We start from the raw sequence: 230686 nt of genomic DNA, 5'->3' as shown, positions 1-230686 counted from the left end.
CCTATTCATAAAAAGAAGTATTATGCTCATTTGGGTATATTATTTCAAGAGACGGACACACAATTATTTAATGCGACAGTTTATGACGAATTGGCATTTGGCCCTAGACAGCTCCAACTATCCGAGCATGAAACAGCAAAAAGAATTAATGATTGTTTGAATTTATTAAAAATTACCCATTTAAGCAATCAAGTACCTTATCAATTATCGGGAGGAGAAAAGAAAAAAGTGGCTTTTGCTAGTCTGTTAGTAATGAATCCAGACGTGTATTTATTAGATGAGCCGTTTGCTGGGTTGACAAAAGAATCGGAAAAATTATTTAAAAAAATAATAAAAAATCTGCATCAACTTGGTAAAACAATTATCCTTTCCACCCATGACTATTTGAGTATTTGCGAGGAAGCTGATTCCATTTTATTGTTTGATTCGGCTGTGACAAGGTACTCAAAGGAAGAGATAGAAGCCAATGCTAACTTGTTACAACATTTAAAACGGTATTAAGTGTACAAATATTGACAATAATTGATACTATGAATCGTGATTTTTTCTAATGTGGAGATGTCTATAATTAATTATGTAAAAGAAAATCAATAGGAGATGGTTTAAATGTCTGTCATGAAAACGAAAGAACAAAATTTAGTTCGCGAATTACAAAAAATGGATAAGTTGGCTGTTGCATATTCAGGTGGAATTGATAGCTCTTACTTGCTAAAAAAAGCTTTGGACACTTTAGGTGCTGAAAATGTACTTGCGGTTGTTGTAAATTCAGAATTATTTTCTGATGATGAGTTTGATAAAGCGGTCGATTTAGCTAATGGGTTGGGAGCAAATGTGTTAGGCCTTGAAATGAGCGAATTAGCGGATGATAGAATTGTTGCAAATAACCCTAATAGCTGGTTCTACAGTAAAAAATTATTATATAAAACTATTCGTTCGGCTATTCAGAAAGAGGGATTTGATGTTCTGGCCGATGGGATGATTATGGATGATAATACTGACTTTCGTCCTGGATTAAGAGCAAGAGATCAAGAAGGGGTCATCAGTCCGTTACAACAAGCTAAATTATATAAAATTGAAATACGTCAACTTGCTAAAGACGCAGGTATTTCCAATTGGAGTAAAGTTGCCTCATGTAGCATTGCTTCAAGAATTCCTTATGGCATTAAGTTAACACGCTCAGCTATTGATCAAGTATTTGCTAGTGAAAAATATTTACGGGAAATAGGTTTTCCAATTGTCCGTGTCAGAGCACATCATGATTTAGCACGGATTGAAATTCCAGAAGACAAACTTTCTCTGTTATTAGAAAACAGAGAAAAAATTGCAGATTATCTTAAAAAACAAGGATTTAATTATGTAACTTTTGACTTAGAAGGATTTAAATCTGGCCGAATGAATGATATCCTCACAGAAACTGAAAAAAAAGTTTTTTGTGAATGTTAGACAGATAAGTTTATAAAATTGAGTCGGTGTAACGGAGTCAGGACAGGGGTATTCCGTTATAAAAACCAAGTTTTCTGCTCGATTAGATCGGTTGTTTTCATTGATTACTCTGCCAGTAGATTATCAACTTTTAAGCCTAGGAAAAATTCCCTTTGGATTTTTCCTAGGCTTTTTGTCTATTTAATCATTTGATATTTGCTAAAAAGAAATTAGCTGTAGAATTTTTTAAGATTACCAGTGATTGTTCAATTTGAGGAAAATAAATGGATTGTTTGGACTGGTTGATTAGTCGATTATTTTGGGGATTCGTGAGTGAAAGTATTTGCTGTGAATAGTTAAGTAACTCAGTGTTTAGTGTGTCCGGCTTAACTGGTGCTAATTTTTTTAAGTAGTGTTGTGTTTTCATAAGTTCTAAAAGAAGCTCTTCCATAGCAGTTTGCATTTCCAACAGTTGATCATTTAGTTGTTTTTGTTGCATTAAGCTTTCAGCAGAGGCATCGTTACTATAAATAGGAGATTCAAGAACAATTTCTTGAATAGAATAGTTTACTCTACGTTGTACCCGATAAGCTAGTACCCAAGCATCACTAGGCAACGTGGTCTCTTCATTGATTAACGCTAGCAAAATAGAGCTGATCGTTTTTGACCAACTATTGATATTTTTACGTAATACTTGACTATGCCATGTTGGGAAAATAAAAAACATAACAAAAGCAATAAGCGCACCAATAATTACATCAAAAACTCTTGTATAGCCTGCAGAACTACCACCTAATGTGAAAGTTAACCAAGTGGTCACACTTAGCATTAGAAATGCTTGACTTAATTTACGGACGGTTTCATACAATATAACTAGCAAACAAGACAATAACATTGGCCATAAAGGATTTAGGTTTGTTAAGTTAGCAATTAATTGAGACAAAAAGATGCCTAAACAACCACCTAAAATAGAACCAATAGTTCTTGAAGTGATTTTGCCGAGTGTACCATGATAACCTGGCATAACCATCAAACAACCAGAAATAACTACCCAGAATTCGTGATTAGCTAAAGGCAAAGGGTACATGTAATTAAGTATAAGCGAACAAAAATGACACACTAAACCTGTTAAAGCTAAACGAATTGCGAATCTAGCAGAGCTGCCTTTGTAAGAATGAAGGATCTCTTTGGCTTCTGCAAGTCCTTCTTTTGTGGGTAAGAAAGATTTAAATGAGATTTTTTTAAAGGATTGTTCGTTTTGTATCAAAAGGATTGCTGATTTTATTTCGGTGTTTGCTAAAGCAAATTCTTGAAGAGGCAGGGTTAATTGTTCTCCTTTTAAAAAGAGTAGAATTGCTTTTAAAGCAGGAAGATTTTCAGCTGCATTGGTTGAATCTAACGAGCCTGCAATTGCATCTGCTTGTGAAACCAAGGGATAAATCCATGGTGTTTTTTGATGATTGACCCATGGCATCGTTTCAACAGATTCGCGTACTTTTATTCTGAAATGGACATAGCGTGCGGGTTTTCCTTGTGCTAATAAATATAATTGTTCATATAAATCGGCTACTAATTTTCGTGCTTCATTATTTTGCGGCTTAGAATAAAGACAATAGATTAAACAAAGGATGGACATACCTAAAATTATTGCACCCAGACCTTCAAAAGATTGACCAATAGACAAATTGCCTTTTAATTGCGCACCAGCTAGTAAAGAAATGGTTCCAAAGAGACATCGAATATACAGACCAATACTAAAGTTTCTCACAATCCCTGAAAAATACAAACCAAGGACGAATAATAAAATAATGAATATACTTGACGACTGTAAAAGTATCCCCAGACTGGCACCAATAAAAATCATTAAAATACCATTTATAGCACTTCTTTGTGGAGAGCCATGTCGTGGTAAGACACAAATTACAGTGCCCAAAAAGCTACCAACATTTACTAAAACAAAAGCGAAAGGAAAGACTATTGTTAGAACAGCACCAACAGCATTTGCAATAATGATACTAAGAACAAGGGCAAACCAGTTCTGTCTTGTATCAAAAGTTAGTATAGGGCGACTATACGCCCAAGACGATTCTAAGAAGACCTCAAAAAATTTTTTGATAGATAATTTCACAAAACATTCCTTCTTTAAAAATTTATTAAAAGCTAAAAAATTATTCCTCTGCTAGTATACACCTCTAATTTTTTTTTTCAAATTTGCTCTTTTTAAGAAAACTCACAATTATAAGCCAACATTAAGTTTAGCCATATATTTTTGTTGAATAAATTCTGTAAGCTCATGCCAACTTTCTTCATTTTCAATGGAATCTAAGTAGAAAATATCTTGATTAGAAGTAGCTTTTTCGAAGGAATCTGTGATGATGATATCCGCATTTGTGAAGTCTTCGGTAATAGAGATTGCGTTTGTATTATATAAGGAGGATAACCGTGTTTTAATAAAATAATTTGCATAAAAATCTTTGATAATTTGTAAATAGATTCTCACTTGTACTTTTTTTTCGGACACAGACAATGTGTAAAGCAGTTGACTGAGTAACTCTAAATGCGTTTCTTGGTGAACTAATTTTTCCACCGTTCCTTTTATTCGATTAAAGTATGCCACATCTGACGGAGTACAAATTTCTGGCTGCGGTAAATAAAGTGTTAAAAAAGTATAATAATTGCCCTCCGTTAAAAAGTACCAAGCATTAAAAATAGAAAGATAGTAAACGTATTGATAATCATGCTGATTTGTCAGTAAGTAGGCTACTTGCTTAAATAATTTTTTTGATAAGACACAATAAGGATGGTTAGATTCTATAAATAATTTTTCTATTTGTTTCGTTTGCTTTTCCGAAAAGATATAAGGGATAAAAATGCGAGATAAAAAATTAAAGTATAAAATTTCAGTTTTTCTTGTTTCGCATTGAATGTCAGCGAAGCAGTGTTCAAGAAAAAATAAAGTCACATGACTGTATTGATTGATCAGAATAAAAAAAGAATGCAGGTTTTTAGAGTGCGGCATCTTTAAGAAGTTTTGTGCACTTGTTCTAGTTTTAAATATCGCATATAAAATATAAAACGCTCTTTTCTTCATTCGGACATTTTTATAGGATCGTTCAAGAAGTTCATCAGGTAGACTTTTTTTTATTTCTTCAAGACTTATTTTAGAAAAAGGCCAAGCCAATTCTTGAAAGGAATCTTGTAGGAAAATGAAAGAAAACACTCGAATCGATAATTCATTGCCAGTTAATTGATAAATACCCTTAATACTAACGATTACTATATCAAAAATTTTAAAAAAGTTATTCAGTTGTTTCGTGATTTTTACCAGATAATGTTCAGAAATATATAAAACTTTAATTAATTCGTTTTTATCAATGGAAGAATGTGTGACTAATTGTACGCAATAATTAAATTGTACATTGTTTTTTAAAAGATTGAGTTTTAACGTGTAGGCGTATTCGACCGCGCTTTTTCGGTACGCTGGATTTACACAAACAATGCCATTATTGTTAGAGACAATAAAATGTTGGATTTGATAAGTATCCTCGAATTCTTGATTTATTTTTATCAGATTTTCCTTGACCGTTCTTTTTGAAATTTTTAAATTGGAAGAAATTTCATTTAACGACGTATGAGCTCGCTTGACTATATAAAATAAAATTTCTAGCTCATTCGTTAGGTAGGATGGAAACATGTTATGGACCTCCAAAAGTAAAATTTAGGTTCATTGTAGTCTACTTTCTTTAAATTTTTGTATTGATATGTTAACACAAGCGCAATAAGAAGCGGCCATCACAATTAATGTACAGCCTTATACATTAATTGTGTGTAGCAAAGCAATTTCAATGTTGATAAGCTAGCAGTAGTTAGAATAATTATTATTTAGTTTCTAATTCCAAAAAAGGTCAAGGTGAGTAAGCAATGAAAAAAATCAACAAACAATTAAAAATTAAAATGCCAACCTACAAAAGAAAAAAAAGCATTGCTTATTTCTTTTACTCTTGTCTACTATTGATAACGATTTCTTGTTTTTTGAGCTTGCACTTTCAAGAATGCGAGGCAGCTTCGCTCTATCAAGCGGGAGGGATAGCCATTGATTTGAGAACTGATTTACCTTATGGAATGGAGATAAGCCATGACGGAGGTGGTGGTCCAGATGGATCATTTGGAGGGAAATTACACGTAAAATTATATGGAACAGTGGACACTTCTCAAACAGAAGCATTGAAGTTTCTTTCTTTTGGTACTGTTGGAATGCAATATGGACTGATGTTTCATTTGCCAGAAAATATAAGTGCAGATAATTTTAAAGCGGCTTATGACAAGGCTTATGCGGATAATCCAGAAAATTTTTATTCAATTAGTGGAGAAAAAAACACACAGATACCAATTGTTAACACAAAAGGAATGCGGACGTTTAACGGTTCTTCAGAAGATGGTTCACCAGGATGGGGTGATCCTGATCAAGATTATAGCGGAATTGATACTGAGCATCAGGTGATGTTTTGTGAACGTGGGGACACTATTAATTTTTCTTTTACTAAACTTTATGAAATTTGGAAAAATGAACCTGACAAATCGGCCATAAAATTTGAACTTCATTTTGATTTAGATGTAGCTACTTTAATGAAGGATGGCGATTCAAAGGATTATTCCCTCAATAAAAATTTAACGAAACATCGCTTACCAGTATCAAATGTTTTGTCGGATGGCACTGAAAGTGATCAATTTTCGTTGTCGGCAGATTTTTTTGGTCGAACTTACGAATCAGATACAACGAATACGGTTAATCATAATTGGATATTGCTTAGTCCGGATATGTGGTTACGTGCGACAAGTTTAGCGGCAGCAGCAAATCATGATCCAAATAATTTGAATCATCAAATTATCACTGGAATCACCGGAAAAGTGGCTACTTGGTCTTCTTATATCTCGCCATGGGACAGCGGCGATAAAGACAACCCATTATCCAATTACAATACCCAAGATGCCTCTAAATATCCTGAAATACCTGAAAGCAAAACGATGTTACCAGGGGATTTTTTATCACCAAAGTTTACGATGAACCAAAGACAAGACAATCCGCTTAATTGGACAGATGGGTATGTTGCTCAACGGTTTGCGCGCGTAGTTAATTTTCATACTCACACAGTTGATCCTAAGGCCAATGTGAATGTCACTTCACAACAACAAAACGGGTTAACAACTTATTTGTTTAGTGGCAAAGATGGTTGTGGGCTGCCGTTAGTCAACCCGCCAGGAACGGATTCTTCAGAGCTCACAGATAAAACATATATGCGCGTCACAACAGATCCATACCAAGTGCCAAGTTTAGAAAAGGCAGCTTTTGTTAAAGGTCAAACAACATTTCACCCGCAACAAAAGATACCAGTAGAACTAACCGTTAAGGCTCCAACAACTAGAAAAGTTCAGATTGAAGAAAAAATTTCAGGTGCTGCTCAAACTGATTTTCATAAAATTGGGGAGCAGGATTTAAAAAATTTACCAGTCACAGATGATTGCGTTAGTTTTAACTGTTTAGCAGATGCTTTACCAACTTCAGGAGATTACACATTAACATTTAAAATTCTTGATGTTGATAATACATCTAAAAGCTACTCAAATGAGAAAAGTTTAGCTGTGCACATTGATCAAGCGCAAATTAAAGTTAAATCTCAAGATACGGTTTATCAATATACTCAATGGCAACCAGAAAGTGAAGTGACTAGCCTACAAACACCAGACGGTAAAAAAGGTGATTTTCGAGACGTAAGTGTCACCATATATAAAATGGACGGAGAGCAAAAGGTTCCAGTAGATACGGTGGATACAAAAGTGGTTGGTAAATATGAAATTGATTATAACTACCTAGGATTAGAGGCGCAGACTACGCTAGAAGTCATTCCCTCTTCAGCTCATATTGGTGCACATAACGGCAGCTTTTCTGTGGGAACGCCCTTCGATCCAAAGCGTCTTTTTGATAGTGCAACAGATAATGATGGGCAGTCTATTCCTTATAACAAGATAACGATTCGCTATACGCCTGATCAGGTAAACGATGAAGTAGCGGGCGTCTATAGAATTACTTATGATATCTCTAAAATAGTAGGTTTTAGTAAAAGTATTACCGTTGATTGGACCTACTATTACTCTAATCGTCTAGACTTTTATCACTTATCTGAACAACTAATGCCTTTTGAGAACGTAAAATTTAATGGCCAAGATCAAACACAGACATTAAAAAGTTGTGAGATGAACATTGAAGATACGGGGGACCCTAATCGGACAACTGGCTGGCAGCTTGAAGTAGCCTATAATTTAAATGATCAGAAAACACAAGCGTGGAAAGACGCAGGGCTTGATCTCACGCTAAATCCAAAGTCAGTCGATTATGTAACAACTGAGCAAAATATCATGGTTAACGATGAGCAACAATTAGTAGTTGGCGTAAGTAACCAATCTATCAAAAATAAAAAAGTTTTGACGAAATTACAATTATTGCCCACATTAACTATTTCAAAAGTCACACCTGCTGATAAATATGAAGCTCAGTTAATTTGGAACTTAGAAGCAACACCGTAAGGGAAGAGGGAATAGCTGTGAAATGGTTTATCTATGATTTATTGTTTGTTGCCTTTATTCTCGGTTTGCCAATTCAAGCACAAGCTGAAGACAAGACAACTGACGCACAAGCTGACACAAAAGTCATGGTAATAGTGAAAGAGAGTGAGGATATTGTTCCGCATCCCAATGAGCTTATACCGCAGACTAACGATATGCCAACTTCACGAGGACAACCTAATTTTTTACCAAAAACAAACGAGATTACGTCTCAAGAGACGCTTTTAGGAATCGTGGTACTCGGAAGTACATTAATCGTTGGACTTTATAAAGAAAAGAGGAAAAATAATGAATAAAAAAATAATTGGTTTAACTGTCACTTTAGGAACGGGGATTTTTTTAATTGGACAACAAACTGTGAATGCAGCTGATAATGCCACTACTACAGCGAATGTGTCGGTTTTGGGTGGCGGATTAACCATTACACCATTAGCACAAATTAACTTTGGGACGGTGACAAAAGACGGCCAAGATCATACGCAACCAGATCAAAGCAAGTCGCAACTTATCATTAATGATAATCGTGGGACAACGAATACAGGTTGGTATCTGACAGCGAATTTAGAAGATAAAGGAAAAGGTGTCACTGGATTAGACGGAATGACACTTCATTTAGACACTAAAAAACCTGACGGATCTTCTGAAAAAGGTACCTTTACGGGCGTTGATTTAACCACAGATGCTTCAACCATTATTTCGCTAGATAAAAGTGATATCCGTTTATCAGACACTGTCACGACAGCCGATTTAAATGCAACGTTAAATATACCTAAAAGTATTGCTGCAAATACCTACTCTGGGACCATCGTCTGGAATGCCATCGATGGAGCACCCGCCTAAGAATTTAACATAAAACGATGTAAGAAAACGAGGCAGATAAATTGAAAAGAATTTTAAAGATACTTTTTATATTGACTATTCTCTGTTCAGGTGGAGCGATGCGTGCCTGGGCAGAGCCGTCTAATACCAATAGTTCAGCAACAATTGACAATGCGAATGCGTATACAGTCACACCCGTTTTCGGAGCAACTCAAAATAACAAAACCAGTAATTTTTTTGATATGACATTAACTCCGAAACAAAAAGATACATTCAAATTAACGATAACCAATACTAAGCCGAACCCTCAAAAATTTAAAGTTCAGGTAAATACAGCAACAACAAATAGTAATGGGATAGTTGACTATACAAAAAGTAGCTTTGAAAAAGATCCATCGATGAGTTTGGTACTTAGTGATTTGATTAGTCCCAATAGGAAGGACATTAGTGTTCCTGGTAAACAATCACAAACGATTGATTTTCAAATAACGATGCCAGAAAAGTTATTTTCAGGAATTTTATTAGGTGGAGTGACGATTCGACCTGTAGAGATAGCTGGGGACCAAAGCAAGGGTGGGATTCAAAATGTTTATATGCATACGATTGCTATTCGGGTGAATGAAACAGCAGAGACCATACCTGCAAAATTGGAAAGTGGTTCTGTTAAAATTGGGCAAATTAACCGCCACAATACTGTTTCGATGGAAATTAAAAATCCACAGCGGAAGTTATTGTCAAAAGTCGAAGGAGATTTTTTTGTTAAAGAAAAAGGAACAAACAAAACGATCATTCACGAAAAGAAAAATAATCTTAGTTTTGCACCAAACACAAGGTTTGATCTGCCTATTTTACTGAAAGATTCGTTTAAACCTGGAGACTATACCTATACCATTAAGTTGAAAAACCATGAGGGGAGCTGGACGTTCTCAAAAGATTTCACGATAAACAAGAAGCAAGCTGATCAGTATAATAAGCGTTCTGTTGATCATAAAGCCAAAAACCTTCACTGGCTTAAGTACCTCATGGCCTTTTTAATTCTAGTTATTTTAGGTACCGTCTGCTATATCTTGGGAAAAAAGAAGGGAAAAATGAGGTTGTAAAACCTGCCTTTAAAATAGTTGAAAATTATGCAGAAAAAATCATGCTAGTATGAATTATCTATGACATAAGAGAAGAATGGCTGTCTAACAAGGATAAACTGTCAAATTAGCGTTAATTTACGCAAGTCATTGGTGTTCCTTATTTTGGAAAGTAGTATTATACTATTATTGTTCAATGATTCACAATAGAAACAAGGGGGAAAGAACCATGTATAAAGCAATTGTCGCAGCAAAAGGAAAAACAACAAAAATTGTTGAAAAAGAATCGCGTCCATTGAAAGATAATGAAGCGCGGTTGAAAATGGAAGTCTGTGGTGTCTGTCATACGGATTTACACGTTAAGAATGCAGATTTTGGCGATGTTAGCGGTTGTACCTTAGGACATGAAGGAATTGGGATTGTGACGGAGGTTGGAAAAGACGTTACTAGTTTAAAAATTGGTGATCGTGCATCTGTTGCATGGTTTTATGAAGGCTGCGGGCATTGCGAATATTGTACTTCTGGTCGAGAAACGCTTTGTCGTTCAGTAAAAAATGCTGGATATACAGTTGATGGTGCCATGGCCGAAGAATGCATCGTCACAGACGGTTATGCGGTGAAAGTACCAGAAAATTTAGCATCAGAGCCAGCTTCCTCTATTACTTGTGCAGGGGTAACAACCTACAAAGCGATAAAAGAATCTGGGATTCGTCCAGGTCAATGGCTAATGATTTCAGGATTAGGTGGGCTAGGTAATCTAGCTTTACAATATGCCAAGCATGTCTTTAATGCAAAAGTAGTAGCTGTTGATGTGAATGATGATCAGTTAGCTTTTGCGAAAGAAATGGGTGCTGATCTTTTAATTAATCCAGTTAAAGATTCTGATTTTGCTGCACAACTTCAAAAAGAAATTGGCGGTGTCCATGCAGCAGTAGTCACTGCGGTAGCTAAATCAGCATTTAATGGCGCAGTCGATGCAGTCCGTGCGGGAGGAACGGTTGTCGCCGTTGGATTGCCTGTTGAGACAATGGATTTATCTATTCCACGTCTTGTTCTTGATGGCATTCACGTAGTCGGATCGTTAGTTGGAACCCGTCAAGATTTAAGAGAAGCTTTCCAATTCGGTGCAGAAGGAAAAGTTGTTCCTGTTTGTCAAACACGCCAACCAGAAGAAATTAATGCTATTTTTGAAGAAATGGAACAAGGAAAAATTCGCGGGCGAATGGTCATTGATTTTCGCAGTTAATTTAGTTTTTTAGTGATTCGTTGATTTAATCTGAAAACCATGAAAGGATGGATGGAATGTTCGCGAATCTTACTCTCCGTGAGAGACGACTGCTTAAGCAAGCACAAGTGGGAGCCACAATTAGCTTTATTCTTTTGTTTGTACCAATTCTGACAATCAGTCTTTTGCATACTAGTGACTTATTAGCAAAATGGCTAGGTATAGTTGGGGTAATTATGGTTTTACCATTGTTGTATTTTGCGTGGCAGATTTTAAAGATAGCCTATAAAGATCAAAAAGATAATCCAACGCCTCCTTTGTGGGTTCCGAAAGTTTATGGGATTGGGCTTTCGATCAATCCCTATCACCGGTTTGGAAAGTTAATTTTTATATTGCTAGCGGTACTGATAGTTGGCATCATCATTAGTTTGCTTTTCACACCAGCAAGTCAAATCAATCACTAAAAACAATTATTAAACACCCTCTTGCTGAGCAGGAGGGTGTTGATTATTTTTAAATAGACTAAAGTTGAGCAACAGGTATTAGATTTTTGAAAAAGTCTTTCTTTTTCTGATGTAGATATTTTCGCAATAAAATCATCATTATAAGTGAATTAACAGGTTTATCAAGGGTTAATACTCGTTAATGGTGGCTGCTATAATTAACCGTTGACAAACACAAAAAAACCATCATACGATAATTATGTTATTAAAAAAGTGAAAAATTGGTAGTCAATAAATGAAAGTGCATTCATCAGGAAATTGTGATTCTGTACTAAAATTTTTATATAAGATGAAAATAGATTGTTTTCATTTAATATTTTATTGAAAGGATGTGTTTAGGAAGGGTTTACTGAAACTGACTTGCTTACAGTCTCAGTAAACTAAGAAAATCGTTATGACTTTTCATCTGGATAAAACTTTGTTGGGTTTTGGATTTTGTGAGTAATTGTGTCGGAACTATTCTATGGGGAGCAATTTTAAGGAGGAAAAAATGAACAAAGAGTATCAGGGTAAAAAAATTTACGGTAAAAAGCACTGGTTGACATTTTTATTAGTGAGTTCGTCTGTATTGGCGTTCCATTCGTTTGTTACGATGGATTCTCAAGTGGTTGATGCGCAAGAGCAAACAGCAAAAGAAGACGTAGCTGATTCAGCAACGTCAGTCGGAGCAATTGTGTCGATTGAAAAAGCGGAGAAAAACTTTGTCATTACGTATGCTTCTGGAAAAAAAGCACAAATTAGTATTTTAAACGACCATCTTTTTCGCTATCATCTAGATCCAACTGGTAAATTTGAAGAATATCCAACGCCAAATGATCCAAAGCATGTTGCGAAAATTACGGCTAAAACAATGGCCGACTATGGTACACAAGCCTTTGAGCAAACGAACGTCACAGATTCAGGAAACCAATTTATTCTAGAAAATAATGGTTTAAAAATTATGTTCGAAAAAGAAAGCGCTTTAATGAAAGTTCTAGACAAGAAAAAGGATCAAGTCATTTTAGAAGAAACCGCTCCGCTATCCTTTAAAAATGATAAAGCTACACAAACGTTAAAACAAAGTAGTCAAGAAAATTATTTTGGCGGAGGAACTCAAAATGGTCGATTTACGCACAAAGGAACAGCTATCCAGATTGTCAATACGAACAATTGGGTAGATGGCGGAGTAGCATCGCCTAACCCATTTTATTGGTCAACTGCAGGGTATGGCGTTGTTCGAAATACATGGAAACCTGGCAACTATGATTTTGGAAGTCATGATCCACAGACAACCACAACAACGCACGAAGGAACAGATTTTGATGCCTTTTATTTCTTTAATGATTCCTCAGCAGGTATTTTAAAAGATTACTATGAATTAACCGGGAAACCAGCTTTGATGCCAGAATACGGGTTCTATGAAGCGCATTTAAACGCGTATAATCGGGACTATTGGGTGAAAGTAGCAGAAGGAACCGCGGGAGCAGTTAAGTTTGAAGATGGTAATTTTTACAAAGAATACCAACCAGGCGATCTAGGAAACTTAAATGGCACGCTAGAATCTTTAAATGGAGAAAAAGAGAATTATCAATTTTCTGCACGCGCAGTTATTGATCGATATAAGAAAAACGATATGCCGTTAGGGTGGTTCTTGCCAAATGACGGCTACGGTGCTGGCTATGGCCAAACAGATTCATTGGACGGCGATGTACAAAACTTAAAAGAATTTACAGAGTATGCTCAAGCCAATGGTGTTGAAGTGGGGCTGTGGACTCAATCTAATCTCCATCCAGCGGATCCTAAAAATCCTAAAAAAGGAGAACGGGATATTGCGAAAGAAGTTAGTGTCGCTGGTGTTAAAGCTCTCAAAACTGACGTGGCGTGGGTCGGGTATGGGTATTCCTTTGGCTTAAATGGTGTAGAAGATGCCGCGAATGTTTTTGTAAAAGAAACAGACGGCGCAGTTCGTCCGATGATTGTTTCATTAGATGGTTGGGCCGGAACCCAACGGCACGCTGGTATTTGGACAGGCGATCAAACGGGTGGTCAATGGGAATATATTCGCTTCCATATCCCAACATATATCGGGACTTCGTTGTCTGGCCAACCAAATGTCGGTTCAGATATGGATGGAATTTTTGGTGGAAAAAATAAAGAGGTCAACATACGTGATTTCCAATGGAAAACTTTTACACCAGTGCAGCTAAATATGGACGGCTGGGGCTCCAATCCAAAAACGCCATTTGCTTTTGATCAAGAAGCCACAGATTTGAACCGAGCGTATCTAAAATTAAAATCAATGATGATGCCTTATAACTACAGTATTGCCAAGGAATCAGTTGATGGACTACCAATGGTACGGGCCATGGCTTTAGAATTTCCTAATGAAGGAACAGCATATACAAAAGATTCTCAATACCAATATATGTGGGGACCCAATTTACTCGTTGCCCCAATTTATAATGGCAATCAAGATGAGGCAGGAAATTCAATCCGTGATGGAATCTACTTACCAGATGAAAAACAAGTCTGGGTTGACTTATTTACAGGCGAAAAATATCAAGGTGGCCGTGTCTTAAATGGAGTAAAAACACCGCTGTGGAAGGTGCCCGTTTTCGTCAAAGATGGCAGTATTATCCCAATGACGAATCCAAACAACAATCCAAAGGAAATCCAACGAGATCAACGATCTTTCTTGATTTATCCAAATGGCACCACTTCTTTTAATATGTATGAAGATGACGGAATTTCAACTAGTTATGAAGCTGGGCAATCAGCTACGACTAAAATAAATAGTCAAGGCCCTAAATCAAACGAAAAAGGGGATCTGACCGTTACTATCGAACCGACAAAAGGAAGTTATAGTGGCTTTGTTGATGAACGAAGCACCACGCTTGATTTGCTAGCTTCAGAAGCGCCCGAAAGCGTAACAGCAATGGTGGGGGGAACAGAAGTAACCTTGAAACAAGCAGCTAATAAAGAAGAATTTTTAGCTGGTACAAATCTATATTATTTTGATAAAGAATTCCAAGTGAATCAGTATCTTTCTGAAGCTTCAGGAGAAAAACTGAACCAATCAGCGTTATCAGTAAAACTAGCGAAACAATCTGTGACCGCCAAAGATGTTCAAATAACTGTCAAAGGTTTCATTAATAAAGGAACGGTTGACGGAGGAAATACAACGGTCGATGACCAGTTAACTATTCCGGCAAATGTCGCAATCAATGAAGAAAAAACAACGCCATCTTCTTTGACTCTTCAATGGGATCAAGTAACTGAGGCAACAAGCTATGAAGTAGAGCGTGACGGAACTGTTTTCGGAAATATTCAAACGAATACAGCAACATTTGATGGATTTTCCTTCCTAAGTGAACATACTTTTCGAGTTCGAGCTGTTGGAAAAAATGGGGTTTCTGAATGGAGTGAACCAATTAAAGGGAAAACACAAGATGATCCCTATAAAGAAACAATTAATCAAGTCAAAGCAACAAGTAATTTACCAGAACAACCAGGCGCAGAATTGAAGAAATTAACAGATAAAGATTTGAGTACAGGTTGGCATACGAACTGGTCAACCGGCATCGCTAATCCAAGTGATGGAAATTTCTTGACTTTAAAATTTGATCTTGGTGCGGAGTATCAAATGGATAAAATTGAATACTTGCCAAGAGACAATGCCGGCAACGGAAATATTTTGCAACTCCAGTATCGGACGTCGAAAGATGGAGCTAATTGGACAGAGTTTTCAGAACCTATTAACTGGAAGCAAGATGCTTTGACAAAAACCATTGAAACGAAAGACCAAGCGTATCGTTTTGTTGAAATGAAGGTATTAAAATCGGTGGGTAATTTTGGCTCTGGTCGTGAGATGCTCTTTTACAAACAACCAGGAACAGAAGGAATCTTACATGGAGACATTACTAACGATGGAACGATTGATGAAAATGATGCAATGAGTTATCGAAACTATACAGGCTTAGAATCGGTGGACAGTGACTTTAATGGCTATGTTGAAAAAGGTGATTTAAATAAAAATGGGGTAATTGATGCTTATGATATCAGTTATGTTTTACGACAATTAGATGGTGGGATTGAGATACCTGATGTCGAAGAAATTGCGGGCGGTTTATCCCTTGCTGTGGTTAATGAAAATGGCAAGGATACCTATCTTCCTGGCGATACATTAACCTTTACACTTAAAGGTCAAGACTTAAAAAACATTAATGCGTTAAGCACAAAAATGTCCTTTGATTCTAGCAAATTTGAACTTGTCGGTCAGCCTGCAACCACGAATAATACAAAACAAATGGAAAATTATTCTAAATATCGGAAACATTCAAATGATGTGGAGAATCTGTATTTAGTTCTTAGTAATCAAGGAAATAAACAATTGTTAAATGGTTCAATGGACTTAGTTACCTTTAAAGTTAAAGTAAAAGAAACAACTCGCGTAAAACGTACGACAACTGTTGAGCAGCCATTACAATTTGATATGAGTCAAGGCTTATTAGTAGGCCAAGGATTCCAACAAGCCACACTTTCAGATTTTTCTGTAACGGTGAAGCCAACAGAGCTAGTAGATAAAGAGTTATTACAAGCGCAAATTACGCTAAATCAAGCACGTGTCGAAAAAGAATATACGCCTGAAACTTGGGCAATCTTTAAACCAATCTTAGATGAGGCAGTAGCTGTTCTAGCCAATGAACAAGCCACACAGACAGAAGTTTCTGCTGCTGTGGAAAACCTAGAAAAGGCTGCAAGTCAGTTGGAAAAAATGCCTGATGTAGCGAATAAAGCTGATTTAGAAAAAGCAATTCAAGAGGGGCTAGCGAAGAAACCAAGTGATGGGCAAGAATTCACCGAAGAAACTAAAAAAGTTCTCGAAGAGTCATTAGCAGCAGCTCAAAAAGTATTTGCTCAAGAAAAAGTTACCCAAGAAGAAATAGACCAAGCGACTAAAACATTGCGTGAAGCAATTGCACAATTAAAAGAACAACCCGTCGCCGTTGATAAGGAAATTTTAAAAGAGCAAATCGCTCAAGCCCGAGGAAGAAAGCCGGAAAAAGGATACCAATTTACAAAAGAAACAGAAAAACAATTGCAAGAAGCAATTCAAGCGGCTGAAGCAATCGTAGCGAAAGAAACGGCGACAAAAGAAGAAGTCTCAGAGGCTCTAAACGCATTGGAAACTGCAATGGCTCAATTAAAAGAAGTACCCCTTGTAAATAAAGACCAATTACAAGAAGTAGTCAAACGAGCGCAGCAAGTCACTCCAAGTGAAGGGCACCAATTTACTGCCTCCTCGTTACAAGAGTTACAAAAAGCGCTTTTAGCAGCTAAAAACACATTGAAAAACCCAGCAGCTAATCAAAAAATGATTGATGAAGCGGTTGCTGAATTAACTAGTGCCATCGATGGGTTACAAGAAGAAGCGTTAGTTACAGATAAAAAAGCCTTAGAGGCAATGATAGCCAAAGCAAAAGCAATCAAACCATCTGCTGGAAAAGAATTTACCAGCGAGTCTAAAGCGCGCTTAACTGAAGCAATTGACCAAGCGGAAGGGATTTTAGCTGATAAAAATGCTCGGCAAGAACAAATTGATACTGCTGAAAAAAATGTAAAAACTGCTTTGGATAGTTTAGAGGAACAAGTCCTTCAAACGGATAAAACAAAGTTGAAAGAACTGCTTCAAAAAGCAGAAACCTTGAAACCTAAAGCAGGAAAACAATTTACAAAAGCATCGCAAGAAGCTTTAGCTGAAGCAATTAAACAAGCAAAAGCACTTGTTGAGGACCCAAATGCGACGCAAGAAGCTGTGGACAAATGTTTAAGTATTTTAGCACAAGCCATTGAAGCAATGGCAGAAGAGCCAATCAGTAGCAACTCTACAGGCAACAATGGAAATCATGGCACGGTTAGCGGGACTGGTGGTGTAACCAGCCCAGGAAAGGGCACAGCAGCAGGTGGAACGACAACGAAAACCACCACTTCTGGTACTTTGCCAAAAGCAAATGAAGTTGTTTCGCCAATCTGGTCAATCAGTGGTTTTCTATTGATAGTAAGTATTGGTTTAGGAAAATTATTCTTCAAAAATAAAAAAGACCAAAATTAGCGTATCATTAACTTACAAGGCGCATTTGTACAAAAACAGTGTGCAAATGCGCAAGTAAGTAATAGGAGAGGATTTTTACGAATGAAAAGAAAGAAAATCAAGAATCAACTACTTGTTTTAACAAGTATTCTCGTTCTTCTGAGTTTGGAAGTCGCTCCAGTTGTTACGTTGGCTGCAGAATTACCAAGTAGCTCGCTACAAACAGCTCTGTCCTCGGAAACGACAATTACTTCGGAAGAAAAAGTAACCGAAACAACTGTTGCTACATCGACAACGTCCACTAGTAGTTCGTCATCTGAATCAAGTAGTTTTACCGATACGACTACCGAATCAACGAGTCATTCAACGACAGAAACGACAACCACAAATACCAGTTCTGAAACAAAAAAAGAACCTACAGAGCCAACGGTATCATCAGAAATCACGCAACCTGTTGAACAATCGCAACCACCACAAGTTCCTGTGACCAAGCAAGAACCCGAAGAACCTATTCAAGTTCCTGAAGCCAACAATAACTTTGTTGAAGAAAATCAGGCTGTATCGTTAAATCCGTCCCTCAAAGTAGATGAAATCGCTTCTTCAAATTTAAAAGGCTACGAACTTCCACTGTTGTCGTCTTTTGACGAACAGAAACGGGCAGTTGTGGTGGCTGAAGCATTAAGACACATTGGGAAAACAAAAAAAGAATTTAATTTGACGGAGCAAGCATTGACCAGTAGTTTCCTTGCCCAAAAAATTTACCAACAATTATTTAAAATAGACATTGGCAGTACGCCGCAAGAACAAATGACATTTGGTAAAGTTCGTTCTATAGAGGAGGCAGAACCTGGTGATCTGATTTTTTGGCAAACAGCTGAAGGAAAAACGCTTCAAAATGGTGTTTATCTTGGCCAAGGAAAATATTTAATTGCCGCAACGGAAGCGGATTCTAAGGAGGAACCAGAAGTAATCGCTCAGTTAGAGAATATCTATACTGCCAAACAACAACCAGACTCAAAAGAGGAAATACGTTTGGTAGTGACTAATCCTTTTAAGGAGTTCACATTAACGGAGTATGGCAAAGAAGTTTTAGCAACATATGGTGCGTCATTTGAAATGCAGAAGTCAGAACAAACCACAGCGTTTATTAAAAAAATTGGTGAGACAGCCAGAGAACTTGGCGAAAAATACGATGTTTTTGCATCAGTGATGATAGCTCAGGCTATTTTAGAAAGTGGCTCTGGCGAAAGTCAACTAGCCAAAGAACCTTATTATAATCTCTTTGGCGTGAAAGGTTCGTTCCAAGGAAATAGTGTTAGCTTTTCAACAAAAGAGGCTGATCAGAGGGGCCAACTTTATACAATTTCCGCTGGGTTTCGCGATTACGGTGGCTATAATGACTCATTGCAAGATTATGTTCAATTACTCCGACAAGGGATTGACGGAAATCAAGATTTTTATAAACCAGCGTGGCGTTCGGAAGCCAAAAACTACCTTCAAGCAACGCGTTTTTTAACAGGTAAATATGCAACAGACAAGCAATACGATAATAAATTAAATTCGTTAATTGCGGTTTATAACTTAACGCAATTTGATTTACCAAAAACAGTGGACGGTTTGATTATCCAATCTAAAAATAAGCTGTCGGAAGCGGAACAGCAACAAATGCATTTTCCAGTCTATGATGGGATCAATTATAATCGAAGTGGTAGCTATCCCGTGGGCCAGTGTACGTGGTATGTCTATAATCGTTTCAAACAGTTAGGCACTTCTGTGGATGAATTTATGGGAAATGGCAGTGACTGGGGAAGAAAAGGACGTGCATTAGGCTATCAAGTTAGTTCATTGCCTAAAGCTGGTCGTGCGATTAGTTTCCAACCAGGAGTTGCTGGCGCAGATAATCAATATGGACATGTTGCTTTTGTTGAAGCGGTCACTTCTGATGGAATCATTATTTCTGAAAGCAATGTCATCAATGATCAAACGATTTCGTATCGTGTCTTACCTAATGCAATTGCTTATAGTAGTGGCGTGACCTACATTGGCGCTTAATCGACTCATTCAACAGGAAGAAGTGTGGATGTTTAAGTAAAAAATTAGCACAATGATCCATGTGTGAACTAACAAATTAAAATAACCAGAATCGACCAATGAATTGATTTTGTCATGTATAAAATGACAAGAACAGTTTGGTGGTTGATTCTTTGTTTTTCATCAACGAAGTGACAATAGTCCTCATGATTCGTTAGAAAAAGATGAATAGTCCAAAGTACTCTTTCTTGATACTTTGTTATTTTATGTTTTTGTTTGCAGGAAACTACTGAAATCGCTATACTAAATTTATGTGAATATACTAACAGACAATCAATTTTTTATCTCTTTTATTGGTGTATAAATTGATTGAACATTATAATCATTTGTCTTTTGTTGTGTAATTTTATATCTTCTTGAGAAAGGGATGAGTGAACAAATGGCTATTTATATATTAGAAGACCAAATTATTCAAGCAAAAGCGTTAGAAGCATTGTTAACAAATATCCTACATTCAAGAAATATTTATAATGAAACAATCCATTTATTTTCACGTTCAGATGAATTATTACAAGTGGCACACCAGGACGCCCAACTAAATATCTTTTTCCTAGATATTCAAATGAACAATCATATCCAGGCAGGATTTGAGGTTGCTAAAGAAATCAGAAAAACAGACAGTGAAAGTCTGATTGTATTTATTTCTACTCACACAGAATTAGTTTTAACTTCCTACAAATATATGGTTTCAGCTCTTCAATTTATTCAAAAGAACGTGGATTTTCTAGATTTCCAAAAAGAGGTCGAAACATGTGTCGATGCATATATTCAACAAAAAGAAAATATAAAGACAAAAAGTGAATATATTATCATTAACTTAAAAGCGTCTTCTATAAAAATGGATATTAATGATATTTATTTCTTTCAAACGGAATACGATCATCGTGTATCAATGGTTGGTAAAAATTTTAAAAGAGAATTTTATGGAACGTTATCAAAAATTGAACAACTGCATCCAGATTTGATTAGAGTCCATCAATCAATCATCATCAATAAAAAATATGCGTCAAAATTAAATTATAAAACGCATCTTTTAACTATGAGAGACGGAACGGAAGTACCAGTCTCAAGAAGATATTATACTCAGGTCAAGGCACTATTTCTTACTTAGGGAGGGATAATGACTAATTAAGGAATTATCTATCTATTAGTCGCTATATTCGTTATAATTTAGTGCAATACTTGAAGAGGAGGGCGATATGCTAATCGATTGGATTCTAAAAAATATTATGGATATGGATCAGGAAGATCAATCAGGAAAAACACAATGGACAAAGTATTATCTAACCGTTTATTTTTCTGGCTTATTTAATTTTCTGATGATTCTGATTTTATCAGTTTTATTTGGGACGTTAAGCGAAACCTTTATTGTATACGTCGTACTGATTTTTTTACGGCCTGTCGCAGGTGGCTGGCATGCAAAAACTAAATGGCTCTGTCGTCTAGAAAATATTGTTATCTATGTCGCCATACCATTTGTATTGAAAAATTCTTCTGTGAGCTTACCGTTTATTTATAAAATTCTATTGATTTGCCTCTTAGTCGTATTATTTTATTGGTATGCGCCACAAGGAACAGCAATTGAACCTGTTCAGCCATCTGATTTAAACGTGCTCAAAAAGCAAAGTCTTATAAGGGTGTGTTTACTTATTTTATGTAGTCTGTTTGTCAAAGAAAAGATTGCTTCAGTAATACTCTACGGTCTCGTCATCCAAGGTCTGATGATACTCCCTGTAACAAAAAATTTAATTGAAGGAAGTGTTTTTATGAAATTTGGTAAAAAAATAATTAAAAATGTTATTGAAAAAAGAGTTGCAAAAGTCAGTGATGGTGTGGGAACTAAGCCTAGATTAAATCAAAATTCGCCCAATATATTTGGACAATGGATGGGACAAACTGAAAAACCTAAAAAGAATATTGAAAAATGATTTTGTCGTTATTAGCTACTAACGTTTTGCTTGTATCTAGCTTTATCGTTTTTGTCTTTTTACGAGTAACATTGATTAAGATTGAATGTAAAATACCGTTACTTTCATTGCTTATTGTCATTAATCTTTGTTCGTTTGCGGCATTAATGTTGGGCTACTCTTGGTTGATTTATGCGCTGACAGTCGTTGTTTTTACAGGATTTTTACTCATTCACAAAAAGAGGTTCTCAATTTTCAAAGCGATATTTTTATCCGTTTTTACATTGCTTATGGTTTCGTTTATCAATTACACGGAGCAAACGATTTTAAGTGTTTTTTTTCAACAGATTTATCAAAATAAATTATTATGGATTGCCTCAAATGTTCTTCTGTTGCTTATAAATATCTGGATTGTTTTAAAAATTCCCAATAGTGTTTTTTTAAGGTTAAATCGTGTGTTAGAAAATAGCCGAATTTTTTTTGGTTGTTTACTTTTATTGTTGATTCTGTTGTTACTTTTTGTGTTTTTGATTTCGCCAGAGATTTCACCTGACTTTATGCGAGGATTTGTCACGGTAAATAGTTCTAAATTGGAGTTATTAATAAGTGTAGGTTTATTTTTAATTCTGATTGGCTTAGTCATTGAAGCTTATTTGGAAGAACAACGTATCAACACTCAATTATTGAATAATTTAACGATTTATACTGAAAAAATAGAATCCATTAACGAAGAGCTAGCGATGTTTCGTCATGACTATAAAAATTTATTGTATAGTTTACAAATTGCTATTTCATACGAAGATATTCTGGAAATCAAAAGAATTTATGAAGAAACGATTGCACCAACCAAAAAAATTATTGATAATGAAGAATTTGAACTTATGAAGTTAAATCGTTTGAAAAATATGGAACTTAAGGCACTCATAAGTATGAAAATTAATACCGCAAAGCAAGCAAAACTAAAAGTGATTGTTGATGTGCCAGAAGTATTTATTCTTGATACATCAATCGACTTAGTGGTTGTGATTCGTTTGTTGGCTATTCTATTAGATAACGCGATTGAAAACAGTGCAAAATCAGAATTGAAAATGTTCGCTATCTCAATTTTCAATAAAAATGAAACACAAGAGTTTGTGATAACAAATAGTGTCCAAGCCGAATTTGATTTTAGGGTTATGAAGAAAACCAAATTTAGTTCTAAAAGTAACCCAGAAGAACACGGTTGGGGATTGTTATATGTAAAAGAAATTGTTGATTTTTCAGATCAATTTGATTTGCAAACGTCCTTCAATGAAGGATCGGTTACTCAACATTTAATTATTGAAAAAAATCATAATAGTAAAAAAGTTGTTAACGAATGAATTTGTTAACAACTTTTTTACTATGGTATTGAGATATGAGGGGCAATACAGGGAAAAATGTCGGCTAATTAAGGAATTTAGATAGTGCCGGTTAGGTAGTTATCTATAATGAAAATAGCAACAAATATTTACGCAGGGAAAGGGGCGGTCGTTTAACGGGAAAGATTAGGGAAGATAAAGCAATACTTTTGTTGGGAAAAGAAATAAAAGGAAACTGGGGAAGGAGTTAATCGTTTGATGAAGGGAAATAAAATTTTATACATTTTAGGTACAGGCATCTTTGTTGGAAGTTCATGTCTATTTTCTTCACTTTTTGTAGTAGCAGAAGAACAAGTTTATTCAGAAAGTGAAGTTTCAACAGTTTTATCGAAGTTGGAAAAGGAGGCAATTTCTGAGGCAGCTGCTGAACAATATACGGTTGTAGATCGAAAAGAAGATGCGTGGGGGATGAAGCATCTTAAGTTAGAAAAGCAAACGGAAGGCGTTACTGTTGATTCAGATAATGTGATTATTCATTTAGATAAAAATGGTGCAGTAACAAGTGTTACAGGAAATCCAGTTGATCAAGTAGTGAAAATTCAATCGGTTGATGCAATCGGTGAAGAAGGAGTTAAAAAAATTATTGCTTCTGATAATCCGGAAACTAAAGATCTTGTCTTTTTAGCTATTGACAAACGTGTAAATAATGAAGGGCAATTATTTTATAAAGTCAGAGTAACTTCTTCACCAACTGGTGACCCCGTATCCTTGGTTTATAAAGTGAATGCTACAGATGGAACAATTATGGAAAAACAAGATTTAACGGAACATGTCGGTAGTGAAGTAACGTTAAAAAACTCTTTTCAAGTAACGTTTAATGTACCAGTTGAAAAAAGTAATACGGGAATTGCTTTACACGGAACGGATAACACAGGGGTTTACCATGCAGTAGTTGATGGCAAAAATAATTATTCTATTATTCAAGCACCATCACTAGCGACATTAAATCAGAATGCTGTTGACGCCTATACGCATGGAAAATTTGTGAAAACATATTATGAAGATCATTTCCAACGACACAGTATTGATGATCGAGGGATGCCCATCTTGTCAGTTGTTGATGAACAACATCCAGATGCTTATGACAATGCTTTTTGGGATGGAAAAGCAATGCGTTATGGTGAAACAAGTACACCAACAGGAAAAACGTATGCTTCCTCTTTAGATGTAGTTGGTCATGAAATGACACATGGTGTAACGGAACATACTGCCGGTTTAGAATATTTAGGACAATCAGGTGCGTTGAATGAATCTTATTCTGATTTGATGGGTTATATTATTTCGGGTGCATCTAATCCAGAAATTGGTGCGGATACTCAGAGTGTTGACCGAAAAACAGGTATTCGAAATTTACAAACGCCAAGTAAACACGGACAACCAGAAACCATGGCTCAATACGACGATCGAGCACGGTATAAAGGAACGCCTTATTATGATCAAGGCGGTGTTCATTATAATAGTGGAATTATTAATCGGATTGGTTACACCATTATCCAGAATTTAGGCATTGAAAAAGCACAGACTATTTTCTACAGCTCGTTAGTAAATTACTTAACACCTAAAGCACAATTCAGTGATGCTCGTGATGCGATGCTTGCTGCTGCAAAAGTTCAATATGGCGATGAAGCAGCTTCAGTGGTGTCAGCAGCCTTTAACTCTGCTGGAATCGGAGCTAAAGAAGACATTCAGGTAAACCAACCAAGTGAATCTGTTCTGGTCAATGAATGAAAAAAATTCCACAATTAAATAAAAATGGAAAAGGAGTGGCATAATCTTATGAAAAAGTTCTCCATACGAAAAATTAGTGCTGTTTTTTTGTTTCTGATTTTAGTAACTTTGATAGCCGGTTTTAGCCTCTCTGCAAATGCAGAAGAGTATATCGTTCCTGCCGAAAGTCATTCACGACAAAAAAGATCGTTACTGGACCCTGAGGACAGAAGACAAGAAGTGGCAGATACAACCGAAGCGCCTTTTGCGTCAATCGGAAGAATCATTTCCCCTGCCAGTAAACCAGGCTATATTTCTTTAGGAACAGGCTTTGTTGTTGGAACTAATACAATTGTCACCAATAATCATGTGGCTGAAAGTTTTAAGAATGCCAAAGTATTAAATCCGAATGCCAAAGATGATGCTTGGTTTTATCCAGGTCGAGATGGCAGTGCGACACCATTTGGCAAATTCAAAGTGATTGATGTAGCTTTTTCCCCGAATGCGGATATTGCGGTCGTGACTGTCGGCAAACAAAACGATCGTCCAGATGCCCCAGAGTTGGGAGAAATTTTAACGCCATTTGTTTTGAAAAAGTTTGAATCTTCAGATACCCATGTCACAATATCAGGCTATCCAGGTGAGAAAAACCACACACAATGGTCTCATGAAAATGATTTGTTTACATCTAACTTTACAGACTTAGAAAATCCATTACTATTTTATGATATCGATACAACAGGTGGTCAATCTGGTTCACCAATCTATAATGCTCAGTTTGAAGTAGTTGGTGTTCATTCCAATGGTGGCATTAAGCAAACAGGAAATCATGGTCAAAGACTAAATGAAGTGAATTATAACTTTATTGTTAATCGAGTGAATGAAGAAGAAAATAAACGTTTATCCGCTGTGCCAGCAGCGTAAAGAACCATAAAAATACTCGGAATTTCCAGAATCACGGGAAATCTCGAGTATTTTTGTTTTTTAAGATAGTGTAAGTTACGATAAAAGTACCTTGTAATTATCGGTTAAAAGCATATAATAGTGCTGAAAAGAAGGCAAATAATCCGATTAAGTTAGTATTTCTAAACCATCATAACTCGTAATTATTTCATGCTTTTGAGATAAAGCCGCCATCTCCGCATAAGACAAGCCGCCATTGTGAGAAAAATGGTTGGCAACGTAAATCGTTTTATCTGTGACGAGTTTTCTTTCTTTTAATTCTGCAATTAATTTTAAATTTTCTTCCCAATTCATATGACTATTGCCAGTTTCGTTTGTTTGACTAGTACAATCTAAAGAAACAATACTAAGAAGTAAGTGGCTCTTTTCAAGATATTCAAACATGTCTGACGTAAAGTAACCTGTATCATGGGTGGATAAAAAAGCATCTTTACCATCGTCAATAACGAAAATAAAACAATCTTCACTGAAATTTCCATGTTGTGCAGGAAGGGGATAAATCGTATAGTTCGCAATAGTAAAACACTTGTAGGGCTGAATAACCTGATAATGTAATCGGGTATCGTCTTGACGACCTTCTAAATCAAAGGCGCGCTGATAAAACGTCTTAACTGCTTCATTTCCATAAACAGTTAAACGATTGGGAATATCTAATGCATAACCAGACATTCGATAAGCCAAATCCTCGCCGTAAAAATGATCGGAATGCCAATGAGAGATTAGTAAAGAGTCAAAGTCTGCAAAACACAAGTCGTACTGCAACAGGTGTAAATAAGAATCCCCTGGAAAATCAATCAGCAGGACATCATCAATAATTAATTGAGTTTGTGTACGAATTTCTCGTCCTTTTTTCTCTCGAGCGTACTTACATAATTTACAATTACAAAAAATTCCTGGAATCCGTTCTGCTGCACCCGTACCTAAATAGTTGATTTTCATTGGGAGTACCTAACCTTTCTTTGACATTCTTCATACTTAGTAGATAACGCTGAACCTTAAAGTAAATGGGCATGGAAACTGAAACATTTGTTGTGTCCATCTTACCTTTTTTAGAAAAGAATTGAAATGGAATTTCTTAAGTAAATTTGCGTAAAATAGAAAAAGCAAGACGCCTTTTTTAATAAGCTGAATTTGTTGCGAATGTTCATGCTATTTCCGAGAAAAAGTTTTACCAAAGGCACTTTCATATCCATCTGCTATTAGTTATAGAAAAATAACAAGATGGACATAGCTTATTAGAGCAAAAATAACTACGCTATTGATAAAGAGTGAGGCGTGTTTTGAACAGGTTGCGTGGGCAAATGAATTTGAATAAAAGGGATGACAAAAGATGACTATTGAAAAATTAGAATATTTTTATACCATTGCAAAATATAATAGTATTTCCAAAGCAGCCTCTGAACTCCATGTTAGTAAATCAACCTTAAGTGCGTCATTAAAAGATTTGGAAAGTGAATTGGGCCATTTACTTTTTGACCGTAACGGGAATTCTTTGACGTTAAATTCCTATGGTGATAAAATCGTCCAATCTGTATATATCATTTTAAACGAGGCCAAGAAAATGAAACTTAATTTGCATGAAATGATTGAGAATCCAGTGATGCGTTTAGGTTTTGGAAATACGTCCTTGATGTATAAAGTGACAGAAAATGAGGATCAACTGAATCGTTTTTGGGAATGTTACCATGGTTCATCGTTTGAGTTATTGAATAAATTGGAGAATCATGAGTTGGATTTTGTGATTACTTCTGCAGATGTGAATAGTCCAGTTTTAAAGAAAGAACAATTAATTGAACTAAAAATGTATCTTTGTGTTTCAAGAGAAATTAAACAAGAAATTGAGGAAGAAGGCTTCAGCTGTTTGACCAACTATCCATTTCTATTTTTGCCGCATCACTTAGATCATTTAGAAGCTACCAAGAGTGTGCTAGAAATGTTGCAATTAACAAGTCCGCTTGTTTGTTGCTACGATACGTTGATGCTTACTCGTCTCATTGAAAAAAGTAAAGGAGTTTATGCGGTAATCTCTCTTCGGAAAGAACAACTGCAGGAAATTGATTCTAAACTCTTCTTTTTACCGATTGAACGAAAACAAAAATTTTATTTATACCGAAATGTTTCCAGTTCGGTTTTTGTCCAACCTGGTCAAATCAAGGCAACTTTACAAAAGTTGCTAGAGACTTAGCCATTAAAATTACTTTGGAATAGTTACCAAAAATAGCTTTATTCGCTTAGATTTACTTCTGCTGCGGATAAGGCTATTTTTGTTGTTCATTGTTTATAAGAGATGCTCAATTATGGGGCTGTTCGATATTTCTGAACAGAATGTTCAATTATTTAATAACTTAAGAATCGATAAATCGTATCTATTACGGTTCAATTTAAAGGGGTTCTGGTGTATAGTTTGGCTATCTAAAGATTTACTTTTTTAAATATAAAATAACTAAATGGCAAGGAATATAAAGAACTGTTGATACGTGAGTACTTGCGATAACTGTGTCGTTAGAAGTTTAAGTGTCATTGTTGCTTTTCCTGTTTTATGTAGTTGCTAGAAAGGACTGTTTTTATGATCGATAGAAAAAAAGTTATTTTGTATACTTGTTGCATGAGTTTGTTTGTAGTGACCATGGATGTTACGGTTGTCAATGTGGCGTTACCATCCATTCAAAGTGATTTTCACACGAATCTGTCTACATTACAGTGGGTAACAGATGGGTACACTTTAATGGTAGCATCCTTATTATTGTTATCTGGGTCTACAGCAGACCGAATTGGCCGTAAACGAGTTCTTCAATTGGGCTTAGCCTGTTTTGGTTTAGCGTCTTTCCTATGTGGGATTTCGCAAACCCCAGGGCAATTGATTGCGTTTCGCATGTTGCAAGGGATTGGTGGTTCTATGTTAAATCCGGTAGCAATGTCTATTATTACACAGGTATTTACCGAAAAGTTAGAACGTGCGAAAGCAATTGGCTTGTGGGGCTCTGTTACAGGGATTTCCTTAGGCATGGGCCCGATTATTGGCGGACTAATTGTTTCTTATTTTAGCTGGCGGTATGTCTTTTTTGTAAATGTACCGATCATTGCAGCGGCAATCATCCTTACACAAAAATTTGTACCTGAGTCAAAAGTAGAGAAGACGGCGAAAAATGATTTTGTTGGTCAAGCATTGATGATTCTTTTTCTATTTAGTTCTATCTATTCCATTATCGGACTACCTAGAAAAGGGCTTTTCGCGCCAGATATTTTAAGTACTGGGATAATCGGCTGTTTAGCCATTGTCATTTTCTTTATTTATGAATATAACATTGACAATCCGTTAATCAACCCGCGTTTCTTTTTATCTATTCCATTTACATCGGCTTCTTTTTTAGCTATTTTTGGCTTTATCATATATAACGGCTATTTATTTTTAAACACGCTATATTTGCAAGAAATGAGAGGCTTCAGCCCGTTGGAAGCTGGCTTATCAACCATTCCTTTGGCTTTTGTTAGTTTTCTTGTTGCACCGAGAGCCGGCGAAATGGTAGGGAGAATAGGAACGAAACGTCCTATTATGCTTTGTGGTATTTCAATGTTGGCTGTTAGCTTTTTACAATTATTTGTAACTAAAACAACGCCTATGATTATTTTATTTATTATTTATATCTTTTTAGGCATTGGGTTTGGGATGTTAAATTCACCGATTACCATTACAGCGATTGAAGGAATGCCACTTTCTCAGTCAGGAACGGCAGCAGCCATTGCGGTGACATGTAAGCAAATTGGCAATTCTTTAGGGGTTGCGCTACCAAGTCTTTTAATTACAAAGCCTATTACTAGTTCGCTTACTCGAACACCTTTTACAAACGTATGGCTTTTATTTGGATGTTGCGCCATTGCGATTATCTTTTTAAGTTATTTATCCAATTCTCCGCTAGCGAAAAAGTCATTGCGCAGAGTTAGGTTTTATTTTTAACAAATCAAGATTTTTTTGAAGGGAAAGGAAGACAAACTTAGATGAAAAAAATAAATAACCGAGTAGGACTCTTTTTATTTTTTGTTTTACTCTTTTGGGCAAAAACGATTCTGGCGTATTACCTAGATTTCTCATTGGGCGTTAAGGGCAGTCTCCAGCGAGAAATTTTATGGTTCAATCCAGTTGCTACTACGCTGTTACTATTTGGCTTTAGTTTGTATTTTAAAAAGCATAAAACATTTATGCTTAGCTTAACTCTTTTAAATGTTTTAAATACATTAATTTTATATTTGAATATTATTTTTTATCGTGAATTCACTGACTTTATTACCATCCAATCTATTTTTGGCTTTTCAAAAGTTTCAGAAGGGATTTCTGGTGATTTACTTGCCTTAATGAGGGTCCACGATGTCTTTTATTGGCTAGATACTTTAGTGCTGCTCGTTTTGGTATTTTACTCTTTTAAACAGCGACGGAATCATCAAGTCTTTATGACTAAACCTATCAACAGAAGATTGGCGATCTCAATTAGTTGTTTAAGTGTCTTGCTCTTTTCGGTTAACTTATTTTTAAGCGAAACCGATCGTCCTCAATTGCTTCAAAGAATTTTTGATCGTAATTATATTGTAAAATATCTTGGCTTGGATGCATTCACAGCCATCGATGGTGTCAAAACAGCCATGTCAAATGAGGTAAGAGCAGAAGCTAGTTCAAACGAATTACCTGAAATCATGAAATTTACCAAGCAAAACAATTTACCGCTTAATCCGCAGTATGCCGGTATTGCCAAAGGAAAAAATGTATTTGTGATTCATTTAGAAAGTTTTCAACAATTTTTGATTAATATGAAAGTCCAAGGCCAAGAGGTTACACCGTTTTTAAATCAGCTCTATCAAAACAAAGCGACAATCAGTTTTGATAATTTCTTTCATGAAGTAGGGCAAGGAAAAACGAGTGATGCGGAGAACATGTTAGAAACAGGAACATTCGGGCTCCCGCAAGGATCTCTTTTTACACAATTAGGATCAGACAATACTTTCGAAGCAGCTCCCGCTGTTTTAGGACAAAAAGGCTATACAACCGCTGTTTTCCATGGAAATGTGGGGAGTTTTTGGAATCGGGACCATGTGTATAAAAACTTAGGATATCAATACTTTTTTGATCGGTCATATTTTTCAAAAGATGACAAAATGCTAGGTTACGGTATTTTAGATAAACAATTGTTGCGTGAATCAGCTAGTGAGCTTGAGCATTTACAGCAGCCATTCTATGCGAAGTTTTTAACTGTGACCAATCATACCCCTTATTATACGGATGACCAAAACTTCCCGTTTCCTAAATTGAACACAGGCAATTCGATTGTGGATGATTATGTTCGAACAGCGCACTATTTGGATCAATCGCTAGAACAATTTTTCCATTACTTGCAAACAACAAGTTTATACAATCATTCTATTTTTGTTATTTATGGTGACCACTTCGGTATTTCAGATGCAAACAACAAGGACTTATGTAAAGCCTTCAACCGCGATCCAAAAACGTGGACAAACTATGACAATGCGCAATTGCAAAGAGTACCTTTGATGTTTTACATGCCAGGCTATACGCAAGGGAAAATCATGCACGAATATGGTGGGGAAATTGACGTTTTACCGACACTGTACCATCTTTTAGGTGTCGATGATAAAAATTATATCCATTTTGGCACGGACCTTTTATCTCCTCAATATAAACAAGTGGTTCCTTTTAGAAATGGCGATTTTGTAACGCCTCAATTTTCTTATCTAGGTGGGGAAATCTACAATAATCAAGGAAAAAAATTAGACCAAGTTCCAGCAGATTTAAAAGCAGAAGTCACGAAAGATAACGATTGGGTGAAAAAATCGTTAAGTTTATCTGACAAATTAAATCAGGAAAACCTTTTACGTTTTTATAAACCACAAGGATTCCAAGAAGTGCAACCAAAGGACTACAACTATGATGTGGCTTTTGAAAAAAACAAAGTCTTAGAAGTAGAAAAACAAAAAAATGCACAGTCAACCAGCTTGTTTAGTCAAAATGGCAATCAAACGACAGTCCAAAATTATCCGACTACGCCATAGATCATTTAAGAAGGATAACTTTTGGAAGGGAAAGAGAATCATATATGAAGTGAAAGAGGTCAGAACAGAGCCGTTTATTTTCGAAGCAATTGGTTCTGTTCCCGCCGTTTATCCGGTTTTGAGCCTGGAACAAAAATCCAAAGTGATTTTTGTCCCAGGCTTTTTCGCTCTTTTATTGAGTAAGAAGTCAGTTTAGAATTTATATTAAGTTTCGCTGTACATTTTAAAATTATCATCAACAGAAAATACAACAGGCGAATTTTTAGATAAAAAAATTAGTAAAACAAGTATTAAATAAATAGTATTTTTGAGGATAAAGTAAGAGAAATGTTGTTTTTTTAATAGTTGTTAACGGAAAACAAAATTATTTTATAGCCATAAAATATATTTTTATTATAATTGTATTATAAAATAATGAGCATATGATTTGCAGATAAGTTTTTCAGGGCCTATTCTGAATAGGAACTTAGCTATAAAAATAAAAGAGGAGAGTGGTTTTGATGAGAAAAAATCAGAAGATTGTGCCAATTGTGACAGCTTCAGACGAAAATTATGCTCCTTATTTGAATGTAATGATGACAACTGTTTTAGAAAATTGTCATGCGGAGAGACCTGTTCATTTTTATGTGATTGATGATGGGCTGTCGCTATCTAGCAAAAAAGCACTCCGAGAAACGGTTAGTAGTAACTCACAAAATGCAACTGTTGAATTTCTAACAGCAGACAAAGAAGTCTATCAAAATTTTTTAGTGAGTGATCATATTACAACGACCGCATACTTACGCATTTCTTTACCGTCACTTTTACAAAAATATAGCTATAAAAAGGTTCTTTATTTAGATGCAGATACGCTTGTTTTAGATGATATTGTCCAGTTGTATGATACGCCATTAGTGAACCAAACGATTGGTGCGGTTATTGATCCTGGTCAAGCATATGCCTTGAAACGTTTGGGCATCGATTCCTCCGATTATTATTTTAATTCAGGAGTTATGATTATTGATATTGACCGATGGAACGAGAAAGCAATCACGCAAAAAACAATTCAGTATCTAGAAGAAAATGGGGACCGCATAGTTTATCATGATCAAGATGCTTTAAACGCTGTTCTTTATGAAGATTGGCTAGCTCTAGAACCAAGATGGAATATGCAGACGTCTTTAGTTTTTAATCGTCATGAAGCGCCTAATGAGGCTTACCAAAAATTATATGCAGCGGGAAATCAAGAGCCAGCGATTATTCATTTTACTGGTCACGATAAACCCTGGAATACGTTAGAAAATCATCCTTATACAGCTCTTTATCTAAACAAGTTAAAGAAAGTAGGTGCAAGAAATGGAAAATAGAAAAGAATTAGCGATTGTCTCCTGTTGCAATACCAACTTTGTGCCGCATCTTGCTGCTATGTTTGTTTCAATTTTAGAAAATAGTCCTTCAGCGGCAGCTGTTCATTTTTATGTGATTGATGACAATATCAATTTTGAAAGCAAGCAACTACTGTATTTTACGATTAAACATACCCAAATCAATGCAGAGTTAACATTTTTAAAAATCAACCCCCATTTTTTCAAAAATGTTGTAACCAGTGAACGAATTCCCAAAACAGCTTACTACAGGATTGCTATTCCAGAGCTGTTTAGAGGAAGCCAGATCGAACGGCTGTTGTATATGGATTGTGACATGATTGCCTTAGATGATGTCGCAAAATTATGGACAGTTGATTTAGGTGAAAATATCATTGCCGCTGTTGAAGATGCAGGGTTCCATCAACGTTTGGAAAAAATGGCGATTCCTGCAGAATCTATGTGTTATTTTAACTCAGGCTTGTTGCTAATCGATGTTAAAAAATGGTTGAATTTAGATGTAACCACTAAAGTCTTAAGATTTATTGAAGAAAATCCAGATAAATTACGTTTCCATGATCAAGATGCATTGAATGCGGTTTTACACGACCGTTGGACCCTGTTGCATCCTAAGTGGAACGCCCAAGGCTATATTTTGTCAAAAGCGAAAAAACATCCAACTATTTATGGAGAAAAACAATATGAAGAAACGAGAAGAGCACCATCCATTATCCACTTTACTGGCCATGTCAAACCTTGGACGAAAGAATTTCAGTGGTATACCAAGCGTTATTATGATCAATATGCGAATAGGACGGTCTTTCGTTGTGTCAACACATTCAATCAATATTTATCTTATACGAAAATTAGCAGAAGGATTGAATATGCTCAATAATGAATATTGTCATGGATTTCGTAAAATCAGTTACTTGTTAGTTGTTGCCAGAACCAAACAATAGAAACGAAGAAGTCGGGATAGAACTGTTTTTCAGATTTTGAGTATGAGACAAAAATCTAAAGTGATTTTTGTCTCATACTCTTTTTAATGACTTTAGTCAGTTGAAATCTCTAAAGAGATTTCGACAAAAAAACCACGCGTACTGCGCGTGGAGCTCAGAGCTTTAGCGATAAAAACTCCTTTCGATATAATAGATAAAGGCTACCAACCGTTATCTAATCGAAAGGAGTTTTTGTATGTCGAACGACGATAAAAGTTTAGCACATACTCGTTGGAATTGTAAGTACCATCTTGTATTTACACCAAAATATAGAAGAAAAGTAATCTATGGTCAGTTAAGGCAGGATATTGGAAAAATACTGAGAAAATTGTGTGAAATGAAAGAAGTCGAAATCATTGAAGCTCATGCAATGCCTGACCATATCCATATGTTGGTAAGAATCCCGCCGAAGTTGAGTGTATCAGGATTCATGGGTTTCTTAAAAGGAAGAAGTGCAGTAATCATTCATGAACGTCATGCGAATTTAAAATATAATTATGGGAATAGATCATTTTGGTCAAAAGGCTATTATGTGAGCACTGTAGGTCTGAACCAAAAAACGATAGCTAAGTATATACGAGAACAAGAAGCAGAAGATCGAGTAAGGGATAGTATAAACAAAAGAGAGTATAGAGATCCATTTAGTAAGTAACAACTAGATAAGAATAGAATGGTAGCGGTTGGCGGTCTCTAAAAAAAGCTCCCTTAAAGGGAGCAGCAGGTAGCGAGCCCTTCTAGGGCTATTAAAAAGCCACCCGCTATGCGGGTGGATATTTACTTGTCTATTTAAAATAAAGCCAGCAACTGGTATCATATTTAAGGATGGTTTTTTATAAAAAAATGATTTCTTGAGGAAAAAAATATTACAATAAAGAAAAATAAAAAAATGTAAACGTTATCATTTCAAGGTTATAGCGGTATGAAGATATTTATTAATACTTTTTATTGACAAAATAAAAAAAACCACCGTACTATTGGTTTGTGGTTATAACCAGTTAGGGTAAAGGAGAAAGTTATGGAAAATGCCTTTAAAAACAAAGCTTTGTATCATCAACTTGTTGATTTGCTGCAGGAACGAATCGAAACATGCATGATTCCTCATGACAAGTTGCCCTCTGAACGTGAATTGACTGCACAATATGGAGTGAGTCGGACGACGGTCCGGTTAGCGCTACAAGAACTAGAAAATAGAGGTTCCATCTATCGTCGTCATGGCAAAGGAACATTTGTTTCAGATATAAAAAAAGAGGCCGCTGATTTAGCTGGCGCATATAGTTTTACAGAACAAATGAAAGGGCTGGGTCGAAAACCACATACCCGTATATTATCCTTCGAAAAATTGGAAGCGGATAAATTTATTTGTCAGCATTTGAATCTTTCGTTAGGAGAGGCAGTTTTTAAATTAAGTCGGTTGCGGATTGCTGATAACGAGCCATTAATGGTTGAAGACACATACTTGCCTGTGAAATTTTTCTTATTACTCACGGATCAATTACTACGTAGCAAACCATTATATGATCTATTTTCGGAAGATTTTAAGCAAACCGTTCGTTTAGCTGATGAAGAATTATACGCTAGCATTGCTTCAAAAGAAGATGCCAAATTATTGATGATTCCAGAAGGAGCGCCAGTCCTTCATTTAGCACGCCAGACATATAACATGAAAAATGAAATTATTGAATTTACGTTGAGTGTGGCGCGAGCAGATCAATTTCATTATCAGATACGCCATATTCGGAATAGTTAGGAGAGTTAAGTATGTTTACAGCAGAAAAAGAAGAACTAGAACAACTAGGAGCGGAAATCACGACACGTGAAATTCGTCAGCAACCTGAGCTTTGGCAAGAAACCGTGACACTTTATCATGAAAATCAAACAGCTTTGGAAAACTTTTTAAAAGAAGTCCAAGCCAAAGCGCAAGGAAAACGCACAAGAGTAATTTTTACAGGAGCAGGGACTTCGCAATATGTCGGTGATACGGTTGTACCTTATCTCCGAGCACACGGCGACACACAAGCCTTTTCATTCGAAAGTATTGGGACAACGGATATTGTGGCCAAACCAGAAGATTATCTGATTAAAGACGAACCAACATTGTTAGTTTCGTTTGCAAGAAGTGGAAATAGTCCTGAAAGTTTAGCGGCAGTTGAAGTAGCTAATCAAGTGGTTGAAACAATTCATCATTTAGCGATCACTTGTGCCGAAGAAGGACAACTGGCACAAATAAGCCAAAAAGAAGAAAACAGCTTTTTATTCTTAATGCCAACACGTTCCAATGATGGTGGTTTTGCGATGACTGGTAGCTTTTCTTGCATGACCTTGGGTACATTACTACTCTTTGATCAAACAGCCTTTGAGCAAAAACAAGATTATGTAACCGCTCTAATTAAATTAGGTGAAGAAGTGCTATCCCGTGAAGAAGAATTAAATGAAATTGTTAACCTTGATTTTGAACGAATTGTTTATGTTGGTTCTGGAAGTTTAGCTGGTTTGACAAGAGAAGCGCAATTGAAAATTTTAGAACTAACAGCCGGCAAAGTTGCCACAATTTTTGACTCTTCTATGGGCTTCCGTCATGGACCAAAATCATTTATTAATGAAAAAACAATAATGTTTGGTTTTGTTAATAATACGCCATACACAAGAGATTACGACTTGGATATCTTAGAAGAAGTTCACGGTGACGAAATTGCGGCGGGTGTTTTTGCGATTGCTCAACCTGGCAAACGTAATTTCTCAGGTTCAACTATTGAATATTCCGCAGAAACTGCTCTATTACCTGATGGCTATTTAGCATTAGCAGATATCATGGTAGCCCAAACAGTCGCACTTTTAACATCTATTAAAGTTGGAAATAAACCGGATACCCCTTCACCGACAGGTACAGTGAATCGTGTGGTTAAAGGCGTAACGATTTATGACTATAAATAATACAACATTTGGAGGAGGAACTATGCTTACGTTAACAGCTGGAAAAAAAGCGGCAATGGATCGTTTGTCAACCCAAGAAGGAATCATTAGCGCATTAGCCATTGATCAACGAGGTGCCTTGAAAAAAATGATCAAAGCGCTAGATGTAGAGCCAACTGATGCACAAATTGAAACGTTTAAAGAATTAGTCTCGAAAGAATTGACACCTTATGCGTCCGCCATTTTATTGGATCCAGAATATGGATTGCCTGCTGCAAAAGCACGCGATACCGAGGCTGGATTGTTACTCGCTTATGAAAAAACGGGCTATGATGCAACAACTCCGGGACGATTGCCTGATTTACTAGCAGATTGGTCTGTTTTACGCTTGAAAGAAGAAGGCGCAGACGCGATTAAATTTTTACTCTACTATGATGTGGATGAGGATCCAGAAATCAATCATCAAAAACATGTATTCATTGAACGCTTAGGAAGTGAATGTGCAGAAGAAGACCTACCATTTTACTTAGAATTAGTTTCTTACGATGCACAAATAGCAGATGCAACTTCTTTAGAATATGCAAAAGTTAAACCGCATAAAGTGAATGAAATGATGAAAGAATTTTCTAAACCCCAATATAAAGTAGATGTATTGAAAGTGGAAGTTCCAGTTAATATGAATTTTGTAGAAGGTTTTGCGCCGGCTGAAACAGCGTATACAAAAGAGGAAGCGGCGAATTATTTCTTAGAACAAAGTCAAGCCACTGATTTACCATTTATCTTTTTAAGTGCCGGTGTCTCAACAGAGCTATTCCAAGAAACACTACGTTTCGCTAAAGAAGCTGGTTCAACATTTAATGGTGTTTTATGTGGCCGTGCTACGTGGAAAAATGGCGTGAAACCTTTCGTTGAAGCAGGAGAAACTGCGGCTTGTGATTGGTTAAAAACAGAAGGCCGAGAAAACATTGAAAGTTTAAATGAAGTCATCGCGGCAACCGCCAGCTCTTGGCATGCGAAAGTTCAAGTAAACGAAGGGTAATTGGGAGGCATAGCTGTGATAGTAACAGTAACAATGAATCCGTCAATTGACATCTCCTACCTATTAGATCATCTAAAGCTTGATACCGTTAATCGGACCAGTCAGGTGACCAAAACCCCTGGTGGCAAAGGACTAAATGTCACTCGCGTTATTCATGATTTAGGTGGAGATGTTATAGCTACCGGCGTTCTTGGTGGTTTTCATGGGGCGTTTATTGCAAACGAGTTAAAGAAAGCAAACATCCCCCAAGCATTTACGTCAATCAAAGAAGAAACACGTGATTCGATTGCGATTTTGCACGAGGGGAATCAAACTGAAATTTTAGAAGCTGGACCGACTGTTTCCCCAGAAGAAATCAGTAACTTCCTTGAAAATTTCGATCAATTAATTAAGCAAGCAGAAATTGTCACAATTTCTGGCAGTTTAGCGAAAGGATTACCGTCAAATTTTTATCAAGAATTAGTTCAAAAAGCTCACGCACAAGAGGTTAAAGTGCTACTAGATACTTCTGGTGATAGTTTAAGGCAAGTTCTTCAAGGACCATGGAAACCGTATTTAATTAAACCTAATTTAGAGGAACTAGAAGGATTGCTAGAGCAAGATTTTTCAGAAAATCCATTAGCAGCTGTACAAACAGCTTTAACAAAACCAATGTTTGCTGGAATTGAATGGATTGTCGTATCTTTAGGAAAAGATGGTGCAATTGCCAAACATCACAATCAGTTCTATCGTGTAAAAATTCCAACGATTCAAGCTAAAAATCCTGTTGGTTCAGGAGATGCAACCATTGCTGGTCTTGCATATGGACTAGCCAAGGATGCCTCAGCTGCTGAACTGCTAAAATGGGGCATGGCGGCTGGAATGGCTAATGCCCAAGAAAGAATGACTGGGCATGTAGACGTAGAGAACGTGAAGAAACATCTTATGAACATCCAAGTAGTCGAAATTGCTAAATAAAGAGCTTTCTTTATTTAGCAATTATCCAGTAATTGAAAGCGTTTACTAGAAAGGGTGACAATGTGGACAGATTTGAAATTAAAGAGGAGTTTCTTTTAAATGGTCAACCATTTAAAATTTTATCAGGCGCCATTCATTATTTTCGTGTAGATCCCTCAGATTGGTATCATTCACTTTATAACTTGAAAGCTTTAGGCTTCAATACAGTTGAGACATATGTACCATGGAATTTACATGAACCGCAAAAAGGAACATTTCATTTTGAGGGAATATTAGATTTGGAGCGCTTTTTAAAATTAGCACAAGAACTTGGACTATATGCGATTGTGCGGCCGTCTCCTTATATTTGTGCAGAATGGGAGTTTGGCGGTTTTCCAGCCTGGCTATTAAATGAACCAGGACGGATGCGTTCGAATAATCCAACCTATCTGAAGCATGTTGCGGAATATTATGATGTTTTAATGGAAAAAATTGTTCCGCATCAACTTGCTAACGGTGGCAATATTTTAATGATTCAAATCGAAAACGAATATGGTTCATTTGGCGAAGAAAAAGCGTATTTACGGGCGATTCGCGATTTGATGATTGCACGTGGCGTGACAGCACCATTTTTTACTTCTGACGGGCCATGGCGCGCAACATTGCGGGCAGGCAGCATGATTGAAGATGATATTTTAGTAACTGGGAATTTTGGCTCAAAAGCCAAAGAAAATTTCGGTATGATGCAAGCCTTTTTTGAAGAACATGGTAAAAAATGGCCGCTAATGTGTATGGAATTTTGGGATGGCTGGTTTAATCGTTGGAAAGAGCCAATTATTAAACGAGATCCGCAAGAATTGGCTGAATCAGTTAGAGAAGCATTAGCATTAGGCAGTATCAACTTATATATGTTTCATGGCGGCACCAATTTTGGGTTTATGAATGGCTGCTCCGCACGAGGAACCATTGATTTACCACAAATCACTTCCTATGATTATGATGCGCCACTTGATGAACAAGGGAACCCAACCGAAAAGTATTTCGCGTTACAAAAAATGCTTCACGAAGAGTACCCTGCGTTACCACAAGCTGAACCATTAGTAAAAGATTCTTTTGCGCAAACAGCAATTCCTTTAACCAACAAAGTGAGTTTGTTTGCGACTTTAGAAACGATTAGTCAGCCAGTGGTCAGCGTTTATCCGCAAACCATGGAACAATTAGGACAAAATACCGGCTATCTTCTTTACCGAACAAGCATTGAAAAAGATGCTGCAGAAGAAAAGCTAAGAGTGATTGACGGTCGTGATCGTCTGCAATTATTTGTCAATCAGGTACATCAAGCAACGCAATATCAAACGGAAATTGGCGAAGATATTTACGTTACACTGCCGCAAGAGAATAATCAAATCGATGTTTTAATGGAAAATATGGGTCGTGTCAATTACGGGCATAAACTATTTGCAGATACTCAGAAAAAAGGGATTCGAACGGGTGTCATGGCAGATTTACATTTTATGACGCAATGGCAACAATATTGTTTACCTATGACAAGCTGTGAACAGGTAGACTATTCAAGAGAATGGCAGCCTGATCAACCAAGCTTTTACCAGTATCATGTGGAGTTAGCAGAAGTGAAAGATACATTTATTGATGTTTCTAAATTCGGCAAAGGAATTGTTTTTGTTAACCAAACCAATCTTGGTCGTTTCTGGAATGTTGGTCCGACGCTTTCCTTATATATTCCTAAAGGATTATTAAAAGAAGGGCAAAATGAGATCGTCATTTTTGAAACGGAAGGAACGTACCAACCAGAAATTCAGTTAGTAAAAGAACCACTATATAAAGAAATGAAAGAGGGATTACAATGAGTATTATTGGCGTAAGAATTGATGGACGTTTGATTCATGGACAAGTGGCAAATTTATGGGCGACAAAATTGAATATTTCCAGAATTATGGTCGTTGATGATGAGGTTGCAGGGAATGCCATTGAAAAAAGTGGCTTGAAATTAGCAACACCAGCTGGCGTGAAACTAAGCGTGTTACCAGTTGAAAAAGCTGCTCAAAATATTTTAGCAGGAAAATACGACTCACAACGTTTACTAATTGTGGTACGGAAACCAGATCGTTTATTAAAACTAGTAGAACTTGGGGTGCCGATTAAAGAAATCAATGTTGGGAACATGTCTCAAACAAACGAAACACGGTCGATTACTAAGTCAATCAATGTGGTCGATCAAGATATTGAGGTTTTTAAAGAGTTAAATGCTAAAGGCGTCCATCTGATTGCTCAAATGGTGCCAAGTGACAAAGCGGAAGACTTTATGAGTTTGATAACAAAATAGGAGGGAACAAAAAATGAATATCTTATGGTGGCAGATCTTATTATTAACATTATACGCAGGATACCAAATTTTAGATGAATTACAAATTTATTCTTCATTAAGTGCGCCAGTGTTTGCAGGTCTTTTTGCAGGATTAGTGATGGGGGATATTAAAGCAGGACTTATTATTGGTGGAAGTATGCAATTAACTGTATTAGGAGTTGGGACTTTCGGGGGTGCCTCCAAAATTGATGCTAACTCAGGTACGATTCTTGCCACAGCATTTTCTGTGTCTTTAGGAATGAACCCTGAACAAGCAATCGCTGCTATTGCAGTACCAGTTGCTAGTTTAATGATTCAATTAGACATTTTGGCTCGTTTTGCGAATACCTACTTTGCACATCGGATTGATAAAATGGTCGAAGATATGAACTACAAAGGAATTGAACGTAACTTCTTAATGGGTGCCTTACCTTGGTCTCTTTCTCGAATGATTCCAGTCTTCTTAGCACTTGCTTTTGGTGGTGGTTTAGTACAAAAAGTTGTATCTGTCCTAAATGGCGATTTGAAATGGTTAGGTGATGGCTTGTCTGTTGCTGGGGCGGTCTTACCAGCGGTCGGTTTTGCAATTTTACTACGTTACTTACCAGTGAAAAAACATTTCCCTTATTTAATTCTTGGTTTCACTGTAACTGCTTTACTAGGAACAATCTTTACAAACATGCAACTTTTAGGAACATCTGTTGCTAGCGTTGTGAAAGACTTCAGTGGTGTATTTAACGCACTACCAATGTTAGCAGTCGCTTTAATTGGTTTCGCTTTAGCCGCAATTAGCTACAAAAATGGTCAAATGATTCCGAGTGGGCCAGCAGCCAAAAAAGAACATGCAGCGAATGATTCAGACGAAGGAGAGATTGAAGATGACGAAATCTAATTATAAATTGACGAAAGAAGATTTTAAACAAATTAATCGCAGAAGCTTGTTTACTTTCCAATTAGGTTGGAACTACGAAAGAATGCAAGGATCAGGTTACTTGTATACGATTTTGCCACAATTGCGTAAAATTTATGGGGATGATACGCCTGAATTAAAAGAAGTGATGAAAACACACACGCAATTTTTCAATACTTCAAACTTCTTTAATACGATTATTACAGGGATCGATTTGGCCATTGAAGAAAAAGAAGGCATTGCTGGAAAACAAACAGTTTCAGGTTTGAAAACTGGTTTAATGGGACCGTTTGCAGCAATTGGGGATTCAATTTTCGCAGCTTTAATTCCAACTATTTTTGGGGCGCTAGCTGCTAACATGGCGATTAATGGTAACCCAACTGGTATCTTTATCTGGATTGTTGCTCAAATTGCCGTGATGGTCTTCCGTTGGAAACAATTGGAATTTGCATATCGCGAAGGTATTTCTTTGGTAACAACTATGCAACACCGCTTAACTGCCTTAACAGATGCTGCAACTTTACTAGGGGTCTTCATGGTTGGCGCTTTAGTGGCAACGATGGTTAATGTGAAACTATCATGGGCACCAAGTATTGGGGATGTAACACTTAACATGCAAAATAACTTGGATATGATTTTACCACGTCTACTTCCTGCAGGAATTGTCGGTGGCGTTTATTGGATGCTAGGTAAAAAGAATATGACGTCTACTAAAGCCATTTTTATCGTATTAATTGTCTGTGTCGCATTGTCTGCGTTAGGTGTTATTTCAAAATAAGTAAGACAGGAGAAAATCGATGAGTGAACATTTAGTTTTAGTAAGTCATGGCCGTTTTTGCGAGGAATTGAAAAAAAGTGCGGAGATGATTATGGGACCGCAAGAAACAATTTCCACTGTTGCTTTATTACCAGCAGAAGGTGAAGCTGACTTTTTAGAAAAATTTGAAGCGATTACGGAATCGTTAGAAGATTTTGTTGTCTTTGCTGATCTATTAGGGGGGACACCTTGTAATATTTTATCTAAAAAAATTATGCAAGGTGCTTCGTTTGACTTATATACTGGGATGAATTTACCGATGGTTATCAGCTATGTAAATGCAAGTTTATTAGCGATCGAAGGTGACTATGTTAAGGAATCAGCAGAAAGTATTGTGAAAGTCAACGAATTGCTGCTAAATGTTGCAGTAGATGATGAGGATGAATAATTCTGACTTGTTGTCGTAAGTAATCAAAGTTTTTAAGAGAATGATTTAGAGATGGACGTTCCAAAAATAAAAGAATTTATTTTTGGAACGCCCCTTTAATTGCTAATAATGAAAGCGTGTTCAAAAAATGTTAGGGGGCTGATTTATCAGATGAAACATGGAAAAATAAAACGATTTAGTACATTGACACTATTGGCAAGCGCAACGATTTTAGTACCATTAAGTACGTCTGCAGAAGAAACAACAAACAGCAGCACTGAAACAAGCTCATCAATGGTGGAACCTACCGCAACAGAAGAGAAATTGTGGCAATCTGATTTTCCAGGAGGGAAAATTGGTGAGTGGCAAGATGTGATTGGTAAAACAAATCGAGAATTAGCAGGAGAGTCATTGGCGATTTCACGAGATGCAGCAGCAGGTAATAATGCCGTATCTTTAAATTTAGATTCCCCTAAATTAGCTGATGGTGAAGTAGAAACAAAGTTTAAATACACTGCTGGAAGCGGTCGAACGGGTGTGATTATTCGTGGTAATACCAAAGATAGCTGGGTTTTTGTAGGCTACAACGCGAATGGCAAATGGTTAGTTGAAAGCCCTAATTCGTGGAATGATTCGATTTCTGGGCCAACGTTAAATGAAGATACGAATTATTTGTTGAAAGTACGTTATGTTGGTGAAAAAATTACTATCTGGCTTAACACCACGTTGATTTACGAAGGAGAACCTGTTTTGGCCAACGGAGACAAAATTCCAACAGAAGCCGGACATGTGGGTGTCCGTTTGTGGTACGACAAAAAAATTGTCAATTATGACTATTTTAAAAATGGCCCCGTAGATAGCATTCCAGAAATTGTGCCAGAAGTGACACAAATTGCGCCAGTCAAAGTTTTTACAAAAATTGGTGTCGCACCAAAATTACCGAAACAAGTAAAAGTGACCTATAATACTGGTAAAGAAGCCAATGAAGGAGTCCGTTGGGATGAAATCGATCCTGCTGCATACAAAGAACCAGGAACTTTTGAAGTCGACGGTACTTTGGAAAATACAAACATCAAAGCAAAAGCCAGCATTGTTGTTGCTAAAGACAATGAAGCTGAAAAAGGCGACAAAATCTCTTCCGCAGATTTAACAGCCGTGGTTGATCCACAATTTCCACGAATTATTCGCTACGAAGACCCTCAGAGTAATCAAGTGATTTTTAATGGCCAACACGAGAAAATTGACCAAGTAATGATTGATGGCAAAGCATATAAAGCAACTGCTGAAAAACAAAAGAGTGAAGCAAATCAAGCCGTTTATAACGTAGCTGTCCCAGAAATTGGCCTGCGTTTCACAACGACATTGACTGTTTCCGAAGGCCAAGAATTAGCTATGAAACTCTCAGATATTCGTGAAGAAGGAACCAAAATACACACAATTTCAATTCCAAATCAAGGCTTGATTTCTGTCAATAGTACAGATGAAGGGGCGACTTTTGCTGGCGTTGTGATGAATACTGGGACAAATGCAAATAACGGAAATAAAAATGGAGATACTATCCAAGATTTAACTACAACAAGCCAAGAAGAAACGAAAAAATATATGTATGGTTTCTTAAATACAGCGAATTATGCTGCAAGTTTTTGGACGAACGCCTATGGAGACGGCTCTGTCGATGGTAGTGACAACAATCGAATCCATAAACAAACAAAAGAAGCGGCGACTGGTTTTGTAACAACCTTGTCAAGTGGGGCATGGACCTATCGACCATTTGATGCACCGGAAGATTACACAACTGGAGAAACGCCAGAAGTGAAAGTTAAATTCTCAAAAGATAGCAACGACGACAATCGGGTGGATTGGCAAGATGCGGCAATTGGGTTCCGTTCAATTATGAATAACCCAATGGGTGCGGAAAAAGTCCCTGAATTAGTCAACCAACGGATTCCTTTTAACTTTGCTAGTCAGGCGACGAACCCATTCTTAGTGACGTTAGACGAATCAAAACGCATTTACAATTTAACAGATGGATTAGGACAAATGAATTTACTAAAAGGGTATCAAAATGAAGGACATGATTCTGCGCATCCAGATTACGGTGCTATTGGTCAGCGACCTGGTGGGGAACAAGCGTTGAATCAATTAATTGATGAAGGACATAAATTAAATGCCGTTTTCGGTGTGCATATTAATGACACCGAGTCTTACCCAGAAGCAAAAGGATTTAATGAGGAATTAGTTGATCCAACGAAGCGTGGCTGGGATTGGTTAGATCCGTCTTATTTTATTAAACAAAGACCCGATGCATTGAGTGGTCGTCGCTATGAGCGCTTTAAAGAATTAAAACAAAAAGCACCGAATCTAGATTATATTTATGTTGATGTTTGGGGCAACCAAGGCGAATCAGGTTGGGCAAGTCGTCAACTAAGTAAAGAAATTAATTCACTCGGTTGGTTTACAACCAATGAATTTCCGAATGCTTTAGAGTATGACTCGGTTTGGAACCATTGGTCTGCAGAAAAAGATTACGGCGGTACAACAACGAAAGGCTTTAACAGTACAATCGTTCGTTTTATTCGGAATCATCAAAAAGACACTTGGATTATTTCCGACAACCCTTTGTTAGGTGGAGCTGAATTTGAAGCCTATGAAGGTTGGGTGGGTAAAACCAATTTTAATACCTATCGCCAAAAAACTTTTGCCATTAATGTCCCAACTAAGTTCTTACAACATTACCAAATTACAAACTGGGAAACTACAACAGCAGCAGATGGTCAAATCTATGGCACAATTAAATTAGCGAACGGTGCTGAAAAAGTGAACGTTACTCAAGCAGATGCTAATTCGCCAAGAAGCATTACGTTAAATGAGACAGAAGTTCTAAAAGGTGATGCGTATCTACTGCCTTGGAATGTCAATGGTCAAGACAAACTATATCACTGGAATCCAAAAGGCGGTACCAGCACTTGGTCATTGGATAAGAAAATGCAAGGAAAAACGAATTTACATTTATATGAATTAACAGATCAAGGGCGTATTGACAAAGGCGCAATTGCCACTACAAATAACCAAGTGACCATCCAAGCCGAGGCTAATACACCGTATGTCATTGCTGAACCTGACAGTATTGAACCGATGACATTTGGAACAGGAACACCATTTAAAGATCCTGGATTTAATGAAGCCAATACCTTAAAAAATAACTGGAAAGTTTTCCGAGGTGATGGAGAGGTTAAAAAAGATGCCAACGGTGATTATGTCTTTAGTTCAGAAAAAGAAAGAACCGAAATCAAACAAGATATCAATCTTCCTAAACCAGGAAAATATAGTTTGTATCTAAACACAGAAACACATGATCGTAAAGCCACAGTAACTGTTAAAATTGGTGGTAAAAAATATACGCGGACAGTGAATAATTCGGTTGCCCAAAACTACATTCAGGCAGATATTAACCATACAAGCAGGAAAAATCCGCAGTATATGCAAAATATGCGAATTGATTTTGAAATCCCAGATAATGCCAAAAAAGGCTCGGTGACGTTAGCGGTTGATAAAGGCAATTCCGTTACAAAATTTGATGATTTACGAATTGTTGAGCGTCAAACGGATATCATGAACCCAGACAAACAAACAGTTATTAAGCAAGATTTTGAAGACACACAAGCAGTTGGATTATATCCGTTTGTTAAAGGCTCAGCTGGTGGTGTAGAAGATCCACGGATTCATTTATCAGAAAGAAATGAACCTTACACACAATATGGATGGAATGGAAATCTTGTTTCAGATGTATTAGAAGGCAACTGGTCCTTGAAAGCTCATAAACAAGGAGCAGGATTGATGCTTCAAACAATTCCGCAAAATATTAAATTTGAACCGAACAAGAAATATACGGTCCAATTTGATTATCAAACTGATGGTGAAAATGTCTTTACTGCTGGGACCATTAATGGGGAGTTGAAAAATAACAATGACTTTAAGCCAGTCGGTGAGTTGACTTCGACAGCAGCAGATGGTCAAACCAAGCATTACGAAGCAGAAATAATTGGGGATGCTTCAGGAAACACTACGTTTGGTATTTTTACAACAGGTGCCGATAAAGATTTCATTATGGATAACTTTACGGTCACAGTGGAATCGAAAAAATAAATTTAGTCTATCTAAGCAACTTGGGCTACAAGTTAAACGTACTTGTAGCCCAAGTTGCTTCTTTTATGAAAAGAAGCAAGGTCTAGTGCCTCATTTTTATACTGCAGAATAAACAGACACATTTTTTAAAGTGTCAGGCTTCTTTGTGTATTTCATCAAGAACGAATGGACAAACTTGCCTTTTGCCACAAATCGTTTACAATTACAATGATAGGCATAATTTATTTAGAGGTGAAGTGATTGAAGAAATACAATGTTGATTGGAATTACTGGGTTGTCCGCTTTTTATTTGTAATGGCGCTGATCGTTGGCTATTTATTAATCACGAATTATCAGCACTTTGTCCATAGTGTTTCGGGTTTGTTAGGCATCTTATCCCCATTCATTACTGGGTTTGTGATTGCTTATTTATTGAGTGGAAGTCAGAAAAAAATCGAGGTATTACTAGAAAGAGTACCTTTACCAGTCGTTAAAAAAGCGAAACATGGCTTGAGTGTACTCCTTTTGTACCTGATTATTTTGTTTATTTTTGTTTTGACATTAAACTATATCGTTCCGCTACTCATTAGTAATTTAGTAGATTTAGCAAACTCTTTACCCACTTTTTATGATCACATGGTTCAGTTTGTGATGAGTTTAGAAGATAAAGGGATTTTAAAAACAGCCGCGATTGAAAAATATTTAAATAGTGTCCTTAAAGATTTGTCGCCAGAACGTTTTTTAAATCAATGGACACAAGCGTTATTTTCATTAGGAACGTTGACTAAAAATGTTTCCTCATTCTTTTTAAATGCATTTTTAACGTTGATTATCTCAATTTATGCGCTGGTATTTAAGCAATCTATTTTGACATTTGTTGAAAAGGCTGCCCACAAATTGCTGTCTGAAAAAGTGTACAAGCAAACACAAACCTGGTTAAATACAACGAATAAAATTTTTTATAAATTTATCAGTTGCCAATTTCTTGATGCTTGTATAATTGGCGTTTCATCAACGATTTTGTTAAGTATTTTGAATGTGAAATTTGCTGTGACTTTGGGGATTTTATTAGGTATTTGTAATATGATTCCTTATTTTGGTTCGATTTTTGCGTCAATTGTTGCTGGTGTGATTACGCTTTTCACAGGTGGTGTTACTCAAGCTATTACGGTGTTACTAGTTTTATTAATTTTACAACAAATTGACGGCAATATTATTGGTCCTCGAATTATGGGAGATGCCCTAAATGTCAATCCGATTTTAATTATTGTTTCAATCACGATTGGGGGAGCGTACTTCGGCGTCTTAGGGATGTTTTTAGCAGTTCCTGTTGCTGCAATCATTAAAATTATTGTCTCGGAGTGGCTAAATGAATCAAAAGAAAATGATAAGATTGTAGATTCTATTGAATCCTAAAATAAAACTTTTCGTCTCGCGTTGACGAAAAGTTTTTTAGTGAGAAAGAAAGTTTCATTATTTGGAATTTTTGATATGCTATACTTGAAGTAAATAGAAAATCAAAATTGAGGTGAATAGATGCAGTTTTTAAAAAAATATGGCGGCTATTTTTTAGTTTTAGGGGTCTTACTTGATTTTTTTACACCTTATTATGTCGGATTCAAAGATCAAGGTTACAATCAATTGACAGAAGTAATTAGCTTATTAGGTGATGTGAATAGTCCAGTTAGGGAAAACTTTAATCGGTTAACTATCATTGCGGGAATGTTGATGTTAGCAAGTTTACCTAGGATATATGCTATTTTTTCCAGAAAAACGAAAAAAGGTGCTTGGTTAGTAGTGGCAATGATTGGCGCTTATGGTTTATTTGATTGTATTTTCAGTGGTCTCTTCAGCGTAAACACTTCAAGCGCTGGCACAGTTGCTGCCGCGCTTCATAACGGAGGATCAGCAGTCGGTTATACAGGCTTTTTGTTATTATCGGGCGTCTTAACCATTATCTATAGTAAAGACGGTTCGCAAAAAAATAAAAACCTTTTTGGCTTTTTGTTTATTTTATGTATGCTTGCAGCCGGCTTATATGGCTTAGCAAGGATTCCACAGTTGCAACAGGTAAAACCATTTAATTATTTAGGCTTATGGCAAAGAGTGAGTTCATTTTGTAATTATCTACCAATGCTGGCACTGTGTTTACAAACTAAAACCAATGACAAATTTGATTGAACATTTGTCATTGGTTTTTTACTAGTTAAAATTGTTTGGTAATGACTTAATTATTGGCTACGGTGACTTCACCAGTAACAGTGGCACCATCTTTTTCTAAGTCAGCAGAATCTTTGTATTCTTGTTTATCAAAAGTAATATTGCCATTAACTTTGGTACCATTTAAAGTAAAGCCATTTGCTTTCACCTCAATATCACCTTTGACAGTCCCGTGAACGATGTTGAAATTTTCAGAAGAAACGATTAGCTTAGGAACCGTGATTTCATATTCAGCAGTTACTTTTTTATTATCATCTTGAGAATAAAGCGCTAATTTACGATAGACATCGTTGGAATCTTTCCCCTTATCATGGAAAGTACCAGCAACTGTTACCTCTTTATCAAAAGTGACATTGTCAGTAGCTGCGACAATCCAATTTCCTTTATCACTTAACGCCATTTCGAGTTCTTCAGGCTTGGCACTAATTGAAGCACCAGAGACTACTTCTGTACTTGAATTAGCTGTTTCTTTGCTACTAGAACTACTATCTGTTTTTTTATCAGATGAACAAGCACTAAGCAGCACAAGAGCAGCAGTTGCCGTCAAAACAGTGGTGAGTACTTTAGACATTTTCATGAAAATCCCTCCAAAAAATTTATTTATTTCTTCCTTTATCATAACTGATTCAAAGGGAAATGAGTAATCATACACTCAAAGATTGAGAAGTTTGGTCAACGGGAAATTAGGTTTATTCTCTCAAGAATGTTCAGGAAATATTCAAAGTAATCATTTCTTTTTCAAATGTTCCTTTTCTGTAGTAAGCTAGTAATAGACAGAATTTAAGGAGGAGATTTTGATGCCTTGGAATATGAATGATTATCCTACATCAATGAAAAATTTAGCACCTTTGATTCGGAAAAAAGCGATAGATATTGGCAATGCGTTGCTTGCGGATGGCTACCCTGATGATCGTGCCATTCCAATTGCGATTAGTCAAGCGGAGAAATGGTATCAAGAGGCAAGTGCAGCAGACAAAAAGGCCTTCGAACATGAAGCAAATCCTACGAAACAAGATTCGCATAAACAGGATAAACATGCTGGAAAATTATTAACGGCGGCTGTCAACGTTAAATATAAAGACGACCAATGGTTGGTGATTTCAGACAGCGCTGAAAAAGCAAGCAATACATTTACCCACAAACAAGATGCGGTTGAACGAGCTCAAGAAATTGCTCGGAATAAACAAACAAAGCTGAAAATCTATAAGCAAGATGGGACGTTACAAGAAACCAAAGAGTATACTGAATAATTTTTCGAAACCTTGATATTCCGTTACAATTGAAGAAACGGCTATCAAGGTTTTTTTGCGAGGGAGAAATGGACAAGTAAGAAAAAATAACAAAAGTTAAGAATGAGAATAAGGCTTGCTTTTCTAGTTTTTGGTGGGTACAATTACACTAATTAAGATAAAAAATCAAAATAATTGAGGTGCTACGACAATGGAAAAAGCCAATCTTGATTGGAATAATTTAGGATTTTCTTACATTAAAACGCCCTTTCGTTATATTAGTTATTGGCGAGATGGCAAGTGGGAAGAAGGCACGCTAACAGATAACAATCAGTTAACGATTAGTGAAGGTTCGCCTGCTCTACATTATGGCCAACAATGTTTTGAAGGATTAAAAGCGTATCAATGTGCAGATGGTTCTGTCAATTTGTTTCGTCCAGATGAAAATGCCAAACGGCTACAAAAAAGTTGTGCGCGTCTACTGATGCCACAAGTACCAGTAGAAACCTTTGTTTCTGCATGTCAAGAAGTGGTGAAAGCCAACCTTGCTTATTTACCGCCATATGGAACGGGCGGTACGTTGTATCTTCGCCCTTATATGATTGGTGTCGGCGATAATATTGGTGTAGCACCTGCCAAAGAATACATTTTTTCTATTTTTTGCGTGCCAGTTGGTTCGTATTTTAAAAATGGTTTAGCACCAACCAACTTTATCGTTTCTGACTATGATCGAGCAGCGGGTCGAGGAACTGGGGCCGCTAAAGTGGGGGGCAATTATGCAGCTAGTCTTTTACCAGGTGCAGAAGCACATGAGAAAGAATTTAGTGATTGCATTTATTTAGATCCGTATACGCATACGAAAATTGAAGAAGTTGGTGCAGCTAATTTCTTTGGCATAACCAAAGATGGTACTTTTATTACGCCGAAATCAGCGTCTATTTTGCCAAGTATTACTAAATATTCATTATTGACGCTAGCAAAAGAACGTTTAGGGATGACGGCGCTTGAAGGAGACGTTTACATTGATCGATTAGCGGACTTCTCCGAAGCAGGTGCTTGTGGCACAGCGGCGATTATTTCTCCTATCGGTGGGATTCAAAATGGCACAGATTTCCATGTGTTTTATAGTGAAACGGAAGTTGGACCAGTGACTAAGCAACTATATGATGAACTGGTTGGCATACAGTTTGGTGACAAAGAAGCGCCAGAAGGCTGGATTGTAAAAGTTTAAAGAGACAAAAAAGAGAGAATTCATGCTCTCTTTTTTTGTGTAGAATATTCAGAATTTTCTATAAAAATATTGACTTTGATTCTATTTAAAGGAATAATGGAAGATACAAGATTTAAAAAAGGAGGGAAAGCTATTGCTTATTAAATCAGCAGAATCAGAAGAAATGACGATTTTTTTTGATAAAGAAAACCAACCAAATGCACAAGTTCAAATGGGCATTATTACATTACAACCTGGTGAAAAACGGCCTTTAGCTGGATATGCTCGCCATGAACAGGATGAATATTCTTATGTGATTTCTGGCGAAGCACATACGATTTTAGAAGATGGTCAAGACTTAGTTGGAAAAGCTGGACAAGCCCAATTAATTGAAGCTGGTGAGGGGCACATTAATTATAATGATGGGTTGGAGCCAGCGGTCGTTGTCTGGATGCTTGTGGAAAGGACAGAATAAAAGGGGAGCTGTCTTTCTGTAAGTAAGAGCATAAAAAAATGAAGAGTTATAGGAGAAAGAAGATGAAAAAGTATTTAAAAATCACAATGGTTTGTATTTTATTGGTAGGATTTTTAGCTGGGTGTACCAATAAAAATGAAAATAAAAAGAAACAGAAAAATACCAAAGAAGCCGTTCAACTGATGTCACCCTCGGAATTAACAACGCTCAACACCTCTGTATTATTGGATTTTCCAGATGCTATTGTCCAAACTGCAGCGTTTGAAGGGTTATATAGTTTAGATGAACAAGACCAATTGGTACCAGCCGTAGCAAAAGCATTGCCGATGATTTCAGAAGATGGAAAAACCTACACGATTTCTTTGAGAAAAGAAGCGGTTTGGAGTAACGATGATCCTGTCACAGCACATGATTTTGAATATGCTTGGAAAAAAATGATTGATCCTAAAAACGGATTTGTTTATAGCTTCCTCATCGTTGAAACAATTCAAAATGGTGCAGAAATCTCAGCGGGAAAATTAGCACCCAATGAACTTGGTGTCACAGCTGTGGATGATTATACATTAAAGGTGACGCTCAAAGAGCCAAAACCGTACTTTACGTCCTTGTTAGCTTTTCCTACATTTTTCCCGCAAAATCAAAAAGTAGTCGAACAATTTGGTGCGGACTATGGAACTGCTAGTGATAAAGTCGTCTATAATGGCCCGTTCGTGGTAAAAGATTGGCAGCAAACAAAGATGGACTGGCAACTAGCAAAAAATAATCGCTATTGGGATCGCCAGAACGTGCGCTCAGACATTATCAATTATACGGTTATCAAAGAAACATCTACTGCATTGAATCTTTTTGAAGATGGACAATTAGATGTGGCTACACTAAGTGGTGAACTGGCGCAACAGAATAAAAATAATACGTTGTATCATTCGTATCCAACAGCGACAATGAACTATTTGCGCTTAAATCAAAAACGGAAAGGGCAAGCAACGCCGCTTGCAAACGAAAACCTGCGTAAAGCATTGGCTTTAGGAATAGATAAAGAAAATCTAGTCAATAATATTATTGCAGATGGTTCTAAAGCTTTACATGGTGCGATTACGGAAGGCTTTGTGGCGAATCCCACAACGGGCCTCGATTTTCGTCAAGAAGCAGGTAATTTAATGGTTTATAACAAAGAAAAAGCGCAAAGTTATTGGAAAAAAGCACAAGCAGAATTAGGAGAAAAGGTTAACGTTGAATTGATGGTAACAGATGATGGTTCTTACAAAAAAATTGGTGAAAGTTTGCAAGGCTCGCTGCAAGAACTGTTTCCTGGTTTGACAATAGAGCTAACCGCATTGCCGACTGAAGCTGCATTGAACTTTGGGCGAGAAAGTGACTATGATTTATTCTTAATTTACTGGACACCAGACTATCAAGACCCTATTTCTACCCTGATGACTTTATACAAGGGCAATGATCGCAATTATCAGAACCCTGTCTATGACAAATTATTAGATGAAGCAGCCACAACCTATGCCTTAGAGCCAGAAAAAAGATGGGCGACACTGATTGCAGCTGAAAAAGAAGTGATTGAAACGACTGCTGGCATGATTCCACTTAGCCAAAATGAACAAACAGTCCTGCAAAATGATAAAGTCAAAGGCTTGAATTTTCATACCTTTGGCGCTCCATTAACGTTAAAAAATGTTTATAAGGAAAAATAAAAAGAGAGCCTGGGCTGAAAATCGCTTTTGATTTTCGGCCCAGGTTTAAATCCTGCTTTTTAACCCAAAATTTGTCACCATTTAGCCTTTTCGGGTTTTATCTCGAACGCTTCTGTTCTAATAGTTCAGAATCAGGTGCAGTGTGTGGCTGGGCATATTTTTTCATATATGTCGGCAAGGCTTGACTAATCTTCGTTGGTAAAACAACATAGTCGGTTTTGGCCAAATCATCACCAATGAGACTGTGTAAGTAAACGGCGCTAGCAATGGTTTCAATTGTCGGCTTAAACTGAGCTAAAAAACCAGCAATGATGCCAGCCAAGGTATCCCCAGTTCCGCCAGTAGCCATCCCAGGGTTGCCACCTTTATTTTGAAAAGGTTCTCCTGAGTGGAAAATTGTGGTGCGATGACTTTTTAAAACAATCGTACTGCCTAATTTTGCTTGTTGACGCTGGTTATTTGCCAGTGTTTGTTGCTCGATAGGTAAGTGACTCAAACGTTGCCATTCCATTTGATGAGGTGTGAAAACAACTTTTTCAGGATAGGTAAGGGAAAAATTGCCTTGGCTAAACAGGGTAATCGCTGAGCCATCGATAATTAACCATTGTTGTTTTTGATGTTGGGCGAGTACCATCTTTAATATTTGTTGTGCAGTAGCATCTAAGCCTAAACCTGGACCAATTAAAATAACCTCCGCTTGCTCTACGACGTCCGTCAGAAGGACTGTTTCTTCAAAGCCCACGACCATCGCTTCTGGGCATCTTGCATGTAAAGGCCCGTGATTTTTAACATCAGTAATCACAGTGGTGAGACCAGCGCCACTATTGATACACGCTTCGGTACTCATGATGATGGCTCCGCCGTATTGACGGTTTCCTCCGATTAATACGACACGCCCAAAATTGCTTTTATAAGAGTCGGAGGGGCGTTGAGTGATGACTTCCTCTAAAATGTCCTTGCTTAAATAGCGCATTCTATCACTCCTTTTCTTGGGATTTCTTTGTTCTCAGTATACTACAAGAGCCCCGAAAAAATCAGTTTATTTAATGTTAAAAGTTACTCTATTGAAGGCAATGAGGTGTATAATAAGGACCAGATAAATGAGTTAGGAGAGTGAAACAGATGGAAGAGAAAAAAACATTTTATATGAGTGGCTACGTAGGAATTGCGAGCTTATTAGTTATTTTAATTGCGGGAATTGGTTTATTTATTTATGGAGCGAGTCATACCAATGGAGTTCTTGTTGTTTTAGGTATTATTTTGTTAATTGGGGCTATTTTATTTTTAAGTTCCTTAACTATTGTTAGTCCCAACCAGGCGAAAGCTATTTTATTTTTTGGTCGTTACTTAGGTACGATTAAAGAAAATGGGTTGTTTATTACCATTCCATTTACGCAAAAAATGAACATTTCTTTGAAAGTACGAAATTTCAATAGTTCTCTATTAAAAGTCAATGACTCTGACGGGAATCCAATCGAAATCTCTGCGGTCATCGTTTTTCGGGTAGTCGATACAGCTAAGGCGTTATTTAATGTCGATTATTATCAAGACTTTGTGGAAATTCAAAGCGAAACGGCAATCCGGCATGTAGCAACACAATATCCTTATGACACTTTTTCAGATAATGATGTAACTCTGCGAGGAAATACCGAACAAATTTCCGAGGAGTTAACCAAAGAATTGCAAGAACGCTTAGCAGTGGCTGGTGTAGAGGTTATCGAAACACGGTTGAATCATTTAGCTTATGCAACTGAAATAGCTAGCTCCATGTTGCAAAGACAGCAAGCAAAAGCAATCTTAGCGGCTCGACAAACAATTGTTGAAGGTGCGGTAAGCATGACACAAATGGCCTTAGAACAGATTGAAGAAGGGCAAGAAATTAATTTTACCGATGAACGAAAAGTACAACTTATTAATAATTTACTAGTCTCAATCATTACTGATAAGGGCACACAACCAGTTATTAATACAGGCGACGTTTCTTCTTAAAGAGGAAGCAACGCTAAAAATAGCAAAAAAGAGTCATCTTTCCGATGGCTCTTTTTTTTGATAAACACGAACATTATATAATTTTAATCTATAATATTTCGGTTTTTCTTTGACATCTCTTTTTCTCATTGTTAGAATAACAGTGAAAAAAGGCGGAAGGAGTTATTACATTCATGAAACCGTTAGTCGCTGTGATTATGGGAAGTACCTCAGACTGGGCAACGATGAAAGTTGCTTGTCTTGTGTTGGAAGAGTTGGAAATTCCTTATGAAAAACGAGTGATATCAGCACATAGGACCCCTGATTTGATGTTTCGTTTTGCAGAGGAATCACGAACAAAAGGATTGAAGGTTATTATTGCTGGCGCAGGCGGAGCGGCTCATTTACCAGGGATGGTAGCTGCAAAGACAACCTTACCTGTCATTGGTGTTCCAGTTAAAACACGAACATTAAACGGTATTGATTCACTGTTGTCTATTGTGCAGATGCCAGGGGGAGTTCCTGTAGCAACAACTGCGATTGGCTCAGCAGGTGCTACCAATGCTGGGTTATTAGCTGCAGAAATACTAAGTATTGATGATTTACAGTTAGCAGAAAGAATCCAAGCAAGACGACAATCATTGGAAAAAGCGGTTATGGAAAGTGGGGAACAACTTGAATAAACCTTTAAAAGTCGGAGCAACTATTGGCATTATAGGTGGGGGACAGTTAGGGCGAATGCTAGTCATGAGTGGTAAAAAAATGGGTTTCCAAATGATTGTGTTGGACCCAACGCTCAATAGTCCAGCTGGTCAAGTAGCTGACCGTCAAATTGTGGCAGCCTTTGATCAGATATCTGCTTTAACTGAACTAGCAGAGTTATGCGATGTGATCACCTATGAATTTGAAAATATTGAAGCGGCCTCCCTAGAAAAGGCCATTACACTAGAAAAGTTGCCACAAGGAACAGAATTGTTAAAAATTACTCAAAATCGATTGCTTGAAAAAACGTTTCTTCAATCGATTGGCTGTAAGATTGCCCCTTTTGCGGAAGTGAAAAGTCAGAAAGAGCTGCCACAAGCAACAGAAAAGATTGGTTTTCCATGTGTCTTAAAAACTATTCAAGGTGGATACGATGGAAAAGGACAGGTCGTCTTAAAATGCGAAGAGGATTTCTCCCAAGCGACTGAATTATTAGCTAACGCCACTTGTGAATTAGAAAAGTGGGTGCCTTTCACTAAAGAACTTTCAATCATCGTTGCAGGGAATAAGCATGGTTACCAAAGCTTTCCTGTATCTGAAAACATTCATCGAAAGAATATCTTGCATGAATCAATTGTGCCAGCTCGAATTTCTGAGAATGTGCAACAAAAAGCAGCGGAATTGGCGCAACACATTGCTGAGGAATTAAATTTATCTGGGGTTTTAGCTATCGAACTGTTTTTAACAGATTCAGAAGAGTTGTACGTCAATGAATTAGCGCCACGGCCTCATAACTCAGGCCATTACTCTATTGAAGCTTGCTCATTTAGTCAATTTGATGCGCATATTCGAGGAATTAGCAATTGGGGCATTGGGTTACCCCAGTTACTTCAACCAGTGGTTATGGTGAATCTCTTAGGCGAACACTTAGAAAAAAGCTACCAGTTATGCACGTCAAAACCCACTTGGCAAGTCCATTACTATGGGAAAGCCGAATCAAAAGTTGGCAGAAAAATGGGCCACGTCACCATTACAACACCTTGCTTATCAGAAACGTTAAAGGAAATTGAGACTGTTGGTATTTGGAACGTAACTTAATAAATGCTTGCTCCAAGCAAGTTTTTTATTTTTATATTCGATAAACACGAACGATTATTGTTTTTTTGTAATTAATGTAAGTTTTTGTCTGATGTGAATCAGCTGACTTAGAAAGAATAGGGTTCATGAAGCTAACGAGAAGAGGGAAAGAATGGAAAAGAAAGCACTTGTGTATACAGGAAAAGCGAAGAAGTTGTATCAAACAGAAAATGCAGCGGTTCTTTTTGTGGAATATCTTGATCAAGCAACAGCTTTAAACGGTCAAAAAAAAGACAAAGTTCTTGGGAAAGGCGCTTTAAATAATCAAATCACTAGTCTAATTTTTGAACATTTACAGCAACAGAAGATTCCCAATCATTTTATCAAAAAAGTATCTGAACACGAACAATTAATTCAGGCCGTAGAAATGATTCCTTTGGAAGTTGTCGTACGTAATTATGCGGCAGGAAGTTTTTCAAAGCGTTTAGCGATTGAAGAGGGCACTAAATTAGTGACGCCCATTATTGAATTTTATTACAAAGAAGATCGTCTGGATGATCCTTTTATTAACGAAGACCATATTCAATTTCTAAAAGTAGCCACTCCTGCTGAAATTGTGGAGATTAAAGCATTGGCTTTACAAATTAATCAGGCGCTTAGTCAACTCTTTCAACGCCTCAATATTTGTTTGATCGATTTTAAAATCGAGATTGGTCGGACGAAGGCCAATCAATTGTTACTGGCAGATGAAATTTCTCCAGACACCTGTCGTCTATGGGATTTAAACACAAACGAACATCTGGATAAAGATGTTTATCGCCGTGAATTAGGAGAAATAGTTCCTGTATATGAAGAAGTTTTACAACGTTTACTAACAGCTAATTGAGGAGGAAGCGCGTATGTATTTTGTCAAAGTCTATGTTACGTATAAAGAATCAATTTTGGATCCCCAAGGTGAAGCGGTTAAGGAAGCAGTCCATCGGCTTGGTTTTACAGAAGTAGCCGAAATCCGTGTCGGTAAGTATTTTGAAATGCACGTCCAGCAGACAGAAGCAATTGAAGAGAAAATTGAACAAATTTGTGATCAACTATTAGCCAATGTAAATATGGAATCCTATCGTTTTGAAATTTTATCTTTGGAGGAAATTTAAATGAAATTGGCAGTGATTGTTTTTCCAGGATCCAATTGTGATGCAGACTTATTGTGGGCTGTCAAAGAGGTGATGGGCGTCGATGCAGAATTTGTCCGACACGATGCCACTTCTTTAGCAAAATTTGATGGCGTATTGTTGCCTGGTGGTTTTTCTTATGGCGATTACTTACGTTGTGGTGCAATTGCTCGGTTTTCGCCAATTATCAATGAGGTGATTCGCTTTGCTACAGAAGGCAAAATGGTTTTTGGTACTTGTAATGGCTTTCAAATTTTAACAGAAATTGGCTTACTTCCTGGCACATTGCTAAGAAATGATTCGCTTCGTTTTATTTGTAAAAGTGTCCCATTGAAAGTGAATACGCACACAAAGTTTACAAGCGAGTATCCTGAAAATGTTTCGATACATTTACCAGTAGCACATGGCGAAGGGAATTACTATTGTGATGAAAAAACGTTGCAAGAGCTGAAAGAAAAGAACCAAATTGTTTTTACGTATCAAGAAAAGGTGAACGGTAGTCTTGCGAATATTGCTGGTATTTGTAATGAACAGGGCAATGTTCTAGGAATGATGCCTCATCCGGAACGAGCGATGGAAGAATTGTTAGGTTCAACAGATGGACGCAGCTTTTTTGCTTCAATCATTAAAAACTTTGGAAAGGAATTAAGCCAATGATGAATGAACCAACACCAAAAGAAATCAAGGAGACACGGTTGTATGCAGAATGGGGACTAACAGATGAAGAATATCATCAGATTGAGACCATTTTGCAAAGAGAACCTAATTATACAGAAACTGGCTTATTCTCCGTGATGTGGAGTGAACATTGCTCTTACAAAAATTCCAAGCCCGTTTTAAAAAAGTTTCCGACGGAAGGGCCACAAGTGCTTCAAGGCCCTGGTGAAGGAGCTGGGATTGTCGATATTGGTGACGGATTAGCTGTTGTTTTTAAAGCAGAGAGCCATAATCATCCTTCTGCAGTAGAACCTTACGAAGGAGCAGCTACAGGCGTTGGTGGAATTATTCGCGATATTTTCAGTATGGGGGCGCGGCCGATTGCTTTACTGGATTCGCTAAGATTTGGCGAACTGACGGATGCACGAACACGTTATTTGTTTCAAGAAGTTGTGGCGGGGATTAGCGGTTATGGAAATTGTATTGGTATTCCAACCGTTGGCGGCGAAATTGCTTTTGAGCCATGTTATCAAGGAAACCCACTTGTCAATGCTATGTGTGTGGGATTGATTCGTCATGATGAGATTCAAAAAGGCCAAGCAAAAGGCGTTGGAAATAGCATTCTTTACGTAGGTGCGAAAACAGGACGAGATGGAATTCATGGTGCGACCTTTGCTTCAGAAGAATTTAGTGAAGGTGAAGAACAGCAACGATCTGCGGTACAAGTAGGTGATCCGTTTATGGAAAAATTATTATTGGAAGCTTGTCTTGATTTAATCAAAAATCATCAAGATATTTTAATCGGCATCCAAGATATGGGGGCGGCTGGCTTGGTTTCTTCAAGTGCTGAAATGGCATCAAAAGCAGGTTCAGGCTTGATTCTAGAGCTGGATAAAGTTCCGCAGAGAGAGACGCAGATGAGCCCCTATGAAATGCTCTTGTCTGAGTCCCAAGAACGGATGTTAATCTGTGTGGAAAAAGGAGCAGAACAGCAAGTTTGTGAATTGTTTCAAACGTATGACTTAGAAGCGGTAGCGATTGGATCCGTAACAGATGATGGACAGTATCGTGTCTTTCACGGTGGCAAAATAGTCGCAGATGTACCAGTAGATGCTTTGGCAGAAGAAGCCCCTGTCTACCAGAAAGCCTATCAAGAACCAGAACGGATGCGTGCTTTTAAAAAATTAGCGCCCTTCATTCCAGAAATTACGAATAGTACGGAATTATTAAAACGCCTATTGCAACAGCCAACGATTGCATCGAAAAAATCAGTTTACGAAACCTATGATAGTCAAGTACAAACGAATACAGTGGTGCAACCAGGAAGTGATGCAGCTGTTTTAAGAGTGCGGGGCACCAATAAAGCCTTAGCGATGACAACAGATTGTAATAGCCGTTATTTGTATTTAAATCCTGAAATTGGTGGGCAAATTGCGGTTGCAGAAGCAGCCCGTAATATTGTAGCAAGTGGAGCACAACCTTTGGCTATCACTGATTGTTTGAATTATGGTTCCCCTGATAAACCAGAAAGTTTTTGGGAATTATGGACGTCGGCGGATGGAATCGCCGCAGCCTGCCGTCAGCTAGGAACACCCGTGATTTCAGGGAACGTCTCTCTTTACAATGAAACAGATGGTCAAGCCATTTACCCTACGCCGATGATTGGCATGGTGGGCGTGATTGAAGATGTTTCACAAATTACCACACAAGCGTTTAAACAAGTGGATGACTTAATTTATCTCATCGGTGAAACCCACGCAGATTTTAACGGCTCAGAAATTCAAAAAATGCAACTGGGCCGAATTGAAGGGCAATTACGCTCATTTGATTTAAAAGAGGAAAAAGCAAACCAAGAATTAGTTTTAAAAGCAATTCAAGCAGGCCTAGTTGCTAGCGCGCATGATTGCGCTGAAGGCGGCGTTGCCGTTGCTTTAGCCGAGTCGGCTTTTGCTAACGAACTGGGGTTACAGGTGACACTGCCATTAAAAAAAGAATATCTATTTGCGGAGACGCAATCCCGTTTTATTCTTTCAGTTAGTCCCCAGCATCAAGAAGCATTTGAAACACTTATCGGAAGAAAAGCTCAACATATTGGGAAAGTGACTGAAACTGGTTTGGTCATTCATGCGTTAGATGATGTGATCAATTGCTCAACAAAAGAAGCCAAAGCCTTATGGGAGGATGCGATTCCATGTCTTATGAAGCAAAAAGCTTAAATGAAGAGTGTGGTATTTTTGGTATTTGGGGTCATCCTGATGCGGCACAAGTGACCTATTTTGGCTTACACAGCTTACAGCATCGAGGCCAAGAAGGCGCGGGAATTGTGGCGAACAATTCTGGGAAATTAGATGGCCACCGTGATTTAGGTTTATTAGCAGAAGTATTCCAAAAGCAAGAACAACTGAATGCGTTAGAAGGAACGGCGACTATTGGTCATGTACGCTATGCAACCGCTGGTACGGGTAGCGTGGATAATATTCAGCCATTTTTATTTAAATTTTATGATAGTCAAATTGGGTTAGCACACAATGGCAATTTGACAAATGCCAAGCGTTTACGAAAACAACTAGAAAGAGAAGGCGCTATTTTTCATTCCAATTCAGACACTGAAATTTTAATGCACTTGATTCGAAAAAGCACTGCTGCCTCGTTTCTCGATAAACTAAAAGAGAGCTTGAATTTGGTTAAGGGGGGCTTTGCTTATCTTTTATTAACAGAAACGATGATGATTGCTGCACTCGATCCCAACGGCTTTCGCCCTCTCTCCATCGGACAAATGAACAATGGGGCGTACGTTGTGGCATCCGAAACGTGTGCATTAGAAACAGTTGGGGCTCGCTTTATTCAAGATGTGGCGCCTGGTGAAGTAGTCATCATTTCTGATGAAGGCTTGAAAATAGAGGTTTTCACTACGGAAGTCCAACCGGCGATTTGCGCAATGGAATATATTTATTTTGCACGACCAGATTCAAATATTGCTGGAGTTAATGTGCATACAGCTCGTAAAAGAATGGGGAAGAACTTGGCAATCGAAAGTCCAGTCGCAGCTGATATGGTAATTGGGGTACCAAACTCGTCATTGTCTGCAGCTAGCGGCTATGCAGAAGAAGCACAGATACCTTACGAACTAGGTTTAGTAAAAAATCAATATGTCGCTCGAACATTCATCCAGCCGACACAAGAATTAAGAGAACAAGGTGTCCGTATGAAACTATCGGCAGTTCGTGGCGTGGTCAAAGGAAAAAAAGTCATTTTAGTAGATGATTCGATTGTTCGCGGGACCACTATTCGGCGTATTATTCATTTATTAAAAGAAGCAGAAGCGCAAGAAGTTCATGTTAGAATTGCTTCACCACCATTAAAATATCCGTGTTTTTATGGCATTGATATACAGACGCGGGACGAACTAATTGCGGCAAACTATTCAATTGAAGAGATCAAAGAGCAGATTGGCGCAGATTCGCTGGCTTTTTTGAGTGAAGCAGGGCTGATTGATGGGATTCAATTAAATTATGATGCTCCTTATTCTGGGCTGTGTATGGCTTACTTTAATGGAGACTATCCAACGCCTTTGTATGATTATGAAGAACAATATCAAGCATCCTTGAAAAAAGAAACTAGGAGGAATTGACATGGAAAATGCCTATTCAAAAGCTGGCGTAAATGTTGAGGCAGGATACGAAGTAGTGGAACGAATTCAAAAGCATAGCCAAAAGACACAACGGACGGGAACGTTGGGTATGCTTGGTGGTTTTGGTGGTTGTTTTGATTTAAGTAGTTACAAGCTTAAAGAACCAGTTTTGGTATCAGGAACGGATGGCGTAGGCACAAAGTTACTCTTGGCAATTGAAGAACAGAAACACGAGACAATCGGAATTGATTGTGTAGCAATGTGTGTCAATGATGTCGTCGCACAAGGCGCCGAACCGTTATATTTTTTAGATTATTTAGCGTTAGGGACCGTTAATCCAGCTAAAGTTGAAGCAATTGTTGCGGGTGTTGCGACTGGCTGTTGTGAGGCGAATGCAGCCTTAATTGGGGGCGAAACAGCTGAAATGCCTGATATGTATGAATCAGATGCTTATGACGTGGCTGGTTTTGCCGTGGGTATTGCTGAGAAAAGTCAACTCTTGACTCCAAGTAACGTAAAAGAAGGCGATTTCTTGATTGGTCTTCCTTCAAGTGGTCTTCATTCTAATGGTTACTCTTTAGTAAGAAATGTTTTTTTTAAGAAACATTCGTTTAAAACAACGGACAAGCTTCCAGAATTGGCACCCAAAACGTTAGGGGAAGAATTATTAACACCAACAAAAATTTATGTGAAGGAATTATTGCCATTGTTAAAAGCAGGACTCGTGCATGGGGCTGCGCATATTACTGGCGGCGGGTTTTTAGAAAATCTACCAAGAATGTTTTCTTCCTCATTAGCTGCAGAGATTCAATTAAATAGTTGGCCAGTGCTACCAATTTTTAAATTGATTCAAAAATACGGTGAAATTCCACCTGAAGAAATGTATGAAATTTTCAATATGGGCTTAGGGATGATTTTAGCGGTGAGTCCAGAGCATGTTGAAAAAGTTCAGGAGCTTTTGCCAGAAGCTTTTGAAATTGGTCGTTTGGTACCTAGGAAAACGAAAGCCGTTATTTTTAAGGAAGCCTTATGAAGATAGCTGTTTTTGCATCTGGCAATGGTAGCAATTTTGAGGCGATTACTGCAGCTTTTTCCCAGAAAAAAATCGCAGGGCAGTTGAGCTTAGTCTTTTGTGACCAGCCTGAAGCCTATGTATTGACCCGTGCCCAAAAACGCAAGATTCCCGTTGTTTGCTTTTCGCCATCTGATTTTCCATCTCGTGGGCAGTATGAAGAACAAGTATTGAAACATTTAAAAGAGCATCAGATCGATTTAATCGTGTTAGCTGGTTATTTGAGAATTATCGGCAAGACTTTACTGGAGGCTTATCCAAAGAGAATCGTCAATATTCATCCTTCTCTGTTACCTAGTTTTCCAGGTCTTCACGGAATTGAAGAGGCATTTCATTATGGAGTGAAAATAACAGGAATCACTATCCATTATGTTGACTCTGGGGTTGATACAGGACCGATTATTTTCCAAACAACCACCAAGATTGATACTGAAGATACATTGGACACATTAACAGAGAAAATTCATGCTCTTGAGCACGAATGGTACCCAAAAATAATTTCAAAAATTGTAAAGGAGACAATGAAATGACCAAAAGAGCATTGATTAGCGTTTCAAACAAAACAGGAGTGACAACATTTGCAGCAGGCTTAGTTGCAAATGGCTTTGAAATTATCTCCACTGGGGGAACAAGGACTGTCTTAGAAGAAGCGGGGGTACCGACACTTGCTATTGACGACATCACTGGCTTTCCAGAAATGTTAGATGGCCGTGTCAAAACGTTACATCCGAATATCCATGGCGGACTTTTGGCAAAAAGGGGAAACCAAGCGCATCAAAAAGCACTGACTGAACAAGGCATTCACTTTATTGACCTTGTAGTAGTGAATCTTTATCCATTTAAAGAAACAATTTTAAAACCAGCAATCTCTGAAGCAGAAGCAATTGAAATGATTGATATTGGGGGTCCTAGCATGTTACGTTCAGCGGCAAAAAATTATCAAGACGTAACAGCAGTGGTTGATCCTAGTGATTATGAACAGGTATTAAGTGAAATTAGCAGCACTGGAACTAGCCAGTTAGCCACTAGAAAAAGATTAGCAGCAAAAGTCTTTCGTCATACCGCTGCTTATGACGCGCTTATCGCTGACTATTTAACGACGCAAGTGGGTGAAACTGAACCAGAGAAACAGACGCTTACTTATGAACGTAAGCAAACATTGCGTTATGGCGAAAATAGCCATCAACAAGCCACCTTTTATCAATCCGTTGTACCTGTATCATTATCCATTGCTTCCGCTCGACAACTTCATGGCAAAGAACTGTCATATAACAATATTCGAGATGCTGATGCAGCACTCCGGATTGCTAGCGAGTTTACAGAACCTACGGTCGTCGCTGTTAAACATATGAACCCATGTGGAATTGGAACAGGAAAAACGATTTTGGCAGCCTATCGTCAGGCATTTGAAGCAGATCCAGTTTCAATTTTTGGTGGCATTGTTGTTTTGAATCGTCCAGTGGACCAAGCGACAGCGGCTGAAATGCATCAAATCTTTTTAGAGATAATTATTGCGCCTAGTTTTGAGGAAGAAGCTTTGGCACTGTTATCTCAGAAAAAGAATCTTCGTTTGTTAACGTTAGATTTTCATGCTCAAGAAAAAAAAGCGGTGGAATTAGTTTCTGTTATGGGCGGGTTATTAATTCAAGAACAAGATACAGTTGTTGAAAATGACCAAGCATGGCAAGTAGTTACAGAGCGCCAACCCACACCAGCTGAAAGAGACGCATTGAACTTTGCTTGGAAAGCAGTCAAGCATGTAAAATCAAACGCTATTGTTTTAGCCAATAAAAGCCAAACGGTGGGGATTGGCGCTGGTCAAATGAATCGAATTGGTTCAGTAAAAATTGCAGTTGATCAAGCCCAAGCAGCTGGAAAATTACAAGGGGCCGTCTTAGCAAGTGATGCCTTTTTCCCTATGGCAGATAGCGTGGAATATGCTGCACAACATGGCATTCAAGCAATTATTCAGCCAGGCGGGAGCATTAAAGACCAAGCATCAATCGATCTAGCGAATCATTATGGTATTGCGATGATTTTTACTGGGACTCGTCATTTCAAACATTAATTTTTAAAGGAGAAACCGATGAATATATTAGTGATTGGGCGTGGTGGTCGTGAACATGCAATCGCCAAAAAATTACAGCAAGAAGACAAAGTCAAGACTGTTTATTGTGCACCAGGTAATCCTGGTATGAGTGGTGATAATATTCGGACTGTACCTATCGGTGAAGAGCAGCAAACGGAACTAATTCAATTTGTGAAGGATAATCAGATTGATTGGACATTCATCGGACCGGAAACGCCATTAATTGAAGGAATTGTAGATGCCTTTCAAGCAGCGGGATTACTGATTTTTGGCCCGACAAAAGCAGCTGCAATAATTGAAGGTTCAAAAAGTTTTGCGAAAGATTTTATGCAAAAATACCAGATTCCAACGGCAGAATATCGGGTCTTTCAAAGTTTGGCACCTGCCTTAGAATATATTGAACAGCAAGGCGTACCAATTGTTATTAAGGCAGATGGTTTGGCAGCTGGAAAAGGAGTAGTAGTTGCCGAAACAAAAGCAGCCGCAAAACGGGCGCTAGTTGCGATGATGGAGGATCAACAATTTGGAGTAAGCGGTCAAACGGTCGTAATCGAAGAATTTTTGCAAGGAGAAGAATTTTCCTTAATGGCCTTTGTTTCTAATGAGAAGGTATATCCGATGGTGATTGCTCAAGATCATAAGCGGATTTTCGATGGGGATGCTGGTCCGAATACAGGGGGGATGGGTGCTTACACACCAGTGCCTCAGATCCCAGAAGAAGCGGTTCAGCAAGCCATTAGCCAAGTCCTGAAACCGACTGCTAAAGGAATGGTGGCTGAAAAACGTCCGTTTCAAGGGATTTTATATGCTGGTTTAATCCAAACAGCAACTGGCCCCAAGGTTATTGAATTTAATGCTCGATTTGGGGATCCAGAAACACAAGTTGTGTTGGCACGTTTAGAGAGTCCCCTTTCAGAAATAATTTCTTCATTGCTGGCGAAAGAGCAACCAACGATTGTATGGAATGAGTTAGCGAGTGTTGGTGTTGTTGTAGCAGCAGAAGGCTATCCTAATCAATACAAGACAAATCTACCATTGCCCGAAATGTCTGGTGAAACCATCTATTATGCAGGGGTAACTCGTTCAGAACAGGCTCTGGTTTCGGCTGGCGGACGAATCTTTTTAGCAGAAGCAACTGCTTCGACTCTTGAAGAAGCCCGCAAAAAAGTTTATCAAACATTGGATAATTACTCATTTCCTGGAATGTACTATCGAAAAGATATAGGTGTGAAAGGCTTGATTTAAGGTTTTTAAAAACAGAGGCAAGGACATTTAATCGAATGTTTCCTTGTCTTTTTTTTATTGCAAATTCAGATAGGGAGGCATAAACTGAAAGTATATCTATCATTAAATAGAGGAGAAAACTAAGATAATGAGAAACAAGCAGATTGAAAAAGTTAGTCAACGGTTGTTTATTGTTACAAGTGTCTTGGCAGTCAGTTTACTGTTATTAAGTGCGGTGGTTTATCCTGATTTACCAGCTCATGTGCCCATTCATGTGAATTTTTTGGGCGAGGGTAATTCGTTTGGCCCAAGATCTAGTATATTTATGTGGCCAGCGGTCCTGTTTGGCTTGAGTATTTATCAACGAAGTTATCAATCAGTACAACCATATGGCAGATGGCTGAAGGTATTATTAATCATTGTTAATCTTGGCGCTTTGTTTAGTATTCTGCGTCTATTTATTCATTTGTTGGTTTGAAGGGGTCGAAAGGTGAGAGAATGAGAAAGTTAATTTTGGTTTTTGTGGGCTGTGCCATGGCCTTTTGTTTATGGCCTAATCAAGCGGCGGCTGTAGCTGGTGGCTATGGCGGCGGACGTGTAGAAAGTCCAAGCGGAGGTAATCCCTCGAATGGTTTTTCGCCAAGCGGTGATGGATCAAGAAGTTATGTTCATCATAACGAGACCGGGAACAGCAACACAACGCCACTGGAAGGCTTAATTTCAACAGTGTTTTTTGTTCTTTTTGGGGGCACGATGATTTGGCAAAGACGCCGTAGAAATCAACCAGTCGATGAAGGCGCTTTTCAAGAAATGTGGGCAGCATTACCTGGAACATCAAAAGAAAAAAAGGCACTCTTAAAAGAAATACAACAAACGTTTTTAGAAATACAACAAGCGTGGGATCAAGAAAACTTGTCTGTAGTCAAAGATAACTATACAGAAAAACTTTATCAAAAACATCTTGCAGTATTACAAGAAAATCAACAAGCGGGCATCAGAAATCATGTAAAAAAAGTGAAAGTAGCGCCAGCTTCGAATTATCATCATATTAGTGAAACCAGTTTTTCACTGATGCTTCATTTTTCTTGTATTGACTATGAGGAAGATACTCAAAGCGGTCGTGTTTTATCAGGATACAAGCACCAAAAACAATATTTTTCACAACTTTGGTATTTTGATTACAATCCATCTCTTGGAAAATGGCAAGCAGACTTCATTCAACCTAAAGGATAGTGCTAAAAAGCGCTTGGGGTTTAAATCCCAAGCGCTTTTTTATTCTTCGATGCGTTTTACAAGCTGTATTTTTTTATTTAATACGTAAATCAGGATACCGCCGACGGTCATTGAAAGAAGTTCACCAAGTCCAACGGTCAACCATGTGTACCAAAAAGGTAACTGATAAAAGAACGTTAAGGGTCCGGCGACAGTGAACATGGACAAAGCAAAAAGAATGGCCGTTAGCATCAGTTTAATCAATAAATTTTGCTGATTTTTTGTCGCAAAATAGGCAATCCATAAGACTGCGCACGTCCCAGCGCTACCGATGGCTATATCGATGATACCAAGAGGCGAAGCGGTGTTGGCAATCGCAACCCCTAACGTAATGGACCAGATATATCGCTTGTTAAAAACGCCTAAATAATTAAATAATTCGGCAAGACGAAGCTGTATCGGACCAAAACTAAGCGGAGCGAGAAGTACAGTGACAACGACATACAAAGCGGTAACCAGCGCCATTTTAGCCAACGCCGTAGCTGACCACGTACTGGTTTGTGGATTTGATGAATGATTCATTTAAGATTCTCCTTTATAAAACAACGACGTGTTTTAGTGATAACCATAACCAAAGGAAGGGCAGCAAAGCCAACTGAAGTGTTATGGTGTGAGTTGCCTCACTGTGTTACATGTTACTGAAGAACAGACACTCTGTAAAGTCTTTTTATTTCATGGTCCAACCACCATCAATGGTCATAACTGTGCCATGGATATAATCAGCGTCATCACTAGCTAGAAATAATGAAAGTTTTGCTACCTCTTGTGGCTGTGCCCAACGGCCCGCAGGTGTTTCACTTGCTACCCAAGTAGCCATTTCACCTTCTCCTGCAAAATCAGCTACGTTCATGGGTGTTTGGATGGCACCTGGCGCAATCGCATTTGCTCGAATGCCTAATTTGGCATAATCGTAGGAAAGTTGTTTTGTATACCCGATGATTGCGTGTTTGGAGGCAGTGTACGCTGCGCCGCCGCCCCCAGCTACTAAGCCAGCGATAGATGCCATATTAACGATTACTCCTTTTTTTTGTTGGAGGAAATAAGGTAATAGAGCATTGGTCACTAAAAAGACACTTTTTAAATTGGTTGCTAAAATTTGATCCCATAAAGCTTCCGAAGTTTCTAGAGAAGGACGATAATCATCTAAAATACCTGCCGTATTTAATAAAATATCAATTTGGCCGTTGTCTTTCACAATTTGTTTCATCGTGGCTTGCACAAATGCGGGAGAAGACACATCACCGACAAAATAAGTAAATGGCTTAGTAGAATCTGGGTTAACCAGTGCGGCTGTCTGTTTTAACCCCGTTTCGTCTAGGTCGATGCCAATAACCTCAGCACCTTGCTCAGCAAAGGCAATTGCTTGTGCTTGGCCAATCCCTGAAGCTGCACCAGTTACAAGCACCCGTTTTGTTTCAAATTCTTTTGGCATAAGAAAAACTCCTTTAAACATTTAAAAATTAAGGTCTGGAAGAACGAGCAATCGCCGTAATCTGCCAGACCTTATGTGTATAATTATGCTTCAACAATCACCCAATCTTCTGCTAAGACATCACAAGGTGTTGGTGAAAACATGCTGTAGCCTTCATCAGAAGTTTTGATTAAAAAATACGGGGTAACTTGTAAAAATTCACCTTCGGAGGTGCCAATTTCATCACGTAATTCAATAAAAAGTTCAAAACCGCTCCAGCCTTTACGTACGGCTTTTTTTCCTGCTTTAATCTGTGGCAATACTTCTTCAAATGTCATTTGATTGTGCTCCTTTTTCGTTAAATGGTAGTTCGTGATAGCTCGTTGTGCCTTTTTCAATTGTCAACTGACCGTTAAGTAGATCTGTCATTTCAGCTATAAATGTTTCTGTTGCTTGTTCATCTACTAAACAAATTAACTGAATAGACTCTGTGTAAATAGTTTCTTTAAGCGTGTAGGGACTATGTTCCAAAAAGGCTTGGGCTTTTCCTAATAAAGGATAGGCGATCGTAATCAATAGTTCTTGTTGCAATTTGCCAATGACTAAACCAATTTCATCTAAAGTGTGGGAAAGAGCATGACTATATGCTCGGATTAAACCACCAGTGCCTAATTTTATTCCGCCAAAATAACGAGTGACAACAGCCACTACGTTGATTAACTCTTTTTTCTTTAAGACTTCCAGCATTGGAACACCAGCAGTGCCACTAGGTTCGCCGTCATCGCTGCTCCGCTGAATGTCATTTTTTTCGCCGATCACAAAAGCACTACAATTATGATTGGCTTTCCAATGTTCTTTTTTTATTGCGGCGATAAAGGCTTTTGCTTCTTCTTCTGATGTTACGCGCTTTACAGAACAGATAAACCGCGATTTCTTGATTTCAATCTCGCTGAAACCATCTTGTTTGACTGTAATATAGCTTTCTAACATATGGGCATCCTTTTCTCTCGTAATAAAGTCAGTATAAAAAAGAATCAACTGAATAGCAACTTTTTCTCTCATCTTTTTTGTGAGATTTTTTGGAAAAAAACGTTATAATAAGGTATGATAGAGAAAAGGGAGGCGCTGGAAATGGTACATACACGACAGAAAAAATATGATACAATTACTCATTATTTGAAAACGAATGGCGGTTCCCAAGTTACCTTGACCTTTACCCAGTTTGATGAATTGTTATTCCCTCATTCTGGTTTACCAAAAACTGCTAAGACAGATGTCGATTGGTGGGCGAACGATTATAAGCATCCAGAAAAAGGCGCTTATGGTTGGTTGAATGCGAGTTATCAAGTAGTTCAAGTGAATTTGGAAAAAGAATATGTGGTATTTAATAAATTGCTGAAGTCAGCATGGTACGTTTAAACCAGGATTGTATCCGCTTTAAAAAACAAGAATGATTGACAAAAATTAACTTTACACTATAATATTTTTAATAGATAATGTTGAAAATTGAAAAAGGCAATGGTAAAAGGGGCTGTTAAAATGTCAAAAAAAACAATTATGTTAGTTTGCTCCGCTGGAATGAGTACTAGTTTACTTGTTACAAAAATGCAAAAAGCAGCATTTAATCAAGGCTTAGATGCCCATATATTTGCGGCTTCTGCATCGGAAGCAGAAACAAATTTAGAAAATAATCCAGTTGATGTGTTATTGTTAGGTCCACAAGTTCGTTATATGAAGAGTGATTTTGAAAAGCGTCTATCACCAAAAGGTATCCCAACAGATGTCATTAGCATGTCTGATTACGGCTTAATGAACGGCGAAAAAGTCTTGGGTTTGTTAGCACAAGCAGATAAAAAAGAGTAAAAACAAGTTGTTTTTTCGAGAATCTTCGAAAAAGCAACTTGTCTTTTTTTTCGCAAAAAAGCTAGAGAAATGCGTATTTTATAATTGAGGTGGTTAACATGGAAGACTTGCATGGACGTAAAATAATTCTTGAAGAAACAGAACGTTCAATACAGACAAAACTGGTTTATTTATCAACAATGTTAGAGCGTTCACCCCTAACAATTCAATGTCAGCGGTGCGGGGAAGTCGTATCCAAAAAAGAAAACAGACTGGCGACAAATGTATACTACTGTCATGCGTGCATTCAATTAGGCCGTGTGACTTCTTGTCAAAAATTTTGTCATTTACCAGAAAGGCCCAATAGCCCAAGAACTGTCTTTTTTGAGTGGTCTGGACAATTAACAAAGGGACAGCAAGCGATCTCGGTTGAACTTTGTGAGACAGCAAAAGCAAGAAAGAATCGCTTAGTGTGGGCAGTTACAGGTGCAGGCAAAACAGAAATGTTATTTGCTGTTTTGCACCAAACCTTACAAGAAGGGGGGCGGATTGCGCTGGCTTCGCCGCGTGTCGATGTTTGCTTAGAACTGTTTCCCAGAATCCAAGCGGTTTTTCCTCACGAAGCAATTGCTTTACTTCATGGAAACAGTCAAGAGCCGTATCGTTATACGAAACTAGTGATTTGCACCACGCATCAATTATTGAAATTCCATCAAGCATTTGATTTACTTATCGTTGATGAAGTCGACTCTTTTCCTTTTGTTAATAACGAGCATCTTTATTATGGAGTGCGTAACGCACGAAAAAAAAGAAGTAGTTTGGTGTACTTAACAGCAACCCCTACGAAAGAATTGCGGAAGCTTTTACAGCAAAAGAAGTTAGCGGCCAGTATTTTGCCAGCAAGATATCATCGTAGGCCATTACCTGTGCCACGCCGATTTTGGGTTCAGTCGTGGCAACGTCTTTCTAGCAAAAATATTAAAATCATTGCATATCATTTGAAACGTTTATTGGTGCGTAATTCAGTTTTACTATTTTGCCCAAGTATTTCATTAATTCACCAATTGCATGCATTAATATCTGAGCGATTTTCCGACAAAAAAGTTGTCGCCGTTTATGGTAGTGATGAGCTTCGTCTAGAAAAAGTTCAAGCAATGCGTCAGCAGAAAACGGATATTTTGATCACTACAACCATTTTAGAACGTGGTGTGACTTTTGATGCAGTCTCAGTTATTGTTTATGGTGCCAATCATCGAGTCTTCACTTCTTCAACACTTGTCCAAATTGCGGGTCGAGTCGATCGAAGACAAGAATTCAATTACGGCGAAGTTTTATTTTTACATGATGGGGAAACAAGAGACATGAAAGAGGCAATTCGGCAAATAAAGCAAATGAATCGCTTGGCTAGCAAACGAGGGATGTTAGATGGATTGTAAAAATTGCGCAAGCCCCATTCGTTTGGAGATAACATTAAAAATGCTCTTATGTTTTAAAAAATGGGCGAGGCCTTCACTTTGCCAGCACTGCCAAGCAAAGTTCCAGAAACTGCCAATGATAGGCACTTGTTTTGGCTGTAATCGCGTCAGCCAAGAGCGCTATTGTTTTGATTGTCAAAGGTGGCAGCTGCTTTATCCCGAGTATTCTTTTCATAATGCAGCGTTGTTTCATTATGATGAAGGAATGCAAGAGTGGATGGAACGCTATAAATTTCAAGGAGACTATCGCTTAAGAATGTGTTTTAACGAGGAAATCAACTTTTACTTTCAGCAACAATCTGCGGACTATATTATTCCGGTGCCCTTATCCGAAAAGCGAATGCAAGAACGAGGCTTCAACCAAGTAATTGGCTTACTAGAAGCGGCTGATGTTCCGTACAGCCCTTTTTTAATTAGAAAAGAGGAAAATGTTCCGCAATCTAAGAAAACTAGAAAGGAAAGGATGCAGTTGCAACAACCATTTGCCATCCAAAAAGAAAATCAAAAAAAATTAAAAAATTGTTCTATTATTTTGGTAGATGACATCTATACCACTGGACGAACTCTTTTCCACGCAGCTGCTGTTATCAATGACTGTTATCCTAAAAGTTTGAATACGTTTACTCTCGCGCGGTAAAAAGAAAAGAATTCATAAATTTGATGACTATTTTGTTGGCAAAACCCAGATTATTCGATATAATGAAATTAAGAAGAAGGGAATTAAAGAGTGGTCCTTTAATCTTTTCTTTACTGGTAGATGAAAGGGGTAATTGTTATGTTTAGATATAATGTACGTGGAGAAAATATCGAGGTAACCGAAGCGATTCGAGACTATGTTGAGAAAAAAGTCGGTAAATTAGAAAGATATTTCAGCGATTCACCTGAAGCAACGGTTCACGTGAATTTGAAAGTGTACACTGAAAAAACAGCCAAAGTCGAGGTTACTATTCCTCTTCCTTATCTAGTTTTACGAGCTGAAGAAACGTCACCTGATTTATACGCAAGTATTGATTTGGTTGTCGATAAATTAGAACGACAAATTCGTAAATTTAAAACAAAAATCAACAGAAAATCTCGTGAAACAGGACGTAACAATACAAAAGCCGCTGTCTTCTTAGTTGGTGAAGAAACAGAAGAAACACCTTCAGAATTAGACATCGTTCGTACAAAACGTCTATCATTAAAACCGATGGACAGTGAAGAAGCTGTCTTACAAATGAACATGTTAGGACACAACTTCTTTATTTTTGAAGATGCTGAAACAAATGGAACAAGCATTGTTTACCGTCGTAAAGATGGCAAATATGGCTTGATTGAAACAGACTAAAGCTTAAAATAAGAGCTGAAATGCCTTCGTGCATTTCAGCTCTTTAAACATCTTTAAAGCACGGAGTAAAGAAAAATAAAGAAATACATAAAATAACTTTAAAAGTTCCTCTTTTAAAGGAAAATGTCTGCAAAATAGAGAGAAATGGTTTTCTTTCTCGTCAAGTAATGATAAAATAAAACGGATAGATTGTGCTTCTTGTACAAAAAGGATACAAAAATAAAAAGAGGTAATTGAAAGGAACACAGATACCAATGGCAAATTTTTTGAAAAAAATGATCGAAAACGATAAAAAAGAATTAAGACGATTAGAAAAAATCGCCGATAAAATTGATGCACATGCAAGTGCAATGGAACAACTAAGCGATGAACAATTACGTGAAAAAACAGATGAATTTAAAGCCCGTTATCAAAAAGGGGAAACCTTAGACGAACTATTACCAGAAGCGTTTGCGGTTGTCCGTGAAGCTGCTAAACGTGTACTAGGTTTATTCCCATACCGTGTCCAATTAATGGGTGGGATTGTGCTTCATGACGGGAACATTCCTGAAATGAGAACAGGTGAAGGGAAAACCTTGACTGCCACAATGCCTGTATACTTGAATGCACTATCTGGCGAAGGAGTACACGTTGTTACAGTTAATGAATACTTAGCAACCCGTGACTCTAACGAAATGGGAGAATTATATAATTTCTTAGGCTTAAGCGTTGGCTTAAACATTAACTCTAAATCTTCTGATGAAAAACGTGAAGCGTATAACTGTGATATCACTTATAGTACAAATAACGAATTAGGATTTGACTATTTGCGTGATAACATGGTTGTTTATCGCAGCCAAATGGTTCAACGTCCATTAAACTATGCAATTGTCGATGAAGTGGATTCAATCTTAATTGATGAAGCAAGAACCCCATTAATTATTTCTGGACAAGCTGAAAAATCGACAGCACTCTATACGCGTGCCGATAATTTTGTCAAACGCTTAAAAGAAGACGAAGATTACAAAATTGATATTCAGTCTAAAACAATTGGTTTAACAGAAGCAGGTATTGAAAAAGCTGAACAAACTTTCGGATTGGATAACCTTTACGATATTGAAAATACAGCATTAACGCACCATTTAGATCAAGCGTTACGGGCAAACTATATCATGTTATTAGACATTGATTACGTGGTTCAAGACAATAAAGTCTTAATTGTTGACCAATTTACTGGTCGTATCATGGATGGTCGTCGTTATTCTGATGGCTTGCATCAAGCGATTGAAGCAAAAGAAGGCGTCGAAATTGAAGATGAAACAAAAACAATGGCGACGATTACGTTCCAAAACTACTTCCGGATGTACAAAAAACTAGCCGGGATGACTGGTACTGCTAAAACAGAAGAAGAAGAATTCCGTGAAATTTACAATATTCAAGTCATTCAAATTCCAACCAATCGTCCAATTATCCGTGACGATCGTCCAGATTTACTTTATCCAACCTTAGAAAGTAAATTTAATGCAGTGGTGGAAGATATTAAAGAACGTTACCACAAAGGACAACCAGTGTTGGTGGGGACTGTTGCGGTAGAAACGTCAGAATTACTTTCTGATAAATTAAACGCAGCTAAAATTCCTCATGAAGTATTAAATGCGAAAAATCACTTTAAAGAAGCCGAAATCATTATGAATGCCGGTCAAAAAGGCGCAGTTACAATTGCAACAAATATGGCTGGTCGTGGAACGGATATTAAACTTGGTTTAGGTGTACTTGAACTAGGTGGTCTAGCGGTTATCGGGACAGAACGTCATGAGTCACGTCGTATTGATAATCAGTTGCGTGGACGTGCAGGACGTCAAGGGGATCCAGGGGTTTCACAATTTTATTTATCTTTAGAAGATGACTTAATGAAACGCTTTGGTTCAGAACGAATTAAAACATTCTTAGAACGAATGAATGTGCAAGAAGAAGATGCAGTTATTCAAAGTAAAATGTTTACTCGCCAAGTAGAGTCTGCTCAAAAACGTGTGGAAGGAAATAACTATGACACACGTAAAAATGTCTTACAATACGATGACGTGATGCGCGAGCAACGTGAAGTTATTTATGCGCAACGACAAGAAGTAATTATGGAAGAAAATGACTTGTCTGATGTATTGATGGGCATGGTAAAACGGACGATTGGCCGAGTGGTGGATAGCCATACACAATTAGAAAAAGAAGAATGGAATTTAGATGGGATTGTCGATTTTGCAGCCTCAACACTTGTCCATGAAGATACGATTTCTAAAAAAGACTTAGAAAATAAATCGGCTGAAGAGATCAAAGACTATTTAGTGGCACGTGCGCAAGAAGTATTTGAAGAAAAATCTCAACAATTGAATGGTCAAGAACAATTGCTAGAATTCGAAAAAGTAGTCATCTTGCGTGTTGTCGATACTAAATGGACAGATCACATTGATGCAATGGATCAATTACGCCAATCTGTCGGCTTACGTGCGTACGGTCAAAACAACCCATTAGTAGAATATCAAACAGAAGGTTATTCTATGTATAACAATATGGTGGGTTCAATCGAATATGAAGTAACACGTTTATTCATGAAATCGGAAATTCGCCAAAATGTCCAACGTGAGCAAGTAGCTCAAGGACAAGCGGAACATCCAGAAACAGAACAAGATGCAGCTGCACAAAGCAACACAAGTGCGAAGCGTCAACCTGTGCGTGTAGATAAAAAAGTGGGCCGTAATGATTTATGCCCATGCGGAAGTGGCAAAAAATTCAAAAATTGTCATGGAAGAAACGCTTAATTAAAGAAAAAACGCAGGGTGGGGCAATTTGTCCCGCCTTTGCTCTTTTTACAATAAAGAGAAAGAAGGAATCATTTTGGAAAACCCAGAAATTCGTACATTATTAGACGAAATGACACAAAAAATTACTAGCTTCAGGAGGTCTCTTTGACTTAGACCAGTTAGAAGAAGACATTGCCGAGGCGGAAAATCGGATGGGAGAACCTGGTTTTTGGGACAACACAGAAACGGCTCAAAAGCTAATTAACGAAACCAATAGTTTGAAAGAAAAATATCAACAATTTCATCAGCTCTCTGAGGAACTTGACGAATTAACGGTGATGTTTGAATTACAACAAGAAGAATATGATGCAGAGATTCAAGAAGAATTGGAAGAAAGAATTCATCTCTTGCAAGAACGTTTAACAACGTATGAGCTATCCTTACTACTAAATGAGCCATATGATCATAATAACGCCCTAATTGAATTACACCCTGGTGCCGGTGGTACTGAATCACAAGATTGGGGAAGTATGCTTTTACGAATGTATACACGTTGGGCAGAAAGTCACGGTTTCCAAGTTGAAACGTTGGATTACCAAGCTGGAGATGAAGCAGGGATTAAAAGTGTCACCTTATTAATCAAAGGTTACAATGCTTATGGTTACCTAAAATCTGAAAAAGGTGTCCATCGTCTTGTGCGGATTTCGCCCTTTGATTCCGCTAAACGCCGTCATACTTCGTTTTGTTCAGTTGATGTAATGCCTGAATTAGACGACACAATAGAAATTGCGATCAATCCAGATGACTTAAAAATTGATACCTATCGAGCAAGTGGTGCTGGTGGTCAGCATATTAATAAAACAGAATCGGCTGTTCGAATCACACATATTCCAACAGGTACCGTTGTCGCAAGCCAAGCACAACGTTCTCAATTAAAAAACCGTGAGCAAGCAATGAGTATGTTAAAAGCCAAATTATATCAATTGGAAATGGAAAAGAAAGCCCAAGAAGCAGCAAGTTTACGTGGTGAACAAATGGAAATTGGCTGGGGCTCACAAATCCGTTCTTACGTGTTCCATCCGTATTCAATGGTCAAAGACCATCGGACAAATTACGAAACCGGCAATGTACAAGCTGTGATGGATGGAGACCTTGATGGTTTCATTGATGCCTACTTAAAACAGCGCTTAAGTTAAGCTCTTCATTAAATTGAAATAAAAATGTAACTTAATGCAAGAAGTTTGCAATATTGACATGTTATAATGAGTAGGATTGAAGAAAAAAGAGATGGAGAGAACGCCATGATTGAAATGAAAGATGTAATGAAGAAATATTCGAATGGTACAACAGCGATTCGAAATATTTCAGTAGAGATTGACCAAGGCGAGTTCGTCTATGTGGTTGGTCCCTCAGGTGCAGGGAAATCAACCTTTATTAGATTAATGTATCGTGAAGAAAAAGCAACAAAAGGTAATTTGACAGTTGCAGGTCATGATTTAATGAAAATAAAAAATAAAGAAGTTCCTTATTTACGTCGTGAAATCGGCATCGTTTTCCAAGACTATAAACTATTACCAAAGAAAACTGTGTATGAGAACGTGGCCTATGCGATGCAAGTTATCGGACGGCGTCCTCGCGAAATCAAAAAACGCGTGATGGAAGTTTTAGATTTAGTCGGTCTAAAACATAAGGTACGTGTTTTTCCAAGCGAACTTTCTGGTGGGGAACAGCAACGGGTATCCATTGCACGAGCAATCGTAAATACACCGAAAGTTTTAATTGCCGATGAACCAACTGGGAACTTAGATCCAGAGAATTCATGGGAAATCATGAAATTGTTGGACCGGATTAACGCACAAGGAACAACAGTCGTGATGGCAACGCATAATAGTACAATTGTAAATACGATTCGTCACCGTGTTATTGCCATTGAAAATGGTCGCATTATCCGTGACCAAGTGGAAGGAGAATACGGCTACGATGATTAGAACATTCTTTTCTCATTTATTTGAAAGTATCAAAAGTTTAAAACGGAACGGTTGGATGACTGTTGCCTCAGCAAGTGCGGTTACAATTACATTAGTTTTAGTTGGTATTTTTATGGGCGTTATTTTTAATGCAACGAAACTTGCTGATGATGTCGAAAAAAACGTGACAGTGTCAGTTTTTGTCGATATTGGTACAAAACAAAATGAAATGAAAACATTAGAAAAACAACTTAAAGGATTAGACAATGTTGAAGATATTTCTTATTCAAACAAAGATCAACAATTGAAAAAAATCCAAGAACAAATGGGGGATGCCTGGAATCTTTTCGAAGGCGACAGTAACCCATTATACGACGTGTATTATGTCCGTGCAAAAACACCAGAAGACACGAAAGATATTGCGAAACAAGCAGCTAAATTCCCAAGTGTTTTTAAAGCCGATTACGGTGGTGTAAACTCAGACAAAATCTTTAAAATCGCTCAAACCGTTCGAACTTGGGGCTTAGCAGCTGCTGCATTACTTTTATTCGTTGCAGTGTTCTTAATTTCCAACACCATTCGGATTACGATTTTATCTCGTCAAAAAGAAATCCAAATTATGCGTCTTGTAGGAGCGAAAAACAGTTTCATTCGTTGGCCGTTCTTCTTAGAAGGTGCTTGGATTGGGTTGATTGGCGCAATCGTGCCAGTCATCATTATGACGTTAGGCTACCATCAAGTTTATAACATGTTTAACCCGCAGTTATTGCGTTCGAATTATTCATTAATTCGTCCAGAAGATTTTATCTGGAAAGTTAATCTATTAATGATTGCAACAGGAATGATTATTGGATCACTAGGTTCAGTTATTTCAATGCGTCGTTTCTTGAAAATTTAAACGAAAAAAAACTCTCCATTTTGGAGAGCTTTTTTTCGTTTAGTTTTAAAATACTTGTTATTTAATTTAAGAGTTTTCTCAGTTGTACCAACAAATTGATAACTTATAATTTTCAAGTCCTACATATAATGGTAAAATAGAATGGATTGAAATTAATTGGAGGAATAATGAATCGATGAAAAAAAGATTGCTATTATTTATTGGTTTGGCAAGTATACTTACTTTGACAGGATGTGCAAAATGGATTGATCGTGGTGAATCCATCACAGCAGTAGGCTCATCAGCTTTACAACCATTAGTAGAGACAGCGAGTGAGGAATATCAAAGCCAAAATCCGGGAAGATTTATTAATGTCCAAGGTGGCGGAAGCGGAACAGGTCTGAGTCAAGTCCAATCTGGCGCGGTAGACATTGGTAATTCTGATTTATTTGCAGAAGAGAAAAAGGGCATCAAAGCGGAAGACTTAATTGATCATAAAGTTGCTGTTGTTGGGATTACACCAATCGTTAACAAAAATGTCGGTGTCAAAGATATCTCAATGGAAAATTTAAAGAAAATCTTTTTAGGTGAAGTAACAAACTGGAAAGAACTTGGCGGGAAAGACCAAAAAATTGTTATTTTGAACAGAGCGGCCGGTAGTGGTACGCGTGCGACTTTTGAAAAATGGGTCTTGGGAGATAAAACAGCCATTCGTGCGCAAGAACAAGATTCCAGCGGCATGGTTCGTTCCATTGTTTCTGATACACCAGGGGCGATTAGTTATACCGCATTTTCATATGTTACTGATGAAGTAGCTACGTTAAGTATTGATGGTGTTCAGCCAACAGATGAAAATGTAATGAACAATAAATGGATTATTTGGTCTTATGAACACATGTACACTCGTAAAAATCCAAGTGATTTAACCAAAGAGTTTTTAGACTTTATGTTGTCAGATGATATCCAAGAACGTGTGATTGGTCAATTAGGGTATATTCCTGTTTCGAAAATGGAAATTGAACGGGATTGGCAAGGAAATGTCATTAAATAATTCTCTTAACACAAAATTTACAAACTTAACATAAAATTTACATGTTATTAAAAACAAATTGATGTAAAAAAGGTACACTATTTTTATCTGTAAAAGTTGGATTGTTTGAGGAGGAAATATTCTTGGAAGATGTACAGAAAAAATTATTAACAAAATCGAAAAGAGCCAAGATGGAGCAACGAGGGAAATTTATTAGTTTCCTATGTATTGCCTTAATTGTAGCAGTGGTTGTTTCAATTTTCTATTTTGTTGCAAGTAAAGGACTTGCTACATTCTTTAAAGATAAGATTAATGTGTTTGATTTCTTATTTGGAACAAACTGGAACCCAAGTGATATCGGCGCAGACGGTAAACCCATGGTTGGGGCTTTACCAATGATTGCGGGTTCCTTTATTGTAACGTTTTTGTCAGCGATTGTTGCGACGCCATTTGCGATTGGAGCGGCTGTTTTTATGACAGAAATTTCACCTAAAAAAGGAGCGAAATTTTTACAACCAGTTATTGAATTACTTGTAGGGATTCCCTCTGTTGTTTATGGATTTATTGGTTTATCTGTCATTGTTCCTTTTGTCCGTTCAATCTTTGGCGGAACTGGCTTCGGTATTTTAGCTGGTACGTTTGTGCTATTTGTCATGATTTTACCAACGGTTACTACGATGACCGTAGATGCATTAAAAGCTGTGCCTCGACATTATCGTGAAGCGTCGTTGGCGCTTGGTGCTACGCGTTGGCAAACGATTTATAAAGTTGTCTTGCGGGCAGCTGTGCCTGGTATTTTAACTGCGGTGGTCTTTGGTATGGCTCGTGCGTTTGGTGAAGCCTTAGCAATCCAAATGGTAATCGGAAATGCAGCTGTGATGCCAACTAGTTTGACAACACCAGCTTCGACACTAACAAGTATTTTGACAATGGGGATTGGGAATACAATTATGGGAACAGTTGAAAACAACGTTCTTTGGTCTTTAGCCTTGATTCTATTGTTGATGTCTTTACTATTCAACATTGTTATCCGAATTATCGGTAAGAGAGGAGCCTTAAAATAATGAATGCAAAAAAAGCAGATAAAATCGCAACAGGTATCTTATATGCCGTATCTGGCGTCATTGTTTTAATTTTGGCGGCCTTACTGATTTACATTTTAGCTAGAGGAATTCCGCATATTTCGTGGGAATTTTTAACACAACCATCTAGAGCCTATCAAGTTGGTGGTGGGATTGGTATTCAGCTGTTTAACTCACTATATTTACTATTGATTACAATGATTATTAGTATTCCAATTTCATTGGGTGCTGGAATTTACTTATCGGAATATGCGAAAAAGAATTGGTTAACTGATTTAATTCGTACCTCGATTGAAATTTTGAGTTCATTGCCTTCCGTTGTTGTCGGGCTGTTCGGCTTCTTGATTTTCGTTGTACAAATCGGATATGGTTTTTCAATCTTATCAGGTGCGTTAGCATTAACATTTTTTAACTTACCATTATTGACTAGAAATGTTGAGGAATCTTTGAAAGCCATTCATTATACACAGCGTGAAGCGGGGTTAGCCTTAGGTCTTTCACGTTGGGAAACAGTTAAAAAAGTTATTTTGCCAGAAGCGTTACCAGGAATTTTGACAGGTGTTATTTTGAGTTCTGGTCGGATTTTCGGTGAAGCCGCTGCGCTAATTTATACAGCAGGACAAAGCGCACCTGCCTTAGATTTCAGTAATTGGAATCCATTGAGCGTTTCAAGTCCAATTAGCATTTTCCGTCAAGCGGAAACGTTGGCTGTGCATATTTGGAAAATTAATACCGAAGGAACGATGCCAGATGGCGCTGCGGTCTCAGCAGGTGCCTCCGCTGTGTTAATTTTAGTAGTTTTACTTTTCAATTTCGGCGCTCGTTTTATCGGCAACCGTCTTTATAAGAGAATGACATCAGCTTAATGTTAGGGGAATTAGCATGAAAGAATACAATTTAAATGATACCCATTTACTTCAACTAGATAGCCAAAAAGACCCGATTGCGTTACACACGGAAGACTTACATGTCTTTTACGGGGACAATGAAGCTATCAAAGGTGTTGATTTACAATTTGAAAAGAACAAAATAACCGCCTTAATTGGACCTTCTGGTTGCGGTAAATCCACGTATTTACGTTCGCTAAATCGTATGAACGATGGCATTGCCAATTCACGTGTTACTGGAAAAATCATGTATAAAGATGTCGATGTCAATACGAAAGAAGTTGACGTCTACGAAATGAGAAAACGCATTGGCATGGTTTTTCAGCGGCCCAATCCATTTAGTAAATCTATCTATGAAAATATCACATTCGCATTGAAACAGCATGGTGAAAAGGATAAGAAAAAATTAGATGAAATCGTTGAAACAAGTTTGAAGCAAGCCGCACTTTGGGATCAAGTGAAAGATAACTTAAACAAAAGCGCCTTAGCTCTGTCTGGTGGGCAACAACAACGTTTGTGTATCGCTCGGGCAATTGCGATGAAACCAGATATTCTGTTGTTAGATGAACCGGCAAGCGCGTTAGATCCGATTTCAACAGGAACGGTTGAAGAAACGTTAGTGAATTTAAAAGATGATTACACGATCATCATTGTGACACATAACATGCAACAAGCGGCGCGGATTAGTGACTATACAGCTTTCTTCTATATGGGTAAAGTCATTGAATACGACCATACAAGAAAAATCTTTACACGACCAAAAATTCAAGCAACGGAAGACTACGTTTCAGGACATTTTGGTTAGGAGGAGCAAGATGGGCAAAGAAATTATTTCATCAAAAGATTTACATTTATATTACGGGAAAAAAGAAGCATTGAAAGGCATTGATTTAACTTTTAATCAAGGAGAATTAACTGCCATGATTGGTCCTTCTGGTTGCGGGAAGTCAACGTATTTACGTTGCTTGAATCGTATGAATGATTTAATCCCAGACGTAACTATTACTGGAAGTGTTGTCTATAAAGGAAAAGATATTTATGGACCGAAAACAGATAACGTTGAATTACGTAAAGAAATTGGGATGGTTTTCCAACAACCTAATCCATTTCCATTTTCAGTTTATGAAAATGTGATTTATGGCTTGCGCCTAAAAGGAGTCAAAGACAAGCAAGTCTTAGATGAAGCAGTTGAAACCAGTTTGAAAGCAGCTGCCGTTTGGGAGGATGTCAAAGATAAACTTCACAAAAGTGCACTTTCACTTTCTGGTGGACAACAACAGCGGGTTTGTATCGCTCGTGTTTTAGCTGTGGAACCGGATATTATTTTATTAGATGAACCAACTAGCGCCTTGGACCCAGTTTCTAGTGGTAAAATTGAAAACATGCTGTTAACATTAAAAGAGAAATATACCATGATTATGGTGACACATAATATGTCACAAGCATCACGGATCTCTGATAAAACGGCCTTCTTTTTACAAGGTGATTTAATTGAATTTAATGACACGAAAAAAGTATTTTTAAATCCAAAAGAAAAACAAACAGAAGATTACATTTCTGGTAAATTTGGTTAAAAGGGGGAAAAAGAATGTTACGGACACAATTTGAAGAAGAACTATTGAATCTGCACAATCAATTTTATGAAATGGGTATGATGGTTAGTAGTGCCGTCCATAAATCTGTTAAGGCATATATTAATCATGATAAAAAATTGGCTCAAGAAGTGATTGATCGCGATATTGAAATTAATGATATGGAAGTCAAACTTGAGAAAAAGAGTTTTGAAATGATTGCGTTACAACAACCAGTGACAACGGACTTACGTATGATTATTACTGTTATGAAAGCTAGTTCGGATTTAGAAAGAATGGCGGACCATGCCGTTTCAATTGCTAAATCAACGATTCGCTTAAAAGGAGAAACACGTATTCCTGAAATCGAAAAAGAAATTTCAGATATGTCTGATTATGTGAAAAAAATGGTGGATAATGTTTTAATCGCCTATGTTAAAACGGATCAAAAAGATGCACGAATGATTGCACAAATGGATGATCGTACTAATGAATATTTCGATAGTATTTACAAACATGCCGTAGAAGCAATGAAAGCTAATCCAGAAACGGTCATTAGCGGAACTGATTATCTACATGTGGCACAATACTTGGAAAGAATTGGCGACTATGTCACAAATATTTGTGAGTGGATTGTTTACTTGGCAACTGGTAAAATTACCGAATTGAATAGTAATCGTGACGAACAATTTTAAGAAAAACAAATAAAAAAACTAGGAGACGGCCTTTTTTAGACCAATTCCTAGTTTTTTTAGCGTAAAATGAGCTGATTTTATAAAACTAGTCCTTACTAATGAGAAGAAATCGTTCTTAAGTCCTATGACAAATGATCAAAAACAAGGCATAATAATGCATGTAAGGAAAACACTATTGAGTGAAAAATTTGCTAAGGAGGCAATATCCATGAAAGAAAGAGAACGCGTATTAGAATTAGTGAAAAAAGGTATTCTAACGTCAGAAGAAGCGTTAATTTTATTAGAAAATATGGCAACTGAAAAAGATGAAAAACAAATCGAAAAAGCTGCTGAAAAAGTTGATACACAAAATATTGGAACAACAAATAAAGAAGATCAAGTCGCAGATTTAATGGATGCATTAGAAAAAGGCGAATCAGAAGGACCTACTGTTGATTCGTTTGAAGAAAACACACAGGACAGTGCAGAAAAAGATCGTGAAAACTTAGAAAGAATTCTTGATGAGTTAGCAACAAAAGCCAATCGTGCTTCGGCTGAATTGGACGAAGTCAACGCAGAAATTGCCGGCATCAAAGAAGAAATTAAAGAAGTCGCAGAAGAAATTGGAACATTAGATACAAAAGAAGAATTAGATGCATTAACAGAAGATGAACAAGTTCAACGAAAAGACTTGCACGTTTTACTTGCACAATTAGAAGAAAAATTAGCGACTCAAAGTACTGAAAAAACAGCACTGGAAGAAGAACTAAAAAACATTCGCAAAGAACAATGGAAAGGTCAATGGAATGATACAAAAGAAAAAGTTTCTTCTCAATTCTCTGAAGAGTGGAAAGATCAAGCCACAGATACCTTTAACCAAGTCGGCGGCAAAGTTGCCGAAGTTGGCGGCCAAGTGGGAGAATTCTTGAAAAAAACATTTAATTCTTTCAGTGACACCATGAATGATAATGTGGAATGGAAAGACATTAAAATGAAAGTTCCTGGTGTGGCAACAACTAAGTTTGAACATGAGTTTAATTATCCAAATCCACAAGCAAGTTTAATTGATGTCAAGGTAGCAAATGGTACCGTGGTTTTCAAAACTTGGGATCAAGAAGATGTGAAAGTCGAAGCAAAAATCAAATTATATGGTAAAATGGCAGGAGATTCACCAATGGAAGCTTTCTTAGAACGAAGTGACATTGATGTGGATGATGAAACGATTTCTTTCCAAGTGCCAAACAAACGGGTGAAAGCAGATTTAACGTTCTATTTACCAAAACGCACTTACGATCATGTATCTGTTAAATTATTAAACGGAAATGTCTTAGTAGAAGAGTTAACAGCGAAAGATGTTTACACAAAATCAACGAATGGGACGATTACGTTTAAAAAAATTGATGCAACTATGTTAGAAATTGAAGGCGTGAATGGTGAAATTAAAGTCCTAGAAGGAACGATTTTAGATAACATTATTGAAACAGTCAATGGTGATGTGTCTATTTCCGCGGCACCAGAAAGTCTAAGTGTTTCTCTGATTAATGGAGATATCCGCATTACAGCTAAAGAAAAAACGCTTCGCCGTGTTGAAGCAAGCTCTGCAAATGGGAATATCAAATTGGCCTTGCCAAATGACTTAGGTGTTGAAGGGCAAGTGAAAACTAATTTAGGTAGTATTAACAGCCGTTTAACAGATATTGAAGTTGTTCGTGAAAAGAAAGATCGCGGCAATCAACAATTACATTTTAGACGTGTACTGGAAGAATCAATGGCTCAAATTAATGCTTCTACAACAACGGGAAGTATTTTCCTAAAAGATACGGATAAATAATTAATAATTTTAAGCTAGATGGGCTGACGAATCAGCCTTTCTAGTGTAAAATTTAGTAGACGAGGTGAAAACATATGAAAAGAAAACTAACAAAATCTCCGAATAACGTGGTTTTAACAGGAAGCTTAGCTGGGATTGCTGATTGGCTAGGAATTGACCCAACAATTATTCGTGTCGTTTATGTCTTGCTCAGCTTTTTCTCAGCAGGATTTCCAGGCATTCTCTTATACATTGCCTTAGCAGTCTTGATCCCTTCTGGAAGAACAGGAAGCGATCGCGGCTACGGCCATCAAAATCCTTATAATAGAAATGTTCGCAATGAAAATCCTTATGCTGCCAATAAAAAGCAACGTAAAGAAGCGGAAAAAATTGATGATGACGAATGGAGTGACTTTTAATGACATATTTTCAGCGATTGGTTGTTAATACACTGACATTCATTTCTTTATCAGTTGTTTTTCCTGGCATGATTCATGTGAGAGGCATAATGCCTGCAATTATTGCCGCCTTTGTTCTCTCAATCCTAAATATGTTGGTGAAACCAGTCTTAACAATCTTGTCGCTCCCATTTACTTTATTAACGTTTGGTCTATTTAGCTTTGTCGTCAATGCAGCGATTTTACAAATGACCTCGTTTTTTGTGGGGGAAATGAACTTTGGCTTCTCAAGTTTTTGGGCAGCGGTGCTAATGGCTGTAATTATGTCAATTGTCAATACGATCGTTACGGATCACAATTTATCTAAATATGAATAAAAAAGCCTGAAGAACGTAGCATAAAATGCGTTCTTCAGGCTTTTTCGATGGTTAAATTTTCTAGGTGACATTCTGGATGGCGGCTGATATAGCCATATAAAATGTTTAAAAAATCAACTTGTTGCTTCGAGTAATGCTCAATTGTTTTCGGTGGTTTTTTGGGCATGATTTTTTTTGCTAGTTCAAGCGGTGGATATTTTTGAAACGTTTGTTTAGTAACAACACGTGTTGCTACCACCAAGCCTTGGTAAATTAAATAGTATTTGATTTTTTTCTGACAAGGTAACCACATCAGTTGCCAATCTCGTTGGTTAGCTTGACTAATTCGTTGATTTTGGTTTGCAAAGCGCGTCAGAAAGAGCCAATCTTCTTTGAGTTTTGCCGCTTTTTCGAAGGCTTGTTTTTCAGCAGCTTCTTGCATTTGTTGAGCAATTCGTTTGATTGGTTCTCGTCCTTGATTATGGAAAAAGTCGAACAATTCTTGTTGAAATAGTTCGGTCGGAATGGCACTCTCTTTTTGAAAGGTTTGATGCCAATAGTTGGTTGGGACGAGATCGTAGATACTATCCAAAATTATTTTTAAACGGTTTAATTTTCGGCGAATCGAATAAGGACCAAAACAGTTCTCTTTAGTGGGAATATTTAAGAGTTTAATCTCTAATTGCCGCTCATTAACGGCTACCGATACATAAGAATATTGTTCATAAGCATTCATTTGGCGATTGTAGCGCGGCCGATACTGTTGAATCAGTTGACATTCTAGAAGGAGCGCATCCAATTCTGTGTCAGTATGGAGAACATCGAAGTCTATAATTTGTTTGACTAAACGCATCGTCTTTCGAGAATGTTGATGACTATTAATAAAATAGCTCGACACGCGATTTTTTAATTTTTTGGCTTTACCCACATAAATAATTGTGTCGGTTGCGTCTTTCATTAAATAAACACCCGGTGTTAACGGTAATTGACGGGCTTTTTCCTTTAAATATTCTTTCATAAGTTTCCTCTTTTCTTAAAAGGATCGGCTTCAAGTATACAAAGTTTTCTGAAATAGTCAAGTGACAGAAATAGCATAGATAATTTCAAAGAAAAATAGTTTCATTTTTTTGAAATATGATAATTCTAGGAATTATCTAGTGAATAGCTAGAAACTTGTATTTTTAAATGATAAAATATAACAAGTAGCAGAAAGGACTGACATTCGATATGACAGAAGTGGTAAAGATTTATCAACTGGTAGAAAATCTTTCTTTAGAAGTAGTATACGGAGATGAAGAAAGCTTAAATAGAACAATTAAAACTGGTGAAATTTCCCGGCCAGGTTTAGAATTAACTGGGTACTTTAATTATTATTCCCATGACCGTTTACAATTATTTGGGAGCAAAGAAATTACCTTTGCAGAACGAATGATGCCTGAAGAGCGTTTATTAGTGATGCGCCGTTTATGTGCGAAAGATACTCCAGCCTTTATAGTATCCAGAGGACTAGAAATCCCCGAAGAATTAATTACAGCAGCAAAAGAAAATGGGGTTTCTGTATTACGTTCACCGATTTCAACTTCCCGTTTACTAGGGGAACTATCCAGTTATTTAGATGGCCGTTTAGCTGTTCGGACAAGTGTCCATGGGGTTTTAGTTGATGTTTATGGACTTGGTGTTTTGATTCAAGGAGATAGCGGTATTGGTAAAAGTGAAACAGCTTTAGAGCTTATTAAACGTGGACATCGGCTAATCGCAGACGATCGTGTCGATGTTTATCAGCAAGATGAATTAACCGTGGTTGGAGAGCCACCAAAAATTTTGCAGCATTTAATTGAAATTCGTGGTATTGGAATTATTGACGTCATGAACCTGTTTGGAGCTAGTGCGGTCCGTGGCTTTATGCAAGTTCAATTGGTCGTTTATTTAGAGGCGTGGGAAAAAGACAAGAAATATGATCGCCTCGGTAGTGATGATGCAATGGTTGAAATAGCTAACGTTGATGTCCCTCAGATTCGTATTCCTGTTAAGACCGGCCGAAATGTGGCCATTATTATCGAAGTGGCAGCAATGAACTTCCGCGCGAAAACAATGGGCTATGATGCAACAAAAACGTTTGAAGAGCGCTTAACCCGTTTGATTGAAGAAAATTCAGGAGAATAGAAGGAGAAGATGTGATGATGTTAGCCCAAGTAAATTCAATTGCATTTCGCCTTTTCGGTATTCCCGTCTATTGGTATGCAATTATTATTGTTTCAGGGATTGCTTTAGCTGTTTGGCTAAGTAGTCGTGAAGCCGTTCGTGTTGGTTTAAAAGAAGATGATGTCTTTGACTTTATGCTCTGGGGATTACCTGCAGCAATTGTTGGCGCGCGCTTGTATTACGTCGCTTTTCAATGGCAAGATTATGTAGACAATCCGATTGAAATTTTTTTTACTCGAAATGGTGGCTTAGCGATTTATGGTGGTCTTATTGGTGGGGGACTGGCGCTGTTTTTCTTTACGCGTCATCGTTTCATTTCTACATGGACTTTTTTAGATATTGCCGCACCAAGTGTGATTTTAGCGCAAGCAATTGGTCGCTGGGGCAATTTTATGAATCATGAAGCCTATGGGCCAGCGACCACCAGACAATTTTTAGAAAATCTCCATTTACCAACGTTTATCATTGATAACATGAATATCAACGGAACGTATCATCAACCAACATTTTTATATGAATCTGTCTGGAATGTTTTAGGCTTTATCGTTTTAGTGTTATTACGCAAAAAGCCACACTTTTTAAAAGAAGGCGAAGTCTTTTTAGGTTATATAATATGGTATTCTTTCGGCCGTTTCTTCATCGAAGGCTTACGGATGGACAGTTTGTATGCGTTTAGTAATATTCGTGTCTCACAATTGTTGTCTTTAGTGATGTTCGTGGCAGCAATTGTTATTGTGATTGTTCGTAGAAGGAATCCCAATTTGAAGTTTTACAATCGGGAGAAACAAAAGAAAAAAATAACAACTTCTTAATCCAACTTGATCGAAGAATATGGTAAACTAGAGAAGTAACGTTGTTTAGCGAAAGGAGAGTTTCACCGATGAAACAAAAAGTCGCTGTTTTAGGACCAGGTTCCTGGGGGACAGCTTTAGCTCAAGTATTAGCCGAAAATGGACACGAGGTCTGTATTTGGGGAAATAAACCAGAGCAAATCGATGAAATAAATACAAAACACACCAACAAACATTATTTACCAGAATTAATCTTACCTACTTCAATTCAGGCAACCACTGATTTAGCCACTGCTTTAGTAGATGTGGATGCGGTACTGTTTGTGGTACCAACTAAAGCCATTCGTTCAGTAGCACAAGAAGTGGCCCAACAATTAAAAACAAAACCAATTATTATTCATGCAAGTAAAGGGCTCGAACAAGGTACACATAAGCGGATTTCAGAAGTGATAGCGGAAGAGATTCCAGCAGAAAAACGGCAAGGGATTGTGGTTTTATCTGGTCCAAGCCATGCAGAAGAAGTCGCTGTTCATGACATTACAACCATTACAGCAGCAAGCGAAAATTTAGCAGACGCTGTGTATGTGCAAGAGTTGTTTATGAATGATTACTTTAGAATTTATACGAATGATGATGTGATTGGTGTAGAAACAGGGGCGGCCTTAAAAAATATTATTGCTTTGGGCGCCGGAGCGATTCATGGCTTAGGCTTTGGTGATAATGCCAAAGCGGCAATTATGACTCGTGGTTTAGCAGAAATTAGTCGTTTAGGGGTTGCGATGGGAGCAAACCCATTAACATTTATTGGTTTAAGTGGTGTTGGGGATTTAATTGTTACTTGTACAAGTGTCCATTCTCGAAATTGGCGTGCGGGTAATTTATTAGGAAAAGGTCATAAGTTAGATGAAGTCTTAGAAAACATGGGCATGATTGTGGAAGGTGTTTCAACAACTAAAGCAGCCTATGAATTGGCACAACAACTAGAAGTCGAAATGCCAATCACAGAAACAATCTACAATGTCTTGTACAATGACGAAGATGTACAACAAGCAGCAAAAGAAATCATGTTGCGCGATGGCAAAACCGAAAACGAATTTACACTTGATTTTTAGGAGGAAAAAAGATGAAAGTTAAAAAGGCAGTTATTCCAGCAGCTGGGTTAGGAACACGTTTCTTGCCGGCTACCAAAGCGATGGCAAAAGAAATGTTACCGATTGTTGATAAACCAACGATTCAATTTATTGTAGAAGAAGCACTAGCTTCAGGAATCGAAGATATTTTAATTGTGACAGGCAAAGCCAAACGTCCGATTGAAGATCATTTCGATTCAAATGTTGAACTAGAAAATAATTTAAAAGAAAAAAATAAAACCGATTTATTGAAATTAGTCGAAGAAACAACGGATGTTAATTTACATTTTATTCGTCAATCCCATCCGAAAGGCTTAGGACACGCTGTTTTACAAGCGAAAGCATTTGTTGGCAATGAACCTTTTGTCGTGATGTTAGGCGACGATTTAATGGAAGATAAAGTGCCATTAACGAAACAATTAATGGATGATTACGAACAAACACATGCTTCGACAATTGCGGTAATGAAAGTACCCCATGAAGATACTTCAAAATATGGTATTATCAACCCAGAAAAAGAAATCGAAAAAGGACTATACAATGTCGAGAATTTTGTTGAAAAACCAAAACCCGAGGAAGCACCAAGTGATTTAGCGATTATCGGCCGTTATTTATTAACCCCTGAAATTTTTGATGTACTTGAAAATCAAAAACCAGGAGCTGGTAACGAAATTCAGTTAACAGATGCGATTGACACTTTAAATAAAACACAACGCGTTTTTGCTCGTGAGTTTAAAGGAGAACGTTACGACGTTGGCGATAAATTTGGGTTTATGAAAACAAGCATTGAATATGGTTTGACTCATCCAGAAGTAAAAGATAATTTACGAGAATACATTATTAATTTAGGTGCTCAATTAGCGAAAAAAGAGCAACCAAAAGAAAAATAAATAAAAATAAGCGTAAAATTTCAATTCGTTAGAAGGAAATTTTACGCTTATTTTCTTAAAGAAAAGGGCATGAGAATTTTATAAAATAAATTGTCATTCTTAGCTTTATGAGTTGTGAAAAATATAAGTTGGTGTTATCCTAAGATTATAAATAAAATTTCAGAGGGGAGTAATGATATGTCAGGTGGGGAAATTGCTGCCTTAATTGCAGCGGTAGCATTTGTTGTTTTAGTCATCTTTTTAGTACTTGTGTTATATAAAGTTTCTCAAGTTGTTTCAAAAATTGAAGATACAATTGATGAAACAAATACAACAATCAAAGTCGTGACTAGCGATGTGAATGTATTGAGTCGCCAAGTGGAAGGCTTGCTTGTTAAAAGTAATGAACTATTGACAGATGTGAATCAAAAAGTGGCAACGATTGATCCGTTGTTTACGGCCGTTGCTGATTTAAGCGAAAGTGTCTCTGAATTGAACACCTCAAGTAAACATTTGATTACGAAGGTAGGAACCGTAGGGAAAGGCACAGCGAAAGCTGGTTTAGTGAGTAAAGTAGGCGGTTCTGCTTTTAGAGCAATGCGTTCAAAAAATAAAAAAACAAATAACTAATTGGAGGAGATTTTTATGGCTAAAAAAGGCGGATTTTTCTTAGGAGCAGTAATTGGTGGAACAGCAGCAGCCGTTGCCGCATTATTACTTGCACCAAAATCAGGTAAAGAATTACGTGATGATTTATCAAATCAAACAGATGATTTAAAAAACAAAGCGCAAGATTACACAGATTATGCTGTTCAAAAAGGAACAGAATTAACAGAAATCGCAAAACAAAAAGCCGGCGTTTTATCAGATCAAGCCTCTGATTTGGCAGGTTCTGTCAAAGAAAAAACAAAAGATTCATTGGATAAAGCACAAGGTGTTTCTGGCGACATGCTTGATAACTTTAAAAAACAAACAGGTGATTTATCTGATCAATTTAAAAAAGCAGCTGACGATGCTCAAGATCACGCAGAAGATTTAGGTGAAATTGCCGAAGATGCAGCAGAAGATATCTATATTGACGTTAAAGATTCTGCGGCAGCGGCCAAAGAAACTGTTTCTGCTGGTGTCGATGAAGCAAAAGAAACCACCAAAGATGTTCCTGGAAAAGCTGCAGAAGCAAAAGAAGATGTTAAAGATGTAGCGAAAGATGTAAAAAAAGAATTTAAAGGGTAACAAGCGTTTAGCTTATGAAAGTTAGCAACGGATCGTGTTGCTTTTGTTCAGCGGCTTACCTTAAAATTTAGAAATGAGGCCATCAGTCCGGTTGACTGATGGCCTCATTTTATTTTTATGCTATTCAATAATTTGCAATTCTTTGGTTGTCTTAGTGAATGGTTCGGAGCCTGTTTTCGTTACGTGTAAACAATCTTCAATACGAACGCCTACTTTTCCAGGAATGTAAATACCGGGCTCAATAGAGAAACACATACCTTCTTCAATGACTAAATCATTGCCATGAACCAGCGATGGGTATTCATGGACAGTGGTTCCAATGCCATGGCCTAAGCGATGGTTAAAGTATTCACCATAACCAGCTTTTGTAATTACACCTCGGGCAATATCATCTAATTCGCCTGCTGTAACACCAGGTTTCACCGCTTCAGTTGCTGCTAATTGTGCTTCTAAAACAATTCCATAAATTTCTTTTTGGAAATCAGAAGGTTCCAAGTAGCTGACTGTTCGTGTGGCATCACTACAATAGCCATTATGAACGACACCTAAATCAAATAACACTAAGTCATGGGGCTCAATTTTTGTTTCGCCAGGTACCCCGTGAGGACTAGCTCCGTTTTTTCCTGTTAAGACTAACGTATCAAAACTCATTGAGCGAATGCCTTGACGTTTTAATTGATACTCGATTTCAGCAACAATTTCTTGTTCCGCAACGCCTGCTTGAATTGCTTTGAAGCCAATCTCAAAAGCGACATCAGCCCAACTACCAGCTTCTAGTAAACGTTGAATTTCAGGTTCTGTTTTAATTAATTGAAGTTTTTCAATTAAAGGCGTAACATCATGCGAAAAATCGCTAGCTGGGAAATAGGTTTTCAATTGATCGAAACGAGCTAAAGAAAGAGCTTGTTTTTCTAAAGCAAAGCGTGGTGTGCCTTGTGTTCGTTTATTTAATAAAGCCGCAATTTTTTCCCAAGGATTTTCGCTATCTAAATAACCATAAACGGGATAAGTCCAACTACTCTTTTCGGCATCTTCGACTTCCAATGCAGGTGTAAATAAAAATGATTGGTCGTCCGCAGCGATAAACAAAGCTAACACGCGCTCATGAGGTTCGCTTTCGTAACCGGAAAAGTAAGCGATATGACCAGGATCACTAATATAAGTGAAGTCAATCTTTTCTTGGTGCATCCAATTTTTTAAATCGGTAATTTTTTCTTGATTCATAAAACATCCTTCTTTCTTTTATTCTGAAGTGAATCACAGTACTATCATAACATGAAATGACAAAAAGTTCCTTTTGAAATGGAAAGTAAATTTTCATGAAAAAACGATAAAACGGTTGCAAAAATAGAAGAATTTTGATATTCTAGGCTAGGAAAGAAATGTAAACAGTGTTTTCAGAAAATGAGAACAAATTCATATTTATAGGAGAAGAAACATGGAAAAACAAACAATTACAATTTATGATGTTGCTAGAGAGGCAAATGTATCTATGGCTACTGTTTCTCGTGTTGTCAATGGTAATCCCAATGTAAAACCAGCAACGCGTAAAAAAGTCTTAGAAGTGATTGATCGCTTAGATTACCGTCCTAACGCAGTCGCACGTGGTTTAGCAAGTAAAAAAACGACAACAGTGGGTGTCATTATTCCAGATGTTAGTAATGCATTTTTTGCTTCATTAGCACGTGGCATTGACGACGTGGCTACAATGTATAAATATAATATCATTTTAGCTAATTCAGATGGAGACGATCAAAAAGAAGTTACTGTATTAAACAATTTACTTGCCAAGCAAGTAGATGGGATTATCTTTATGGGTCATCGCATTACAGATGATATTCGTGGTGAATTTTCACGTTCAAAAACGCCTGTTGTCTTAGCAGGTTCAATTGATCCAGACGAACAAGTCGGTAGCGTTAATATTGATTACACAGAAGCAACGAAAGACGCAACAGCGACTTTAGCGAAAAATGGGAACAAAAAAATTGCTTTTGTTAGTGGTGCATTAATCGATCCAATTAATGGTCAAAACCGGATGAAAGGCTACAAAGAAGCTTTAGCGGAAAATGGCTTGTCTTATAATGAAGGCTTAGTTTTTGAATCTGAATATAAATTTAAAGCAGGTATTAATTTGGCTGAGCGTGTCCGTAACAGTGGAGCAACAGCTGCCTTTGTTACAGACGATGAGCTAGCGATTGGTTTATTAGATGGGATGCTAGATGCTGGTGTGAAAGTTCCAGAAGAATTTGAAATCATTACAAGCAATAACTCATTGCTTACAGAAGTCTCTCGTCCACGTCTATCAAGTATTACACAACCTTTATATGATATCGGTGCCGTGTCAATGCGCTTATTAACAAAACTAATGAACAAAGAAGAAATTGAAGAAAAAACAGTTGTTTTACCTTATGGAATTGATCAAAAAGGTTCAACAAAATAAATTGAATTAAACGGCTAAACTAAGAGCGTTAACTCTTAGTTTAGCCGTTTTTTGATACCTAAAAATGAGCCAGAAAAATACGTTTTCTGGCTCATTTTAGCGAGTTAATTATTATTCTTTTTATTATCGTTGTTTTTATTGTTATTGTTGTTATTATTTGTAGTGGCACGTGGAGCAAGATTTCCCCAGTAAGAAGCGTAATTGCTGTCTGTTCCACCGATCCCAAATTTATAGGTACTTTGTGGTGCACCATCTTTGGCATAGTATGAAGTCGTTGTTTTGCCAGGTGTGTTGAACTTGGCACCATTATAGGTAATTGAGCCAGGTTTTTCACCAGTAAATTCAGAAACTTTTGATTTAATGACACTTGGGTCTAATTCAAATTTTTGACCAATACCAAACAATTCTGGATTCGCATAGTACAGCGCGTTAGCTAAGTTAGCCATATAATTCCCATTATTGTCGCCGCTGGTCGTCGTCATTGGCGCTGGTAGATCATGTCCTGACCAAGAACTTAGTGTCACAGTCGGGGTAGAGACAATCAGCCATGAATCTTTATAGTCATTAGTTGTCCCAGTTTTTCCGACCCAATCAGCACTGGCTAAATGAGGATTCAAGCCAGCTAATGTTGGTTTGAATTTTGTCGTATTCGCAGAATCCACCACTGAGCGCAACAAGTCATTCATAATAGAAGCGGTCGCCGGTGAATAAACTTGCGTTCCTTCATCTTTGTGTTCGTAGACCACATGTCCGCTATTGTCTGTGATTTTTTCAATCATGTAGGCTTTTTGATATTTACCTTTGTTAGCAAGCGCTTGGAAGCCGTTTGTTTGTGTTACAACATTTGTTTCTACTGAACCCAATGGCGCAGATTCGTAAGCCCAAGCATCTGAAGCTGGATAGTTCATTTTACTTAAGTAGTGATTGTAAGAGAAATTATCATCACCCATTTTTTTCCTTAGCTCATTATTAACATGAACGACAGGGATATTGAAAGACCAATTCAAGGCATTCCGAACAGTCACGAATTGATTTAAATCCACATTTGTGGAATTAACAAATTCTGTACCATCAGCATAAGTCGTTGGGTAGTTGGCCAGACGACTTTCAGAACCAATGAGTCCTTGATCAATCGCAGGACCATAGACAGAAATTGGTTTAATCGTAGAACCAACTTGACGATCGGCATTAAAGGCATGGTTGTTTTGATTTATATCGAAGTTTCTGCCGCCGATAAAACCGAGGATACGACCAGTAGCGTTATCCATTAAAATATTGCCAGTTTCAATCATTGTATTCCCATTGACATCTGCAGTGCCATCATCAAGCAAATAACCATAATTTGCGACAGCGGTTTGCATGGTGTTATAAATGTTCTGATCAATGGTTGATTGGATTGTATAGCCTTGCGACTGGATTTCGCGACGTGCTTGTTCTTCATATTGATCTAAACCAACTTGATCTAAATCATCACGATTAACTTTAGCTTTTTTCATATCTAAATCCATGACAATCTCAACTGCTTTATCTAACACCGTGTAGTATAGATAGCCTTCTGTATTGACATTGGCCTGTTCAGTTGGTAAAAAGTCTTTTTTCAAGTCGTAAGCTTTGGCTTCTTCATATTCCTTTTGTGAAATAGCTTTTTCTCGGTACATACTGAAAAGAACAAAATCTTTTCTCTTCATTCCTAAAGACAAATCGTCTTTCAAGGCACCAGTGTTAGTATAGGGCGTGTAAACAATGGGACTTTGGGGAAGTCCTGCGATAAAGGCCGCTTGAGGAAGATTCAAGTCCTTGGCACTTTTACCAAAGAGTCCTTTGGCTGCTTCTTCCACGCCTGCAATATTTTCACCTTTGTTATTACGACCAAAAGGGGAGACATTTAGATACGTTGTCACGATTTCGTCCTTAGAAAAGTATTTTTCAATACGTAAAGCTAATAAAATTTCGTTGGCTTTCCGTTTAAAAGTCGTTTCGTCAGTTAAAATCTGTTGCTTGACCAATTGCTGAGTCAATGTTGAACCACCAGAAGAACCGCCGATACCTGTCGCATCAGAAATCAACGCTCGAACTAGCGCTTTTGGTACCACCCCATGATGTTCTTCAAAATATTCATCTTCTGTTGAAATAATGGCTTTTTTTAGCAATGGAGACATTTGATCGCCATTAATTCGTGTCCGAATTAAATCTGATTTGATGTTAGCAATCGGAGTACCATCTGCGTAAGTCATTTTTGACACTTCGGTAATATCACTGATTTCTTTTTGCAATTCTTCCTTCGTTGGGGGCTGTGTATCTTCAACTAGAAAAGCAAAATAGCCCATTCCGATACCTAAGCCAAGAGAGCCACCTAAGACAATCAGAATAACCCCAAAAACCACTAATGACTGAAAAACGCGAATAATGACATTTAAAATAAGTAAAAAGACATTGCCGCCAGAAGAGGTCGTTGGTTTTTGCTTATTGTTACTTGAATTATTTTTCAAAAGCTTCACCTCAATAAAATGATACATTCTGTGTTATTATAGCAAAAAAAAGCTTCTATGAATAGTTTCTACACCAATTGCCATTTTTTGTTGAAAAAACTTAAGAGAAAATAGGGAAATCTCATTTTTTGACTTTTCAAGTGTGACAGAATCGGTTACTATGAATAGGGGAAATTGATCTATTATTATGTTTTACTATAGGAGGAAAATCATGAATTCAGCTTTTTTTGAAGAATTAAAAGCCCGTGGGTTGGTCTACCAAGTCACAGATGAAGAAGCCTTACAAAAACAATTAAATGAAGAATCTGTTAAATTATATATCGGCTTTGATCCAACGGCAGACAGTTTACACATCGGGCATCTACTGCCAATTCTTATGTTACGTCGTTTCCAACAAAATGGCCATGTGCCCATTGCTTTAGTTGGTGGCGGAACAGGCATGATTGGTGATCCATCATTCAAAGATGCAGAACGTAGTTTAAACACACTTGATACAGTGAAAGCTTGGTCTGAAAGTATTAAGGGCCAGTTGTCACGTTTTATCGATTTTGAAGATGAAAAAAATCCAGCGATTCTAGCAAATAACTATGATTGGCTTGGAGAGCTTTCATTAATTGATTTCTTACGTGATGTTGGAAAAAACTTTACGATTAACTATATGATGAGTAAAGAAAGCGTGAAACGCCGAATCGAAACAGGAATTTCTTATACTGAATTTGCGTATCAATTATTACAAGCGTATGATTTCTTGAAATTGTACGAAACAGAAGGCTGTTTATTGCAATTAGGCGGCAGTGATCAATGGGGAAACATTACTTCAGGGATTGAATTATTACGCCGAGAACAAGAAGTTCAAGGATTCGGCTTAACCATGCCTTTAATTACAAAAGCAGATGGTACCAAATTTGGTAAAACAGAAGGAAACGCAGTTTGGCTAGATGCGGAAAAAACTTCGCCATATGAATTTTATCAATTCTGGATTAACACAGATGATCGTGATGTCGTGAAATTCTTGAAATACTTTACTTTCTTAACATTGGATGAAATTGCAACAATTGAAGAAGAATTTACAGCGAACCCAGGTCAACGTGCTGCGCAAAAAGCGTTAGCCAAAGAAGTGACTACTTTAGTCCACGGTGAAGCAGCCTATCATCAAGCGGTTAAAATTTCAGAAGCGTTGTTCAGCGGGGATATCCAAAGCTTAACAGCAGAAGAAATTAAACAAGGCTTTAAAGATGTACCAACGTATGAGGTGCAACCAGAGGATCAATTAAGTTTAGTCGACTTATTAGTTACCTCAAAAATAGAACCATCCAAACGTCAAGCCCGTGAAGATGTTCAAAATGGAGCGATTTACGTCAATGGAGAACGTAGACAAGATTTAGCAGCTGAATTGACAGAAACTGATAAAATCGAAGGACAATTTACTGTGATTCGTCGCGGTAAGAAAAAATATTTCTTGTTAAAATACTAAAACAGGGTGTAATGCTTTGTATATATGGATTTCTAAAACGTTGAATACCAATTTGAATACCATATTTAGAAATTAGCATAATTAGATAATTTCTCGATTGCATTTCTTTCGGAGGACTTGGTTACATGAGTGTAAATATCCATAGTGGTGTTTACATTGGTGTGACCAAGTCTTTTTTGAACGTCTTTAATTGTAGCCCCAGATTCAAATAATAACGAAGCGTGAGTATGACGAAATGAATGAGGCGATAAAGCAGTTTGCAAATTTGAAGATAGTAGATGATTAATGTGTTCTAAATAATGTACAGTATTATTCTTTTTATGAAACACTAGTTGTTCACTATCCTTTTTTATTCTTAAACCATATTTTAGAAGTTCTTGTTTTTGTTGTTTTTTCCAAAAGCTTAATTCAGATACTGTTGTTTGATCAAGTCCGATAGTACGTTTTGATGCTTTGGTTTTAGGTTCGGAAATAATATATTTTTTTCCAATTCTGGTTAATGTTTTATTCACAGTTAACTGTTTTTGTGAAATATTAATATCATCCCAAGTTAAAGCATACAATTCGCCTTTTCGTAAGCCAGTAAAAGCTAGTACTCGAAACATTAGGTAGTCTTGAAAAGATAACTTGCTTTTTGCTTCTTCTAAAAACTGTTTTAACTCTGTAAGTTCTAAGAATTGTTTTTTGTCAGATTCGTTTGATTGATTTTTTTTAGGCATCACGACATATTGCATTGGATTCATTTCAATAATATCTTGAGAAACAGCATAGTCTAACATCTTTTGAGTAATTGATTTAAGTAAATGGAAAGCAGAGTATTCTTTACTCCACTTGTTAACGACTTTTTGGCACATCAATTTAGTTATTTTATTTATTCTAGTATTCCCAAATTCTGGCAGTATATGAAGTCGAAACATACGCTCTGTGTGACCTGCTGTGATGGGTTTAACTGTATTTACATATTGAGCATACCAAAGCTCGTAAACGTCTTTAAATGTGCTGTAATTTTGTTTTACAAAGCCTTTTGTGTCTACTTCCAATTCTAAACGAGAAAGAGCAAGTTTTGCTTCTTTTTGAGTTTTAAAGCCACGCCTAGTTGTACGCTTAGATTTTCCCGTTAATGGATCAATGCCTAAATATGCATTGAACATATAGGCAGTTGAACCATCTTTCTTTGTATATTTTTTTATTGTAGCCATATTTATGAACTCCTTTTTTACTCAAATTCAAGTTCCGCAACACTTTCTTCGAAATAGTTTAAAACATTATGCTCATCAATAAACTCTAACCATTGTTTACGCCAATAATCTTCGAGCGGACATTTAGGTACATGAGGACTAATTTGGTTATACAAATTGCTAACAGTAGTTTCCCACATGTTGTTTACTTCATGTTCTAATTTAATTAGATTCCAGCGTTTGTCTTTTGGACGTTTTTGATTTTTTTCATTTTGATAATCAATTGCTTTTTCTAAAAAGATATTTTTTGCTCTACAATTTTCTTCTAAATATTTTTTGAATTCATCTAGGTACATAGTTTTCTTCCTTTCTCGAATGTATGTTCTTATGTTTTTTTAAAGAAAAGCCCGAAGGCTTTTCTTGTTATCCAATTTTTTTAATTAATATAAAAGCACTAGATACTAAAAGGAAAAATAATCCAACAATAGGTAAAGTATGATTGCCTTTTTCTCCAGTTTTTGGCAAAGTAGCTTTAGATGCTGAATTTGGCATTGTTTTAGCTTCTTTTTGTGACAATGTGTTTACATTAGATATTTCATTTTGAACAGGTACATTATTTGCTGTTGAATTAACGGTTACAGAATTTTCAGTGTTTTCTGTTGAAAGTGATGATGCAGGATTACCAATAGTTACTGTTGTTTGTATTGTTGTTTCGGGATTGTTTTTATCAGTAAATGAAACATTATATTGCCCTGGCAATGAACAATTAATTACTTCGATATTTTTATTAGCATTTCCTTGTGCAAGAGTTAAGCCAAGTTTTTGGGCTTGCGAAATTGTCATTAACTGAATATTATTTAAATTTGCTGTTCCAAGTAATGCATCAAGATCAGTATGATAAACTTTTGAATTTTGTTGCCCGTTTTTAGAAACATATGCATAGTTACTTGTTATAACAATATCTAAATTTGATTTATCTCCATATGTGTAACTAACTAAGCTTAATAAATCATTTTTTGTAAGTTTTACGCCATTTTCAACATTGTATTGACCGTTTTTAGCAGTCAAAAAAGGCTTTGGTACAGCGCTAGGTTTTTCTGTTGGTTCTGGAGTTGGGACAGTAGTTGGTTTTGTCGAGCTACTAGTACTTGAACTGTCAACGGAACTTGAAGATTGGGATTCAGTTGATGTTCTTGAACTATCGATAGTAGTACTATGCTCTGATTCTGCTTGAGTTGAAGAACTTGAACTAGTGTCAGTTTCAACGCTAGAGGATGTAGTGCTACTAGCTAAATCATTCGTTGTAGTAAAGGTACTATCTGTTGTAGCAATATTAGAATTTGTAGTCGAGCTGCTAGTCGTTTCCCCATATACAGTTTGCGATGAATAAATAAGTGATAAAAGAACAACAGATGATAATAAAATTTTTTTCATATAAAAATTCCTCATTTCTAAAAAATATTTATATAAAAACCACCTAGCCAAATTGGTCAGGTGGTTCTTTTTCGTTAACATAAAACCACTTTCCAAAGTTTCTGATTAGTCGTTTTTTAGTTATATTTATTTTTTCTGTTTGTCTCTTGTTTTCCATAAGATAACAGAGATGTTAGTAATCAAAACTAGTAAAACAATAAGAATATAAGGGGCTATTTTAAAAAATAGTATTAAATATTCTAAAAATTTTTCCATTACATAACCACTTTTCCAACGATTCTGAACTCATCATTTTCAGTAATGATAATATCTTTGTATTTTTTATTGAATGATTCCAGTCTAATAAGGTTATTTTCAAACCAGATTCGCTTTAAAAACGATTCACCGTTCACAATAACAACGCCGATGTTACCGCTAAAAATCTCTGACTGCCGTTTTACAAAAACGTAATCGTTATCATGGAAGATAGGTTCCATAGAATCGCCGTTAACACTTAGACAAAAATCTGCCTCATCTGGTATTTGTTCAATAGGTAACTCTATTTCTTCACAAGTTTCATCTGTTAAAAATTCGCCTGTTCCTGCAGACACAGCCCCATACCATTTTGTAGTCCCATAAATTATGTCTTCTTCTTTTCTCTTTCTAAATTGTTCTAAAGAAGTGATGGGGTTATTTTCTCGTTTAATCTCTTGTTCTTGCTCTTTCAATTGATTCTCTGCAAAATCATAAACTTTTTGTTGGCGAGATGGTGTGAGTTGATTGTAGACAGGTAAGACGTCTAAGGTATTTTTATAAATAGATTGCCCCGACAACCAAGCCATATCCACTTGAAAATAGTTTGCAAGTAAACCTACTAATTGTAGCTTGGGTGATCTTTCACCATTTTCATATCTTGATAAAGTTGTTTTAGTTGTACCTATATTTTTTGCCAATTCTTCTAAAGTTATTCCTTTTTCTATTCGTAATTCTTTAAGCCTTTCTGGAAATAACTTCTCATTCATATTTTATCACCTCCAAATTTTCTTTACAATACAAAGTATAATGCGATAAGTACAAAAAGTAAATAAAAAAGTTACCAAATGGTAAAAAAAGTGTTGACATTGGTAAAAAGTGTAGTATACTCAATTTGTAACCGAATGGTAACTCGAGGAGGTGAGATTAAATGGAAAAAGCTTTTAATCGATTAAAAGGCTTAAGAGCAGAAAGAGGTTTAACACAAGTTGATATGGCAAAATTGTTAGGTATGAACCCCGTTACTTATAGAAAAAAAGAAAATGGAGAACGTGATTTTACGTTAAAAGAAGTTGCTAAAGCGCAAGAAGTATTGGAGATTGATCCTCAGTACTATTTTTTTTATAAATTTAGTAACCAAACGGTAACAGGTCGGCCAGCATAGGAGGTAATAGAGATGATAAAAATTAATAGAAGTAATTCAAAAAGTGGAAGTAATTATGATGCTAATAGTATTGAAGAAGCTCAAAAAATCGTGAGTGAACTGATAGATAAAGATACAGTTACAATCACGATTAAACAAAAAGAGTGTGAAGAAGGAGAACCTGTGACAGCTAACGGCGATAAATTTTCTGACGTAAATAATCACTATCGCTAGAAGTAAACAGACCTTCGTAGTTCGAGGTCAATCCGCCAATAAACAGTCGGTCTTGTTTGGTGATTACCTGAAAAAACGAATCTCTGATTTGTATAATTGTTTTGTTTGACAAGATTATCCATACGTTAGGCTGTATCTGAATAAAGTCTTTTGAAACACTCTGAATAATGGATTGAAGCGAATTAGCGTTTGAAGCTCTTTCTAATTCAACAGAAACAATATATTTTTCCATATATATTTCACCTCCTTGGGCTAATTTTATCAAGAGGTGGGAATCAAAACAACCAGCATAGGAGGTGAGAAGGATGGATAAAAATCAACAAGAAGCAAAAGAAACTAGAAACATATTTGAAGGACGTAGCTTCAAATATCCACCAGTCTCAAAGGAAGAGTACATTAAAGCATATGAAGAATATGTTAAGCGATGTTCAGAAAAGCATTTAAATGTAACAACTCTTGAAGAATATACGAAAATTGCTGTTGAAACAGATGAAGAAAACCCGAAAACAATCGCAGTTATCACTGCTGATGATATTGAACCATGCGAAGGTTTTCGAGTTCGAATGACTCCTAGATACGATTAATGTTCTTTATCACGTGGAGGTATAGGATCGTTTCCAAAACTATCCTTTGATTGTATTTGTCCATTCTTTTTTTGGACAATAAATTCAGATTGCTGTTTTTTAGAAATCTTTTTACCATACTCAATTGCATCTGATTTTTTATCAAAAACTTTTGTATCTTTGGAATTTCCTTCACCATGAACAGCCCATTTACATTTCTAGGAGATACCCATTGATTTTTACCCATACAAATCACCACCTTTCGAAAATATTTTATCAAGAGGTGGATATTGAAACAACCAGCCTAGGAGGTGTGGAGTATGGAAGGGACAATACGTATGATAGATAATCAAATAATTATTGAGTCAGGAACAGGAATTTTACTTTTTGATAAACATGGCTTTAGCTATGAAGTTAAAAAGGGATAAGTTCTATTAGGAGGTATTCAGAGAATGTTAAGTAAGGAAACATACAAGTCAATTGAAAAGTTTATTCAAGAATATTTGAATTCTAGTAAAAAGAAAAGCCCTGCAATGATTTGGGCCATTGCAAAGCTAATTGAAAGTATTACGTTTTAATTTTAAATAATATTAACAAACTTAACTGTAGAGAGATTGATAATTTTACTATCAATATAATCATCTAATTTAACATGAATATAATTATTGTCATTTGGTAGTTCATCAATCAAAGTAGTTGCAGAAAAACGAAAATCTTTATCAAAAACAAAGGTAACTCTTTTTTGCTTTGATAAAGCATCCATAATAGTTTGCTTCATTACCAATAATCCTCCTTATCAGTTATTTCAGTGGACCACTCACTGATAAGGAAATTTTATCAAAAAAAATAAATAGAAATCAATCAGCGTGAGGTGAAAAAATGCAGGGAATCGACTTTCTAACAGAACAACTAGACAGCGAAATAAAAGAAGTATCTGAACAGATTATTGATTGCCAAAAATCTGCATTGGAACTTCAAGAAAAATATCAACGTCTAGTTGCAAAACGTGAATATATATTGCTGAACGAAGAAATATATGTAGCTAGTAAAAAAACTAGTTTTACCAAAAAAGAATTACAAAAGAAATTCAAGTTGGGTGATGACACGTTTAACATGATCAAAAAAATAGGTCGTTTAGAAGAAATTGACAAAAGAGGTAACGCAAAGATTTATGATTTAGAACAATTTATACAGGCAAGAGAAGAGTACAAATTGTGGAAGTCGAAAAGGTAATACCATATCAGAAAATAAAAGGACTGAGAAAAATGGACAACTTAGTAATTATGAAAAACCAATGGGAGGGAAGAAAATGAACGAAGAAAAAATGGGTATTCTAAACGAAGAAAATTACACAAGGTTAATCGTTGAAACAGAAGAAGGGGAAAAAATAGCAGAAGTCACATTGACTGATGCAACTCCTGCGGATGGTTACGTAATTAGACTAACACCTAAGTATGATTAACCCTTTGGTGGAAACGGATCGTTTCCGTAGCTGTCCCGACGTTGAATTTTTCCATCTTGTCCGCTGGGAACCGTCCACATAAACAAAAATAGTTGTAAGACAAATGAATTTTGATTTAAACGACATAGTGTAGGAGGTAATTTGAAATGAATGAAGAAGGAAAAGAAAAAATACGTGAACTAGCATTGAAAATTGTAGAGCTATTAAAAGAACATGGTAATCCTAATATGAAAATTGAAATTAGCATAGATAGAATCGAACAAACAAGTGTTGACTGGTCAGAGCCAACACCTGCATGGGACTGATTAGTATCCACGTCTGAAAGGGTACCTTTTAATATTTTGATGATAGTAGCTACCTTTTGAAGAAGACGACAATAGTCCCTCGTAAATATAATGAGGCACACCTGTATGCGTATAAACACCGTTGTGGAATTGGACCGTCAACTCTTGATTGGATGAATTATATCCAACAGCAACCATATTACTAGAAGAAACAGGAATCATTTCCACTCATATTCACCACCTTATTAGTTATTTCAGTGGACCACTCACTGATAAGAGAATTTTAGCAAAAAAAAATTATATAAATCAATAGCATAGGAGGTTAATCATGAAAGCAATCCGAGAAGCACGATTGATAGGAGCATTTTTAGTGATGATTGCACTAGGTGCGTTCTTGAAAAGTCAATTTTCAGTGGTAGTAGTGACCATATTCATTGTACCAATCTTTATACGTTGGTTTTTTGATTGGGACGAGGCCAAGTATCAATACTCTAAAAAAAGAAGAGGAATTAAATATGAATAAAAAGAAACAAATAAAAAAACTACTCACCGCATTGGCTATTGGAGTAGTCATTGGGCAGGTAGTTTTAATAAGAGTTGAATTTTATGACTAATTCAATTTAGTTTTTGCACCGCAAGCAGGGCAAGTTACAGAGCTAGAAACTCCGCTAGGGAGTTTTCTACCACAATTGAAACAAATCAAATTTTTGCGGACAGCCTTAGTAAGCTCACGTCTAATTTTAGCTTTACTAGGGACTTTAACCTTGATTTTAACACCCATAGTATCACCTACTTTCCATAAGTATTTGAATAAAGCTCAGTTGGCATTAGGTCTTTATTCTTTGTAAATATATCACAATATACTGTATTAAATGTTAAGTTGATACTACATGTTGTATTTATTGTGTTACAAATGTTGCGAAAATATGTTCGTAAAAAGGGAGATAAGATTATGTGGAAAAAAATAGAAGAAATTATGCAAGAAAAAGAGATGAGCCAATATAAATTAGCTAAAAAGATGAAGGTTCATGGTTCTGTAATTACTGAATTAAAGAAAGGAAGAATTAAAAAACCAAGTTTTGAGTTAGCTTGTAAATTGGCGGATGCATTGGGAATTAGTCTAGATGATTTGAGGGAGGATAAGAAATGACAAGAAAAGAAAAATTGCAACAAGCAAAAAGATTAGCTGATTTATGGTACAAGCAACAAAAAAGTCAACTATACATTGCGCAACAAAAAGAGCGCAGAGGGATTGCATGATGAAAAAAGCGACTATGCCGCCAAGCAATTAGTCGCATACAAAAATTACACTAGAAAAATTGTAACACAGAAAAGAGGTTTTGTGAATGAATCGTAGAGAAGCAAATGCGCTAGATCAATATTTAACAGAATCGCCTGAAACGCTTAGTGAAGAGGATGATGAAGAAATTAGAGATTGGAAAGACAATGTATTGACAATCTATGACGAAGTATTGGAAGTAACGCTTAGGGATACTATTTCAGGGAAAACAATTGAAAAGATTACGAAATCAGAAGATTACATGGAACTTATTCTTGATGAGTATGAAGATTGTATTCCCATTAAAGTTACCTTTTTTGATGCAGGAGACTATATTCGATTAAACCCTTGTCGTTGGTCAGTTTGTTATAAAGAGGAGAGAGAACATGTCAGAAGATAAAAAAACATTTGTAGAAAAACTAATTGCTGTGCAAACAGCATTAAAAGCTCCTAAAGGGCAATATAACTCGTTTGGAAAATATAAGTATCGATCAGCAGAAGATATTCTAAATGCTGTGAAGCCACTAAATGCAGAGCAAGGATTACTTTTGACACTATCAGATGAACCTTTGCTAATCGGAGATTGGCATTACATTAAGGCAACTGCGACTATAACGGATGGCATTATAAAAGAAAGCTTCACCGCATACGCTAGAGAATCACTTACCAAGAAAGGGATGGATGATAGCCAAATTACTGGAACTGCTTCTTCGTATGCACGGAAGTATGCGCTAAATGGATTATATCTAATTGATGATACAAAAGATGCGGATACAGACGAATACAAGAAACAAGAAAAAAATGTAAAGAAAATTACTAAAAAACAATTGGAACAGTTGAAAGCAAATTTCCAAAAAATAGCTGCGTTAAAAAAAGTTTCAGAAAAAAGTGTAGAAGCTCAATTTCTGACGATTATAAAATTTGATGGAAAGATAGAAGATTTAGACACAGAAATACATCATAAGCTAATGGAATTAACCAATAGAAATATTCATAAGCTAGAAAATGAACAATTTTTTAATGATGTGATGGAATGATTGGAAAAATCATAAAACATAAAGGAAATAAATTAGCTATCGAGTTCGAGGAAGAAATTAACTCAAATTTCCTCGATCTCCTAGCTAACAATGATGATAATTTGGCAAAAGTTGAACTGTTAGACAATCGGCAAATGTCTCAAAAACAGAATGCACTTTCTCATGTTTTAATAGCTGACATCGCTCGTTGGAGTTATGACGAGCCTAAATGGATAGAAGGGGTTTTAAAATATTACTACGAAGCTAAAAGCGGTGTGTATTTTGAACACAGTAAGGCTACACGACATGAAGCAACAGAATGGATTAGTTTTTTAATCGAATTTATTTTGAAAAATGATGTGCCACTAGAAAAGAGATACCAATACTTGCTAGAAAATAACAAATGGTTTTATTACTGCCTTAAATATCGTAAGTGTTGTATTTGTGGGAAACATGCCGATGTTTGTCATATCGAGGTAGTCGGTATGGGGCGAAATCGTCAAAAGATTAATCACGAAACATTTACTTTTTACGCTGGTTGTCGTCAACATCATCAAGAAGAACATCAGATAGGTACTAAGAACTTTTTAAACAAGTATCAAATTAAACCAGTAAAACTAAACGTTGAAGAACGTAAGAAGTTGAATATCGGAGGCTAACAGTTTGGTAGAGGAATTACTTGAAAAATACAGGCAATTAACATCGAGTCAAAAACTATTTTTTGAACTATTAGTATTTGTCTATATCGGTTCAAGAAATGGTAAAGGAATAGCTATTGAAGCACAAACAATAAAAAAAGTCGTTAACGGAGAAATTAGGCATAAATATGTCTATACGGTCGTTGTTGATGAGGAGGATAACTAGTGAGAGGGGATTTTCCCCTCATATCTAGGGAGGTGATGGAATGGCAAGACCTTTAAAACAAGGAATTGACTACTTTTCGCTTTCTGTAGATTTTTTAAGAGATATAAAGGTTCGTAAAATCAAACGTGCGTGTGGGCCTCACGCTGTCGAAATACTACTTTGCCTGCTGGGTAATATTTATCGGGAAACTGGTTATTACATTGGGTGGGATGAAGATACGATGTTCTTAGTTGCTGACGAAGTTGGGGCGAAAGAGGGTCTAGTTGAAGAGACAGTAAATAAGGCTATTCAAGTTGGATTTTTTAATCAAGAGAAGTTCAATAATTATAAAATTTTGACTTCTAGTGGAATACAAAAAAGATATCTCGAAGCTACTAAAAAAAGGAAAGAAGTAGTTATTTCCGACATTTACTTAGTTAATGACACCTTAAAGGAGAAAGAAACCCTAGTTAACGGTGCTAATAATACACAAAGTAAAGTAAAGGAAAGTAAAGTAAATAAAAGTAAAGTAAACAAAAAAGAAACAGACACCCGTCGGCTGTCGGCTGAAAAAGATTTTTTGGAAAATCCTCTAGGAGACCCAAAAGTTGAGGAATTGGTTCGGTATTTTTCTCAAAACATTTGCAGACCAACTCCAGTAAATCTCACTGACTTAGCATACGATTTGCATGATTTTGATGATGATTTAGCGTTGCTGAAAGAAGCAATAAAAATTTGCGCTAGAAAAAACAAACGAAGCTACAGTTACTTTGCAGGAATACTAAAGATATGGCGTGCAAATGAGATAAAAAGCTATGCTGATTTTTTGGAAAAAGAACAGCAGGCTCAAAAAAATAGCAAAGGGAAAAATGAAGGTCATTCTGATTATGACGACCTTGGATTTTAGGAGGGGCACAAATGAAATCAAGTAAGAATCCTTTTGAGGTAATGATTAAAACATTGCTATACATTGTGCCTGAAGCATGTCCGGATTGTGGTGGAGTAATGCATGCGTGGCGAGCTAAAAATAAAGACGGCACCGATCGTTGTCCTCCAGTCTGTATGTCTTGTGGTTATAAAGCACGTAAAAAAATTCAAGATTTAGATGCAGTGAAACGCTCTAGAGAGAGTTTGAAGGCGAGAGCAATTAATTATTTAACGTATAGCTCGCTTTATACAGACAAACAATTGATTCAGCGTCGTTTTAGCACATTTAAAACAGTAGATGATGAGACCAAACTTGCTTTTGAATTAGCAAAGCGTATGGCAACAGAAGTGTTATTAGAGAAACCTATTCATATGGTTTTATCAGGCAAAAGCGGTGTAGGAAAAAGCCATCTAGCTATGGCAACCGCATGGGAAGTATTGGAAAAATCAAACTACAACAAACGATGCTTATTTATTAGTTATGCAGAGCTTTTGGAACAATTGAAATTTGCGATGAATGATGAACAAGCTAGAAAAGAAATAACAGGTAGCTTGATGGCAGAAATTAAAAGTGCTGATTTTGTTGTTTTAGATGATTTAGGTGCTGAATTGGGCGTGAAGCAATTCGATGACAGAAACAAGAGTACAAATTTTAATAACGATACATTAAATCGAATCGTAGAAGCTCGACAAAATAAAGCGACTGTATTTACAACGAACTTAACAGGAAAAGAATTAAGTCAAGCATATGGAGAAAGGATTGTTTCTAGAATCATGAATCATTCAAAGGGGTTTGTATTCTCGATAAAGGCATCAAAAGATAAACGGATTGTTGGGATTTGAGGTGGAAGCGATGCGAATTATTCTACCGATTGAACCAAAGCCACAAAGTCGCCCGAGATTCGCAAGACGTGGGAATTATGTTCAAACGTACGAAGATCGAGCGATGAAAGAATACAAAAATCAAGTAAAGAATTATCTTCGAAAATCAAGAGCAAAGTTGATTGAAAAAGGGCCAATTTCCGCTCATGTGACGTTTTACATCCATCCGCCTAAATCAGCTCTAAGCAATAAACAGAAACGCTTAGAAGTGGAATTAGAGCGGAAATATTGCGACAAAAAGCCCGATTTGGACAACTATTTCAAAGCAGTGACAGATGCTGCCGAAGGTATTTTATATAAAAACGATGGTCAAATTGCTGTGATGGCTTGCCAAAAGTTGTACAGTATGCGACCACGAATAGAAATTGAAATTATGAGTTTGGAGGAACAAAAGTAGTGGGAAAAAAAGGAAAACGGATAAAAAAGCAAAATCGGAAACGAAAAAACGCTGCTATTGCAAACGGCACATACAGTAAGCGAGGTAAAAGCGATGGTATGTATAAAATGCAAGGGACAGATGATTGTCTGGGAAAAAGATAAGTTGAAACATCAAAAAGGTTTTTATTGTCCGTTATGCAACAAAAACGGGCAAAGTGTTGCGAAAAAGTTAGCTGAGATTAGGAGTGTCAATGATGGAAATAATAAAAATTAGAATTTTTGTAAATAACAGAACATTAATGATGACTACGTATTATGATACTGAAATAAACAAAAAAGGGCTTGATAAATTGATTAACTTACTTAATGATGTTGCACACAGAAATAAGCTTGTAAGAATTGGCGATGTTATTTTGAAGCCCAAAACGGTTGAAAGAATAATTGTACTTTAAATAAAAAAGAAGGGAGTGGAGGTTTGGTCGACCACAAAGAATTCTTTACTCCTTTGAAAATATGGAATTTAACAAAATATATAACGAAGATTGCTTAGAAGGGATGAAACGAATACCAGATAAGAGCATAGACATGATTTTGTGTGATTTACCGTATGGGACTACGAAAAATAAGTGGGATAGTATTATTCCGTTTGAGAAATTGTGGGAACAATATGAGCGAATCATTAAGGACAATGGCGCAATTGTCTTAACAGGATCACAACCATTTACGACAGACATAATCATGAGCAACAGAAAATTATTCAGATACGAATTAATTTGGAACAAAAAACATTCTACTAATTTTTTCTTAGCTAATAAGATGCCTTTGAAGGTGCATGAGAACATTCTTGTTTTTTACAAAAAGCTTCCAACCTACAACAAACAGATGATTCCAAGAATAAGCAAACGAATAGCAGAACATCAAGCAAACGGTTATGTTTTACCAGAATCCACTAATTCGGATAATTACGGAATTATACGAGGTGTAGTAGATTCGAGACATTACGATAAAGATTGGAAAAATCCGATTAGTATTTTAGATATTAATCAAGTGAAAAGTAATGCCCATGAGCGTACAGGACACCCTACCCAAAAACCGGTTGCATTGTTTGAATACTTAATCAAAACATACACAAATGAAAATGAAGTTGTATTAGATAACTGCATCGGTTCAGGCACTACAGCAGTTGCTGCAATTAACACTAATCGTCAGTTTATTGGTTTTGAGAAAGAAAAAGAATATTTTGACATTGCTATTGAGAGGATTAAGAAAGTGAGTGAAGAAAATGTTTCCAAAATTTAGGGCATGGGATAAGGAAAATAAAGAAATGCATGAAGTTTGTTGCATGAAGTTTTATGATTAGCTGCTGACTTGGAAGAAGAAAAAATGATGCTTGAACAAAAAGTAGCGGAGTATGAGCCTAAAATCACTTATCTTGATACAATTTTAGCTTCGAAAGATACAGTCACGACTTCTCAAATTGCAGCAGATTATGGCATGTCGGCTATTCAATTAAATAAACTGTTACACCGATTAGGTGTCCAACGAAAAGTTAGCGGACAATGGTTGCTTTACAAAAAGCATATGAATTGTGGATATACTAAATCTCATACAAGCGAAATTAAGCAATCGAATAATACAGTTAAAATAGTGATGAGTACGAAGTGGACGCAGAAAGGTAGATTGTTTATTTACAACTTGTTAAAAGATGAAGGCTATTTACCTCAAATGGACTTATGGGATAACGTTTCTTAAGTAGAGCACAAAAAAAGCCAACCGACCACTGGTTGACTAAGAAGAATATTTTACCAGAAAAGTGGTAGCTTGTGATATGTGAGGTTACTTTACCCCAAACATTGGTCACAATAAAAGTATTTTATCATAAATAGAAAAACTCAACTAGTTTTTTCTAGTCGAGTTTTCTAGATGACACCACTCAAGATGAATTGAGTTGTCCATATTATATCATGATGAAATATGAAATTTCAATAAGAGTAAATAAAAAAAGCCGGATTGCTCCGACTGTGAGTAATGTTTTCGACATAGTTATTATACCACAAAAGGAGCGATTCCACTTGATTCAATTGCTAAAAGAAGTAGATTTTCGACAAACAAAAGCGAATGCTAGAAATGTGTTGAAGAGTTTTAGACGTTTAGAGCGAATAGCTGGTCGCTCTTTGATAGATTTAAAATCACCAATTATTACAGAAATGCCTAAAAGCCAAAGTCACGGGAACAAAGCAGAAGATGCGCTAGTACAATTAGCAGATGCAGAAGCAGAAAGAGACGCAATTTTATCTGCGCTTATGGCATTGAGCCTAACTAGCAGACAAATTTTGCATTATAGTTTTTGTGTGCAGGACCATTGCTCTAATTACAAGATAGCTAGGGAAGTTGGATATTCCGAAAGAAGTATTCAACGAATGAAATCAGAAGCTTTAATTGAATTTGCCGAAGCGTATCGAAATGGAAAAATAATTGCCTATAAATAAAATTTTGGCGGTTTTTTGGCGGAAAGTTGGCGGTTTTTATCAATATTTAGATGTTATTATAGTAGTGTCGAAAGATAAGGAAACGAGGTAAGGCATGCATTACCTTTCTTAGCTCCGTTTCGTTTATCTTTGGATGCTACCTACAAAAAAATAAAGAATAAGGATGTGGAAAGTCCAGTTCTTTCTGTCTCGTTTAGTCTAGGTAGCAAAATATTGCAATAAGCTTGGCATGAGGCTTACACGTAGACGTACGCTGAAAGCACTTGTCAAGATAGCGCTATGTAAGTTGCAATGATCACTCACAAATCAGTCGTTCTCAAACTAAAAGAAATGGGGTGTAATTCCTTTCTCTTTTTTCTACAGGTTTGTGAGTGATTACTATTAAAAATTGAAAAATCAATAGATTTAAACCTAGTGAAGAGCATTTGAACAATGTGCTAGGGTAGTATGGGATAAGTCGATAACTAAAATGAATCGGGATACTGATTGATTTTAGTGGTGGATTTTACAGCAATGTAAAAAGGACTAATAGTAAAAGCTATTAATTGCAAAGTACTACGTGGAATTTGTGCAGGTGTAAGGTACGAAACTTTCGGGCGTGACAATAGACGCTCCAGTGGAGAATAATCTAAGTTAGGTGGAAGTGTGAGAAGCTTGGCAGACCTTAGAAACCTCAAACCAAGCGCTTTGCAGAGAAACTGAGAAATCAGTGTTTAACGAAAGAAGTCGGTACGAGTAGCTTAATGCAGCAATTTATTTACAGATGACAAATAATAAAAATGGGACTCTTATGTAAATGCTGAATGTTCAAGTGAAAGTTATTAGCCAGTAGAGCTAGATCATACAGAAAAAGCAAAGAGAAGCTATTGGGTAGCGCCTGATAGTTCAGCCTCTTTGGGTATGTGACTGAATAACACTGTAAACAAAGGAAGCAGGAAGAAAAGCCTAAATCTGTTGATTTTTGAGTTTTTAAATATCGCTGTGGCGGAACAGGTAGACGCTCGTACGTGAGATTAGACATTGGAACAACGTATAAGTTCGTATGTAGGGCTTTGGCCCATCGGTTAAATCTAATCATGCAAGGTGCAAATCCTTGCCAGCGATATTGGGAGGACTTGCTAACACGAGGCCAGTGTAGTAAGTATCTGACCCTATAAGCATATGCAGTCTGTTGATTTTTGAGTTTTTAATCATCGCTGTGGCGGAAGTAGAGAGACGCAAAGGTGAAGATAGAAAGCGTAAGGCGCACTATTGGGACCTTGTACAAAACTAGAGAGGGTTAGTGCATGAGTGGTGCAATCCCACTCCAGCGATATGAGAGTTTGCGGTAAGCTCGATTGCCTGTAACGAAAACCGTATAGAGATTGAGCAGTTAGCACGTGGCAATCAGCCACTATGTCATTCTAGGGCGCTGCCGAATGAACGATCTCAAAAAATGGCATAATGTAATTGATACTTTCGGTTGGCGTGTAGCTTAAAGGTAGAGCGTTGGGTGTTCTGTTCAAAATATGCAGGTTCGATTCCTGTCACGCCAATAGGTAGCTTTGCTACTTAAATAAAAGAATCGTCAATAGATGTTTCTGCTACATTCACGTGAGGCACTAGCTTGCAAGTGCCTCTTTTTTTATCTGGTAGAAGAATGAAAAATTATGTATAATAACTTTTGTAGAAAAGTGAAAAGATGGTGGCTAATCTCTTGAATAAAGGGGTGATGCCTATGGTTCATAGCTTTATCCCTAGAAGGGAGTAGGCATGTCTGTATTCGAAGCATTATCGCTAATGATTGCATTCGCAACGTTAGTTTTGCTGATTATAGACCATACGAACACAAAAAAATAACCATCTAACACTTTGACAGGTCGTAGATGGTTATCAAAACTAATTTATGACAGTCACCGTCTTTTTAACGGTTCTACATTTTGGACGTGTTAGTAGCACGTCCTTTTTCTATATACATTATACCATGAAACAAAATAAATTCAATCAGGACTACTCAATGTAAGTGAGTGGTCTTTTTTTGTACATAAAAAAGCCACTAGACTATGGGTTCTAGTGGCTAGGTAGCATTCGTGCAAAATTTGTTAGTTATGAGTGTAAACATCTACATTTATTCTAAAGGAGTTGCTACCCATAAATAGTATAACAAAAAATAATTTATTGAATCAAGTACATAAAAACAATTAGGAGAGAGAACATGAAAAACTATTGGTATGTATCGTTAACACATAGATATCCACAGCCGAACCACTCAACTGATTCAACACGTGTTGTAATGTCTGTGCAGATAAAGAAGAATGCTTCAATTGTTGAAATGACGAGAGAAGCTACACCGAAAGAGATTGATTCTTGTAAGTTAGTCTATTGTGGTTATGGTAGTTGGGGTGATAAGCATATACAAGAGAATGTAGAGAAATATATTTAATTTACAAAACAAATGTTGCAAAAAGTGAGGTGGTGTCACATGTGAAAAAATACGAATTGGCCAGAGAGGATTATGAAAAAGGCTTAAAATACAGAGAAATAGCTGAAAAGTATGGAGTGTCAATTAGTACTGTTAAATCATGGAAATCTCGTTATTGGTCGCAAGAAAAGGCTGCAACTAAGGATGCAACCATACCTAACAACAAGGGGGCGCCTGACAGAAATAAAAATGCTGTAAAACATGGTCTTTTTGCTAATTGGTTACCATCTGAAACATTAGAAATCATTAATGAGGTTGCAACCTCTGAGCCGGAAGACATTATTTGGAATAACATTATGATTCAATACACGGCTATTATCAGAGCGCAGAAAATCATGTATGTTTCTGGAACTGAAGATTTATCAAAAGAAGTTTCGAAATGGTCATCAAGTGATTCTGGTAGCTCAGAAGAATATGCTATCCAATATGCATGGGACAAACAAGCAAACTTTCTCAATGCGCAGTCAAGAGCGATGAGTACATTGTCTAATTTGATAAAGCAGTTTGTAGCTATTGCTGATGAGAAAGACGACAGACGGAAACGATTAGAGCTAATGTCAGCTCAAATCGAAAAAGCCGTTTCCGATGCTGCTATCGCTAAAAATAATGCGGATAAACTTACAGCAGGAGGTAGAGCAAATGATTTATTAAAAGCTTTATTAGATGTGAAGTCGGGAGGTAATGGCGATGGAAATAAAGTTCAGTCAGAAACAGATTGAAAATATTAACCAACCTATAAAACGTATTACCTTTGAATTAAACGAAGGCACTCCTCGTAGCGGGAAAACCACAAGTGATATATTTAAAATGGCAGACTTCTATTTACGTTCGCCTGACCAAAATCATCTTGTGACTGCTTATAATCAAGAACAAGCTTTCCGAATGTTTATGGACGGTGATGGTTTAGGCTTAATGCATATTTTTGATGGTGTTTCAGACATTCGACATGATGAACATGGGGACCATTTACTTTTATATGCTCCTAACGGAGAAAAAAAGATTTATTACAAAGGTGGAGGAAAGATAAACTCTGTGGGTGCTATTACTGGAATGTCTTTAGGTTCTGTGACATTTCTTGAGTTTAATTTATTGCATAAAGATTTTATCAATGAATGTTTTAGACGGACGTTTGCTGCAGAATGGCGTTATCATTTAGGCGAACAAAATCCACCAGCTCCTAATCATCCTAATTTAGAATTGTTAGAACGTTTTGAGAAATCAGGACGTTTTTTATTTCGGCATTGGACACCTAACGATAACCCAATCTTAAATGAGGAAAGAAAAAAACAATTATATGACGAGTTATCCAGTAGCGAATACCTATTGGAACGTGACTGGTACGGTCGTAGAGTTTTGCCACAAGGTGTTATTTATTCAATGTTCGGGAAGCACAACAAAGCAACTGAAATAAAAGGGAACATAATTGAAACGTTCTTTACTGCTGACGGTGGGCAAGCTGATGCAACTACCTGTGCATTTTGGGTTGTCACTTTCTATGATGGAAAATTTTATCTATATCGTTTAGCGAATTATTATCATAGTGGAACGGATACAGGTGTAACAAAAGCAATGTCTATTTATGCCAAGGAAATAAAAAAGTTTATTGAGTGGTGCTATACAAAATGGCGTTCTTTACCACATTGGAATTGGTTTTTTGTTGATCCAGCCTGCAAAACATTAAGAACAGAATTAGATTTGATTGGTATTGATACAGATAAAGCTGATAACAATAGTTCTGACAAAGTTTCTAGTAATGGTCTTAAAATTGAAGTGGGTATCGAACGATTGCAAAATACCATGACAAGCGGTCAATTTATTATTTTAGAAACAGGCGATAAATACGATCATTATAATTTTGAAAAAGAATTATCTATGTACGTGAGAAACGACAATGGACTGCCGATAGACAAATATAATCATGCTTTAGATGAAGCTAGGTATGGCAATAACTATTTTTACAAAAATTATATCGTTTAGAATAGAGGTGAGAAAATGTTTAATAAATTAAAAGCTTTATTCAAGATAGGAGGTGCAAAAATAGGAATGGTAGAAACGTTGGACAATATAACAGATCACCCTAAAATTGCTATGAATTCAGTTGAATTAGAGCGCATAAAAAGCAATAAACGTATTTACAAGAATATTTATAAAGATGTCCATTATATCGATAGTGATGGATATGAACAAAAACGACCATTTCATTCATTAAATGTATCTAAAGTGGTTGCCAGAAAATTATCTAAATTAGTGTTCAATGATGGTTGTAATATCAGTTTAGATGATGTAGAAGCTAACAAATTTCTCCAATCTGTGTTTGCCGAAAACAAATTTAGAAAAAATTTTGGCGAAGAGCTAGAAGCTGGATATGCAATTGGCGGGTTAGCTTTAAGACCTTATGTAGATGCCAATACAAGAAAGATAAAGATTGCTTTTTGTCGAGCAGATACTTTTTTTCCGCTTCAATCAAACACAAATGATATTTCAGAAGCTGTTATTGTCAATCTAACACAACAAGCAGAAGGACAAAAAATTATTTATTATACTTTGTTAGAGTTTCACGAATGGGAAAACGGAAAGTATGTTATCAGAAATGAGCTATATCGCTCTGAATATCAGGAACAAGTAGGCGTTAGAATTCCGTTAGACTATTTGGATAAATACAAAAATTTACAAGAAGAAGTCGTTTTGGAAGGCTTTAGCAGACCTTTATTTGTTTATATTAAATTGGCAGGAAAAAATAATATTAATTTAGATAGTCCTTTAAGTTTAGGAATTATCGATAATGCTAAACGTCAACTCAAAGATATTAATGAAAAATACGATGAATTCATGTGGGAAATTGAAGAAGCAAAACGAAGAATCTTAGCATCAGATCACTTTTTCAGAGTCAAATATGATAAGAATGGTATTCCTATTAAGCGATTTGATAGTAAAACGTCTGTTTTTCAACAACTCAAATCAGATGAACCTTTTATCGATGAGTTTGCTCCTTCTTTACGTTCGTCAGAATTTATAGAAAGTATTAATTTTATCTTGCGAATTATAGAATTACAAACAGGTTTTTCTAGTGGTACGTTTAGTTTTGATGGTCAATCTGTCAAAACAGCAACAGAGATTATTAGTGAGAACTCTGAAACATTTTCTACACGTTCAGACAATGTCCTTATCGTTGAAGAAGCGTTGAAAGAGCTGATTATCACAATTTTTGAATTGGCGACAGCTTATGATCTGATTTCCCCAGTAGAAAATTTAGGAATAAATATTGATTTTGATGATGGTATTTTTCAATCACAAGATGCAAAAGCGGACTACTATTCAAAGTTAGTGACTGCTGGTTTAACCTCAAAATTAAATGCTATCCAAAAATTGACTGGAGTTACTGAAAAAGAAGCTAGGAAAATAATCAATGAAATTAGAGCAGAAACGCTTGAAGTAGATTATCAAGAGTTTGAACAAGAGAAGATGAGTAAAGAGCTAGGAGATGAGGAATAATGATTACTCCTCATCAATTAGATTTGTGGTCTTCTAACATGGCACACCTTTATCAATCATTAGAAGGAGAATTAATACGGATTCTCATTAAGCGATTAAATAATGGGCATGACGACATATTAGAATGGCAAAGAGAAAAACTACAAGAATTACACTTGTTTAACAAGGAAACCGTCAAAGTGATTTCTCAAGTAACAGGAATTGCTGAATCTGAAATTGAACGAATGTTTGAAAATACAGGAGAAAAAATTATAAAAGATGTCGATAAAGAATTACCTTATAAATCAAAACCTTTGCCAACCAACTTGTCTAATGTTATGAAAGCTTACCATGATCAAGTGTGGTCAGATATTGATAATTATGTTAACCAAACGTTGTTATCTACGAATTTCGGTTATGGAACGGCAACAACTCAAATGTATAATGACATCATTAATAAGACAGTTGCTGCATTTAATAGTGGCTTATTTACTTTTGAAGAAGCTTTAGCAAGAACGATTCAACAATGGGCGCAAAAAGGGATTAAGTCTGCTTTTATCGATAAAGGGGGACATACATGGAGTTTAGAACGTTATATTAGAACGGTTTTAAAGTCTACCTTATCAAATACCTACGACACGTTGAGAAAAGACCGCATGAGTGAGTATGATGTTCATACAGTTGTTGTGACGAGCCACATGGGTTCAAGACAGGCGTGCTCAAAAATACAAGGAAATGTTGTTGATTTGAGAGAAATGTCTGAATTGCCTCCTAATTGCAAATATCGAAGTATTTATGATCCTTATTGGAATGCTGAATACGGTACTCCAGGCGGTCACAGAGGCGTTAATTGCCAACATTTGCATATTCCGTATATTCCTGGCGTCAACACGAACAATCAGCCTAAAATCGATACCAAAGAAAATGAAAAAGTAGCTCAATTGACAAATCGTCAACGACAATTAGAACGTCAAATTGTGAAATTCAAAAAGAATCACATGGTTTCTGATGCTTTAGGTCAAATTGAAAATGCTAAATATTGGCAACAAAAGGTAAAAGCAAACCAAGCAAGATTACGAGAATTAGTTGATTCAAATGAGTATCTTGCAAGAAATTATGCTCGTGAAAAGGTTTATACACCCATTAACACATTATTGAAGGATTTTCGTTATGATGATTTTTAAAAAGGAGAATCGGTATGAATTTTTTAGAATTAAAGCAAAAGAAAGAGCGCGGAGTAACAAATACAGAGTTCATGGATAGATCAAGGGATTTTTTTGAGAAGGCTGATAGTATTGTAGTAGTTGGTATTAATCCAGACGGAATTATTAGTACTTTCTATACGCAATCAACGTCAACTAATGCTATTGGTATGATGGAAATAGCTAAACAACAATTAATATCGGAATTAGAAGTTTAACAATCGTTAAACTTTTTATTTTGCCCTGAATACGGCGTTAAACTGTTCACTCCATCGAGGGCGTAGCCTCGTTAAACAACGAAAGGAAGATAAAAATGAAGAGAGAACAATTAAAAGAACTTGGATTGACAGATGAACAAATTAATTCAGTGATGGGGTTACATGGTCAAACGGTTACTGAATTAAACAGCAAACTTGCTACAGCAGAACAAGAGCGTGACCGATTTAAAGAGCAACTTGATTCGAATCAAACCGAATTAGACGCATTGAAAGAATCAGCTAAAGGCAATGAAGAACTAACGAAACAATTAACTGATTTACAGAATAAATTTAATGAAGCTGAAAAAGATGCGCAAGAAAAGCTTGCTGAACAACAAAAAGATTTTGCAATTAAGTTAGCTTTAAAAGAGGTTAATGCTCGTGATGAAGATATTGTATTACAGCTGTTAGACAAAGAAGCAATAAAAGTGACAGATGAAGGTTTAGAAGGATTGAAAGAACAGCTAGATGCGTTAAAAGAAAATAAAAATTTCTTGTTTCAAGAAAAGGAAAATACGCCTTCTGTTCCACGAATTTTTGTAGGCGGGAATCCATCTGCAACCGAAGAAGTTTCTGGGTCATTAGGACAACAAATGAAATCTAAAAACTTTAATTTAACTAATTTTTTAACCAAAGGAGAGAATAAATAATGACAACCGAAATTACAAAATTATTAGATGTGGTAACACCAGAAGTATTTAACACTTATATGAATAACTTTACTGAAGAAAAATCAGCGCTTATTCAATCTGGAGTAGCAGTATCAGATCCTAGCGTATCAGCTAATATTACATCAGGTGGTCTGTTGGTTAATATGCCATTCTGGAATGATTTAGACGGCGAGGACGAAACTTTAGGCGACGGAGAAAAAGCATTATCTACTGGTAAGATTACAGCAAGTGCAGATATTGCAGCAGTTATGTATCGTGGGCGTGGTTGGTCAGTTAACGAATTATCGGCTGTTATTTCAGGCGATGATCCATTAGGTGCTTTGATGAGTAAAATTGCTTCTTGGTGGATGCGTCGAGAACAAAGTGTGCTTATTTCTGTTTTAAACGGCTTATTTGCAGATGGTGGAGCATTGCATGACTCGCACCTATTATCAAAACCAACAGAAGGAATTTCAGGAGATTTAGTATTAGATGCGAAACAGTTATTAGGCGATTCAGCAGGTAGATTAAGTATGATTGTTATGCATTCAGCTGTATATACTACTTTGCAAAAACAAAACTTAATTGCTTTTATTCCAGATGCTCGTGGGGAAGTAAACATTCCTACTTATTTAGGTTATCGAGTAGTTATTGATGATAATGTTCCTTCAACAGGTTCAGGAGATTCAAAAGTCTACACTACTTACCTATTTTCAACTGGTTCTATTGGTCGCAATACGGGTAATCCAGCTAAATTAACTACTTTTGAAACTGCTCGGGTAGCAAATAAAGGAAATGATGAAGTTTACACTAGACGAGCGTTTACGATGCACCCTTATGGCGTTAAATTTACAAATACTGATAGAGAATCAGGAGAAATTACACCTACTAATAAAGATTTAGCCAAACCTAATAACTGGGAAAAAGTCTATGAAGATAAACAAATTGGAATTATTGGTATTCAACATTTGCTATCTTCTTCCCCAAAAGGGTAACCCCATCAACAGATGGGGTTACTTACTCATCGATGAAAGTTTCTGAATTAAAAAATATCCTAGAACAAAAAAATATTCCGTATAAATCCTCAGATAAAAAAGAAGATTTGATTGAATTGTTAAAAAAGGAAGGTCAAAGTAATGACTAGCTATCTAACTTTTGAAGAATTCACAGAATTAACAGGTAGGGAAGTAGTCGTTGATTTGTTCGATCGATATTACAAAAAAGCAGCTTCGGTTTTAGATAATATTACAAATAATTTTTATCAAGTGCATTCAATAGAAAATGATCCAATTGAATTTAGAGTTAAAAAATTTAAATTAGCTTTATGTGCACAAATTGTTTATTTTTATGAAGTTGGCGGAGATAGCAGTGAAAGTTTGAATAAAACTCCGCAAAGCTTTTCTGCTGGACGAACGAGTATTTCTAACAAATCTACAGAAAATGGAAAAGATAAACCGTTAGTAGCTGAAGATGTCTATATTTATCTTGAAAGCACAGGGCTTCTATATCGAGGTGTTTTATCATGTTAATGTCAAAACCACCAATTGATTTTTTAGTAGATTCTTTTATTTATCGAGAATATTTAGGAGAAGGGGATTATAATAAACCTATTTACGGAGAATATGCAATTATAGAAAATTGTCGCATTGATCGAGGAAGTCAGTACACTTTTTCTTCAAGTGGAAAACAATTACTCTATCATGCAGTGATTTTCTGTTATAAGGATTTGACAACCCCTTTGCCTGAATTTAAAGAACAATCATTAGTTATTTATGATGGCAAAGAACACGTTATCACTAAAATTGAGAAAATTTCAGAGGCTTATTCAAACACTGTTTATTCTTATGAATTAGAGGTGATTTGATGGGGGTTAAAGTTGATCTTACTGGTATTAGAGCTAAAGTAAGCCCACAAGCTATGAAGCGAGGAAGGTATGCTCTAGGTAATCAAGCAATGGCTGACATGAATCCGTATGTTCCTAGAAGTTCAGGTGGAGGCATTTTAAGAGGTAGTGCTCATTTAAATAGTGAAGCCTCAAAAATTATTTATGATACTCCTTATGCAAAAGCACAGTTTTATGGTACAAATGGAAAAGCGATATTCAAGAAGTATTCGACGCCAGGTACAGGAAAACGATGGGATTTGAAAGCCAATTCTATTCACGGTGCGGATTGGAAACGAGCTTTTTTGAGAGGAGCAGGAATTAAATAATGGATTTTCTGGATTGCTTAAATAAAAAAATAAATCAGATACCTGATTTACCGTTAAATATTCGAAAAGGTTATCTTTCGGCAGTGGAAAGCTTAGTTATTTATCCATTGCCTGGTGGTAAGGTTGAAACGGAATACTATGACGGAATCAAAGACGAACTATTAAATTATGAAATTGCCATGAAATCAAAAGACGGCAATAAAATTGAACAAACATTGTGGCTTTTGTCGGATGTTTTAGAAGATATTGAAGAATTAACTAGTCAAAATAAATCGTTTGAGTTTAATAAATTAACTATCACGAACAGACCTTACATTAGTGAAGCTGATGAGCAAGGTTGGTTCGTTTTTTTATTGGATTTTCAAGCAAAATTAACCACATTTAAGGAGGAAAAATAACATGATTAAAATGGATTTACAATATTTTGCACGTAAGAAAAATGCCTTGAGAGAACATTATATTGCTGAATATACACCAGGGGAAGAAACTGCTCCAGCTAAAGAAGCAGAAACGTGGTTACCATTAGCAAAATATATTAGCTCAATTGGTGATGATACAGATGAAGAAACAGATGACACTGGTTTTTATGACGGAGACGGTACACCAGAAACAACCGTAACTTCTGTGGCAGGTTCATATAGTGCAGAAGGTTTTTATGATCCTGAAGATAAAGCACAAGCGTTGATTGCTTCTAAAAAATACAAATTAGGAGAAAATCGCAAAATTTGGCATAAAATTGTTCAAACGAACGGTGATACAGTGATTGGTCGAGCAACAGTTACAGATATTGTGGCTGGCGCAGGAGATGCAACAGAGTATGAAGAATTTAGTTGCAAAATTACATTTGACACCTTGCCAACAGTTACCCCAAAAGGTTAGCCCCGTCAGTTGAGAAGCTTGCTTCTCAATCTGACGATGGGGCGAAAGCTACTTCAAAAAAATCTAAAAAACAAGAGGAGAAAGATTGATGGAATTTCAAATAGAAAAAAGAGGTTTTCCAATTAAAATCGGTGAATTAGAATTTTTCTTTGGAACAACAGTTGAAGAATTGACACGTTTTTTTGATGCACAGGAAGAATACGAAGCAAAAGTAAAAGAATGCGAAGAAAAACTAAAATCAATTAAAAATATTGATCAACCAACAAAAGAAGATACGTTGTTAATTGTTGAATTGTCCGAAGAACTAGCGACTGTTAAGTATGATGCCCTATTGGGAGAGGGAGCTTTCAAAGAAATTTATGAAAAATATACTGATATAGAACAATTATTAGATTTATTCGAAACTTTAGAATTTGAAGTTGCGGAAAAAATAGCTAATGAATCTGCTAAACGACAAGATGCTGTTTCTAAAAAGAAAGCTGATTTATTGAAAAAGAAAGCCTTGAAAAACAAGAAAAAGAAATAGGTGATTAGATGCGGTTAAATGATCCGTTGGTCACTACAGTTGAATTTGAAGGCAAAGAATATCCGCTTGATCTATCTTTTGATAATGTTTTAGATGTTTTTGATATATTATCGGATGAAAATTTGTTTCCAGAAGAAAAAATGAATATGAGTTTAGAACTGTTGATATGTGACTTTGAAAAAGAATTTGAAGGAACGATAGAACAACAGTTCTTACTTTTTAATTTCATTCTTAAAAAGTATATCTATCTAAATGAAGAGGTAGATAGAGCAACTGATCGTTTAGGGAATCCTTTACCAATAAAAAAAGGAAAGAAAGTTATTGATTTAACACATGATGCAAAATATATTTATGCTTCTTTTCGTCAAATAGGGATTAATTTATTTGACGAACAAGGAAAAATGTCATGGGAAGAATTTCAAGCATTATTGGAAAGTTTGCCAGATGATACTATTTTGGCAAAAATTATACAAATTCGTACTTGGGAACCTCAAAAAGGCGAATCCGCCAGAGAGAAAAGTCGAATGAAAAAGCTCCAAAAAAAATATGCATTGCCAGATGAAAAGGTAGGTGAAGAAGATGAGTGATGGAAGAGTTGAAATTGATGTAGAAGTAGATGGTAAAGGTGTAGCCTCATTAAATAATCGACTGAATCAATTGACAGATGTAGGCGGTCGTGCAGGTATTTCAATTAAGAATTTAGTTGTGTCAATGGGACTTTTGAAAGTTGCTTCGGCAGCAATTACGGCTTCTATAAATGCGATAAAAACCTCATTTTCTAGTGCAATTTCTGAAGGAGCAAAGCTTGAACAGTCCATTGGTGGTGTAAAAACATTATTTGGTGATAATGATTGGGGAATAGTTTCCAAAAATGCTGATCAAGCCTTTAAAACAGCAGGAGTTTCAGCAAATAAATATATGGAAACTGTTACCTCATTTTCAGCAAGCTTGATTAGTAGTCTTGGTGGTGACACAAAAAAAGCAGCTGATCTTGCAGATGTAGCCGTAAGAGATATGTCAGATAACGCTAATAAAATGGGTACTGATATGGAATTGATAATGCAAACTTACCAATCTTTGGCTCGTGGAAATTACGCCATGTTAGATAATCTAAAATTAGGTTATGGCGGTACGAAGTCTGAAATGGAACGTTTGATGAAAGACGCAGAAAAAATAACTGGGGAACATTATACGGTTGGTGATTTTGCAGATACGGTCAAAGCGATTCATGCAGTGCAAGATAGCTTAAAAATCACAGGAACTACAGCTGCGGAAGCAGCAACTACAATGAGCGGTTCGTTTGCTTCAATGAAAGCAGCAATGCAAAATGTTTTAGGAAAGTTGGCAATTGGCGAAGATATAAAAGATGAATTAAATGATTTAGCCACAACTACTTCAACATTTCTTTTCGGGAATTTTATTCCTATGGTAAAAAGAATTTTGCAAGGATTACCTGAATTATTTTCAACTTTTACTAAATTAGCTGTAGATCACTTAAAAAAAGGCTTGAGTGAGCTTACAGGTAAAGACTTATCGAAACCGATAGACACAGTTGTAGAAGTCGCCTCTAAAGCAATTAAAAATGTAAAAGAAGCGATACAATCAGTAATAGCGGTTTTTTCTAACGTTTCGGGAGGACCAACTGCTTGGGTTTCTACAATCAGCAAAGCTTTTATTGCTTTGAATAGTGTTATTACCGCTAGTGCAAATATTGTAAAGAAATTTATGACAGCACTAGGCGAAACAGGAGCAATCCAAAATGTAAAAAATGCAATTGAAAGTGTTAGTAATGCGTTTAAAAAAATAACAGATTCAGTCGGAGACGCCTCCATTTGGTCAACGCTAGGAACAGCGATAGGAAATGTTATAAGTGTCATTGCTCGAGGAGTTCAAGTTGTAGCGGAATTTATATCAAAATTAGATCCTAAAATTATTCAAGCATTTACAAATGTTTTAGTGGGAACAGTTGTCGGTTTTTCAGCTGTTAAAACTGGTATGAAAGGGTTAGATTTTATTCAATCATTCAATCCGTTTAATGCTTTTAGAAAAAACGTTGAAACAGGAATGACTGGAGCAGAAAAAAGCATTAGTCGTTCAAAAAGTACAATTGCACAAATTTTTAGTGGATTATCTAACATCGTAAAATCATCTGGAAATGCAATTAAAGCAAGTGCAATAGGTATTGGAACAGGAATAAAAACGGCACTTACTGGAGTAGCAACTGCTGCGAAAGGTATTGGGGCTGGTTTGGCAGCAACGTTTAAGGGTATAGGTCAAGCTATGAGATTGGCAGGACCTGCAAATATTTTAGCGCTTGGCGCTTCTGTTGGAGTAGCAGCAATTAGTATTAGTGCAGGAATAGGAATAATTATTTCCGCATTAACGTTACTAGCTACACAGGGAGAAGGCGTTGCAACAATAATCAATGCTATAGGAACAGCTTTTTCAATGGTAGCTACAACGATTATAGGAGCATTTGCACAAGCGATAGTAACAGTATCTAGTGTTCTGCCAATAATTACAAGTGCTCTTTCTGGCTTAGCACCTTTAGTGGTTGCCGTCGGAGTTGCAATTGGCGCAATGTCGCCAGCAATAGAAGCTGTAGGAACTGCTATAGGAGCAACTGCTCCAGCAATTACAGCATTAGGAACGGCACTTTCAAGCGTTATTAGTGCATTACCACCTGTAATTTCAGCGCTTGGTTCGGCAATTTCTCAAATTGTAACGGCCATTACGCCAATTATCCAAATTCTTGCTGATGCGTTTTTACGGCTTGTGCCAATTGTAAGTAATGCAATTAGTCAAATTATCCAAGCAATAACACCAATTGTCCCAGAAATTACAAAAATGGTTGAAGCAATAGCACCAATACTTGGTAAGATAGTAGAAGCTTTTCAAACTTTAATCCAAGAAATTAAACCTATTGTTGATTCTATTACTAATCTTATCAAGGAATTAGGGACGCAAATTAGTAATATATTAACTGAAGCAGGAAATGTAATTAATACTTTTGGAGATAATGTAAAAAAAGTTTTTGATGGTGCTTCAAACGTTGTAAAAAGTTTTGGAGATACTGTTAAAAATATTTTAGATGGAATAGCAGGTATTTTTGATTCTATTGGAAATGCTGCTTTAAACGCTGGAAAAGGCGTTAAACAAATGGCACAAGGGATTAAAATTCTTGTTGATTTAAAATTGGGAGATTTAGGTGCTACATTAGCAGCAACTGCAACAGGATTAGCAGCAATAACTGCTTCTGGTATTGCCACAGCTGGACCAGGCTTACAACAAGCTGGAACAGGCTTAATGATGATTGCCACAGCTGGTCAGACAGCCACTGTTGCTTTGCAAATGCTACCTAATATTTTGACCGTGTTTTCAAATAGTATTGGTAATTTACCAATTAAAATGAACGAAGTAGCCAGTAGCTTTGCTAGTTTTGCTTCACGAGCTGCTATGGGCTTAGCTGGTTTATCTGGAGCAAATATCCATATAACAACTTTCAGGGCACAATTAATGACAATTCCACCAACCTTAAATATGGCTAGTGCTAGCTTTAATTTATTTGTTTCAAGATCGATGATCATAGGAACTACATTGATGACGATTCAGACGGTGATTTCTTCATTTAATGTTAAAGTGATGACTATTTCAGCTACTTTGAATAATGTGAGCAATTCTTTTGGCTTATTAACTAAAGTTTCTGATTCTGTAAGAAACGCTCTTAGTGGTGTTTCTTCTGGATTAGCAAGAGTATCATCAAGTGCAAATGCTACAAAAAATCAAATTAGTAATATGGTAGCTGGTTCTAGTGCACAAATTAAAAGCATGGCAAGTAGTACAAAAATAGTAGTTACATCATTTAATGCAATGAGAGCTCAAATTCAAACCTCTATGTCAAGCATTGTAAATATTCTTATTACTTCTGGAAATAAGATGAAAAATCAAGGAAGAATAATCGGGCAACAAACCGCACAAAATATTGCACAAGGAATACTTAGCGCTATCCCAATGAGCTCTAGTGCTATGATTTCTTTAATGCAAGCTGTATTAACGGCTGGAACGTCTAATATAAATGGTATGAGAAATATTGGCTTGATGATTGGTTATGGTCTGGCTGAAGGAATGTATGCGTCATTAGGAGAAGTGACAAGAGCAGCAAATGCTCTTGTAGAGCAAGCTGACCGAGCTGCTAGAGCAAAAGCGGAAATTCACTCACCATCTCGTTTGTTCCGAGATAACGTAGGTCGTTATATTTCTCAAGGGATTGCTGTTGGTATTGAAAAGGATGCGAAGAATGCATACTCTGCTATGGATAAATTGATAACTGGTTTAATGCCAAATGTGACTCCAGAAGTAGCGTTAGGGACTTCAAAAATAGGGATGGCATCAGTTGGTTCTCAAATTGTTAATAATACAACGAATCAATCACAATCCTATCAACCAGTATTTCATTTTAATATCGAAAAAGCAGACCTTTCATCGGACAAATCTATTGAAGAGACATCGGAACAACTAGCAATACTTACAGAGCGACAAACAAGGGGGCGTTTGAAATAGATTTAACCAATTATCCTTACTTTCAATTTAGAGGAAGAAAATCAAATGAATTTCGAATGCGAATAAGAAATGAATTAGAATTTGTTATTCCTGAAACTGCTTTAGATTTTATAGAAGTTGACGGTCTTGATTCTGATGTCATTTATGATAAGGGAAAACGAAAAGATATTGAAAAAGTTTTCCCAGTTCGTATTTATAGAGAAAAAGATACAACCATAGCCATGCAACTTAGAAATATAGTTGCATGGCTATATTTAGATAAATCCTATTCGCCATTAATTTTTAGCGAACAAGAAGAATATTATTATCAAGCATTAGGATATAATCAAATAACTGCACGAGATGAGCATAGAGATTGGGTAGATGTTGATTTTTCTTTTAAATGTCAACCGTTTGTTTTTCGATTAGATGGAAACAATGAAAGAGATGTTTCAAATAATGGAATTATTACGAACCCAGAAGCTTTTTCAAGTTTGCCAATAATTAGTTTCAATAAAACTAGTAGCACGCAAGATAGTAATATTTATATTAATGGCCAACAATTTAGAATTGCTAAAGAGATTGGTGTAGGGAAAATTATTTTAGATTGTGAGCATGGTATTGCTTACAAGGCAAACGGGATAAATGTTACAAAATATTGTTTTTTAAACGATGATGGTTATAATCCAATCACATTACACCCAGGTCAAAATCAGATTAGTTACAGCTATATTGATAGTTTTAAAATTATACCAAATTGGAGGACATTAGCGGTATGAGTGCCATAGTTTTATATGAAAAGAAGAATAACGATTGGAATTCTTTAGGATTAGGCCCTTTAACAGAAGCGATTAATCCACTAGTAACTAGAGAAAAGAATGGTATTTATGATTTAACTTTTCAATATCCAGTAAACGGCAAGTTGTTCAATGAATTAAAAGTAGGTCGATGGGTTACAGCTAATGCTGGACCAACGCTTGTGGCTAGAAAGCAAAAATTTGAAATTGCTCAAATTACTAAACCTAAAAATGGAATAGTGACTGTTTATTGCGAACATTATCGTTATAAATTATTGCGTTCTATTTTGACAATGGGAATGAAACATGAAAATATTCCTGCGCAAACAGCTTTAAATTATTTGAAAGAAAGAATGCAACCAAAAGGAGATTTTTCTTTTTATAGTGATGTGAGTACAAAATCATCAATTGATTTTACTGATCCTTCAAAGTTTAAAAATGCACAAGAAGCTCTTGGCGGTGTTGCTGGTTCAATTTTAGATAGTTTTGGCGGAGAATATTTATTTGATAATAATCAAGTTAAATTATTAGCTGAAGCTGGCAAAAAAACAAATATTGTTATAGCTTATGGTAAAAATTTGATCGATATTACACAAGAAGAGTCTATAGAAAATACTTTTACTTCGGTTTATGGTTGGGCAAAAAAAGGTACAGGCGATGATGAGGAGATTTTAACATTGCCTGAAATTTATATTGATAGTGACTATGTAAATAACTATACAGAGCGTCGCATTCAAATGGTAGATTTTAGTGATAAAGAACCAAAAGATATTACTGCTTTAAGAAGTATGGTTAAAAGTTACATTAAATCAAATAAAGTCGGTATACCAAAAGTAAGTATTAAAGCAAGTTATGTCGATTTAGCAAGTTCGGTAATGGATACTCAATTACAAAATTTAGAAGAAATTGATTTATGTGACTGGGTAACGATTACTTTTAATCAGTTAAAAATTAATACTACTGCTCAAATTGTAAAAACCGTGTGGAACGTTTCTCTTGATCGCTATGAATCAATTGAATTAGGCGAGAGCAGAACAGATTTTGCTAAGGTGATGGAAGAATCAAAAGAAGAGATGAAACAAGTTACTAACAAAATCAATTGGCTAGAACAAGCACAACAAGAAGCTTCAGACATAATTAAAAATCCAGGAAAAGGGCATGTTGTTATTTATCCTTCTCTGGCTGATCCGCAAGAGTTTTTAATTATGGATACTACAGACATTAAAACAGCTAAAAAAGTTTGGCGTTGGAATGTGGGAGGTTTAGGTTTTAGTTCAACTGGTTACAATGGTTCATATAGTTTGGCAATGACTAATAATGGTGCAATCGTTGCAGATAGAATAACTACGGGAATACTTCGAGCAATTAATATAATTGGTGTTGCGATTACAGGCTCAACAATTGACGGTGGCGTTATTACTAGTTCAAACGGATACAATAAAATCATTTTAAAAGATGGAACAATTAGTAATTATTATAACAATGTTCTTCGCTCTCAAATTAATTCAATCGAATTTTCATTATATGATGCGAAAGGATTCGTAGTTATGAAGCTACAAGAATCAGGAGTGCTTTTGTATAAAGCAAATTCTAAAACATTATTAGGATATTTAGGAAGAGGAAGAGATGCCAAAACTAATCGGGAAGAATTAGCGATGAATGTCGATGTTGGAAATATAGGAAGTATAGCTGTACAAGAAAGTGCAGGTGGACTTTATAAGCGTAAACTTGTTGCGTCATCATCAGGAGTTCATATTAGTAAGATAATAATGGGAGGTACTTATGTAAACGGATCCGGAGAAATAGAAAATGCTTATTTAAAGAATTCTGGAGTAAATAACAAATTTACTGTTTATAACGGTGTGTCTCTTAATTTTTATTCCAATTTAAATATGAATGGTTATTCAATCTTAAATCAATCAGATATTCGTCTAAAAGAAAATATTGAAGAAACAAAAATTAATGGTATTGAAGAAACAAAAAAATTAAATTTTGTGGAATTTGATCGAAAACAAAATTATCGAACAAAAGACAAAGATAGACAACCATCATCAAAACGAGAATTAGGACTGATTGCTCAGTATTCACCTTTTTTAGCAATTGAGAATGATTTTGATAATTACCTAAGCATCGATGTTAACAAGCAAATTATGTTAAATAGCTTAACAAATAAACAATTGATAGCGTTAATTGAATCACAAGAAAAACGAATTTCTGAATTAGAAGAAAAAATGGACAAGGTGGTCAATGATGGCAAATAAAGTGTTAAATTTAGACTTTTTAAAAAATCCTATTTTACCTCCAATTATTTATGGTCGAGTAGGTGATAATGGCTTGCAAACTGTTACGGTTAACCTTACTAGAGGTGATGAAACGGTTAATTTAACAGGAGGGCTCCTTACTTTTGAAGGTGAACCAGCAGGAGGAAAAGTAAAAGTATTTGATTCAGATAATATTAGTTCGACAGCGGAAGGATTAAAAAGAGGTACATTTGATTATACGTTTCCAAGTAAAGCATTTAGTGTAGAAGGAACGTATGAGAGAGCTTATTTTTCATTTCAAAAAGGGGAAAAAAGAGATACCACTAATGGCTTTAAAATAATTGTACAAGGAACTGCGGATATTGATGCAGAAGAAGCTGAAACTATTATCACTGAATACAATCGACTAGTAGAAAAATTAAATAAAGCCTATCAAGATGCTTTAAAGAAAATAAATGTTGATTATGAAAGTGTAGTTTCAAAAATAGAAGAAATTACAACTGAAATAGCGCAAATAAAAGCGCAAATTACTGAAACAATTAATAATGCAGAAAAACGTATTGATAAAATAGTTAAGGACACGGAAAATTCTATTACTACTATTGGAAGAACTGTAACAGAGGCAATGAATCAAGCTTTGGAAGAATTACGTAACGCAGATTTTTATACACAAGCTGAATCAGATTCAAGATTTATTAATAAGACAACGTCAGAAAAAGGACTGCTTGTTTTTAAAAATACTGAAATAAAAACACAAGATTGGAATACTATTACGACATCAGGTATTTATACTGTTTATGAAGCAACTGGGGAAAATAGGCCAAATGGTTCTTCAGTTTATGGCCGATTATTTGTATATGTAGATAATGCTACTTTAACTCAACAGTATATAGCTAGTGGAAAAATGTTTTTAAGAACAAGACAAGGAAGTCCAGCAGAGTGGACAAGTTGGAAAGAAATAGCCTTGAAAGAAGAAAGATATATTTACAAAAAATCAGGACTTAACGAAGTAGAGACAGCTTATAAAACTGCTTTTGGAGAAGAAACAAATATTCTTCTTATTCGTGAAGATGATAAAGTAGATGCGTATTTACGTGTGAATGTAGTCGATGTAGCCAAACTAAAGACTGCATTAGTACCAATTTTTGTTATTCCAGAAGGATTTAAATTAGATCCATCATTAAGAAGTGATTTTTGGAATGTGGCATTGACAGTAAATCAATACACTTTTCCTCAAGGAAATTATGGAGCGTTGTATGAATATGGTTCGAAAGGTATTCGATTCGGTAGTGATAGAAAAGGAAATCACTATGTGCATGGTAGTTGGCACACTACTGATCCTCTTCCAAAAAGCGGAAGTTTAGGTACAGGCACTGTTACTACTTTTGAACAAAATAAAGAATATACAATTAATCTCTTGTGAAAGAAGGTTTACAAGTGACAAAAAAGATTGGAAAAATAAATTTTTGTACTTCTGTTGATGGAAAACATGAATTAGAAAAAAAGTATGTTTTTTATAGCTATGATAAAGGTTCAGCTGCTTTCGATTTTCGTTTAAAAAATCAAAAAAATGAAGCGTTGGATTTAACCAATGTTACGGTAAAACTTTTATTTACAGGAGTTCAAGATGGCGAAGAACGAAAATTCACTTACCTAGACAGTCAACCAATTATAGAGAATCCAGAAGAGGGAAGAATCCTTTATCCTTTACCAGATAAGCTTTTAAACTATGAAGGAGAAATCAAAGGATACTTGTATTTAGACTTTGAAGATGGTTCGCATAGCGATGAATTGTCGTTTACTTTTACTGTTGTACGTTCGAAAATTGATAGCGATATAGAAGAAATCAGCGAAGTTTACATTAAAAATTTTGAACAAGTAAAAAAAGAAGTCTTTGAATTAGCTGAAAAAGTAAAACAAGAAATTTCAACCATACGACCAGAATTAGAAGCAAGCGTTTCTCAATTAACGGAACAAATTGAAATTGTCGGAGAAAAGGTTGAGGACAATCATGTAAAAACGAATCAGTTATTACAATTAATCGCTGAAAATGAATTAATTACGATGAAAGAGTTTTTAGTTGCGTTATCACGAGGCTATTTTGAGTTTTGTAGAAAAGTGGACTATGTCGGAAAAATTAAAGGCAGTATGAAAGAAAATCCTCACTATCTGTGGCTAGAAAGTTGGTCACCTAGTCGAGGAGATGGTATGCTTTCACCGTTAAAAAGCCAACGTGAAGCATATGAATATGAAGGAGCAAAAGCGATAGGAGGAAAATCTTATGGTGCTTCAACAGGAAATGGAATGAATAATCTTACTACCTTTCAAACCATGGCTTGTAGTCAATGGGATGTGGTTGAGGATATTAAACGTTGGCTAGGAGAGGATTTCTTTTCGATATTCGGACTAGATACGCTGTCTCAACAAGCAGAATTTGTCGGGAAAGGGATAGCTTCTATCCAACCCGAATTGCTTTGTTACGGTGATCACTATGCCACAATTTCTAAAGGTGAATATGGGCCTAAAGAATACAAAATAACAGGAGCATGGTTTGATGTGGTACGTTCGGAATGGGTAGATTATTGTTCTCATGAAGAAAAGAAGTTTACTATGCTAAATCAAGAAGTTTTATTTGATGGAACAAATAAAGTAGTTGATCCAAACGGGAAAATTAATATTGGTATTTATAGTGCACCTGATAATAATTCAGGAATTCAATATGACTATTTAGCACTAAATTATACCTATCGCATTTATCTATCCGACATTCTTTATTACAAACGAGACCCTACAATTAGCCAGATGCAAACGCAAATTCAGCAGTTGTGGGATAAAGTATTTAATAATTAGGAGGAAATTTTATGAACGAAAATATGAAAGTGGTGTACAAAGTCATTGGGCAAACGTATGAAATCTGGTTAGCACCAAAAGATTCAATAACTTCACGACCTTACACAGAGGTTGTACCACCAAAAGGGCCAGACGTGATGATTGCAGGTTTTGATTGGGAAACAAACCAATGGATTTGGGTGCGTGGTGTTCCTTATGACTTATATGTACGCTCGAATCAAATTGCAGCGAATACAATGAAAGAAGTAACTAAATTAAAAGGAATAATTGAACGTATTCAAGACGTTGTCTTTCCAAAAGAAGATGTCGTAATTACAGAAGGAGGTGTGTCAAATGTATCCAACTAAAGAAGATATTCAATTTTTCTATGAAATGGGCATTTACACCAAGTCCGATATTGAGAGCTTTGTCCAACAAGGTTGTTTAACCGAAAAAGAAGCGAAAGAAATTCTCACTGAATAGAAAGCAGGTGAGAAAGTGTGAAAGGAATCGATCAGATTTTTGAAAAGCTAGTCACGATTGACGGGCTTATTTTTTTACCGTTAACGGTGATTTTAGTCGGAGTAATCCTTTTTTCAGCTTGGCGCTTAAATGGCTATTATCGAACCGAATTAAAAGAGGAGCGAGAAAGTGCTAAGCATGACCGACGAGAGTTTTTAGCTACGTTAAGTGAAATAAAAAATGAATTAATCAATACACGTTCAGATGTAAAACGGATTGATGACAAAGTAAATGAAATTGAGCGAGAAGTACGAAAATAATTTCGTGCTTCTTTTTTAGGAGGTGATCTTATGCAAAATTTTTCTACAGAAATGTTATTAGCCATGTTTGGCATATTCGTGGTAGGAAAAGTGTTTAAAGAAATCCCAAAGTTTCCTAATTGGTGTATTCCGCTAACGTTAACGTGTTTTAGCTGTTTAGTAACGCCATTATTGTTTGGAGGTTATACACCTTATAACTTCTGTATTGCGTTAGTTGCAGTAGGAATTACGGTTTACGGTGACCAATTATGGAAACAAACCATTTATGGTATCAAAAAATCAGGAGGAGAAGGAGGTCAAACAAATGGTTAAAAAAAGCGATGTCGTAAACTATGTAAATAGTTTAATCGGTAAACGAGTAGACATGGACGGCGTATATGGTTCGCAGTGCATGGACTTAACGGTTCACGTGATGAATAAATTTTTTCATTGGTGGCCAATAGGAGATGCAATTGCGTTAACGACCCAAGCGATTCCAGCTGGATTTCAACGGTTGCGAGTGTACCAAGCAACAGACATTCAAGCAGGCGATGTGATGATTTGGGGCTTAGGTGCTTATGCGCAATATGGGCACACTGCAATTGCAGTAGAAAACGGACGGCCAGATGGTACATTTGTGAGTGTAGATCAAAACTGGGTCAATGCTAGTTTGCAAGTAGGAAGTTCCGCTCAACCAGTAAAACACACAATGGACGGTGTTTGGGGCGTTATTCGACCAAATTATGAAGCCCCACAACAAGCAGTAGTTAATCAATCAACGCAAAAACCGCAAAATACAATAAAAGGGAGAGAAGCAACGATGTTTTGTTTATATCAACGACCAATTAATAGTAAAACAGGAAAATTAGAAGATAACGGTGACCACTGGGCTACCTTCTTCTGTAATGGAGTGAACTGCCGCCGATTGTATCATCCAGATGAAGCAGAAGTGATAAAAACAATATACAGAGAGAACAACGGAAAAGAAATACCGTTTTTTGGTAAAGATAAATGGCCTAAAAACGCACCATGGTACAAACGTTTAGAGACTGTTTGTCCAGTTGTAAAATAGCTTGAAAATTAGAATGAAATTATGTAAAATTTGATTAGGGTTTTAGTGGAAAGTACATCACTTCTAACAAATTTGTTTTTGAAAAGAACAGCTAGGGTAGCTGTTCTTTTCCATTATGTAAATCATTTGTTTTAATAATGATAGCTATTACATAATATATAGAATAAACATTGAATTTTAAGTACATATTCGATAAAATAATTTTAGATTTTTCATCCTAAAAATTTTGTTTCTAACAAAGTTTTATCACTCGAAAAAACTCTCACTGTATAGTCTTTCAGTGGGAGTTTTTTTGTTTAGAGTTGTTGAATTTTTTCAAAAAATAATTTAAACTAACTATGATCTCTCATGAGGTCATTTGGTTTCTCGATGCGCTTTATTCACATTTGTAATAAAGCGCATTTCTTTATTGAAAGATAAAATAAATTTATATAAAATAAGTTTGTACCTTTCAAAATAGCTTTTTTTCATAAAAAAGAGCGTTCTTTATATTCTAATCGGTGATAGAGTTGCTTCAACAGCAACTCTATTATTTTTTGCTATAAATAGCTTGAAATTTAGAAGAAATAGGTCTAAAATATAGTTACTTTTTAATAATTCATACATTGACCTTCTTTTATGAGAGTATAAGAAGGGTGCACCTATCTTTTTCCAAGTCCTAAGATAGGTGCATTTTTTGTTATTTAATTAAATTTAATATAATTTTCAATCTGCTTTTGTTGAACTATATGTTCGTATTTTGACACATTTTGTTCTGTTTTTACCTATTTTGTGTTGTTTTTTTAATTATTTGTGTGCTATGTTTTTATTGCATACAATTCAATGGGGTGTTATATTATATACGAGAGAGCTTTTTCTACAGACTCTCTTTTTATAGATTGGATCAATTTCAATCAAAGTGGGAATGGAGTGCACCACGATCCTCAGCAGGTGGGTTAACCTAGCGTTGGTCTGCATGGGACGGTATCCATGTTTTGCACTCTTTTTTGTCTAAAATTATAAGGGAATTGTATTTCATTTTATCCTCTTGCCGCTTTTCTAAAATTAGACGGCATCTTTTTACATAAAATGTTATGTTCGAAGTGAAAATATCCTATTAAAATTTTTAAATAAAAGATAATTTATGCAAACTAATAGTGAACATATTAGGAGGAGAAAATTTGAAAGTTTTTAATTTAATCTGTGTAAGAAAAACAGAATTTGAAAACGGGGAGTTGATCCTTACCAACCCACTAGGAGATGTGCAATTGCCTAGCTTATCACACAGTTTTTCTTTTGAAATTGCATTTGGTGTTGCTGAATGGGGAGATGATTCACAAAATCAGTTGAGAGTAACTATAGAAGACAGTGAAAAATGCTTGATTTTTGATTCTCACTATGTAAATGTACCTAGACCAGATCTTGAAAATTGTGGCATTCTAGGGTTGAAATTGAATGATTTTGAGTTTTCAAATTACGGAAAGCATACTGTGAAAGTCATTGAAGATGACAAGGTGTTAGCAGACACTATTTTTTTTATTAGTGAAAGGAGCAATAATGATGGAATTTAAATTTTTATCCGTTCCTAATGTTTCAACATTTGTTTTTACAGTTGCATTGTTAACGCCGTCAACATGTTCAATTGATAATGGACAAAATCTGTTATCTCAGCATGTCATTTATGATAAAGACAAAATAATTTCAAAAAATGATTATAAAGGAATTAGTTATCAAAGAAAAATTAACCTGACTAATATTTTACCTAATTCAGAAGATTTTACTGAAGAGGAAGAAAAAATATATAGTGAAGCAGCAAATGCTTATTATGGTAATAATTACAAAAATAAGAGTTTGCACGATTTATATTATGGATAAAGAACATTATTTTGATTTTTTGGAAAAAATGTTACCTTCTTTTTCTTATGGAGAACTAGATAAGAAGGTTTTGGAACAATTCAATTTTGAAGAAGATGGAAAATATGTAACTTCTGACAAAATTGAAGAATTAGCTCAGGGTGATATATTTGATAATATTCCTTTATTTGTAATAGAAGATATTGGTGAATTGCCAGGTATAAAACCAGTAAAAGCAATCTTGCTTAGTAATTCATGTGATGCTTCAAGAAGAGATTATTTAAATTTTGCTCCATTTATTCCAATTGAATTAATGGGAAAGATAAATAATGATAATGCAATACGTAAAAATAAAAAAAACTCTTTATTATATTTACCGTATGTTGATTTACACGATTATGTAGTGGATTTGAATCATATGTTTTCTATAAAAAGAGAAATTTTTGAAAAATTATATCAAGATAATAAAATTCATAAGAAGTATTCTTTAAAAAATGCAGGATACTACCTACTATTATCTAAATTGATTATTTTATATTGTCGAATGGAATCAAAAGATATAAAAAGGTTAGATTAACTGAGTGATTTTTACCTTTACTGATTTGATTGATTGGACTTTTCGGTTCAGTTATTAATTCTTTTAAATTATTTTTGTTTTTCTAGCTTTGTTGTACTGTATAAAACAAAAATACTTTTAGAATGGTAGTTAGAAAGTAACAAAAGGCTTACTTCTCGTTTGAGAGGTAAGCCTTTTTTGTTTCGTTAATTAAATTTTCTAACTGATAAGGGATATTACTACGCCCATATATTATACAGTCTTTATTCTTTCTCCAATGTTTATGTTGCAAACTTTTGTTTGTTAGCTCAGATACTTTTTGCTTTAACTGAAAATCAATAACAGTGTTTAGTTTGGAAAATTCAGCTATTTCTTCTTTAGGCTCAAAAATTTTCGCTCCACCATAAACGCTGTATTTTTCGTAAATATTTTTAACTACAGGACCATATCGCCAAACAAAAAAATTGGAATCATATTGTTTGCTTAACCACGATTCATCTATAATTTCTTGTTTTAATCCATCGATTAACGTGAAGTAAAGTACTTTTTGAAGTTGTAAATTAGTAATTCCTAATTTTGTATTTTGAGCACGAGCAATTATGTGGTTTGCTAAATCATTCATTGCCATTTTTTTATCCTCCGTTTAGCCATTTTACAAAAAAATTAGCTAATTAAATTTTTGTGGTGTATTTTTCCGCACACACATTTTCACCACAACTAGTTGCCTTTTTTGATTATACCTACCATAAACAGCAAGCTCTGAGCCATCAGGTAACATGAGTAATTTATCCGCCAATTCTTTTTTAGAAATAATGCAATTGATAGTCTCTTTTTGAGTTTGCAAAGAAAAGCGAACTAACATTTCTGGATAAGTAGTTAATACCTTAATTTTATGAATTGTTCCTACATAATTTGGTTTCATAGAAATCAACTCCTTGCTAGTAGTTAACTATATTATAGTAAGATTATTTTTATTCGTCTAGGTATGAAATTGAATACCATTTGAATACCAAAATTAGAATAAAAACCACACAAGAAAGAATAGACTTAGTTTTAAAATGCTGATAAATAAAGGTTTAGAATGGAACGGAATGCTTAAGAATAAAGAAATATATTTCTTGTTAAAATACTAAAACACTGTGAACTTCAATCTTATACGGTTTATAAATTAAAAATAATAGTTAACAGTTAATACTAGCTTAATATTTTGCTTTAGGAAGACTTGTTTACCTTAATGTAAGCAAGTCTTTTTATAAAGTTTTGCTTATAGTACTAGAATCAATAGTCACCAACATTATCTCGAACGGTTTATTATATAAAAATACCGACCAAGTTTCTCTGGTCGGTATTCTGTCTAATTTTTAAGTCTCACTACAGATAGCCAATCCTTACTTGTATAATATTACTGTATGGAAACCTTCCATAGATCCTGACAGACCTTGATTTTGTAGTGAATCAATTTTTATATCAACAATTTCATAACCATCTAACTGCATAGAAGATATTATTTCATCAATTTGCGTAGTGTATTTGTCCTCACAGCCAAAATTTTGATTAATCCATTTACTAAAACTATTTACCATAACTAGATGAGTTAAACCATCTTTAGGTTTTAAAAATTTTTTTATTTCTTTTTGATAAATAGATTCTGCAGCACTTTTTTGTCCTTTTGTAAACATTCCCACTCTATTTCACCACCTTTCCAGTAAAATTATTATTGCTAATATATTTATTGCTTCAAGCTTTTTGTAAATGTCCAAAGTGTTAATCACTAATAAAGTTAGACTATTATTCCTCTCTATGGTGATTCATTAAGGAAAAGTATTGGTTAAAGCATATAGACGTTAAAGATAGTATATCAATGTTCACAAAAGTCTACAATAAAAATTCAAATTTGTTATAGACTATATTAGAAAAGTAATGGGTGGGTATTGTTGTATCAACAATAAGGAGGACTGTAAGAAAAGTCCTTTGTCAAGATAGTATTGAAATAAAAAGCTGAAAATCAAAAGGACAAATGTTACAAAAAACTCTTTTTTACTATTGGGCATATTCAATTACAGATAACTTGTGCTATGCTAGAATAAAAAGTGCAGTCGCTATAAGGAGTAGGTTATGAAATCAATTGTCGAAAAGTTAAACTTAACGAAGTATCAGCACCCAGTTATTTTAAATAGACCACAGGCAGAGTATCTATCTGAATTTGCTTCAGCCGCGCAGCAATTACCCTCAGAACCAGTTGAGCTGATTTTTGCATTTGTGAAAACGATGGCGGAATTTCAAGAGATTGTTTCAATGGTGATTGAAGGTCAACATTTAGTAGAAAATGGGTTGTTATATGTGGCTTATCCGAAAAAAGGCAATAAAATGTATCCAACCTTTGTCCACCGAGATGAAATTTTTCCAACATTACAAGTAAACGAGACAGATGGGTATATTAAAGGCTCAACCTTAAAATTTAATCGCATGGTTAGTTTAGATGAGACTTTTACGGTTGTCGGCATGAAGAATGTTCTTAAAAAGCCAGCGAAGAATCAGACCAGTTCTGCTGTTGGGGATTATGTTCAATATTTACCAGAAATTGAAGCGTTGGTACAAACAGAACCAGCTGCTGCAGCGACATTCGCTGCATTAACGCCTGGTTATCAAAAAGAGTGGGCGCGGTATGTATTTAGTGCAAAGCGAGCGGAGACACGGAAAAAGCGGCAAACTGAAATGTTAGCCATTTTAAAAGAAGGCTATAAAACCAAAGCGCTTTATCAGCAAAGGAAGAAATAATGGCGCAGTCAATTGAAACAGTTACAGCATACATCGAAACAGTTGAACCAAAATGGCGAATTGCTTATCAGCAAGTATTAGACGTCGTTTCGCAAAATTTGCCAGCAGGATTTGAATTAACGATGCAATATGGCATGCCAACCTTTGTTGTGCCGCTTTCAGTATTTCCAGAAGGCTATCTCAACCGTGGTGATGAACCGTTACCATTTATCAGCTTAGGCGCTACTAAAAGGCAAGTAGCTTTATATCACATGGGATTAATGGGAAATGAAGCCGTCCGAAGTTGGTTTCAAGAAGCCTATCAGGAACAAGTGTCAACAAAGCTAAACATGGGGAAAAGTTGTCTTCGCTTCACTAATCCTAAGCGAATACCCTATGAACTAATTGGCGAATTAGTAACAAAAATCACGCTTGAAGAATGGCTGCAACAGTATCAACACTACCAAAAGAAAAAGAAGAATTATTAGGAGGAACCACATGTTATTAGGATCACACGTTAGTATGAGTGGCAAGAAAATGCTATTAGGCTCTGCCGAGGAAGCGGCTAGTTATGGCTCAACAACCTTTATGATTTATACAGGTGCGCCACAAAACACGCGCCGGAAACCGATTGAAGAAATGAATATTGAAGCTGGGCAAGCTTTTATGAAGGAACACAATTTAAGTAATATCGTCGTTCATGCCCCGTATATTATTAATTTAGGTAATACAATTAAAACGGAAAATTTCGGTTTTGCCGTAGACTTTTTGCGTCAAGAAATTGAGCGAGCACAAGCGTTGGGAGCAACGCAAATCACGTTACACCCAGGTGCGCATGTTGGCGCAGGTCCAGAAGCCGGCATCAAACAAATTGTTAAAGGTCTAAACGAAGTCTTGTGGAAAGAGCAAATCCCTCAAATCGCTTTAGAAACAATGGCTGGTAAAGGAACCGAAATCGGCCGTACGTTTGATGAACTAGCTGCGATTATTGACGGAGTTACGCTAAATGATAAACTTTCTGTCACTCTGGATACTTGCCACATTAATGATGCAGGGTATAATGTAAAAGATGATTTTGATGGCGTATTAGTTGAATTTGATAAAATTATCGGATTGGATCGTTTAAAAGTTATTCATGTGAATGATTCTAAAAATCCTATGGGCTCACATAAAGATCGTCATGCCAATATTGGTTTTGGCACTATTGGTTTTGAAGCTTTAAACGGTGTGGTTCACCATGAAAAATTAACTGCTTTACCAAAAATTTTAGAAACACCTTATGTCGGAGAAGACAAAAAAAATAAAAAGGCCCCTTACGGCTTTGAAATTGCGATGTTAAAAAATCAAACATTTGATCCAGAATTATTAGAAAAAATTCAAGGACAAAACTAAAGCAACAATCGCTCTTAAAGGTCCTATTGACATTTAAGAGCGTATATTTTTGACTTTTAATCACTATTTTGCAAAAAAATCAGACTTTTTTCATTATTTAAGAGAAATCCCGCAAAAAGAACTTTTCTTTTTTTGCTATTTCTAGTAAAATAATTCATTGAGAGCAAAACTATACGGAGAGGAGAGAGTTTCAATGGCAACAGGTTGGGTAGTATTAATCGCAGTAATCGCTTTATTAGTAGGCGCTGCAGGGGGCTTTTTCCTTGCACGCAAATATATGCAAGATTATTTCAAAAAAAATCCTCCCGTTAATGAGGATATGTTACGCATGATGATGGCATCAATGGGTCAAAAACCGTCAGAGAAAAAGGTTAGACAAATGATGCAACAAATGAAAAACCAAGGAAAATAGTAAAGGTTATTCAGGTAATCATGAATAAGTGTAAAAACGGGCTGATTTTCAGTCCGTTTTTTTGTTGTTTTGCGGGAGAATAGGATAATCTAGGAGGAAAAGAGCGAAACGTTTAATCAAAAACAACAATAACGAAGAAACCTTCTAGCTCGAAAGTAGTCTTCGTAGAACAACAAAGTAAAAGGAGGGACAACTGAATGTCCATATTCAAAAAATTAGGCTGGTTTTTTAAGCAAGAGAAAAAAAGTTATATTATTGGGGTTTTCTCATTAATGATGGTCGCTCTTGTTCAATTAGTCCCGCCCAAAGTTATTGGCGTCGTTGTAGATGAAATCGTTAACAAAGAAATTCGCTTAACGAAAATTATCGTGTGGGTTGCACTCTTGATTGGTGCTGGGCTTGCCCAATATCTTTTTCGCTATATTTGGCGGATGCATATTTGGGGGAGTGCGGCTCGTTTGGAAAAAGAGCTACGGACTCTATTATTTCATCATTTCACAAAAATGGATAGCATCTTTTATCAGAAATATCGGACAGGTGACTTGATGGCGCATGCAACCAATGATTTAAATGCCATCCAAAATGTGGCTGGAGCTGGGATTTTAACATTTGCTGACTCTGTGATTACGGGAGGAACAACGATTATCGCAATGGTTCTATTTGTCGATTGGCGCTTAACATTAATTGCTTTATTACCGCTGCCTTTATTAGCGGTCACCTCACGAGTTCTAGGTTCTAAGTTGCATGATGCCTTTCGAGATTCACAAGCTGCTTTTTCAGCGATTAATGATAAAACACAAGAAAGTATCACTGGAATTAAAGTCATTAAAACATTTGGGCAAGAAAAAGAAGATCTTGCTGATTTTACAGAGAAAATTGATGATGCTATCGTCAAAAATAAACGAACGAACTTTTTAGATGCACTGTTTGATCCGTTTATTACGCTGATTATTGGTGTTTCTTATGTTTTGACAATTATTATTGGTGGTCGTTTCATCATGGAAGGAACGATTAGTTTAGGTCAGTTGGTCTCTTTCATTGCCTATATTGGGATGCTAGTTTGGCCAATGTTTGCAATTGGGCGCTTATTTAATGTGTTAGAACGTGGGAATGCTAGTTACGATCGTGTGAACGAATTATTACATGAAAAAACGCATATTATCGAACGAAAAGATGCCATCAAAACAATGGCGCAAGGAACAATTTCAATGAAGATTGATTCTTTTTCTTATCCAAAAGAAGAGGCAGTGGCGTTGGAAAATATCCAATTTTCGTTGCAAGAAGGAGAAACTTTGGGGATTGTTGGTAAAACAGGCGCTGGTAAAACCACTATTTTGAAGTTGTTGATGCGTGAATATGACCAATACCAAGGAACGATTTCCTTTGGAAAACATAACATTAAAAATTACACATTAGATGCATTGATGGGTGCAATGGGGTACGTGCCACAGGACCACTTTCTCTTTTCCATGACGGTACGAGATAACATTCGTTTTGCTAAACCAGACTTGGAACAAGCAGCAGTTGAACAAGCGGCAGCATTAGCATTTATTAACCAAGAAATTAAAGCATTCCCTGAAGGCTATGACACAATGGTTGGGGAACGTGGCGTTTCGCTTTCTGGAGGACAAAAACAACGGATTTCTATTGCACGGGCCTTGATTGTTGAACCAGAATTGTTAATTTTAGACGATGCCTTATCTGCAGTCGATGCGAAGACTGAAGAGGCGATTTTATCAAATCTAAAAGAAACGCGCCAAGAAAAAACCACTATCATTACAGCGCATCGTTTAAGTAGTGTCATGCATGCCAAAGAAATCTTAGTGTTGGATGAAGGGAAAATTATTGAACGGGGGACGCATCAGGAGTTACTGGCTCAGAAGGGTTGGTATCAGCGGATGTGGGAAAAACAGCAATTAGAAGCGAAAATTGAAGGGAGTGAGAGTTAATGGAAGAAAAGTATCAATCCGAATGGTCCAGAGAATTACCGATGAAAGAACAATTAACGATTGTTCAGCGTTTGTTTTGTTTTGCCAAACCGTTTCGACGCATGTTTTACACAGCTATTCTCTTTGCATTTGGCTTATCAATTATCAATATTCTTTTGCCTAGAGTCATTCAAGTTTTTATGGATAATTATTTAACGCCTAAAACTGCTACAATGCAAGTGATTCTAACTTTTGCTGCTATTTATTTCTTTGGTGTCATTGTCAAAAGTATTGTTTGGTTTTTCCAATGGTATTTGTATTCGATGGCTTCTTTAAAAACGTATCAATATATACGAGTGAAATTATTTGAAAAATTACACACTTTAGGTATGCGTTATTTTGATCAAACACCAGCGGGTTCGACGGTGTCTCGTGTTACAAATGACACAGAAACATTGTTTGAATTCTGGTATGTATTCCTAATGGTGATTACAGGAATTTTTGCCGTAATCTCGTCATTTTTTGCAATGTTTCAACTCAGTCCAGAAATCTCATTTTATTGTCTAATTTTCTTGCCGATTTTATTAGTTGTGATTTGGTATTACCAAAAATTTAGTTCAAAATTATATCGCAGTATGCGGGAAAAATTAAGTCAATTAAACACCAAACTAAATGAATACATCTCTGGGATGCAAATCATTCAACAATTTCGCCAAGAAAAGCGTTTGGAAAAAGAATTTGAGGAAACCAATGATGATTATTTAAAAACACGAGTAGCAATGATTCGTATGAATTCGTTATTATTAAGTCCCATCATTAATTTGTTGTATACGTTGGCGATTGCATTGGCCTTAACTATGTTTGGCATCGATGCTTTACATTCTCCTGTAGAAGCGGGGATGATTTATGCTTTTGTAACGTATGTCCAAGCTTTTTTTAATCCGATGACGCAAATGATGGACTTCCTAAGTATCTTTACAGATGGGATTGTCGCAGGTAGCCGTATTTTAAAAATTATGGATACGGAAGAATTAACGCCGCAACAATCAGTAGGTGCGAGTGGGGAAATTATTCGCGGGAAAATTGAATTTCGCAATGTTACTTTTTCTTATGACGGCAAAAACGAAGTATTGAAAAATATTAGCTTTGTTGCAAATCCCGGGGAAACCGTCGCTTTAGTCGGTCATACTGGAAGTGGTAAAAGTTCAATTATTAATGTACTCATGCGTTTCTATGAATTTTATGAAGGGCAGATTTTAATTGATGATCGTGATATTCGTGATTTTCCCATGACAGAATTACGGGAAAAGATGGGCTTAGTATTACAGGACGCTTTCATGTTTTATGGAGATATTGCTGGAAATATCCGTTTACTGAATCCAAACATCACAGATGAACAAATTAAACAGGCTGCGGAATTTGTTCAGGCGGATAAATTTATCCACACGTTACCCAATACCTATCATGCGAAAGTCATTGAACGAGGAGCTAGTTATTCTAGCGGACAACGTCAATTAATTTCGTTTGCACGAACGATTGTGACTGATCCCAAAATTTTAGTTTTAGATGAAGCAACCGCTAATATTGATACAGAAACAGAAGGATTGATTCAAGAAGGATTAGCCAAAATGCGTCAAGGGAGAACGACAATTGCGATTGCGCATCGCCTTTCGACGATTCGTGACGCAAACTTGATTTTAGTTTTAGACAAAGGGCAGATTGTAGAACGAGGAACGCACGAAACGTTACTGGCAGAAGGTGGCCTTTATGCGGATATGTATCAGTTACAAAGTACGGAAGTTTAACGTAACAATAGAAAGAGTTAAATAACCTAAACAAAGGCATTTAGTGTTAGGAAATTCCTAATTCTAGGTGTCTTTGTAGCTCTTTAAATTGCAAAAAAGAATAGAAATGGTATGATATGAAGAGAGAAAAACAAACGAGGAAGTTAGGTGGAACTGTGAAGCCAGTTATAGTCAAAAATGTGCGAATAGGTGAAGGGAATCCCAAAATTGTGGTGCCCATTGTTGCTCCAACAGCCGAGGATATTTTGGCCGAAGCAACGGCGAGCCAAACACTAGATTGTGATTTGGTAGAATGGCGTTTAGACTATTATGAAAATGTCGCTGATTTTTCCGATGTATGTAATCTTTCACAACAAGTAATGGAACGGTTGGGGCAAAAACCGTTATTGTTAACTTTTCGTACACAAAAAGAAGGCGGCGAAATGGCTTTTTCTGAGGAAAATTATTTTGCTTTGTATCATGAATTAGTGAAAAAGGGTGCGTTGGATTTATTAGATATTGAATTATTTGCGAATCCGCTGGCGGCAGATACGTTAATTTACGAAGCTAAAAAGATGGGGATTAAAATTGTTCTCTGTAATCACGACTTTCAGAAAACACCGTCGCAAGAGGAGATTGTCGCGCGGTTACGCCAAATGCAAATGCGTCAGGCGGATATTTGTAAAATAGCTGTGATGCCACAAGATGCGACAGATGTACTTACGTTACTTTCAGCAACCAATGAAATGTACACTCATTATGCATCCGTCCCAATCGTTACTATGTCAATGGGACAGTTAGGGATGATTAGTCGCGTAACAGGTCAACTGTTCGGGTCGGCACTAACTTTTGGCTCAGCCCAGCAAGCGTCCGCACCGGGCCAACTATCCGTACAAGTATTAAGAAATTATTTAAAGACATTCGAACAAAACAAGTGATTCAGAAGGTGAAAAAAGTGGCAAAGAAAAAAACACAACAAAAAACGAATGCGATGCGCATGGTAGAACAACATAAAGTACCATATAAAGAATATGAATTCGCTTGGAGCGAAGATCATTTAAGTGCAGAAAGTGTCGCTGAAAGTTTAGGTATTGACAAAGGACGAATTTTTAAAACCTTGGTTACAGTAGGTAATAAAACAGGTCCAGTCGTGGCTGTCATTCCTGGTAATCAAGAATTAGATTTGAAAAAATTAGCGAAAGCTAGTGGTAACAAAAAGGTAGAAATGCTTCACTTAAAAGATTTAGAAGCAACCACAGGCTATATTCGTGGGGGCTGTTCACCAATTGGGATGAAAAAACAATTTCCCACCTATTTGGCTGAAGAAGCTCAACAATATTCTGCAATTATTGTTTCTGCAGGCAAACGTGGCATGCAAATTGAATTAGCGCCTGAAGCAATCCTTTCGCTAACCAATGGACAATTTGCGGAAATAACGACAAAAGAATAAGTGGCTATAAGAAGAAGTCGAGACAGAACCGTTTATCTGTTTTTAAACGTGGAGCAAAAATCACTAGGGATTTTTGCTCCACGTGTTTAATTATCAAATTAATAAAGGAAAAGCATTAAGTAAACAGTGCTACTTTTTATTGGGATAAAATTTTTGTAATGCTTGCCGTGCGAGCATATCGGCCGCTTTGTTTTGACTTTCAGGTAGCCATTTGATTAAGAGCAAAGGAAAATTCTTTTCTAGTTGTTGATATTCTGCTAAATAAGGCTGGTACTTTTCATTTTTAGCATAGTTTTTTTCAATTGTTTGGACAACAATTTTACTATCTGAGTGGAGAAGAACGGTTTGTTGATTGTCTTCATTGGCAATCGCTTGTTTTAAAGCTTCAATCAGCACTTTAAATTCGGCTTCGTGATTACTAACAATGCCTAGAGGCACATGCAATTGTTGCCGCGATTGGTCGGTGAGGTAAACGATACCGCCGCCAGATTCACCTGGATTGCCTTTTGTTGCAGCATCTACATAAATTCTTAACATAAAATTACTCCTAATTTCTTTTTGTTCTTAAAAAAAGTATGTTACTATTATAACATATTTAAATTTAGCGGCGTTGATCCAGAAGTAGTGAGGGCACTTTATGAAAAAACAGAAATTCTATTGGCAGCCAGAATTAGCATCAACAATTATTTACTGGTCTTGCACATTTTGTATATTATTTATTAGTTTAATTTTAGCATTGGAAAATAATGGTCCTTACTTGATTAGTAATCTGGTGATGGTTCCATTTTTTGTGTTTGCTTATCTAGGAATTGCGCGGTCTTTTAACCTGACAGAAACATCTTTAATTGTCAGAGATGTTTTATGGTTTCGCAAAAAAGCACTTCCGCTTTCTCAGATAGAAAAAGTAACCTACAATGAAAAAAGCATCGAAATTTTTTCCTCAGAATTTAAGGAAGGCTCAAAAGTCTTTTTAATGAAAAAGAAAACGATTCCGTTATTTCTTGAGGCACTTAAGATAAAAAAGCCTGAATTGAAGGTAGCAGAAGATCATTCTTTGGGCCTTCATAAAAAAGAAGAAAAAAACAAGAGTGAGTCATAAGTCGAAACGACTGGTGACCCACTCTCAAAATCTTAAAATAATCAGCTGAAACAAACGCTACGTTTACTTACTTTTTGGAGCTAAGCGCTGTTGGTTCAGCTTTTTTAGTTATCTATTTTTTTGACATGTGCTGCTTGTAGCCCACGATTGCCTTCCATTATCTCGAATTCTACAGATTGATTCTCATCAAGTGATTTGAATCCGTCACCTTCTATAGCAGTGAAGTGGACAAAAATCTCATCTTCTTCGTTGTAAACGATAAAACCATAACCTTTTCTGTTATCGAACCATTTGACAATTCCTTTTTGCATCCAATTCACGCTCCTTTTAGATTTGTAAAGACACTTTCATTATACGAGAAAAGGCTACCAAACGTCAATGGTTGGGTTGTTTAAAAAAGGTTATTCTAGCCATTCTATTCAATACAAGCTATAATTTAAAAGAAACAATGTGTCACAAAGACGATAAAGAATTGAAAAGGGGTCCGTTATGAAGACAGATATTAACATTGCACAAGCAGCAACATTAAAACCTATTCAAGAGATTGCCGAAACAATCGGTCTTTCAGAAGATTCGCTCGAACTTTATGGAAAATACAAAGCGAAAATAGATTTCCCAACGCTTCAATCCTTAGAAGCGAAGCCAGAAGGTAAATTAATCCTCGTTACATCGATTAATCCAACACCAGCAGGAGAAGGAAAATCAACCGTGACCATTGGTTTAGGAGATGCATTAAATCAAATCAATAAAAAAACAGTTATTGCCCTAAGAGAACCATCATTAGGTCCTGTGATGGGGATTAAAGGTGGCGCAACAGGTGGTGGTTACGCACAAGTATTACCAATGGAAGAAATCAATTTGCATTTTACTGGTGATATGCATGCGATTACGACAGCCAATAATGCCTTAGCTGCGTTACTAGATAATCATTTACAGCAAGGAAATGAATTAAAGATTGATTCTCGACGGGTGATTTGGAAACGGGCAGTGGATCTAAATGATCGTGCGCTCAGACAGGTCGTTGTTGGTTTAGGCGGTCCTTTCCAAGGTGTACCAAGAGAAGACGGTTTCGATATTACTGTGGCAAGCGAAATTATGGCGATTCTTTGTTTAGCGCAAAATTTAACGGACTTAAAAGAACGCTTAAGTCGGATTATTGTCGCCTATAATGACCAAAGAGAGCCGGTGACGGTTAAAGATTTAAACGTGGCAGGTGCGCTGACTTTATTATTAAAAGACGCCTTAAAACCTAATTTAGTTCAAACGATTGAAGGAACTCCAGCTTTTGTTCACGGTGGTCCTTTTGCCAATATCGCTCATGGATGTAACAGTATTTTAGCGACAAAAACAGCTTTGCATCTAGGGGATTATGTCGTAACAGAAGCAGGTTTTGGTGGCGACTTAGGTGGCGAAAAATTTTTAGATATTAAAGTACCTTCTTTAGGAAAAGCACCCGATGCCGTTGTGATTGTGGCAACGATTCGCGCGTTGAAAATGCATGGCGGTTTGGCGAAAGATCAGTTAGCAGAAGAAAATTTACCAGCGTTACAAAAAGGCTTTGCCAACTTAGAAAAACATATTCAAAACATGCAACGTTATGATGTACCAGTAGTTGTTGCAATTAATGAGTTTACACAGGATACAGAGAAGGAAATTCAACTGTTGAAAGAAGCCTGCCAAGCGTTAGGCGTGCCCGTCGAGTTAACAAGTGTTTGGGCGCAAGGTGGCGCAGGTGGCACGAATCTAGCGAAAACAGTAGTAGCAGAGATTGAAGCCAATACAAAACAGTTTCAACCTTTATATAATCCTCGCCAAACAATTGAAGAAAAAATTCAAGCCATTGTACAAACGATTTACGGCGGGGAACAGGCGATTTTTTCTCCGAAAGCACAAAAGCAAATTGCAGACTTTACAAAAAATGGTTGGGATCAATTACCAATCTGCATGGCGAAGACACAGTATTCACTTTCTGACGATCCTCAAAAATTAGGACGGCCAGAAGGATTTACGATTACGATTCGTGAGCTAGTTCCAAAAATCGGTGCAGGGTTTATCGTGGCGTTAACGGGTGACATTTTAACGATGCCTGGCTTGCCGAAAGTTCCTGCTGCGTTAAATATGGATGTGGACGAAACGGGTCAAGCGAGCGGTCTCTTTTAAAGCCGCTCTTTCCTGAGACCTATTTTTAGTATATACTTGAAAGTAGCTCAATAAAAAATAATGACGGAAATTTATTGCGTAGTTTATTATAAGGAGCAACGACTATGGGGGAACGAGCAGATACATTTTTAGCACACTTTAATCGCATTGAAAAGTGGATGAGAGAGAGACTGAATAATCCTGTCAATATGGGATTCAGTGAAATGACAAGACGTCTTTCCCGAAAAGAAAAAGGACAGATTGCTCAATTTGAAGAGGATTTGCTTCAAATGGCTCAGTTAAGAAATGCCATCGTTCATGAGCGAATTGCTGATGATTTTGTAATTGCAGAGCCAAACGAATGGGCAGTTCAACGAATTGAAACGATTGAACAAGCTTTAACAAAACCAGAAAAAGTAGTGCCTAAATTTGCGAAACGTGTTACAGCTTTTGAAATCACCACTTCTTTAGAAACGTTATTAACGATTATTGCAAAAAAACAATATTCTCAATTTCCGATTTATGAAAAAGGTGTATTTAAAGGATTAATCACGGTTCGAGGGATTGGTGTATGGTTTGCCATTGAGAGCACCAAAGGCGAAGTTCACATTGCCAACCGAACGGTGCGAGAATTGTTGGCATCAAATTATAAACGCAGCAACTATCAATTTGTTTCAATTGAAGCAACCGTTTTTGAAGTTGAACAAATGTTTCGGGAGCAGCCACGCTTAGAAGCTGTGCTTATTAGTAAAAGTGGCCATCCTAACGGTGAGTTAGTAGGCATTGTTCGACCAAGAGATTTAGCAAGTATTCATAGAGAAAAGGAATGACGCGATTGTTAGTAGTATATTTTTTAATCAGTGCCTTATTAGTAGGGCTTGACCAATGGAGCAAATATTTGACGGTCCAAAACATTTCTTTGGGTGAAACAAAAGAATTCATTCCTGGATTTTTGTCGCTGACCCATTTAAGAAATACCGGAGCTGCTTGGAGCTTATTAGAAGGAAAGATGATATTCTTTTATGTCATCACAGTAATTGTTAGTGTCGTGATTATTTATTTATTAATTAAGAATTATAAAAAAAGTATCTGGTATTCTGTAGGTTTATCTTTTGTCTTAGCAGGTGCCATTGGGAATTTTATTGATCGTGTACGGTTAGGCTACGTGGTGGACATGCTCCAAACGGATTTTATGAATTTTCCTATTTTTAATGTTGCAGATAGTACGTTAGTGGTCGGCGTTATTTGTATATTTATTTATTTGATTTTAGATGAAAAAGCAGCAAAGGAAGGCAAAAATGGAACAAATTAACGTAACGATTCAAACAGAAAAAGGCCGGATTGACAAAGTATTAAGTGAACATTTACCCAATCATTCCCGCTCGCAAATTCAACAATGGTTAAAAGAAAAACACGTAACAGTTAACGGTGAAACGGTCCGCGCAAATTACAAAGTTACAGCAGGCGATGAAATTGTTGTAACAATTCCTGAACCAGAAGTGCTAGATATGGTAGCAGAGGATATTCCTTTGACCATTGTTTATGAAGACAATGATGTGATTGTCGTCAACAAACCTCAAGGCATGGTCGTTCATCCTTCGGCAGGGCATCCCAAGGGTACATTAGTGAACGCGTTACTTCATCATGCGGATCACTTATCGGCGATTAATGATGTGGTGCGACCGGGAATTGTTCATCGAATTGATAAAGATACTTCGGGGCTATTGATGGTGGCTAAAAATGATCAAGCCCATGAATCATTAGCGAAACAGCTAAAAGAAAAAACATCGTTACGTAAATACGTTGCCTTGGTCCACGGTGTTATTCCTCACGATAAGGGAGAAATAAATGCGCCTATTGGTCGTTCCAAGGTTGACCGCAAAATGCAAGCGGTCATTGAAGGCGGTAAAGAAGCAGTCACGCATTTTACTGTTTTAGAGCGTTTTGATGCATTTACCTTAGTTGAATTACAACTAGAAACAGGCCGGACACATCAAATCCGTGTTCACATGAAATATATCGGTTATCCATTAGCTGGAGATCCATTATATGGACCGAAAAAAACATTGCCTGGCAATGGACAATTTTTACATGCGAAGTTATTAGGCTTTACACATCCTACTACAGGTGAACAATTAGTCTTTGAAGCACCTTTACCAGAAGTTTTTGAAAAAACTTTACACCAATTAAGAAATAATCATTGATTTTTTTCTGAAGAAGAGGTAAACTCTTTTTTAAGAAGAAAAATAACTAAATAACTGTAACCTTTAAGTTTAGTCCCGTGAGGCTAAGAAGGAATCATGCAAAAGAACACTAGGTGCGCTTAGTTAGTAAGTTGTGTGGGCTACATGGTACCCTTGTACCTTTTTAAACTGTAACCAACATCCTCCTATCCTCATACGGGTAGGAGGATTTTTTGTTGGAAAAAATAACAGGACAATTTCAATAAAAATCCACTTATTTTTCAGCTGCTCAATTGAAGGAAGAATCGCTGACCCCAAGACAGCGAGGACGTAGATAAAAAAGAAATGAGGAGGAAATTATTATGCCAAAGAAAGAAGTTGTTGACGCAGTCACAATGAAACGAGCGCTTACTCGAATCTCGTATGAAATTATTGAAAGAAACAAAGGAATTCAAGACATTGTTTTAGTAGGAATTAAAACGCGTGGGATATACATTGCACAACGTCTAGCCGAACGCTTAAAACAATTAGAAGATATTGACGTGCCAGTTGGTGAATTAGATATTACTTTGTATCGTGATGATGTGAAAGATATGGAGGAACCTGAATTACATTCTTCTGACGTACCAGTCTCAATTGAAGGTAAAGAAGTTATTTTAGTGGATGATGTCTTGTACACGGGCCGGACCATTCGTGCTGCGATGGATGCTGTTATGGATTTAGGTCGTCCGAGAAAAATCTCTTTAGCAGTCTTAGTAGATCGTGGGCATCGGGAACTACCGATTCGTGCCGATTATGTAGGAAAAAATATTCCAACATCAAAAACTGAGGAAATTATTGTGGAAATGGAAGAGCGTGACGGCGCAGATCGTATTATGATCAGTAAAGGAAACGAATAAAAAGGAGTGAACAACGTTGTCAGAAAAAGAATTTCGAAATGAGGATGCAGTCTTAGATATTAAAGACAGACCGCAAGCTTTTCACTGGGTTGGCCTAAGTTTACAACATTTATTTACGATGTTTGGCGCAACGGTTTTAGTACCAATCTTAGTGGGAATTGACCCAGGGATTGCGTTAGTCAGTTCAGGATTAGGAACAATGGTCTATCTGATTACTACAAAAGGAAAAATCCCCGCTTATCTTGGCAGTAGCTTTGCTTTTATTGCAGCGATGCAGATGTTAATGAAGAGTGATGGTTATCCAGCCATTGCCCAAGGTGCTATGACAACCGGCTTGGTATACCTAATCGTTTCATTAATCATTAAAAAAATTGGTTCCGACTGGTTGGATAAAATTTTACCGCCTATCGTTGTAGGACCTGTCGTGATGGTTATCGGTTTAGGCTTGGCTGCTAACGCCGCAAATAACGCAATGTATAACAACAACGTTTATGATTTTAAATATATTGCCGTAGCCTTAATTACTTTAGGCTTAACCATTTTTTACAACATGTTTTTCAAAGGCTTCTTAGGATTAATTCCAATTCTTTTGGGAATTGTTAGTGGGTATCTAGTCGCTTTAGCTTTCGGAATTATTGACTTAACCCCTATTAAAGAAGCTGCTTGGTTTGCTTTACCGAATTTTGAAGTACCTTTTGTTCAATATGAACCGAAATTGTATTTAAATGCCATTACAACAATGGCACCAATTGCTTTTGTAACAATGACAGAACATATTGGTCATTTAATGGTCTTGAATAAATTAACCAAGCGCAACTTTTTCCAAGACCCAGGCTTATCTAAAACTTTAATGGGAGATGGCTTAGCGCAAATTGTAGCAGGTTTTGTTGGTGGACCACCAGTTACAAGTTATGGTGAAAATATCGGCGTGCTGGCAATTACAAGAGTACACAGTGTCTTCGTGATTGGTGGAGCCGCGGTGTTCGCTGTAGCTTTAGGATTTGTTGGAAAATTAAGTGCCTTGATTCTAAGTATCCCAGGACCAGTTATTTCAGGAATTAGTTTCGTCTTGTTCGGTGTGATTGCCGCAAGTGGTTTGAAAATCTTAATCGATAATAAGATTAATTTTGATAAGAAAAAGAATTTATTGATTGCTTCAGTAATTTTAGTCATCGGCATTGGTGGCTTAGTCTTCAAAGTAGGAACCTTTGAATTGTCTTCAATGGCATTAGCAACCGTCTTAGGAATTGTTTTGAATTTAATTTTACCGGAAAACGCACGTAGCGAAGAACAGTAGGAGGACTGGACGAATGATTATTACATCTGAACGAATTAGTTTAAAACATCTTTTAACTGCTGAGGCTTTAACCGACCGTGAAGTCATGGGGTTAATCCGTCGCGCAGGAGAATTTAAACAGGGGGCAAAATGGCACCCAGAAGAACGTCAATATTTTGCAACAAACTTGTTTTTTGAAAATAGTACTCGAACACATAAAAGTTTTGAGGTAGCTGAGAAAAAATTAGGCTTAGAAGTGATTGAGTTTGAAGCAAGTAGAAGTTCTGTTCAAAAAGGAGAAACGTTATACGATACAGTACTAACGATGTCGGCAATTGGTGTAGATGTAGCAGTCATTCGTCATGGTAAAGAAAATTATTACGATGAATTGATTCAAAGTAAAACGATTCAATGTTCTATTATTAACGGTGGGGACGGGAGTGGACAACACCCTACACAATGTTTATTGGATCTGATGACTATTTATGAAGAATTTGGTGGATTTGAAGGCTTGAAAGTGGCGATTGTGGGAGATATTACACATTCTCGCGTTGCTAAATCAAATATGCAGTTATTAAACCGTTTAGGCGCTGAAATTTATTTTTCAGGTCCAGAAGAGTGGTACGATCATCAGTTTGATGTCTATGGACAATATGTGCCATTAGATGAAATTGTTGAAAAAGTCGATGTGATGATGTTGCTGCGCGTGCAACACGAACGTCATGATGGTAAGGAAAGTTTTTCAAAAGAAGGCTATCATTTGGAATATGGTTTAACCAACGAACGGGCAACTCGTTTACAGAAACACGCAATTATTATGCATCCAGCGCCAGTCAATCGGGATGTTGAACTGGCAGATGAATTAGTGGAAAGTCTGCAATCAAGAATCGTCGCGCAAATGAGTAACGGAGTCTTTATGCGCATGGCAATTTTAGAAGCAATTTTACATGGAAAGGCCTAGGTGGAGAAATGAAGACGTTAATTAAGAATGGAAAAATCATCAAAAAAGAGAATCAATTGATTGAGGCAGCACTTTGGCTAGAAAATGGTGTGATTCACGCAATCGGGGAATCGTTTGACGAAGCAGATTTTGAGCAAGTGTTTGATGCGAAAGGGCAACTAATCACGCCAGGCTTGTTCGATGTGCATGTTCACTTTAGAGAACCAGGCTTTACGTATAAAGAAACGATTAAAACGGGTAGTAAAGCTGCTGCTCGCGGTGGTTTTACTACGGTTTGCGCAATGCCCAATTTGAATCCAGTACCAGATACGGCTGAAAAATTAAGTGAGGTTTACGACTTAATTCAAAAAGATGCAGTCGTGAAAGTTTTACAATATGCCCCCATTACAGAAGAGCTACGGAGTGAAGTTTTAACCAATCAGAAGGCCTTAAAAGAAGCGGGCGCCTTTGCATTTACGAATGATGGTGTTGGTGTCCAAACGGCAGGAACGATGTACTTAGCCATGAAAGAAGCGGCTGCATTAGATATGGCACTTGTTGCGCACACGGAAGATGAATCTTTATTATTTGGTGGTGTGATGCATGAAGGCGAAGTTTCTAAGAAATTAGGCCTACCAGGGATTTTAAGTGCAACGGAAGCTTCACAAATTGCTCGGGATATTACTTTAGCAAAAGAAACAGGCGTTCATTATCATGTTTGTCATGTTTCAACAGAAGAAAGCGTGCGCGTTATTCGGGATGCTAAAAAAGCAGGGATTCACGTAACAGCCGAAGTTTCGCCACACCATTTAATTTTAGTCGATGAGGATATTCCTGGTGACGAAGGGTTTTGGAAAATGAACCCGCCATTACGTGGTTTAGCAGATCGACAAGCATTGATTGACGGCTTGTTAGATGGCACGATTGACTGTATTGCTACCGACCATGCGCCCCATGGTTTAGAAGAAAAACAACAATCATTTTTAAACGCACCTTTTGGCATTGTCGGTAGTGAAACGGCCTTCCAATTGATTTATACGAACTTTGTCGAAACAGGCATTTTCACATTAGAACAAGTGATTGATTGGATGGCAGTGAAACCGGCAGAAATTTTTGGATTAAACGCAGGAACACTAACAATTGGTGCACCAGCAGATATTGCAGTTTTTGACTTAGCAACAGCTGCACCAATTGATGCAGAAGCATTTGAATCAATGGCTGTCAATACACCATTTACAGGGTGGACAGTCAAAGGAAAGACACTTATGACATTTGTTGACGGAGCATTAGCTTGGTCGGAGGAGGCGCAGTAGGTTTGAAAAGGTTATTGATTTTAGAAGACGGAACAGTATTTGAAGGAAAAGCGTTTGGTGCAGAAGGCAATGTAGTAGGAGAAGTTGTTTTTACTACTGGCATGACGGGTTACCAAGAAGCAATTACTGACCAAAGTTTTAATGGACAAATGATTACTTTTACGTATCCATTAGTTGGAAATTACGGGGTCAACCGAGATGATTATGAATCCATTGCACCAACCTGTAAAGGTGTCATTGTTAAAGAGCATGCGCGGGTTGCTTCAAATTGGCGTCAACAAATGACCTTAGATGAATTTTTAAAGCGCAAAGGGATTCCGGGAATTTCAGGAATTGATACGCGTGCGCTGACTCGTAAGTTGCGATCAGCTGGAACAATGAAAGGGAGCATCATTGATGCCGTGGATGATTTGCCGCATGCGTTTGATCAATTAAAAGCGACAGTCATGCCGAAAAATCAAGTGGCACAAGTCTCCACCACTAAGCCTTATCCGAGTCCAGGTATTGGGCGTAATGTGGTCGTCGTTGATTTTGGGTTGAAACATAGTATTTTGCGAGAATTATCAAAACGGCAATGCAACTTAACCGTGTTGCCTTATAATACAACGGCCGAAGAGATTTTAGAATTAAGTCCCGATGGTGTCATGTTGACAAATGGGCCTGGAGATCCCAAAGATGTGCCTGAAGCTATTGAAATGATTCAAGCAATCCAAGGAAAAGTTCCAATTTTCGGCATCTGCTTAGGTCATCAGTTATTTTCATTAGCGAATGGTGCGGATACGTATAAGATGAAGTTTGGACATCGCGGTTTGAATCATCCTGTACGAGAAATTGCAACAGGACGCATTGATTTCACTTCACAAAACCACGGATATGCCGTAGATGAAGCAACAATTGATCCAGAAAAATTACTTGTGACCCACGTGGAAGTCAATGATGGAACGGTTGAAGGCGTGCGTCATCGAGATTATCCTGCTTTTACTGTGCAATATCACCCAGATGCGGCTCCAGGACCGCACGATGGTCTTCATTTATTTGACGAATTTATGGAATTAATGGATGCATGGAAGGAGCAAAACTAATGCCAAAACGAACGGACATCAAGAAAATCATGGTGATTGGTTCAGGACCAATCATTATTGGACAAGCAGCAGAATTTGACTATGCAGGCACACAAGCCTGTTTAGCGCTAAAAGAAGAAGGGTATGAAGTTGTCTTAGTAAACTCAAATCCAGCGACTATCATGACCGATAAGGAAATCGCGGATCATGTTTATATCGAACCGATTACTTTAGAATTTGTTTCAAGAATTTTGCGAAAAGAACGTCCTGATGCTCTTCTACCAACATTAGGTGGTCAAACTGGATTAAATATGGCGATGGAATTATCGGAATCAGGAATTTTAGATGAGCTAAATGTAGAATTGCTAGGAACAAAGCTCAGTGCGATTGACCAAGCGGAAGACCGTGATTTATTTAAACAATTGATGGAAGAATTAGAACAACCGATTCCAGAAAGTGAAATTGTCAATACGGTGGAACAAGCCGTGGCTTTTGCCAAACGAATTGGCTATCCAATTATCGTTCGTCCCGCATTTACTTTAGGTGGAACAGGCGGCGGCATGTGTGATACGGAAGAAGAACTCCGTCAGATTGCCGAAAACGGTCTGAAATTATCACCAGTTACACAATGTTTAATTGAAAAAAGTATTGCTGGTTTTAAAGAAATTGAATATGAAGTGATGCGTGATTCGGCTGATAATGCGATTGTGGTTTGTAACATGGAAAACTTTGATCCTGTCGGCATTCACACTGGGGATTCGATTGTTTTTGCTCCGAGTCAAACCTTATCAGATTATGAATACCAAATGTTGCGAGATGCGTCCTTGAAAATTATTCGTGCATTAAAAATTGAAGGTGGCTGTAATGTTCAATTAGCTTTGGATCCACATAGCTTTAATTATTATGTGATTGAAGTGAATCCTCGTGTTTCTCGTTCATCTGCACTTGCTAGCAAAGCCACAGGGTATCCCATTGCGAAGTTAGCTGCAAAAATTGCTGTTGGTTTAACATTAGATGAAATGAAAAATCCAGTTACTGGAACCACTTATGCCGAATTTGAACCCGCTTTGGACTATGTTGTTTCCAAAATTCCTCGCTGGCCTTTTGACAAATTTGAAAAAGGTGCTCGAGAACTAGGAACACAAATGAAAGCAACCGGGGGAGTCATGGCAATTGGCCGCAATATTGAAGAATCCTTATTAAAAGCAGTTCGTTCTTTAGAAATTGGTGCTTATCACAACGAGTTAGAAGAACTAAGTCATGTCAGTGATTTAGAATTAACGAAGAAAATGGTCCATGCGCAAGATGATCGATTGTTCTACTTATCAGAAGCCATTCGCAGAGGATATAGCATCGAAGAATTACAAAGTTTAACGAAAATTGATTTATTCTTCTTGGATAAACTTTTACACATTATCGAAATTGAAACGACCCTTGAAAGTCACGTGAACAACGTAGCTGTCTTGAAAGAAGCCAAACAAAATGGCTTTTCTGATCGGAAAATCGCAGCACTTTGGGGGCAAACAGAGCAAGCCATCGCTGACTTCCGCAGAGCCAATCAAATTGTGCCCGTCTATAAAATGGTGGATACGTGTGCTGCAGAGTTTGAATCACATACGCCTTATTTTTATAGCACGTATGAAGTGGAAAACGAAAGCAATGTTTCGAAAAAGCCTTCTGTACTAGTATTAGGTTCTGGTCCCATTCGCATTGGTCAAGGGGTCGAGTTTGATTATGCAACGGTTCATTCTGTCAAAGCAATCCAAGCGGCTGGTTATGAAGCAATTATTATGAATAGTAATCCTGAAACAGTTTCAACAGATTTCTCTGTTTCTGATAAATTATACTTTGAGCCATTAACTTTAGAAGACGTCATGAATGTGATTGATCTAGAAAATCCGATTGGCGTGATCGTCCAATTTGGTGGACAAACAGCGATTAATTTAGCTGAGCCGCTCACAAAACAAGGCGTTAAAATTCTTGGAACAACGATTGAAGATTTAGATCGTGCGGAAAATCGTGATTTATTTGAACAAGCTTTGCAAGAGTTAGCGATTCCTCAACCACCAGGAGATACGGCCACAAGTGCAGAAGAAGCAGTCGTGATTGCTGATCGTATCGGCTATCCCGTTTTAGTTCGTCCAAGTTATGTTTTAGGTGGTCGTGCAATGGAAATTGTCGAAAATCAAAAGGATTTGGAAGATTATATGCGACACGCAGTCAAAGCTTCTCCAGAACATCCTGTCTTGGTTGATAGCTATTTATTGGGACAGGAATGTGAAGTTGATGCCATTTGTGATGGTGAAACAGTACTAATTCCAGGGATTATGGAACATATTGAACGAGCTGGCGTGCATTCTGGCGATTCAATGGCGGTTTATCCACCGCAGTATCTTTCTCAAGAAATTCAAGCAACGATTGCCGATTATACAAAAAAACTGGCACTTGGTTTAAACTGTGTAGGTATGATGAATATTCAATTTGTTATTCATGAAAATCGTGTTTATGTGATTGAAGTGAATCCTCGTGCGAGTCGAACAGTTCCTTTCTTAAGTAAAATCACAGGGATTCCGATGGCCCAAGTTGCTACAAAAGCGATTCTTGGTGAGAAACTGACTGACCTAGGATATCAAGATGGATTATATCCTGAAAGTAAACAAGTTCATGTGAAAGCCCCTGTGTTCTCCTTTACGAAACTACAAAAAGTAGATACGTACTTAGGGCCTGAAATGAAATCAACTGGGGAAGTTATGGGTAGTGATTATTATTTAGAAAAAGCCTTGTATAAAGCCTTTGAAGCATCTGGCTTGCATTTGCCAAGTTATGGGGCTGTACTTTTCACCATTGCTGATGAAACAAAAGAAGAGGCGTTAGAAATTGCTAAGCGTTTTTCAGCAATTGGCTATAGTTTAGTCGCAACGGAAGGAACTGCTGACTTTTTAGCGAAGCATCACTTGCCTGTTAAGAAAGTGACGAAAATTTCTAATCCTGAAGGGGAAACCGTGCTGGATGTCATTCGCAACGGGAATGCACAAGTGGTAATCAATACCATGGATAAAAATCGTTCCAGTGCCAACCAAGATGGGTTTTCAATCCGTCGGGAAGCAGTCGAACATGGGATTCCATTGTTTACCTCACTTGACACAGCAAATGCGATTTTAAAAGTTTTAGAATCAAGAGCCTTTACGACAGAAGCCATTTAAGCAAAAATCTGGAACAATCGTCTGAGGAGGACTGTTCCAGATTCTTTTACGAAGAAATAGAAAATCATTTATAGGGGAATCAGAGAATAAAGGAGTGAAGGATACTGATGCAGAGAAAGCAAGAAATGATGACCATTGTAGCTCAAAAACAGTTAGCGCCACGGATTTATCAGTTAGACTTACAAGGCGAGTTAGTGAAAGAGATGACACGACCTGGACAGTTTGTGCATATCAAGGTTCCGCGTGCAGATTTACTTTTGCGGCGACCGATTAGCATCCACCAAATTGATCATTCGAATGAAACCTGTCGTTTGATTTATCGAGTCGAAGGCGCTGGAACGGAAGTGTTTGCCACCATGAAGGCTGGTGAACAATTAGATATTTTAGGTCCTTTAGGAAACGGCTTTGATATAACTACCGTAGCAGCTGGTCAAACTGCTTTTATCGTTGGCGGAGGAATCGGGATTCCCCCATTGTATGAATTATCAAAGCAACTCAATGAAAAAGGCGTGAAAGTGATTCATTTTCTTGGTTATGCATCAAAAGAGGTTGCTTATTACCAACAAGAATTTATGGCATTAGGAGAAACACATTTTGCCACAGATGACGGCTCGTTTGGCGCTCATGGCAACGTGGGCCGTTTATTGTCAGAAGCGTTAGCAAAAGGACGGATCCCTGATGCAGTGTATGCTTGTGGTGCGAATGGTATGTTAAAAGCAATTGATTCTTTATTTCCAACACATCCACACGTTTACCTTTCTTTAGAAGAACGGATGGCCTGTGGAATTGGGGCTTGCTATGCCTGCGTTTGCCATAAAAAAGGAGACACTACTGGAGCAAAAAGTGTCAAGGTCTGTGATGAAGGTCCGATTTTTAAAGCAAGTGAGGTTATCTTATGATGAAAAATCCTTTAGCTGTTTCAATTCCAGGTTTAACATTAAAAAATCCAATTATTCCCGCCAGTGGTTGCTTTGGGTTCGGGGAAGAATATGCTAACTATTATGACCTTGATCAATTAGGTTCAATTATGATTAAGGCAACAACGCCCCAAGCACGATATGGAAATCCCACGCCACGTGTAGCTGAAACACCTAGTGGTATGCTAAATGCCATTGGATTGCAGAATCCAGGTTTAGACGTGGTTATGCAAGAAAAATTACCGAAATTAGAAAAATACCCTAACTTACCGATTATCGCAAATGTTGCAGGTGCTTGCGAAGAGGACTATGTGGCTGTTTGCGCAAAAATTGGGCAAGCGCCTAATGTCAAAGCAATTGAACTGAATATTTCCTGTCCCAATGTGAAACATGGCGGCATAGCTTTTGGTACAGATCCAGAAGTTGCTTTTCAATTAACACAAGCAGTCAAAAAAGTCGCCTCTGTTCCGATTTATGTTAAACTATCACCAAACGTAACGGACATTGTGCCGATCGCCCAAGCAATTGAAGCAGGGGGCGCAGACGGTTTTTCTATGATTAATACATTGCTAGGGATGCGCATTGATTTAAAAACGAGAAAACCTATTTTAGCCAATCAAACTGGCGGACTATCTGGCCCAGCCATTAAACCTGTTGCTATTCGCTTAATCCGACAAGTCGCCAGTGTTTCTCAGTTGCCAATTATTGGAATGGGCGGTGTTCAAACAGTGGATGATGTCTTGGAAATGTTCATGGCAGGTGCTAGCGCTGTCGGTGTTGGTACGGCCAACTTTACAGATCCATATATTTGTCCGAAGTTGATTGACGGATTACCTAAGCGAATGGAAGAGTTAGGTATTGAATCGTTGGAACAATTAATTAAAGAAGTGAGAGAGGGGCAGCAAAATGCACGATAGACCAATTATTGCGTTAGATTTTCCCACGCAAAAAGAAGTGGCTGTTTTTTTAGAAAAATTTCCTAAGGAAGAAGCCTTGTTTGTTAAAGTGGGGATGGAACTTTTTTACGCAGAAGGACCAGCGATTGTTCGCTGGCTTAAAGAACAAGGACACGATGTTTTCTTGGATTTAAAATTACATGATATTCCGAATACTGTGGAAAAAGCGATGACAAATTTAGCAAAATTAGGCGTTGCCATTACCAATGTCCATGCAGCAGGGGGCGTTCGAATGATGCAAGCAGCTAAGGAAGGTCTAATCAAAGGGACTCAGCCAGGCGCTAAGGTTCCTGAGTTAATTGCTGTAACCCAGTTGACTTCTACTAGTGAAGAAGAGATGCAGCACGATCAATTAATCAACGTTCCTTTAGAGACAAGTGTCATTCATTATGCTAAATGTGCGGAAAAAGCGGGTCTGGATGGCGTGGTTTGTTCAGCATTAGAAGCTCGTGGTATTCAAGAAGCAACCAAGCAAACGTTTATTTGCTTAACACCTGGTATTCGTCCAGCAGGAAGTGCAGTAGGTGACCAACAACGGGTCGTTACGCCGCAACATGCTCGCGAAATCGGGTCCACATATATCGTTGTTGGCCGACCTATTACCCAAGCAGAAAATCCTTATGAAGCCTATCAAGAAATCAAAAAAGACTGGAGCGGAAAGTAACATGACAAAAGTAGCAAAAAAGATTGCCAAAGATTTATTAGATATTGAAGCGGTATTTTTAAACCCTAATGAGCCGTTTACCTGGGCTAGTGGCATAAAAAGCCCGATTTATTGTGATAACCGTATCACGATGAGTTATCCTGCTGTGCGTAAAGAAATTGCAGAAGGCTTAGTGGCAAAAATTAAAGAAACTTTCCCAGAAGTCGAAGTGATTGCTGGGACGGCTACCGCAGGGATTCCACATGCGGCATGGGTAGCCGATATTTTAGGATTACCAATGGTTTATATCCGCAGTAAAGCCAAAGATCACGGCAAAGGGAATCAAATTGAAGGCCGAATTTCTGAAGGACAAAAAATGGTAGTTATCGAGGATTTAATTTCAACAGGCGGTAGCGTGTTAGAAGCGGCAGAAGCGGCGGAACGTGAAGGAGCAACGGTTTTAGGCGTTGCGGCAATCTTCACTTATGAGTTACCCAAAGGAACGGCAAATTTTGCAGATAAACAGATGACGTTACTAACGTTAACCAATTATTCAACTTTAATTGATGCTGCATTAGAAGCAAATTATATCGAAGAAAAAGATGTTACCTTATTACAAGAATGGAAAAAAGATCCTGAAAACTGGGGCAAATAACCGTTGAACTAAAGAAGGTTCTTGTCGTCTGATTTTTAGTGTCATTTTCAGTAACCAGATTTAACGGTAGGAGAACTTAGGTCATTTGCCGAGGCGCGTAATGATCTAAGTTCTTTTGTTTGACGTAGAAAAGATGTTAGGATAGAGTTTTAACATGAGTTTTACCTGATTACTATGTGGAAATGAAGGAAGAGTGTATGAAAAAAATAAAAAATATGGACGTTGAATGGAGCTATACAGGCAACGATGGACCAGAACATTGGCATATGCTATGTGACTGGTTTGCAGAAGGTGCTAAGTTTGCTTATCAATCGCCAATTGCTTTAGAAAAAGAAAGTGCTGAGACAATAAATTCTCAGATTACGTTTCATTATAAAAAAGAAGAATTCACTGAAAAGGAATTCAAAAATACGTTTCATTTTGTACCACCAAATACGGAAAGTTACGTAATGTTTGAAAATGTTGCGTATCATTTAACCGATATCCATTTTCATATGCCTAGCGAACATTTGCTGTCGGGAAAGCAGTATCCGCTAGAATTCCATTTGGTTCATATGAACGATGCTGGCGAAAATTTAGTTGTCGGTTGCCTGTTTAACATCACAGAGGAAGAAAATCGTTTTTCAGAAGCGAATCATCCGATGGACTGGGAAAACGGCACGCACCAACAATGGTTTAATCCGTCAATCTTTTTACCAGAGGAGCGTCTACACTACCATTATGTAGGCTCGTTAACAACACCGCCAACTAAGGGTCCAGTGAAATGGTTTGTATTTGATACCATTCAAAAAATGGATCAAGCCTTTTTAAATAAGATCAAGGAAGGTATGTTGGCCTTTAACAATCGGCCCCTTCAGCCGTTGAATGGGCGTAAGATTTATTTTTCAAATGATTAGTGTGTGGAGGAAAAAGTGTTGAATATTCAACAAATGAAGTATGTTGCTGCCATAGCTAACAATGGGAGTTTTCGGGAAGCAGCCAAAAAACTATTTATTACACAACCTAGCTTGTCAAATAGTATTCGAGAATTAGAAGAAGAACTAGGGATTTCCCTCTTTTTACGTACCAATAAGGGCGCTTTTTTAACAGAAGAAGGAATGGTTTTTTTAGAACAAGCAGAGAAAGTCTTAGTTCAAATGGAGTTATTGGAAAATCGTTATCGCGAGACAGTGACCAGCGAACGATTCTCCATCTCTTCGCAACATTATGATTTTTTAGGTGAGGTAATTGCCAAAGTTCTTAAAAAGTATGGGGATCAATATAAAGATTTTCGTGTCTTTGAAACCACGACCTTAAAAGTAATTGAAGACGTCAAAGGATTTCACAGTGAATTGGGGATTATTTATTTAAATGAACAAAATAGTGTCAGTATTGAACGGTATTTAGAACAAGCTAATCTAGCCTACGAGGTAATTAGTACCTTTAATACACACATTTTTTTAGGAAATCATCATCCTTTAGCCAAGCAAAAAGAAATTCATTTAGAGGAATTAGTTCCCTATCCACAAGTTCGCTTTAATCAAGAAGGAAGCAATTTTTCCTATTTTTCTGAAGATTTAGTTGAAATTCCTGAACAGGAATCGGTCATTCATACTACAGATCGTGGAACCTTGATGAATTTGTTGGTAGAAACCAATGCTTATGCTTCTGGTTCAGGAGTCGTAACGGGTTTTACGAAGAAAGAAATTCGGTTAGTGCCATTGGCGCCAGCTTTGGAAAATCGTATTTGTTTACTCTTTCCCAAAAATCGGGAAATCAGTCCAATTGGTCGCTACTTTATCAAAGAACTAAAAGCGTTGTTTAAAAAAGAGGTAGATACCAAAATGTTTAGCACTAAGGAATAAAAAGAAGGAACTATCAGTGATTTGACTGATAGTTCCTTCTTTTTTGGCTCATTTTGAAACAGTAGAAATGGTTTCTCTTTCAATTAATGTGACAGGCACTTGAATGTCTTCTATGATTTGAAGGTCTTGCTGCATCGTTTGTAATAACACTTCACCAGCTAGTTTTCCCATTTCTTTAAAGTCTTGCGCCATGGTTGTTAATGGCGGTTCGACAAATGCTGCTGCTTGAATATCGTCAAAACCAATAATCGATAATTCTTCTGGCACATGAATACCTAGGTTTTTACAGTTTCGTAAACAATGTAACGCGCTGAAGTCATTATCGCAGACCACGGCTGTGAGTTGGTGCGCCTCAAAATACTGTTTAAAGTTGTGTTCATCTAAGAGATTGGTTTCCGTGATTGCTGTATGAAATGCCAGATTGGCTTCTTTTAAAGCTTGGAGATAACCTAAATAACGTTGCCGAACGGATTGTAGGGCCGGACTTCCTGAAAGGATATATCCAATTTTTGTATGTCCTAAGCCAATTAAGCGTTCGGTTGCTGTTTTACCACCAGCAAAGTTGTCTGATTGAATGGTTGCAAAAGGTAAATCATGGATCTTTTTATCCAAGACAACGACTGGAAAATTCATCAAAGCCAACTCGAACAGTAAGTCGAGGTAGTCATTACTAGTAGCAGCATAATAGACAAGCCCGGCAAACTCATTCACAATGTCCGCAGCATTTTTCTCTCTCAAAAAATTAGGCGAGGTCATAAAGACTTCTAAACCAGCTGCTTGAATAGTAGGGGCCAAACCGCTATAGAAATTTCCTACTGATAAATCGTCTGCAAATGGCAATAAAAAAAGAACTTTATTTAAAGAGGTATGAAGAGGATGCTTTGGTGCTTGAACAAAACTTCCTTTTCCTTGGTGACGTTGGATTACGCCTTGCGTTTCCAACTCAGTTAGCGCTCGTTTGGACGTAATTCTACTGACGTTAAACTGAGCCGATAATTCTTTTTCGGTAGGCACTTGCGCACCAACAGGCAATCGCCCTGAATCAATTTCATTTTGTAAATAATCAATAATTTGTTGATATAATGGTTGCTTCATTCATTTCACCTCACAATAAGATATATCTTATTTATAGTTTACCATAAATTAATTGGTTTTAAAATGAAAAAAATGATTGAAATCACTAGACAAAGTGAAATGTAAACGCTATAATTCAATTGTGAAATGATATATCAAATTTAAGAGGTGACGAGAATGGTTTATACAGAAGTTCCAAAATCCGTAGCAACATTTATGGAGACAATTACAGAAAAATGCGGTGAAGCACATCAAGATTGGGCAAAAAACTTTCAGGCGGCCTTTGCCAATACTTTACTAACAACAGTGAAACGTCAAGAAGATGGTACTACCTTTTTATTAACAGGCGATATTCCAGCAATGTGGTTAAGAGACTCAACAGCGCAAGTTCGTCCCTATTTAGTGATTGCGAAAGAAGACGAAGATCTTGCTCAAATGATTGCTGGGTTGGTTAAGCGCCAGTTTCGTTATATTTGCATTGATCCTTATGCCAATGCGTTTAATGAAACAGATAATCATGCAGGCCATCAAACTGATAAGACAGAAATGAATGGCTGGATTTGGGAACGGAAATATGAAATTGATTCATTATGTTACCCGGTCCAATTAGCCTATTTACTTTATAAAAATACTGGGATGATCGAACAATTTAATTCAGATTTTGTGGAAGGCGTCAAAAAAATTCTCAACGTTTTTACAACAGAACAAGATCACGCACAGTCACCTTATTTATTTGAACGAGATACGTGGCGTCAAGAAGATACGTTGGTTGAAGCAGGGAAAGGAACACCAGTTGGCAAAACAGGAATGACATGGTCAGGCTTCCGTCCTAGTGATGATGCCTGCCAATATGGTTACTTAGTTCCTTCTAACATGTTTGCAGTTGTAATTTTAGGCTATATTCAAGAAATTTTCTCTGATGTTTTAGAAGATGCTACGATTGTGGCGATTGCTAAAAAATTACAAGAAGAGATTGAAGAAGGCATCCAAACATTTGGACGAACAAAAAATCAAAATAACGAAACGATTTATGCGTATGAAGTGGATGGCTTAGGCAATGCAAGCGTGATGGATGACAGTAATGTTCCCAATTTAGTAGCAGCCCCTTATCTGGGTTATTGTTCAACAGAGGATGAACAATATTTAACAACGCGTCAAACCTTATTAAGTAAAGAAAATCCTTACTTCTATGAAGGCAAATACGCGAAAGGGATTGGTAGCTCGCATACACCAGAAAATTACGTGTGGCCGATTGCTTTAGCAATGGAAGGAATGACAACCAAAGATAAAGCAGAAAAAGAACGAATTTTAGATTTATTAGTTGCCACAGATGCGGGGACTCATTTGATGCATGAAGGTTTTGACGTAGATAATCCTGAAAATTATACAAGAGAATGGTTTTCATGGGCTAATATGATGTTTTGTGAATTAGTTATGGATTATTTTGACATCCGAGTGGAAAAATAGGAGGAAAAGTGATGACAAAGAAAAAAGTCTATATTGTTTCCCATAGTCATTGGGATCGTGAATGGTATCTTCCTTATGAAGAACATCATATGCGCTTAATTGAATTAGTGGATAATGTATTAGATTTAATTGAAAATGATCCAGAGTTTAATAGTTTCCATTTAGATGGACAAACGATTATCTTAGACGACTATTTACAAGTTCGCCCAGAGAAAAAAGAAGCTGTAAAAAAAGCTGTCCAAGCAGGCAAACTAAAAATCGGACCATTTTATATTTTACAAGATGACTTTTTAATTAGCTCTGAATCCAATGTTCGAAACATGCTGATTGGGCATTTAGAAAGTCAAAAATGGGGAGCACCAGTTCAATTAGGTTACTTCCCGGATACATTTGGTAACATGGGTCAAACGCCTCAAATGATGCAATTAGCAAATCTGCCTGCGGCTGCCTTTGGACGTGGGGTGAAACCGATTGGCTTTGATAATCAAGTCTTAGAAAGCGACTATAGCTCACAATATTCTGAAATGTGGTGGGAAGGTCCGGACCAAACCAAAATTTTCGGCTTGCTTTTTGCAAACTGGTATAGTAACGGGAACGAAATTCCTTCAGAAAAAGAAGCAGCAATCGCTTTTTGGAAACAAAAATTGGCTGATGTGGAACGTTACGCTTCCACAGACCATTTATTGATGATGAATGGGGTCGACCACCAACCTGTACAAAGAGATATTACTAAGGCCATCGCTTTAGCCAATGAACTATTCCCAGAATATGAATTTATTCATTCCAATTTCGATGACTATTTGAAAGCTGTTCAAGAGGAGTTACCAGAAGATTTAGGAACAGTAACAGGTGAATTAACGAGTCAAGAAACGGATGGCTGGTACACATTAGCCAATACTTCTTCTGCTCGCGTCTATTTAAAACAGTGGAACACAAAAGTCCAACGCCAATTAGAAAATATCGCAGAACCTTTAGCAGCAATGGCTTACGAAGTAACTGGCGACTACCCACATGACCAATTTGATTATGCTTGGAAAACATTGCTTCAAAACCATCCGCACGATAGTATTTGTGGCTGTTCTGTCGACGAGGTTCACCGAGGCATGATGACTCGCTTTGAAAATGCCAATGATGTCGGGCATTTCTTAGCAGATGAAGCAACACGACAATTAACAGAAGCAATTGATACAAGTGTTTTCCCAGAAAAAGCGCACCCGTTTGTTTTATTTAATACTAGTGGCTATCAGAAAACGGAGGTTGTCACTGTGGAAGTGGAGATTGAACGATTGCCATTTTATACAGGAAAACCTGAAGATCTTTATCATGAATTAAAACAAAAAGCCACCCCAGATTATCAAGTGATTGATCCAACAGGACAAGCAGTTGCAAGCCGTATTGTCAAAGAAGATGTTCGTTTTGGTTACGATTTACCTAAAGATGCTTTCCGTCAACCGTACATGGCTAAATACTTAACGGTCGAATTATCTGTCAAAGAAATGGCGCCATTCTCTTGGGATAGCTTTGCATTGATTCAAGGAGAAACGAAAGCTTTTGAAGGAAGTCTTTTGGCTCAACCAGCAACAAATGAAATGGAAAACGAATTTATTCAAGTGAAAATTGAAAACAATGGTAGCTTAACCATTGCTGACAAAAAAACAGGAGAAATATTTTCAAAATTGTTAACATTTGAAGATACTGGCGACATTGGGAATGAATATATCTTTTTCAAACCGACCGAAGACCAAGGAATTACAACCGAAAATGTAACGGCTGAAATTACGAATAAAGAAAATTCCCCTGTAAAAGCAAGTTATCAAATTAAACAAACCGTCATGTTACCAGTTTCAGCAGATGAACGATTAGAAGAAGAACAAAAGGCTGTTCGTGAGTTTAGAGAACGCCAAGCACAACGTTCAACGACGCTTCGCCCGTTCGAAATAACGACAGTGGTTACAATGATCAAAGAAAGTAACCAATTGTTCTTTGAAACAACCATTAATAATCAAATCAAAGATCATCGTTTACGCGTGCTTTTCCCAACTGGCATGGTCACAGAAACACACGAAGCGGATAGTATTTATGAAGTCGTGACACGACCAAATCAAGTAAGCGACACATGGGAAAATCCAACAAACCCGCAGCACCAACAAGCGTTTGTGAATGTTCATGACCAAAACAAAGGCGTGACTATCTTCAATGAAGGCTTAAATGAGTATGAAGTCTTGGCAGATGGAACCATTGCGGTCACATTAATTCGTTGTGTTGGCGAACTAGGTGATTGGGGCTATTTTGCGACACCAGAAGCACAATGCCAAGGAGAATATACCTTTAAATATGGTTTGTCATTGCATGGAAAACCAGAAGAACGCTTTGCTACGTATCAACAAGCCTATAGTGCACAAATTCCTTTTACTGCAGCTACTACTGCGCGTCATGAAGGTAAACTAGCACCGAACCATGTTTATTTGACAACGGCAGAAGGACCGATTGGTTGGACAGCCGTTAAACGTCAAGAGCAAACAAATCATTTAGTCGTTCGTGGCTTTAATCTAACAGCGCAGAATATTCCTTGTGAACTTCACAAAGAGACACAACCAGCGACTTGTTTAACAAATGTATTAGAAGAACCGTTGACACCAGCGATAGAAGTTGATGCACCATTACGTCCGTTTGAAATTCGGACATGGCGTTTCGAAAAATAAATAAATAGGAGAACTTTGTTGAAAAGGACAAAGTTCTCCTATTTTCTTCTCTGTCGTTTTTTTGAGATATTTATAATAAAAATCTAGCGAAACAATGAGAAAATCATTCATTTTACGGTCAATTTGTGCTACTATAACGTCAACTGAAGGAGTGAAGCTAAATGGATTTAACCAATCGTTTTAATCGTCAAGTAAATAAAATTGCTGTTTCTTTAATTCGTCAATTTGACGAACAAGTCTCAGGAATTGAAGGTATTTTAAAATTAACGCTAGGAGAGCCGGATTTTAACACACCTGAGCATGTCAAAAAAGCAGCCAAAGAAGCAATTGATGCGAATTTTTCTCATTATACAGGGATGTCTGGTTTGTTAGATGTTCGTGAAGCAGCCGCTTATTTTATGAAAGAAAAGTACCATTTGACTTACCAGCCTGCGACAGAAATTTTAGTAACAGTTGGAGCAACAGAAGCGATTTCAGCTTCGTTATTAGCAATTTTAGAACAAGGTGACAAAGTGCTATTGCCAGCACCTATTTACCCAGGGTATGAACCAATTATTACATTGGCGGGGGCGGAGCCGGTATATTTGGATACACGAGACAACGATTTTGTCTTGACCCCTGAAATGATTGAAGCGGCAATGGCCGAGCATGGGGAACAAGTCAAAGCAATTATTTTAAATTATCCTAGCAACCCAACTGGTGTCACCTATAACCGCCAAGAGTTGCAAGCAATTGCTGATGTTCTAAAAAAATACGACATTTTTGTGATTAGCGATGAAATTTATAGTGAGTTAACTTATGATGAGAGTCATGTTTCGATTGCTGAAATGTTACGTGACCAAACGATTTTAATTAACGGTTTGTCGAAATCACATGCCATGACAGGCTGGCGGATTGGCTTTATTTTTGCACCAGCGATTTTAACAGCGGAGATCATTAAAGTTCATCAGTATTTAGTTACTGCGGCTGCAACTGTGTCTCAAAAAGCGGCTGTTCGTGCCTTAATCGAAGGAATGCATGATGCTGAAATTATGAAAGAAGAGTATCGGAAACGGCGCGATTTTGTTTATGAACAGATGACTCAATTGGGGTTTGAGGTTGCGCGTCCAAATGGCGCCTTTTATATTTTTGCTAAGATTCCTACTGGTTATGAACAAGATTCTATGAAATTTTGTATTGATTTAGCACAAAAAGAAGCAGTAGCGTTGATTCCAGGTATTTCTTTTGGCCCAGAAGCAGAAGGATACGTCCGAATTAGTTATGCGTCCGATATGGATAAATTAACAACGGCCATGGAACGAATTGCACATTACATGGCGACACAACGCGTAACGTACTAGCCTTTATAGATTCTTTACACAACTTTACCTTTTATTTACATTTAATTGAAACAGAATTAACAGAGTCTTGGTAGACTAAACTTGTAACTAATTGAAAAGGAAGTGCAAAGATGAAAAAACGTGTAATTGCAGCAACTATGCTGAGTCTAGGGTTATTATTAACTGGGTGTGGAGCTCAAGGAGGCACAACTGAAAAATCCAGCGAAGCGGATAGTAACAAACCAGTTAAAATTGTCGCTGTTGGTTCCACCGCTTTACAACCGTTAGTAGATGCTGCGAAAGATCAATTTACACAAGAACATCCTAATTATACAGTTTCTGTCCAAGGTGGCGGCAGCGGAACAGGACTTTCGCAAGTTGCAGATGGCGCAGTGACCATTGGAAATTCCGATGTGTTTGCCGAAGAGAAAGATGGCGTGGATGCCTCTAAATTAGTCGATCATCGGGTGGCCGTGGTCGGTATGGGACCAGTGGTCAACAAAGAAGTCGGCGTGAAGAATTTAACGAAGCAACAATTGATTGATGTCTTTACTGGCAAAGTCAAAAACTGGAAAGAAGTGGGCGGCAAAGATCAAGAAATCGTCGTAATAAACCGCGCAAACGGAAGTGGCACCCGAGCAACATTTGAAAAATGGGGCTTAGATGGAGCTAAACCAGTTCAATCACAAGAACAAGATTCTTCGGGAACAGTTCGTAAAATTGTTGAACAAACACCAGGAGCAATCAGCTATTTAGCTTTTTCTTATATGGATGATTCCACCGTTGCCTTAAGCATTGAGGGTGTTGAACCAAAAGAAGAACACGTGAAAGACAATTCATGGAAAATCTGGTCTTATGAACATATGTATACAAAAGGGGAGCCTAATAAAGAAGTAAAAGCCTTCTTAGACTATATGGTCACCGATGATGTTCAAAAAACAATTGTCAAAGACTTAGGTTATTTAGCCATCACAGATATGCAAGTAGAACGTGATGTAAATGGAAAAGTAACTGAAAAATAAACAAAAAAACTCAGCCAATAAACAGGATTGGCTGAGTTTTTTTAGGCTTCTTTTTTTGTTAAAGGCAAGGTGATTGTAAAAGTGGTCCCTAAGCCTAAGTGACTATCAATGGCGATTTTACCGCCTAATAATTCTGTGTAATTTTGGACAATGGCTAGACCTAGACCGGTGCCACCAGAATGACGGCTACGTGCTTTATCGACACGATAGAACCGTTCAAAGATCCGTTCTTGGTCTTTTTGACTAATGCCAATGCCAGTATCTTGAACAGATAAACGTAATTGCTGATTTTCAATAGCATAAGAAATAGTAATCTGTCCATTTTCTTGGGAATACTGAATGGCATTTTCAATTAGATTCTTCACGATTGGATAAAACAATTCGTATTTGGTGAAAAACTGGCTCTCTGGCAGACCATGAACGACTGTTTTCAGCTGTTTTGCTGCCAATTGTTGCTGATAAGAACCGAGAATTTCTGTAATAAATTTTTCTAAAGTAATTTCTTGTTCTGCATAAGGAATTGTTGCACTGCCCCGAGAAAGTTCTAAAATTTCTTGAATTAATTGTTGCAGACGCTGGGCATCTTTTTGCATGATGTGCAAAAATTGATTAAGGACTTCCGGATCTTCTTTGGCGCCGTCTATGAGTGTCTCGGTAAAGCCCAAAAGAGAAGTGACAGGCGTTTTTAATTCATGAGACACGTTTGATACAAAATCTTTTTGCATTTTTTCTAGTTGGCGAACGCGCGTTAAATCATAGGCAATTCCTAACACTTGATAATCATTGGCGCTTTGATCATCCAAGTAACGAAGAGAAAGATCTAAGCGTAAAGGTGTTGGTCCTTGTGTCACAGTGATTTCTTGATGTAAGCTGTTTTTTTCAGCAACGACTTGATGGATTAAATGAATCAAATCGGCGTCTTGAATCACTTCAAGATAATTGCTTTGCATATTTTTAGCAGAGAGTCCTAACATTTCCTGCATTTTAGGGTTCAACAGACGAAGCCGTCCTTGCGTATCAATGATAAAGACACCAATCATCAGCTCATCTAAAAGTTCGTGAAATTGCTCATCCGCAGACGTATACGCTTTATACGTTTGACTTACTTGTTGACTCAGTAAGTTAATAGTTTCGTAAAGTTCATTCCATTCAGAAGATTGCTGGATAATGGATCGATTTTCATCTGGATGTTTAAGCATTCGTTTCAGAATCGGTAAGACAGTCACTAGCGGTTGATTTTTTTGCCGTAACAATAAAAAGATAAACAAGGTAATTAGTAGGAACAAAATGCCAAATGTAAAGATAATATAGCGACGAAAAGATTGGATATTTTTAGAAAATAGCGCGGTTTGTTCCGAAATCCGAATAATGCCAACGATTTCTCCTGATTTTAAAACGGGCGTGGCAACGTACAGAAGTTCTTTATTTAACGTTTTACTCTTTCGTAAAGCTGAACCATAGGCAGCTCCTGATAGAACCGCAGCGATTTCAGGTCGTTTTTTGTGCGACTCTAGCGGTTCATTTTGGCTGCTGTCAAAAAAGACGGTACCATTTTTTTGCAACAAAGTTACCCGTTCTTCTGCATCATCTAACGCATGGGTGACAAGGAGTTGTTGTTGGTTTGTCAGTTGCCCTTTTTCGAAAACGGAAGGGGGCAACTGGTCTGTTAAAAGGGTATTTTTTCTTCTTAAATAGGTTTCTTGCTGAGCAACCATTTCTTTTTGAAAGAAAAAATTGGTCGCTGCAATACTCCCGACAAATAATAAAAGCATGACTGCCGCAACTAAAAAATATTCAATCCGCAGTCTCTTTTTCATCGTTTTGGCTCCTGAAAACGGTAGCCAAAGCCACGGACAGTTACTAAGTAAACGGGCCGTTTGGGATCGGGCTCGATTTTATCACGTAAATGACTAATGTGGACATCGACGATGCGACTTTGTCCAGCGAAGTCATATTGCCAAATTCGTTCCAACAAGGTTTCCCGATTAATGACCCGGTCTTTGCGTTTCATGAAGTAAACGAGTAATTCAAATTCTTTCGGTGTTAGCTCGATGGGCTGATTGCGCACAAAGACTTCATAATTTTGTTCATCCACACGAATCTCGCCAATCACAAGCGGAGCTTTAGGTGTGTCCTCTTGAAGCGTTTCGGTCGTGGTAGGTTTTAAACGACGAAAAATAGCTTTCATGCGTGCTAGGACTTCTCTGGGACTAAAAGGTTTTGTTAAATAATCATCTGCCCCAATTTCTAAGCCGATGATTTTATCTACTTGTTCATCTTTGGCAGTTAAAATCAAAATAGGCGTGTCAATTTTTTCTCGACGAAGTGCCTTGGTAATTTCTAAGCCATCCATACCAGGAAGCATTACATCTAAAATTATAAAATCATATTGATTAGACAAAGCTAATTCGAAGCCGTTTTTACCATCTTCAGAAGTAGTCACCTGATAGCCTTCTTTTTCCAAATTAAAGGTTAACAAAGTTAAAATCGATGGTTCATCATCGACGACAAGAACTTTTTTCATTTACATAACTCCTTCAAGAAATTTCTGAAAATAAGTGTATATTTCACTATTGTTAGTTTAACATATTTTTAGAGGAAGAACGTACTTTAAAGTAAGCGAGAATGCTACTTTTGAGAAAAGTCAACTCATGGTATAATAGAGAAATGAAATGAGGAGAAGCGAATGATTGGTATTAGTAGTTGCTTAGGTGGGATTTGTTGCCGTTACGATGGAAAATCTCAAGAACAAGAAGCGTTAAAACAACTTGTAACTAATGGAAAAGCAATAATGATTTGTCCCGAAGTTTTAGGAGAGTTGCCCATTCCACGTCCGCCAGCAGAAATCATTGGCGGGGACGGCTTTGATGTTTGGGCGAATACTGCTTATGTATATACGGATAATGGGGAAGATGTCACTGAGGCGTTTAAAGCAGGGGCACAGCGCGCGTATCAAAAATTAAAAACTCAACAAATTACAACCTTGATCTTGAAAGAAAAAAGTCCCAGCTGTGGCAGCCAGCTGATTTATGATGGACAGTTTTCTGGCATTAAAAAAGCTGGAGTTGGAGTCGCAACTGCTTATTTTATTCAACAAGGAATGACCGTTTATTCTGAAGAAACATGGCAACTTGCGGACATTTCTTTTTAAAAGGTAAAAACTTAGTAAAAAAAGATTGACTATTCCCTATGAAATCGGTAACCTATAAGGGATTGAAGATGGGAGCACGGCTCATGGAAATGGAAAAAACAAACCGCATGAATGCGTTATTTGAATTTTATTCGACATTATTAACGGAAAAGCAGATGAATTATATGGAGCTTTACTATGCTGATGACTTTTCTTTAGGAGAAATTGCGGAAGAATATGAGGTTAGTCGCCAAGCGGTTTATGATAACATTAAACGAACCGAAAAAATTTTAGAAGAATACGAAAAAAAGTTACATCTTTATTCAAACTATGTTGTACGGAAAGAATATCTTGAACAACTACAGCAGTATGTTCAAGAAACTTATCCCAAAGATAGTGAAATCAAAAAATATATTGAACAAATTCAAGAAATAGAGGAATGAAACTATGGCTTTTGAGAGTTTAACAAACCGCCTACAACAGGCAATGAGTAAAATCCGTCGTAAGGGAAAAGTTTCCGAAGCCGACGTAAAAGAAATGATGCGAGAAATCCGTTTGGCTTTATTAGAAGCCGACGTTAATTTACAAGTGGTCAAAGATTTCACAAAACGTGTCAGAGAACGGGCAGTAGGAGTCGAAGTATTAGAAAGCTTATCACCAGCCCAACAAATTGTAAAAATTGTTGATGAAGAATTAACGAAAACGTTAGGTTCAGAAACGGTTGAACTGAATAAATCTCCAAAAATCCCAACAGTGATTATGATGACAGGGTTACAAGGGGCTGGTAAAACAACTTTTACTGGTAAATTAGCCAAACACTTAATGAAAACAGAAAACGCTCGTCCGCTTTTAATCGCTGGTGACGTTTATCGTCCAGCAGCGATTGATCAGTTGAAGGTTTTAGGTCAACAATTAGAAGTTCCCGTTTTTGATATGGGAACCGATGCTAATCCAGTGGAAATTGTTCGTCAAGGGTTAGCATTAGCAAAAGAAAAGAAAAATGATTATGTCTTAATTGATACGGCCGGCCGTTTACACATTGACGAAGCTTTAATGGACGAATTGAAACAAATTAAAGAGTTGGCTAATCCCAATGAAATTCTGTTAGTTGTTGATGCGATGACGGGGCAAGATGCTGTCAACGTTGCAGATAGTTTTAATGAACAGCTTGGAATTACTGGGGTTGTTATTACCAAAATGGACGGCGATACTCGTGGGGGGGCTGCGCTGTCAATTCGGGCAGTAACGGGGGCTCCGATTAAATTTGTCGGTTCTGGTGAAAAATTAACTGATTTAGAAATTTTCCATCCCGATCGTATGTCGAGTCGTATCCTAGGTATGGGGGACATGTTGACGCTAATTGAAAAAGCGCAACAAGATTACGATGAGAAAAAAGCAGAAGAACTTGCTCAAAAAATGAAAGAAAACAGTTTTGACTTTAACGATTTTATTGAGCAATTGGATCAAGTTATGGGCATGGGACCGATTGAAGACTTATTAAAAATGATCCCTGGAATGAGTAACATGCCTGGTATTGAAAATGTCAAAGTCGATCCAAAAGATGTGGCACGGAAACGGGCGATGGTCCTATCAATGACCCCTGCAGAACGTGAAAATCCTGATCTATTAAATCCTAGTCGCCGCCGCAGAATTGCAGCTGGTTCAGGAAATAGTGTGGTTGAAGTCAATCGTATGATTAAACAATTTAAAGAATCCAAAAAAATGATGCAACAAATGTCCAAAGGGGATATGAACATTCCTGGTATGGATCAAATGCTAGGTGGCGGCGTTAAAGGCAAGCTAGGTAAAATGGCCATGAATCGTATGATGAAGAAAAACAAAAAGAAGAAAAAGAAAAAAAGATAAACAGGCTTTAGTTAATTATTGGAAGAAACAGAAAGTGCGCCATCAGTCGAAGAGACTAATGGCGCACTTTCTGTTTAAGCGTAGTTTTGGATAATTGCGTTTAACGCTTCGGCAAAACCAGCACCGTGTTGTTCATAATATGACGTAAATCGTTCATCGCCAACATACATAAGGCCTAACCCTTTGTGTGCTTCTGGCGAATAGCTTGACCAAGAGTACATTAACCAATCTTTGTGTAATTGGAAAATTTCTTGCGCAAGTTGGCTAGTCAACTTGGGTGATTTTTGATACATGGCTAACTTAGAAAATAAATCTTTTTCCACGTTCTGCATTGCTTGCATGTCTTTTTCCGTCAAGTTTAAATATTTTTTGTTGGCTTGTTCAATCGTTTCGTTGCCATATTTTTCCCGAATCTCTTTACCATATTTTTCTTCGTTTTCTTGAACTTTTTGTTGTTTGAATGCTTCGAATTTTTGCTGATCTGACATGTTTATCTCTCCTTTGTAATGGTGTAAGGTTTGTTGAACAGAGGCTAAAAGACGATCAATTTCATTGCGCTTTTCCAATAGTTTTTGTTGATGCTCGTATAAAGCCTGTTCAACATTAAAGTCAGGTTGCTCCAAAATTTCTTTAATTTCATCTAGTTTCAGATCCAATTCACGGTAAAAAAGAATTTGTTGCAAACGATTCACCTCGGCTTGCCCGTAAATTCGATAACCAGAAGAATTAATTCTGGCTGGTTGAAGAAGACCAATTTCATCATAATATCGTAACGTCCGTGCACTGACGCCAGATAGTGAAGCCATTTTTTTAATTGTATATTCCATCATTCATTCCTCCTGACAAAATCTATCATAAACCTTTACGTAACGAGAGGGTCAAGCAAAAAAATAAAAAAAGTGAGACAACCTGTAAAAAGTTGCCTCACTTTTTCTCGATTGATTCAATTAGGCAGTTAAGCGATTAAAGAAATCCACGTAAGCATCTACAATTGATTGTAAGAAGCCAACAGTGCCATCAATAATTTTACCATCTTCACCAATTAAGTTCGTAATACCGCCAATATAGGCTTCAGGTTGTTGTAAAGTTGGAACATTTAAGAAGACTAATGATTGTCTTAAATGATGGTTTGCACCAAATCCGCTAATTGCACCTGGTGAAACACTCACCACAAGTCCTGGTTTTTTATCCCAAACGCTTTCGCCATACGGACGTGAACCGACATCCAATGCATTTTTTAAAACAGCTGGTACTGAACGGTTATATTCTGGTGTTACAAACATCACACCATCTACTTGTTTGACTTCTTCACGGAATGTTGTCCAAGCTTCGGTGGGGGTTCCTTCATCATCCAAATCTTGATTGTATAATTCTAAATCACCAATGTTAATAAAAACAGGTTCGAAATCAGCTGGAAATAAGTCCGCCATTGTTTTTGCTACCAATTTGTTAAATGAATCTTTTCTTAAACTCCCTATAAAAATACCAATTTTTTTTGTCATGTAAATCCCTCCATTTTTCTTTTACTTACTTTATGATAGTACTTTTTCAAAAAAAGCGCAAACGTTTTATCCTTGTACATTGTTGAACTTCGTAACTTCACGTATAATAGCTAGTAAAAGGATGAGTAAAGGAGCAACTGCTTGAATAAAAAAATAAATTGGCGCCGACAGTTAACACCGTTGGAGAAACAAACATTGACTGAATTAAAAAACAAGGAAATGATTAAACAAGGAACTTTTTATAAATTGGAACAAACATTTCCTGAGGAATCAGCTTATACTTATTATGGTTTATACAGGAAGGAACAAACCATTCAAGCATATATCGTAGGGTATTGTTTTGATGGGAAAACCTTGGAAGCGACGATTGTTGCGCCAAATGTAGGGCCATTTTTTGAAGAACTTGTTCAAGAACTCGAAAAGCAAGCAGCTTTGTGGGGAATGAAAGAAGTCTTTCTCGTGATGGACGACAAGCAATCTGTTGGCCTGAATTATTTTAATAGACAAGGAATTGTGCCAGCTTTTTCAGAACAGTATCTGGTTTTTCAAAGAGAAACTTACTCACAGGCGTTGGCGAAGCTGACACTTCTCCGACCACAAGTGGCTGATTTGGATTCCTTGGCTAGGTTACTCGAAGGTACGCCTTTGCCGGAGGACCTTCAACGAACACTTATTTATAAAGAAAACAATCAACTTTTAGCCACGCTACGTTTGGATCATTTTGAAAACGAATGGGGGATTTATGGCTTTGTTGTGACAAAAACGCAACGAGGTCGCGGTCTTGGCCGTCAAGTGTTACAGTCTGCGCTCCGAATGATTTTAGAAAAGTCAGCCTCAGCGACTATTTTTTTAGAAGTTGAAGCAGAAAATCAAGCAGCGCTTCATCTCTATCAAACAGAAGGCTTTCAAGTGAGAAACCAGTACAACTATTATCAAATTTTGTAAAAATTCTTCATTATTTCGTTTGGTTTCCTGCAAATTGGCTAAAAAAATTGAAAAAAAGTAAAGGTGTCAAGAAAAAACTCTTTACAGGTTGTTGTTAATCTGTTAAACTAACTCTTGTGATTAAGTTAATGGAGGTGTATTTAATAATGGCAGTTAAAATTCGTTTAAAACGTATGGGTTCTAAAAAGAGTCCTTTTTACCGTATTGTAGTAGCTGATTCTCGTTCTCCTCGTGATGGACGTTTCATCGAAACTGTAGGTACTTACAACCCTTTGAAAGACCCTGCAGAAGTAGTTTTAAAAGAAGATTTAGTTTTAGATTGGTTATCTAAAGGTGCGCAACCTTCTGATACAGTTCGTAATATCCTTTCAAAAGAAGGCGTTATGAAAAAACATCATGAAGCTAAAAACGTTAAGAAATAAGGTGATTGAATATGGCAGATGTGAAAGAGTTAATTTTAACTATTGTCCGTCCGTTAGTCAGTCAACCTGAAGCAGTCTCATTAGAAATTGAGGAATCAACTGATTTCCTCGAGTATAATTTGACTGTGGCCAAAGAAGATATTGGACGTATCATTGGTAAACAAGGGCGTGTTGCAAAAGCAATTCGGACAATTGTTTATAGTGTACGTATCGATGGTCCAAAAAAGGTCCGTTTAAATATTCTTGATGGTAAATAAGCATTAACAAGGAGGTAGCCTAGCTATCTTCTTTTTTTATACATAACCAAAAAGTTTTCATTGCTAGAGACAGACCTTTCTTGCTAAAATAGATGTATCCAGAATAAAGGAGCGATTTGTATGACAAAACGAATTATCATTATGAACTTTGATATTGAAAGTAAATCGTACCAAGCATTTTCCGAAATAAAAAAGATGCAGGCAGAAAGACAGCTTAAAGGTGAGCAAATGGCGGTTGTTACGCATGTTAATGATGGCCAGCATCAATTTAAAATCAATGATTTTATCGATTTTACAGGCAACAATCATACATCAAAAGATAGCATGATTGGGATGCTAGTAGGCATATTAGGTGGTCCTCTGGGCATTCTTTTTGGCTGGTTTGCTGGAAGTATGTATGGTGCGAGCAAAGACGCCAAAGAAATTCAAGAAGCCCAAACGGTTTTTGAACATGTGATTCAAAAGATTGATGAAGGACAAACGGGATTGTTATTAATTGCAGAAGAAGACAACCGTCCACTCAACCAGTTGGTTATGTTTGACTTAGGTGGCGAAATCACGCGGCTTGATTTAGAGGAAGTCCAACAAGAAATTAACGATGCGAACGAAGTTGCAAATGAAGCGAAACAATCGTGGCAAGCAAAAAAAGAACAACATAAAGAAGCGACATCGAAAGAAGAATAAGGATCAAAGACTGTTTTCTGAATAAAGGGAAACAGTCTTTTAAAATACTAAGAAATTACGGTTTTTTATGGTAGTTTGCTAATTTTTTGTTATTTTATCGTAAAATACGGTAAACTAAGAAGAAAACTTTGAGAAAATAGATAAATTATTATTTGCTAAAGGAGCAAACTTCTTCTAAAATAAAAAGGAAGTTTAAAAGAAAGTATGGTAGCAGATGGAAATACAATTTTTAGGAACAGGCGCTGGTGTGCCAGCAAAACATCGCAATGTCACAGGGATTGCGTTGAAATTATTAGATGAACGAAATGCAGTTTGGCTCTTCGATTGTGGGGAAGGGACTCAATTGCAAATTTTAAAAAGTAGTATTCGCCCAAGAAAAATTGAAAAGATTTTTATTACACATTTACATGGGGATCATATTTTTGGTTTACCTGGTTTGTTAAGTAGTCGTTCTTTTCAGGGCGGGACAGAACCTTTAGAAATCTATGGACCAGTTGGGATTGCTGATTTTGTTAAAACTTCTTTACGGGTCTCGCAATCACGGTTGTCCTATCCACTGAAATTTATTGAATTAACGAAAGAAAATGACGTTATTTTTAAAGATAAACAATTCACTGTTCGCTGTAATATCTTGGACCATGGCATCACGAGCTTTGGCTATCGAATTGAGGAAGCAGCGCATGAAGGAGAATTACAAGTAGAGAAACTTCAAGCTTTAGGGATTCCTTCTGGGCCATTGTATGGCAAACTCAAACGTGGTGAAACGATTGTTTTTGATGGACAGGAAATTAATGGACAAGCGTTTGTGGGAGAGCGTAAACCTGGACGAATCGTGACGATTTTAGGAGACACTCGCAAAACTAAAAATAGTGTAACCTTAGCACAACGAGCGGATGTTTTAGTCCATGAAAGTACGTTTAATAAAGACGAAGCAAAAATGGCAAAAGCCTACTTCCACTCAACCAGTCAACAAGCAGCTGAAGTTGCAAAAGAAGCGCAAGTAAAACAACTTATCTTAACGCATATTAGTGCCCGTTATTTAACCAAAGAGGCCTATCAGCTTCAAGAAGAAGCCCAAGAAATTTTCCCCAATACAAAAATCGTAAAAGATATGGATATCATTGAGATTCCATTTGCCAATGAAGGAGGAGCTTAGATGGATTTAACAAATAAAGTCGTTGTCGTAACTGGAGGTTCAGCTGGTTTAGGTGAACAAATTTGTTATGAAGCAGCTAAACAAGGGGCGGTCGTCGTTGTCTGCGCCCGCAGAATTAATTTGATTGGTAAAGTTCGCGAGCAGTGTGCTGTTTTAAGCGGACGAGAAGCATTTTCTTATCAATTAGATATTGCCGATCCAGAAAGTGTTGAACGTGTGGTTGAAGCTATTTCAGCAGAAGTTGGTCCTATAGATGTTTTAGTCAACAATGCTGGTTTTGGCTTGTTTGAAAATTTTGTTGAAATTGACTTGGCTGTTGCACGCCAAATGTTTGATGTCAACGTTCTAGGAATGATGACGTTTACTCAAAAAGTAGCTATTAAAATGATTGAAGCTGGGCAAGGACATATTATCAACGTTGCTTCAATGGCTGGGAAGATGGCTACAGCTAAATCAACCGTTTATTCTGCAACAAAATTTGCTGTATTAGGTTTTTCAAATGCTTTACGTTTAGAATTGAAACCGTTGGGTGTAGTAGTAACGACTGTCAATCCAGGACCAATCCAAACAGAATTCTTTGATAAAGCGGACCCGACAGGCACTTATCTAGCTGCGGTGGATAAAATTGTTTTGGACCCTACGAAATTAGCGAAAGAAGTGGTTGGGAGTATGGGGACTTCTCGACGTGAGATTAATCGTCCATTTGTCATGGAAGCGGCTGCCCGCTTTTATACATTGTTTCCACATTTAGGAGATTTCATAGCGGGAAATATTTTAAATAAAAAATAAAGGAGTCGATCAAGTCATGAAAAATCAATGGCGTGTTATTTTGGGCCTTGTGTTGGTCTTAATTGTTGTTATTTTTGCTGTTTTAAATAATCAAGCTGTTCCAGTAAACTTTGGTTTTACTAAAATTAGTGGACCGTTAATCTTAATTATTTTAGGTTCTGCAATTATTGGCGCACTAGTTGGGTTACTAACCTCCACAACCACCATTTGGAACCAACGTAAGGAATTAAAAGCTGTACAAAAAGAGTTGGATATTTATAAAAATGATATGGATAAATTAGTCAAAGAAGAAACGGAAAAAGTTCAACGTTCTTTTGATAATCAATTGGCTGATTTGCAAGCCAAACAAGCGGCAGCACCACAAGTCGCAGAACCAGTGGTCAACGAACAAACATCAAACACAGAAGTAGACGCAACGCCTGTGTCAGGTAGTCGTATTGACCGTTATGTGAAACCTCGTGTGAATGAAGAGGAACAAAAATAAGGAAGAGACTTTATCGCTAAGTTTCTTTTAAAATAAAACTGTGATATCTGCTATTTATCTAACAGATATCACAGTTTTTTTCTCAGATTAAAAAAAATGCTTTCTTTAGTTTTTGGAAAAATTTTGCTATAATTACTTGGTTAGGAGTGACGTCGTGAAAAAATCAAACTATCAATGGCAGTTACAGACAAAGACAGAATTACCTGTAGAATTTATAGAACAATTAAAAAAAGAAGAAATTAATCCATTAATTGGCCAACTTTTATGGCACCGCAATATCCGGACAGAAGAAGCATTACGTAAGTTTCTACATCCGACTATCGAAGATATTTATGATCCGTTCTTAATGCATGATATGGAGAAAGCGGTAGCCCGCATCCAGCAAGCCGTCGAAGCGGGTGAACAAATCCTTGTCTATGGGGATTATGATGCAGATGGCATCACTAGTACCACGGTTATGAAAGAAGCAATCGAATTAGTCGGTGGCATGGTTCAGTACTTTCTACCGAATCGTTTTCTTCATGGCTATGGGCCTAATAAAGACGTATTTGCTGAACAAATTGAACAAGGAGTCCAATTAATTGTAACCGTTGATAATGGTGTAGCCGGCCATGAAGCAATTAGCTACGCTATGGCTCAAGGGGTAGATGTAATCGTTACTGACCATCATGAATTGCCTGAACAATTACCAGAAGCCTATGCGATTGTCCACCCTAGACATCCACAAGGAGCCTATCCTTTTGGAGATTTAGCTGGTGTTGGCGTGGCTTTCAAAGTCGCTACTGCGTTACTTGGTGAATTGCCAATTGAATTATTAGATTTGGTAGCAATTGGGACGATTGCTGACTTGGTTTCATTAACCGATGAAAATAGAACGTTTGTCAAAATGGGCCTTCAAATGATTCAAACTGGTGATCGAATTGGTTTAGACGTTTTACTACAAGAAGCGGGTGTGAAAAAGGAAGCTGTTTCAGAAGAATCAATTGGCTTTACCATTGGACCTCGTTTAAACGCATTAGGTCGATTAGGGGAAGCCGCACCAGGTGTTGAATTAATGACTACATTTGATGAAGAGCAAGCGCTGGAAATCGCTAAATATATCGATCAACAAAACAATGAACGAAAAGACATTGTAACGACGATTGCCAAAGAAGCCCTGGATTTAATCGACCCGAATGCGCCGGTCCATATTTTAGCGAAACAAGGCTGGCATGAAGGCGTCTTGGGGATTGTCGCGGGCCGCATTATGCAAGAAACGGGGAAACCAACCATTATTTTAGCAATAGATGAATCTGGTACGACCGCTAAAGGCTCTGGACGTAGCATTAGCGCATTGAATCTCTATGAGGCGTTGAACGAAGTGCGTGAGCAATTCACTCATTTTGGTGGGCATCATATGGCAGCGGGAATGACTTTACCTGTTGAAAATATTCCTTTTGTTCAAGAACATTTGGCACACTTTATTGAAAAAAATCAAATTGATATGGCTAATGGACAAGAGTTGCTCATTAGTGAGAGCTTAGCGGTTTCGCAGGCAACGACTGCTTTTATTGATCAATTGCGTATTTTGGCGCCTTTTGGGACCGATAATACTGTGCCAACTTTTGTATTTAAGGAAATCACGCCTACGCAAATTCGGCAAATTGGTGCAGATAATGCACATCTGAAATTTCAAATGAATCAAGAAGGGGCGCAATTGGATGCAATTGCTTTTCAAATGGGGCCTCAAGCGGATGAACTAGCACAAGGAACCGCCGATGTGGCAGGCCAACTTTCCATCAATGAATGGAATGGTCGTAAGAAACCACAATTAATGGTGACTGATTTTGCTGTATCGGGAAGACAATTATTTGATTTTCGTGGCAAAAATAATCAAACGAAACCAATTCCTTCAGAAGCAACAGCTTATCTTTTGTTTGATGAAAAAAATCAAAAATTCATTTCAGATCCAACCGCTAATATTATTGTTTGGTCAAACCAAGAAGAATTGGTGGAAGCTGTTTCTCAAAATCAAATCGAACAACTGGTTTTTGTCGACTGTCCTGTGGAAGCAATCACGGTTAAAGAAATTGTTGAAGCAACTGAGATACAACGTATATACATGATGTTTATTTCACCAGAAGAAGCTTATTTAAACGGTATGGCTTCACGTGAACAATTTGCAACATTGTATAAATTTATTTTGCAGCAAAAAGAAGTAAATCTACGTTCCCAGCTATCGAAGGTGGCAAATTACTTAAATATCCAAGAAAAATTATTAATTTTCATGATACAGGTGTTTTTTGACTTAGGATTTGTTACAATAGAAAGCGGTGTTTTAAACAGTATTGAGAAACCCGACAATCGACCATTGACTGAAAGTCAAGTGTACCAACAACGATTGAAAAAAATAAAAACAGAAGAATTTCTACTTTACAGTGATTGTCAAACAATACAACAATGGCTGTGGAATGAGGAGGACAAATAAAAATGAATTTAAGAGATTACATTGCAAGCATTCCAGATTATCCTGAGAAAGGGATCGTGTTCCGTGACATTTCTCCATTAATGGCTAATGGTGATGCCTACCGTGAAGCAACAAAACAAATCGTGGATTACGCGAAAGAAAAAAGAATTGATATGGTTGTAGGACCGGAAGCTCGTGGCTTTATTGTCGGCTGTCCAGTGGCTTATGAACTAGGGGTTGGCTTTGCTCCGGTTCGTAAAAAAGGAAAACTTCCTCGTGAAACCATCGAAGTGACTTATGACTTAGAATATGGTTCAGATACATTAACGTTGCACAAAGATGCCATCACACCAGGTCAACGTGTTTTGATTTGTGATGACTTGTTAGCAACTGGTGGTACAATTAAAGCAACCATCGAATTAGTTGAACAATTAGGTGGTATTGTGGTTGGTTGTGCGTTCCTAATTGAATTAATGGATTTACATGGCCGTGATAAAATTGATGGCTACGATATTGTTACCTTAATGGAATACTAATCTAATTTAATTAGAAAGAGCGAAGGAATTTAAACCTTCGCTCTTTCTTTGACATATTTATAAAAACGGAGCATAGCTTGGGGGGAACACACCGTTTTATTATTTATTAAGGGAACTTACGATAAACGTATCTTGCTTGCTGTTGTTTACGTGTACGTGTATAACGCTTCTCATCCCATGACATAAACCAAAGAATAAATAACGGCGTCACGATCATAAAAGCAAGACGTAATCCTAATGTTCCCAAAAAAATACCTATAACCAATACAAAAAATAAAAATCCAACACGACGAATTGCTTCCATGTGTATCACCTCTTCATTTGATTCGAACGAGTGTTCGTATTGTTATTATACGAATGTATGTTCGTTTTGTAAAGTCTTTTCTACTAATTTATGTTAAAATAATTCGAAAAGAAGAATAATCCTTTATAATAAAGAGATTTAGGGCAATAAAAGAACACGATGCTTTGAGCATCGTGTTCTTATTGTGCTGTGATTACGTATAAAAGAGAACAGAAAAATACATGAGGATCGCTGCAAGCATGACGAACAAGTGCCAAACTACATGCATAAACCGCACATTTTTCAATGAATAGAAGGCTGCACCTAATGTGTAAGACACGCCTCCTGCGACCAATAACGCTGTTCCTGTAAATCCAAGAGATTCATATAACGGACGAGCAGCGATGATACAGAGCCAACCTAAAACAATATAAATAATCGTTGAAATGTTTTTCACAGTTTCTTGTTTATGCAACGTGAGGGATTTATAGACAATACCGACGATGGCGATTAACCAGACTAAACTAAACAAGGTCCAACCTAACCAACCGCCAATACTAATTAAGCAAAACGGCGTATAGCTGCCAGCAATCAATAAGAAAATAGAACTATGATCGAAGACCTGAAAGACCTTTTTGGCTCTTGTAAAAATTAAACTATGAAATAACGTTGAAGATAAAAAAAGTAGAATCAACATGGAGCCATAAATAGCATAAGATACCACGTGAATTGGTGAGCCTAAACGAGCTCCTTTAACAAGTAAAATGACTAAGCCAGCAATACTTAAACCTGCGCCTATGCCATGTGTAACTGCATTTAAGACTTCGTTCACGATTAGGTATTTTTTTGAGAAATGCGTTTTTTCCAATAAATTCACTTCCTTTATTTTAATTTGATGAAAAATTCGGCAGTGTCTGTTATACTATAACTAGATAATTAACCGTTTAATGGTATTCTACCATGAAAACAGGTTCCTTTTAAAGAAAGAGTGATAAATTTATGACAAACGTTAAAATCGTAACGGATTCTTCATGTACGATGGAAAAAAGTCTTAGAGATGAATTAAATATCCATATGATGCCTTTATCAATTATGGTTGATGGCGTTGTTTATCCAGATGATGATCATTTGCCAGGCGAAAAATTTATGGACATGATGGCTAATGCGAAGGCCTTACCCAAAACGAGTCAACCACCAATTGGTGAATTTGTAGAATTATATGATCGCTTAGGTGAAGATGGCAGTGAAGTAATTTCGATTCACATGACAAAAGGCTTAAGTGGAACGGTTGAAGCGGCCCGTCAAGCTAGCAACTTATCATCAAGTAAAGTAACGGTGATTGATAGCGATTTTACAGACCAAGGTTTGTCTTTCCAAGTCATTCAAGCAGCAAAATTGGCACAAGCGGGAGCGGGTGTTCCAGAAATTTTAGCTGAAATTGAACGCGTCAAACAAAATACTAAATTATACATTGGCATTTCAACATTGGATAATTTGGTTAAAGGTGGACGAATCAGCCGTACAACAGGATTATTATCAAACATTTTTAATATGAAAGTTGTCATGGACTTTGAAAATACGGAATTGATTCCTGTAGCGAAAGGCCGAGGCGTTAAAACGTTTAATAAATGGTTTGACGAATTGAAATCAGAATTAAGTAAGATTCCAAATGTTCGACAAATTGGCATTTCTCATGCGGATGGGCTAGAACTAGCAAATGGATTCAAAGAAGGATTACAAGCAATCTTTAAAGACATGGATATTCCCGTATTACATACGAATCCAGTCATTGCAACACATACAGGAAAAAATGCCTTTGCTATTATGTACTATACAGACTAAGAAATAACGAGGTTGGGTCTCACTCTTAAACGAGTAGACGCAACCTCTTTCTAACAAGAAAAGGAAAATTTCTTGTTGGTTTATTTAAAAGGAAGTGACGAAGATGAAAAAACAAACACAGCATATTTTGCTGACCGTCTTAACACCTATCCTCATTGCGCTAGGTGTTTTTACATTGTTAAGTGTGGCCATCCCCAAAGCAAAGCCACTATTAAAGCAAGAGAAAGTGGCCACAACTGCTCAAAAAAATCAAAAAGAAGTCATTCATTATACAGCTATCGGTGATTCTTTAACTGAAGGAATTGGCGATTTGACGAATAGTGGAGGTTTTGTTCCTATTGTGGCAGATGATTTAAAAGAACACTACAACTTGAACGGTGTTCAAACAGACAATTTTGGGAAAAATGGGGATCGTAGTGATCAAATTTTAAAACGAATCAAAGAGAAACCTGAAATTCAAAAGGGCCTTGCCTCTGCGGACGTGATTACGCTAACGGTTGGTGGAAATGACTTAATGAAAGTAATTAGTAGTAATATTTTCGACTTGAAAGTCAGCTCGTTCAATCGTCCACAAAAAGCCTATCAACGCCGAGTAAGACGACTACTTGAAGAAATCCGAGAGTACAACGAGAAGGCCCCTATTTATGTCTTAGGAATTTACAATCCCTTCTACTTAAACTTTTCCGAAATTACAGAAATGCAAGAAATCGTTGATAACTGGAATCAAGCAACCGAAGAAATGGTTCAAGAGCAAAAACGAGCCTATTTCATTCCTATCAATGATTTACTCTATAAAGGTCGTGGCGATGAAGTTGGCGTAACTGGTGGTGACTCAGAAACTACAGGAAGTAGTGCTAGCAAAGAGGATTTAAACAATTTGTTATATGAAGAAGATCGCTTCCATCCGAATAATCTTGGCTACCAAATTATGGCCGGAGCTGTCCGGGATGAAATGGTCAAGACAGAGAAAGAATGGATAACCAAATCAGAAGGTAGTGAATAAAATGAATGAAGAAAAGCCAAAAACAAGTAAATCAATTAAAAAGACACAACCAACCAATCTTAAACGAAATCCCTGGAAAATCGCTTTTCTTGTTCTAGTGGGTTTAATCATTGGTAGTGTAGCTTTCGTGACATTTCGAGCAACACAAGTTCGCGAACCAGATTTAAAGAAAATACCAGCAATTGTTGAAAAAGAAGGCGAGCCAGTCGTCACCATTCAGTCAAAAAAACAACAAGTGAACAAACTGATTGACTTTTATTTAGCCGACTTTCAAAAAGGCTCGGAGATTAAATATAAATTTTATTTAGAAAATGATGCTTTATTAAATGGAACATTTAAGGTGTTAGGGCATGACATTCCTTTTTACTTATATTTTGATCCTTACGTGATGGCGAATGGTAATGTACAATTAAAAGCAAAAAGTTTATCTATAGGAACGTTAGGCTTGCCAATTAAAGAAGTATTGAAATTTGCTAAACGTTCTTACAAACTACCTAAATGGGTTGAAATCAATCCAGATGATCAAACTGTTTTATTACGTTTAGATCAGTTTAGAATGCAAAATGGTCTATTTGTTCGAGCAGAAAAGATTAATTTAGTTGACGATGACATTCGTATGAATATATACTTGCCAAAAGAGAAATAAAAAAGGAGTGTTAGAGATGGAAGAAAAAGCAATTTTTGCAGGCGGCTGTTTCTGGTGTATGGTGCAGCCTTTTGATACACAACCAGGGATTATCTCAGTTGTTTCGGGTTATACAGGTGGGCACGTGCCTAATCCAACATATGAACAGGTTCTAACACACACAACAGGCCATACGGAAGCAGTAGAAATCACTTTTGATCCAGCGATTATTTCTTACGAACAATTAGTGGATATTTATTGGCAACAAACGGATCCTACTGATGCTTTCGGCCAGTTTCAAGACCGCGGCGATAATTATCGGCCAGTTATTTTTTATCGTTCTCAAGAACAAAAAGAAATTGCTGAGAAAAGTAAAGAACGTCTAGCTAATAGCGGCCGTTTTACAGAACCAATTGTTACCACCATCGAACCAGCAGCACCATTTTATCCTGCTGAAGAATACCATCAAGACTTTTATAAAAAAGACGCTTTGCGTTATGGATTGTCCCATCAACGTAGAAGTGAATTTATTGAAGAAAAATGGAGTGACTAATTTACATGAGACGAAGCTTTTACCATTACTTAATGACATTAAAAGGTCCGGCTAAAGATCCTGAAACTGATTTTGCCAATGAAGCGGCCAAAGATATTCAGTTTCCAAAACAAACCGAGGATTATCATGAACTTTCTTCTTATTTAGAAATGAATGCTGACTATTTAAGCAACATGGACATCTTTGATGAGTTATGGGAAAAGTACCTTGAAAACAATAAATAAATCCAGAGGAAAAGCAAACAAAGCTTTTCCTCTTTTTTCATTCATGTTATAGTAAACAAAAGTAGTGACGAATTTGTTAGAAATGAGATGAAATCTATGAAGAACAAACGAACTGTTCCTTTTTATCAATATATTATTTCGCTCCTCTGTGTCGCATTTTTAGCTGGAGGAAGTAGTTATATTTATTTTGATCATCGTGTTAAAAAGATGAGTCAAGAAGGGGCAATTACCAATGCTGATTTAAGCAAAGTGCAGGATTTATATAATGAAATTAGTACCAATTATGTAGGTGAAGTAGATAAAAATGAATTAGTTGAAGGCGCCTTAAAAGGCATGTCTGAAGCTATTGGAGACCCATACTCAACTTATCTAAATGAATCTGCTGCCAATGATTTAAACGAAAGCTTATCTGGCGATTTTGAAGGAATTGGTGCCACTATGACAATGAAAGATGGCGAACCAGTTGTAGCAGAGGCCCCTGTAGCAGATTCCCCAGCTGAAAAAGCGGGAATCAAAGAAGGCGATATTATTAAAAAAGTTGATGGTACAGCTACAAAAGGGATGAAACTAGCAGAAGTCGTCTCAAAAGTCCGAGGTAAAAAAGGAACTTCCGTTGAATTGACTATCCAAAGAGAGGGAGAAACTAAAAATATCTCAATCAAACGTGGGAAAATTCCCGTTAAAACAGTGACTGGTGAGTTAGACAAAAATGATGCGCAAATTGGCTCGATTAAAATTACGTCCTTTGGTAAAAAAACATATCAAGAATTGAAAGAAACAATCACGAATTTACGAGACAAAGGAGCTAAATCCTTTGTAATTGATGTACGCCAAAATCCTGGTGGACTGCTAGATCAAGCAGAGCGAATGGCCAGTATGTTTTTAAAAAATGGCGAAACAATTGTTCAATTTGAAGACAAAAAAGGACGTACGATGAAAGAAGTTGCTTCCAAAGAATTAGACGACGGCTTTAAAGTAAAAGAACCTGTTGCAGTTATCATTGATGGCAATAGTGCCAGTGCATCCGAAATTTTTGCTGCAGCACTGCATGAATCTGCGAATGTCCCACTAATTGGAACGAAAACATTTGGCAAAGGAACGGTCCAAACGGTGAAAGATTTAAATGACCAAACCGAAATAAAATTGACTGTTTTAAAATGGTTAACACCAAAAGGCGAATGGATCAACGAAAAAGGAATTGAACCAACCATCAAAGCTGATTACCCCGAGTATGCCTATTTAAAATTGATTCCTCGCGATAAAACGCTAAAAGAAGGAGATCAATCTGAAGATATTCAGAACTTAAATGCTATTTTAGCTGTATTAGCGTATCCTGTTGATGAAAACAATGCAAACTACACTGCAGAAACAAAAGCAGCGGTTAGCGATCTTCAACAGAAAAATGGCTTGCCTGTAACTGGAGAAATCGACAATGAAACAGCCACAAAAATTGAAGCCACTTTAGGTAAATTAATTCTTGAAAATGACGCTGCCTACGATACAGCAGTCAAAGAAATTCAAAAAAACTAGAAAAAAGGTGGCACGAAGTTGAAGAAGAAACGTGATTATGTTGGGTATTTAATGTACTTTCTGAAAATCTTAGTACCAGCAATCGTAGCCGTTTTTATTTTAAGAGGATTTTTCCTGATTCCTGTTCGGGTGGATGGCCATTCCATGCAAAAAACCTTGAATCAAGGAGATATGATTGTGATGGAAAAATTCTCCACCATTAAACGGTTTGATGTGGTGGTCTTTAAAACAGATACAGGATCGATTCTGATTAAACGTGTGATTGGTTTACCAGGAGAAGCTGTGCGTTACGAAAACGATCAATTATATGTCAATAATCAGCCAATCGCTGAACCGTATTTAACTAAAAACAGAAAAAAAGATCATGAAACGATGCCTTACACTACGAATTTTGATTCAAAAGAATTGTTAATGCAAGAAAAATTACCTAAAGATAGCTATTTTGTGCTTGGTGATAATCGCCGTATGTCCAAAGACAGCCGTTCTTTTGGTGCAATACATGCAGATCAAATCTTAGGGAAAGCACAATTTGTTTATTACCCACTCACTCATATGAAGATCATTCCTAAATAAGTAAGACCACTAGTTCGTTTATTTAAATAACGACTAGTGGTCTTTTCTAATCTGAAAAATTGTTCTCTTAGCTGAAAAATGTTAAGGTTAAAGTAATGATAGATGTAGGAGGTCATGCAAATGATTAGAAAAACAATTTTAGCAAGTTCTATCTTAGGCGTTGGGTTGCTAATTGGTGCATGTGGGAATCAAACCCAAACTCAAATGAATTCAACCAATACCAGTGAATCATCACAGCCTAAAGTAACTGAATCAAGTCGCAAGTCATCTGAAAGTACGTCTAATAACGAAGGTGTATCAAGCGATTCTAGTAAATCCACAAGTTCCACTACAGAATCAGAAATCTTAAAAGGTCTGGCGGAAGAAAAAACGCTAAAAGAAAAAATCCCGTCCTTAAATCAAACAACGATTAAGAAAGTCACTGATAATGAGTATAAACGCATTCTTGTGATGGAAGAAAAGGCTACAGGAACGACCTATAAAAGTATTTTGATAAAAAAACAAAATCGCTTAAAAATTGTCAACGAAACAACCGATGAATTGTTATACAATGGAACCCTATAAGAACGAAACCATTCAATAAACTCAAAAGTATAGCCATTGTTTTCAAAGAAAAATTTCTTTGGAAACAATGGTTTTTTTATTAATGACTTTAGTCAGTTGAAATCTCTAAAGAGATTTCGACAAAAAAACCACGCGTACTGCGCGTGGAGCTCAGAGCTTTAGCGATAAAAACTCCTTTCGATATAATAGATAAAGGCTACCAACCGTTATCTAATCGAAAGGAGTTTTTGTATGTCGAACGACGATAAAAGTTTAGCACATACTCGTTGGAATTGTAAGTACCATCTTGTATTTACACCAAAATATAGAAGAAAAGTAATCTATGGTCAGTTAAGGCAGGATATTGGAAAAATACTGAGAAAATTGTGTGAAATGAAAGAAGTCGAAATCATTGAAGCTCATGCAATGCCTGACCATATCCATATGTTGGTAAGAATCCCGCCGAAGTTGAGTGTATCAGGATTCATGGGTTTCTTAAAAGGAAGAAGTGCAGTAATCATTCATGAACGTCATGCGAATTTAAAATATAATTATGGGAATAGATCATTTTGGTCAAAAGGCTATTATGTGAGCACTGTAGGTCTGAACCAAAAAACGATAGCTAAGTATATACGAGAACAAGAAGCAGAAGATCGAGTAAGGGATAGTATAAACAAAAGAGAGTATAGAGATCCATTTAGTAAGTAACAACTAGATAAGAATAGAATGGTAGCGGTTGGCGGTCTCTAAAAAAAGCTCCCTTAAAGGGAGCAGCAGGTAGCGAGCCCTTCTAGGGCTATTAAAAAGCCACCCGCTATGCGGGTGGATATTTACTGACAAAAGAATTTCTAGGATATATAGTTAGTTACATAAGTAGTTAACCATTTAAGCGAGGTGTAAAAATGGAATTTAATTTTTCGGGGGAAAAACCTTTATTTCAGCAAGTAGCCGATCAGATTGCCGAAGGAATTTTTAATGGCGCTTACTTAGAAGGCGAACAAATTCCCTCAACCACAGAAATATCAAAAAGTTACCAAATCAATCCAGCCACCGTTTTAAAAGGAATGAATTTATTAGTAGAACGACAGCTGATTGAAAAGAAACGGGGGATTGGCATGTTTGTCTTACCAGGCGCTCAAGAGAGAGTAAGAAGTGCACGGAAAGAAGAATTTTTAAATAAAGAAGTCTTAGAAGTTGTCGCCGAAGCCAAAAAATTAGGGATCACAGCTGAACAATTAAAACAACTAATTGAAAGAGGGTATGACGCATGAGTTTGCGGGTGGAATCAGTAAGTAAAAAATATCATCAAAAACAAGCACTAGATAATATTTCAATTACTTTTGAAAAAGAAACGATTTATGGGCTCTTAGGCAGAAACGGGGCTGGTAAAAGTACGTTATTAAATATCATAAATAATCGAAGTTTTGCCACTTCAGGTTCCGTTAAATTGGCGGGAGAAACAGTGACCGATAATGAGGCTGCTTTGACTCATATTTACTTAATGAGTGAAGATAATTTGTTTCCTCCTCAGTTAAAAATTAAAGATATTTTTAAAACGACTGAAGGTTTTTATGGATCATTTGACTGGTCTTTAGCCGAACAAATGTTAAGCGATTTTGATTTAGATGGTAAAAAGACATTCAAAAAATTATCAACTGGTTATCGGAGTATTGCTAAACTAATAGTGGCGCTATCCGTCCCCTGTGAGTATATTTTTTTAGATGAGCCAGTCTTAGGTTTAGACGCCAATCATCGGGAATTATTTTATACTTATTTAATTGAGACATACCAAGAACGTCCCCGTACGTTTGTGATTTCTACCCATTTGATTGAAGAAATTGCGAATTTATTAGAAGATATTATCATCATTGATCAAGGAAAATTGATTCGCGCAGAATCTATTGAAACAATTTTGAAAAACGGTCGCATTGTTTCTGGGCCGAAAGAACAAGTAGAGCGCTATACTCAGTCATTGGAAATCTTAGGCATGGACACTTTAGGTGGAGCAGTTACGGCTTACGTGTACGGCGACTTGCCGACTGAAAAAGCAGAGGTTCAAATTGCGCCGCTAAATTTACAAACATATTTTGTGCAATTAACCAATAGAAAGAAGGAAAAGTAAAATGAAATTTAAAACAGCTTTGCAGTATCGTGTTATTTATCAAGTCCGTTCTTTAGCAATTTATTTTGGCTTTTATGCTTTGTTCGGCATTCTTTTTCCTCTTATTGGCTTGCTCTTTTCTAACGACGTAAATACTGTCAGCTCTGATGCAGTAATTCCTTGTCTGGTTTTTATGGGGATACTATCATTTTTAGGGGTAAACACAGATTTTAAACTGTTTATTCAAAACGGGCTTTCCCGCTGGACAATTTTTTTGGTGAATTTTGTAAGTAATGCTATTTTATCTTTGGTTGGATCCTTGGCTGTACTTGTACTGATTAAAGTATTTAGCGGCAATTTCATTTCTCATTTTCAATTATCAATGAAATTAATTGATGTCTATGCGCAAGGAGACTTTTTCATGTCGTGGTTGCTCTTTTTTATCTTACTAATGCTTAGTGGCTCACTTGGCTTGTTAGCAGGTGTCTTTAATGATCGGATAGATGGCGTAAAAAAACTCATTGTTTTATTGCTGTTATTAATGATTCCTATTTTACTGGGCACGATTGCACAATTAGGGGGGGCACCAATGCGCCTGAGAATGCTCCATGTCTTGCAAGCAATGGTTGGTTATCAATCCACTGGTTTTACTGTCCTGCCACTTCTTCTGACAATCAGTTGCTTTGTTGGCATTAATCTTGGTTTGGCCTATTTATTGAATAAACATCGTGAAATTAAACGCGTAAATGCATAACTAATTAAATTAAAACAGATCGAGATTAATAATGAATACACTTTCTCTCAATTTAACTAAAGCATATTCTTATATAAAAAGAAGGCAATAGGCGTATACTAAAAGTGTGAAAAATGAAACAAATGAGAGGAAGTTGGTTTATGAAAGCTGTTGTGATTAATCAGTACGGAAGTAAAGAGGTACTTGAAGAAGCAGAAGTAACACTGCCAGAATTATCGGAACATCAAGTGTTGGTAAAAGAATACGCGACATCAATTAATCCGATTGATTGGAAATTGCGTGAAGGATATTTAAAACAGATGTTTGATTGGTCCTTTCCGATTATTCTTGGTTGGGATGTCGCTGGTGTGATTACAGAGGTGGGGAGTCAAGTAACGGATTGGCAAGTTGGCGATAAAGTTTTTGCTCGTCCTGAAACTACTCATTTTGGCACCTATGCAGAAGTAACGATTGTGGATGATCATTTATTAGCAAAAATCCCTGAAACAATTAGCTTTGAAGAAGCGGCTGCCGTTCCGTTGGCTGGTTTAACCGCTTGGCAAGCATTGTTTGATCATGGTCACCTTAAAGAAGGAGAAACTGTTTTAATTCATGCTGGTGCAGGTGGGGTCGGTACTTATGCGATTCAACTAGCAAAAGAAGCGGGCGCACATGTCATCACGACCGCTAGCGCAAAAAATCATGCCTTACTGAAAAAAATTGGTGCAGATGAAGTGATTGATTATCATACAACGAATTTTGCAGAGGTATTAACTGATGTTGATTTGGTCTTTGATACAATGGGTGGTGAGGTTCAAAAAAATAGTTTTGACGTCTTAAAACCAAACACCGGTCGTCTTGTTTCAATTGTGGGCATTGAAGATAAACAATTGGCAGCCGAAAAAAATATTTCTGCTGAAAGTATTTGGCTTCAACCAAATGGAGAACAATTACAAAAAATTGCTGATTTGATGGCAGCTGGAAAAGTGAAATCAATTATTGGTGAAGTTTTCCCTTTTTCTAGACAAGGGATTTATGATGCACATGCACTCAGTGAAACGCACCATGCAGTTGGTAAAATAGTTGTTCAAATGGCAGAATAAAAAGAAGCTCAGACAGTGAATTATCTTAAAATAGAAAAAGTGGGTCCTAAGTCATTTCGACTTAGGACCCACTTTTTTGTTAAGAGGACAGATGTGCCAACCAAGTTTGTGTTTCCTTAATTTCTTGATAAGTTAATTGATGACTTTGTGTCCAAACCTCTTGTACGGTTGCTCCATGATTCTGAAATAATTGAATCACACGCATACTTTCAGGAAGTGGAACAATTGGGTCATGCTCTCCTAGAGATAATAAAACAGAAGTGTCGGTCAAGTCTGGTTGATTGGTCAATTCAACAGGAAACATGGGATGATAGAGGACAGCTTGATGGTAACTATCGGGATGAGTAAGCAATAATTGAATAGCGATATTGGCCCCATTTGAATAGCCAATAAAAATAATTTTATCCAATGAAAATTGATGCTCGTTAGCGGCTTGTTGAATAAACTTATGAAGCGCCTCGCCGCGTTTTTCTAGATCTTCTAAGTCATAATGACCTTCCGCTAGGCGCTTAAAATAACGATTCATTCCATTTTCTGAAACATCACCACGAATACTTAGCACAGTAGCTTGTTTATTTAGTTCTTGGGCAATTGGTAGGAGAGATGTTTCATCACCACCTGTACCGTGAAGTAGCACAAAGACAGGTGCTTCAGGATGTCCTTTTTTTAAAATTGAATGCATGTTTTTTCCTCCTTAGGCTCGTTTTGTATTGAAAGGCTTGATAACACTCTCAATATACTCACGACGGTTTTCTAAAAATGGCGCAAGAGATAACTTTTCTCCTAATGTTTCGTAAGGTTCGTCCCCCATAAATCCTGGTTCATCGGTGGCTAATTCGACTAAAATATGTCCAATGCGAACATACAATGATTCAAAGTAATAACGATCGACATAGCCAGAGTTTTGTAAGCCTAAATGATCAAAGAGCGCTTGCCAAGTCCCAAGTGATTTACGATCCGCTAAGCGGAATGCAACGTGATGTACTTCACCATATCCTTGTTGTGCTTGTGAGCTAGTATCATCGTCTACCAAAACGACTTGGGCACCATTGCCACCTTGGCCAACTTCAAGTAAATAGCGATTGCCTTCTTGTGCCACTACGTGAAAGCCTAGAATTTCTTCAAAGACTTCTTTGAATTCATGAAAATAGGAAATAGCTATTTCGACAGGTCCTAAGCCATAAATCGCAAATTCTGTAGGGACAGGTCCTTTTTTCCAAGGGGTGCCCGCTGCAACACCCTGATTTAATTCATCAGAGATTAATTGATACGCTTGATCATCAAAATCCCAGAAGCGAAGGACTTTTTTACCAAATTCTTCAGAAATACCTGTGTGTTTGACAGCAAATTCATTGAAGCGATTTTCATAATAGGTCAAAGCTGCATCTGAAGGAACCCGGAACCCTGTTCTTGAAATTGTATTGGTTCCTTTTAATCCTTTAGGGTTATTGGGAAAATCGAAAAAGGTCATGGTTGTACCTGGTGTACCCAAATCATCGGCAAAATAGGTATGGTAAGTATAGATATCATCTTGATTCACTGTTTTTTTGACTAAACGCATCCCTAAAACGTCTGTAAAGAAGTGATAGTTTTTTTCTGCATCACTTGTCATAGCTGTAACGTGGTGGATTCCTAATAATTGATCTTCTTTTTTCATCATTATTTCCTCATTTCGTTTCATTTGTTATTTTTCGTAAAGTTTTTTGAAGAAGTGTTAATTCTTCGGAAGAGAGTTGTTCAAATGCTTCTGCAATTCGCTTTGCATGCGTCGGGAAAATTTCTTCAATTAATGTTTTTCCAGCTTCTGTTAATTCAACGTAAGTAATGCGTCGGTCTTTTTCACTGGGGGTGCGCGTTACATAGCCTTTTTTATGTAATTGGTCAATAACATAAGTGGTGCTACTGCTAGCGATTAAAATTTTCTCCTTAATTTTTTGGATGGTCTGAGGACCTTTATGGAGTAACAGCTCTAATACTGAAAATTCTGTAATGTTTAAGTCATAACAAGTAACATCTTGCTTGGCAAGTTGCTCTAGTCGATGGCTGGTTCTTAATAAACCGATATAGGCTTTTAAAGCTTCTTGCTGTTGGTTCATTGTTTCACCTCTTTTTATTTCGAATTCGAGATAAATATAACTTACTTTTGGTAAGTAATCAATTAATATGCTTAAAAAGACAGCCAGAAAAAAAATGTGAATTTTTGCTGGCTGTCTTTTTTGTTTAATTTAGAAGATCGTTGGAACTAAGCCGCCATCGATTCTTAAGGCTTCTCCTGAGAAAGAAGAAGAATCCGGGCTGGCCACAAAGGTAACAAAACGACCAATTTCTTCTGGTCGAATGAGCCGTTGGATTTGTGAACGAGAACGATGATTTTTCATGAAATCTTTTTCCCAATCCTCTTTAAGAATGTCTGAATCAGCGTACATATCTTCCAACATTTTTTCTACACCTTCGGTAAGGGTTGAGCCAGGCATAACCGTGTTAACGGTGACATGTGTGCCGACAGTTAAGTTGGATAAACTTTTAGCTAAGGAAAGATTCATCGTTTTTGTCATGCTATATTGGGGCATTTCGCCAGAAGGCATCACCGCTTCTTCGCTAGCAATGAAAATAATGCGACCAAAATCTTGTGCAAGCATTTTAGGTAGATAAGCTTTTGCTAATGCATTGCCTGACAACACGTTCACAGTAAAAAATTTTTCCCAAGTGGCGTCATCGATGTCCCAGTATTCCATTGGTTCAAAAATCCCCATATTATTCACTAAAATGTCGACTTTAGGGAATTTTTCAAGTAAAGTAGTTCGTTGACTTTCAATGGAAATATCGGCAGTTCCTGCTTGAGGATGAGTGTCTGGAAACATTGTTTGTATTTCTTCAACAACTTTGATTACTTCGGCTTCATTGCGCCCATTGATAATGACATCGGTCCCTTCACGAGCCATTTCAATCGCAATTGCTTTGCCAATTCCTTTGGTTGAACCAGTAATTAATGCTAATTTATTCGTTAAGTGTAAATCCATTTAAATCCCTCCAACGTTTGTCTATCTCTAGTGTAGGTCTTTTTCTGGACTTTTAAAAGGAAAAAGTTTTTTCGGCCCGCGGGAAACAAGCCCCAATAATTACTTAACAGCTGAATTTTCACTTTTTGGGCGTAAAACGAGTAATTATTGTCAGTAAAAAAGCGTCACTTTTTTGATAGAATAACTAGAGACGAAATTGGCTAAGACCAATTTTGTAAAATTGTACATAAAAAAGAAGAGTGGGAATGCTATGAAGAAACAATATTACTGGAATATACCCGATAACTTACTAAACTCGTTAAAACAGCGGAAAAAGTTATACAACTTTTATAAAAATGAACAAAATAAGGCAAGAGAATTAGTAGAAAATTGTCAGTCGGTTCTTTTTCCTGAATTAGTCGCTTCGCTGAATAAAATAGATGAGCGGATTAAATTATTGATATTCTATCAAAATTTAGAAGATTGTGAGCTTTCAGAAGAAGAAATTATTACTGTGATTGAGCGAGAATATTTTGTGACTTTTTATGAAACAATTGAAGAACCGACCACTGAAATTATTAGTAGTCATTCTATGTATTATTTATTGCAACAGCCGACTAAAGAAATGCTTTGGGATTTAGACTTTAGTAACATGTTAAAACAAGGTCAGTTAGTTGATTTAATGGATTACCAAAAATTGACCAAATGTTATCAAAAGCTGCAGAATCAAGCTAAAAATTTGATTGAAAAATTAAATAAAGAAACATTTTACACATTTTATAGTCAACTTTTATTGATTGATTGCCAATGTAAATTATTAATAGAAGAGGCGCTTCTAAAAGAAGAATCATTGATGACGGTCGATGAATGCTTAATAGCCATTAAGCAAGAAATTCGAAAAATTCATTTTGAACAATTTAAATACCAACATTATTTATTTGAAGATTTATCTTTGCGGTACCAAGTTTAACGAAAGTGACAAAAAGAATGGTTGAATCTAACAAGAATGTTCGTTGTTTTCTGTTATATAAAAAGATATGATAGTTTCTGTAGAAAAAATAAAGGAGACGATTCATGAACGCAAATCGCTTAAAGTTATTGATGATGGGGTTAATGGTTCTTGACCATATTAGTTATTTTGTTCCGCCAGAATGGGCACTGATTTTTCATGTAATTACTCGTTGTGTCGGTGTGTTTTTTGGTTACATGGCTGTAGAAGGGTTCAACTATACACGGAATGTTTATCGTTACAATGGTCGTTTGTATATTTGGGCAGCAATCATGTTTGTTGGAAATACGCTGCTAAATCATTTAGTGAATAATCCAGCTGTCGCTGTTCACAACAATATTTTCTTCACCTTAGCCCTTGGTGTCAGTATGTTAATTGTGACAAAAGCGATGCTAGAGATGCCAAAAATCAGTTTAAAAATTGTTTTATTGATTAGTATATTAGCAATTTTAGGAATAGGAGCAATGTTTGCTGAAGGTGGCATTGTGATGTTACCTTTTATGTTGATTACGTATTTAGCCAGAAAGAGACTTGTCTTACGGAACTGTTTATATGGTGCATTAGCGCTCTTTTTCTTAGTTACAAGTTTTCAATGGTTGGGAGATTGGCCAACGACAATTGAAATGTTAGCTTATAATTCTGATTTTATGTTTATCACTGTGTTACCATTTATATCGCTTTACAATGGTGAGAGAGGAAGCAAAGCACCATTTTTCAAATATTTATTTTACGGATTCTATCCGCTTCATTTATGGCTGATTGCATTGATAGCCAATTACGTTCATTAAACCTTTTTATATTAAAAAAATAAAAACAGCGACTCACAAAAATGTGAGTCGCTGTTTTTTTAGATGGGTAAGATACTGATTCCTAAAAGAAGAGTGACAAGTAGAAAAACAAAAAGCACAATTCGCTTATCATGAACCAGTAAGGCAATGTATTCTCGGATTAGAGCAGTTGGTAAAAAATATAAGGCAGTTGGCGCCCCGACACCTTCAGCTTTTAAGCCGACACGATGGGCATACATAGCTCCTCGTAAGACATGATAGTTATTTGTTGAAAAAATAACAGAGGGTTGTTTAGAATCAGACGGCATCTTTTGCCAATCTGCCTGAATTATTGCTTTAGAAAACAACATATTTTCATAAGTGGTTGTGGATTGGTCCTCCATCAAAATTGCTTCTGCAGGAATATTTTGTGAAAGCAAATATTTTTTCATTGCGAAAGCTTCGGCCACAGGTTCGTCAGGACCTTGACCACCGCTGACTACAAATTTAGCGGTGGGATTTTTTTCATAATATTCAATCCCTTTATCTAACCGACTCTTCAAAAGTGGAGGTACTTCCTCGCTACGAATTCCCGAACCTAAAACAATGATATAATCAACCGCTTTTTTTAAAGGAATCATTTGGTACATCCATGAATACAAGACGTAAGCAGCAAATAGAAAGGTCAGCAAAAGATCCATTAACAATAGAAAAAGTAAGAGCAGAAAAAGCACATAAGGTATTTGCGCTGTGCCAACTGATAATAAATATAGAAAGGCGGGTAAAGCAATTAATAAGTTCAGTCCTAGGCCAGCAGACAATTTAGCCGTGACACTTTTGCCTTCTTTCGTTTGCATCGTACGTGAGTTAAAAATAAAGTAAAGGCAAATGCCGATAAACACAGAGGGAATTAATAGATAAGCAATTGCCAAAGTAATTAGGTCGCCATTCTTAAAATGTAAATAAATTTTGTCTAGTCCGATAAATAGTAAGGTGACTAATGACAATAAGGTGCCAGAAGCCAGAGTGATACCGCCGAGGATACTGCGGTTATTAATTTTTAATATACCAAATCCTAGTAGGGCGATAAACAAAAAGAATAGTAGTAGTGCCATTTAATTCCTCCTAAAAATAAGTATCTAAAGTATAACATGGTTTAGAATCTGACATAAATAAACAGCTGTGCCGAAGCATAAGTTTTCCTTTCATTCTTAGAAAAGAAGTTTTTTCATGAAAAGCAAATTAGATAACAATTGTTTAGAGAAAGAAAAGCTTGATTTACTAAGCTTTTCCTTCTCTATAAAAAATATTAATAAGGACATAAAAATTAACAATTTGTATGCGCTTACATACTAAGGTAGATTTAAAGTGTAAAGAAGAAAAAATGAGGTGAGAAAATGATCACTGTTTCAATTGCAGGAGGTTCACAACCAGAGATTTTACAGTTAGTTAAAAAAGCACTAAAAGAAGCCGAGCAACCGTTGCAGTTTATTGTATTTGATACAAACGAAAATCTTGATACTGAAAATCTCTGGAAATATGTTCATTGCTCAGATGAGGCCGCGGTAGCACAGGAAGCTGTCAGTTTAGTTGCAACTGGTCAAGCACAAATTTTATTGAAAGGAATTATTCAGACCCACACATTACTAAAAGAAATGTTGAAAAGTGAGCATCAATTAAAAAATAAACCGATTCTTTCCCATGTAGCAATGGTGGAGCTGCCTGCGGGGAAAACCTTCTTGTTAACCGATTGTGCGATGAATATCGCCCCCACTCAAGCGACCCTCATTGAAATTGTTGAAAATGCTAAAGAAGTCGCCCAAAAATTGGGACTGCATCACCCGAAAATTGCTTTGTTAAGCGCAGCGGAAAATTTCAATCCTAAAATGCCTTCGTCTGTTTTAGCAAAAGAAGTCACGGCACATTTTAATAATCAACAAGAGGCTACGGTTTTTGGTCCACTTTCGCTTGATTTAGCGACCTCTGAAGAAGCGGTTGCGCATAAACGTTACAGCGGTCCTATCATGGGGGATGCAGATATTTTAGTGGTTCCAACTATTGATGTTGGAAATTGTTTATACAAATCATTAACCTTGTTTGGGCACGCCAAGGTGGGAGGAACGATTGTTGGCACAAAAGTCCCAGTCGTTTTAACATCTAGAAGCGATTCGACAGAAAGCAAATTCCATTCATTAAGATTTGCCATGAGACAAGTTTAAAAAAAGGAGCAGAAAACAATGGAAACAGTATTGGTTATTAATCCTGGCTCGACCTCCACTAAGTTAGCGCTTTTTGCTAATCATGATTGCTTGGCGGAAGAAACGCTTAGACATAGCGTCCAAGAATTGGCACCTTTTGAAAATGTTGTCAGTCAAACATCATTTCGAAAACAAATGATCGCGGAATTTTTAGAAACACATAACATCACACAATTAGCCGCTGTCGTAGGGCGTGGTGGTTTGCTTAAGCCTATTCCTGGCGGTACGTATCTTGTCGATCAACAAATGCTAGAAGACTTGCAGACAGAACGCTTTAATACCCATGCTTCAAATTTAGGGGCGATTTTAGCCAATGAGTTTGCAGAAAAATATCACGTGCCAGCCTTTATTGTCGATCCTGTTGTTGTAGATGAGCTACAGCCATTAGCCAGGATTTCCGGATTAAAAGGCATTCACCGGCGTAGCGTTGGTCACGCCTTAAATCAAAAAGCGGTCGCTCGAAAAATCGCTGAGGATTTAGGGAAAACATATGAGCAAAGCAATTTTATCGTTGTTCATTTAGGTGGGGGCATTAGCTTGGGGGCGCATCAAAAAGGCCGCATGGTGGATGTGGTAAATGGGCTTGATGGTGAAGGTCCTTATACGCCTGAACGCAGTGGCGCCTTACCGCTCGTTGAATTTGCGCAATGGATACTTGAACAGGAGTTAACGATTAGCCAAGTGAAAAAGCTAATTGCGGGTAATAGCGGCCTTAAATCATACCTAGGTGAAACAGATTTACGGCATATCCAAGCACAAATAGCTGCAGGTGATCAAACAGCAAATTACTATTTAAAAGGAATGTGTTACCAAATCGCAAAAAGTATTGGCGAGATGGCCGTGGTTCTTGAAGGCGCAATTGATGCAATTATTTTAACAGGGGGCGCAGCCTATTCGCAAACCGTTGTTCAAGAAATTACTCAAAAAGTCACTTGGATTGCACCAATTAAGGTTTACCCAGGTGAAATGGAGATGGCTGCTTTATATGAAGGCGTCAATCGAGTATTAACAGGGGAAGAACAAGCTTTAAATTATAGTGAAGCAAAAATTGAGCAGGAGTGATCAAAATGGCGGAACAAACAGATTTACTGATTTTAGGTGGCGGAACAGGAGGCTATGTAGCAGCAATTCGAGCCGCACAAAAAGGGCTAAACGTCACAATTGTTGAAAAATACAAATTAGGTGGCACTTGTTTGCACAAAGGCTGTATCCCTACAAAAGCTTTATTAAGAAGCGCAGAGGTTTTTGATACCTTAAAACAAGCGGCTTCTTTTGGGATTGAAACAGAGGCAGCGTCCATTGATTTTTCTAAAATACAACAACGGAAAGAAGGAATTATTGAGCAGTTGCACAAAGGTGTTGAAGGCTTATGCAAAAAAAATAAAATCAAAATTTTAGCAGGCGAAGGTGCGATTTTAGGTCCTTCCATTTTTTCACCAGTCTCTGGCGCAGTGGCAGTTACGTTTAATGATCCAACACGGGAAGAAGAAATTATCGTTCCTAAAAATGTCATTATTGCGACAGGCTCTAGTCCTAAAACGTTACCTAATTTGCCATTAGATGAAGAATTTATCTTATCTTCTGATGGGATGCTTGAATTAGAAGAATTACCAGAATCAATTGCAATTATTGGTGGTGGCGTTATTGGTGTCGAGTGGGCTTCTTTATTAAATAGTTTAGGTGTCAACGTAACTATCATTGAATTTTTGGATCGGTTACTTATAAATGAAAGTGCAACAATTTCTAAAGAATTAAAGAAACGTTTAGAGCAACGAGGAATTAACATTTTATTAGGTAGCAAAGTCCAAGAAGCGAAAGTTACCGGACAGAAGGTTCAAGTAGAAGTTGTAGGACAAGAAAGCCTCACTGTTGACAAAGTCATGGTAGCAATTGGTCGTCAACCCAATATCAATAAGTTAGGGTTACAGAATACCTCAGTGAAATATACTGACAAAGGCATTGAAGTAAATGAATTTTATCAAACCACAGAAGGACATATTTATGCGATTGGTGATTGTATCGATACACTTCAACTAGCGCATGTGGCTATGAAAGAAGGAGAGCTAGCTGTTCAGCATCTTTTAGGCGAGACAGTTGAACCTTTAAATTATACAAACGTGCCTCGAGGTGTTTATACAAATCCTGAAATAGCAAGTGTCGGCTATACTAGAGAAACTTTACCAGCAGATAAAGAAGTAGTGATTGGTACCTTTAATTTTAATGGTAATGGTAAATCACTTGTTTATGGAGAAACAGATGGCTTTATAGAAGTAATTCGTGACAAGAAGACCGATGATTTATTAGGGGTTTCTATGATTGGGCCACATGTCACGGATTTAATTGCCGAAGCAAGTACTGCCATGTATTTAGATGCCGCGCCCATTGAAATTGGTGAAGCAATCCATGCGCATCCAACAATGACAGAAGTATTGCAAGAAGCAGCCTTAGATACTTATGGCTTAGCAATTCACAAATAGAGAAAGGTTGATGAAAATGAAAACGCTTAAAAAATCGGGTTTATCAAAAGAAGAATTGATTCAGGCATATCGTCAAGTACTACGAGGACGTCGTTTAGACGAACGGTTGTGGCAATTAACAAGGATTGGTAAGACCTCTTTCAATATTTCTGGTCAAGGGGCAGAAGTTGCACAAGTAGCGATGGCGATGGCTTTTGATCCTCAAAAAGATTATTTTTTACCGTATTATCGTGATATGACCGCGTGCTTGGTTTGGGGCATGACCTCCAAAGATATTTTAATGGGTTCTTTTGGAAAAGAAGCGGATCCTTCTTCCCATGGTCGTCAAATGCCGAATCATTATGGTTCAAAAGAGCATAATATTGTTTCCTTCTCTTCAACAGTAAGTACACAAATGCCATTAGCGACAGGTGTTGGTTATGCAGCGCAACTTCAAAAAGCTGATTTTGTTGCATTGACCACCACTGGGGAAGGCTCTGCCAATCAAGGAGAAGTCCAAGAAGCTATGAACTTTGCAGGCGTAAAAAAATTACCAGTCATTTTTGTTGTTGAAAATAATGAATATGCGATTTCTGTCCCAATTGAAGAACAGTATGCCAATAAACGAATGGCCGATCGCGCGAAAGCTTATGGCTTTGAAGGTGTGACCGTTGATGGTAGTGATTTTACTGAAGTCTATCTAGCGTTTAAAGAAGCAGTAAAAGCGGCTCGCGGGAAAAAAGGACCAAAATTGATTGAATTAATGGTTTCTCGCTTGACTTCTCATTCCGCTGACGATGATCAATCTGTTTATCGTTCAAAAGAAGAAATTGAAGAGATGAAAAAGAACGATGCAGTGAAGCTTTTTGAAAAACAATTATTAGAAGAGGGCTATTTAACAGACGAAGACATTGCCAAAATTGATGAAGAAATTCGTGCAGAAATCAATCAAGCAACGGATGAAGCAGAAGCAATGCCAGATCCTGTACCGACATCAATTTTAGAAGAAGTGTATGCAAAATAAGAGAAGAGGAGAAGAAATATAATGGCTGAGATGACTTATTTAGAAGCAATTAACTTAGGAATTTCTGAAGAAATGGCTCGTGATGAAAAAGTAGTTATTTTTGGAGAAGATGTCGGCGGCGACAAAGGCGGCGTGTTCGGTGTAACAAAGGGCTTGGCTGCTAAATACGGTGACGAGCGTTGTTTTAATACACCGTTAACAGAAGGCTTAATTGGTGGTTTAGCTGTCGGCTTAGGTTTAATGGGCTATCGCGCAATTGGTGAATTTCAATTTGCGGATTACATTTTGCCTGCAACCAATCAATTGTTATCAGAGGCTCGGACAATGCGCTATAGAACAAAAGGCGATTGGACTGCGCCAATCGTTTATCGGACCCCTTATGGCGGCGGTGTTCGTGGTGGGCTGTATCATTCTCAGTCTACAGAAAAAGTTTTTTGTGGACAACCAGGATTAAGAGTGGTGACCCCCTCTAATCCTTATGATGCAAAAGGGATGATTAAAGCAGCGATTCGTTCCGATGATCCAGTCATTTTTTACGAACATAAGCGTTTATATCGTTTACTAAAAGATGAAGTGCCTGCAGATGATTATATCGTACCAATTGACAAAGCCAATGTCGTTAGAACGGGTAGTGATTTAACCGTGATTAGTTACGGCATGACCTTGCAATTAGCTTTAGCTGCGGCGGAAAAACTAGCCGCTGAAGGAATTGATGCCGAAATCGTCGATGTTCGCTCATTATATCCTTTAGATCGCGAAACATTAGTAGCTGCAGCTAAGAAAACAGGGAAGGTTTTACTCGTAACAGAAGACAATAAAGAAGGCAGCGTGATGAGTGAAATTGCGGCAATGATTTCAGAAGATGCTCTCTTTGATTTAGATGCACCGATTCAACGACTTGCAGGACCTGATTGTCCAAGCATGCCTTATGCATTACCTTTAGAAAGAGAATTTTTAATCAATGAAGAGCAAGTATTAGCAGCAATGAAAGAATTAGCAGAATTTTAATTGAAGCAAGGAGGAAAAAATAAATGGCCACAAAAGAAATCAAAATGCCTCATCTAGGCGAAAGTGTCACAGAGGCAGCCATTGTCCAATGGTTAGTTAAACCAGGAGATTCAGTGAAACGCTATGATCCCTTAATGGAAGTCGTTTCTGATAAAGTCACCACGGAAGTCCCATCAGATTTTGATGGTGTAGTAAAAGAATTTCTGATTTCTCTAGATACAGATGTGCCCATCGGAACAGCGGTGATGACGTTAGAGACAGAAGAAACAACCGAAAAAACAGAAGAAGCTACTTTAGCACCAGTGAAAGAAGCAAGTGCGGAACAAGCACAAGAACATGAAACGGTTGAAACAACAAGCACTGCGACGTCCCATCAAAAAAATAATGGTCGTTATTCCCCAGCAGTCCTTAAAATTGCCCAAGAAAAAAAGATTGATTTAACACAAGTTACAGGGACAGGTCGTGATGGTCGAATTACTAGAAAAGATGTTACAAACTTTACACCAACACAGGCAAGAACACCTGAGAAAACAGTGAGTCCAGGAACTAGCCCTTCAATTTCAGAGGAGCCAGTTGCTTCGCAAAATGAAAGTGCCGCAACAGCTAGTCCAACTGAAACAACCACAGATAAAATTGTCTCTGCAGATCCTGTACGTAAAGCAATTGCTAAAAAAATGGTCCAAAGTGTCAACGAAATCCCTCACGCTTGGTTAATGGTGGAAGCGGATGTGACCAACTTAGTCCAACTTAGAAATTCATTAAAAGATGAATTTAAACAACAAGAAGGCCTGTCTCTAAGCTTCTTCCCATTTTTTGCCAAAGCAGTCATTCAAGCGTTAAAGAAAAATCCAAAAATCAATACATCTTGGGATGATGGCTCAATTATTTATCATAAAGATGTTAATTTATCCATAGCTGTAACGACAGACGAGCATCTTTATGTGCCAGTGATTCAACAAGCGGATAACTATTCGATTGCAGGGCTAGCTAAAGAAATCAATCGCTTGGCACAAGAAGTCCGACAAGGAACGCTAGCAAGCAAAGAAATGCAAGGAGGGACCTTTACTCTTAATAATACTGGAACACTAGGTTCCGTCCAATCGATGGGAATTATTAACCATCCACAAGCTGCGATATTACAAGTAGAGTCAATTAATAAACGCCTTGTGCCAACCGCAGATGGAGGCTTTAAAGTGGCAGATATGGTTAATTTATGTCTTTCTATTGATCATCGAATTTTAGATGGACAACAAGCAGGTAAGTTCTTGCGAGATGTTAAAGATAATTTAGCGAAATATAATGCGGATACGGATGTATATTAAAAATCGTTCCTTGCTTTAGTTAAATAAAAAGCGCCTCAAAGAAATAAGCGCTCTTCTTTGAGGCCGCTCTTTATCTAACAGAAAGTTCAATCATTCTCAAACTTGTTTAAAAAAAACAAAAATAATCAATAGGAGTGTTGAAAATGCCCACTGATAAACTGGATGCTCAATTAACCCCAAGAATATTTTTTAACAAAGTGTTAGCTGGAACAGCTTCCGGCACCATTATCGCCTTAATTCCCAATGCTGTATTAGGAGCCATTTTAAAATATTTTGCAGAATACAAGATTATCGAAATGATTATTCATGCGGCGCAAATTTTCCAACTAGCCACCCCTTTAATTATTGGTGGACTGATTGCTTTTCAATTTGGCTTAACGCCACAGAAAATGATGATTGCTGGCGGTGCAGCATTTGCTGGCTCTGGCGTGATTAAATTTAATTCAGAAGTGAAAGGCTTTATTGGTGCAGGTACTGGTGACATCATTAATATTATGATTACCGCTTCTGTTGCAGTCTTACTTTTATTAGTCATTGATAAAAAATTCGGTTCAGTGGAAATCATTGCTTTACCGATCGTTGTTGGAGTAGGTGCAGGCTTGTTTGGCATGTTGATTTACCCATATGTGACACAGATCACGGTTGCCATTGGGAAAGTGATTAACAATTTTACTGATTTCCAGCCAATTATCATGAGTATTTTAATTGCTTGTTCATTTGCTGCACTGATTATTTCACCAATCACTACTGTGGCAATCGGTTTGGCGATTCAGTTGAATGGCTTGTCTGCAGGTGCTGCCGCAATGGGAATTGCAGCCACAACTGTTGTTCTTGTGATTAATTCTTGGAATGTCAACCAATCGGGAGTGACACTGGCTGTCTCTTTGGGCGGTATGAAAATGATGATGCCTAACTTATTTAAATACCCTATTATTTTAATTCCTTGTTTATTTACAGCGACTATTTCAGCAATTCCTGTGGTTCTATTCAACATTTCAGGAACCCCACAATCGGCTGGATTTGGCTTGGTTGGACTCGTGGGGCCACTTGCTTCATTGGATGCGGGCTTAGGGATCTTACCCTTACTCTTTTCTTGGTTTGTTGTTCCAATTGTCGCGGGTTTATTCTCAAAATTCTTATTTGAAAAAGTGTTGAAACTTTATGATAGTAAAGTCGTCTTTGCTTATCAAGGCTAGGCTATCCATTAATTTTCTTTAATGATTTGGATAAAATCTCTAACATCTTCTGTCATACTAAAATCGCGGCGCAAAGCAATGCCGATGGGGAAATAGTCAAACTTATCTTTTAAAGGAATCCATTTCAGTCCCTGACTTTTTCCCACTTCATAATATTCAATCGGCAGCAAACAAATCGAATTATTTTTTTGTAAACTATAAAGAAGTACTTGTAAATCATCGTTATGCAAAATGATATTCGGCTCATAACCGAAGCTCCGAGTCCGATCTAGTAGTAGGCGACCAATCATAAAATTATCACTTAACGATGAAAATCGTTGATCTTTCAAATCTTTAAAAGTTAATTTTTCATATTGGGAGAGAGGATTTGATTCTGGTACCACGACATAAACATGGTAGCCTTTGGTAGTCGTTTCTAAAGGTTCAATATGAATAATTTCAGGTAAGGTATTTGGGAAAGAAATTAGTCCCATATCAATTTCTTTATTTGCTAACATCGTTTGTAATTTTGGCGAGCCATCTTGCTGTAATATTAAATTCACATGTGGATGGGTTGTTAAAAATCGTGAAATTTCTTTCATAAATTGTACAGCAAATAAAGTAGTTAAGCCTAAACGCAATTGCTTTTTAACTGGTTTCTGGTTCATTTCACGAATATCTGTTACCAATTGATCGAATTGAAAAACAACTTCTTGGCCATGTTCATATAAATAAAGACCTGTATCGGTTAATTGAAACGGTTGATCAGAATGATCAAACAACGCTGTGCCTAACTCAGATTCCATTTTTTTCAATGCTAAAGAAAGTGTTGGTTGGGTGACAAATAAATTGCGAGCGGCCGCCGATAAACTGCGGGTATTAACAATTTCAATGAAGTACTTTAAAAGCTGAATATTCATCAGAAACTCCCCTTCTTTTTAAAAGCGCTTACATAAATGCGCTTGGATAAAAAATAACAAATAGATCACTTATAATATAACATATGTTTTGCCTTTTTATTGCAATAAAAGTAAGAGATAGAGATTTTCTTAGCAGATTTTTACCTAAAAATAAAAAATTGAACGGAGGAAAAGAAATGAAGATTATTATCGCAGGTGCTGGCGCTATGGGCAGTCGCTTTGGACTAATGTTACATCAAGCAGGAAATGATGTTATTTTTGTCGATGGTTGGCCAGAACATATTGAAGCAATAAGAAAAAACGGGTTAGTTGCTGATTTTAATGGCGAAGTGGTGACCGCTAAAATTCCTATCTATCCTCAGACAGAAGTAGCAAGCATCGATTTTACAGCAGACTTAGTTATTCTATTTACAAAAGCAATGCAACTGGAAGGAATGCTTGAAGCATTAGAACATTTCCTTAATAAAAATACGAAAGTTTTATGCTTGTTAAATGGAATTGGGCACGAAGATATTATCAAAAAATACGTGCCATACGAAAATATTTTATTAGGAAACACAATGTGGACCGCTGGGTTAGAAGGACCGGGCAAAGTAAAATTATTTGGCAATGGTTCGATTGATTTACAAAATTTAGGAGCGCAAAGTGAACAAGCAGCAGAAGCAGTCATTAAGGTATTAAATAACGCTGGCTTAAATGCACGTTATTCTGAGAATATTTTATCCTCCATTTATAAGAAGGCTTGCGTAAATGGAACAATGAATGGTTTATGTACTTTGTTGGATTGTAATATGGCAGACTTTGGCGAAACAGAGCAAGCAGATCTAATTGTTCAACAAATAGTTAATGAATTTTTAGCAGTCGCTGAAGCGGAACAAGTTACGTTAGATAAACAAGCAGTCCTTCAACAAATCCGCTCGTGTTATAATCGAGAAACAATTGGTCTGCACCATCCATCGATGTATCAGGACTTAATAACCAATCATCGTTTAACCGAAATTGATTATATCAATGGAGCAATTGTTCGCAAAGGGAAAGTCTATGGGATTGCTACACCATACTGTCAGTTTTTAACAGAGTTAATTCATTGTAAAGAAAATTTACTTCATGCCAAATAACGAGTAAAAACAGAAATACTCTTGAGTCGGGCTTGAGAAGAGCTTGACCTACTTCTTTCTATACTTTGCCAGTGTACAAGGCTGAGACAAAATCCAAAGTGAGTTTGTCTCAGCTTTTTTGTTTTTTAAAGAACACTACAGAAAATAAATCAAATCCGTGAAAAATATGTTAAACTAGAGAAGGTGTTTTTTCGCAAGAATCTACGCGGAACACAGGACTCGTTGAAGAATTGAATCAAAGAAACAATGTGTTAAAGAAGGGATTTGAACAGATTATGACCATTCAATGGTTTCCCGGCCATATGGCCAAAGCAAGAAGAGAAGTTTCTGAAAAAATCAAATATGTCGATATTGTATTTGAACTAGTTGATGCGCGGTTACCGCTTTCTTCCCGTAACCCAATGATGGATCAAATTGTCCAACAAAAACCACGATTAGTCCTTTTAAATAAAGGGGACTTAGCAGATAACGACCAAAATAAAAAATGGCAACATTACTTTCAAAAGAAAGGGTACCAAACCCTAGTCATCAATGCCCAACAAAATAAAGGAATCAATAAAATTGTGCCAGCAGCCAAGGAAGCGTTAAAAGAAAAATTGGCTCGTGAACAGGCGAAAGGCTTGAAACCGCGTGCGATTCGCGCCATGTGTATTGGGATCCCCAATGTTGGTAAGTCAACCTTAATGAATCGTTTAGTCGGAAAAAAAATTGCGCAAACTGGGAACAAGCCAGGCGTGACAAAAGGACAACAATGGTTACGCTCTGGTTCCCAATTGGAATTACTGGATACACCAGGAATTCTCTGGCCAAAATTTGAAGATGAAGAAATTGGAAAAAAATTAGCTTTAACTGGCGCTATAAAAGATCAATTATTGCATCTAGATGATTTGGCGATTTATGGATTAGAATTTTTTGCACGTTTTTATCCGCAACGTTTGACAGAACGATATGGTTTAACAGAGGAAGAGCTATTTTTACCTGCTCCAGAACAGTTGATGTTAATTAGCCAAAAACGTGGTTTTAGAGATGATTATAATCGAGCCAGCGAAATGATTATTTTAGAAATTCGCAGTGGAAAATTAGGTACGTATACTTTGGACCGCTGGGAAGAACTAGGAGACGAATAACATGGCAAAAGAGTCAATTCAGGCAATCAAAGAAGCGTTGCTAACTGTCACTGATGCAACCGATGAACGATTAGCAAGCTGGCGAGAAGATGAACGTTCAGGAGTGCAACAAGCTATCAAACAATGGGAACGTCGCCAGTTAGCCAAAGAAAAAGAGTGGCAACTTTTTAAAGAAATGAGTCAATTTGAGGAAGCGGCCTATAAAAAAGGCCATCGTTTAATTGCAGGAATTGATGAAGTAGGCCGCGGACCATTAGCTGGTCCTGTTGTGACAGCTGCAGTTATTTTGCCGAAAGATTGTCAATTATTAGGCTTAAATGATTCAAAAAAACTATCTGCTAAAAAACGGGAAACGTTATATAACCAGATTCAAGAACAGGCTGTCGCTATCGGGTTAGGTATCGCTGATCAAGGAGTCATTGATCAAATTAATATTTATCAAGCAACTAAACAAGCGATGAAAATGGCAATTGACGATTTAGCTTTTGCACCAGATTATTTATTAATTGATGCAATGCAGTTAGACGTTCCCCAACCACAAGAAAGTTTGATTAAAGGGGATGCACGCTCCATTTCGATTGCAGCAGCCAGTATTATTGCAAAAGTAACAAGAGATCGATTAATGGAAGAATATGATGAATTATATCCTGGATATGGATTTAAAAACAATGCAGGCTATGGAACAAAAGAACATCTTCTCGGGTTAGAAAAATACGGTGTAACACCCATTCATCGACGTACGTTTGCGCCAATAAAAGATATGATTTAAAAATAAAACACTTTTTTTACGTATTCTTATTTTAAGAAGATGTGAAAGAGGTGTTTTTTGTTGGAAATTTTACAACGACAATTATTATTTAAATTAGCGGTATGCCAAGGAATTGGCAATTTAGGTATCTTAAAAGTGTTACAAGAAGCTATCGCACAAAAGCGTGTTGATTTTTCCAGTACAGAAATTATTAGAATCGCTGAAATCAAGAAATATCGTGAATTATTTGAACAATCTTGGTTACACCATACGATTCATAGTGAAGCGTTATATATACGACAATGCCAACACCAATTTATGACAATTTTAGATGCCGTCTATCCTAAATTATTACGAGAAATTTATAATCCACCAGCAATTCTTTTTTATAGAGGAAATTTACAATTGTTAAGCAGAAGGAAAATTGGCATCGTCGGCGCTCGCTATGCCACTTCGTATGGGTTAAGAGTGACTGAAGCTCTGGTTCCTAAAATAGTCAAAGAAGGATTCACAATCGTCAGCGGTCTTGCCAAAGGTATCGATAGTCGTAGCCATGAGATGGCCATCCAGAACGGGGGCCAGACAATTGGAATTTTAGGCACTGGATTAGATGTATATTATCCGTATGAAAAGAAAGAATTACAGCAAACTATGAAGCAGAATCAGCTTGTTTTAACAGAATATGTGAATGGGAGTGGGCCGAAAAAATATCATTTTCCTGCACGTAATCGCATTATTGCTGGATTATCTTTAGGGGTCTGCGTGATGGAAGCTCGTAAGAATAGTGGCTCTTTAATTACTGCACAAGCGGCGATGGATTACGGGCGCGAGGTATTTGCCGTACCGGGAAGTATTTTCCAGTCTTTTTCAACAGGCTGCCATGAATTAATTCAGGACGGCGCTAAATGTGTTCAGACAATTGATGATATTTGTGAAGAATTGTGACTTTTACTAATTGTGAATTGACAACCTACGTTCACTTCGGTACTATTTAATCAGATTTTAATCTTTTGGTTGGTAGTTAGGAGTGTCTAAATGGAAACGGTTGTTAGAAAAAGATGGTTGTTTGGTATGCAGCTACTGGGCTTTTTGATTTTGGATCAAATTCCTTTGATGATGGTCTCAGTTGTTCAAGTTTCTACAGAAAATTTTTGGTTTCGCTTTGTTAGTGGATTAGTGGCTGTTGGACTTGGTGCCTATTTCGTCTATCTATTTGTTGCTTTTTTGAAAAAGAAAAAGCTCATAACTTGGACTTTTTTAGGAATCAAAGAAACCTTGCCAGTGGTCTTGTTAGGTTTGGTGATAATCTTTTGTGTGGGAATATTTGGTGATTTCTTATTACGTCTGGAAGGACTAGAGACGACCTCTAACCAACAAAGTGTTGAAGAAATTGTCCAATCTATTCCTAAAGGGCTTATACTTATTTTTGCAGGTGTGATTGGGCCAATTTTCGAAGAGGGAATTTTTCGTGTCGGGATTCAAGCGTTTTTCAAGCCAGCTTCAAAAATAGGAATACTCGTTTCTTCTATTTTATTTGCACTTGTGCACACGCCCACAGATATAGGTAGTTTTATTATTTATTGGGGCATGGGTTTAGCTTTAAGTTGGGTCTATCTACGCACGGGTCGCTTTGAAGCTGCTGTCTTGACTCATTTTATTTGGAATGTTTTGGGTATTTTAATGCTTTAGGATAAAATCTATAAATCATAGGCATTTTTTATTTATAAATTCGGACAGTCAAACAGAAATGACAGAAATGTTATAAAGCCTAGTCTTGACAAACCTATTCTATATAGCATATGATGTATTACGATTTGTGCGTTTTTTACATATATTATATAGTAGGAAAGCGAACGCGAAAGGAGCTAATTGAATGGCCTATAAGTATCTCGTGATTGTAGAATCACCTGCCAAAGCCAAAACAATTGAAAAATATCTAGGAAGAAACTACAAGGTGGTTGCCAGTGTTGGTCACATTCGCGATTTACCAAAAAGTAAAATGGGGATTGATATTGAAAATAATTATGAACCTCATTATATTTCGATTCGCGGAAAAGGCGATGTCATCAAAAGTTTAAAAGCGGCTGCAAAAAAAGCGGAAAAAGTCTATCTCGCAGCCGATCCGGACCGAGAAGGTGAAGCAATTGCTTGGCATTTAGCTTATCTTCTTGGCCTTGATTTAAAAGATAAAAACCGCGTGGTATTCAACGAGATCACTAAAGAAGCGGTAAAAGCGGCATTTAAAGAACCTAGAACCATCAACGTTGATTTAGTTGATGCACAACAAGCACGGCGCATTTTAGACCGTTTAGTTGGATACTCGATTAGTCCTATTTTATGGCGTAAAGTCAAAAAAGGTTTGAGTGCTGGTCGTGTGCAATCTGTTGCTTTAAAAATGATTATTGATCGAGAAAATGAAATTCGAGAATTTAAACCTGAAGAATATTGGAGCATTGATGGGAATTTCCAAAAAGGTCGCAAGAAATTCAAAGCAAATTTCTGGGGCGTAGATGGTAAAAAGAAAAAATTACCAAATGCAGAAGCGGTGAAAGAAATCACTTCTCGGATTGACGGTAAAGATTACGATGTTACAAAAGTTGAGAAAAAAGAACGGAAACGTAATCCTGCGTTACCTTTTACAACCAGTAGTTTACAACAAGAAGCGGCACGTAAATTAAATTTCCGTACCCGTAAAACCATGATGGTTGCGCAACAATTGTATGAGGGAATTGCTTTAGGGAAACAAGGCACTGTGGGGCTGATTACCTACATGCGTACAGACTCAACCAGAATTGCCGATTCCGCCAAAGCAGAAGCTGCTGAATTCATTGAAAAGACCTACGGAGATGAGTTCTCAGCACATGGCGGCCGCAAAGCAAAAAATACGCAAGGTGCACAAGATGCCCATGAAGCGGTTCGTCCGTCAAGCGTTTTAAGAACACCCGATGAAATGAAGAAGTATTTAGATAAAGATCAATTAAAATTATATACTCTTATTTGGTCGCGCTTTGTAGCTAGTCAAATGACACCAGCGATTTTAGATACCATGAAGGTCACGCTTCAACAAAACGGCGTAACGTTTATTGCCAATGGCTCTAAAGTGAAATTTAAAGGGTTTATGCAAGTATATGTTGAAGGACGCGATGATGGTAAAGAAGACAAGGAAAATATTTTACCTGAATTAGTGGAAGGTGACGTTGTTAAATCGGTCGATATCGAACCGAAACAACACTTTACTCAACCACCGGCTCGTTTTAGTGAAGCCACGTTAATCCGGACTTTAGAAGAAAATGGTGTGGGCCGACCATCAACATATGCGCCAACATTAGAAACCATTCAACGGCGTTATTACGTGAAGCTAACCAATAAACGGTTTGAACCAACGGAATTAGGTGAAATTGTGAATTCCCTAGTTTCAGAGTTTTTCCCACAAATTGTCGATACACATTTTACAGCGACAATGGAAACGGACTTAGATAAAGTCGGTGAAGGTCAAGAAAAATGGGTTGAAGTTGTCGATCGTTTCTACAAGCCCTTCGAAAAAGAATTAACAAATGCCGAAGAAAAGATTGAAAAAATCCAAATTAAAGATGAACCAGCAGGCTTTGACTGCGAACTATGTGGACATCCAATGGTGATTAAACTGGGTCGCTACGGAAAATTTTATGCATGTAGTAATTTCCCAGATTGTCGGAATACAAAAGCGATCGTTAAAGAAATTGGCGTGACTTGTCCTGTGTGTCACGAAGGACAAGTTATCGAACGCAAATCAAAGAAAAATCGGATTTTCTATGGCTGTAGTCGGTACCCAGAGTGTGACTTCACTTCTTGGGACAAACCAGTAGGCCGACCATGTCCAAAATGTGGGCAATATTTAGTAGAGAAAAAAGTTAAAGGCGGCAAACAAGTCGTTTGTATCAATGGCGATTATGAAGAAAACGTCCAAAAATAAGAAAAATTGAGACCGAAGAATTTACTTCGGTCTTCTCTTTTAGTAAAATGAATTGAGTTTGTAAGAGACAGCTCTTAACTTCTTGACATAGAAAGGAATTTTTATACATGACAAAAAAAGTCACAATTATTGGTGCCGGTTTAGCCGGAAGTGAAGCGGCATGGCAAGTGGCCAATGCTGGCGTACCAGTTGATTTATATGAAATGCGCCCTGTCAAAAAGACACCAGCGCATCAAACAGAAAATTTTGCAGAGTTAGTTTGTTCTAATTCATTACGTGGAAATAGTTTAACCAATGCGGTAGGTGTTTTGAAAGAAGAAATGCGCCGTTTAAATTCAATCATTATTGGTAGTGCAGATCAAACCGCTGTACCAGCTGGCGGTGCCTTAGCAGTTGACCGTGATTCTTTTTCTGAAACAATCACTGAAAAAATTAAAAGTCATCCATTAATTACAATCAAAAATGAAGAGATCACTGATATTCCGGAAGGGATTGTAATTATTGCAACGGGGCCCTTAACCTCTGAAAGCTTATCTCAAAAAATTCAAGAATTTAATGGTTCTGAAGGCTTTTATTTTTACGATGCAGCAGCACCAATTATTGATAAATCAACAATTGACATGGATAAAGTTTATTTAAAATCTCGTTATAACAAGGGAGAAGCGGCTTACTTAAACTGTCCGATGACTGAAGAAGAATTCAATGCTTTTCATGAAGCACTAGTCAATGCAGAAGTGGTTCCTTTACGCACGTTTGAAAAAGAGAAGTTTTTCGAAGGCTGTATGCCCATCGAAGTAATGGCGCAACGTGGCATTAAAACCATGTTGTTTGGCCCAATGAAACCTGTCGGACTAGAAGACCCTAAAACAGGTAAACGCCCTTATGCTGTAATTCAATTACGTCAAGACAATGCTGCAGCTTCTTTATACAATATTGTTGGTTTCCAAACGCATTTAAAATGGGGTGAACAAAAACGAGTATTCCGTATGATTCCGGGATTAGAAAATGCTGAATTTGTTCGCTATGGCGTCATGCACCGTAATAGTTTTATGAATTCTCCAGAGTTGCTAAAACCAACCTACCAATCAAAAAAACGTGACGATCTGTTTTTTGCTGGACAAATGACTGGTGTTGAAGGATATGTTGAAAGCGCGGCAAGTGGTTTACTCGCAGGTATTAACGCAGCTCGTCTTGCCAAAGGGGAAGAGCCGATTGAATTCCCTCGCGAAACGACTTTAGGAAGTATGGCTTATTATATTACACATGCAGAAGGCAAACATTTCCAACCAATGAATGCAAACTTTGGGCTTTTCCCAGAGTTACCTGAACGAATTCGTGACAAAAAAGAACGCTATGAAGCAATTGCTAATCGGGCCTTAGATGTCCAAGCTCAAGTTATCCAATCTTTAGACTAAATTAGAAAAAATATGAGAAAAGACCGAGCATCATTGCTAAGAAATGCGATGATACTCAGTCTTTTAATTTTTAGAAAAAAATAACAAAAGCTAAAGAATAGTTAAAATTGTGAACATATTTAGAAATATTGATTAAATTCTGACAACTTAATTGTCTTTTGAAAAAGGTTATGCTAAAGTTACTTTGTAATCGAATGAGGAGGGCTATCACATGGAAGAAAAGAATTGGCCTGAGTTATTTGCTCGTTATCTTATTGTCGAAAGAGGCTATTCAGAAAAAACAAAAAAAGCATATCAAGAAGATATACAACATTTTTTTTCGTTTTTAAAGACTTCAGGTAATGACAATTATTTGACTGTGGAACATTTGGATGTTCGGGCTTATTTGAGCGAATTATACGATCAGGAATATAGCCGCAATTCGATTAGTCGAAAAATTGCCAGTTTGCGTTCTTTTTATCAATTCTTATTAAAAAATGAAGCAATCCAAGAGAATCCTTTTTCCTATGTTCATATGAAAAAGAAACAGTTACGGTTGCCCCGTTTTTTTTATGAAAAAGAAATGGATGCATTATTTGAGAGCGCACAAGGGGAGCAACCGCTTGATTTGAGAAATCAAGCGTTGCTAGAAGTTCTGTATGGGACTGGTATTCGGGTCAGTGAATGTGCGAACTTAACGGTGGACGCAGTTGACTTTCAAGCTTCTGTTTTATTGGTTCACGGAAAAGGAAATAAAGATCGCTATGTGCCTTTTGGTTCATTTGCACAAGACGCCTTAAAGGATTACTTAGAGAATGGCCGCGCGCTATTAATGACAAAATATCAAAAAAAACATCCGTATGTCTTTGTTAATCATCATGGTGAACAAATCACGCCAACAGGGATTGAATATGTCTTAAACCAACTAATTAAAAAAAGTTCATTAAATGCGGAAATTCATCCCCACATGTTACGCCATACATTTGCGACACACTTATTAAATAATGGCGCCGATATGCGGACAGTTCAAGAATTATTAGGACATGCTAATTTATCAACAACTCAGATATATGCGCATGTGACAAAAGAAAGTTTACAAAAAAATTATCGAACGTTTCATCCTCGTGCATAATGGAGGTAAACGTCTAGGAGGAACAATAATGGTTGAATCACAATTTCACTCTACAACAATTTGTGCAGTCGAAAAAGATGGAAAATTTGCAATGGCTGGTGACGGCCAAGTAACAATGGGCGAATCTGTCGTTATGAAAGGTACGGCCAAAAAGGTGCGCCGTATTTACAATGATGAAGTCGTTGTCGGTTTTGCAGGAAGTGTGGCAGATGCCTTTACATTAGAAGAAAAGTTTGAAGGAAAATTAAATGAATACAACGGAAACTTAACGAGAGCTGCGGTTGAGTTAGCCCAAGAGTGGCGTACACAACAGTCTATGCAAAAATTAGAAGCTATGCTGATTGTGATGAATAAGGAAGAAATGCTCTTAGTTTCAGGAACTGGGGAAGTCATTACACCAGACGATGGTATTTTAGCAATTGGTTCTGGCGGTAATTTTGCTTTGTCCGCTGCAAGAGCCATGAAAAACTTTGGCGATAAAGAAATGCCAGCGAAAGAGATTGCTAAAAATGCCTTAAATATTGCTGCAGATATCTGTGTATTTACGAATCATAATATCATTGTAGAAGAATTATAAGCGAGGGAAAATCCATGAATGAATTAAACAAAACACCAAAAGAAATAGTCAAAGAACTAGATCAATATATTGTTGGACAGCAAGCTGCCAAAAAATCAGTGGCGGTAGCTTTACGTAACCGCTATCGTCGCTTGCAATTAGAAGAAAATATGCAACAAGATATTACGCCTAAAAACTTACTAATGATTGGACCAACAGGTGTTGGTAAAACTGAGATTGCTCGTCGTCTCGCAAAAATTGTCAATGCGCCTTTTGTAAAAGTTGAAGCAACCAAATTTACAGAAGTAGGCTATGTCGGTCGGGATGTCGAATCAATGGTTCGGGATTTAGTAGAAAATGCGATCCAAATTGTTGAAAAACAACAATACAGTCGCGTGTATGCGCAAGCGTTAAAAAAGGCCAATCAACGTTTAGTCAAAGTATTAGTGCCTGGAATTAAAAAAGAACAAAAACAGGCTGGCGGTAATCAATTTGAACAAATGATGAACATGTTTAACATGGCTCAGCAACAGCAAGAAGCACAAGAAGAAGTAACGGAAGATATTCGAGCGAATCGCCGAACAATTTTGGAACAGCTAGAAAAAGGTCTATTAGATAATCGTGAAGTAACAATTGAAATTGAAGAACCGAAAAAAACGATGCCAGCTATGAACAATGGCCTAGAACAAATGGGCATCGACTTAAATGAAACGTTAGGCGCTCTGTCACCAAAGAAAAAAATCGAACGTACTGTAACGGTGAAAGAAGCACAAGAATTATTAGTGAAAGAAGAATCAGCAAAAATTGTCAATGACGCTGATATTCATAGTGAAGCGATTCGTTTAGCTGAATCAAGCGGAATTATTTTTATCGATGAGATTGATAAAATCACCTCTAAAAGCCAACAAAATTCGGGCGAAGTCTCTCGTGAAGGAGTACAAAGAGACATTTTGCCGATTGTTGAAGGCTCCCAAGTTAACACGAAGTATGGTCCTTTACAAACAGATCACATTTTATTTATCGCTTCAGGTGCTTTCCACTTGTCAAAACCAAGTGACTTGATTCCAGAATTACAAGGCCGCTTCCCAATTCGAGTTGAATTAGATGATTTAACGGCTGATGACTTCGTAAGTATCTTAACTGAGCCAAATAATGCTTTAATTAAACAATATGTAGCATTAATTGGCACAGAAAATGTTTCAGTCATCTTTACAAAAGAAGCAATTGAACGGTTAGCACACATCGCTTATGATGTAAACCGTGATACAGATAATATTGGGGCGCGTCGTTTACACACAATTTTAGAACGTTTATTAGAAGATTTATTATATGAAGCACCAGATATGCAAATGGGTGAAATTACGATTACCGAAGCATATGTCAATGAAAAATTGAATGACATTGTTCAAAATGAAGATTTAAGTCGTTACATCTTATAAAAAAGGCTGGAGGAGAAAAGATGGCTACATTATTAGAAAAAACACGTCAAGTGAACGAGCTTTTGCAAAAAAATAATCTGTTTGACGTACAAGCAGAACTTCCGTACAACAAAATGGCAATGATTTTAGGGGATATTTTAGAAAGTAATGCGTATATTATTAGCAGTTCAGGGGATTTGTTAGGGTATACTGAAAAATTAGATGTTAATAATGCCCGTATCAAAAATATGTTTAAAGAGAAAAAATTTCCTCAAGGATACACCGAGGCCGTGGATATGCTCAAAGTAACCGAAGCCAATATTCCAATAGACAGTGATTTAACTGCATTTCCTTTTGAATCACGAGAGCTGTATCCGTTTGGGTTAACCACTATTGTGCCTTTGTACG

General features: G+C 36.9%; 237 protein-coding genes, 1 tRNA gene and 4 pseudogenes (2 of these 242 running past the window's edge). 205 read left to right on the top strand and 37 right to left on the bottom strand.

The window, feature by feature from the left end:
• Both IGJ90_RS08390 and larE read left to right on the top strand, forming a co-directional pair.
• Positions 1-501, top strand: partial view of an ABC transporter ATP-binding protein gene (locus tag IGJ90_RS08390; RefSeq protein ID WP_002361995.1) — the 3' portion only. It extends 213 nt beyond the left edge of the window; the window shows 501 of its 714 coding nt (coding positions 214-714); its start codon lies off the left edge, out of view; its stop codon occupies positions 499-501.
• 105 nt (positions 502-606) lie between these two features.
• Positions 607-1443, top strand: a complete 837-nt coding sequence (larE, locus tag IGJ90_RS08385; protein WP_002374609.1) for an ATP-dependent sacrificial sulfur transferase LarE — start codon at positions 607-609, stop codon at positions 1441-1443.
• A gap of 184 nt (positions 1444-1627) precedes the next feature.
• On the opposite strand, the gene IGJ90_RS08380 is transcribed toward larE, so the two are convergent.
• Both IGJ90_RS08380 and IGJ90_RS08375 read right to left on the bottom strand, forming a co-directional pair.
• A complete protein-coding gene (locus IGJ90_RS08380; protein WP_010816595.1) occupies positions 1628-3550 on the bottom strand; it encodes an FUSC family protein in 1923 nt (640 codons plus the stop codon).
• 108 nt (positions 3551-3658) lie between these two features.
• Complete coding sequence (locus IGJ90_RS08375; RefSeq protein WP_113792563.1) at positions 3659-5116, bottom strand: helix-turn-helix domain-containing protein; 1458 nt, start codon at positions 5114-5116, stop codon at positions 3659-3661.
• A 227-nt stretch (positions 5117-5343) separates the two neighbouring features.
• Here IGJ90_RS08375 and IGJ90_RS08370 point away from each other — a divergent pair, with 227 nt between their 5' ends.
• The 13 genes from IGJ90_RS08370 (at position 5344) to sprE (ending at position 25768) form a co-directional block, all read left to right on the top strand.
• Complete coding sequence (locus tag IGJ90_RS08370; protein ID WP_438767973.1) at positions 5344-8004, top strand: bacterial Ig-like domain-containing protein; 2661 nt, start codon at positions 5344-5346, stop codon at positions 8002-8004.
• The gene (locus IGJ90_RS08365) at positions 7980-8339 is read left to right on the top strand and encodes a hypothetical protein (protein ID WP_002398387.1); all 360 of its coding nucleotides are present in this window, start codon (positions 7980-7982) and stop codon (positions 8337-8339) included. The genes IGJ90_RS08370 and IGJ90_RS08365 overlap by 25 nt, the downstream gene beginning before the upstream one ends.
• Positions 8332-8883, top strand: coding sequence for a hypothetical protein (locus IGJ90_RS08360; RefSeq protein WP_002398386.1), 552 nt, complete (start codon positions 8332-8334; stop codon positions 8881-8883). The genes IGJ90_RS08365 and IGJ90_RS08360 overlap by 8 nt, the downstream gene beginning before the upstream one ends.
• A 98-nt stretch (positions 8884-8981) precedes the next feature.
• Positions 8982-9962, top strand: a complete 981-nt coding sequence (locus tag IGJ90_RS08355; RefSeq protein ID WP_104659671.1) for a DUF916 and DUF3324 domain-containing protein — start codon at positions 8982-8984, stop codon at positions 9960-9962.
• Between the two features lie 208 nt (positions 9963-10170).
• Positions 10171-11187 carry an alcohol dehydrogenase AdhP gene (gene adhP, locus IGJ90_RS08350; RefSeq protein WP_104659653.1) on the top strand — a complete coding sequence of 339 codons (1017 nt, stop codon included), beginning with the start codon at positions 10171-10173 and terminating at the stop codon, positions 11185-11187.
• 47 nt (positions 11188-11234) lie between these two features.
• Complete coding sequence (locus IGJ90_RS08345) at positions 11235-11630, top strand: hypothetical protein (RefSeq protein WP_002361986.1); 396 nt, start codon at positions 11235-11237, stop codon at positions 11628-11630.
• Positions 11631-12132: 502 nt separating this feature from the next.
• Positions 12133-17760 (top strand): TIM-barrel domain-containing protein, encoded by a 5628-nt coding sequence (locus tag IGJ90_RS08340; RefSeq protein WP_181038682.1) that lies wholly within the window; start codon positions 12133-12135, stop codon positions 17758-17760.
• 81 nt (positions 17761-17841) lie between these two features.
• A complete protein-coding gene (locus IGJ90_RS08335; protein WP_002374627.1) occupies positions 17842-19791 on the top strand; it encodes an amidase domain-containing protein in 1950 nt (649 codons plus the stop codon).
• Positions 19792-20209: 418 nt separating this feature from the next.
• Entirely contained in the window at positions 20210-20941 is a 732-nt protein-coding gene (gene fsrA, locus IGJ90_RS08330) for a response regulator transcription factor FsrA (RefSeq protein WP_078126945.1), read from the top strand.
• 88 nt (positions 20942-21029) lie between these two features.
• Positions 21030-21758, top strand: a complete 729-nt coding sequence (gene fsrB, locus IGJ90_RS08325; RefSeq protein WP_002366845.1) for a quorum-sensing system protein FsrB — start codon at positions 21030-21032, stop codon at positions 21756-21758.
• Positions 21755-23098 carry a sensor histidine kinase FsrC gene (fsrC, locus tag IGJ90_RS08320; RefSeq protein ID WP_025186640.1) on the top strand — a complete coding sequence of 448 codons (1344 nt, stop codon included), beginning with the start codon at positions 21755-21757 and terminating at the stop codon, positions 23096-23098. The genes fsrB and fsrC overlap by 4 nt, the downstream gene beginning before the upstream one ends.
• A gap of 234 nt (positions 23099-23332) precedes the next feature.
• The gene (gene gelE / locus IGJ90_RS08315) at positions 23333-24865 is read left to right on the top strand and encodes a gelatinase GelE (RefSeq protein WP_002366842.1); all 1533 of its coding nucleotides are present in this window, start codon (positions 23333-23335) and stop codon (positions 24863-24865) included.
• Positions 24866-24913: 48 nt separating this feature from the next.
• Complete coding sequence (gene sprE / locus IGJ90_RS08310; RefSeq protein WP_002366841.1) at positions 24914-25768, top strand: serine proteinase SprE; 855 nt, start codon at positions 24914-24916, stop codon at positions 25766-25768.
• 147 nt (positions 25769-25915) lie between these two features.
• Here sprE and IGJ90_RS08305 read toward each other — a convergent pair whose 3' ends face one another.
• Positions 25916-26746: an MBL fold metallo-hydrolase gene (locus IGJ90_RS08305; protein ID WP_002366840.1), complete on the bottom strand. Its 831-nt coding sequence runs from the start codon at positions 26744-26746 to the stop codon at positions 25916-25918.
• Positions 26747-27137: 391 nt separating this feature from the next.
• On the opposite strand from IGJ90_RS08305, the gene IGJ90_RS08300 reads away from it, so the two are divergent.
• From IGJ90_RS08300 to IGJ90_RS08210, 19 genes are all read left to right on the top strand, one after another.
• On the top strand, positions 27138-27992 hold the full coding sequence (locus IGJ90_RS08300) for a LysR family transcriptional regulator (protein WP_002361978.1): 855 nt from the start codon (positions 27138-27140) through the stop codon (positions 27990-27992).
• Positions 27993-28373: 381 nt separating this feature from the next.
• Entirely contained in the window at positions 28374-29762 is a 1389-nt protein-coding gene (locus IGJ90_RS08295) for an MFS transporter (protein WP_002391405.1), read from the top strand.
• Positions 29763-29803: 41 nt separating this feature from the next.
• Entirely contained in the window at positions 29804-31864 is a 2061-nt protein-coding gene (locus tag IGJ90_RS08290; protein WP_002366839.1) for an LTA synthase family protein, read from the top strand.
• Positions 31821-32060, top strand: a complete 240-nt coding sequence (locus tag IGJ90_RS08285) for a hypothetical protein (RefSeq protein ID WP_438768339.1) — start codon at positions 31821-31823, stop codon at positions 32058-32060. Before IGJ90_RS08290 ends, IGJ90_RS08285 begins: the two co-directional genes overlap by 44 nt.
• A gap of 304 nt (positions 32061-32364) precedes the next feature.
• Positions 32365-33210, top strand: a complete 846-nt coding sequence (locus IGJ90_RS08280; RefSeq protein ID WP_025186637.1) for a glycosyltransferase family 8 protein — start codon at positions 32365-32367, stop codon at positions 33208-33210.
• Positions 33200-34102, top strand: a complete 903-nt coding sequence (locus tag IGJ90_RS08275; RefSeq protein WP_025186636.1) for a glycosyltransferase family 8 protein — start codon at positions 33200-33202, stop codon at positions 34100-34102. Before IGJ90_RS08280 ends, IGJ90_RS08275 begins: the two co-directional genes overlap by 11 nt.
• 299 nt (positions 34103-34401) lie before the next feature.
• Complete coding sequence (gene tnpA, locus IGJ90_RS08270) at positions 34402-34857, top strand: IS200/IS605 family transposase (RefSeq protein ID WP_002366027.1); 456 nt, start codon at positions 34402-34404, stop codon at positions 34855-34857.
• Positions 34858-35220: 363 nt separating this feature from the next.
• On the top strand, positions 35221-35952 hold the full coding sequence (locus tag IGJ90_RS08265; RefSeq protein ID WP_002366835.1) for a GntR family transcriptional regulator: 732 nt from the start codon (positions 35221-35223) through the stop codon (positions 35950-35952).
• A gap of 11 nt (positions 35953-35963) precedes the next feature.
• Positions 35964-37136, top strand: a complete 1173-nt coding sequence (gene agaS / locus IGJ90_RS08260; RefSeq protein ID WP_002357242.1) for an SIS domain-containing protein — start codon at positions 35964-35966, stop codon at positions 37134-37136.
• 22 nt (positions 37137-37158) lie between these two features.
• A complete protein-coding gene (gene lacD / locus IGJ90_RS08255) occupies positions 37159-38154 on the top strand; it encodes a tagatose-bisphosphate aldolase (protein WP_002357245.1) in 996 nt (331 codons plus the stop codon).
• Positions 38155-38169: 15 nt separating this feature from the next.
• The gene (locus IGJ90_RS08250; RefSeq protein WP_438767966.1) at positions 38170-39111 is read left to right on the top strand and encodes a hexose kinase; all 942 of its coding nucleotides are present in this window, start codon (positions 38170-38172) and stop codon (positions 39109-39111) included.
• Positions 39112-39143: 32 nt separating this feature from the next.
• The gene (locus IGJ90_RS08245; RefSeq protein ID WP_025186635.1) at positions 39144-40958 is read left to right on the top strand and encodes a glycoside hydrolase family 35 protein; all 1815 of its coding nucleotides are present in this window, start codon (positions 39144-39146) and stop codon (positions 40956-40958) included.
• On the top strand, positions 40955-41434 hold the full coding sequence (locus IGJ90_RS08240; protein WP_002361968.1) for a PTS system mannose/fructose/N-acetylgalactosamine-transporter subunit IIB: 480 nt from the start codon (positions 40955-40957) through the stop codon (positions 41432-41434). The genes IGJ90_RS08245 and IGJ90_RS08240 overlap by 4 nt, the downstream gene beginning before the upstream one ends.
• Before the next feature lie 13 nt (positions 41435-41447).
• A complete protein-coding gene (locus tag IGJ90_RS08235) occupies positions 41448-42347 on the top strand; it encodes a PTS mannose/fructose/sorbose/N-acetylgalactosamine transporter subunit IIC (RefSeq protein ID WP_002357253.1) in 900 nt (299 codons plus the stop codon).
• Entirely contained in the window at positions 42334-43143 is an 810-nt protein-coding gene (locus IGJ90_RS08230) for a PTS system mannose/fructose/sorbose family transporter subunit IID (protein WP_002357254.1), read from the top strand. Before IGJ90_RS08235 ends, IGJ90_RS08230 begins: the two co-directional genes overlap by 14 nt.
• Before the next feature lie 19 nt (positions 43144-43162).
• Complete coding sequence (locus IGJ90_RS08225; protein WP_002366829.1) at positions 43163-43570, top strand: PTS sugar transporter subunit IIA; 408 nt, start codon at positions 43163-43165, stop codon at positions 43568-43570.
• A gap of 150 nt (positions 43571-43720) precedes the next feature.
• Positions 43721-47695 carry an endo-alpha-N-acetylgalactosaminidase family protein gene (locus tag IGJ90_RS08220; protein WP_025186634.1) on the top strand — a complete coding sequence of 1325 codons (3975 nt, stop codon included), beginning with the start codon at positions 43721-43723 and terminating at the stop codon, positions 47693-47695.
• A 240-nt stretch (positions 47696-47935) separates the two neighbouring features.
• A complete protein-coding gene (locus IGJ90_RS08215; RefSeq protein WP_010708161.1) occupies positions 47936-49090 on the top strand; it encodes an AI-2E family transporter in 1155 nt (384 codons plus the stop codon).
• A gap of 120 nt (positions 49091-49210) precedes the next feature.
• Entirely contained in the window at positions 49211-49855 is a 645-nt protein-coding gene (locus tag IGJ90_RS08210) for a DUF998 domain-containing protein (protein ID WP_002366827.1), read from the top strand.
• Between the two features lie 46 nt (positions 49856-49901).
• Here the strand turns inward: IGJ90_RS08210 and IGJ90_RS08205 are convergent, their stop codons facing one another.
• On the bottom strand, positions 49902-50513 hold the full coding sequence (locus tag IGJ90_RS08205) for a lipoprotein (RefSeq protein WP_002382413.1): 612 nt from the start codon (positions 50511-50513) through the stop codon (positions 49902-49904).
• A 178-nt stretch (positions 50514-50691) separates the two neighbouring features.
• Here IGJ90_RS08205 and IGJ90_RS08200 point away from each other — a divergent pair, with 178 nt between their 5' ends.
• From IGJ90_RS08200 to IGJ90_RS08185, 4 genes are all read left to right on the top strand, one after another.
• Positions 50692-51144, top strand: coding sequence for a DUF2188 domain-containing protein (locus tag IGJ90_RS08200; protein WP_002366824.1), 453 nt, complete (start codon positions 50692-50694; stop codon positions 51142-51144).
• A gap of 190 nt (positions 51145-51334) precedes the next feature.
• Complete coding sequence (locus tag IGJ90_RS08195) at positions 51335-52354, top strand: branched-chain amino acid aminotransferase (RefSeq protein ID WP_002366823.1); 1020 nt, start codon at positions 51335-51337, stop codon at positions 52352-52354.
• A gap of 133 nt (positions 52355-52487) precedes the next feature.
• Complete coding sequence (locus tag IGJ90_RS08190) at positions 52488-52808, top strand: cupin domain-containing protein (RefSeq protein WP_002357264.1); 321 nt, start codon at positions 52488-52490, stop codon at positions 52806-52808.
• A 62-nt stretch (positions 52809-52870) separates the two neighbouring features.
• On the top strand, positions 52871-54511 hold the full coding sequence (locus tag IGJ90_RS08185; RefSeq protein ID WP_002366821.1) for a peptide ABC transporter substrate-binding protein: 1641 nt from the start codon (positions 52871-52873) through the stop codon (positions 54509-54511).
• 97 nt (positions 54512-54608) lie between these two features.
• On the opposite strand, the gene IGJ90_RS08180 is transcribed toward IGJ90_RS08185, so the two are convergent.
• Entirely contained in the window at positions 54609-55484 is an 876-nt protein-coding gene (locus IGJ90_RS08180; RefSeq protein ID WP_002366819.1) for an NAD(P)H-hydrate dehydratase, read from the bottom strand.
• Between the two features lie 149 nt (positions 55485-55633).
• On the opposite strand from IGJ90_RS08180, the gene IGJ90_RS08175 reads away from it, so the two are divergent.
• The 14 genes from IGJ90_RS08175 to IGJ90_RS08110 all read left to right on the top strand — a co-directional run bounded on the left by IGJ90_RS08175 (position 55634) and on the right by IGJ90_RS08110 (position 69333).
• Positions 55634-56500: an SPFH domain-containing protein gene (locus IGJ90_RS08175; protein ID WP_002366818.1), complete on the top strand. Its 867-nt coding sequence runs from the start codon at positions 55634-55636 to the stop codon at positions 56498-56500.
• Between the two features lie 173 nt (positions 56501-56673).
• The gene (gene purE, locus IGJ90_RS08170; RefSeq protein ID WP_002366817.1) at positions 56674-57162 is read left to right on the top strand and encodes a 5-(carboxyamino)imidazole ribonucleotide mutase; all 489 of its coding nucleotides are present in this window, start codon (positions 56674-56676) and stop codon (positions 57160-57162) included.
• A complete protein-coding gene (gene purK, locus IGJ90_RS08165; RefSeq protein ID WP_002366816.1) occupies positions 57155-58279 on the top strand; it encodes a 5-(carboxyamino)imidazole ribonucleotide synthase in 1125 nt (374 codons plus the stop codon). Before purE ends, purK begins: the two co-directional genes overlap by 8 nt.
• A 151-nt stretch (positions 58280-58430) precedes the next feature.
• Positions 58431-59144 carry a phosphoribosylaminoimidazolesuccinocarboxamide synthase gene (gene purC, locus IGJ90_RS08160; protein ID WP_002357270.1) on the top strand — a complete coding sequence of 238 codons (714 nt, stop codon included), beginning with the start codon at positions 58431-58433 and terminating at the stop codon, positions 59142-59144.
• Between the two features lie 13 nt (positions 59145-59157).
• Positions 59158-59409 (top strand): phosphoribosylformylglycinamidine synthase subunit PurS, encoded by a 252-nt coding sequence (gene purS, locus IGJ90_RS08155; protein ID WP_002357271.1) that lies wholly within the window; start codon positions 59158-59160, stop codon positions 59407-59409.
• Complete coding sequence (purQ, locus tag IGJ90_RS08150) at positions 59410-60084, top strand: phosphoribosylformylglycinamidine synthase subunit PurQ (protein ID WP_002357272.1); 675 nt, start codon at positions 59410-59412, stop codon at positions 60082-60084.
• Positions 60081-62300 carry a phosphoribosylformylglycinamidine synthase subunit PurL gene (gene purL, locus IGJ90_RS08145; protein ID WP_033625008.1) on the top strand — a complete coding sequence of 740 codons (2220 nt, stop codon included), beginning with the start codon at positions 60081-60083 and terminating at the stop codon, positions 62298-62300. The genes purQ and purL overlap by 4 nt, the downstream gene beginning before the upstream one ends.
• On the top strand, positions 62276-63715 hold the full coding sequence (gene purF / locus IGJ90_RS08140) for an amidophosphoribosyltransferase (RefSeq protein WP_438767960.1): 1440 nt from the start codon (positions 62276-62278) through the stop codon (positions 63713-63715). The genes purL and purF overlap by 25 nt, the downstream gene beginning before the upstream one ends.
• A 1-nt stretch (position 63716) precedes the next feature.
• Positions 63717-64748 (top strand): phosphoribosylformylglycinamidine cyclo-ligase, encoded by a 1032-nt coding sequence (gene purM, locus IGJ90_RS08135; protein WP_438767958.1) that lies wholly within the window; start codon positions 63717-63719, stop codon positions 64746-64748.
• Positions 64745-65317, top strand: coding sequence for a phosphoribosylglycinamide formyltransferase (purN, locus tag IGJ90_RS08130; RefSeq protein WP_438767956.1), 573 nt, complete (start codon positions 64745-64747; stop codon positions 65315-65317). The genes purM and purN overlap by 4 nt, the downstream gene beginning before the upstream one ends.
• Positions 65269-66855, top strand: a complete 1587-nt coding sequence (gene purH / locus IGJ90_RS08125; protein ID WP_438767954.1) for a bifunctional phosphoribosylaminoimidazolecarboxamide formyltransferase/IMP cyclohydrolase — start codon at positions 65269-65271, stop codon at positions 66853-66855. The genes purN and purH overlap by 49 nt, the downstream gene beginning before the upstream one ends.
• Positions 66856-66873: 18 nt before the next feature.
• Positions 66874-68121, top strand: coding sequence for a phosphoribosylamine--glycine ligase (purD, locus tag IGJ90_RS08120; RefSeq protein ID WP_438767952.1), 1248 nt, complete (start codon positions 66874-66876; stop codon positions 68119-68121).
• Between the two features lie 127 nt (positions 68122-68248).
• The gene (locus IGJ90_RS08115) at positions 68249-68578 is read left to right on the top strand and encodes a DUF1648 domain-containing protein (protein ID WP_002398351.1); all 330 of its coding nucleotides are present in this window, start codon (positions 68249-68251) and stop codon (positions 68576-68578) included.
• A 20-nt stretch (positions 68579-68598) separates the two neighbouring features.
• Complete coding sequence (locus IGJ90_RS08110) at positions 68599-69333, top strand: TIM44-like domain-containing protein (RefSeq protein ID WP_156248458.1); 735 nt, start codon at positions 68599-68601, stop codon at positions 69331-69333.
• Between the two features lie 39 nt (positions 69334-69372).
• On the opposite strand, the gene IGJ90_RS08105 is transcribed toward IGJ90_RS08110, so the two are convergent.
• The 4 genes from IGJ90_RS08105 to IGJ90_RS08090 all read right to left on the bottom strand — a co-directional run bounded on the left by IGJ90_RS08105 (position 69373) and on the right by IGJ90_RS08090 (position 71773).
• Positions 69373-69894, bottom strand: a complete 522-nt coding sequence (locus IGJ90_RS08105; RefSeq protein ID WP_142666475.1) for a QueT transporter family protein — start codon at positions 69892-69894, stop codon at positions 69373-69375.
• Between the two features lie 145 nt (positions 69895-70039).
• Positions 70040-70825, bottom strand: a complete 786-nt coding sequence (locus IGJ90_RS08100) for a 3-oxoacyl-ACP reductase (RefSeq protein ID WP_438767949.1) — start codon at positions 70823-70825, stop codon at positions 70040-70042.
• 62 nt (positions 70826-70887) lie between these two features.
• Entirely contained in the window at positions 70888-71121 is a 234-nt protein-coding gene (locus IGJ90_RS08095; protein WP_002357284.1) for a DUF2829 domain-containing protein, read from the bottom strand.
• Complete coding sequence (locus tag IGJ90_RS08090; RefSeq protein ID WP_002366803.1) at positions 71111-71773, bottom strand: YigZ family protein; 663 nt, start codon at positions 71771-71773, stop codon at positions 71111-71113. Before IGJ90_RS08090 ends, IGJ90_RS08095 begins: the two co-directional genes overlap by 11 nt.
• Positions 71774-71914: 141 nt before the next feature.
• Here IGJ90_RS08090 and IGJ90_RS08085 point away from each other — a divergent pair, with 141 nt between their 5' ends.
• From IGJ90_RS08085 to IGJ90_RS08000, 18 genes are all read left to right on the top strand, one after another.
• Positions 71915-72202: a DUF7662 domain-containing protein gene (locus IGJ90_RS08085; protein WP_002357286.1), complete on the top strand. Its 288-nt coding sequence runs from the start codon at positions 71915-71917 to the stop codon at positions 72200-72202.
• Between the two features lie 120 nt (positions 72203-72322).
• On the top strand, positions 72323-72646 hold the full coding sequence (locus IGJ90_RS08080; protein ID WP_438767947.1) for a PTS sugar transporter subunit IIB: 324 nt from the start codon (positions 72323-72325) through the stop codon (positions 72644-72646).
• 98 nt (positions 72647-72744) lie between these two features.
• Complete coding sequence (locus IGJ90_RS08075) at positions 72745-74061, top strand: DEAD/DEAH box helicase (protein WP_104659755.1); 1317 nt, start codon at positions 72745-72747, stop codon at positions 74059-74061.
• Complete coding sequence (locus IGJ90_RS08070; protein ID WP_002366799.1) at positions 74051-74737, top strand: ComF family protein; 687 nt, start codon at positions 74051-74053, stop codon at positions 74735-74737. The genes IGJ90_RS08075 and IGJ90_RS08070 overlap by 11 nt, the downstream gene beginning before the upstream one ends.
• 138 nt (positions 74738-74875) lie before the next feature.
• The gene (hpf, locus tag IGJ90_RS08065; RefSeq protein ID WP_002357293.1) at positions 74876-75427 is read left to right on the top strand and encodes a ribosome hibernation-promoting factor, HPF/YfiA family; all 552 of its coding nucleotides are present in this window, start codon (positions 74876-74878) and stop codon (positions 75425-75427) included.
• A 254-nt stretch (positions 75428-75681) separates the two neighbouring features.
• Positions 75682-78219, top strand: a complete 2538-nt coding sequence (secA, locus tag IGJ90_RS08060) for a preprotein translocase subunit SecA (protein ID WP_002381826.1) — start codon at positions 75682-75684, stop codon at positions 78217-78219.
• 76 nt (positions 78220-78295) lie between these two features.
• Positions 78296-79397, top strand: a protein-coding gene (gene prfB / locus IGJ90_RS08055; protein WP_111997025.1) for a peptide chain release factor 2 whose coding sequence is annotated in 2 segments (ribosomal slippage) — positions 78296-78367 and positions 78369-79397 — 1101 coding nt in all. Because the reading frame shifts where the segments join, the coding sequence is not laid out codon by codon here.
• Positions 79398-79502: 105 nt separating this feature from the next.
• Positions 79503-80189, top strand: a complete 687-nt coding sequence (ftsE, locus tag IGJ90_RS08050; RefSeq protein WP_002361935.1) for a cell division ATP-binding protein FtsE — start codon at positions 79503-79505, stop codon at positions 80187-80189.
• A complete protein-coding gene (gene ftsX / locus IGJ90_RS08045; protein ID WP_002360154.1) occupies positions 80182-81066 on the top strand; it encodes a permease-like cell division protein FtsX in 885 nt (294 codons plus the stop codon). The genes ftsE and ftsX overlap by 8 nt, the downstream gene beginning before the upstream one ends.
• A gap of 175 nt (positions 81067-81241) precedes the next feature.
• Positions 81242-82096 carry a phosphate ABC transporter substrate-binding protein PstS gene (locus IGJ90_RS08040; RefSeq protein ID WP_002357298.1) on the top strand — a complete coding sequence of 285 codons (855 nt, stop codon included), beginning with the start codon at positions 81242-81244 and terminating at the stop codon, positions 82094-82096.
• Positions 82097-82218: 122 nt separating this feature from the next.
• Positions 82219-83139: a phosphate ABC transporter permease subunit PstC gene (pstC, locus tag IGJ90_RS08035; RefSeq protein ID WP_002357299.1), complete on the top strand. Its 921-nt coding sequence runs from the start codon at positions 82219-82221 to the stop codon at positions 83137-83139.
• The gene (gene pstA / locus IGJ90_RS08030; RefSeq protein ID WP_002357300.1) at positions 83139-84023 is read left to right on the top strand and encodes a phosphate ABC transporter permease PstA; all 885 of its coding nucleotides are present in this window, start codon (positions 83139-83141) and stop codon (positions 84021-84023) included. Before pstC ends, pstA begins: the two co-directional genes overlap by 1 nt.
• Positions 84024-84039: 16 nt before the next feature.
• Positions 84040-84849, top strand: a complete 810-nt coding sequence (gene pstB, locus IGJ90_RS08025; RefSeq protein WP_002357302.1) for a phosphate ABC transporter ATP-binding protein PstB — start codon at positions 84040-84042, stop codon at positions 84847-84849.
• 10 nt (positions 84850-84859) lie between these two features.
• Positions 84860-85618: a phosphate ABC transporter ATP-binding protein PstB gene (gene pstB, locus IGJ90_RS08020; protein ID WP_002357303.1), complete on the top strand. Its 759-nt coding sequence runs from the start codon at positions 84860-84862 to the stop codon at positions 85616-85618.
• Positions 85619-85632: 14 nt separating this feature from the next.
• Entirely contained in the window at positions 85633-86310 is a 678-nt protein-coding gene (phoU, locus tag IGJ90_RS08015) for a phosphate signaling complex protein PhoU (protein ID WP_002357304.1), read from the top strand.
• A 208-nt stretch (positions 86311-86518) separates the two neighbouring features.
• Positions 86519-88120: a daptomycin-sensing surface protein LiaX gene (gene liaX / locus IGJ90_RS08010; RefSeq protein WP_002360155.1), complete on the top strand. Its 1602-nt coding sequence runs from the start codon at positions 86519-86521 to the stop codon at positions 88118-88120.
• Between the two features lie 74 nt (positions 88121-88194).
• Complete coding sequence (locus tag IGJ90_RS08005; RefSeq protein WP_002357306.1) at positions 88195-88518, top strand: PspC domain-containing protein; 324 nt, start codon at positions 88195-88197, stop codon at positions 88516-88518.
• On the top strand, positions 88518-88874 hold the full coding sequence (locus tag IGJ90_RS08000; RefSeq protein WP_002357307.1) for a phage holin family protein: 357 nt from the start codon (positions 88518-88520) through the stop codon (positions 88872-88874). The genes IGJ90_RS08005 and IGJ90_RS08000 overlap by 1 nt, the downstream gene beginning before the upstream one ends.
• Positions 88875-88908: 34 nt before the next feature.
• Here IGJ90_RS08000 and IGJ90_RS07995 read toward each other — a convergent pair whose 3' ends face one another.
• Positions 88909-89871, bottom strand: coding sequence for a GIY-YIG nuclease family protein (locus IGJ90_RS07995; protein ID WP_438767945.1), 963 nt, complete (start codon positions 89869-89871; stop codon positions 88909-88911).
• Positions 89872-90080: 209 nt separating this feature from the next.
• Here IGJ90_RS07995 and hprK point away from each other — a divergent pair, with 209 nt between their 5' ends.
• The 6 genes from hprK (at position 90081) to IGJ90_RS07965 (ending at position 95078) form a co-directional block, all read left to right on the top strand.
• On the top strand, positions 90081-91016 hold the full coding sequence (gene hprK / locus IGJ90_RS07990; RefSeq protein WP_002357309.1) for an HPr(Ser) kinase/phosphatase: 936 nt from the start codon (positions 90081-90083) through the stop codon (positions 91014-91016).
• Between the two features lie 17 nt (positions 91017-91033).
• Positions 91034-91867, top strand: a complete 834-nt coding sequence (gene lgt, locus IGJ90_RS07985; RefSeq protein WP_002381830.1) for a prolipoprotein diacylglyceryl transferase — start codon at positions 91034-91036, stop codon at positions 91865-91867.
• 68 nt (positions 91868-91935) lie between these two features.
• A complete protein-coding gene (locus tag IGJ90_RS07980) occupies positions 91936-92958 on the top strand; it encodes an NAD(P)H-dependent glycerol-3-phosphate dehydrogenase (protein ID WP_002366793.1) in 1023 nt (340 codons plus the stop codon).
• Between the two features lie 11 nt (positions 92959-92969).
• Positions 92970-93866 carry a UTP--glucose-1-phosphate uridylyltransferase GalU gene (gene galU / locus IGJ90_RS07975; protein WP_002357314.1) on the top strand — a complete coding sequence of 299 codons (897 nt, stop codon included), beginning with the start codon at positions 92970-92972 and terminating at the stop codon, positions 93864-93866.
• Between the two features lie 177 nt (positions 93867-94043).
• Complete coding sequence (locus IGJ90_RS07970) at positions 94044-94475, top strand: DUF948 domain-containing protein (protein WP_002357316.1); 432 nt, start codon at positions 94044-94046, stop codon at positions 94473-94475.
• A 15-nt stretch (positions 94476-94490) separates the two neighbouring features.
• Positions 94491-95078 carry a YtxH domain-containing protein gene (locus tag IGJ90_RS07965; protein ID WP_025186627.1) on the top strand — a complete coding sequence of 196 codons (588 nt, stop codon included), beginning with the start codon at positions 94491-94493 and terminating at the stop codon, positions 95076-95078.
• Between the two features lie 120 nt (positions 95079-95198).
• Here IGJ90_RS07965 and IGJ90_RS07960 read toward each other — a convergent pair whose 3' ends face one another.
• Entirely contained in the window at positions 95199-96302 is a 1104-nt protein-coding gene (locus IGJ90_RS07960) for an aminopeptidase P family protein (protein WP_002357318.1), read from the bottom strand.
• Positions 96303-96516: 214 nt separating this feature from the next.
• On the opposite strand from IGJ90_RS07960, the gene ccpA reads away from it, so the two are divergent.
• Complete coding sequence (gene ccpA, locus IGJ90_RS07955) at positions 96517-97518, top strand: catabolite control protein A (protein ID WP_002357319.1); 1002 nt, start codon at positions 96517-96519, stop codon at positions 97516-97518.
• Positions 97519-97622: 104 nt separating this feature from the next.
• Here the strand turns inward: ccpA and IGJ90_RS07950 are convergent, their stop codons facing one another.
• The gene (locus IGJ90_RS07950) at positions 97623-100034 is read right to left on the bottom strand and encodes a transglycosylase domain-containing protein (protein WP_085443876.1); all 2412 of its coding nucleotides are present in this window, start codon (positions 100032-100034) and stop codon (positions 97623-97625) included.
• A 184-nt stretch (positions 100035-100218) separates the two neighbouring features.
• Here IGJ90_RS07950 and tyrS point away from each other — a divergent pair, with 184 nt between their 5' ends.
• Complete coding sequence (gene tyrS, locus IGJ90_RS07945) at positions 100219-101481, top strand: tyrosine--tRNA ligase (RefSeq protein ID WP_002357324.1); 1263 nt, start codon at positions 100219-100221, stop codon at positions 101479-101481.
• A gap of 65 nt (positions 101482-101546) precedes the next feature.
• Here tyrS and IGJ90_RS07940 read toward each other — a convergent pair whose 3' ends face one another.
• The 4 genes from IGJ90_RS07940 to IGJ90_RS07925 all read right to left on the bottom strand — a co-directional run bounded on the left by IGJ90_RS07940 (position 101547) and on the right by IGJ90_RS07925 (position 105094).
• Complete coding sequence (locus IGJ90_RS07940; RefSeq protein WP_438709757.1) at positions 101547-102680, bottom strand: tyrosine-type recombinase/integrase; 1134 nt, start codon at positions 102678-102680, stop codon at positions 101547-101549.
• Positions 102681-102697: 17 nt separating this feature from the next.
• Positions 102698-103015 (bottom strand): hypothetical protein, encoded by a 318-nt coding sequence (locus tag IGJ90_RS07935; RefSeq protein WP_438709756.1) that lies wholly within the window; start codon positions 103013-103015, stop codon positions 102698-102700.
• A 67-nt stretch (positions 103016-103082) separates the two neighbouring features.
• Positions 103083-104093 carry an LPXTG cell wall anchor domain-containing protein gene (locus tag IGJ90_RS07930; protein ID WP_070363885.1) on the bottom strand — a complete coding sequence of 337 codons (1011 nt, stop codon included), beginning with the start codon at positions 104091-104093 and terminating at the stop codon, positions 103083-103085.
• A 254-nt stretch (positions 104094-104347) separates the two neighbouring features.
• Positions 104348-105094, bottom strand: coding sequence for a helix-turn-helix domain-containing protein (locus tag IGJ90_RS07925; RefSeq protein WP_438767941.1), 747 nt, complete (start codon positions 105092-105094; stop codon positions 104348-104350).
• Positions 105095-105255: 161 nt separating this feature from the next.
• Here IGJ90_RS07925 and IGJ90_RS07920 point away from each other — a divergent pair, with 161 nt between their 5' ends.
• From IGJ90_RS07920 to IGJ90_RS07910, 3 genes are all read left to right on the top strand, one after another.
• Positions 105256-105489, top strand: a complete 234-nt coding sequence (locus tag IGJ90_RS07920) for a helix-turn-helix transcriptional regulator (protein WP_128704547.1) — start codon at positions 105256-105258, stop codon at positions 105487-105489.
• 12 nt (positions 105490-105501) lie between these two features.
• Entirely contained in the window at positions 105502-105702 is a 201-nt protein-coding gene (locus tag IGJ90_RS07915; protein ID WP_070363880.1) for a hypothetical protein, read from the top strand.
• A 305-nt stretch (positions 105703-106007) separates the two neighbouring features.
• Positions 106008-106286, top strand: coding sequence for a hypothetical protein (locus IGJ90_RS07910; RefSeq protein WP_263307712.1), 279 nt, complete (start codon positions 106008-106010; stop codon positions 106284-106286).
• Here the strand turns inward: IGJ90_RS07910 and IGJ90_RS07905 are convergent.
• Positions 106283-106512: pseudogene (locus IGJ90_RS07905) on the bottom strand (DUF2188 domain-containing protein). The gene IGJ90_RS07910 and the pseudogene IGJ90_RS07905 sit on opposite strands and share 4 nt — an antisense overlap.
• Before the next feature lie 205 nt (positions 106513-106717).
• Between IGJ90_RS07905 and IGJ90_RS07900 the strand changes: the two are divergent.
• Positions 106718-106843: a hypothetical protein gene (locus IGJ90_RS07900; RefSeq protein ID WP_277992524.1), complete on the top strand. Its 126-nt coding sequence runs from the start codon at positions 106718-106720 to the stop codon at positions 106841-106843.
• A 2-nt stretch (positions 106844-106845) separates the two neighbouring features.
• On the opposite strand, the gene IGJ90_RS07895 is transcribed toward IGJ90_RS07900, so the two are convergent.
• Complete coding sequence (locus IGJ90_RS07895; RefSeq protein ID WP_242384544.1) at positions 106846-107043, bottom strand: hypothetical protein; 198 nt, start codon at positions 107041-107043, stop codon at positions 106846-106848.
• A 101-nt stretch (positions 107044-107144) separates the two neighbouring features.
• Between IGJ90_RS07895 and IGJ90_RS07890 the strand changes: the two genes are divergently transcribed.
• The 3 genes from IGJ90_RS07890 (at position 107145) to IGJ90_RS07880 (ending at position 108032) form a co-directional block, all read left to right on the top strand.
• Positions 107145-107498: a hypothetical protein gene (locus tag IGJ90_RS07890; protein WP_438767937.1), complete on the top strand. Its 354-nt coding sequence runs from the start codon at positions 107145-107147 to the stop codon at positions 107496-107498.
• Positions 107499-107574: 76 nt separating this feature from the next.
• Positions 107575-107727 (top strand): hypothetical protein, encoded by a 153-nt coding sequence (locus tag IGJ90_RS07885; protein WP_175577906.1) that lies wholly within the window; start codon positions 107575-107577, stop codon positions 107725-107727.
• A 146-nt stretch (positions 107728-107873) separates the two neighbouring features.
• The gene (locus IGJ90_RS07880; RefSeq protein WP_438767935.1) at positions 107874-108032 is read left to right on the top strand and encodes a hypothetical protein; all 159 of its coding nucleotides are present in this window, start codon (positions 107874-107876) and stop codon (positions 108030-108032) included.
• On the opposite strand, the gene IGJ90_RS07875 is transcribed toward IGJ90_RS07880, so the two are convergent.
• The gene (locus tag IGJ90_RS07875; RefSeq protein ID WP_154081271.1) at positions 108033-108233 is read right to left on the bottom strand and encodes a KTSC domain-containing protein; all 201 of its coding nucleotides are present in this window, start codon (positions 108231-108233) and stop codon (positions 108033-108035) included. It lies immediately after the preceding gene.
• A gap of 106 nt (positions 108234-108339) precedes the next feature.
• On the opposite strand from IGJ90_RS07875, the gene IGJ90_RS07870 reads away from it, so the two are divergent.
• The 45 genes and pseudogenes from IGJ90_RS07870 to IGJ90_RS07650 all read left to right on the top strand — a co-directional run bounded on the left by IGJ90_RS07870 (position 108340) and on the right by IGJ90_RS07650 (position 142151).
• Positions 108340-108534 (top strand): hypothetical protein, encoded by a 195-nt coding sequence (locus IGJ90_RS07870; protein WP_325817408.1) that lies wholly within the window; start codon positions 108340-108342, stop codon positions 108532-108534.
• Between the two features lie 429 nt (positions 108535-108963).
• Positions 108964-109161, top strand: coding sequence for a helix-turn-helix domain-containing protein (locus IGJ90_RS07865; protein WP_430610729.1), 198 nt, complete (start codon positions 108964-108966; stop codon positions 109159-109161).
• 196 nt (positions 109162-109357) lie between these two features.
• Positions 109358-109690, top strand: coding sequence for a hypothetical protein (locus IGJ90_RS07860; protein ID WP_438709752.1), 333 nt, complete (start codon positions 109358-109360; stop codon positions 109688-109690).
• Positions 109677-110327 carry an ERF family protein gene (locus tag IGJ90_RS07855; RefSeq protein WP_161994452.1) on the top strand — a complete coding sequence of 217 codons (651 nt, stop codon included), beginning with the start codon at positions 109677-109679 and terminating at the stop codon, positions 110325-110327. The genes IGJ90_RS07860 and IGJ90_RS07855 overlap by 14 nt, the downstream gene beginning before the upstream one ends.
• Positions 110324-110965, top strand: a complete 642-nt coding sequence (locus IGJ90_RS07850; RefSeq protein ID WP_002363343.1) for a putative HNHc nuclease — start codon at positions 110324-110326, stop codon at positions 110963-110965. Before IGJ90_RS07855 ends, IGJ90_RS07850 begins: the two co-directional genes overlap by 4 nt.
• Before the next feature lie 4 nt (positions 110966-110969).
• Entirely contained in the window at positions 110970-111170 is a 201-nt protein-coding gene (locus tag IGJ90_RS07845) for a hypothetical protein (RefSeq protein ID WP_438767932.1), read from the top strand.
• 40 nt (positions 111171-111210) lie between these two features.
• On the top strand, positions 111211-112056 hold the full coding sequence (locus tag IGJ90_RS07840) for a Lin1244/Lin1753 domain-containing protein (protein ID WP_033918919.1): 846 nt from the start codon (positions 111211-111213) through the stop codon (positions 112054-112056).
• Positions 112057-112067: 11 nt separating this feature from the next.
• Positions 112068-112919 carry an ATP-binding protein gene (locus tag IGJ90_RS07835; protein ID WP_010711589.1) on the top strand — a complete coding sequence of 284 codons (852 nt, stop codon included), beginning with the start codon at positions 112068-112070 and terminating at the stop codon, positions 112917-112919.
• 1 nt (position 112920) lies between these two features.
• Positions 112921-113355 carry a RusA family crossover junction endodeoxyribonuclease gene (locus IGJ90_RS07830; protein WP_438768323.1) on the top strand — a complete coding sequence of 145 codons (435 nt, stop codon included), beginning with the start codon at positions 112921-112923 and terminating at the stop codon, positions 113353-113355.
• The gene (locus tag IGJ90_RS07825) at positions 113355-113498 is read left to right on the top strand and encodes a hypothetical protein (RefSeq protein WP_010784724.1); all 144 of its coding nucleotides are present in this window, start codon (positions 113355-113357) and stop codon (positions 113496-113498) included. The genes IGJ90_RS07830 and IGJ90_RS07825 overlap by 1 nt, the downstream gene beginning before the upstream one ends.
• A 92-nt stretch (positions 113499-113590) precedes the next feature.
• A complete protein-coding gene (locus tag IGJ90_RS07820; RefSeq protein WP_174114335.1) occupies positions 113591-113788 on the top strand; it encodes a hypothetical protein in 198 nt (65 codons plus the stop codon).
• A 103-nt stretch (positions 113789-113891) separates the two neighbouring features.
• Complete coding sequence (locus tag IGJ90_RS07815) at positions 113892-114635, top strand: DNA-methyltransferase (protein WP_438767930.1); 744 nt, start codon at positions 113892-113894, stop codon at positions 114633-114635.
• A gap of 57 nt (positions 114636-114692) precedes the next feature.
• Positions 114693-115088: pseudogene (locus tag IGJ90_RS07810) on the top strand (phage antirepressor KilAC domain-containing protein); the annotation flags it as partial.
• 320 nt (positions 115089-115408) lie between these two features.
• Entirely contained in the window at positions 115409-115825 is a 417-nt protein-coding gene (locus IGJ90_RS07805) for an ArpU family phage packaging/lysis transcriptional regulator (protein WP_438767928.1), read from the top strand.
• A gap of 1463 nt (positions 115826-117288) precedes the next feature.
• A tRNA-Glu gene (locus IGJ90_RS07800) sits at positions 117289-117360 on the top strand.
• A gap of 217 nt (positions 117361-117577) precedes the next feature.
• Positions 117578-117664 (top strand): putative holin-like toxin, encoded by an 87-nt coding sequence (locus tag IGJ90_RS07795; protein WP_219376566.1) that lies wholly within the window; start codon positions 117578-117580, stop codon positions 117662-117664.
• A gap of 355 nt (positions 117665-118019) precedes the next feature.
• Positions 118020-118247: a hypothetical protein gene (locus IGJ90_RS07790; protein ID WP_438767926.1), complete on the top strand. Its 228-nt coding sequence runs from the start codon at positions 118020-118022 to the stop codon at positions 118245-118247.
• A gap of 41 nt (positions 118248-118288) precedes the next feature.
• The gene (gene terS, locus IGJ90_RS07785) at positions 118289-119005 is read left to right on the top strand and encodes a phage terminase small subunit (RefSeq protein WP_438767924.1); all 717 of its coding nucleotides are present in this window, start codon (positions 118289-118291) and stop codon (positions 119003-119005) included.
• Complete coding sequence (locus IGJ90_RS07780) at positions 118974-120263, top strand: PBSX family phage terminase large subunit (protein ID WP_070363859.1); 1290 nt, start codon at positions 118974-118976, stop codon at positions 120261-120263. The genes terS and IGJ90_RS07780 overlap by 32 nt, the downstream gene beginning before the upstream one ends.
• Positions 120264-120278: 15 nt before the next feature.
• Positions 120279-121778, top strand: coding sequence for a phage portal protein (locus IGJ90_RS07775; RefSeq protein WP_263307603.1), 1500 nt, complete (start codon positions 120279-120281; stop codon positions 121776-121778).
• On the top strand, positions 121778-122941 hold the full coding sequence (locus IGJ90_RS07770; protein ID WP_438767921.1) for a phage minor capsid protein: 1164 nt from the start codon (positions 121778-121780) through the stop codon (positions 122939-122941). The genes IGJ90_RS07775 and IGJ90_RS07770 overlap by 1 nt, the downstream gene beginning before the upstream one ends.
• A 14-nt stretch (positions 122942-122955) precedes the next feature.
• Complete coding sequence (locus IGJ90_RS07765; RefSeq protein WP_289866199.1) at positions 122956-123177, top strand: hypothetical protein; 222 nt, start codon at positions 122956-122958, stop codon at positions 123175-123177.
• 95 nt (positions 123178-123272) lie between these two features.
• Positions 123273-123866 (top strand): phage scaffolding protein, encoded by a 594-nt coding sequence (locus tag IGJ90_RS07760; protein WP_128704569.1) that lies wholly within the window; start codon positions 123273-123275, stop codon positions 123864-123866.
• Complete coding sequence (locus IGJ90_RS07755) at positions 123866-124861, top strand: major capsid protein (protein ID WP_016632586.1); 996 nt, start codon at positions 123866-123868, stop codon at positions 124859-124861. Before IGJ90_RS07760 ends, IGJ90_RS07755 begins: the two co-directional genes overlap by 1 nt.
• Before the next feature lie 32 nt (positions 124862-124893).
• A complete protein-coding gene (locus IGJ90_RS07750) occupies positions 124894-125010 on the top strand; it encodes a HeH/LEM domain-containing protein (protein ID WP_016632587.1) in 117 nt (38 codons plus the stop codon).
• On the top strand, positions 125003-125395 hold the full coding sequence (locus tag IGJ90_RS07745; RefSeq protein ID WP_033918994.1) for a hypothetical protein: 393 nt from the start codon (positions 125003-125005) through the stop codon (positions 125393-125395). Before IGJ90_RS07750 ends, IGJ90_RS07745 begins: the two co-directional genes overlap by 8 nt.
• On the top strand, positions 125389-125730 hold the full coding sequence (locus IGJ90_RS07740; RefSeq protein WP_016632589.1) for a putative minor capsid protein: 342 nt from the start codon (positions 125389-125391) through the stop codon (positions 125728-125730). Before IGJ90_RS07745 ends, IGJ90_RS07740 begins: the two co-directional genes overlap by 7 nt.
• Entirely contained in the window at positions 125730-126077 is a 348-nt protein-coding gene (locus tag IGJ90_RS07735) for a minor capsid protein (RefSeq protein ID WP_016632590.1), read from the top strand. The genes IGJ90_RS07740 and IGJ90_RS07735 overlap by 1 nt, the downstream gene beginning before the upstream one ends.
• Complete coding sequence (locus IGJ90_RS07730) at positions 126077-126475, top strand: minor capsid protein (RefSeq protein ID WP_016632591.1); 399 nt, start codon at positions 126077-126079, stop codon at positions 126473-126475. The genes IGJ90_RS07735 and IGJ90_RS07730 overlap by 1 nt, the downstream gene beginning before the upstream one ends.
• A gap of 1 nt (position 126476) precedes the next feature.
• Positions 126477-126956: a phage tail tube protein gene (locus IGJ90_RS07725; RefSeq protein ID WP_242384517.1), complete on the top strand. Its 480-nt coding sequence runs from the start codon at positions 126477-126479 to the stop codon at positions 126954-126956.
• Between the two features lie 88 nt (positions 126957-127044).
• Entirely contained in the window at positions 127045-127482 is a 438-nt protein-coding gene (locus IGJ90_RS07720) for a hypothetical protein (protein ID WP_016632593.1), read from the top strand.
• 8 nt (positions 127483-127490) lie between these two features.
• Positions 127491-128069 carry a Gp15 family bacteriophage protein gene (locus IGJ90_RS07715; RefSeq protein WP_016632594.1) on the top strand — a complete coding sequence of 193 codons (579 nt, stop codon included), beginning with the start codon at positions 127491-127493 and terminating at the stop codon, positions 128067-128069.
• Positions 128062-132042: a phage tail protein gene (locus IGJ90_RS07710; RefSeq protein ID WP_438767917.1), complete on the top strand. Its 3981-nt coding sequence runs from the start codon at positions 128062-128064 to the stop codon at positions 132040-132042. The genes IGJ90_RS07715 and IGJ90_RS07710 overlap by 8 nt, the downstream gene beginning before the upstream one ends.
• Positions 132043-132098: 56 nt before the next feature.
• Positions 132099-132800 (top strand): phage tail protein, encoded by a 702-nt coding sequence (locus IGJ90_RS07705; protein ID WP_438767915.1) that lies wholly within the window; start codon positions 132099-132101, stop codon positions 132798-132800.
• Positions 132797-135079 (top strand): phage tail spike protein, encoded by a 2283-nt coding sequence (locus IGJ90_RS07700; RefSeq protein ID WP_438767913.1) that lies wholly within the window; start codon positions 132797-132799, stop codon positions 135077-135079. The genes IGJ90_RS07705 and IGJ90_RS07700 overlap by 4 nt, the downstream gene beginning before the upstream one ends.
• Positions 135069-136502 carry a BppU family phage baseplate upper protein gene (locus tag IGJ90_RS07695; protein ID WP_438767911.1) on the top strand — a complete coding sequence of 478 codons (1434 nt, stop codon included), beginning with the start codon at positions 135069-135071 and terminating at the stop codon, positions 136500-136502. Before IGJ90_RS07700 ends, IGJ90_RS07695 begins: the two co-directional genes overlap by 11 nt.
• Before the next feature lie 14 nt (positions 136503-136516).
• Positions 136517-137929 (top strand): BppU family phage baseplate upper protein, encoded by a 1413-nt coding sequence (locus tag IGJ90_RS07690; protein ID WP_438767910.1) that lies wholly within the window; start codon positions 136517-136519, stop codon positions 137927-137929.
• Between the two features lie 11 nt (positions 137930-137940).
• On the top strand, positions 137941-138276 hold the full coding sequence (locus IGJ90_RS07685; protein ID WP_438767908.1) for a hypothetical protein: 336 nt from the start codon (positions 137941-137943) through the stop codon (positions 138274-138276).
• Positions 138263-138391, top strand: coding sequence for an XkdX family protein (locus tag IGJ90_RS07680; RefSeq protein ID WP_174115364.1), 129 nt, complete (start codon positions 138263-138265; stop codon positions 138389-138391). The genes IGJ90_RS07685 and IGJ90_RS07680 overlap by 14 nt, the downstream gene beginning before the upstream one ends.
• A gap of 17 nt (positions 138392-138408) precedes the next feature.
• Positions 138409-138690: a hypothetical protein gene (locus IGJ90_RS07675; RefSeq protein ID WP_368562290.1), complete on the top strand. Its 282-nt coding sequence runs from the start codon at positions 138409-138411 to the stop codon at positions 138688-138690.
• 30 nt (positions 138691-138720) lie between these two features.
• Positions 138721-139002, top strand: coding sequence for a phage holin family protein (locus IGJ90_RS07670; RefSeq protein ID WP_438767905.1), 282 nt, complete (start codon positions 138721-138723; stop codon positions 139000-139002).
• Positions 138995-139741, top strand: a complete 747-nt coding sequence (locus tag IGJ90_RS07665) for a CHAP domain-containing protein (protein WP_438767903.1) — start codon at positions 138995-138997, stop codon at positions 139739-139741. The genes IGJ90_RS07670 and IGJ90_RS07665 overlap by 8 nt, the downstream gene beginning before the upstream one ends.
• Before the next feature lie 1160 nt (positions 139742-140901).
• Entirely contained in the window at positions 140902-141291 is a 390-nt protein-coding gene (locus IGJ90_RS07660; RefSeq protein WP_101731941.1) for a hypothetical protein, read from the top strand.
• On the top strand, positions 141281-141595 hold the full coding sequence (locus IGJ90_RS07655) for a hypothetical protein (RefSeq protein WP_101731940.1): 315 nt from the start codon (positions 141281-141283) through the stop codon (positions 141593-141595). The genes IGJ90_RS07660 and IGJ90_RS07655 overlap by 11 nt, the downstream gene beginning before the upstream one ends.
• Positions 141588-142151, top strand: coding sequence for a hypothetical protein (locus IGJ90_RS07650; protein WP_101731939.1), 564 nt, complete (start codon positions 141588-141590; stop codon positions 142149-142151). The genes IGJ90_RS07655 and IGJ90_RS07650 overlap by 8 nt, the downstream gene beginning before the upstream one ends.
• Positions 142152-142299: 148 nt before the next feature.
• Here IGJ90_RS07650 and IGJ90_RS07645 read toward each other — a convergent pair whose 3' ends face one another.
• The 3 genes from IGJ90_RS07645 to IGJ90_RS07635 form a co-directional block, all read right to left on the bottom strand.
• Complete coding sequence (locus IGJ90_RS07645) at positions 142300-142758, bottom strand: hypothetical protein (RefSeq protein ID WP_438767900.1); 459 nt, start codon at positions 142756-142758, stop codon at positions 142300-142302.
• A 39-nt stretch (positions 142759-142797) separates the two neighbouring features.
• Positions 142798-143052, bottom strand: a complete 255-nt coding sequence (locus IGJ90_RS07640; RefSeq protein ID WP_438767898.1) for a hypothetical protein — start codon at positions 143050-143052, stop codon at positions 142798-142800.
• Between the two features lie 466 nt (positions 143053-143518).
• A complete protein-coding gene (locus tag IGJ90_RS07635; protein ID WP_002393362.1) occupies positions 143519-143809 on the bottom strand; it encodes a hypothetical protein in 291 nt (96 codons plus the stop codon).
• A gap of 436 nt (positions 143810-144245) precedes the next feature.
• Between IGJ90_RS07635 and IGJ90_RS07630 the strand changes: the two genes are divergently transcribed.
• The 8 genes from IGJ90_RS07630 to ybaK all read left to right on the top strand — a co-directional run bounded on the left by IGJ90_RS07630 (position 144246) and on the right by ybaK (position 151853).
• Positions 144246-144908 carry a YdeI/OmpD-associated family protein gene (locus tag IGJ90_RS07630; RefSeq protein WP_002366780.1) on the top strand — a complete coding sequence of 221 codons (663 nt, stop codon included), beginning with the start codon at positions 144246-144248 and terminating at the stop codon, positions 144906-144908.
• The gene (locus IGJ90_RS07625) at positions 144908-145375 is read left to right on the top strand and encodes a DUF1801 domain-containing protein (protein ID WP_002378382.1); all 468 of its coding nucleotides are present in this window, start codon (positions 144908-144910) and stop codon (positions 145373-145375) included. Before IGJ90_RS07630 ends, IGJ90_RS07625 begins: the two co-directional genes overlap by 1 nt.
• A 10-nt stretch (positions 145376-145385) precedes the next feature.
• The gene (locus IGJ90_RS07620) at positions 145386-146279 is read left to right on the top strand and encodes a deoxyribonuclease IV (RefSeq protein WP_002357396.1); all 894 of its coding nucleotides are present in this window, start codon (positions 145386-145388) and stop codon (positions 146277-146279) included.
• Between the two features lie 193 nt (positions 146280-146472).
• On the top strand, positions 146473-146691 hold the full coding sequence (locus IGJ90_RS07615; RefSeq protein ID WP_002357397.1) for a YneF family protein: 219 nt from the start codon (positions 146473-146475) through the stop codon (positions 146689-146691).
• 197 nt (positions 146692-146888) lie between these two features.
• Positions 146889-148640, top strand: coding sequence for an ABC transporter ATP-binding protein (locus tag IGJ90_RS07610; RefSeq protein ID WP_174121048.1), 1752 nt, complete (start codon positions 146889-146891; stop codon positions 148638-148640).
• Complete coding sequence (locus IGJ90_RS07605) at positions 148640-150424, top strand: ABC transporter ATP-binding protein (RefSeq protein ID WP_438767895.1); 1785 nt, start codon at positions 148640-148642, stop codon at positions 150422-150424. Before IGJ90_RS07610 ends, IGJ90_RS07605 begins: the two co-directional genes overlap by 1 nt.
• A gap of 155 nt (positions 150425-150579) precedes the next feature.
• A complete protein-coding gene (aroD, locus tag IGJ90_RS07600; RefSeq protein WP_002365737.1) occupies positions 150580-151341 on the top strand; it encodes a type I 3-dehydroquinate dehydratase in 762 nt (253 codons plus the stop codon).
• Positions 151338-151853 carry a Cys-tRNA(Pro) deacylase gene (gene ybaK, locus IGJ90_RS07595; protein ID WP_002397353.1) on the top strand — a complete coding sequence of 172 codons (516 nt, stop codon included), beginning with the start codon at positions 151338-151340 and terminating at the stop codon, positions 151851-151853. The genes aroD and ybaK overlap by 4 nt, the downstream gene beginning before the upstream one ends.
• 129 nt (positions 151854-151982) lie before the next feature.
• Here the strand turns inward: ybaK and IGJ90_RS07590 are convergent, their stop codons facing one another.
• Positions 151983-152390, bottom strand: a complete 408-nt coding sequence (locus IGJ90_RS07590; protein ID WP_002357402.1) for a ribonuclease HI family protein — start codon at positions 152388-152390, stop codon at positions 151983-151985.
• A 100-nt stretch (positions 152391-152490) separates the two neighbouring features.
• Here IGJ90_RS07590 and IGJ90_RS07585 point away from each other — a divergent pair, with 100 nt between their 5' ends.
• A complete protein-coding gene (locus tag IGJ90_RS07585; RefSeq protein WP_010712512.1) occupies positions 152491-152952 on the top strand; it encodes an EbsA family protein in 462 nt (153 codons plus the stop codon).
• 104 nt (positions 152953-153056) lie between these two features.
• On the opposite strand, the gene IGJ90_RS07580 is transcribed toward IGJ90_RS07585, so the two are convergent.
• On the bottom strand, positions 153057-153263 hold the full coding sequence (locus tag IGJ90_RS07580; protein WP_002357404.1) for a cold-shock protein: 207 nt from the start codon (positions 153261-153263) through the stop codon (positions 153057-153059).
• Positions 153264-153441: 178 nt separating this feature from the next.
• Here IGJ90_RS07580 and IGJ90_RS07575 point away from each other — a divergent pair, with 178 nt between their 5' ends.
• From IGJ90_RS07575 to IGJ90_RS07500, 16 genes are all read left to right on the top strand, one after another.
• The gene (locus tag IGJ90_RS07575; protein ID WP_002371060.1) at positions 153442-155112 is read left to right on the top strand and encodes a formate--tetrahydrofolate ligase; all 1671 of its coding nucleotides are present in this window, start codon (positions 153442-153444) and stop codon (positions 155110-155112) included.
• Positions 155113-155216: 104 nt separating this feature from the next.
• Positions 155217-155921 carry a CBS domain-containing protein gene (locus tag IGJ90_RS07570; RefSeq protein WP_002360173.1) on the top strand — a complete coding sequence of 235 codons (705 nt, stop codon included), beginning with the start codon at positions 155217-155219 and terminating at the stop codon, positions 155919-155921.
• A gap of 5 nt (positions 155922-155926) precedes the next feature.
• Positions 155927-156403: a signal peptidase II gene (lspA, locus tag IGJ90_RS07565; protein WP_002360174.1), complete on the top strand. Its 477-nt coding sequence runs from the start codon at positions 155927-155929 to the stop codon at positions 156401-156403.
• On the top strand, positions 156390-157295 hold the full coding sequence (locus IGJ90_RS07560; protein WP_002357408.1) for an RluA family pseudouridine synthase: 906 nt from the start codon (positions 156390-156392) through the stop codon (positions 157293-157295). Before lspA ends, IGJ90_RS07560 begins: the two co-directional genes overlap by 14 nt.
• 338 nt (positions 157296-157633) lie before the next feature.
• Positions 157634-158173 carry a bifunctional pyr operon transcriptional regulator/uracil phosphoribosyltransferase PyrR gene (gene pyrR / locus IGJ90_RS07555; RefSeq protein WP_301280621.1) on the top strand — a complete coding sequence of 180 codons (540 nt, stop codon included), beginning with the start codon at positions 157634-157636 and terminating at the stop codon, positions 158171-158173.
• A gap of 16 nt (positions 158174-158189) precedes the next feature.
• The gene (locus IGJ90_RS07550) at positions 158190-159470 is read left to right on the top strand and encodes a solute carrier family 23 protein (RefSeq protein WP_002357410.1); all 1281 of its coding nucleotides are present in this window, start codon (positions 158190-158192) and stop codon (positions 159468-159470) included.
• A gap of 13 nt (positions 159471-159483) precedes the next feature.
• Positions 159484-160410, top strand: a complete 927-nt coding sequence (locus IGJ90_RS07545) for an aspartate carbamoyltransferase catalytic subunit (RefSeq protein ID WP_002357411.1) — start codon at positions 159484-159486, stop codon at positions 160408-160410.
• A gap of 8 nt (positions 160411-160418) precedes the next feature.
• Positions 160419-161702: a dihydroorotase gene (locus IGJ90_RS07540; RefSeq protein ID WP_438767892.1), complete on the top strand. Its 1284-nt coding sequence runs from the start codon at positions 160419-160421 to the stop codon at positions 161700-161702.
• Positions 161703-161704: 2 nt separating this feature from the next.
• A complete protein-coding gene (locus tag IGJ90_RS07535; RefSeq protein ID WP_002360175.1) occupies positions 161705-162784 on the top strand; it encodes a carbamoyl phosphate synthase small subunit in 1080 nt (359 codons plus the stop codon).
• Positions 162784-165966, top strand: coding sequence for a carbamoyl-phosphate synthase large subunit (gene carB, locus IGJ90_RS07530; RefSeq protein ID WP_438767890.1), 3183 nt, complete (start codon positions 162784-162786; stop codon positions 165964-165966). The genes IGJ90_RS07535 and carB overlap by 1 nt, the downstream gene beginning before the upstream one ends.
• Positions 165967-166073: 107 nt before the next feature.
• Positions 166074-166865, top strand: a complete 792-nt coding sequence (locus IGJ90_RS07525) for a dihydroorotate dehydrogenase electron transfer subunit (RefSeq protein ID WP_074653046.1) — start codon at positions 166074-166076, stop codon at positions 166863-166865.
• Entirely contained in the window at positions 166862-167800 is a 939-nt protein-coding gene (locus IGJ90_RS07520) for a dihydroorotate dehydrogenase (RefSeq protein WP_002379493.1), read from the top strand. Before IGJ90_RS07525 ends, IGJ90_RS07520 begins: the two co-directional genes overlap by 4 nt.
• Positions 167790-168503: an orotidine-5'-phosphate decarboxylase gene (gene pyrF / locus IGJ90_RS07515; RefSeq protein ID WP_002374722.1), complete on the top strand. Its 714-nt coding sequence runs from the start codon at positions 167790-167792 to the stop codon at positions 168501-168503. Before IGJ90_RS07520 ends, pyrF begins: the two co-directional genes overlap by 11 nt.
• 1 nt (position 168504) lies before the next feature.
• Positions 168505-169137 carry an orotate phosphoribosyltransferase gene (pyrE, locus tag IGJ90_RS07510; protein WP_438767887.1) on the top strand — a complete coding sequence of 211 codons (633 nt, stop codon included), beginning with the start codon at positions 168505-168507 and terminating at the stop codon, positions 169135-169137.
• A 182-nt stretch (positions 169138-169319) separates the two neighbouring features.
• Complete coding sequence (locus IGJ90_RS07505) at positions 169320-170033, top strand: carbonic anhydrase (protein WP_029680358.1); 714 nt, start codon at positions 169320-169322, stop codon at positions 170031-170033.
• Positions 170034-170051: 18 nt separating this feature from the next.
• Entirely contained in the window at positions 170052-170981 is a 930-nt protein-coding gene (locus IGJ90_RS07500) for a LysR family transcriptional regulator (RefSeq protein ID WP_002374725.1), read from the top strand.
• Between the two features lie 48 nt (positions 170982-171029).
• Here the strand turns inward: IGJ90_RS07500 and IGJ90_RS07495 are convergent, their stop codons facing one another.
• The gene (locus IGJ90_RS07495) at positions 171030-172076 is read right to left on the bottom strand and encodes a GntR family transcriptional regulator (protein ID WP_002374726.1); all 1047 of its coding nucleotides are present in this window, start codon (positions 172074-172076) and stop codon (positions 171030-171032) included.
• A 156-nt stretch (positions 172077-172232) separates the two neighbouring features.
• Here IGJ90_RS07495 and IGJ90_RS07490 point away from each other — a divergent pair, with 156 nt between their 5' ends.
• The 4 genes from IGJ90_RS07490 to IGJ90_RS07475 all read left to right on the top strand — a co-directional run bounded on the left by IGJ90_RS07490 (position 172233) and on the right by IGJ90_RS07475 (position 178565).
• Entirely contained in the window at positions 172233-173522 is a 1290-nt protein-coding gene (locus tag IGJ90_RS07490) for a glycoside hydrolase family 125 protein (RefSeq protein WP_002374727.1), read from the top strand.
• A gap of 11 nt (positions 173523-173533) precedes the next feature.
• On the top strand, positions 173534-176224 hold the full coding sequence (locus IGJ90_RS07485) for an alpha-mannosidase (protein ID WP_016630433.1): 2691 nt from the start codon (positions 173534-173536) through the stop codon (positions 176222-176224).
• A 161-nt stretch (positions 176225-176385) separates the two neighbouring features.
• Positions 176386-177564 (top strand): pyridoxal phosphate-dependent aminotransferase, encoded by a 1179-nt coding sequence (locus tag IGJ90_RS07480; protein WP_173950654.1) that lies wholly within the window; start codon positions 176386-176388, stop codon positions 177562-177564.
• Between the two features lie 110 nt (positions 177565-177674).
• Positions 177675-178565 (top strand): phosphate ABC transporter substrate-binding protein PstS family protein, encoded by an 891-nt coding sequence (locus tag IGJ90_RS07475; RefSeq protein WP_438767883.1) that lies wholly within the window; start codon positions 177675-177677, stop codon positions 178563-178565.
• 41 nt (positions 178566-178606) lie between these two features.
• Here the strand turns inward: IGJ90_RS07475 and pnpS are convergent, their stop codons facing one another.
• Together pnpS and IGJ90_RS07465 are read right to left on the bottom strand one after the other, a co-directional pair.
• Positions 178607-180382, bottom strand: coding sequence for a two-component system histidine kinase PnpS (pnpS, locus tag IGJ90_RS07470; RefSeq protein WP_002378371.1), 1776 nt, complete (start codon positions 180380-180382; stop codon positions 178607-178609).
• Positions 180379-181089, bottom strand: a complete 711-nt coding sequence (locus tag IGJ90_RS07465; protein ID WP_002357427.1) for a response regulator transcription factor — start codon at positions 181087-181089, stop codon at positions 180379-180381. The genes pnpS and IGJ90_RS07465 overlap by 4 nt, the downstream gene beginning before the upstream one ends.
• Positions 181090-181251: 162 nt before the next feature.
• Here IGJ90_RS07465 and IGJ90_RS07460 point away from each other — a divergent pair, with 162 nt between their 5' ends.
• The 3 genes from IGJ90_RS07460 (at position 181252) to ffh (ending at position 183561) form a co-directional block, all read left to right on the top strand.
• A complete protein-coding gene (locus IGJ90_RS07460) occupies positions 181252-181716 on the top strand; it encodes a DUF523 domain-containing protein (protein ID WP_002357428.1) in 465 nt (154 codons plus the stop codon).
• Between the two features lie 83 nt (positions 181717-181799).
• The gene (locus tag IGJ90_RS07455) at positions 181800-182138 is read left to right on the top strand and encodes a putative DNA-binding protein (protein ID WP_002357429.1); all 339 of its coding nucleotides are present in this window, start codon (positions 181800-181802) and stop codon (positions 182136-182138) included.
• Positions 182139-182142: 4 nt separating this feature from the next.
• Positions 182143-183561, top strand: a complete 1419-nt coding sequence (gene ffh, locus IGJ90_RS07450) for a signal recognition particle protein (RefSeq protein ID WP_002360194.1) — start codon at positions 182143-182145, stop codon at positions 183559-183561.
• A 74-nt stretch (positions 183562-183635) separates the two neighbouring features.
• Here the strand turns inward: ffh and IGJ90_RS07445 are convergent, their stop codons facing one another.
• Complete coding sequence (locus tag IGJ90_RS07445) at positions 183636-184391, bottom strand: MerR family transcriptional regulator (RefSeq protein ID WP_002357431.1); 756 nt, start codon at positions 184389-184391, stop codon at positions 183636-183638.
• 117 nt (positions 184392-184508) lie between these two features.
• Positions 184509-185063 carry an NADPH-dependent FMN reductase gene (locus tag IGJ90_RS07440; RefSeq protein ID WP_002366757.1) on the bottom strand — a complete coding sequence of 185 codons (555 nt, stop codon included), beginning with the start codon at positions 185061-185063 and terminating at the stop codon, positions 184509-184511.
• Between the two features lie 141 nt (positions 185064-185204).
• Between IGJ90_RS07440 and IGJ90_RS07435 the strand changes: the two genes are divergently transcribed.
• The 9 genes from IGJ90_RS07435 to IGJ90_RS07395 all read left to right on the top strand — a co-directional run bounded on the left by IGJ90_RS07435 (position 185205) and on the right by IGJ90_RS07395 (position 192782).
• On the top strand, positions 185205-186008 hold the full coding sequence (locus tag IGJ90_RS07435) for a GNAT family N-acetyltransferase (protein ID WP_002366755.1): 804 nt from the start codon (positions 185205-185207) through the stop codon (positions 186006-186008).
• Positions 186009-186154: 146 nt separating this feature from the next.
• Positions 186155-186430, top strand: coding sequence for a 30S ribosomal protein S16 (gene rpsP / locus IGJ90_RS07430; RefSeq protein ID WP_002357434.1), 276 nt, complete (start codon positions 186155-186157; stop codon positions 186428-186430).
• Between the two features lie 11 nt (positions 186431-186441).
• The gene (locus tag IGJ90_RS07425; RefSeq protein ID WP_002357435.1) at positions 186442-186687 is read left to right on the top strand and encodes a KH domain-containing protein; all 246 of its coding nucleotides are present in this window, start codon (positions 186442-186444) and stop codon (positions 186685-186687) included.
• Between the two features lie 120 nt (positions 186688-186807).
• Entirely contained in the window at positions 186808-187371 is a 564-nt protein-coding gene (locus IGJ90_RS07420; protein ID WP_438767881.1) for a DUF1269 domain-containing protein, read from the top strand.
• A 214-nt stretch (positions 187372-187585) separates the two neighbouring features.
• Positions 187586-188527 (top strand): ribonuclease Z, encoded by a 942-nt coding sequence (rnz, locus tag IGJ90_RS07415; RefSeq protein ID WP_002366753.1) that lies wholly within the window; start codon positions 187586-187588, stop codon positions 188525-188527.
• Positions 188528-189316, top strand: coding sequence for an SDR family NAD(P)-dependent oxidoreductase (locus tag IGJ90_RS07410; RefSeq protein WP_142960966.1), 789 nt, complete (start codon positions 188528-188530; stop codon positions 189314-189316).
• Between the two features lie 16 nt (positions 189317-189332).
• Entirely contained in the window at positions 189333-189800 is a 468-nt protein-coding gene (locus IGJ90_RS07405) for a LapA family protein (RefSeq protein ID WP_002357439.1), read from the top strand.
• A 154-nt stretch (positions 189801-189954) separates the two neighbouring features.
• On the top strand, positions 189955-192267 hold the full coding sequence (recJ, locus tag IGJ90_RS07400; RefSeq protein WP_025186622.1) for a single-stranded-DNA-specific exonuclease RecJ: 2313 nt from the start codon (positions 189955-189957) through the stop codon (positions 192265-192267).
• A gap of 2 nt (positions 192268-192269) precedes the next feature.
• Positions 192270-192782: an adenine phosphoribosyltransferase gene (locus tag IGJ90_RS07395; protein WP_002366750.1), complete on the top strand. Its 513-nt coding sequence runs from the start codon at positions 192270-192272 to the stop codon at positions 192780-192782.
• Between the two features lie 106 nt (positions 192783-192888).
• Here IGJ90_RS07395 and IGJ90_RS07390 read toward each other — a convergent pair whose 3' ends face one another.
• Entirely contained in the window at positions 192889-193086 is a 198-nt protein-coding gene (locus IGJ90_RS07390; RefSeq protein WP_002360203.1) for a hypothetical protein, read from the bottom strand.
• A 193-nt stretch (positions 193087-193279) separates the two neighbouring features.
• Positions 193280-193933: a PAQR family membrane homeostasis protein TrhA gene (gene trhA, locus IGJ90_RS07385; protein ID WP_002357443.1), complete on the bottom strand. Its 654-nt coding sequence runs from the start codon at positions 193931-193933 to the stop codon at positions 193280-193282.
• A 131-nt stretch (positions 193934-194064) separates the two neighbouring features.
• Here trhA and IGJ90_RS07380 point away from each other — a divergent pair, with 131 nt between their 5' ends.
• The 13 genes from IGJ90_RS07380 to IGJ90_RS07320 all read left to right on the top strand — a co-directional run bounded on the left by IGJ90_RS07380 (position 194065) and on the right by IGJ90_RS07320 (position 203895).
• On the top strand, positions 194065-194907 hold the full coding sequence (locus tag IGJ90_RS07380; protein WP_002357444.1) for a DegV family protein: 843 nt from the start codon (positions 194065-194067) through the stop codon (positions 194905-194907).
• A 103-nt stretch (positions 194908-195010) separates the two neighbouring features.
• Positions 195011-195910 (top strand): SGNH/GDSL hydrolase family protein, encoded by a 900-nt coding sequence (locus tag IGJ90_RS07375; protein WP_002365717.1) that lies wholly within the window; start codon positions 195011-195013, stop codon positions 195908-195910.
• Positions 195903-196556, top strand: coding sequence for a YpmS family protein (locus IGJ90_RS07370; RefSeq protein ID WP_438767877.1), 654 nt, complete (start codon positions 195903-195905; stop codon positions 196554-196556). The genes IGJ90_RS07375 and IGJ90_RS07370 overlap by 8 nt, the downstream gene beginning before the upstream one ends.
• Before the next feature lie 16 nt (positions 196557-196572).
• Positions 196573-197088 (top strand): peptide-methionine (S)-S-oxide reductase MsrA, encoded by a 516-nt coding sequence (msrA, locus tag IGJ90_RS07365; RefSeq protein ID WP_002357448.1) that lies wholly within the window; start codon positions 196573-196575, stop codon positions 197086-197088.
• 5 nt (positions 197089-197093) lie between these two features.
• A complete protein-coding gene (locus IGJ90_RS07360; RefSeq protein WP_002357449.1) occupies positions 197094-197312 on the top strand; it encodes a YozE family protein in 219 nt (72 codons plus the stop codon).
• A gap of 87 nt (positions 197313-197399) precedes the next feature.
• Positions 197400-198842, top strand: coding sequence for a S41 family peptidase (locus tag IGJ90_RS07355; RefSeq protein WP_002366748.1), 1443 nt, complete (start codon positions 197400-197402; stop codon positions 198840-198842).
• A gap of 18 nt (positions 198843-198860) precedes the next feature.
• Complete coding sequence (lepB, locus tag IGJ90_RS07350) at positions 198861-199415, top strand: signal peptidase I (protein WP_078131213.1); 555 nt, start codon at positions 198861-198863, stop codon at positions 199413-199415.
• A 114-nt stretch (positions 199416-199529) separates the two neighbouring features.
• Complete coding sequence (locus tag IGJ90_RS07345; RefSeq protein ID WP_002366747.1) at positions 199530-199979, top strand: hypothetical protein; 450 nt, start codon at positions 199530-199532, stop codon at positions 199977-199979.
• Positions 199980-200210: 231 nt separating this feature from the next.
• Positions 200211-200666: an IS200/IS605 family transposase gene (tnpA, locus tag IGJ90_RS07340; RefSeq protein WP_002366027.1), complete on the top strand. Its 456-nt coding sequence runs from the start codon at positions 200211-200213 to the stop codon at positions 200664-200666.
• Positions 200667-200860: 194 nt separating this feature from the next.
• Positions 200861-201229: a GntR family transcriptional regulator gene (locus IGJ90_RS07335; RefSeq protein WP_002357453.1), complete on the top strand. Its 369-nt coding sequence runs from the start codon at positions 200861-200863 to the stop codon at positions 201227-201229.
• Positions 201226-202080: an ATP-binding cassette domain-containing protein gene (locus IGJ90_RS07330; RefSeq protein WP_002366745.1), complete on the top strand. Its 855-nt coding sequence runs from the start codon at positions 201226-201228 to the stop codon at positions 202078-202080. Before IGJ90_RS07335 ends, IGJ90_RS07330 begins: the two co-directional genes overlap by 4 nt.
• A 1-nt stretch (position 202081) precedes the next feature.
• Positions 202082-202813: a hypothetical protein gene (locus IGJ90_RS07325; protein ID WP_002366744.1), complete on the top strand. Its 732-nt coding sequence runs from the start codon at positions 202082-202084 to the stop codon at positions 202811-202813.
• Between the two features lie 113 nt (positions 202814-202926).
• Complete coding sequence (locus tag IGJ90_RS07320; RefSeq protein WP_438767874.1) at positions 202927-203895, top strand: NADP-dependent oxidoreductase; 969 nt, start codon at positions 202927-202929, stop codon at positions 203893-203895.
• A 79-nt stretch (positions 203896-203974) separates the two neighbouring features.
• On the opposite strand, the gene IGJ90_RS07315 is transcribed toward IGJ90_RS07320, so the two are convergent.
• From IGJ90_RS07315 to IGJ90_RS07300, 4 genes are all read right to left on the bottom strand, one after another.
• Positions 203975-204577, bottom strand: a complete 603-nt coding sequence (locus tag IGJ90_RS07315) for an alpha/beta hydrolase (protein ID WP_010709448.1) — start codon at positions 204575-204577, stop codon at positions 203975-203977.
• Positions 204578-204589: 12 nt separating this feature from the next.
• Positions 204590-205552 (bottom strand): ring-cleaving dioxygenase, encoded by a 963-nt coding sequence (locus IGJ90_RS07310; protein ID WP_002381868.1) that lies wholly within the window; start codon positions 205550-205552, stop codon positions 204590-204592.
• 10 nt (positions 205553-205562) lie between these two features.
• Entirely contained in the window at positions 205563-205991 is a 429-nt protein-coding gene (locus IGJ90_RS07305; protein ID WP_002366740.1) for a MarR family winged helix-turn-helix transcriptional regulator, read from the bottom strand.
• A gap of 129 nt (positions 205992-206120) precedes the next feature.
• A complete protein-coding gene (locus tag IGJ90_RS07300) occupies positions 206121-206915 on the bottom strand; it encodes an SDR family NAD(P)-dependent oxidoreductase (RefSeq protein ID WP_002366739.1) in 795 nt (264 codons plus the stop codon).
• 196 nt (positions 206916-207111) lie between these two features.
• On the opposite strand from IGJ90_RS07300, the gene IGJ90_RS07295 reads away from it, so the two are divergent.
• Complete coding sequence (locus IGJ90_RS07295; protein ID WP_002385886.1) at positions 207112-207864, top strand: DUF7006 family protein; 753 nt, start codon at positions 207112-207114, stop codon at positions 207862-207864.
• Positions 207865-207968: 104 nt separating this feature from the next.
• Positions 207969-208691, top strand: coding sequence for a TraX family protein (locus IGJ90_RS07290; RefSeq protein WP_002357468.1), 723 nt, complete (start codon positions 207969-207971; stop codon positions 208689-208691).
• A gap of 59 nt (positions 208692-208750) precedes the next feature.
• Here the strand turns inward: IGJ90_RS07290 and IGJ90_RS07285 are convergent, their stop codons facing one another.
• The gene (locus tag IGJ90_RS07285; RefSeq protein WP_002398753.1) at positions 208751-209785 is read right to left on the bottom strand and encodes a YdcF family protein; all 1035 of its coding nucleotides are present in this window, start codon (positions 209783-209785) and stop codon (positions 208751-208753) included.
• A 282-nt stretch (positions 209786-210067) separates the two neighbouring features.
• Between IGJ90_RS07285 and ptb the strand changes: the two genes are divergently transcribed.
• The 8 genes and pseudogenes from ptb (at position 210068) to IGJ90_RS07245 (ending at position 217934) form a co-directional block, all read left to right on the top strand.
• Complete coding sequence (ptb, locus tag IGJ90_RS07280) at positions 210068-210889, top strand: branched-chain phosphotransacylase (protein ID WP_002364006.1); 822 nt, start codon at positions 210068-210070, stop codon at positions 210887-210889.
• Positions 210890-210907: 18 nt separating this feature from the next.
• Positions 210908-211990, top strand: coding sequence for a butyrate kinase (gene buk / locus IGJ90_RS07275; RefSeq protein WP_002381869.1), 1083 nt, complete (start codon positions 210908-210910; stop codon positions 211988-211990).
• A gap of 5 nt (positions 211991-211995) precedes the next feature.
• Positions 211996-213405 carry a dihydrolipoyl dehydrogenase gene (lpdA, locus tag IGJ90_RS07270; protein ID WP_033626645.1) on the top strand — a complete coding sequence of 470 codons (1410 nt, stop codon included), beginning with the start codon at positions 211996-211998 and terminating at the stop codon, positions 213403-213405.
• Between the two features lie 10 nt (positions 213406-213415).
• Positions 213416-214408, top strand: a complete 993-nt coding sequence (locus IGJ90_RS07265) for a thiamine pyrophosphate-dependent dehydrogenase E1 component subunit alpha (RefSeq protein ID WP_002360226.1) — start codon at positions 213416-213418, stop codon at positions 214406-214408.
• Between the two features lie 21 nt (positions 214409-214429).
• Positions 214430-215416 carry an alpha-ketoacid dehydrogenase subunit beta gene (locus IGJ90_RS07260; RefSeq protein WP_002357475.1) on the top strand — a complete coding sequence of 329 codons (987 nt, stop codon included), beginning with the start codon at positions 214430-214432 and terminating at the stop codon, positions 215414-215416.
• Positions 215417-215439: 23 nt separating this feature from the next.
• Positions 215440-215610, top strand: a pseudogene (locus IGJ90_RS07255) (biotin/lipoyl-containing protein); the annotation flags it as partial.
• 192 nt (positions 215611-215802) lie between these two features.
• Positions 215803-216738, top strand: a pseudogene (locus IGJ90_RS07250) (dihydrolipoamide acetyltransferase family protein); the annotation flags it as partial.
• Positions 216739-216881: 143 nt separating this feature from the next.
• Positions 216882-217934, top strand: a complete 1053-nt coding sequence (locus IGJ90_RS07245) for a PTS sugar transporter subunit IIC (RefSeq protein WP_002384478.1) — start codon at positions 216882-216884, stop codon at positions 217932-217934.
• 8 nt (positions 217935-217942) lie between these two features.
• Here the strand turns inward: IGJ90_RS07245 and IGJ90_RS07240 are convergent, their stop codons facing one another.
• Positions 217943-218833, bottom strand: a complete 891-nt coding sequence (locus IGJ90_RS07240) for a LysR family transcriptional regulator (protein ID WP_002365698.1) — start codon at positions 218831-218833, stop codon at positions 217943-217945.
• A gap of 176 nt (positions 218834-219009) precedes the next feature.
• On the opposite strand from IGJ90_RS07240, the gene IGJ90_RS07235 reads away from it, so the two are divergent.
• The 11 genes from IGJ90_RS07235 to codY all read left to right on the top strand — a co-directional run.
• Positions 219010-219951 (top strand): 2-dehydropantoate 2-reductase, encoded by a 942-nt coding sequence (locus IGJ90_RS07235; protein WP_438767869.1) that lies wholly within the window; start codon positions 219010-219012, stop codon positions 219949-219951.
• Positions 219952-220226: 275 nt separating this feature from the next.
• Positions 220227-221078, top strand: coding sequence for a ribosome biogenesis GTPase YlqF (ylqF, locus tag IGJ90_RS07230; RefSeq protein ID WP_002357480.1), 852 nt, complete (start codon positions 220227-220229; stop codon positions 221076-221078).
• A gap of 1 nt (position 221079) precedes the next feature.
• Positions 221080-221847, top strand: a complete 768-nt coding sequence (locus IGJ90_RS07225) for a ribonuclease HII (RefSeq protein WP_002357481.1) — start codon at positions 221080-221082, stop codon at positions 221845-221847.
• Positions 221848-221907: 60 nt separating this feature from the next.
• Complete coding sequence (dprA, locus tag IGJ90_RS07220; protein ID WP_002382350.1) at positions 221908-222771, top strand: DNA-processing protein DprA; 864 nt, start codon at positions 221908-221910, stop codon at positions 222769-222771.
• A gap of 90 nt (positions 222772-222861) precedes the next feature.
• Complete coding sequence (locus IGJ90_RS07215; protein WP_002366732.1) at positions 222862-223515, top strand: CPBP family intramembrane glutamic endopeptidase; 654 nt, start codon at positions 222862-222864, stop codon at positions 223513-223515.
• Positions 223516-223699: 184 nt separating this feature from the next.
• Positions 223700-225778, top strand: a complete 2079-nt coding sequence (topA, locus tag IGJ90_RS07210; protein WP_002357484.1) for a type I DNA topoisomerase — start codon at positions 223700-223702, stop codon at positions 225776-225778.
• 107 nt (positions 225779-225885) lie between these two features.
• On the top strand, positions 225886-227193 hold the full coding sequence (gene trmFO / locus IGJ90_RS07205) for an FADH(2)-oxidizing methylenetetrahydrofolate--tRNA-(uracil(54)-C(5))-methyltransferase TrmFO (protein WP_002357486.1): 1308 nt from the start codon (positions 225886-225888) through the stop codon (positions 227191-227193).
• A gap of 211 nt (positions 227194-227404) precedes the next feature.
• Complete coding sequence (gene xerC, locus IGJ90_RS07200; RefSeq protein WP_002357488.1) at positions 227405-228304, top strand: tyrosine recombinase XerC; 900 nt, start codon at positions 227405-227407, stop codon at positions 228302-228304.
• A gap of 28 nt (positions 228305-228332) precedes the next feature.
• Positions 228333-228881 (top strand): HslVU peptidase proteolytic subunit, encoded by a 549-nt coding sequence (gene hslV, locus IGJ90_RS07195; RefSeq protein ID WP_002357489.1) that lies wholly within the window; start codon positions 228333-228335, stop codon positions 228879-228881.
• 14 nt (positions 228882-228895) lie between these two features.
• The gene (gene hslU / locus IGJ90_RS07190; protein ID WP_002366731.1) at positions 228896-230299 is read left to right on the top strand and encodes an ATP-dependent protease ATPase subunit HslU; all 1404 of its coding nucleotides are present in this window, start codon (positions 228896-228898) and stop codon (positions 230297-230299) included.
• Positions 230300-230319: 20 nt separating this feature from the next.
• Positions 230320-230686, top strand: the 5' end (the start) of a protein-coding gene (gene codY, locus IGJ90_RS07185) for a GTP-sensing pleiotropic transcriptional regulator CodY (RefSeq protein ID WP_002357492.1). It continues 416 nt past the right edge of the window; 367 of the gene's 783 nt are visible here — the first part of the coding sequence; the start codon lies at positions 230320-230322; its stop codon lies beyond the right edge, outside the window.

Source organism: Enterococcus sp. AZ129 (assembly GCF_051714505.1).
GTDB classification, from domain to species: Bacteria; Bacillota; Bacilli; order Lactobacillales; family Enterococcaceae; genus Enterococcus; species Enterococcus faecalis.
Note: the sequence above shows the minus strand (reverse complement) of the source record. Positions and strands in the feature narration are given on the sequence as shown.

Bases quoted from the DNA above. Each gene is read 5' to 3' on its own strand.
- larE (WP_002374609.1), top strand. From the start codon at position 607: ATGTCTGTCATGAAAACGAAAGAACAAAATTTAGTTCGCGAATTACAA.
- IGJ90_RS08375 (WP_113792563.1), bottom strand. From the start codon at position 5,116: ATGTTTCCATCCTACCTAACGAATGAGCTAGAAATTTTATTTTATATA.
- IGJ90_RS08370 (WP_438767973.1), top strand. From the start codon at position 5,344: ATGAAAAAAATCAACAAACAATTAAAAATTAAAATGCCAACCTACAAA.
- IGJ90_RS08360 (WP_002398386.1), top strand. From the start codon at position 8,332: ATGAATAAAAAAATAATTGGTTTAACTGTCACTTTAGGAACGGGGATT.
- IGJ90_RS08355 (WP_104659671.1), top strand. From the start codon at position 8,982: ATGCGTGCCTGGGCAGAGCCGTCTAATACCAATAGTTCAGCAACAATT.
- adhP (WP_104659653.1), top strand. From the start codon at position 10,171: ATGTATAAAGCAATTGTCGCAGCAAAAGGAAAAACAACAAAAATTGTT.
- IGJ90_RS08345 (WP_002361986.1), top strand. From the start codon at position 11,235: ATGGATGGAATGTTCGCGAATCTTACTCTCCGTGAGAGACGACTGCTT.
- IGJ90_RS08340 (WP_181038682.1), top strand. From the start codon at position 12,133: ATGGGGAGCAATTTTAAGGAGGAAAAAATGAACAAAGAGTATCAGGGT.
- IGJ90_RS08335 (WP_002374627.1), top strand. From the start codon at position 17,842: ATGAAAAGAAAGAAAATCAAGAATCAACTACTTGTTTTAACAAGTATT.
- fsrA (WP_078126945.1), top strand. From the start codon at position 20,210: ATGGCTATTTATATATTAGAAGACCAAATTATTCAAGCAAAAGCGTTA.
- fsrB (WP_002366845.1), top strand. From the start codon at position 21,030: ATGCTAATCGATTGGATTCTAAAAAATATTATGGATATGGATCAGGAA.
- fsrC (WP_025186640.1), top strand. From the start codon at position 21,755: ATGATTTTGTCGTTATTAGCTACTAACGTTTTGCTTGTATCTAGCTTT.
- sprE (WP_002366841.1), top strand. From the start codon at position 24,914: ATGAAAAAGTTCTCCATACGAAAAATTAGTGCTGTTTTTTTGTTTCTG.
- IGJ90_RS08305 (WP_002366840.1), bottom strand. From the start codon at position 26,746: ATGAAAATCAACTATTTAGGTACGGGTGCAGCAGAACGGATTCCAGGA.
- IGJ90_RS08300 (WP_002361978.1), top strand. From the start codon at position 27,138: ATGACTATTGAAAAATTAGAATATTTTTATACCATTGCAAAATATAAT.
- IGJ90_RS08295 (WP_002391405.1), top strand. From the start codon at position 28,374: ATGATCGATAGAAAAAAAGTTATTTTGTATACTTGTTGCATGAGTTTG.
- IGJ90_RS08290 (WP_002366839.1), top strand. From the start codon at position 29,804: ATGAAAAAAATAAATAACCGAGTAGGACTCTTTTTATTTTTTGTTTTA.
- IGJ90_RS08285 (WP_438768339.1), top strand. From the start codon at position 31,821: ATGGCAATCAAACGACAGTCCAAAATTATCCGACTACGCCATAGATCA.
- IGJ90_RS08280 (WP_025186637.1), top strand. From the start codon at position 32,365: ATGAGAAAAAATCAGAAGATTGTGCCAATTGTGACAGCTTCAGACGAA.
- IGJ90_RS08275 (WP_025186636.1), top strand. From the start codon at position 33,200: ATGGAAAATAGAAAAGAATTAGCGATTGTCTCCTGTTGCAATACCAAC.
- tnpA (WP_002366027.1), top strand. From the start codon at position 34,402: ATGTCGAACGACGATAAAAGTTTAGCACATACTCGTTGGAATTGTAAG.
- IGJ90_RS08265 (WP_002366835.1), top strand. From the start codon at position 35,221: ATGGAAAATGCCTTTAAAAACAAAGCTTTGTATCATCAACTTGTTGAT.
- agaS (WP_002357242.1), top strand. From the start codon at position 35,964: ATGTTTACAGCAGAAAAAGAAGAACTAGAACAACTAGGAGCGGAAATC.
- lacD (WP_002357245.1), top strand. From the start codon at position 37,159: ATGCTTACGTTAACAGCTGGAAAAAAAGCGGCAATGGATCGTTTGTCA.
- IGJ90_RS08240 (WP_002361968.1), top strand. From the start codon at position 40,955: ATGAGTATTATTGGCGTAAGAATTGATGGACGTTTGATTCATGGACAA.
- IGJ90_RS08235 (WP_002357253.1), top strand. From the start codon at position 41,448: ATGAATATCTTATGGTGGCAGATCTTATTATTAACATTATACGCAGGA.
- IGJ90_RS08230 (WP_002357254.1), top strand. From the start codon at position 42,334: ATGACGAAATCTAATTATAAATTGACGAAAGAAGATTTTAAACAAATT.
- IGJ90_RS08225 (WP_002366829.1), top strand. From the start codon at position 43,163: ATGAGTGAACATTTAGTTTTAGTAAGTCATGGCCGTTTTTGCGAGGAA.
- IGJ90_RS08220 (WP_025186634.1), top strand. From the start codon at position 43,721: ATGAAACATGGAAAAATAAAACGATTTAGTACATTGACACTATTGGCA.
- IGJ90_RS08210 (WP_002366827.1), top strand. From the start codon at position 49,211: ATGCAGTTTTTAAAAAAATATGGCGGCTATTTTTTAGTTTTAGGGGTC.
- IGJ90_RS08205 (WP_002382413.1), bottom strand. From the start codon at position 50,513: ATGATAAAGGAAGAAATAAATAAATTTTTTGGAGGGATTTTCATGAAA.
- IGJ90_RS08200 (WP_002366824.1), top strand. From the start codon at position 50,692: ATGCCTTGGAATATGAATGATTATCCTACATCAATGAAAAATTTAGCA.
- IGJ90_RS08195 (WP_002366823.1), top strand. From the start codon at position 51,335: ATGGAAAAAGCCAATCTTGATTGGAATAATTTAGGATTTTCTTACATT.
- IGJ90_RS08185 (WP_002366821.1), top strand. From the start codon at position 52,871: ATGAAAAAGTATTTAAAAATCACAATGGTTTGTATTTTATTGGTAGGA.
- IGJ90_RS08180 (WP_002366819.1), bottom strand. From the start codon at position 55,484: ATGCGCTATTTAAGCAAGGACATTTTAGAGGAAGTCATCACTCAACGC.
- IGJ90_RS08175 (WP_002366818.1), top strand. From the start codon at position 55,634: ATGGAAGAGAAAAAAACATTTTATATGAGTGGCTACGTAGGAATTGCG.
- purE (WP_002366817.1), top strand. From the start codon at position 56,674: ATGAAACCGTTAGTCGCTGTGATTATGGGAAGTACCTCAGACTGGGCA.
- purC (WP_002357270.1), top strand. From the start codon at position 58,431: ATGGAAAAGAAAGCACTTGTGTATACAGGAAAAGCGAAGAAGTTGTAT.
- purS (WP_002357271.1), top strand. From the start codon at position 59,158: ATGTATTTTGTCAAAGTCTATGTTACGTATAAAGAATCAATTTTGGAT.
- purQ (WP_002357272.1), top strand. From the start codon at position 59,410: ATGAAATTGGCAGTGATTGTTTTTCCAGGATCCAATTGTGATGCAGAC.
- purL (WP_033625008.1), top strand. From the start codon at position 60,081: ATGATGAATGAACCAACACCAAAAGAAATCAAGGAGACACGGTTGTAT.
- purF (WP_438767960.1), top strand. From the start codon at position 62,276: ATGTCTTATGAAGCAAAAAGCTTAAATGAAGAGTGTGGTATTTTTGGT.
- purM (WP_438767958.1), top strand. From the start codon at position 63,717: ATGGAAAATGCCTATTCAAAAGCTGGCGTAAATGTTGAGGCAGGATAC.
- purN (WP_438767956.1), top strand. From the start codon at position 64,745: ATGAAGATAGCTGTTTTTGCATCTGGCAATGGTAGCAATTTTGAGGCG.
- purH (WP_438767954.1), top strand. From the start codon at position 65,269: ATGGTACCCAAAAATAATTTCAAAAATTGTAAAGGAGACAATGAAATG.
- purD (WP_438767952.1), top strand. From the start codon at position 66,874: ATGAATATATTAGTGATTGGGCGTGGTGGTCGTGAACATGCAATCGCC.
- IGJ90_RS08115 (WP_002398351.1), top strand. From the start codon at position 68,249: ATGAGAAACAAGCAGATTGAAAAAGTTAGTCAACGGTTGTTTATTGTT.
- IGJ90_RS08110 (WP_156248458.1), top strand. From the start codon at position 68,599: ATGAGAAAGTTAATTTTGGTTTTTGTGGGCTGTGCCATGGCCTTTTGT.
- IGJ90_RS08105 (WP_142666475.1), bottom strand. From the start codon at position 69,894: ATGAATCATTCATCAAATCCACAAACCAGTACGTGGTCAGCTACGGCG.
- IGJ90_RS08100 (WP_438767949.1), bottom strand. From the start codon at position 70,825: ATGTTTAAAGGAGTTTTTCTTATGCCAAAAGAATTTGAAACAAAACGG.
- IGJ90_RS08095 (WP_002357284.1), bottom strand. From the start codon at position 71,121: ATGACATTTGAAGAAGTATTGCCACAGATTAAAGCAGGAAAAAAAGCC.
- IGJ90_RS08090 (WP_002366803.1), bottom strand. From the start codon at position 71,773: ATGTTAGAAAGCTATATTACAGTCAAACAAGATGGTTTCAGCGAGATT.
- IGJ90_RS08085 (WP_002357286.1), top strand. From the start codon at position 71,915: ATGGTACATACACGACAGAAAAAATATGATACAATTACTCATTATTTG.
- IGJ90_RS08080 (WP_438767947.1), top strand. From the start codon at position 72,323: ATGTCAAAAAAAACAATTATGTTAGTTTGCTCCGCTGGAATGAGTACT.
- IGJ90_RS08075 (WP_104659755.1), top strand. From the start codon at position 72,745: ATGGAAGACTTGCATGGACGTAAAATAATTCTTGAAGAAACAGAACGT.
- IGJ90_RS08070 (WP_002366799.1), top strand. From the start codon at position 74,051: ATGGATTGTAAAAATTGCGCAAGCCCCATTCGTTTGGAGATAACATTA.
- hpf (WP_002357293.1), top strand. From the start codon at position 74,876: ATGTTTAGATATAATGTACGTGGAGAAAATATCGAGGTAACCGAAGCG.
- secA (WP_002381826.1), top strand. From the start codon at position 75,682: ATGGCAAATTTTTTGAAAAAAATGATCGAAAACGATAAAAAAGAATTA.
- ftsE (WP_002361935.1), top strand. From the start codon at position 79,503: ATGATTGAAATGAAAGATGTAATGAAGAAATATTCGAATGGTACAACA.
- ftsX (WP_002360154.1), top strand. From the start codon at position 80,182: ATGATTAGAACATTCTTTTCTCATTTATTTGAAAGTATCAAAAGTTTA.
- IGJ90_RS08040 (WP_002357298.1), top strand. From the start codon at position 81,242: ATGAAAAAAAGATTGCTATTATTTATTGGTTTGGCAAGTATACTTACT.
- pstA (WP_002357300.1), top strand. From the start codon at position 83,139: ATGAATGCAAAAAAAGCAGATAAAATCGCAACAGGTATCTTATATGCC.
- pstB (WP_002357302.1), top strand. From the start codon at position 84,040: ATGAAAGAATACAATTTAAATGATACCCATTTACTTCAACTAGATAGC.
- pstB (WP_002357303.1), top strand. From the start codon at position 84,860: ATGGGCAAAGAAATTATTTCATCAAAAGATTTACATTTATATTACGGG.
- phoU (WP_002357304.1), top strand. From the start codon at position 85,633: ATGTTACGGACACAATTTGAAGAAGAACTATTGAATCTGCACAATCAA.
- liaX (WP_002360155.1), top strand. From the start codon at position 86,519: ATGAAAGAAAGAGAACGCGTATTAGAATTAGTGAAAAAAGGTATTCTA.
- IGJ90_RS08005 (WP_002357306.1), top strand. From the start codon at position 88,195: ATGAAAAGAAAACTAACAAAATCTCCGAATAACGTGGTTTTAACAGGA.
- IGJ90_RS08000 (WP_002357307.1), top strand. From the start codon at position 88,518: ATGACATATTTTCAGCGATTGGTTGTTAATACACTGACATTCATTTCT.
- IGJ90_RS07995 (WP_438767945.1), bottom strand. From the start codon at position 89,871: ATGAAAGAATATTTAAAGGAAAAAGCCCGTCAATTACCGTTAACACCG.
- hprK (WP_002357309.1), top strand. From the start codon at position 90,081: ATGACAGAAGTGGTAAAGATTTATCAACTGGTAGAAAATCTTTCTTTA.
- lgt (WP_002381830.1), top strand. From the start codon at position 91,034: ATGTTAGCCCAAGTAAATTCAATTGCATTTCGCCTTTTCGGTATTCCC.
- IGJ90_RS07980 (WP_002366793.1), top strand. From the start codon at position 91,936: ATGAAACAAAAAGTCGCTGTTTTAGGACCAGGTTCCTGGGGGACAGCT.
- galU (WP_002357314.1), top strand. From the start codon at position 92,970: ATGAAAGTTAAAAAGGCAGTTATTCCAGCAGCTGGGTTAGGAACACGT.
- IGJ90_RS07970 (WP_002357316.1), top strand. From the start codon at position 94,044: ATGTCAGGTGGGGAAATTGCTGCCTTAATTGCAGCGGTAGCATTTGTT.
- IGJ90_RS07965 (WP_025186627.1), top strand. From the start codon at position 94,491: ATGGCTAAAAAAGGCGGATTTTTCTTAGGAGCAGTAATTGGTGGAACA.
- IGJ90_RS07960 (WP_002357318.1), bottom strand. From the start codon at position 96,302: ATGAATCAAGAAAAAATTACCGATTTAAAAAATTGGATGCACCAAGAA.
- ccpA (WP_002357319.1), top strand. From the start codon at position 96,517: ATGGAAAAACAAACAATTACAATTTATGATGTTGCTAGAGAGGCAAAT.
- IGJ90_RS07950 (WP_085443876.1), bottom strand. From the start codon at position 100,034: ATGTATCATTTTATTGAGGTGAAGCTTTTGAAAAATAATTCAAGTAAC.
- tyrS (WP_002357324.1), top strand. From the start codon at position 100,219: ATGAATTCAGCTTTTTTTGAAGAATTAAAAGCCCGTGGGTTGGTCTAC.
- IGJ90_RS07940 (WP_438709757.1), bottom strand. From the start codon at position 102,680: ATGGCTACAATAAAAAAATATACAAAGAAAGATGGTTCAACTGCCTAT.
- IGJ90_RS07935 (WP_438709756.1), bottom strand. From the start codon at position 103,015: ATGTACCTAGATGAATTCAAAAAATATTTAGAAGAAAATTGTAGAGCA.
- IGJ90_RS07930 (WP_070363885.1), bottom strand. From the start codon at position 104,093: ATGAAAAAAATTTTATTATCATCTGTTGTTCTTTTATCACTTATTTAT.
- IGJ90_RS07925 (WP_438767941.1), bottom strand. From the start codon at position 105,094: ATGAATGAGAAGTTATTTCCAGAAAGGCTTAAAGAATTACGAATAGAA.
- IGJ90_RS07920 (WP_128704547.1), top strand. From the start codon at position 105,256: ATGGAAAAAGCTTTTAATCGATTAAAAGGCTTAAGAGCAGAAAGAGGT.
- IGJ90_RS07915 (WP_070363880.1), top strand. From the start codon at position 105,502: ATGATAAAAATTAATAGAAGTAATTCAAAAAGTGGAAGTAATTATGAT.
- IGJ90_RS07910 (WP_263307712.1), top strand. From the start codon at position 106,008: ATGGATAAAAATCAACAAGAAGCAAAAGAAACTAGAAACATATTTGAA.
- IGJ90_RS07900 (WP_277992524.1), top strand. From the start codon at position 106,718: ATGTTAAGTAAGGAAACATACAAGTCAATTGAAAAGTTTATTCAAGAA.
- IGJ90_RS07895 (WP_242384544.1), bottom strand. From the start codon at position 107,043: ATGAAGCAAACTATTATGGATGCTTTATCAAAGCAAAAAAGAGTTACC.
- IGJ90_RS07890 (WP_438767937.1), top strand. From the start codon at position 107,145: ATGCAGGGAATCGACTTTCTAACAGAACAACTAGACAGCGAAATAAAA.
- IGJ90_RS07885 (WP_175577906.1), top strand. From the start codon at position 107,575: ATGAACGAAGAAAAAATGGGTATTCTAAACGAAGAAAATTACACAAGG.
- IGJ90_RS07880 (WP_438767935.1), top strand. From the start codon at position 107,874: ATGAATGAAGAAGGAAAAGAAAAAATACGTGAACTAGCATTGAAAATT.
- IGJ90_RS07875 (WP_154081271.1), bottom strand. From the start codon at position 108,233: ATGATTCCTGTTTCTTCTAGTAATATGGTTGCTGTTGGATATAATTCA.
- IGJ90_RS07870 (WP_325817408.1), top strand. From the start codon at position 108,340: ATGAAAGCAATCCGAGAAGCACGATTGATAGGAGCATTTTTAGTGATG.
- IGJ90_RS07865 (WP_430610729.1), top strand. From the start codon at position 108,964: ATGTGGAAAAAAATAGAAGAAATTATGCAAGAAAAAGAGATGAGCCAA.
- IGJ90_RS07860 (WP_438709752.1), top strand. From the start codon at position 109,358: ATGAATCGTAGAGAAGCAAATGCGCTAGATCAATATTTAACAGAATCG.
- IGJ90_RS07855 (WP_161994452.1), top strand. From the start codon at position 109,677: ATGTCAGAAGATAAAAAAACATTTGTAGAAAAACTAATTGCTGTGCAA.
- IGJ90_RS07850 (WP_002363343.1), top strand. From the start codon at position 110,324: ATGATTGGAAAAATCATAAAACATAAAGGAAATAAATTAGCTATCGAG.
- IGJ90_RS07840 (WP_033918919.1), top strand. From the start codon at position 111,211: ATGGCAAGACCTTTAAAACAAGGAATTGACTACTTTTCGCTTTCTGTA.
- IGJ90_RS07835 (WP_010711589.1), top strand. From the start codon at position 112,068: ATGAAATCAAGTAAGAATCCTTTTGAGGTAATGATTAAAACATTGCTA.
- IGJ90_RS07820 (WP_174114335.1), top strand. From the start codon at position 113,591: ATGGAAATAATAAAAATTAGAATTTTTGTAAATAACAGAACATTAATG.
- IGJ90_RS07815 (WP_438767930.1), top strand. From the start codon at position 113,892: ATGAAACGAATACCAGATAAGAGCATAGACATGATTTTGTGTGATTTA.
- IGJ90_RS07795 (WP_219376566.1), top strand. From the start codon at position 117,578: ATGTCTGTATTCGAAGCATTATCGCTAATGATTGCATTCGCAACGTTA.
- IGJ90_RS07790 (WP_438767926.1), top strand. From the start codon at position 118,020: ATGAAAAACTATTGGTATGTATCGTTAACACATAGATATCCACAGCCG.
- IGJ90_RS07780 (WP_070363859.1), top strand. From the start codon at position 118,974: ATGGAAATAAAGTTCAGTCAGAAACAGATTGAAAATATTAACCAACCT.
- IGJ90_RS07775 (WP_263307603.1), top strand. From the start codon at position 120,279: ATGTTTAATAAATTAAAAGCTTTATTCAAGATAGGAGGTGCAAAAATA.
- IGJ90_RS07770 (WP_438767921.1), top strand. From the start codon at position 121,778: ATGATTACTCCTCATCAATTAGATTTGTGGTCTTCTAACATGGCACAC.
- IGJ90_RS07765 (WP_289866199.1), top strand. From the start codon at position 122,956: ATGAATTTTTTAGAATTAAAGCAAAAGAAAGAGCGCGGAGTAACAAAT.
- IGJ90_RS07760 (WP_128704569.1), top strand. From the start codon at position 123,273: ATGAAGAGAGAACAATTAAAAGAACTTGGATTGACAGATGAACAAATT.
- IGJ90_RS07755 (WP_016632586.1), top strand. From the start codon at position 123,866: ATGACAACCGAAATTACAAAATTATTAGATGTGGTAACACCAGAAGTA.
- IGJ90_RS07750 (WP_016632587.1), top strand. From the start codon at position 124,894: ATGAAAGTTTCTGAATTAAAAAATATCCTAGAACAAAAAAATATTCCG.
- IGJ90_RS07745 (WP_033918994.1), top strand. From the start codon at position 125,003: ATGACTAGCTATCTAACTTTTGAAGAATTCACAGAATTAACAGGTAGG.
- IGJ90_RS07740 (WP_016632589.1), top strand. From the start codon at position 125,389: ATGTTAATGTCAAAACCACCAATTGATTTTTTAGTAGATTCTTTTATT.
- IGJ90_RS07735 (WP_016632590.1), top strand. From the start codon at position 125,730: ATGGGGGTTAAAGTTGATCTTACTGGTATTAGAGCTAAAGTAAGCCCA.
- IGJ90_RS07730 (WP_016632591.1), top strand. From the start codon at position 126,077: ATGGATTTTCTGGATTGCTTAAATAAAAAAATAAATCAGATACCTGAT.
- IGJ90_RS07725 (WP_242384517.1), top strand. From the start codon at position 126,477: ATGATTAAAATGGATTTACAATATTTTGCACGTAAGAAAAATGCCTTG.
- IGJ90_RS07720 (WP_016632593.1), top strand. From the start codon at position 127,045: ATGGAATTTCAAATAGAAAAAAGAGGTTTTCCAATTAAAATCGGTGAA.
- IGJ90_RS07715 (WP_016632594.1), top strand. From the start codon at position 127,491: ATGCGGTTAAATGATCCGTTGGTCACTACAGTTGAATTTGAAGGCAAA.
- IGJ90_RS07710 (WP_438767917.1), top strand. From the start codon at position 128,062: ATGAGTGATGGAAGAGTTGAAATTGATGTAGAAGTAGATGGTAAAGGT.
- IGJ90_RS07705 (WP_438767915.1), top strand. From the start codon at position 132,099: ATGCGAATAAGAAATGAATTAGAATTTGTTATTCCTGAAACTGCTTTA.
- IGJ90_RS07700 (WP_438767913.1), top strand. From the start codon at position 132,797: ATGAGTGCCATAGTTTTATATGAAAAGAAGAATAACGATTGGAATTCT.
- IGJ90_RS07695 (WP_438767911.1), top strand. From the start codon at position 135,069: ATGGCAAATAAAGTGTTAAATTTAGACTTTTTAAAAAATCCTATTTTA.
- IGJ90_RS07685 (WP_438767908.1), top strand. From the start codon at position 137,941: ATGAACGAAAATATGAAAGTGGTGTACAAAGTCATTGGGCAAACGTAT.
- IGJ90_RS07680 (WP_174115364.1), top strand. From the start codon at position 138,263: ATGTATCCAACTAAAGAAGATATTCAATTTTTCTATGAAATGGGCATT.
- IGJ90_RS07670 (WP_438767905.1), top strand. From the start codon at position 138,721: ATGCAAAATTTTTCTACAGAAATGTTATTAGCCATGTTTGGCATATTC.
- IGJ90_RS07665 (WP_438767903.1), top strand. From the start codon at position 138,995: ATGGTTAAAAAAAGCGATGTCGTAAACTATGTAAATAGTTTAATCGGT.
- IGJ90_RS07655 (WP_101731940.1), top strand. From the start codon at position 141,281: ATGGAATTTAAATTTTTATCCGTTCCTAATGTTTCAACATTTGTTTTT.
- IGJ90_RS07650 (WP_101731939.1), top strand. From the start codon at position 141,588: ATGGATAAAGAACATTATTTTGATTTTTTGGAAAAAATGTTACCTTCT.
- IGJ90_RS07645 (WP_438767900.1), bottom strand. From the start codon at position 142,758: ATGGCAATGAATGATTTAGCAAACCACATAATTGCTCGTGCTCAAAAT.
- IGJ90_RS07640 (WP_438767898.1), bottom strand. From the start codon at position 143,052: ATGAAACCAAATTATGTAGGAACAATTCATAAAATTAAGGTATTAACT.
- IGJ90_RS07635 (WP_002393362.1), bottom strand. From the start codon at position 143,809: ATGTTTACAAAAGGACAAAAAAGTGCTGCAGAATCTATTTATCAAAAA.
- IGJ90_RS07630 (WP_002366780.1), top strand. From the start codon at position 144,246: ATGAAATCAATTGTCGAAAAGTTAAACTTAACGAAGTATCAGCACCCA.
- IGJ90_RS07625 (WP_002378382.1), top strand. From the start codon at position 144,908: ATGGCGCAGTCAATTGAAACAGTTACAGCATACATCGAAACAGTTGAA.
- IGJ90_RS07620 (WP_002357396.1), top strand. From the start codon at position 145,386: ATGTTATTAGGATCACACGTTAGTATGAGTGGCAAGAAAATGCTATTA.
- IGJ90_RS07615 (WP_002357397.1), top strand. From the start codon at position 146,473: ATGGCAACAGGTTGGGTAGTATTAATCGCAGTAATCGCTTTATTAGTA.
- IGJ90_RS07610 (WP_174121048.1), top strand. From the start codon at position 146,889: ATGTCCATATTCAAAAAATTAGGCTGGTTTTTTAAGCAAGAGAAAAAA.
- IGJ90_RS07605 (WP_438767895.1), top strand. From the start codon at position 148,640: ATGGAAGAAAAGTATCAATCCGAATGGTCCAGAGAATTACCGATGAAA.
- IGJ90_RS07590 (WP_002357402.1), bottom strand. From the start codon at position 152,390: ATGTTAAGAATTTATGTAGATGCTGCAACAAAAGGCAATCCAGGTGAA.
- IGJ90_RS07585 (WP_010712512.1), top strand. From the start codon at position 152,491: ATGAAAAAACAGAAATTCTATTGGCAGCCAGAATTAGCATCAACAATT.
- IGJ90_RS07580 (WP_002357404.1), bottom strand. From the start codon at position 153,263: ATGCAAAAAGGAATTGTCAAATGGTTCGATAACAGAAAAGGTTATGGT.
- IGJ90_RS07575 (WP_002371060.1), top strand. From the start codon at position 153,442: ATGAAGACAGATATTAACATTGCACAAGCAGCAACATTAAAACCTATT.
- IGJ90_RS07570 (WP_002360173.1), top strand. From the start codon at position 155,217: ATGGGGGAACGAGCAGATACATTTTTAGCACACTTTAATCGCATTGAA.
- IGJ90_RS07560 (WP_002357408.1), top strand. From the start codon at position 156,390: ATGGAACAAATTAACGTAACGATTCAAACAGAAAAAGGCCGGATTGAC.
- IGJ90_RS07545 (WP_002357411.1), top strand. From the start codon at position 159,484: ATGATTATTACATCTGAACGAATTAGTTTAAAACATCTTTTAACTGCT.
- IGJ90_RS07540 (WP_438767892.1), top strand. From the start codon at position 160,419: ATGAAGACGTTAATTAAGAATGGAAAAATCATCAAAAAAGAGAATCAA.
- carB (WP_438767890.1), top strand. From the start codon at position 162,784: ATGCCAAAACGAACGGACATCAAGAAAATCATGGTGATTGGTTCAGGA.
- IGJ90_RS07525 (WP_074653046.1), top strand. From the start codon at position 166,074: ATGCAGAGAAAGCAAGAAATGATGACCATTGTAGCTCAAAAACAGTTA.
- IGJ90_RS07520 (WP_002379493.1), top strand. From the start codon at position 166,862: ATGATGAAAAATCCTTTAGCTGTTTCAATTCCAGGTTTAACATTAAAA.
- pyrF (WP_002374722.1), top strand. From the start codon at position 167,790: ATGCACGATAGACCAATTATTGCGTTAGATTTTCCCACGCAAAAAGAA.
- pyrE (WP_438767887.1), top strand. From the start codon at position 168,505: ATGACAAAAGTAGCAAAAAAGATTGCCAAAGATTTATTAGATATTGAA.
- IGJ90_RS07505 (WP_029680358.1), top strand. From the start codon at position 169,320: ATGAAGGAAGAGTGTATGAAAAAAATAAAAAATATGGACGTTGAATGG.
- IGJ90_RS07495 (WP_002374726.1), bottom strand. From the start codon at position 172,076: ATGAAGCAACCATTATATCAACAAATTATTGATTATTTACAAAATGAA.
- IGJ90_RS07490 (WP_002374727.1), top strand. From the start codon at position 172,233: ATGGTTTATACAGAAGTTCCAAAATCCGTAGCAACATTTATGGAGACA.
- IGJ90_RS07485 (WP_016630433.1), top strand. From the start codon at position 173,534: ATGACAAAGAAAAAAGTCTATATTGTTTCCCATAGTCATTGGGATCGT.
- IGJ90_RS07480 (WP_173950654.1), top strand. From the start codon at position 176,386: ATGGATTTAACCAATCGTTTTAATCGTCAAGTAAATAAAATTGCTGTT.
- IGJ90_RS07475 (WP_438767883.1), top strand. From the start codon at position 177,675: ATGAAAAAACGTGTAATTGCAGCAACTATGCTGAGTCTAGGGTTATTA.
- pnpS (WP_002378371.1), bottom strand. From the start codon at position 180,382: ATGAAAAAGAGACTGCGGATTGAATATTTTTTAGTTGCGGCAGTCATG.
- IGJ90_RS07465 (WP_002357427.1), bottom strand. From the start codon at position 181,089: ATGAAAAAAGTTCTTGTCGTCGATGATGAACCATCGATTTTAACTTTG.
- IGJ90_RS07460 (WP_002357428.1), top strand. From the start codon at position 181,252: ATGATTGGTATTAGTAGTTGCTTAGGTGGGATTTGTTGCCGTTACGAT.
- IGJ90_RS07455 (WP_002357429.1), top strand. From the start codon at position 181,800: ATGGAAATGGAAAAAACAAACCGCATGAATGCGTTATTTGAATTTTAT.
- ffh (WP_002360194.1), top strand. From the start codon at position 182,143: ATGGCTTTTGAGAGTTTAACAAACCGCCTACAACAGGCAATGAGTAAA.
- IGJ90_RS07445 (WP_002357431.1), bottom strand. From the start codon at position 184,391: ATGATGGAATATACAATTAAAAAAATGGCTTCACTATCTGGCGTCAGT.
- IGJ90_RS07440 (WP_002366757.1), bottom strand. From the start codon at position 185,063: ATGACAAAAAAAATTGGTATTTTTATAGGGAGTTTAAGAAAAGATTCA.
- rpsP (WP_002357434.1), top strand. From the start codon at position 186,155: ATGGCAGTTAAAATTCGTTTAAAACGTATGGGTTCTAAAAAGAGTCCT.
- IGJ90_RS07425 (WP_002357435.1), top strand. From the start codon at position 186,442: ATGGCAGATGTGAAAGAGTTAATTTTAACTATTGTCCGTCCGTTAGTC.
- IGJ90_RS07420 (WP_438767881.1), top strand. From the start codon at position 186,808: ATGACAAAACGAATTATCATTATGAACTTTGATATTGAAAGTAAATCG.
- rnz (WP_002366753.1), top strand. From the start codon at position 187,586: ATGGAAATACAATTTTTAGGAACAGGCGCTGGTGTGCCAGCAAAACAT.
- IGJ90_RS07410 (WP_142960966.1), top strand. From the start codon at position 188,528: ATGGATTTAACAAATAAAGTCGTTGTCGTAACTGGAGGTTCAGCTGGT.
- IGJ90_RS07405 (WP_002357439.1), top strand. From the start codon at position 189,333: ATGAAAAATCAATGGCGTGTTATTTTGGGCCTTGTGTTGGTCTTAATT.
- IGJ90_RS07395 (WP_002366750.1), top strand. From the start codon at position 192,270: ATGAATTTAAGAGATTACATTGCAAGCATTCCAGATTATCCTGAGAAA.
- IGJ90_RS07390 (WP_002360203.1), bottom strand. From the start codon at position 193,086: ATGGAAGCAATTCGTCGTGTTGGATTTTTATTTTTTGTATTGGTTATA.
- IGJ90_RS07380 (WP_002357444.1), top strand. From the start codon at position 194,065: ATGACAAACGTTAAAATCGTAACGGATTCTTCATGTACGATGGAAAAA.
- IGJ90_RS07375 (WP_002365717.1), top strand. From the start codon at position 195,011: ATGAAAAAACAAACACAGCATATTTTGCTGACCGTCTTAACACCTATC.
- msrA (WP_002357448.1), top strand. From the start codon at position 196,573: ATGGAAGAAAAAGCAATTTTTGCAGGCGGCTGTTTCTGGTGTATGGTG.
- IGJ90_RS07360 (WP_002357449.1), top strand. From the start codon at position 197,094: ATGAGACGAAGCTTTTACCATTACTTAATGACATTAAAAGGTCCGGCT.
- IGJ90_RS07355 (WP_002366748.1), top strand. From the start codon at position 197,400: ATGAAATCTATGAAGAACAAACGAACTGTTCCTTTTTATCAATATATT.
- IGJ90_RS07345 (WP_002366747.1), top strand. From the start codon at position 199,530: ATGCAAATGATTAGAAAAACAATTTTAGCAAGTTCTATCTTAGGCGTT.
- tnpA (WP_002366027.1), top strand. From the start codon at position 200,211: ATGTCGAACGACGATAAAAGTTTAGCACATACTCGTTGGAATTGTAAG.
- IGJ90_RS07335 (WP_002357453.1), top strand. From the start codon at position 200,861: ATGGAATTTAATTTTTCGGGGGAAAAACCTTTATTTCAGCAAGTAGCC.
- IGJ90_RS07330 (WP_002366745.1), top strand. From the start codon at position 201,226: ATGAGTTTGCGGGTGGAATCAGTAAGTAAAAAATATCATCAAAAACAA.
- IGJ90_RS07325 (WP_002366744.1), top strand. From the start codon at position 202,082: ATGAAATTTAAAACAGCTTTGCAGTATCGTGTTATTTATCAAGTCCGT.
- IGJ90_RS07320 (WP_438767874.1), top strand. From the start codon at position 202,927: ATGAAACAAATGAGAGGAAGTTGGTTTATGAAAGCTGTTGTGATTAAT.
- IGJ90_RS07315 (WP_010709448.1), bottom strand. From the start codon at position 204,577: ATGCATTCAATTTTAAAAAAAGGACATCCTGAAGCACCTGTCTTTGTG.
- IGJ90_RS07310 (WP_002381868.1), bottom strand. From the start codon at position 205,552: ATGAAAAAAGAAGATCAATTATTAGGAATCCACCACGTTACAGCTATG.
- IGJ90_RS07305 (WP_002366740.1), bottom strand. From the start codon at position 205,991: ATGAACCAACAGCAAGAAGCTTTAAAAGCCTATATCGGTTTATTAAGA.
- IGJ90_RS07300 (WP_002366739.1), bottom strand. From the start codon at position 206,915: ATGGATTTACACTTAACGAATAAATTAGCATTAATTACTGGTTCAACC.
- IGJ90_RS07290 (WP_002357468.1), top strand. From the start codon at position 207,969: ATGAACGCAAATCGCTTAAAGTTATTGATGATGGGGTTAATGGTTCTT.
- IGJ90_RS07285 (WP_002398753.1), bottom strand. From the start codon at position 209,785: ATGGCACTACTACTATTCTTTTTGTTTATCGCCCTACTAGGATTTGGT.
- ptb (WP_002364006.1), top strand. From the start codon at position 210,068: ATGATCACTGTTTCAATTGCAGGAGGTTCACAACCAGAGATTTTACAG.
- buk (WP_002381869.1), top strand. From the start codon at position 210,908: ATGGAAACAGTATTGGTTATTAATCCTGGCTCGACCTCCACTAAGTTA.
- lpdA (WP_033626645.1), top strand. From the start codon at position 211,996: ATGGCGGAACAAACAGATTTACTGATTTTAGGTGGCGGAACAGGAGGC.
- IGJ90_RS07265 (WP_002360226.1), top strand. From the start codon at position 213,416: ATGAAAATGAAAACGCTTAAAAAATCGGGTTTATCAAAAGAAGAATTG.
- IGJ90_RS07260 (WP_002357475.1), top strand. From the start codon at position 214,430: ATGGCTGAGATGACTTATTTAGAAGCAATTAACTTAGGAATTTCTGAA.
- IGJ90_RS07245 (WP_002384478.1), top strand. From the start codon at position 216,882: ATGCCCACTGATAAACTGGATGCTCAATTAACCCCAAGAATATTTTTT.
- IGJ90_RS07240 (WP_002365698.1), bottom strand. From the start codon at position 218,833: ATGAATATTCAGCTTTTAAAGTACTTCATTGAAATTGTTAATACCCGC.
- IGJ90_RS07235 (WP_438767869.1), top strand. From the start codon at position 219,010: ATGAAGATTATTATCGCAGGTGCTGGCGCTATGGGCAGTCGCTTTGGA.
- ylqF (WP_002357480.1), top strand. From the start codon at position 220,227: ATGACCATTCAATGGTTTCCCGGCCATATGGCCAAAGCAAGAAGAGAA.
- IGJ90_RS07225 (WP_002357481.1), top strand. From the start codon at position 221,080: ATGGCAAAAGAGTCAATTCAGGCAATCAAAGAAGCGTTGCTAACTGTC.
- IGJ90_RS07215 (WP_002366732.1), top strand. From the start codon at position 222,862: ATGGAAACGGTTGTTAGAAAAAGATGGTTGTTTGGTATGCAGCTACTG.
- topA (WP_002357484.1), top strand. From the start codon at position 223,700: ATGGCCTATAAGTATCTCGTGATTGTAGAATCACCTGCCAAAGCCAAA.
- trmFO (WP_002357486.1), top strand. From the start codon at position 225,886: ATGACAAAAAAAGTCACAATTATTGGTGCCGGTTTAGCCGGAAGTGAA.
- xerC (WP_002357488.1), top strand. From the start codon at position 227,405: ATGGAAGAAAAGAATTGGCCTGAGTTATTTGCTCGTTATCTTATTGTC.
- hslV (WP_002357489.1), top strand. From the start codon at position 228,333: ATGGTTGAATCACAATTTCACTCTACAACAATTTGTGCAGTCGAAAAA.
- hslU (WP_002366731.1), top strand. From the start codon at position 228,896: ATGAATGAATTAAACAAAACACCAAAAGAAATAGTCAAAGAACTAGAT.